Source organism: Kribbella sp. VKM Ac-2571 (assembly GCF_004362255.1).
Taxonomy (GTDB): domain Bacteria; phylum Actinomycetota; class Actinomycetes; order Propionibacteriales; family Kribbellaceae; genus Kribbella; species Kribbella pratensis.
The window spans coordinates 112,055-276,120 of the sequence record NZ_SNWS01000014.1; the positions used below are offsets into that span (position 1 = coordinate 112,055).

At 68.7% G+C, this 164,066-nt stretch carries 159 protein-coding genes, 7 tRNA genes, 1 pseudogene and 1 riboswitch (1 of these 168 cut by a window edge); of the genes and pseudogenes, 89 read left to right on the forward strand and 78 right to left on the reverse strand.

What is annotated here, in order from left to right; all coding sequences use genetic code 11:
- The 5 genes from cobA to EV651_RS28160 all read left to right on the forward strand — a co-directional run.
- Nucleotides 1-570 carry the 3' end of a uroporphyrinogen-III C-methyltransferase gene (cobA, locus tag EV651_RS28140; RefSeq protein WP_133788269.1) on the forward strand. 687 nt of this gene lie to the left of the window's left edge, so the window shows 570 of its 1,257 coding nt (coding positions 688-1,257); its start codon lies beyond the left edge, outside the window; its stop codon occupies nucleotides 568-570.
- A complete protein-coding gene (locus EV651_RS28145; protein WP_133788270.1) occupies nucleotides 567-1,370 on the forward strand; it encodes an RNA methyltransferase in 804 nt (267 codons plus the stop codon). Before cobA ends, EV651_RS28145 begins: the two co-directional genes overlap by 4 nt.
- Nucleotides 1,371-1,394: 24 nt before the next feature.
- A complete protein-coding gene (locus EV651_RS28150) occupies nucleotides 1,395-2,198 on the forward strand; it encodes a helix-turn-helix transcriptional regulator (protein WP_133788271.1) in 804 nt (267 codons plus the stop codon).
- A 71-nt stretch (nucleotides 2,199-2,269) separates the two neighbouring features.
- Nucleotides 2,270-3,124: an MBL fold metallo-hydrolase gene (locus EV651_RS28155; protein WP_133788272.1), complete on the forward strand. Its 855-nt coding sequence runs from the start codon at nucleotides 2,270-2,272 to the stop codon at nucleotides 3,122-3,124.
- 12 nt (nucleotides 3,125-3,136) lie between these two features.
- Nucleotides 3,137-3,676 (forward strand): hypothetical protein, encoded by a 540-nt coding sequence (locus tag EV651_RS28160; RefSeq protein WP_133788273.1) that lies wholly within the window; start codon nucleotides 3,137-3,139, stop codon nucleotides 3,674-3,676.
- Between the two features lies 1 nt (nucleotide 3,677).
- Here EV651_RS28160 and def read toward each other — a convergent pair whose 3' ends face one another.
- From def to EV651_RS28180, 4 genes are all read right to left on the reverse strand, one after another.
- Complete coding sequence (def, locus tag EV651_RS28165) at nucleotides 3,678-4,283, reverse strand: peptide deformylase (RefSeq protein WP_133788274.1); 606 nt, start codon at nucleotides 4,281-4,283, stop codon at nucleotides 3,678-3,680.
- A gap of 90 nt (nucleotides 4,284-4,373) precedes the next feature.
- The gene (locus EV651_RS28170; protein ID WP_133788275.1) at nucleotides 4,374-5,189 is read right to left on the reverse strand and encodes an LLM class F420-dependent oxidoreductase; all 816 of its coding nucleotides are present in this window, start codon (nucleotides 5,187-5,189) and stop codon (nucleotides 4,374-4,376) included.
- A gap of 43 nt (nucleotides 5,190-5,232) precedes the next feature.
- Entirely contained in the window at nucleotides 5,233-5,655 is a 423-nt protein-coding gene (locus EV651_RS28175; protein WP_133788276.1) for an SRPBCC domain-containing protein, read from the reverse strand.
- A gap of 38 nt (nucleotides 5,656-5,693) precedes the next feature.
- Entirely contained in the window at nucleotides 5,694-6,032 is a 339-nt protein-coding gene (locus tag EV651_RS28180; protein ID WP_238157243.1) for a helix-turn-helix domain-containing protein, read from the reverse strand.
- Between the two features lie 65 nt (nucleotides 6,033-6,097).
- On the opposite strand from EV651_RS28180, the gene EV651_RS28185 reads away from it, so the two are divergent.
- Complete coding sequence (locus tag EV651_RS28185; RefSeq protein ID WP_133788277.1) at nucleotides 6,098-6,709, forward strand: NADPH-dependent F420 reductase; 612 nt, start codon at nucleotides 6,098-6,100, stop codon at nucleotides 6,707-6,709.
- On the opposite strand, the gene EV651_RS28190 is transcribed toward EV651_RS28185, so the two are convergent.
- The 8 genes from EV651_RS28190 to tkt form a co-directional block, all read right to left on the reverse strand.
- Nucleotides 6,674-7,234 carry a hypothetical protein gene (locus tag EV651_RS28190; protein ID WP_133788278.1) on the reverse strand — a complete coding sequence of 187 codons (561 nt, stop codon included), beginning with the start codon at nucleotides 7,232-7,234 and terminating at the stop codon, nucleotides 6,674-6,676. The genes EV651_RS28185 and EV651_RS28190 overlap by 36 nt on opposite strands.
- Nucleotides 7,224-8,039, reverse strand: coding sequence for an isocitrate lyase/phosphoenolpyruvate mutase family protein (locus EV651_RS28195; protein WP_133788279.1), 816 nt, complete (start codon nucleotides 8,037-8,039; stop codon nucleotides 7,224-7,226). Before EV651_RS28195 ends, EV651_RS28190 begins: the two co-directional genes overlap by 11 nt.
- A 307-nt stretch (nucleotides 8,040-8,346) precedes the next feature.
- Complete coding sequence (gene pgl / locus EV651_RS28200) at nucleotides 8,347-9,123, reverse strand: 6-phosphogluconolactonase (RefSeq protein WP_238157244.1); 777 nt, start codon at nucleotides 9,121-9,123, stop codon at nucleotides 8,347-8,349.
- On the reverse strand, nucleotides 9,120-10,247 hold the full coding sequence (locus tag EV651_RS28205; RefSeq protein WP_133788280.1) for a glucose-6-phosphate dehydrogenase assembly protein OpcA: 1,128 nt from the start codon (nucleotides 10,245-10,247) through the stop codon (nucleotides 9,120-9,122). The genes pgl and EV651_RS28205 overlap by 4 nt, the downstream gene beginning before the upstream one ends.
- Nucleotides 10,244-11,794: a glucose-6-phosphate dehydrogenase gene (zwf, locus tag EV651_RS28210; protein WP_133788281.1), complete on the reverse strand. Its 1,551-nt coding sequence runs from the start codon at nucleotides 11,792-11,794 to the stop codon at nucleotides 10,244-10,246. Before zwf ends, EV651_RS28205 begins: the two co-directional genes overlap by 4 nt.
- A 24-nt stretch (nucleotides 11,795-11,818) precedes the next feature.
- Nucleotides 11,819-13,399 (reverse strand): glucose-6-phosphate isomerase, encoded by a 1,581-nt coding sequence (locus EV651_RS28215; protein ID WP_133788282.1) that lies wholly within the window; start codon nucleotides 13,397-13,399, stop codon nucleotides 11,819-11,821.
- Complete coding sequence (gene tal, locus EV651_RS28220; protein WP_133788283.1) at nucleotides 13,396-14,505, reverse strand: transaldolase; 1,110 nt, start codon at nucleotides 14,503-14,505, stop codon at nucleotides 13,396-13,398. The genes EV651_RS28215 and tal overlap by 4 nt, the downstream gene beginning before the upstream one ends.
- Nucleotides 14,506-14,547: 42 nt before the next feature.
- Nucleotides 14,548-16,743 (reverse strand): transketolase, encoded by a 2,196-nt coding sequence (gene tkt, locus EV651_RS28225; protein ID WP_133788284.1) that lies wholly within the window; start codon nucleotides 16,741-16,743, stop codon nucleotides 14,548-14,550.
- 242 nt (nucleotides 16,744-16,985) lie between these two features.
- Between tkt and EV651_RS28230 the strand changes: the two genes are divergently transcribed.
- Both EV651_RS28230 and EV651_RS28235 read left to right on the forward strand, forming a co-directional pair.
- Nucleotides 16,986-17,969 (forward strand): heme o synthase, encoded by a 984-nt coding sequence (locus EV651_RS28230; protein ID WP_166658821.1) that lies wholly within the window; start codon nucleotides 16,986-16,988, stop codon nucleotides 17,967-17,969.
- 170 nt (nucleotides 17,970-18,139) lie between these two features.
- Complete coding sequence (locus EV651_RS28235) at nucleotides 18,140-19,246, forward strand: ScyD/ScyE family protein (protein WP_133788285.1); 1,107 nt, start codon at nucleotides 18,140-18,142, stop codon at nucleotides 19,244-19,246.
- A gap of 81 nt (nucleotides 19,247-19,327) precedes the next feature.
- Here the strand turns inward: EV651_RS28235 and EV651_RS28240 are convergent, their stop codons facing one another.
- Entirely contained in the window at nucleotides 19,328-20,983 is a 1,656-nt protein-coding gene (locus tag EV651_RS28240) for a carboxylesterase/lipase family protein (RefSeq protein ID WP_133788286.1), read from the reverse strand.
- A gap of 90 nt (nucleotides 20,984-21,073) precedes the next feature.
- On the opposite strand from EV651_RS28240, the gene EV651_RS28245 reads away from it, so the two are divergent.
- On the forward strand, nucleotides 21,074-21,847 hold the full coding sequence (locus EV651_RS28245; RefSeq protein WP_133788287.1) for a TetR/AcrR family transcriptional regulator: 774 nt from the start codon (nucleotides 21,074-21,076) through the stop codon (nucleotides 21,845-21,847).
- Here the strand turns inward: EV651_RS28245 and EV651_RS28250 are convergent.
- From EV651_RS28250 to EV651_RS28260, 3 genes are read right to left on the reverse strand one after another with little or no spacing between them, the layout of a single operon-like run.
- The gene (locus EV651_RS28250) at nucleotides 21,817-22,743 is read right to left on the reverse strand and encodes a heme A synthase (RefSeq protein WP_133788420.1); all 927 of its coding nucleotides are present in this window, start codon (nucleotides 22,741-22,743) and stop codon (nucleotides 21,817-21,819) included. The two genes, EV651_RS28245 and EV651_RS28250, sit on opposite strands and share 31 nt — an antisense overlap.
- Before the next feature lie 19 nt (nucleotides 22,744-22,762).
- A complete protein-coding gene (locus EV651_RS28255) occupies nucleotides 22,763-23,548 on the reverse strand; it encodes an ABC transporter permease (protein ID WP_133788288.1) in 786 nt (261 codons plus the stop codon).
- A complete protein-coding gene (locus EV651_RS28260; RefSeq protein ID WP_238157245.1) occupies nucleotides 23,545-24,267 on the reverse strand; it encodes an ABC transporter ATP-binding protein in 723 nt (240 codons plus the stop codon). Before EV651_RS28260 ends, EV651_RS28255 begins: the two co-directional genes overlap by 4 nt.
- Before the next feature lie 128 nt (nucleotides 24,268-24,395).
- Here EV651_RS28260 and EV651_RS28265 point away from each other — a divergent pair, with 128 nt between their 5' ends.
- The 8 genes from EV651_RS28265 to EV651_RS28300 are packed head-to-tail and all read left to right on the forward strand — an operon-like array spanning nucleotide 24,396 to nucleotide 30,968.
- Entirely contained in the window at nucleotides 24,396-25,121 is a 726-nt protein-coding gene (locus tag EV651_RS28265; protein ID WP_370353486.1) for a helix-turn-helix transcriptional regulator, read from the forward strand.
- Nucleotides 25,118-26,530 carry a Fe-S cluster assembly protein SufB gene (gene sufB, locus EV651_RS28270; RefSeq protein ID WP_133788289.1) on the forward strand — a complete coding sequence of 471 codons (1,413 nt, stop codon included), beginning with the start codon at nucleotides 25,118-25,120 and terminating at the stop codon, nucleotides 26,528-26,530. The genes EV651_RS28265 and sufB overlap by 4 nt, the downstream gene beginning before the upstream one ends.
- Complete coding sequence (gene sufD, locus EV651_RS28275; protein WP_133788290.1) at nucleotides 26,530-27,732, forward strand: Fe-S cluster assembly protein SufD; 1,203 nt, start codon at nucleotides 26,530-26,532, stop codon at nucleotides 27,730-27,732. The genes sufB and sufD overlap by 1 nt, the downstream gene beginning before the upstream one ends.
- A 10-nt stretch (nucleotides 27,733-27,742) precedes the next feature.
- Nucleotides 27,743-28,081 (forward strand): non-heme iron oxygenase ferredoxin subunit, encoded by a 339-nt coding sequence (locus EV651_RS28280; RefSeq protein WP_131340840.1) that lies wholly within the window; start codon nucleotides 27,743-27,745, stop codon nucleotides 28,079-28,081.
- A gap of 23 nt (nucleotides 28,082-28,104) precedes the next feature.
- The gene (gene sufC / locus EV651_RS28285) at nucleotides 28,105-28,869 is read left to right on the forward strand and encodes a Fe-S cluster assembly ATPase SufC (RefSeq protein WP_133788291.1); all 765 of its coding nucleotides are present in this window, start codon (nucleotides 28,105-28,107) and stop codon (nucleotides 28,867-28,869) included.
- Complete coding sequence (locus EV651_RS28290; protein ID WP_133788292.1) at nucleotides 28,866-30,122, forward strand: cysteine desulfurase; 1,257 nt, start codon at nucleotides 28,866-28,868, stop codon at nucleotides 30,120-30,122. The genes sufC and EV651_RS28290 overlap by 4 nt, the downstream gene beginning before the upstream one ends.
- A gap of 2 nt (nucleotides 30,123-30,124) precedes the next feature.
- Nucleotides 30,125-30,595 carry a Fe-S cluster assembly sulfur transfer protein SufU gene (gene sufU / locus EV651_RS28295; protein ID WP_133788293.1) on the forward strand — a complete coding sequence of 157 codons (471 nt, stop codon included), beginning with the start codon at nucleotides 30,125-30,127 and terminating at the stop codon, nucleotides 30,593-30,595.
- A complete protein-coding gene (locus tag EV651_RS28300) occupies nucleotides 30,588-30,968 on the forward strand; it encodes a metal-sulfur cluster assembly factor (protein WP_133788294.1) in 381 nt (126 codons plus the stop codon). The genes sufU and EV651_RS28300 overlap by 8 nt, the downstream gene beginning before the upstream one ends.
- Before the next feature lie 52 nt (nucleotides 30,969-31,020).
- On the opposite strand, the gene EV651_RS28305 is transcribed toward EV651_RS28300, so the two are convergent.
- A complete protein-coding gene (locus EV651_RS28305) occupies nucleotides 31,021-31,497 on the reverse strand; it encodes a quercetin 2,3-dioxygenase (protein WP_133788295.1) in 477 nt (158 codons plus the stop codon).
- A gap of 63 nt (nucleotides 31,498-31,560) precedes the next feature.
- Here EV651_RS28305 and EV651_RS28310 point away from each other — a divergent pair, with 63 nt between their 5' ends.
- Nucleotides 31,561-32,169, forward strand: coding sequence for a TetR/AcrR family transcriptional regulator (locus EV651_RS28310; protein WP_133788296.1), 609 nt, complete (start codon nucleotides 31,561-31,563; stop codon nucleotides 32,167-32,169).
- Nucleotides 32,166-32,786, forward strand: coding sequence for an acVLRF1 family peptidyl-tRNA hydrolase (locus tag EV651_RS28315; RefSeq protein ID WP_133788297.1), 621 nt, complete (start codon nucleotides 32,166-32,168; stop codon nucleotides 32,784-32,786). The genes EV651_RS28310 and EV651_RS28315 overlap by 4 nt, the downstream gene beginning before the upstream one ends.
- 8 nt (nucleotides 32,787-32,794) lie before the next feature.
- Here EV651_RS28315 and EV651_RS28320 read toward each other — a convergent pair whose 3' ends face one another.
- The 3 genes from EV651_RS28320 to EV651_RS28330 are packed head-to-tail and all read right to left on the reverse strand — an operon-like array spanning nucleotide 32,795 to nucleotide 41,016.
- Nucleotides 32,795-33,370, reverse strand: a complete 576-nt coding sequence (locus EV651_RS28320) for a hypothetical protein (RefSeq protein WP_133788298.1) — start codon at nucleotides 33,368-33,370, stop codon at nucleotides 32,795-32,797.
- Nucleotides 33,371-33,373: 3 nt separating this feature from the next.
- Complete coding sequence (locus tag EV651_RS28325; RefSeq protein ID WP_238157246.1) at nucleotides 33,374-33,934, reverse strand: hypothetical protein; 561 nt, start codon at nucleotides 33,932-33,934, stop codon at nucleotides 33,374-33,376.
- A gap of 23 nt (nucleotides 33,935-33,957) precedes the next feature.
- Nucleotides 33,958-41,016 carry a hypothetical protein gene (locus EV651_RS28330; RefSeq protein WP_133788299.1) on the reverse strand — a complete coding sequence of 2,353 codons (7,059 nt, stop codon included), beginning with the start codon at nucleotides 41,014-41,016 and terminating at the stop codon, nucleotides 33,958-33,960.
- 146 nt (nucleotides 41,017-41,162) lie between these two features.
- Here EV651_RS28330 and EV651_RS28335 point away from each other — a divergent pair, with 146 nt between their 5' ends.
- The 13 genes from EV651_RS28335 to EV651_RS28395 all read left to right on the forward strand — a co-directional run bounded on the left by EV651_RS28335 (nucleotide 41,163) and on the right by EV651_RS28395 (nucleotide 53,185).
- Entirely contained in the window at nucleotides 41,163-41,624 is a 462-nt protein-coding gene (locus EV651_RS28335) for a hypothetical protein (RefSeq protein ID WP_133788300.1), read from the forward strand.
- A gap of 52 nt (nucleotides 41,625-41,676) precedes the next feature.
- Nucleotides 41,677-42,411: a hypothetical protein gene (locus EV651_RS28340; protein ID WP_133788301.1), complete on the forward strand. Its 735-nt coding sequence runs from the start codon at nucleotides 41,677-41,679 to the stop codon at nucleotides 42,409-42,411.
- The gene (locus tag EV651_RS28345) at nucleotides 42,411-43,211 is read left to right on the forward strand and encodes a hypothetical protein (protein ID WP_133788302.1); all 801 of its coding nucleotides are present in this window, start codon (nucleotides 42,411-42,413) and stop codon (nucleotides 43,209-43,211) included. The genes EV651_RS28340 and EV651_RS28345 overlap by 1 nt, the downstream gene beginning before the upstream one ends.
- Nucleotides 43,208-44,518 carry a CpaF family protein gene (locus EV651_RS28350; protein ID WP_133788303.1) on the forward strand — a complete coding sequence of 437 codons (1,311 nt, stop codon included), beginning with the start codon at nucleotides 43,208-43,210 and terminating at the stop codon, nucleotides 44,516-44,518. Before EV651_RS28345 ends, EV651_RS28350 begins: the two co-directional genes overlap by 4 nt.
- An 84-nt stretch (nucleotides 44,519-44,602) precedes the next feature.
- The gene (locus EV651_RS28355; protein WP_133788304.1) at nucleotides 44,603-45,508 is read left to right on the forward strand and encodes a type II secretion system F family protein; all 906 of its coding nucleotides are present in this window, start codon (nucleotides 44,603-44,605) and stop codon (nucleotides 45,506-45,508) included.
- Entirely contained in the window at nucleotides 45,505-46,425 is a 921-nt protein-coding gene (locus EV651_RS28360) for a type II secretion system F family protein (RefSeq protein WP_133788305.1), read from the forward strand. The genes EV651_RS28355 and EV651_RS28360 overlap by 4 nt, the downstream gene beginning before the upstream one ends.
- Before the next feature lie 112 nt (nucleotides 46,426-46,537).
- Entirely contained in the window at nucleotides 46,538-46,756 is a 219-nt protein-coding gene (locus tag EV651_RS28365; protein ID WP_133788306.1) for a hypothetical protein, read from the forward strand.
- A 10-nt stretch (nucleotides 46,757-46,766) separates the two neighbouring features.
- The gene (locus EV651_RS28370; RefSeq protein WP_133788307.1) at nucleotides 46,767-47,198 is read left to right on the forward strand and encodes a TadE family protein; all 432 of its coding nucleotides are present in this window, start codon (nucleotides 46,767-46,769) and stop codon (nucleotides 47,196-47,198) included.
- 8 nt (nucleotides 47,199-47,206) lie between these two features.
- Nucleotides 47,207-47,662, forward strand: a complete 456-nt coding sequence (locus EV651_RS28375; protein ID WP_133788308.1) for a TadE/TadG family type IV pilus assembly protein — start codon at nucleotides 47,207-47,209, stop codon at nucleotides 47,660-47,662.
- Nucleotides 47,649-48,407, forward strand: coding sequence for a TadE/TadG family type IV pilus assembly protein (locus tag EV651_RS28380; RefSeq protein WP_202870542.1), 759 nt, complete (start codon nucleotides 47,649-47,651; stop codon nucleotides 48,405-48,407). Before EV651_RS28375 ends, EV651_RS28380 begins: the two co-directional genes overlap by 14 nt.
- A 19-nt stretch (nucleotides 48,408-48,426) precedes the next feature.
- A complete protein-coding gene (locus tag EV651_RS28385; protein ID WP_238157247.1) occupies nucleotides 48,427-49,083 on the forward strand; it encodes a hypothetical protein in 657 nt (218 codons plus the stop codon).
- A 109-nt stretch (nucleotides 49,084-49,192) separates the two neighbouring features.
- The gene (locus tag EV651_RS28390) at nucleotides 49,193-50,140 is read left to right on the forward strand and encodes a hypothetical protein (RefSeq protein WP_133788309.1); all 948 of its coding nucleotides are present in this window, start codon (nucleotides 49,193-49,195) and stop codon (nucleotides 50,138-50,140) included.
- Nucleotides 50,141-50,161: 21 nt separating this feature from the next.
- Complete coding sequence (locus EV651_RS28395) at nucleotides 50,162-53,185, forward strand: hypothetical protein (RefSeq protein ID WP_133788310.1); 3,024 nt, start codon at nucleotides 50,162-50,164, stop codon at nucleotides 53,183-53,185.
- A gap of 33 nt (nucleotides 53,186-53,218) precedes the next feature.
- On the opposite strand, the gene EV651_RS28400 is transcribed toward EV651_RS28395, so the two are convergent.
- Together EV651_RS28400 and EV651_RS28405 are read right to left on the reverse strand one after the other, a co-directional pair.
- Nucleotides 53,219-53,584 carry a DsrE family protein gene (locus EV651_RS28400; protein ID WP_133788311.1) on the reverse strand — a complete coding sequence of 122 codons (366 nt, stop codon included), beginning with the start codon at nucleotides 53,582-53,584 and terminating at the stop codon, nucleotides 53,219-53,221.
- Nucleotides 53,585-53,678: 94 nt separating this feature from the next.
- On the reverse strand, nucleotides 53,679-55,253 hold the full coding sequence (locus EV651_RS28405) for an HD domain-containing phosphohydrolase (RefSeq protein WP_238157248.1): 1,575 nt from the start codon (nucleotides 55,251-55,253) through the stop codon (nucleotides 53,679-53,681).
- Between the two features lie 125 nt (nucleotides 55,254-55,378).
- On the opposite strand from EV651_RS28405, the gene EV651_RS28410 reads away from it, so the two are divergent.
- Complete coding sequence (locus EV651_RS28410) at nucleotides 55,379-55,828, forward strand: hypothetical protein (RefSeq protein ID WP_133788312.1); 450 nt, start codon at nucleotides 55,379-55,381, stop codon at nucleotides 55,826-55,828.
- 612 nt (nucleotides 55,829-56,440) lie between these two features.
- On the opposite strand, the gene EV651_RS28415 is transcribed toward EV651_RS28410, so the two are convergent.
- Nucleotides 56,441-57,343: a neutral zinc metallopeptidase gene (locus tag EV651_RS28415; protein WP_133788313.1), complete on the reverse strand. Its 903-nt coding sequence runs from the start codon at nucleotides 57,341-57,343 to the stop codon at nucleotides 56,441-56,443.
- Nucleotides 57,344-57,449: 106 nt separating this feature from the next.
- Between EV651_RS28415 and EV651_RS28420 the strand changes: the two genes are divergently transcribed.
- Nucleotides 57,450-59,048, forward strand: a complete 1,599-nt coding sequence (locus EV651_RS28420) for an ABC-F family ATP-binding cassette domain-containing protein (protein ID WP_133788314.1) — start codon at nucleotides 57,450-57,452, stop codon at nucleotides 59,046-59,048.
- Between the two features lie 24 nt (nucleotides 59,049-59,072).
- Nucleotides 59,073-59,849, forward strand: a complete 777-nt coding sequence (locus EV651_RS28425) for an enoyl-CoA hydratase/isomerase family protein (protein ID WP_133788315.1) — start codon at nucleotides 59,073-59,075, stop codon at nucleotides 59,847-59,849.
- A 38-nt stretch (nucleotides 59,850-59,887) separates the two neighbouring features.
- Here EV651_RS28425 and EV651_RS28430 read toward each other — a convergent pair whose 3' ends face one another.
- Complete coding sequence (locus EV651_RS28430) at nucleotides 59,888-60,634, reverse strand: response regulator transcription factor (RefSeq protein ID WP_133788316.1); 747 nt, start codon at nucleotides 60,632-60,634, stop codon at nucleotides 59,888-59,890.
- 131 nt (nucleotides 60,635-60,765) lie between these two features.
- On the opposite strand from EV651_RS28430, the gene EV651_RS28435 reads away from it, so the two are divergent.
- Entirely contained in the window at nucleotides 60,766-61,323 is a 558-nt protein-coding gene (locus tag EV651_RS28435) for a hypothetical protein (protein ID WP_133788317.1), read from the forward strand.
- 103 nt (nucleotides 61,324-61,426) lie between these two features.
- Here EV651_RS28435 and EV651_RS28440 read toward each other — a convergent pair whose 3' ends face one another.
- The 3 genes from EV651_RS28440 to EV651_RS28450 are packed head-to-tail and all read right to left on the reverse strand — an operon-like array spanning nucleotide 61,427 to nucleotide 62,639.
- On the reverse strand, nucleotides 61,427-61,870 hold the full coding sequence (locus tag EV651_RS28440) for an SRPBCC domain-containing protein (RefSeq protein WP_133788318.1): 444 nt from the start codon (nucleotides 61,868-61,870) through the stop codon (nucleotides 61,427-61,429).
- A complete protein-coding gene (locus EV651_RS28445; protein WP_238157249.1) occupies nucleotides 61,867-62,202 on the reverse strand; it encodes a metalloregulator ArsR/SmtB family transcription factor in 336 nt (111 codons plus the stop codon). Before EV651_RS28445 ends, EV651_RS28440 begins: the two co-directional genes overlap by 4 nt.
- Nucleotides 62,199-62,639 carry an SRPBCC family protein gene (locus tag EV651_RS28450; protein WP_133788319.1) on the reverse strand — a complete coding sequence of 147 codons (441 nt, stop codon included), beginning with the start codon at nucleotides 62,637-62,639 and terminating at the stop codon, nucleotides 62,199-62,201. The genes EV651_RS28445 and EV651_RS28450 overlap by 4 nt, the downstream gene beginning before the upstream one ends.
- A 131-nt stretch (nucleotides 62,640-62,770) precedes the next feature.
- On the opposite strand from EV651_RS28450, the gene EV651_RS28455 reads away from it, so the two are divergent.
- Together EV651_RS28455 and EV651_RS41585 are read left to right on the forward strand one after the other, a co-directional pair.
- Nucleotides 62,771-64,657: an ABC transporter ATP-binding protein gene (locus tag EV651_RS28455; protein WP_202870543.1), complete on the forward strand. Its 1,887-nt coding sequence runs from the start codon at nucleotides 62,771-62,773 to the stop codon at nucleotides 64,655-64,657.
- Entirely contained in the window at nucleotides 64,657-64,833 is a 177-nt protein-coding gene (locus EV651_RS41585) for a hypothetical protein (RefSeq protein ID WP_166658823.1), read from the forward strand. Before EV651_RS28455 ends, EV651_RS41585 begins: the two co-directional genes overlap by 1 nt.
- On the opposite strand, the gene EV651_RS28460 is transcribed toward EV651_RS41585, so the two are convergent.
- The 4 genes from EV651_RS28460 to EV651_RS28475 all read right to left on the reverse strand — a co-directional run bounded on the left by EV651_RS28460 (nucleotide 64,830) and on the right by EV651_RS28475 (nucleotide 67,835).
- Entirely contained in the window at nucleotides 64,830-65,372 is a 543-nt protein-coding gene (locus EV651_RS28460) for a GNAT family N-acetyltransferase (protein ID WP_133788320.1), read from the reverse strand. The genes EV651_RS41585 and EV651_RS28460 overlap by 4 nt on opposite strands.
- Nucleotides 65,373-65,426: 54 nt before the next feature.
- Entirely contained in the window at nucleotides 65,427-65,930 is a 504-nt protein-coding gene (locus EV651_RS28465) for a hypothetical protein (RefSeq protein ID WP_133788321.1), read from the reverse strand.
- 64 nt (nucleotides 65,931-65,994) lie between these two features.
- Nucleotides 65,995-66,759 carry a polyprenyl diphosphate synthase gene (gene uppS / locus EV651_RS28470; RefSeq protein ID WP_133788322.1) on the reverse strand — a complete coding sequence of 255 codons (765 nt, stop codon included), beginning with the start codon at nucleotides 66,757-66,759 and terminating at the stop codon, nucleotides 65,995-65,997.
- Nucleotides 66,759-67,835 (reverse strand): ATP-dependent DNA ligase, encoded by a 1,077-nt coding sequence (locus tag EV651_RS28475; RefSeq protein ID WP_133788323.1) that lies wholly within the window; start codon nucleotides 67,833-67,835, stop codon nucleotides 66,759-66,761. Before EV651_RS28475 ends, uppS begins: the two co-directional genes overlap by 1 nt.
- 96 nt (nucleotides 67,836-67,931) lie before the next feature.
- Between EV651_RS28475 and EV651_RS28480 the strand changes: the two genes are divergently transcribed.
- From EV651_RS28480 to EV651_RS28495, 4 genes are all read left to right on the forward strand, one after another.
- On the forward strand, nucleotides 67,932-68,570 hold the full coding sequence (locus EV651_RS28480) for a DUF1707 and FHA domain-containing protein (protein WP_133788324.1): 639 nt from the start codon (nucleotides 67,932-67,934) through the stop codon (nucleotides 68,568-68,570).
- An 81-nt stretch (nucleotides 68,571-68,651) separates the two neighbouring features.
- A complete protein-coding gene (locus tag EV651_RS28485) occupies nucleotides 68,652-68,966 on the forward strand; it encodes a hypothetical protein (RefSeq protein ID WP_133788325.1) in 315 nt (104 codons plus the stop codon).
- Nucleotides 68,963-69,373, forward strand: coding sequence for a MerR family transcriptional regulator (locus EV651_RS28490; protein ID WP_133788326.1), 411 nt, complete (start codon nucleotides 68,963-68,965; stop codon nucleotides 69,371-69,373). Before EV651_RS28485 ends, EV651_RS28490 begins: the two co-directional genes overlap by 4 nt.
- Nucleotides 69,370-69,705, forward strand: coding sequence for a YnfA family protein (locus EV651_RS28495; RefSeq protein WP_133788327.1), 336 nt, complete (start codon nucleotides 69,370-69,372; stop codon nucleotides 69,703-69,705). The genes EV651_RS28490 and EV651_RS28495 overlap by 4 nt, the downstream gene beginning before the upstream one ends.
- Nucleotides 69,706-69,824: 119 nt before the next feature.
- Here EV651_RS28495 and EV651_RS28500 read toward each other — a convergent pair whose 3' ends face one another.
- The gene (locus EV651_RS28500; protein WP_133788328.1) at nucleotides 69,825-70,799 is read right to left on the reverse strand and encodes a zinc-binding dehydrogenase; all 975 of its coding nucleotides are present in this window, start codon (nucleotides 70,797-70,799) and stop codon (nucleotides 69,825-69,827) included.
- 100 nt (nucleotides 70,800-70,899) lie between these two features.
- Here EV651_RS28500 and EV651_RS28505 point away from each other — a divergent pair, with 100 nt between their 5' ends.
- Entirely contained in the window at nucleotides 70,900-72,111 is a 1,212-nt protein-coding gene (locus tag EV651_RS28505) for an ROK family transcriptional regulator (RefSeq protein ID WP_133788428.1), read from the forward strand.
- Here EV651_RS28505 and EV651_RS28510 read toward each other — a convergent pair.
- The 6 genes from EV651_RS28510 to EV651_RS28535 are packed head-to-tail and all read right to left on the reverse strand — an operon-like array spanning nucleotide 72,083 to nucleotide 78,264.
- The gene (locus EV651_RS28510; RefSeq protein ID WP_133788329.1) at nucleotides 72,083-73,450 is read right to left on the reverse strand and encodes a GH1 family beta-glucosidase; all 1,368 of its coding nucleotides are present in this window, start codon (nucleotides 73,448-73,450) and stop codon (nucleotides 72,083-72,085) included. The two genes, EV651_RS28505 and EV651_RS28510, sit on opposite strands and share 29 nt — an antisense overlap.
- Nucleotides 73,447-74,388 carry an aldo/keto reductase gene (locus tag EV651_RS28515; RefSeq protein WP_133788330.1) on the reverse strand — a complete coding sequence of 314 codons (942 nt, stop codon included), beginning with the start codon at nucleotides 74,386-74,388 and terminating at the stop codon, nucleotides 73,447-73,449. The genes EV651_RS28510 and EV651_RS28515 overlap by 4 nt, the downstream gene beginning before the upstream one ends.
- Nucleotides 74,385-75,164, reverse strand: a complete 780-nt coding sequence (locus EV651_RS28520; RefSeq protein WP_133788331.1) for a VOC family protein — start codon at nucleotides 75,162-75,164, stop codon at nucleotides 74,385-74,387. The genes EV651_RS28515 and EV651_RS28520 overlap by 4 nt, the downstream gene beginning before the upstream one ends.
- Nucleotides 75,165-75,174: 10 nt before the next feature.
- Entirely contained in the window at nucleotides 75,175-75,999 is an 825-nt protein-coding gene (locus tag EV651_RS28525; RefSeq protein ID WP_133788332.1) for a carbohydrate ABC transporter permease, read from the reverse strand.
- On the reverse strand, nucleotides 75,996-76,958 hold the full coding sequence (locus EV651_RS28530) for a carbohydrate ABC transporter permease (RefSeq protein ID WP_133788333.1): 963 nt from the start codon (nucleotides 76,956-76,958) through the stop codon (nucleotides 75,996-75,998). Before EV651_RS28530 ends, EV651_RS28525 begins: the two co-directional genes overlap by 4 nt.
- Before the next feature lie 4 nt (nucleotides 76,959-76,962).
- Nucleotides 76,963-78,264: an ABC transporter substrate-binding protein gene (locus EV651_RS28535; RefSeq protein WP_133788334.1), complete on the reverse strand. Its 1,302-nt coding sequence runs from the start codon at nucleotides 78,262-78,264 to the stop codon at nucleotides 76,963-76,965.
- 151 nt (nucleotides 78,265-78,415) lie between these two features.
- Here EV651_RS28535 and zapE point away from each other — a divergent pair, with 151 nt between their 5' ends.
- Genes zapE through EV651_RS41590 form a run of 3 tightly spaced genes read left to right on the forward strand, consistent with a single transcriptional unit; the run spans nucleotide 78,416 to nucleotide 80,524 of the window.
- Entirely contained in the window at nucleotides 78,416-79,444 is a 1,029-nt protein-coding gene (zapE, locus tag EV651_RS28540; RefSeq protein ID WP_133788335.1) for a cell division protein ZapE, read from the forward strand.
- Nucleotides 79,445-79,448: 4 nt separating this feature from the next.
- Nucleotides 79,449-80,318 (forward strand): PPK2 family polyphosphate kinase, encoded by an 870-nt coding sequence (locus EV651_RS28545; RefSeq protein ID WP_133788336.1) that lies wholly within the window; start codon nucleotides 79,449-79,451, stop codon nucleotides 80,316-80,318.
- A 56-nt stretch (nucleotides 80,319-80,374) separates the two neighbouring features.
- Nucleotides 80,375-80,524, forward strand: a complete 150-nt coding sequence (locus tag EV651_RS41590) for a hypothetical protein (protein WP_166658824.1) — start codon at nucleotides 80,375-80,377, stop codon at nucleotides 80,522-80,524.
- Nucleotides 80,525-80,526: 2 nt separating this feature from the next.
- Here the strand turns inward: EV651_RS41590 and EV651_RS28550 are convergent, their stop codons facing one another.
- The 7 genes from EV651_RS28550 to EV651_RS28580 all read right to left on the reverse strand — a co-directional run bounded on the left by EV651_RS28550 (nucleotide 80,527) and on the right by EV651_RS28580 (nucleotide 87,477).
- Nucleotides 80,527-81,624 (reverse strand): Clp protease N-terminal domain-containing protein, encoded by a 1,098-nt coding sequence (locus tag EV651_RS28550; RefSeq protein ID WP_133788337.1) that lies wholly within the window; start codon nucleotides 81,622-81,624, stop codon nucleotides 80,527-80,529.
- Nucleotides 81,624-81,851, reverse strand: a complete 228-nt coding sequence (locus tag EV651_RS28555; RefSeq protein ID WP_133788338.1) for a ribbon-helix-helix protein, CopG family — start codon at nucleotides 81,849-81,851, stop codon at nucleotides 81,624-81,626. Before EV651_RS28555 ends, EV651_RS28550 begins: the two co-directional genes overlap by 1 nt.
- 138 nt (nucleotides 81,852-81,989) lie before the next feature.
- On the reverse strand, nucleotides 81,990-82,784 hold the full coding sequence (locus EV651_RS28560; protein ID WP_133788339.1) for a sirohydrochlorin chelatase: 795 nt from the start codon (nucleotides 82,782-82,784) through the stop codon (nucleotides 81,990-81,992).
- Nucleotides 82,781-84,064, reverse strand: a complete 1,284-nt coding sequence (locus EV651_RS28565) for a sulfate adenylyltransferase subunit 1 (RefSeq protein WP_133788340.1) — start codon at nucleotides 84,062-84,064, stop codon at nucleotides 82,781-82,783. Before EV651_RS28565 ends, EV651_RS28560 begins: the two co-directional genes overlap by 4 nt.
- On the reverse strand, nucleotides 84,064-84,978 hold the full coding sequence (gene cysD, locus EV651_RS28570; RefSeq protein ID WP_133788341.1) for a sulfate adenylyltransferase subunit CysD: 915 nt from the start codon (nucleotides 84,976-84,978) through the stop codon (nucleotides 84,064-84,066). The genes EV651_RS28565 and cysD overlap by 1 nt, the downstream gene beginning before the upstream one ends.
- Complete coding sequence (locus EV651_RS28575) at nucleotides 84,960-85,646, reverse strand: phosphoadenylyl-sulfate reductase (protein ID WP_133788342.1); 687 nt, start codon at nucleotides 85,644-85,646, stop codon at nucleotides 84,960-84,962. The genes cysD and EV651_RS28575 overlap by 19 nt, the downstream gene beginning before the upstream one ends.
- 142 nt (nucleotides 85,647-85,788) lie before the next feature.
- On the reverse strand, nucleotides 85,789-87,477 hold the full coding sequence (locus EV651_RS28580; RefSeq protein ID WP_133788429.1) for a nitrite/sulfite reductase: 1,689 nt from the start codon (nucleotides 87,475-87,477) through the stop codon (nucleotides 85,789-85,791).
- 411 nt (nucleotides 87,478-87,888) lie between these two features.
- Between EV651_RS28580 and EV651_RS28585 the strand changes: the two genes are divergently transcribed.
- From EV651_RS28585 to EV651_RS28600, 4 genes are all read left to right on the forward strand, one after another.
- On the forward strand, nucleotides 87,889-88,458 hold the full coding sequence (locus tag EV651_RS28585; protein ID WP_133788343.1) for a helix-turn-helix transcriptional regulator: 570 nt from the start codon (nucleotides 87,889-87,891) through the stop codon (nucleotides 88,456-88,458).
- A complete protein-coding gene (locus EV651_RS28590; RefSeq protein WP_133788344.1) occupies nucleotides 88,455-89,648 on the forward strand; it encodes an MFS transporter in 1,194 nt (397 codons plus the stop codon). Before EV651_RS28585 ends, EV651_RS28590 begins: the two co-directional genes overlap by 4 nt.
- Before the next feature lie 541 nt (nucleotides 89,649-90,189).
- Entirely contained in the window at nucleotides 90,190-90,792 is a 603-nt protein-coding gene (locus tag EV651_RS28595) for a hypothetical protein (protein ID WP_133788345.1), read from the forward strand.
- 371 nt (nucleotides 90,793-91,163) lie between these two features.
- Nucleotides 91,164-92,447 (forward strand): amidase, encoded by a 1,284-nt coding sequence (locus EV651_RS28600; protein WP_166658826.1) that lies wholly within the window; start codon nucleotides 91,164-91,166, stop codon nucleotides 92,445-92,447.
- 1,005 nt (nucleotides 92,448-93,452) lie between these two features.
- On the opposite strand, the gene EV651_RS28605 is transcribed toward EV651_RS28600, so the two are convergent.
- On the reverse strand, nucleotides 93,453-93,923 hold the full coding sequence (locus EV651_RS28605) for a GbsR/MarR family transcriptional regulator (protein ID WP_133788347.1): 471 nt from the start codon (nucleotides 93,921-93,923) through the stop codon (nucleotides 93,453-93,455).
- A gap of 62 nt (nucleotides 93,924-93,985) precedes the next feature.
- On the opposite strand from EV651_RS28605, the gene EV651_RS28610 reads away from it, so the two are divergent.
- The gene (locus EV651_RS28610) at nucleotides 93,986-95,539 is read left to right on the forward strand and encodes a DHA2 family efflux MFS transporter permease subunit (protein WP_133788348.1); all 1,554 of its coding nucleotides are present in this window, start codon (nucleotides 93,986-93,988) and stop codon (nucleotides 95,537-95,539) included.
- A gap of 52 nt (nucleotides 95,540-95,591) precedes the next feature.
- On the opposite strand, the gene EV651_RS28615 is transcribed toward EV651_RS28610, so the two are convergent.
- The gene (locus tag EV651_RS28615; RefSeq protein ID WP_133788349.1) at nucleotides 95,592-97,040 is read right to left on the reverse strand and encodes a glycine hydroxymethyltransferase; all 1,449 of its coding nucleotides are present in this window, start codon (nucleotides 97,038-97,040) and stop codon (nucleotides 95,592-95,594) included.
- A 28-nt stretch (nucleotides 97,041-97,068) separates the two neighbouring features.
- A riboswitch (ZMP/ZTP riboswitch) is annotated at nucleotides 97,069-97,149 on the reverse strand.
- Entirely contained in the window at nucleotides 97,149-98,783 is a 1,635-nt protein-coding gene (locus EV651_RS28620; protein ID WP_133788350.1) for an acyl-CoA dehydrogenase family protein, read from the reverse strand. It overlaps the preceding riboswitch by 1 nt.
- 18 nt (nucleotides 98,784-98,801) lie before the next feature.
- Here EV651_RS28620 and EV651_RS28625 point away from each other — a divergent pair, with 18 nt between their 5' ends.
- From EV651_RS28625 to EV651_RS28640, 4 genes are all read left to right on the forward strand, one after another.
- Complete coding sequence (locus EV651_RS28625) at nucleotides 98,802-100,022, forward strand: YihY/virulence factor BrkB family protein (RefSeq protein ID WP_133788351.1); 1,221 nt, start codon at nucleotides 98,802-98,804, stop codon at nucleotides 100,020-100,022.
- A gap of 154 nt (nucleotides 100,023-100,176) precedes the next feature.
- A complete protein-coding gene (rsgA, locus tag EV651_RS28630) occupies nucleotides 100,177-101,259 on the forward strand; it encodes a ribosome small subunit-dependent GTPase A (protein ID WP_133788352.1) in 1,083 nt (360 codons plus the stop codon).
- A 36-nt stretch (nucleotides 101,260-101,295) separates the two neighbouring features.
- A complete protein-coding gene (locus EV651_RS28635; protein WP_133788353.1) occupies nucleotides 101,296-102,039 on the forward strand; it encodes an SDR family NAD(P)-dependent oxidoreductase in 744 nt (247 codons plus the stop codon).
- A 177-nt stretch (nucleotides 102,040-102,216) separates the two neighbouring features.
- Nucleotides 102,217-103,041 carry an EamA family transporter gene (locus tag EV651_RS28640; RefSeq protein WP_133788354.1) on the forward strand — a complete coding sequence of 275 codons (825 nt, stop codon included), beginning with the start codon at nucleotides 102,217-102,219 and terminating at the stop codon, nucleotides 103,039-103,041.
- 47 nt (nucleotides 103,042-103,088) lie between these two features.
- On the opposite strand, the gene EV651_RS28645 is transcribed toward EV651_RS28640, so the two are convergent.
- The 4 genes from EV651_RS28645 to EV651_RS28660 form a co-directional block, all read right to left on the reverse strand.
- Nucleotides 103,089-103,160 (reverse strand) — tRNA-Val (locus tag EV651_RS28645).
- Between the two features lie 3 nt (nucleotides 103,161-103,163).
- A tRNA-Cys gene (locus EV651_RS28650) sits at nucleotides 103,164-103,234 on the reverse strand.
- Nucleotides 103,235-103,283: 49 nt separating this feature from the next.
- Nucleotides 103,284-103,356 (reverse strand) — tRNA-Gly (locus EV651_RS28655).
- Between the two features lie 158 nt (nucleotides 103,357-103,514).
- Nucleotides 103,515-104,402: a sigma-70 family RNA polymerase sigma factor gene (locus EV651_RS28660; RefSeq protein ID WP_238157250.1), complete on the reverse strand. Its 888-nt coding sequence runs from the start codon at nucleotides 104,400-104,402 to the stop codon at nucleotides 103,515-103,517.
- Nucleotides 104,403-104,492: 90 nt separating this feature from the next.
- Here EV651_RS28660 and EV651_RS28665 point away from each other — a divergent pair, with 90 nt between their 5' ends.
- Complete coding sequence (locus tag EV651_RS28665) at nucleotides 104,493-104,933, forward strand: pyridoxamine 5'-phosphate oxidase family protein (RefSeq protein ID WP_133788355.1); 441 nt, start codon at nucleotides 104,493-104,495, stop codon at nucleotides 104,931-104,933.
- Between the two features lies 1 nt (nucleotide 104,934).
- Here the strand turns inward: EV651_RS28665 and EV651_RS28670 are convergent, their stop codons facing one another.
- The gene (locus EV651_RS28670; protein WP_133788356.1) at nucleotides 104,935-105,849 is read right to left on the reverse strand and encodes a tetratricopeptide repeat protein; all 915 of its coding nucleotides are present in this window, start codon (nucleotides 105,847-105,849) and stop codon (nucleotides 104,935-104,937) included.
- 62 nt (nucleotides 105,850-105,911) lie between these two features.
- On the opposite strand from EV651_RS28670, the gene EV651_RS28675 reads away from it, so the two are divergent.
- Entirely contained in the window at nucleotides 105,912-106,877 is a 966-nt protein-coding gene (locus EV651_RS28675; RefSeq protein WP_133788357.1) for an aldo/keto reductase, read from the forward strand.
- 568 nt (nucleotides 106,878-107,445) lie between these two features.
- Here EV651_RS28675 and EV651_RS28680 read toward each other — a convergent pair.
- Nucleotides 107,446-107,517 (reverse strand) — tRNA-Val (locus EV651_RS28680).
- A gap of 127 nt (nucleotides 107,518-107,644) precedes the next feature.
- On the opposite strand from EV651_RS28680, the gene EV651_RS28685 reads away from it, so the two are divergent.
- Nucleotides 107,645-108,205 carry a CGNR zinc finger domain-containing protein gene (locus tag EV651_RS28685; protein ID WP_130438463.1) on the forward strand — a complete coding sequence of 187 codons (561 nt, stop codon included), beginning with the start codon at nucleotides 107,645-107,647 and terminating at the stop codon, nucleotides 108,203-108,205.
- Between the two features lie 128 nt (nucleotides 108,206-108,333).
- Here EV651_RS28685 and EV651_RS28690 read toward each other — a convergent pair whose 3' ends face one another.
- The gene (locus EV651_RS28690; RefSeq protein ID WP_133788358.1) at nucleotides 108,334-109,152 is read right to left on the reverse strand and encodes an aminotransferase class IV; all 819 of its coding nucleotides are present in this window, start codon (nucleotides 109,150-109,152) and stop codon (nucleotides 108,334-108,336) included.
- Nucleotides 109,153-109,327: 175 nt separating this feature from the next.
- Here EV651_RS28690 and EV651_RS28695 point away from each other — a divergent pair.
- The 4 genes from EV651_RS28695 (at nucleotide 109,328) to EV651_RS28710 (ending at nucleotide 110,871) form a co-directional block, all read left to right on the forward strand.
- Nucleotides 109,328-109,400: transfer RNA gene (locus EV651_RS28695), tRNA-Gly, on the forward strand.
- 32 nt (nucleotides 109,401-109,432) lie between these two features.
- Nucleotides 109,433-109,503: transfer RNA gene (locus tag EV651_RS28700), tRNA-Cys, on the forward strand.
- Nucleotides 109,504-109,526: 23 nt separating this feature from the next.
- A tRNA-Val gene (locus EV651_RS28705) sits at nucleotides 109,527-109,598 on the forward strand.
- A 289-nt stretch (nucleotides 109,599-109,887) separates the two neighbouring features.
- Nucleotides 109,888-110,871: an NADPH:quinone oxidoreductase family protein gene (locus EV651_RS28710; RefSeq protein ID WP_238157251.1), complete on the forward strand. Its 984-nt coding sequence runs from the start codon at nucleotides 109,888-109,890 to the stop codon at nucleotides 110,869-110,871.
- Here EV651_RS28710 and EV651_RS28715 read toward each other — a convergent pair.
- Nucleotides 110,857-111,462, reverse strand: coding sequence for an SUMF1/EgtB/PvdO family nonheme iron enzyme (locus tag EV651_RS28715; protein ID WP_133788359.1), 606 nt, complete (start codon nucleotides 111,460-111,462; stop codon nucleotides 110,857-110,859). The genes EV651_RS28710 and EV651_RS28715 overlap by 15 nt on opposite strands.
- A gap of 18 nt (nucleotides 111,463-111,480) precedes the next feature.
- Nucleotides 111,481-112,938 (reverse strand): glycosyltransferase family 39 protein, encoded by a 1,458-nt coding sequence (locus EV651_RS28720; RefSeq protein WP_133788360.1) that lies wholly within the window; start codon nucleotides 112,936-112,938, stop codon nucleotides 111,481-111,483.
- Nucleotides 112,939-113,051: 113 nt separating this feature from the next.
- Here EV651_RS28720 and EV651_RS28725 point away from each other — a divergent pair, with 113 nt between their 5' ends.
- The 4 genes from EV651_RS28725 to EV651_RS28740 all read left to right on the forward strand — a co-directional run bounded on the left by EV651_RS28725 (nucleotide 113,052) and on the right by EV651_RS28740 (nucleotide 118,151).
- Nucleotides 113,052-114,131: a GntR family transcriptional regulator gene (locus EV651_RS28725; RefSeq protein ID WP_133788361.1), complete on the forward strand. Its 1,080-nt coding sequence runs from the start codon at nucleotides 113,052-113,054 to the stop codon at nucleotides 114,129-114,131.
- 47 nt (nucleotides 114,132-114,178) lie between these two features.
- Nucleotides 114,179-115,735 (forward strand): sensor histidine kinase, encoded by a 1,557-nt coding sequence (locus EV651_RS28730; protein ID WP_133788362.1) that lies wholly within the window; start codon nucleotides 114,179-114,181, stop codon nucleotides 115,733-115,735.
- Nucleotides 115,732-116,397 (forward strand): response regulator transcription factor, encoded by a 666-nt coding sequence (locus tag EV651_RS28735; protein ID WP_133788363.1) that lies wholly within the window; start codon nucleotides 115,732-115,734, stop codon nucleotides 116,395-116,397. Before EV651_RS28730 ends, EV651_RS28735 begins: the two co-directional genes overlap by 4 nt.
- 215 nt (nucleotides 116,398-116,612) lie before the next feature.
- Nucleotides 116,613-118,151 carry a ParA family protein gene (locus EV651_RS28740; RefSeq protein WP_133788364.1) on the forward strand — a complete coding sequence of 513 codons (1,539 nt, stop codon included), beginning with the start codon at nucleotides 116,613-116,615 and terminating at the stop codon, nucleotides 118,149-118,151.
- A 60-nt stretch (nucleotides 118,152-118,211) separates the two neighbouring features.
- Here the strand turns inward: EV651_RS28740 and EV651_RS28745 are convergent, their stop codons facing one another.
- From EV651_RS28745 to EV651_RS28755, 3 genes are read right to left on the reverse strand one after another with little or no spacing between them, the layout of a single operon-like run.
- Nucleotides 118,212-119,006 carry an ABC transporter permease gene (locus EV651_RS28745; protein ID WP_133788365.1) on the reverse strand — a complete coding sequence of 265 codons (795 nt, stop codon included), beginning with the start codon at nucleotides 119,004-119,006 and terminating at the stop codon, nucleotides 118,212-118,214.
- A complete protein-coding gene (locus tag EV651_RS28750) occupies nucleotides 119,003-119,644 on the reverse strand; it encodes a DedA family protein (RefSeq protein WP_133788366.1) in 642 nt (213 codons plus the stop codon). Before EV651_RS28750 ends, EV651_RS28745 begins: the two co-directional genes overlap by 4 nt.
- Nucleotides 119,641-120,582: an ATP-binding cassette domain-containing protein gene (locus EV651_RS28755; protein WP_133788367.1), complete on the reverse strand. Its 942-nt coding sequence runs from the start codon at nucleotides 120,580-120,582 to the stop codon at nucleotides 119,641-119,643. Before EV651_RS28755 ends, EV651_RS28750 begins: the two co-directional genes overlap by 4 nt.
- Before the next feature lie 161 nt (nucleotides 120,583-120,743).
- On the opposite strand from EV651_RS28755, the gene thrS (EV651_RS28760) reads away from it, so the two are divergent.
- Nucleotides 120,744-122,765 carry a threonine--tRNA ligase gene (gene thrS, locus EV651_RS28760; RefSeq protein WP_133788368.1) on the forward strand — a complete coding sequence of 674 codons (2,022 nt, stop codon included), beginning with the start codon at nucleotides 120,744-120,746 and terminating at the stop codon, nucleotides 122,763-122,765.
- Nucleotides 122,762-123,331 (forward strand): HIT domain-containing protein, encoded by a 570-nt coding sequence (locus tag EV651_RS28765; protein ID WP_130386047.1) that lies wholly within the window; start codon nucleotides 122,762-122,764, stop codon nucleotides 123,329-123,331. The genes thrS (EV651_RS28760) and EV651_RS28765 overlap by 4 nt, the downstream gene beginning before the upstream one ends.
- Before the next feature lie 48 nt (nucleotides 123,332-123,379).
- On the opposite strand, the gene EV651_RS28770 is transcribed toward EV651_RS28765, so the two are convergent.
- Both EV651_RS28770 and EV651_RS28775 read right to left on the reverse strand, forming a co-directional pair.
- Complete coding sequence (locus EV651_RS28770; RefSeq protein ID WP_133788369.1) at nucleotides 123,380-124,300, reverse strand: hypothetical protein; 921 nt, start codon at nucleotides 124,298-124,300, stop codon at nucleotides 123,380-123,382.
- Between the two features lie 73 nt (nucleotides 124,301-124,373).
- The gene (locus EV651_RS28775) at nucleotides 124,374-125,333 is read right to left on the reverse strand and encodes a hypothetical protein (RefSeq protein ID WP_238157252.1); all 960 of its coding nucleotides are present in this window, start codon (nucleotides 125,331-125,333) and stop codon (nucleotides 124,374-124,376) included.
- A 109-nt stretch (nucleotides 125,334-125,442) separates the two neighbouring features.
- On the opposite strand from EV651_RS28775, the gene pgsA reads away from it, so the two are divergent.
- From pgsA to EV651_RS28790, 3 genes are read left to right on the forward strand one after another with little or no spacing between them, the layout of a single operon-like run.
- Nucleotides 125,443-126,099: a phosphatidylinositol phosphate synthase gene (gene pgsA, locus EV651_RS28780; protein ID WP_133788370.1), complete on the forward strand. Its 657-nt coding sequence runs from the start codon at nucleotides 125,443-125,445 to the stop codon at nucleotides 126,097-126,099.
- Nucleotides 126,099-126,968 carry a phosphatidylinositol mannoside acyltransferase gene (locus tag EV651_RS28785; protein ID WP_133788371.1) on the forward strand — a complete coding sequence of 290 codons (870 nt, stop codon included), beginning with the start codon at nucleotides 126,099-126,101 and terminating at the stop codon, nucleotides 126,966-126,968. Before pgsA ends, EV651_RS28785 begins: the two co-directional genes overlap by 1 nt.
- Nucleotides 126,969-126,978: 10 nt before the next feature.
- On the forward strand, nucleotides 126,979-128,082 hold the full coding sequence (locus EV651_RS28790) for a glycosyltransferase family 4 protein (protein WP_133788372.1): 1,104 nt from the start codon (nucleotides 126,979-126,981) through the stop codon (nucleotides 128,080-128,082).
- On the opposite strand, the gene EV651_RS28795 is transcribed toward EV651_RS28790, so the two are convergent.
- On the reverse strand, nucleotides 128,075-128,479 hold the full coding sequence (locus tag EV651_RS28795) for an HIT family protein (protein WP_133788373.1): 405 nt from the start codon (nucleotides 128,477-128,479) through the stop codon (nucleotides 128,075-128,077). The genes EV651_RS28790 and EV651_RS28795 overlap by 8 nt on opposite strands.
- Nucleotides 128,480-128,548: 69 nt before the next feature.
- Between EV651_RS28795 and EV651_RS28800 the strand changes: the two genes are divergently transcribed.
- From EV651_RS28800 to EV651_RS28810, 3 genes are read left to right on the forward strand one after another with little or no spacing between them, the layout of a single operon-like run.
- Nucleotides 128,549-128,998: a hypothetical protein gene (locus EV651_RS28800; protein WP_133788374.1), complete on the forward strand. Its 450-nt coding sequence runs from the start codon at nucleotides 128,549-128,551 to the stop codon at nucleotides 128,996-128,998.
- Complete coding sequence (locus EV651_RS28805) at nucleotides 128,995-129,870, forward strand: tetratricopeptide repeat protein (protein WP_133788375.1); 876 nt, start codon at nucleotides 128,995-128,997, stop codon at nucleotides 129,868-129,870. The genes EV651_RS28800 and EV651_RS28805 overlap by 4 nt, the downstream gene beginning before the upstream one ends.
- The gene (locus EV651_RS28810) at nucleotides 129,867-131,129 is read left to right on the forward strand and encodes a tetratricopeptide repeat protein (RefSeq protein WP_133788376.1); all 1,263 of its coding nucleotides are present in this window, start codon (nucleotides 129,867-129,869) and stop codon (nucleotides 131,127-131,129) included. Before EV651_RS28805 ends, EV651_RS28810 begins: the two co-directional genes overlap by 4 nt.
- 261 nt (nucleotides 131,130-131,390) lie before the next feature.
- On the opposite strand, the gene EV651_RS28815 is transcribed toward EV651_RS28810, so the two are convergent.
- Nucleotides 131,391-133,553: an elongation factor G-like protein EF-G2 gene (locus EV651_RS28815; protein WP_133788377.1), complete on the reverse strand. Its 2,163-nt coding sequence runs from the start codon at nucleotides 133,551-133,553 to the stop codon at nucleotides 131,391-131,393.
- 118 nt (nucleotides 133,554-133,671) lie between these two features.
- On the opposite strand from EV651_RS28815, the gene EV651_RS28820 reads away from it, so the two are divergent.
- The 3 genes and pseudogenes from EV651_RS28820 (at nucleotide 133,672) to EV651_RS42620 (ending at nucleotide 136,902) form a co-directional block, all read left to right on the forward strand.
- The gene (locus tag EV651_RS28820) at nucleotides 133,672-135,561 is read left to right on the forward strand and encodes a DUF2207 domain-containing protein (protein ID WP_133788378.1); all 1,890 of its coding nucleotides are present in this window, start codon (nucleotides 133,672-133,674) and stop codon (nucleotides 135,559-135,561) included.
- A gap of 137 nt (nucleotides 135,562-135,698) precedes the next feature.
- Nucleotides 135,699-135,824 (forward strand): annotated as a pseudogene (locus tag EV651_RS43380) (DUF2207 domain-containing protein); the annotation flags it as partial.
- A 166-nt stretch (nucleotides 135,825-135,990) separates the two neighbouring features.
- Complete coding sequence (locus tag EV651_RS42620; RefSeq protein ID WP_370353515.1) at nucleotides 135,991-136,902, forward strand: hypothetical protein; 912 nt, start codon at nucleotides 135,991-135,993, stop codon at nucleotides 136,900-136,902.
- A gap of 1 nt (nucleotide 136,903) precedes the next feature.
- Here EV651_RS42620 and EV651_RS28835 read toward each other — a convergent pair whose 3' ends face one another.
- From EV651_RS28835 to EV651_RS28845, 3 genes are read right to left on the reverse strand one after another with little or no spacing between them, the layout of a single operon-like run.
- On the reverse strand, nucleotides 136,904-137,431 hold the full coding sequence (locus EV651_RS28835; RefSeq protein WP_133788380.1) for a ferritin: 528 nt from the start codon (nucleotides 137,429-137,431) through the stop codon (nucleotides 136,904-136,906).
- 51 nt (nucleotides 137,432-137,482) lie between these two features.
- Complete coding sequence (locus EV651_RS28840) at nucleotides 137,483-139,390, reverse strand: DUF2264 domain-containing protein (RefSeq protein ID WP_133788381.1); 1,908 nt, start codon at nucleotides 139,388-139,390, stop codon at nucleotides 137,483-137,485.
- The gene (locus tag EV651_RS28845) at nucleotides 139,387-140,403 is read right to left on the reverse strand and encodes a hydroxyacid dehydrogenase (RefSeq protein WP_238157253.1); all 1,017 of its coding nucleotides are present in this window, start codon (nucleotides 140,401-140,403) and stop codon (nucleotides 139,387-139,389) included. The genes EV651_RS28840 and EV651_RS28845 overlap by 4 nt, the downstream gene beginning before the upstream one ends.
- Before the next feature lie 173 nt (nucleotides 140,404-140,576).
- Here EV651_RS28845 and EV651_RS28850 point away from each other — a divergent pair, with 173 nt between their 5' ends.
- A complete protein-coding gene (locus tag EV651_RS28850; RefSeq protein WP_133788382.1) occupies nucleotides 140,577-141,491 on the forward strand; it encodes a proteasome assembly chaperone family protein in 915 nt (304 codons plus the stop codon).
- Nucleotides 141,492-141,681: 190 nt separating this feature from the next.
- Entirely contained in the window at nucleotides 141,682-142,521 is an 840-nt protein-coding gene (locus tag EV651_RS28855) for an acyl-CoA thioesterase II (RefSeq protein WP_133788383.1), read from the forward strand.
- Between the two features lie 7 nt (nucleotides 142,522-142,528).
- On the opposite strand, the gene EV651_RS28860 is transcribed toward EV651_RS28855, so the two are convergent.
- The gene (locus EV651_RS28860; protein ID WP_166658828.1) at nucleotides 142,529-143,887 is read right to left on the reverse strand and encodes a PLP-dependent aminotransferase family protein; all 1,359 of its coding nucleotides are present in this window, start codon (nucleotides 143,885-143,887) and stop codon (nucleotides 142,529-142,531) included.
- A 153-nt stretch (nucleotides 143,888-144,040) separates the two neighbouring features.
- On the opposite strand from EV651_RS28860, the gene EV651_RS28865 reads away from it, so the two are divergent.
- The 6 genes from EV651_RS28865 (at nucleotide 144,041) to thrS (EV651_RS28890) (ending at nucleotide 149,878) form a co-directional block, all read left to right on the forward strand.
- The gene (locus EV651_RS28865) at nucleotides 144,041-144,994 is read left to right on the forward strand and encodes a hypothetical protein (protein WP_133788385.1); all 954 of its coding nucleotides are present in this window, start codon (nucleotides 144,041-144,043) and stop codon (nucleotides 144,992-144,994) included.
- On the forward strand, nucleotides 144,991-145,815 hold the full coding sequence (locus EV651_RS28870) for a deaminated glutathione amidase (RefSeq protein ID WP_202870545.1): 825 nt from the start codon (nucleotides 144,991-144,993) through the stop codon (nucleotides 145,813-145,815). The genes EV651_RS28865 and EV651_RS28870 overlap by 4 nt, the downstream gene beginning before the upstream one ends.
- Before the next feature lie 16 nt (nucleotides 145,816-145,831).
- Nucleotides 145,832-146,767, forward strand: a complete 936-nt coding sequence (locus EV651_RS28875) for an ABC transporter substrate-binding protein (RefSeq protein WP_202870546.1) — start codon at nucleotides 145,832-145,834, stop codon at nucleotides 146,765-146,767.
- Between the two features lie 2 nt (nucleotides 146,768-146,769).
- Entirely contained in the window at nucleotides 146,770-147,702 is a 933-nt protein-coding gene (locus EV651_RS28880; RefSeq protein ID WP_133788386.1) for an amino acid ABC transporter permease, read from the forward strand.
- A complete protein-coding gene (locus tag EV651_RS28885; protein ID WP_133788387.1) occupies nucleotides 147,699-148,463 on the forward strand; it encodes an amino acid ABC transporter ATP-binding protein in 765 nt (254 codons plus the stop codon). The genes EV651_RS28880 and EV651_RS28885 overlap by 4 nt, the downstream gene beginning before the upstream one ends.
- A 167-nt stretch (nucleotides 148,464-148,630) precedes the next feature.
- Nucleotides 148,631-149,878 carry a threonine--tRNA ligase gene (thrS, locus tag EV651_RS28890; RefSeq protein ID WP_133788388.1) on the forward strand — a complete coding sequence of 416 codons (1,248 nt, stop codon included), beginning with the start codon at nucleotides 148,631-148,633 and terminating at the stop codon, nucleotides 149,876-149,878.
- A 44-nt stretch (nucleotides 149,879-149,922) separates the two neighbouring features.
- On the opposite strand, the gene EV651_RS28895 is transcribed toward thrS (EV651_RS28890), so the two are convergent.
- The 4 genes from EV651_RS28895 to EV651_RS28910 are packed head-to-tail and all read right to left on the reverse strand — an operon-like array spanning nucleotide 149,923 to nucleotide 154,145.
- The gene (locus EV651_RS28895; RefSeq protein ID WP_133788389.1) at nucleotides 149,923-150,780 is read right to left on the reverse strand and encodes a MaoC/PaaZ C-terminal domain-containing protein; all 858 of its coding nucleotides are present in this window, start codon (nucleotides 150,778-150,780) and stop codon (nucleotides 149,923-149,925) included.
- A gap of 1 nt (nucleotide 150,781) precedes the next feature.
- Nucleotides 150,782-152,128 carry a 3-oxoacyl-ACP reductase gene (locus EV651_RS28900; protein ID WP_133788390.1) on the reverse strand — a complete coding sequence of 449 codons (1,347 nt, stop codon included), beginning with the start codon at nucleotides 152,126-152,128 and terminating at the stop codon, nucleotides 150,782-150,784.
- 8 nt (nucleotides 152,129-152,136) lie between these two features.
- A complete protein-coding gene (locus tag EV651_RS28905) occupies nucleotides 152,137-153,414 on the reverse strand; it encodes an acetyl-CoA C-acetyltransferase (RefSeq protein WP_133788391.1) in 1,278 nt (425 codons plus the stop codon).
- A complete protein-coding gene (locus EV651_RS28910) occupies nucleotides 153,411-154,145 on the reverse strand; it encodes a TetR/AcrR family transcriptional regulator (protein WP_133788392.1) in 735 nt (244 codons plus the stop codon). Before EV651_RS28910 ends, EV651_RS28905 begins: the two co-directional genes overlap by 4 nt.
- Before the next feature lie 88 nt (nucleotides 154,146-154,233).
- On the opposite strand from EV651_RS28910, the gene EV651_RS28915 reads away from it, so the two are divergent.
- The gene (locus EV651_RS28915; protein ID WP_238157254.1) at nucleotides 154,234-155,598 is read left to right on the forward strand and encodes an acyl-CoA dehydrogenase family protein; all 1,365 of its coding nucleotides are present in this window, start codon (nucleotides 154,234-154,236) and stop codon (nucleotides 155,596-155,598) included.
- 13 nt (nucleotides 155,599-155,611) lie between these two features.
- Here EV651_RS28915 and EV651_RS28920 read toward each other — a convergent pair whose 3' ends face one another.
- The 4 genes from EV651_RS28920 to EV651_RS28935 form a co-directional block, all read right to left on the reverse strand.
- The gene (locus EV651_RS28920; RefSeq protein WP_133788393.1) at nucleotides 155,612-156,949 is read right to left on the reverse strand and encodes a site-specific integrase; all 1,338 of its coding nucleotides are present in this window, start codon (nucleotides 156,947-156,949) and stop codon (nucleotides 155,612-155,614) included.
- A gap of 261 nt (nucleotides 156,950-157,210) precedes the next feature.
- Complete coding sequence (locus EV651_RS28925) at nucleotides 157,211-157,531, reverse strand: hypothetical protein (protein WP_133788394.1); 321 nt, start codon at nucleotides 157,529-157,531, stop codon at nucleotides 157,211-157,213.
- 53 nt (nucleotides 157,532-157,584) lie between these two features.
- On the reverse strand, nucleotides 157,585-158,112 hold the full coding sequence (locus EV651_RS28930) for an NUDIX hydrolase (protein ID WP_133788395.1): 528 nt from the start codon (nucleotides 158,110-158,112) through the stop codon (nucleotides 157,585-157,587).
- On the reverse strand, nucleotides 158,109-159,401 hold the full coding sequence (locus tag EV651_RS28935) for a DNA-binding transcriptional regulator (protein ID WP_166658829.1): 1,293 nt from the start codon (nucleotides 159,399-159,401) through the stop codon (nucleotides 158,109-158,111). Before EV651_RS28935 ends, EV651_RS28930 begins: the two co-directional genes overlap by 4 nt.
- A 181-nt stretch (nucleotides 159,402-159,582) precedes the next feature.
- On the opposite strand from EV651_RS28935, the gene EV651_RS28940 reads away from it, so the two are divergent.
- On the forward strand, nucleotides 159,583-159,909 hold the full coding sequence (locus EV651_RS28940; RefSeq protein WP_133788397.1) for a hypothetical protein: 327 nt from the start codon (nucleotides 159,583-159,585) through the stop codon (nucleotides 159,907-159,909).
- Nucleotides 159,910-160,132: 223 nt separating this feature from the next.
- On the opposite strand, the gene EV651_RS43385 is transcribed toward EV651_RS28940, so the two are convergent.
- Entirely contained in the window at nucleotides 160,133-160,465 is a 333-nt protein-coding gene (locus EV651_RS43385; protein WP_133788398.1) for a DUF2116 family Zn-ribbon domain-containing protein, read from the reverse strand.
- 309 nt (nucleotides 160,466-160,774) lie between these two features.
- On the opposite strand from EV651_RS43385, the gene EV651_RS28950 reads away from it, so the two are divergent.
- Together EV651_RS28950 and EV651_RS28955 are read left to right on the forward strand one after the other, a co-directional pair.
- On the forward strand, nucleotides 160,775-162,010 hold the full coding sequence (locus tag EV651_RS28950) for an IS110 family transposase (RefSeq protein ID WP_133788399.1): 1,236 nt from the start codon (nucleotides 160,775-160,777) through the stop codon (nucleotides 162,008-162,010).
- Nucleotides 162,011-162,595: 585 nt separating this feature from the next.
- Nucleotides 162,596-163,453, forward strand: coding sequence for a hypothetical protein (locus tag EV651_RS28955; protein WP_133788400.1), 858 nt, complete (start codon nucleotides 162,596-162,598; stop codon nucleotides 163,451-163,453).
- 184 nt (nucleotides 163,454-163,637) lie between these two features.
- Here EV651_RS28955 and EV651_RS28960 read toward each other — a convergent pair.
- On the reverse strand, nucleotides 163,638-164,066 hold a 429-nt coding region (locus EV651_RS28960), incomplete at its 5' end, for a transposase (RefSeq protein WP_202870547.1).

Genomic DNA, 164,066 nt, shown 5'->3' on the forward strand with positions numbered 1-164,066 from the left:
ATCCTGGTGGAGCACGGCCAGCAGGGGAAGGTCGTCGTACGGCTCAAGGGTGGGGATCCGTACGTGTTCGGGCGCGGGTTCGAGGAGGCGCTGGCATGCGCGGCGGCCGGGGTCCCGTGGACCGTGGTGCCGGGGATCACGAGCTCGATCTCGGTGCCGGCGGTGTCCGGGATCCCGGTGACGCATCGCGGGGTCACGCACGAGTTCACGGTGGTTTCGGGGCACATTCCGCCGTCGCATCCGGATTCGCTGGTGAACTGGGACGCGTTGGCGCAGTTGCACGGGACGCTGGTCTTGCTGATGGCGGTGGAGAACCTGCCGGCGATCGCGTCCCGCTTGATCGAGGGTGGTCGCCCGGCGAAGACGCCGGCGGCGGCGATCGCGGACGGCACGCTTCCCGGGCAGCGGATGGTCACGTCGGACCTCGCCGGGATCGCGCAGGCGATGGCGGACGAGGGCGTCGGCGCACCGGCGATCGTTGTCATCGGCAACGTGGTGGAGGTAGCTGCCCGGTCGACCGCGGGGGAAGGCGTGGGAGACGGCTCGGGATCGGGCGTGGAGTCGGCGTGACGCTGGTGCCGGTCGGGGACGCCGGCGACGCCAGGCTTTCCGATTACGTTCGGTTGCGGGAGGTCAGTCTTCGGCGGCTCCTCGAAGAAGAGCATGGGCTGTTCATCGCCGAGGGGGACAAGGTGATTCGCCGGGCGGCGGACGCCGGGTACGAGCCGCGGTCGTTCCTGCTGGCACCGCGGTGGCTCGACTCGTTGCAGGACGTGCTCGAGAAATGGCCGGACAAGCCGGTGTACGTCGTCTCGGAGGAGCTGGCCGAGCAGGTCACCGGGTTCCACGTGCACCGCGGCGCGCTGGCGTCGTACAAGCGTCTGCCCGCCGTACCGCTGCCGGACCTGCTGACGGACGACGTACGGCGGATCGCGATCTTCGACGAGATCGTTGACCACACCAACGTCGGAGCCGGGTTCCGCGCCGCGGCCGCGCTCGGCGTCGGCCTGGTCCTGGTGACGCCGACGTGCGCCGACCCGCTGTACCGGCGCTCGATCAAGGTGTCGATGGGGACCGTCTTCCAGGTCCCGTGGACCCGCCTGCAGAGCTGGCCCGGCGACCTGCGGCACCTGCAGGACCGCGGGTACGTCGCCGCCGCGATGGCGCTCGCCGACGACTCGATCACGCTCGACGAGCTCGCGGACCGCAAGGACGACAAGCTCGCGCTGATCTTCGGCACCGAAGGCCACGGCCTCAAACCGCACGTCCTCGAACAAGCAGACCTCACCGTACGCATCCCGATGGCCGGCGGTGTCGACTCCCTCAACGTGGCATCCTCAGCAGCAGTAGCGTTCTACGCCACCCGCTGAGGGTGACGAAGTAGTCTGAGCGGCATGCGAGCGGTGGACGACCTCGGCGCCTTCCTGCGTGCTGAGCGGGCTCGGGTGGAGCCGGGTGCGGTGGGGCTGCCGGCCGGTCGGGACCGGCGGGTCGCGGGACTGCGGCGCGAGGAGGTCGCCGTGCTGGCTGTGGTCAGCGCCGACTACTACACGCGGCTCGAGCAGGGCCGCGAGCGGAACCCGTCAGCGCAGGTGCTCAACGGGATCGCGCACGCGCTCCGGCTGGACGCGGATGCGCGCGCCCACCTGTTCAGGCTCGCCGGGTTGAGCCCGACGCCACGACTCGGTGCTGCCCGGGATCAGGTCCATCCGGCGTTGCTGCAGTTGCTCGACAACTTCCCTACGGCGGCGGCCTACGTGCTGAACCCGGCGTACGAGATCCTCGCGGCGAACCGGATCGCCGAGGCGCTGCTGGCGCCGTTCGGGATGACGAACATGCTGCGGATGATGTTCGAGCATCCCCAGGCACACGCGATCTTCGGCGACTGGGAGACGGTGGTACGGCGAGCCGTGTACGCCGTCCGCTTCAACGCCGGGACGTATCCGGACGACCCCGAGATCAAGGCCCTGGTGAGCGATCTGCTGCCGCGGGACGAATTCCGGGTGATCTGGGAGGACCAGACGGCGCGAGGCCTGAGCCGCGCCTACAAGATCTTCCACCACCCGACGGCCGGCCGGATCGAGCTGATCTATCAGACGTTCGACGTCCGCGCCGCGCCCGGCCTGCAACTGCTCGTGGGTACGGCGGAACCCGGCAGCGCCGGCGCCGAAGCGCTGTCCGGCCTGGCTCCGGCCTGAACTTCCTGGGTGCAGCGCACCCAGGAAAGCGCGGCCTTCTGCGCGGTGGCGGCCGGTCCGACGCTGTCTGTATGACAAACCTCCAGTACTCCACGTACGTCGCTCCCTCCAAGCCGGCCGTGTCGGACGACCTCCCGCCGGGCGAGCTCCGTCGGATGTGGTCGCCGACCGCGGCCACGCTGATCTACGGCGAGCGCGATGCCGTCCTGGTCGATCCGTTGATGACCGTGGCCGAGGGCGAGGATCTGGCCGGCTGGATCGCCGCCACCGGCAAGACGCTGACCACCATCTTCGTCACCCACGGTCACGGCGACCACTTCTTCGGCGCCGCGCCGGTGCTCGACCGGTTCCCGGAGGCCCGGATGATCGCGACACCGTCCGTCGTCGAGGGGATGAAGCTGAATCTCACCCCGGCCTGGCTGGACGGCTTCTGGCGGACCAGATTCCCCGGGCAGTTGCCGGGCCGGCTGATCGTCGCCGACCCGCTGGAGGGTGACCGCTTCACGCTGGAGGGCGAGGAGTTGATCGCCGTCGAGCTGGGGCACACCGACACGGACGGCACCTCCGCGCTGCATGTCCCGTCGATCGGGCTGCTGGTCGCCGGTGACGCCGTGTACGACGACATCCACCTGTACCTTGCCGAATCGGTTGCCGGAGGCATCGACAACTGGCTGGCGGCCCTCGACGTACTGGAGGGTCTCCGGCCGACCGCGGTCGTGTCAGGGCACCGGCAGGCGGACGCCTCGGACGACCCGCGGTACATCGAGGAGACCCGCCAGTACCTGAAGCTCTTCGCGGAGGCGGAGAAGCAAACAGATAGCGCGGTGGAGCTCTACGAGGCGATCCTTGCCGCGTACCCGGACCGACTGAACCGAGGCGTGCTCTGGAACTCGGTGCACGCCCTGAAAAGCAGTCGACACGGATGATGTGATGTGGGCATGCCGAAGGTAGTTCTCGTCACCGGAATGCAGGCCGCGGGGAAGTCGACGATCGCGCCGCTGCTAGCGGCCCGGATGGGGCCGCCGGCCGCGACGCTCGACGGGGACGTGTTCTACCGCGGCGTGGTCGCAGGCGCCGAGGTCATGACGCCGGATCCGTCGGCGGAGGCGGTGCGGCAGCTGGAACTCCGGTACGACGCCAGCGCCTTGGTCGCACAGCACTACGCCGACGCCGGTTTCGACTTCGTCTGCAGCGACATCGTCCTGGGCGACCATGTCGAGCGCTGGTTCTCCCGGCTGCACGACGTCGACCCGTACCTCGTCGTTCTCGTCCCGTCGGTCGAGTCGATCGTCGAGCGGGAGATCGGCCGCGGAGGCGCCCACTCGTACCGCGACTGGGGCCCCTCGCTCGAGGACGGCGTACGTGCCCTGCAGGCCGGCCTCGACGAGATCCCGCGCCGAGGCCTGTGGCTCGACACCACCGGTCAGACGGCGGCGGAAACCGTCGAGGCGATCGACCTGGAGAAGGCCCGCTGGTAGGTCAGGTCGCGGGGGTGTCCTCGTGCTCGTCCTCGTGCTCGACCATCGGGGTGACGGGCCAGTCGGCCGGGTAGTCGGGAGCGAATTCCTCGGCCTCCGCGAACAGGCGCTTCTTGTACTTGCGGGACAGACGGTCGCCGAACACCATGCCCTGCGTGTGGTCGGTCTCGTGCTGCAAGCAGCGGGCCAGCAGGCCGTCGCCCTCGAAGCTGACCGGCTTGCCGTGCTGGTCGACGCCGGTGACCTTGGCGAAGTCGGGGCGGGCGCACTTGGTGAACGCGCCGGGCAGCGACAGGCAGCCCTCGTCGCCCTCGTCCAGGTTGCGGTCCTTGCCCTCCGGAAGCTCCAGCACCGGGTTGCAGACGACGCCCTGGACGCGCTTGCCCTCCTTGTCGGGGCAGTCGAACACGAACAGCTGCAGGTCCACGCCGACCTGGTTCGCGGCCAGGCCGACGCCTTCGGCCGCGTTCATCGTGGCGACCATGTCTGCGACGAGCGTCTGCAGTTCGTCCCCGAAGTCGGTGACAGGCTGATTGACCCGGTGCATGACGTCCTCGCCCCACCGCGTGATAGGCCGCACCGAACCGTTCCCAGGCAACGTAGACATGCCCAAAATCCTATCTGGCGCCCTCCGCCACGTGTTTGAGCACCCACCAACTGAATCCGCCGGTTAGTGGGTGCTCAAACGTGAGCGGTGCTACTTGGCGTTGACCTCGTCGCGCCAGTTGACCCAGGCGCGGAGCAGGCCGAGGTCGTAGTCGGGGCCGGAGGAGTGGATCGTGAACAGGCGCGTGCCGACGTCGAGGAGCGACTTGCCGACCTGCTCGGGGGTCTTGTCGCCGACGGCGACCGAGCGCTCGATCTCGCCGGGGTCGCGACCGATCGTCGCGCAGTGCTCGTCCAGTACGGCGTGCTTGTGCGCGATCGTCTCGGCGTCGCCGAACCCGTGCCAGATGTTCGCGTGCTTGGCGACGAGCTTCAGCGTCTTCTTCTCACCGCCGCCGCCGATCAGCACCGGGATGTCCCGGGTCGGCTTCGGGTTGAGCTTCTCCCAGCGCTGCTCGATCCGCGGCAGCGCCTCGCCGAGGGCGTCCAGCCGGCCGCCCGCCGTACCGAACTCGTAGCCGTACTCGTCGTAGTCCTTCTCGAACCAGCCCGAGCCGATGCCGAAGATCAGCCGGCCGTCGCTGATGTGGTCGACCGTCCGCGCCATGTCGGCGAGCAGGTCGGGGTTGCGGTAGGAGTTGCAGGTGACCAGGGCGCCGAACTCGACCCGCTCCGTCGCCTCGGCCCAGGCGGCCAGCATGGTCCAGCACTCGAAGTGCAGACCCTCCGGCTCACCGCTGAGCGGGTAGAAGTGGTCCCAGTTGAAAACAACGTCGACGCCGATCTCTTCGGCCGCCGCGACGGTCCGCCGGATGTCGGCGTACTGGGCGTGCTGGGGCTGGACCTGCAGACCGATCCGGACGGGAAACGCGCCGTACGGACGGTCGGTGGAATCGGAAGCTGTCATACCCGGAATCCTATCCCGCTTTGCGGAGGATCCTCCGGATAGGTCACTGGGTGAAGCACGCCGCCAAGTGGCCGAGCATCGTGGTGACGCCGGGTTCGATCGCGGCGTGCTGCTCGTCGGACAGCCCGACGCTGCGGTAGTCGAGTCGTGTCCGGCCGTCGGCGAGCGCGGTCAGGTCGACGGTGATCTCCTCGGCGGGCTGGTCGAAGTGCAGGTCCAGGTGGTGCGGGAGGTCCAGCTCGCCGAAGCGGAGCGTGAACGGGACCTCGGTGCCGTCCGCGGCGACGAACACGGCCGAGATCAGGCCGCCGGGGCGGACGTCGATCGTGACCCGGTCGGACGGGGTGCGGAAACCTTCGGCGACGAACCAGGCGGCGAACAGCTCGGGCTCGGTGAACGCCTGGACCACGTCGGTGGGTGGGGCGTCGACGATCTGCTGCAGGGTGAACACGGCTGGGGCCTCCATCGGGATCGGGCTGACCCCAGCACTGTCCCGCGAGGCGTTTACGGTTTGTTTTCGGTCGGGAGCTGGTCGGCGTACACGGCGGCCCAGTCGCCGAGGGCACGGATCGGGACCAGGAGATCCTTGCCGGCGACGGTCAGCGAGTACTCGACCCGCGGCGGCGCTTCGGCGTACCGGGTGCGTTCGACGAGACCGTTGTGCTCGAGGCGGCGGAGCGTCTCGGTGAGCACCTTCTGGCTGATGCCGCCGATCTGCTTGCGGAGCTCGCCGGGACGCGCAGGGCCGTCGGCCAGCGAGTACAGCACCACCATCGGCCAGCGTCCGCTGATCAGGTCGGCGGCGACGCGTGCCTGGCAGTCGGCGAAGAATCTCAGCTCCACGCATCCATTGTGCGCCGGTCGTTGGACACCTGGAGGTGCGCATCGAACTGTCTACGGTCGGCACCATGCGAATAGGAACATTGGGCAACGGGTTGATGGCGGAGGCGCTGGCCTCGCAATGGGTCAAGGCGGGCCATGACGTGATGGTCGGCGGCCGCGATCCGGGGCGAGCCGCGGAGGTCGCGCAGCGGATCGGTGCTGCGGCCGGGGCGTTGCAGGAGGCAGCGGCGTACGGCGAGGTCGTATTGCTGGCCGTACCTGCCGACGTGGCGGTGGCGGTTGCCGGCATGGTGCCGGCCGGTACGCCGTTGATCGACTGCACGAATGCGCTGGATCACCGGGACTTCACGCTGGCGCAGCCCGCCACGGCCGAGGCGATCAGCCGGGCCGTGCCGGGGGTGCAGGTCGTGAAGGCGTTCAACCTGGCGGCCGACGCGGTGTGGCGGAATCCGCCCGCCGGCCTGGGAGTGCCGATCTGTGGCGACGGCGGGGTGGAGCAGGTCGCGGAGCTGGTGCGGGATCTGGGATGTACGCCGGTGCCCGCCGGCGGACTGCGGCGGGCGAGGTTGCTGGAGGCAACGGCTGCACTGGCGATCGGGATCTGGGTCAGCGGGGGAGACGTCCGCGAAATGTTCCCACCACTAGCCGCCGCGTTCGGCGCGGTTCTCCCCGGCTAGCCGCAGGCTCCAGACGGGGAACAGAAGATAGGTCCCTGCCCAGCTCAGGCCGGCCACGAACGTCCAGGCCGGGGCGTTGTCCATGTCGTCGAGACCTATCAGGATCCCCGGTACGCCGACCAGCCCGAGCAGCATCACAGCCCCGGTCACCACGCCTGATCGGCGCAGCCCGGTCGGTCCGTGCGGGCTGACAGCCAGCAGCCAGAGTCCGATGAGCGCGAAGCCGAAGCTGGACCACAGTCCGGCGAGGTAGAAGCCGGTCATGTCGGCAACCACCAGCACGGTGCCCACGACCGTCAGCGCTGCCCCGACCGCTGCAACGCCAAGCAGCAGGAGCCGATATGCGGGCGGCTGGAGGAGCCAGGCGAGGGCCAGGCTCAGCACGCCGAAGGCAGCGTTTCCCAGATCCTTGATGAATCCGAAGGGGCCGCCGACGGCGTAGAAGGCGATCAGGCAGGCACAGGTGGTGAGACCCACGATGCCGTGGGTTGTCGCCACCACCGGGAGACCAGCCTCAGCGTTCACCCTTGGATGATCGCGCAAACAGCTGGTTCAGGTCAGCCTGTGGGATCTGGTCGGCGGCGAAGGTGATCGTGCCCTTCGTCGCCAGCTCTTCCGCGCTGCGGCGGATGAAGCCGAGTGCCGCCCGGGCGATGCTGCCGCCGAGACTGATCCGGACGACGCCGGCCGCCTGTAGATCGGCGACTGTCAGCGTGGAGGTGCCCAGACCGATGACGACGTTCAGCGGCCCGTCGACCTCGGCGACGAGGGTGCGGATCGTGTCGAGGTCGTTGACGCCCGGGACGTACAGGCAGTCCGCTCCGGCCGCGCGGAAGCGGTTCGCCCGGTCGATCGAGTCGCTCAGCGAGGTCGGCGTACGCAGCAACTGTCCGTCGGTCCGTGCGGTCAGCACGAACTCGTCCCCGGCCGCCTCGCGAGCGGCCACGATCCGCTCGACCGCGAGCTCGATGTCGTACAGCTTCCGCCCGTCGTAGTCCTCGATGTTCCCGCCGGCGAGCCCGGCGTCGCGGGCCAACCCGATCGTCTCCGCGACTTGTGACGGCTCAGCGCCGTACCCGTCCTCGAGATCCCCGTTCACCGGTACGGCGCTCGGTGCCGCGATCTCCCGCACTCGCTCGAACATCTGCTCCCGCGACACCGCGGGAGCCCCGTCCGGCAGCGTGTGATCGCCCTTCGCCAGCGAGAACGCGATCCCCGCACTGGTCGTCGCGATCGCCGGGAACCCAGCCGCCGCCAGAATCACCGCCGACCCGGCATCCCACGCATTCGGCATGACGAACTGCCCGGCATGCAACTCACGAAACGTCATGCCCCGACTCTGCCAGCGAAACAGTTCGGCGCGGCCCGCACCGTCGCACAGGAACGGGTGGCTGAGCACCGGGTACTTCGTCTGTTGGGACGGATGTGTGGGTCGGTGCGGCCGGGCGGGGTGAGGTTCGGGCGGCTGTGCTGCGGATCCTGTGCAGGTCGTTCCTGGCGGACCGCGGCGGCCCGCGAGCGCTCAGCCGGTTGACGGGAGAACAGACACCTTCCAGGTACTGCGAACAGGCAATATCAGGTGCACACACACCAGAACCTGTCGCACGGCCCCACAGTTCACCCACACGTCGGCCGCACTACTCGATGCGGGATGCTGCGGCTTCGTCTAGGAGCCAGAGTGTGCGGTTGCGGCCCTTGGGGGCCGAGGCGGGGAGGGTGCTGCTTTCCTTCAGGGCCCCGGCCACCGCGGCGGCCTTGTCCTCACCGGAGACGACGAACCAGACCTCGCGGGAGCGGTTCAGGGCCGGGACCGTGAGCGAGATGCGGGTCGGCGGCGGCTTGGGGGAGTCGTGCACCGCGACCGCCGCCACGTCGGTGACGGCGACCTGCGGGTAGCCCGGGAACAACGACGCCACGTGCCCGTCCGGCCCGACACCCAGCATCAGTACGTCGAACGCCGGTACCGCGCGACGCTTGTCGTCGCTCAACGCCGAGATGGCCGCAGCGAGTTCGCTGGCGTACGCCTCGGCGGCTGCCTCAGGCGACTGCCCGGTATCGGCGGGCATCGGGTGCACGCGTGCCGGGTCGACGTCCACATGGGCGAGGAGGGCGTCGCGAGCCTGGGTCTCGTTGCGCTCGGGGTCACCGGGCGGCAGGAACCGCTCGTCGCCCCACCAGAACTCGACACGCTGCCAGTCGATGCTCGCCGCGGCCGGGGATTCGGCGACGGAGCGGTACACCGCGGACGCGACCCGGCCTCCGGTCAGGACCACCTGCGCGACGCGGCCGTTGCTCTGGGCATCGACCAGCGCGGTGATGAAACGTGCCGCCACAGCGTGCGCCAACGCCGTGGCATCGCGGTGGATCAACAGTTCCGGGTCGACCACCCGGCTGGGAGCCGATGCATCGGTCATGAGCGTCCCACCGCCTTCTTACCCGCAGCCTTCTTGGCTGCCGTCTTCTTCGCCGCGGACTTCTTAGCAGCCGTCTTCTTCGCCGGGGCTGCCTTCTCGGCCGGGGCCGCCTTCTTCGCGGCCGGCTTCTTGGCGGCCACGACCTCCTGGCCGGCCGCGGTCACCTTGGCCGCCGTGGACTTGCGCGCCGTCTCCGCGACCTTCTTCGCGTCGGCCGGCATCGCGTCCCGCTCGACCATGCAGGCCAGCGTCTTCGCGTACACGTCGTCCGGATCGAGCCGCCGCAGCTCCTCGCTCAGCAGCTCGGAGGTCGTACGCCGCTTCAACGCCACCGGCCGATCCGGCTGGCCCGGCACGCTGAACGTCGCGACCGCACCGTCCGGCCGGGTCAACGCGATCTGCCCGGACGGCGTGAACAGCCGTACGGCGGTCACACCCGGACCTCGCGAATTCCGCTGCTCGACCGGCACCTTCAGCCGCGACTGCAACCACGCGGCCATCAGATCCGCACTGGGGTTCCCGCGAGCGGCCGCGACCTCGGCCCCGGTCACCTTCGTCGGATACTGGTCCAGCGCGGCCGCCATCAACGCACGCCACGGCGTCAACCGTGTCCACGCGAAGTCCGTGTCACCAGGCGCGTACCCCTCGGCCCGCGCGCTGTAGTCGACCGACGCCCGCCGTGTGGCAGCCGCGTCGGTCACCCGGCGCCGACCCAGCCGACCCAGCGGATCCTCGGCGGGCACGCGCGGCCCGCCGCCCGGCCACCAGACGATGACGGGGGAGTCGGGCAGCAACAGCGGCGTGATCACGGACTCCGGCACCTTCGCCAGTTCACCGTGCAGCCGCAGCAGCACCGCCTCACCCGGAATGCCTTCGCCGACCCGCACCTCGGCGTCCAGTCCGGACGCGCCGCGCCCCGGCCGCAGGATCGCGACCAGGACCCGGGACGGGTGTTCGCGACCGGCCTCGTTCGCGGCCTTCATCGCGTCGTGGTGCGACGCCTCGTCGACGACCACCACGATGGTGCCGACCATGCCCATCGCCGGCGAACCCGCGTTCCGCCGGGCTTTCAGCAGCGCCGACGCGATCTCGCTCGACGTGGTGTCGGTCAGGTCGATGATCATGGCCGCCTCCAGGCACGTCCGTCGCGGGCGAGCATCTCGTGGGCCGAGTCCGGGCCCCAGTCACCGGACGCGTACTGCTCCGGCTTCCCGTGCCGCGCCCAGTAGTCGAGCACCGGGTCGAGGATCTTCCAGCCCAGTTCGACCTCGGTGTGCTGCGGGAACAGCGGCGGATCACCGAGCAGTACGTCGAGGATCAGCCGCTCGTAGGCCTCGGGGGAGGACTCCGTGAACGACCCGCCGTACGCGAAGTCCATGTTCACGTCGCGGATCTCCATCGACGTACCGGGCACCTTCGCGCCGAAGCGCACCGTGATGCCCTCGTCCGGCTGGATCCGCAGCACCAGGGCGTTCTGCCCGAGCTCTTCGGTCTCGGTCTTGTTGAACGGCAGGTGCGGCGCGCGCTTGAACATCACCGCGACCTCGGTGACGCGCCGGCCGAGCCGCTTGCCGGTGCGCAGGTAGAACGGGACACCGGCCCAGCGCCGGGTGTCGACGTCGACCCGCAGCGCAGCGAACGTCTCCGTCGCCGACGACTCCGGAATGCCGTCCTCCTGCAGGTAGCCCTTCACCTTCGAGCCACCGGCCCAGCCCGCCGCGTACTGCCCACGCGCACTGTGCAGGTCGAGCCGCTCCGGCAGCTGCACGGCGTTCAGCACCTTCTTCTTCTCCTGGCGCAGCGACCAGGCGTCGAAGCTGACCGGTTCCTCCATCGCGACCAGCGCGAGCAACTGGAGCAGGTGGTTCTGGATCACGTCGCGGGCGGCGCCGATGCCGTCGTAGTACCCGGCGCGACCGCCGATGCCGATGTCCTCGGCCATCGTGATCTGCACGTGGTCGACGTAGTTGCTGTTCCAGATCGGCTCGAACATCGCGTTCGCGAACCGCAGCGCGAGGATGTTCTGGACCGTCTCCTTGCCCAGGTAGTGGTCGATCCGGAAGACCGCCTCGGGCGGGAACACCGACTCGACCACCTGGTTCAGCTCGCGGGCGCTCTTCAGGTCGTGACCGAACGGCTTCTCGATCACGACGCGGCGCCACGAGCCCGGCGTCTCGTCGGTCAGGCCGTGCTCGGACAGCTGCCGGACGACCTCCGGGAACAGGCCCGGCGGGATCGACAGGTAGAACGCGTGGTTGCCGCCGGTCCCGCGGGTGACGTCGAGCTCGTCGACCGTCTCCCGGAGCCGCTTGAACGCCTCGTCGTCGGTCAGGTCGCCCGGCACGAACCGGAAGCCCTCGGCGAGCTGCTGCCAGACCTCCTCGCGGAACGGCGTCCGCGCGTGCTCCTTCACCGAGTCGTGCACGATCTGGGCGAAGTCCTGGTTGGTGTAGTCACGACGGGCGAACCCGACCAGGGCGAAACCCGGGGGCAGCAGCCCCCGGTTCGCCAGGTCGTAGACCGCCGGCATCAGCTTCTTGCGGGCCAGGTCGCCGGTGACGCCGAAGATCACCAGGCCGCACGGCCCCGCGATTCTCGGCAGCCGCCGATCCTGCGGATCGCGCAGCGGGTTCACCGGACCTGTCGGCTCTTCGCCGAGCTCAGCGGTCATGGCCGCTTTCCTCCGTGTGTCGTGTTACTTGAACAGGGACAAAAGCTGCTGTACGCCGGACGCCACGTCCGTCAGGTGCAGCCGCAGCACCGGACGGCCGCGCTCCGCGATGACGCCCGCGTCACCGGCCGCTTGTGCCGAGATCAGCGTGCCGAACGTGAACGGCCGGTCCGGGATCTCCACATCGGTCGGGTGTGCACCAGTGACCTGCAGGAACACGCCCTCCGGGTGACCGCCCTTGTGGTACTGGCCGGTCGAGTGCAGGAACCGCGGGCCCCAGCCGAAGGTCACCGGCCGGTCCGTCTTGGCCGCCAGCGCCGGCCGGATCGCGATCAGGTCGGCGTCCCGCTCGGAGTCCAGGTACGCCATCACGGCGACGTAGCCCTTCGGCTCGAGCTTGCCCAGCAGCGCGTCGACCGCGCCTTGCAGCGAGTCCACGCCGTCGAGCAAGCCCTCGGTGGCGCGGACCTCCACGGCGCCGTCGGTGAACGCGGCCGCTTCCGGCTCCGGCTGCGCGTCGAGCAGACCACGCGCCGCCTTCTTCGCACTCTCCACGTCCGGCTGGTCGAACGGGTTGATGCCGAGCAGGTAGCCCGCTACCGCCGTCGCCACCTCCCACAGCAGGAACTGACCGCCGAGCGAACCGGACGTCAGTGCCGTCGGCACGCCGCTGGTCGCCTTCTCCGCCAGCAGAGCGTTGGTGAGATCGGCAGCCTCGCTACGCAGCTCCGGGGCGGTCACCTCGACCGCGACCGGGAGTACGCCGGTGCCGTTCTTGCCGGTGCTCTCCGCGATCAGCTGCTCGGCCCAGTCCGGGAACCCGACGATGTCGGAACCGTCGGCTGTGATGATCGCCTTGTCCCGGCCCGCGCTGGCCGCGAGCACCGCGCCCAGCCACAGCGCCGGGTTGTCGGTGGAGTCGGCCTGCAACGCCGGTGCCGCCTCCGCCGCCTGGTCGAGCAGTTCGGCGATGTCGGCGCCGGCCAGGCCGGACGGCACCAGGCCGAACGCCGTCAGCGCGCTGTACCGTCCGCCGACGTTCGGGTCCGCGAGGAACGTCTTGCGGTAGCCCTCGTCAGCCGACAGCTTCTCGAACGGCGAACCCGGGTCCGTCACGACGACGATCCGCGAGGCCGCGTCGATACCCGCGTCGGTGAACGCCTTGGCGAAGGTACGGCGGTGGCTGTCGGTCTCGACCGTCCCGCCGGACTTGCTGGACACCACGATCACGGTCTTCGACAGGTCACCGTCCAGCGCGCGCTTGACCACGCTCGGGTCGGTCGAGTCGAGGACGACGAGCTCCACGCCCGCCGTCCGGGTGATGACCTCCGGAGCCAGCGACGAGCCGCCCATGCCGGACAGCACGATCCGGTCCAGGCCCTCGGACCGCAGGTCGGCCTGCAGCGCCTCGATCTCGGCCAGCAGCGGCCGCGAGGTGTCGTGCAGGTCGACCCAGCCGAGCCGGATCGAGGCCTCGGACTCGGCGTCCGGGCCCCAGATCGTCGCGTCCTTCGCGGCGATCCGGGACGCAATCTTCTCCGCGACCAGCTTGTCGACGACCTCGGCCCAGTCGCCGTTCTGCGTGGTTACCTTCGGAGTGTTCACTTGGCCGCCGCCTTGAGGGCCGTCGCGACGGTCTCCTGCAGCTCCGACCAGGAGGCGTCGAACTTGGAGACGCCCTCGTCCTCGAGCAGCTGCACGACCTCGTCGTACGAGATGCCCAGCTTCTCCAGGTCGTCGATCACCTTGCGGTCGGCCGCGTAGTCGCCGCGGACCGTGTCGCCGGTGATCTCGCTGTGCTCCTCGACCGCCTTCATGGTTGCCTCCGGCATCGTGTTCACGACGCCGCGGGTGACCAGGTTGTCGACGTACAGGGTGGGGGAGTACGACGGGTCCTTGGTGCCGGTCGACGCCCACAGCGGACGCTGCGGCTTGGCGCCGGCGGTCTCGAGCTCACGCCAGCGGTCGGACGCGAAGATCTCCTCGTACGCCTGGAACGCGAGCCGGGCGTTGGCGATCGCGGCCTTGCCCTTCAGCGCCTTGGCCTCGGCGGTGCCGATCGAGTCCAGCCGCTTGTCGATCTCGGTGTCCACCCGGCTGACGAAGAACGACGCGACGCTGGCCATCTTGGTAACGTCGTGGCCGTTCTCGACGGCCTGCTCCAGACCGGTCAGGAACGCGTCCGCGACGGCCTTGTAGCGCTCCAGCGAGAAGATCAGCGTCACGTTCACGCTGATCCCGGCGGCCAGCGTCTGGGTGATCGCCGGCAGGCCCGCCTTGGTGGCCGGGATCTTGATGAACACGTTCTCCCGGCCGACGATGTCCCACAGCTGCTTGGCCTGCTCGACGGTCTTCGCGGTGTCGTGCGCCAGCGTCGGCTCGACCTCGATCGACACCCGGCCGTCCTGGCCCTCGGAGTCGTCGTACGCCGGCTTGAACACGTCGGCGGCGTCCCGGACGTCGCTCGTCGTGATCACCCGGATGGCCTCGTCGACGGACACGCCCTCGGCGGCCAGCCGGCCGATCGTCTCGGCGTACGCGTCGGCGTCCGAGATGGCCTTGGCGAAGATGGTCGGGTTCGTGGTCACGCCGACCACGTGCTTGTCCTCGATCAGCGCCTGCAGGCTGCCGCTGGTCAGGCGCTGACGGGACAGGTCGTCCAGCCAGATGGAGACACCCGCGTCGGCGAGTGCTTTCAAGCGATCGTTCATGGTTCCGATGCCTTCTTCCCAAATCTTCTGTTGTCAGGTGTCTCAGTTGGCCTGTCCGGTGCCGCTGGCGTCGGCCGGTCCGACCGGCCCGGCGGCGGCGCGGCCCGGGGGCACACCCGGCCCGCTGATCTGCGCAGCGGCGGCGATGCTGTCCTTCGCGGCCTGCACGACCGCCTCGGTGGTGATGCCGAACTCGTCGTACAGCGTCTGGTACGCGGCGGACGCGCCGTAGTGCTCCAGGCTCACCGAGCGGCCGGCGTCGCCGACGATGTCGTGCCAGCTCTGCGCGATCCCGGCCTCGACCGAGACCCGGGCCCGCACGTCGGCCGGGATGACCGACTCGCGGTAGGCGTCGTCCTGCTCGTCGAACCACTCGCGGGAAACCATCGACACCACGCGGGCGTTGACGCCCTCGTCGGCCAGGACCTTGCGGGCCTCGACCGCGATCTGCAGCTCGGAGCCGGTGCCGATCAGCACCACGTCCGGCGTGCCCTCAGCGTCATCTGCGTCGAGCAGCACGTAACCGCCCTTGTGCACGTTCTCGGTGGTGGCGAAGCCGTCGGTGCCGCGCGGGAACGTCGGCACGTTCTGCCGGGTCAGCGCCAGGCCGGCCGGGCGGTCGGTGTGCTCGAGGATGGTCGCCCACGCGGCCGCCGTCTCGTTCGCGTCACCGGGCCGTACGACGTCCAGGCCCGGGATCGCCCGCAGCGCCGAGAGGTGCTCGATCGGCTGGTGCGTCGGACCGTCCTCGCCGAGGCCGATCGAGTCGTGCGTCCACACGTACGTCACCGGCAGCTGCATCAGCGCGGCCAGCCGGACGGACGGACGCATGTAGTCGGAGAAGACCAGGAACGTACCGCCGTACGGGCGGGTCAGGCCGTGCAGCGCGATGCCGTTCAGCACCGAGCCCATGGCGTGCTCGCGGATCCCGAAGTGCAGGACCCGGCCGTACTCGTCGCCGGAGAACTCCTTGGTGGAGAACTCCGCCGGGATGAAGGACGGCTGGCCCTTCGGGGTGGTGTTGTTCGAGCCGGCCAGGTCGGCCGAGCCGCCCCACAGCTCGGGGAGCTCCGGCGCGAGCTTGGTCAGCACGTCACCGGAGGCGGCGCGGGTCGCGACCCCCTTGGGGTCGGCGTCCCAGCTCGGCAGGGCGTCCTTCCAGCCGGCCGGCAGCTCACGCTTGGAGAGCCGGTCCAGAAGCGCCGCCCGCTCCGGGTTCGCGGCCTTCCACTGGTCGAACTTCGCGGTCCACTCGGCCTCCAGGGCCTTGCCGCGGTCTACCGCCCGGCGGGTGTGCGCGATCACGTCGTCGGCGACCTGGAACGACTGCTCCGGATCCCAGCCGAGCACCTTCTTGGTCGCGGCGACCTCGTCGGCGCCGAGCGCCGAGCCGTGGATCTTGCCGGTGTTCTGCTTGTTCGGGGCCGGCCAGCCGATGATCGTGTGCAGCCGGATGAAGCTCGGCTTGTCGGTCACGGCCCGGGCCGCCTCCAGCGCGTCGTACAGCGCCTGGACGTCCTCCTCGTAACCGGTCCCGCCGAGCGTCCAGTCGACGTCCTGGACGTGCCAGCCGTACGCCGCGTAGCGGGCGGCCACGTCCTCGGACAGCGCGACGTCGGTGTTGTCCTCGATCGAGATCTTGTTCGCGTCGTAGATGATCGTCAGGTTGCCGAGCTTCTGGTGCCCGGCCAGCGACGACGCCTCGGAGGAGACGCCTTCCTCGATGTCACCGTCGGAGGCGATCACGTAGATCTGGTGGTCGAACAGGCTCTCGCCCTTCGGCGCGTCCGGGTCGAGCAGGCCGCGCTCGCGGCGGGCCGCCATCGCCATACCGACCGCGTTGCCGATGCCCTGGCCGAGCGGGCCGGTGGTGGTCTCGACGCCGGTGGTGTGCCGGTACTCGGGGTGGCCCGGGGTCTTGCTGCCCCAGGTCCGCAGCGACTTCAGGTCGTCCAGCTCGAGGCCGAAGCCGGCCAGGTAGAGCTGGATGTACAGGGTCAGGCTGGAGTGTCCCGCGGACAGCACGAACCGGTCCCGGCCGGCCCAGTGGGCGTCCGCCGGGTTGTGCCGCATCACCTTCTGGAACAACAGGTACGCCGCCGGTGCGAGGCTCATCGCGGTACCCGGATGTCCGTTGCCGACCTTCTCGACCGCATCCATCGCGAGCACCCGTACGGTGTCGACCGCGCGCTGGTCCAGTTCGGTCCATTCAAGCTTTGGGCTGGTCTTCTCCGTCACGCCGGCGGCGCTCCTCTCGATGGTGACCTTCTAGGTGTCTCAGGCAGAGCCTACTGTGACGCGGCCTGTCGGCTGCACATTGCTCCAAGGCTTGTCAACCAGCTGGTAACTGGTGCTGTTCCCGGACGTCTCCGACATCACACCCGGCCGATCGGAGGGGGGTGCGAGAACCCTCCTACGGGGCGTCGTAGACTGCTGAATCGTCAGCGCCGCTCATCCGGCGTCAACCCACTCTGTTCGAGGTGTTCGTGACGGCCGTCGACCCGCGTCCTGCCGCGACGACGTCGTACCCGACGCCGCTGCCGGACGCTTCCGCTGTATCAGTTGCAACGGTGAGTCCGTCGGTGCGCGACGTGGTGAAGGCGTACGTCGGTCTGACCAAGCCGCGCATCATCGAGCTGCTGCTGGTCACCACCGTGCCGGTGATGTTCCTGGCCGCCGGTGGCGTGCCCGGTCTCGGGGTGGTCGTGGCCACGCTGATCGGCGGCGTGCTGGCCTCCGGCAGCGCGAACACGATCAACTGCGTCCTCGACCGCGACATCGACGAGCAGATGCGCCGGACCCGCCGCCGCCCGCTGCCGCGGCATGCGGTCAGCCCGCGTTCGGCGACGATCTTCGGCGTCGTCCTCGGCGTGCTCGCCACCCTCGAGCTCGGCTTCTTCGTGAACTGGCTGTCGTCCGGCCTGGCCCTGGCCGCGAACCTGTTCTACGTCTTCGGCTACACGATGGTGCTCAAGCGCCGGACCGTGCAGAACATCGTCTGGGGCGGGATCGCGGGCTGCTTCCCGACCCTGATCGGCTGGACCGCGGTCACCGGCAAGCTGGCCTGGACGCCGGTCGTGCTGTTCCTGGTCGTCTTCTTCTGGACGCCGCCGCACACCTGGTCGCTCGCGATGCGGTACCGCGAGGACTACGCGTCGGTCGACGTGCCGATGCTCCCCGTGGTCGCCACACCGGTCGCCACCGCGCGGCAGATCATGGCGTACTCCGTGGTCATGGTGCTCACGTCGCTGGCGCTCTGGCCGATCGGCGACACCGGCTTCGTGTACCCGCTGGCCGCGATCGTGCTCGGTTTCGTGTTCCTCCGCGAGGCGCGCCGGTTGTTGCTCCGGGCCCACACCGGCGCAGACGGCGCCGCCCTGCGGCCGATGCGGCTGTTCCACTTCTCGAACATCTACCTCGCGCTGCTGTTCATCGCCGCGGCGATCGATCCGCTCCTGCACTGAAGGCTGCACTGAAAGCTGCACTGAAAGCTGCACTGAAGGTTGTACTGAGCGTCGCGGATCGGACGCCGGGAGCTTTCCCGTTGACCTGATCGTGATCTGGTGTTGCCATAGGGGTCTGTCTGTGGAGGGGGTTCCACGCCTGGGGAGACACAGATGGCAGGGGGAAGTACATGGGGGTACGAACACGCATCGCCGCGCTCGCGGCACTCGCGCTGGCCGGTTCGGTCCTGGTTGCCGGGCAGGCGGAGGCCGGTGGCAACCATCACTCGAGTTTGAAGCCGGTGGCAACGGGCCTGGACGGGCCGCGCGGCGTCTCGACGTACAAGAACAAGGTCATCTACAGCGTCACCGACGGCTCGGTTTATGCGACCGACGGCCACAGGACCTGGAAGCTCGGCCAGGTTCCGGGAGGATTCGCACCGGCGATCGACACGAACAAGTGGGGTACGACGTACGCCCTGACCGGCGGTGGCGGTCCGGAAGGCGACACCCCACCGGGCGGCGCGACGTTGTTCCGGTTGCGGCCGGGCAAGTCACCGGTCGTGGTTGCCGACATCGCGAAGTACCAGGCGCATGACCCGGACCCGTACAACCAGGCCGACTCGCCGACCGAGTCCAACCCGTTCGGCGTCGCGGCTTTGAGCGACGGCACCGTCCTGGTGTCCGATGCCGCGAACAACGACCTGCTCCGGGTCTGGCCGAACGGCCACATCAAGACCGTCGCCCGGCTGAAGCCACGCACGGTCAAGGTGCCGGCAGGTCTGCCCGCCAAGGACCCGGAGGGCAACCCGCTGCCGCCGGCCGGTACGCCGATCCTCGCCGAAGCCGTGGCCACCTCGGTGACGGTGGGATCCGACGGCTACTGGTACGTCGGCGAGCTCCGGGGCTTCCCGGCCACGCCGGGGACGTCCGAGATCTGGCGGATCAGGCCCGGCTCGGTGGGCGCGGTGTGTGACCCGCTGAAGCCGAACAAGGGGACCTGCAAGCGGTATGCCGACGGCTACACGTCGATCGTCGATCTGGCCGGCGGTCCGCGCGGTCAGCTGGCTGTGGTCCAGCTCGACAACGCGAGTTGGCTGCAGTTCGAGCTCGGCGGTTCGACGATCGGTGGCCTGTTCCTGCAGTACCCGGGCAGGGGGCACCGCGCGGGGTACAAGCGGGAGCTCGTTCGCGGGCAATTGCACCTGCCCGGCGGCACGGCCTTCAACCGGTGGGGCCAGTTGTTCGTCGCCGGACCGGTCTTCGGCCCTGGCGCGGTCTACCGAGTGAAGTACTGATCTGCTGAGTGGTCTGCTGAGTGGTCTGCTGAGTGACGCGCGGGGCGCCCGCCAGGTGGCGGGTGCCCCGCGTCGATCAGGTCAGGAGCCGATCGAGGCCCAGAAGGCGCACTGGTGTTCCTTGGCCAGGTCGGCCGAGGTGATTCTTGCGGGGGCGAGCGACTGGACGTGCTCCTTGTTCTGGAACGGCTGCCAGCGTGGCTGACCCGGACCGTTCGGGTTCCCGGTGCGTGCGAACTGCGTCCAGTAGCTCATCATCGTCGCGGAGAGTTCTTTCTGCCCGGGAGTGCTCGGGCCCGGGAGTTGCTCGTCGGCGAAGAGGTACTGCAGTTCAGCGCCGTGGAACGCGCCGGTCGGGAAGTTGGGTTTCGGAAGCGTGGTGAACCACGGAGCGGTCTCGTCGGCGAACTCGTACGCGTACAGCGGTGTCCGCGCGGCGAGTGCGCGATCTCGGTCGAGGACCGGGCAGCCCCACGCCCAGTCGGAGACCACGGTCGACAAAGCCTCGCCGGCCGAATGGAACTGTTCGACGGGATAGCGGGCCAGGACCCGTTCCGCGTCCGACTTGTCGAACAGCGTGTGGACTTCCGCGCTGTAGCTGGCGGGCGTGGTCACCTGACCGGTTGCTGTTTCGATGGCCGCGGTGAACAGGCGATGCTCGTCCCGCGTGGTCCCCTGGATGATCGGTACGTGGTTGAAGCGGCCGGTTGCGAAGGCGCGATCCGGGCTGAGCGGCAGCACGCCACCGCCAACTGTGGGTCCTGAACCGACCCCGTCGTCAGACCACTTGGTCAGCTCCTCCGGGCGCTTGTCTCGCAGACAGGCCGCAGCCGCTTCTGGTTTGGGGCAGCCGATCTTGGCCGCGACCTCGAGGCCGTGCTGCTCGCGCTCGGAGCGGGGCAGCGGAAACCAGGTCGGCGGTCCGGGCGACCACTTTCGTCCGGTGCATTCGGCGCTCTGCAGGATCGCCTTCTGGAACAGTCCTGCCGATCCTGGGGCGACCAGATGGGAACAGACGCTGGTGCCGCCGGCGGACTCACCGAAGATCGTGACATTGTCCGGATCGCCGCCGAACGCCGCCGCGTTGCGCCGGACCCACCGCAACGCGGCCTGCTGATCCTCGAGGCCGAAGTTCCCCGAGAGGTGCCGAGCGCCGCCGTGGTCCAGCGCCGGATGGGCGAGGAAGCCGAAGATGCCCAGCCGGTAGTTGGGGCTCACCACGACGACCTGGCCGCTGTTCGCCAACTGCTGCGCGTCGTACAGGCTGCCGGCGCCGCTGATGAAGCCGTTGCCGTGGATCCACACCATCACCGGCAGCTTGTGTGCGTCGCGGTCGCGTGGCGTGGCGACGTTGAGGTAGAGACAGTCCTCGGTCGTGCTGGCCTCGTCGATCAGCCCTTTGGCCTGGGCGCAGCGATTCCCGGGTTTGGTGGCGTCCCGGATGCCACGCCAGGACACGGCGGGTCGCGGCGATGCCCAGCGGAGCTGGCCGGTCGGCGGTGCGGCGTACGGAATTCCTTGGAAAAGCCGGGCCTCCGACGTGAGCGTGCCGCGTGCGGCCCCGGCATCCGTCGAGACCACGGTGTCTGCGGGAGCTTCCGGCGTACCACGGCTGCTCGTCGCGGCATCGGCCGCGCCTCCACAGGCTGCGGCGGAGCTCGAGAGCAACGCCGCGGTCAGCAGCACTCCGAGCCGGCGAGAAAGGCCGAACCGCGGTCGTCGTTCCTGGTGTCTCATGTCGCGCTCGCAATCCCGGACGAATTCGTGTGTGGGTCTCACTAATATAAAGTGTAAGGTACACACGAAGTCAAACGAGGAGCTGACCTGATGCCGTTGACCGACGATGCGCACCTGCCGCCGGGGCTGGTGCTGGCGTGGGGCCACCCCGCCAAGTCGAACAAGCTCGGCCGGAAGCCGACGCAGAGCGTCGAGCAGATCGTCGACGCGGCCCTGGAGCTCGCCGATGCCGAGGGGTTCGCCGCGTTGTCGATGCCCAAGATCGCCCAGCGGCTCGGGCTGACCGCCAACGCGATCTACAGGTATGTCAGGTCTCGCGACGAGCTGCTGGTCCTGCTCGGTGACGCGGCCTGGGGTCCGGCGCCGGACGGGGTCGCCGACGCGCGGGACTGGCGCGCCGCGGCGACCGTCTGGACGCAGGCGATGGTCGATCGGTGCGACGTCCACCCGTGGCTCTGTGATCTGCCCATCCGCGGGGCGCCGATGACGCCGAACCTGCTCGGCTGGGCAGAGGCGATCCTGAAGGTGCTGACCGGTGCCGGGCTGAGTCCCGCCGAAAGCCTGTCGTGCGCGTTGCTGCTGGACGGTTATGCCCGGCGGATCGCCAATGCGCGTCGCGATGTGCGGGACAGCAGCGCGAGCTCCGTCGACCCGGCAGCGGTGTCACAGTTCCTGGAGCCTCGGCTGCACGAACTCGGATACTCGGTCCTCGCCGCCCTGATGACCGGCGACCAGTACACCGACGAGATCCACGACGCCGACGTGACCTTCGGCCTCGACCGAATCCTGGACGGCATCGACGTACTGATCACCCAGCAGCGGTCGGGCGTTGGTCAGGTGGCGGGGGTTCCGCGTTCGCCGTAGACGGCTGTGACGAGGGCGATCAGTAGGCCGGCCAGGAACATGTGGACGAGGACGACGCCCCACGGCAGGCCGGTGAAGTACTGCGTGAAGCCGACGGCGCCCTGCAGGAGCTCGACGGCGAGCAACCAGGCGGCGAGCTTGCGCAGCGTCCGTGACGTCGCGGTCACGCGGGTCGCGATCACCAGCGCGATCGAGATGCCGAGCAGGCCGAAGACGACGTCGGCGTGCAGTTGGGCGACCAGCTCGGGGTCGAAACCGTTGCGGCCGGTCTCCGGATCGCCCGAGTGCGGCCCGGCCCCGGTAACAATGGTGCCGAGGGCAACGGTCAGCCAGACCGCCACCACCGAGGCGGTGGCGAGCGCGCGGACCACCGGGGGAGTGTGCGGGTACGGGCTGGTGCGCGAGCGGCGCATCATCGAGACCGTCAGCGTGATGATGACCGGCGAGACCAGGAAGTGCGCCGAGACGATCCACGGGTTCAGGCCGGTGAGCACGCTGATGCCGCCGATCACCCCTTGCAGCGGGACCCCGAGCGCGGCCGCGGTCGCCAGCCGGCGCAGGTCCCGCCGGATCGGGCGGTAGCGCATGACGACCAGCCAGGTGAGGATCGCGACGATCGCGACGACGAACCCGAGCATCCGGTTGGTGAACTCGATCGCGCCGTGGATGCCGAGGGCGGCGTGCGGGACGTAGGAGTCGTCGGTGCAGGACGGCCAGGTCGGGCAGCCGAGCCCGGAGCCGGTCAGCCGGACCAGTCCGCCGGTGACCACGATGCCGATGTTCACGACCACCGACGCCCAGCCCCAGCGCCGGACGGCGTCCAGGCTCGGCTCGGGAACCAGTCGCCAGAATCCGCTGACTGGCTCAGTCTCTTGGGGCGGGGTCTCGGTCGTCATCACCGGCACACTCTAAAGGTCAGTCCCAGCGGAAGGTGCGGGACACCAGGTACCCCAGCACCCCCGCCCAGAGTGCCAGCGAGAGCGCCGCCGCCCACGGAATCACCCCTTCGACAGTGGAATTCGCGATCCCGTTGGCCAGCGCGGCACTCGGCAGCAGCCGTACGACGCCCTGCATGCCAGTCGGGTACTCGTCGACGGGCGTCATGATCGCGCCGCCCACGAGCAGTAGCAGGTACAGCAGGTTCGCCGCGGCCAGCGTCGCCTCGGCCCGGAGTACGCCGGCCATCAGCAGACCCAGTGACGCGAAGGCCGCCGTACCGCACAGAACCGTGAGGACGACGCCGAAGACGGCCTCGAACCCGCCGATCGGCTTCCACCCGAGCGCGAACCCGGTGCCGATCAGAACGACCAGCTGGATGACCTCGACGATCAGGACCGCGCCGATCTTGCCCGCGAGCAGGCCGGTGCGGGACAGCGGTGAGGCGCCCAGTCGCTTGATGACGCCGTACCGGCGCTCGAAGCCGGTCGCGATCGCCAGCGAGGTGAACGACGAGGACAGGATCGCGAGCGCGAGCACGCGGGGGACCGCTTCGTCGATCGGCCGGCCGCTGCCGAGCGGCAGCCGCTCGCCGAGGCCGGTCCCGCCGAGGAGGAGCAGCAGGCCGAGCGGAATCACCAGGGCGAGCAGCAGTTGCTCGCCGTTGCGGACGAGCAGCTTGAACTCCATCCGGGTGTGCGCGAGCACCTTGCGCGGCCAGGGCGCGCTGCCCGGCCGCGGGGCGTACGTCGCGGCGCTGCTCATGGTGTCTCCCGCTTCGGCGCGGTCAGTTCGAGGAACACGTCCTCGAGGGACTTGGTGTGGTGTTCGGTGAGGGAGTCGGGGGTGCCGGAGGCGATCACCTTGCCGGCCGACACCACGTGCACCTGGTCGGACAGTTGCTCGGCCTCGTCCATCGCGTGCGTCGTCAGCACGACTGTCACGCCGTCGTCGCGCAGGTCGCGGATCAGCTGCCAGATCTCGCGGCGGCCGTGCGGGTCCAGGCCGGTGGTCGGCTCGTCCAGGAACGCGATCTCCGGCCGTCCTACGATCGCCAGCGCGAACGACAACCGCTGCTTCTGCCCACCCGAGAGCCGGCGGTACGGCGTGCGCCCGCAGCTGCCCAGGTCGAGGCGCTCCACCAGGGCGGGCACGTCGAGCGGGTGAGTGTGCAGCGTGGCGACGTACCTCAGCATCTCGACCGCGCGGACACCCGACCAGGCGCCGCCCTCCTGGAGCATCACGCCGATCTTCGGCATCAGCTCGTCGTGGTCGGCGAGCGGGTCCAGGCCGAGGACGCGCACGCTGCCCGAGTCCGGGCGCCGGAAGCCTTCACATGTCTCCACGGTCGTGGTCTTGCCGGCGCCGTTCGGGCCGAGCACGGCCGTGACGGTGCCGGCGGCTACGGTGAGACTGAGACCGTCGACCGCGGTCTTCTCGCCGTACCGCACGACGAGGTTGTCGATCTCCACCGCGACTGGCACAAACGGCAGCATAGAGAACGGCCCGGAGTGACCTCGCTCACGGTCGGGTCCCGGGTCCCGCGTGAGCGCCCGAACCGGTAAGGCGACCCTTATTTGAAGGGTCCGGGGAATTACGCGACACTGATGTTGTGAAAACTCCTGCGACCGACCGAGCCGTGCCTCACGGCGCTGCCGGCGCGCGGGACGAGTCCACCAGGGACAGGGTCGCACGCTCGATCCTGACCAACGGCCCGTCCAGCGCCGCGGTGCTGGCGGAACGGCTTGAACTCACCCCGGCGGCGGTTCGTCGGCACCTGGACCACCTGCTCGACGAGGGCCTGGTGGAATCGCGCGAGGAGCGCGTCTACGGCCCCCGCGGCCGCGGCCGCCCGGCGAAGGTGTTCGTGCTGACCGACGCCGGTCGGCACGCCTTCCACCAGGCGTACGACGACCTCGCGGCGACCGCGCTGCGGTTCATCGCCGAGGCCGGCGGTGACGACGCCGTGGCGGAGTTCGCCCGGCGCCGGGTCTCCGAGGTGGAGGAGCGCTACCGGGAGCTGCTCGCGCAGGCTCCCGAGAGCAAGAAGACGGAGGTGCTTGCCCAGGCCCTGACGGCCGACGGGTACGCCGCCTCCACGGCGGAGGCGGGCCACGGAGCCCAGCTCTGCCAGCACCACTGCCCGGTCGCGCACGTGGCCGCGCAGTTCCCCCAGCTGTGCGAGGCCGAGACCGAGGTGTTCTCGAGACTCCTCGGCAAGCACGTGCAGCGACTGGCCACCATCGCCCACGGCGACGGTGTCTGTACGACGCATATCCCGGGCGCCAGCCCGGTTCCCCCTGTATCCGACGGCGAAGCTGCGAGGACTACACGATGACGCAAACCGCTCACCCCGAACTGGAAGGCCTCGGCAACTACCAGTACGGCTGGGCCGACTCCGACGCCGCCGGTGCGGTCGCTCAGCGCGGCCTCAGCACCGACGTGGTGCGGGGTATCTCCGCGCTGAAGAACGAGCCGGAGTGGATGCTCGACCTGCGGCTGAAGGGCCTGAAGCTCTTCGACCGCAAGCCGATGCCGTCGTGGGGCGCCGACCTGTCGGGGATCGACTTCGACAACATCAAGTACTTCGTCCGGTCGACCGAGAAGCAGGCCACCTCCTGGGAGGACCTGCCGCCGGACATCAAGAACACCTACGACAAGCTCGGTATCCCGGAGGCGGAGAAGCAGCGCCTGGTCGCCGGCGTCGCCGCGCAGTACGAGTCCGAGGTCGTCTACCACCAGATCCGTGAGGACCTGGAGGCGCAGGGTGTCATCTTCCTGGACACCGACACCGGCCTGAAGGAGCACCCGGAGCTCTTCAAGGAGTACTTCGGCTCCGTCATCCCGGTCGGCGACAACAAGTTCGCCTCGCTGAACACCGCGGTCTGGTCCGGCGGCTCGTTCATCTACGTCCCCAAGGGCGTCAAGGTGGACATCCCGCTGCAGGCGTACTTCCGGATCAACACCGAGAACATGGGCCAGTTCGAGCGGACCCTGATCATCGTCGACGAGGACGCCTACGTGCACTACGTCGAGGGCTGCACCGCGCCGATCTACAAGTCCGACTCGCTGCACTCCGCGGTCGTCGAGATCATCGTCAAGAAGGGCGCCCGCTGCCGCTACACGACGATCCAGAACTGGTCGAACAACGTCTACAACCTGGTCACCAAGCGCGCCACCTGCGAAGAGGGCGCGACCATGGAGTGGATCGACGGCAACATCGGCTCCAAGGTGACGATGAAGTACCCGGCCGTGTACCTGATGGGCGAGCACGCCAAGGGCGAGACCCTGTCGGTCGCGTTCGCGGGCGAGGGCCAGCACCAGGACGCCGGCTCCAAGATGGTGCACAACGCGCCGTACACCTCCAGCTCGATCGTCTCGAAGTCGGTGGCCCGCGGTGGCGGCCGGACGTCGTACCGCGGTCTGGTCGAGGTGGCGCCGGGCTCGCACCACAGCAAGTCCACGGTGCGCTGTGACGCGCTGCTGGTCGACACCATCAGCCGTTCGGACACCTACCCGTACGTCGACGTCCGCGAGGACGACGTGGCGATGGGGCACGAGGCGACCGTGTCCAAGGTCAGCGACGACCAGCTCTTCTACCTGATGAGCCGGGGCATGGCCGAGGACGAGGCGATGGCGATGATCGTCCGCGGCTTCATCGAGCCGATCGCCCGCGAGCTCCCGATGGAGTACGCGCTGGAACTGAACCGTTTGATCGAGCTGCAGATGGAAGGGGCCGTCGGCTGATGTCCGCCGCTGAAACGCTGGTTGCCACCGGCAACCGGGCACACTCCCACGGGCCGGGGTCCCCGGTCCCGCTCCAGGCGCGCAGCGAGCGGCCGACGTCGTACGACGTGGCCGACTTCGCGGTGCCGAACGGGCGCGAGGAGGAGTGGCGCTTCACCCCGGTCAAGCAGCTCAAGGCCCTGTTCGACGACGCGGCCGGCACCGAGACCCCGAAGATCGACGCTTCCGGTCCGGAGGGCGTCGTCTTCGAGACCGTCGCGGCGGACTCGCTGAAGGTCGGCAAGCCGCAGGACCGGTCCGCGGCCGTCGCCTGGAACCACGCGGGCGAGGCGTTCGCGGTGCGGATCCCGGTCGAGGCCGAGCTGACCGAGCCGGTGCACGTGAACGTCGCGAGCCTCGGCGCCCGCGGCTTCAGCCACCTGATCGTCGAGGCCGGCCGGCACAGCCGCGCGATCGTGATCATCGATCACACCGGCGCGGGCGAGCTGGGCAGCAACGTCGAGATCGTCACCGGCGACGGCTCCGAGCTCCGCGTGGTCAGCATCCAGCAGGGTGACCACGAGTCCATCCACCTGGCCCAGCACGACGCGCTGGTCGGGCGGGACGCGAAGCTCCACCACGTGGTCGTGACCCTGGGCGGCAAGGTCGTCCGGGTCGCCACCAACGTCCGGTACGCCGGACCCGGCGGCGACGCGGAACTCCTCGGGGTGTACTTCGCCGAAGGCGGTCAGCACCACGAGAACCGGCTCTTCGTCGACCACGAGGCCACCAACTGCAAGAGCAACGTGCTCTACAAGGGCGCACTCGCCGGTGACCACGCCCGCTCGGTGTGGATCGGCGACGTGCTGATCCGCGCCGCGGCCGAGGGTACCGACACCTTCGAGCTGAACCGGAACCTGGTGCTCACCGACGGCGCCCGCGCCGACTCGGTGCCGAACCTGGAGATCGAGACCGGCGAGATCGAGGGCGCCGGCCACGCGTCCGCGACCGGCCGCTTCGACGACGAGCAGCTGTTCTACCTGCAGGCTCGCGGTATCCCCGAGGACGCGGCGCGGCGGCTGGTGGTGTCCGGCTTCTTCAACGACATCATCGGCAAGATCGGCGTACCTGAGGTCACCGAGCACCTGCACGACGTGATCGAGCAGAAGCTGGCGCGGGCCGCGGAGTTGAGCGCGTCGGCCAAGGCGGTCGTCGGGCAGTGAGAGTGACACGATGAGCGACACGTTCGAGCGCGCCTGCGCCGCCGCCGACGTCCCCGACGAGGGTGTGATCCCGGTCGAGGTCGGCGGTGTGGAGGTCGCGGTCGTGAAGAGCGAAGGACAGTACTTCGCGGTGCGGGACGAGTGCTCGCACGCGCAGATCCAGCTGTCCGAGGGCGATGTCGGCGAGTGCGAGATCGAGTGCTGGCTGCACGGGTCCCGCTTCGACCTGCGCACCGGCGAGCCGACCAGCCTGCCGGCCTACGACCCGGTGCCGATCTACCCGGTCCGCCTCGACGGCGACGACGTACTCGTCGACGTGAAGAACCCCTTGAACCAAGCATCCCTGTAAACGACGGAGATAGAAGAAACCTCATGGCGACACTCGAGATCCGCGACCTGCACGTGTCGGTCGACACCGAGAACGGCCCGAAGGAGATCCTGCGCGGCGTCGACCTGACCATCGCCGGCGGTCAGACGCACGCGATCATGGGCCCGAACGGCTCCGGCAAGTCGACGCTGGCGTACTCGATCGCCGGGCACCCGAAGTACAACATCACCAGCGGCACGGTGACCCTGGACGGCGAGGACGTGCTGGACATGGCCGTCGACGAGCGCGCCCGGGCCGGCCTGTTCCTGGCGATGCAGTACCCGGTCGAGGTGCCGGGGGTGTCGGTGGCGAACTTCCTGCGGACGGCGAAGACCGCGATCGACGGCGAGGCGCCGAAGCTGCGCACCTGGGTCAAGGACGTGAACAAGGCGCTGTCCGACCTGGACATGGACCCCACCTTCGGTCAGCGCAACGTCAACGAGGGCTTCTCCGGCGGTGAGAAGAAGCGCCACGAGATCGTCCAGCTGGAGCTGCTGAACCCGAAGATCGCGATCCTCGACGAGACCGACTCCGGCCTCGACATCGACGCGCTGAAGATCGTCTCCGAGGGCGTCAACCGGTTCGCGTCCCAGGGTGACAAGGGCGTCCTGCTGATCACCCACTACACGCGGATCCTGCGCTACATCAAGCCGGACTTCGTACACGTCTTCGTCGACGGCCGCGTCGCCGAGGAGGGCGGCCCGGAGCTGGCCGAGGAGCTGGAAGCCAACGGCTACGAGCGCTTCCTGAAGGCGAGCACGAAGGCATGACCACCACCCGGACCTTCAGCAGCCCGCTGGACCTGCAGTCGGTCCGGGCGGACTTCCCGATCCTGTCCCGTGAACTCGCGGGCGGGTTCCCGCTGGTCTACCTGGACTCGGCGAACTCCTCGCAGAAGCCGCGCCAGGTCGTGCAGGCGATCGAGGACCACTACCTCCAGCACAACGCGAACGTCGCGCGGGCCATGCATCAGCTCGGTGCCGAGGCGACGGCGGCGTACGAGGGCGGCCGGGACAAGGTGGCCGCGTTCATCGGCGCCCCGAACCGGGACGAGATCGTCTTCACCAAGAACGCCTCCGAGGCGCTCAACCTGGCCGCGCACACGCTCGGCGCGGCGCTGAAGCCGGGCGATGTCGTGGTGGTCTCCGAGATGGAGCACCACAGCAACATCGTCCCGTGGCAGCTGGCGTGCGAGCGGACCGGCGCGACACTCAAGTGGTTCGGCGTGACCGAGGACGGGCGGCTGGACCTCAGCAACATCGAGGAGCTGCTGACCGAGAACACCAAGGTCGTCGCCCTCACCTGGGTGTCGAACGCGCTCGGCACGATCAACCCGATCACCGAGATCGCGACCAAGGCGCACGCGGTCGGCGCGACCGTGGTGGTGGACGCGTCGCAGGCGGTCCCGCAGTTCCCGGTCGATGTGTCCACGCTGGGCGCGGACATCCTGGTCTTCACCGGTCACAAGGTCGTCGGCCCGACCGGCATCGGCGTGCTCTGGGGCCGGTACGAGCTGCTCGCCGAGCTGCCGCCGTTCCTCGGCGGCGGCGAGATGATCGAGGTCGTCCGGATGACCGGCTCGACCTACGCAGCCCCGCCGGCCCGGTTCGAGGCCGGTACGCCGCCGATCGCGCAGGCGGTCGGGCTCGGTGCGGCCGTCGACTACCTGTCCGGGATCGGGATGGACAAGATCGCCGCGCACGAGCACGCGATCGTCGAGTACGCGCTCGAGGGGCTGAAGACGGTTCCCGGCCTGACGCTGCTCGGCCCGACCGACGCGACGGATCACGGCGGCGCGATCAGCTTCGCGCTGGACGGCGTCCACCCGCACGACGTGTCGACCGTGCTGGACACCCGGGGGATCGCGGTCCGCGCCGGGCACCACTGCGCGCGGCCCGTGCACGAGCGGTTCGGAATGCAATCGTCGACCAGAGCGTCTTTCTACCTGTACACGACTCCCGAGGAGATCGACGCGCTCGTCGACGGGCTCGGGTTCGTCCGATCGTTCTTCAAGGTGGACTGATAATGCAGCTCGACAGCCTCTACCAGGAGATCATCCTGGACCACTACCGGAGCCCGCATCACGCGGGTCTCGCGGACCCGTACGACGTGGAGGTGCACCACGTGAACCCGTCCTGCGGGGACGAGGTCACGCTCCGGGTCGAGCTCGACGGCGACACCGTCAAGGGCGTCACGCACGACAGCGTCGGCTGCTCCATCAGCCAGGCGGCCACGTCGGTGATGTCGGACCTGGTGATCGGCAAGCCGGTGGCCGAGGGCATGGCGACGTACGAGAAGTTCCTCGAACTGATGCAGGGCCGGGGGAATGTCGAACCGGACGAAGAGGTTCTGGAGGACGGGGTCGCGTTCGCGGGCGTCGCGCAGTTCCCGGCGCGGGTGAAGTGCGCACTGCTGGGCTGGTCGGCGTGGCGCGATGCCACGGCGCAGGCGCTGGCAACACAGGGCGCAGCCAACGAAGGAGTGAAGAATGCCTGACCAGACCGACGAGAAGATCGAGCTGCCCGAGGTCGACCTCGAGGCTGCTCAGGCGGGCACGACGCCGCCCAAGGTCGAGGACGTCACCGAGGCACTCAAAGACGTCGTCGACCCCGAACTCGGCATCAACGTGGTCGACCTCGGCCTGATCTACGGCATCACCGTCGACGACACCAGTACGGCGATCATCGACATGACGCTGACGTCCGCGGCCTGTCCGCTGACCGACGTGATCGAGGACCAGACCCGGATGGCGCTCGACGGCCTGGTGAACGACTTCCGGATCAACTGGGTCTGGATGCCGCCGTGGGGCCCGGAGAAGATCACCGACGACGGCCGCGACCAGCTGCGCGCGCTGGGTTTCAACGTCTGAGTGTTTCCGCAGTGCAGAGCCCGGGTCAGGTGGCCCGGGCTCCCGCGTGTGCTCAGAACGGCGGCGGTCCGACGATCTGGATGGCACCGGTCTTCTCGGCGGCGTCCCGGACCCGGTCGAAGTCGACCGGGATCGGCCGGCTTCCGTCGGGCGCCGGCTCGCTGGCGAGCCGGTAGAACGCCTCGTCGGTGCCCGGCGTCTGGATCGTCAGGAACCTGGTCGTCGGGGAGACGACCCTGAAGGCGTGCGGCACGCCGCGGGGAATCACCGCGACTCCACCCGTGGAGAGGTTGCGCTTCTTCCCGTCGAGGTCGAGCTGGATCTCTCCGTCGAGGAGGTAGAAGGTCTCGTCCGACGCGGGGTGGATGTGCAGCGGTGTCACCTTGCCCTGCTCGCCGACGAACTCGAAGAGCAGGAACGCGCCTGCGGTCTCCGCCGAGGTCGCCAGCCAGGTGTGCAGACCGCCGCCGCTGAACCACCGCCGCTCGCCCTCACCGTGATCGCGGACCGTCGCAGCCAGTGTGGTCATGTGGAACACCCTCCCGTTCGTGGGACTGGAGTCCCATTACGAACGTACGGTACCGTGTATGCCATGTCAACGGCGTACGAGCAGTCCGGCCGGACCCGGCAGAAGCAGCGCACGCGCAACGACCTGATCGCCGCTGCTCGTGAGTTGATCACCCAGGGCGGGTCGGCCCCGACGGTTGAGGAGGCCGCCGCGGCCGCGTCGATCTCGCGGACGACGGCGTACCGGTACTTCCGCAGTCAGGCGGAGCTGCTTGCTGCCGCCCATCCGGAGGTCGAGCTGCCCTCCTTGTTGCCGGCCGGCAGCGGTGACGACCCCGAGACCCGGCTCCTCGCGGTCGTGGCGGCGTTCGTCGAAATTCTGCTGGAGTTCGAGCCGCAGCAGCGCACGATGCTTCGGCTGTCGCTCGAGCCGTCCTCGCAGCCGGATCAGCTGCCGCTGCGGCAGGGGCGCGCGATCGGCTGGTTCGAGGATGCGCTTGCCCCGGCCCGGGACAGGTTGTCCGAGACCGCCGTCCACCGGCTCGCCATCGCCGTGCGTAGCGCTGTCGGTATCGAGGCGCTGGTCTGGCTCGTCGACGTGGCCGGACTGAGCCGCGACGAGGCCGCGGACGTGATGCTGTCGTCAGCACGCGCGATCGTGCGTGCCGCATTGGCCGAGGGAGCTGACGCATGACGCGCACCGTTCATGTCGCGCCGGAGCGGTTGGACAGGTGGCTGACCGGCTTCGGCGAACGGCACGGTGAGGTCGTGTACGACGTGACGCCGACGAGCGTGACGTTGTCGGCCGAGGACGGCGAGTCCGCAGTCATCACTGTGCCGTTCGAGCCCCTCGCGGAGTTGTCCCGCACGGGGCTCGTCGCGCATGTGCTCACCGAACGACGGCTCGGCGTGCTGCTCGTCCGGCGCGGTGGCTACGGCGCGGGTGTGTTTGCCGGCGGCAAGCTTGTCGACTCGAAGGTCGGGTCGCGGCACGTGCAGGGGACGACCAAGGCGGGTGGCTGGTCGCAGCAGCGGTACGCGCGCCGGCGGGACAACCAGGCGCGCGAGGCGTTCGCCGCGGCCACCGAGGTCGCGGTGCGGATCCTGGCGCCGGCGAAGCTCGACGTACTGGTGTGCGGGGGAGACCGGCGGGCCGTCGACACGGTGCTCGACGATCCGCGGCTGAAGGAGTTGACCGGGCTGGTGCGGCCGCCGTTCCTCGGCGTACCGGATCCGAAGCAGAAGGTTCTCGAGCAGGCCGGTGCCGACGCCCGGGCGATCCGGATCGACGTGGACCAGCCCGTGCCTTAGGACCTGTCCTAAGCGGGCCCGTGCAGCGCGCGGAAGTCGGCCAGCGTGCCGGTGTAGTACTCCAGGTCGTCCTCCAGCCGGGCGCGGCTGACCAGGTACGGGTCGCGTGCCTTGGCGTCGGCGCCGAAGCTCGTCCAGATCTCCGAATCGGGGACCGTGTCGCCGCCGTTGTCACCTTCCGGCAGGGACTTCATCGCCTCCCGGATCGCCTCGGCGGCGAGTTCCCAGCCGAGCTCGACGTAGTGCCGCTCCTGGCCCGGTTGGCCGTCGTACGCCAGGTCGGCCGCGATCGTCCGGTCGGCGTACAGATGCGCGACTACCGCCCACTCCGCCGCGTCGACCAGCTGTGACTTGCCCAGTCCCCAGTGGGCGCCGAGCCGGGTGGCCGAGCGCTGGGACGAGTACGGGATGGTGATCTCGCCGATCGGCGACAGGTAGGTCCAGGCGTCCGGGCCCTCGATGATGTTCTCGCCCAGCTCGAAGTCAGGAGCCGGGACCGAGGTCAGGCCCGGTTCCGGCCCGGCCTGCGCGGTTTCCAGCGCGACGTAGATCTCGGCCTCCGCCAGGGTCCTTGCGATCGGCATCGGTTAGCTCGCTCCTGTCTCGCTGATTTCACCGGCCAGTTCGGCGTACGCGTCACGCGTCACGAGTAACCGGTCCAGCCGGAAGCGCCCGGGCTCGGCGGCGCGTACCGCCTGTCCTTGCGGTGTCCAGAACTCGTCGTCCGGTACGGCGTCCGCGCCGGCCGGGACGAACTTGATCACCTCGACGACGGCGGCCTGCGCGATGGCCAGCACCCTACCGGCCTCGACGGGATCCGTGGGGACCGCCGACGCGGCGGTGTCGGCGACGTCCATCCACTGGCCCGCGTCGATGATCTCGGACGGCTCCGGACCGCCGAACGTCGGCCAGCCGCGCGCCGGCGTCTCTTGCGCCGGCAGCCCGAACAGGTACTCGCGTTCGGCGGAACAGCCGGGGCAGATCGCGGCGTAGCTGGACGCCAGGTCACCGTCGACCTGGACCAGGGCCTGTTCCCAGGGCGCGTCGACCGACCCGCAGTCCGGACACGGATGCAGCTCCAGGTACAGCTGCGCCTCGTCCCAGGTCCGCGCCACCGCGAATGCCATCAAGCCCCTCTCGTCCACCACGTTCTCGAGTTTCCATGATCGGCTCACGACCCGGACAGCGACGGCCCGTGGCCGGTTGGTGCAATCGTCCGTCCGGCAACTGAGGTACGCGCACCTTGGTTGGAGGCAGTCGGTAGCGTTCCCGCGGCCGTCGTGTAGTCGAGAGCCTTGAGCACGTCCCGCGGCACGTTCGCCTTCTCCAGCTCGCCGGCCACCTTCGCGCTGAAGCTGCCGTCCGGGGACGACGTGTTGTACAGCTCCCGCAGGTCGACCCGGCCCTCGGCCATCAGTGCGAGGTTCGGATGCAGCGTCGCGAACGCCGACGCGAAACCGCCGTCGCGGTCGCCGAGCATGGTTCCGTTCGGCAGGGCCTGGTACTTCCGCTCGGTGCCGTCGGCCTCCTGGACCAGTAGCACGATCGGCCTGCGCTCGGCCTTCGCGCGCTCGAGGGCGTTCAGCAGCGGCCGGTACGGCTGGAAGACGGCGCCGGACTTGCCCTGCCCGTACTCGGTCGCGGTGATGTCCGGCGGCCCGAGTTCCTCCGGCACCGCCTGCAGCCGCGCGTTCGCCAGTACGGCGTCCAGCGACGCGCCGGTCTCCATCTGCCGGAGTCCTTCGATGTACTGGTGCCGGAGCATCCGGACGAACATCTCGCCGCGGGCCAGGTCCGGCAGGTTGACGGACTTCTTCACGACCGGCTCGCCGCGGCCGTTGTCGGTGGTCGTCCGGACCGTGGCGTCGTACACCACCGGGATCCGGACCGTGACCATCTGGCCCTCGACGAACCGGCTGGTCTCCAGCCGGGTGCCGTTGGCGTCCGAGGACTGCTCCTTGACCTGCTCGCCGATCGAGCCGCTGACGGAGACCAGCCCGCCGTCGACGCCGCCGGACGCGGTGACCGGGGTCAGGCGGTTGCTGCTGCTGGACGAGCGGTACACCTCTTGCCGGCGCCAGACCCGGCCGGCCTGGCCTTCGAGCGACGGCCCGTGGAGTTCCCAGCCCACCGCGGTCGCGTTGATCGCGACGCTCACCGTCGTCCGCCCGTTGCCCGGCCGCGCCATCGGCTGCAGCGCGATGCCCTCGCCGAGCAACCGGCCGGCCTTGGCCTTCAGCGCGCTCGGCTTGAGATTCGACCTGATCAGATGCCGGTACTCCGCCGTACCCCGCCGGCCGAGGACGCCCGGCTGCTCGAGATAGGCGGTCAGGTTCTCGGCCAGTTCGTTGCGCCGGCCGGCGCCCTTCGCGTGCAGCGCCGCCCGGATCGCGACAGCGCCCTCCGGGAGCCGGATCGGGCGGTGCTCGGCACGTTCCTCCAGCTCCGGCTGTGTCTCGATCCGCGGGCCGTCCATCAGGTCGCCGCGGGGGATCCATTGGACGATGTCCGCGCGGAGCTCGCGAGGTTCGGACACGCTGGTGACGTCGTCCGGGTCGATCCGGCCGAGCTTCCAGCGGGCACTGGCCATCGCGGCCGCACCCGCGTTCCGGACCCGGACGACCCGGGCCGTGAACACCACCTTCTGGTGCGTCTTGACCGGGTCGAAATGGCCCAGCCGGTCGATCGTGATGTTGTGCTCGCCGCTCCCGCCCGTCTGGGACTTGGTCAGGTCCGTGGCGACCCCGGCGGAACCGTCACCGAGAGCGGTGGGGCCTTTGCCGTCGACACCCGCGGAGACGGTCACGTTGTGGCCGGCCGACCGATCGAGCAGCTTGAAGTCGTAGTTCTGGTCGATGCTGCCGGCTTCCTCCTTCGGGATCTCGGGCTCGCCTTCGGGAGTGGTCGGGACGTCCTCGATGGTGCGCTCGCCCTCGTACCGGGCGTGCACCTGGACGAACAGGACGTCGGGCCGTGCCTGTCCCTGGATCGGCACCTCGATCGGAACCTCGAAGCCGTCCGCGCCGAGCATGTCCTCGAGGTGGCCGTGGAAGTTCCCGGGCTTCAGGTCGACGTTCAAGGCGCTCTGGAGCACGCGGCTGGCATCCCGCAGACCGGGAGCGAGTTCGTCCACCTGCGGCTCGACCAGGGTCCGCAGGTCGACCTGGTTCGTGGTGCCTTCGACGGTGAGCGACTCGATCTTGGCCGCACCCTGGCTCTCGTCGTACGCCGCGGACGTGCTCATCACGCGCCGCCGGGCAGCCATCGCCTCGACGCCCTTGGTGGTCGCATCGAGCTCCGCCTCGGCGGTCGTCGCCGCCGCGGGGCGGAACCGGGTATTCGCCTGCAGCTTGGCCGCCAGATTCTCGGCCGTGTGCTCAGCGGCCAGACCGGTGGTGACGCCGGCCTTTTCCCGCTGGTAGCGGCGCAGGAAGCCGGCCGCGACGCGGTGACTGATCGGCAGCCTGTCGTTCAGGTACCGCTCGGCGGCGTCGGACACCGCCCAGAGCGGCAGGTCGAGCTTCCCGGCGGCGTACAGGTCCAGCGCTCGCCGCTCGGCCATCGCCTTCTGGGCCAATGCGTCCGGCAGCGCGACGGACTTGATCACCTGACCGTTGTGGATGATGTCCGCGGTCATCTTGTGGCGCTCGATGAACTCGTGGTGCGTGCCCGGGTTGACCAGCAGCCGCTCGTCGCCGGAGGTCTCGCTCGTCGTGGTGGACTGCGACCGGCCGCCGACGCGTCCGACCGACAGGTTCCCGGCGCGGGTGGTGCCGTCGGCCTCTACCAGTCCGCCCCCGGCCTCCCCGGTGACGCCGCCGGACGCCGACGTACCGGACGTGGAGCCGACATCGGTCATCGTGAAGTTGATGTCGACGGAGTTCTCCTGGCTCATCGCGACATGCGTGAGGCTGACCGCCTCGCCGCGGATCACGATCTCGTACTCCTCCGGCAGGATCGTCCCGTCCGCGAGTGCATGCGCCGGACTGCCCGGGGCCCGGACCACCATGAACGGCAGTTGGTAGCTGCCGTTCATCCACTCGCGGTTCGCGATCAGGCTGGTCGGCGACAGCGCCTCGTGCAGCGCGGGCAGCGCGGTGGAGTCGGATCGGATCGCCGGAATCTCCTGGCACAGCACGTCGGCCGGGTTACCCGCATCGATCGCGACCGGGAACGCCTGCTCGACGGCCTGGTGGTGCGGCGGCTTCGGGTTCTTCTCGTACACCGGAGTGTCGGCACGGGTCATCGAGCTGTCGTACGCGATCTCGATGCTGCCGTGGACGTCGGCGATCGGTTCGGCGTCGCCGTGGTCGGTGATCTCGGCGAACGTGATCTCGACCTGCTCCTTGATCACGTCGGTGGGTTCGGTGCTCTCGTTGATCGTGACCGGCTGGACCCGTCGCCCGGCCGTCCAGCTCAACGACCGGCCGAGCGCGTTCCGGCTGAACTTCACGCCGACCTTGGCCATCCAGCCGCGGATGCCTTCGGCCGGGGCGTGGGAGCCGCCGGCCCCGGCGGACAGCGGCACCGAGCGGGACCGGCCGGACGTCCGGCCGGTCGCCTGCGAGGAGATCGCGAGCATGACGGCGTTCTCGTTCGTGCGCGTCCCGAGGCCCTCGACCTTGAACTGCTTGGTCGCCTCGTCGTACTCCTGCGTGACCGACAGCCGGAACGGCCGCCAGCGCGGCGTACCGAGGGCGCCCTGGTCCTCGAGCATCACGATCAGGCCGCCCTGGCAGGCCTGGTTGATCCCGGCCTCGATCCGCGGCGCGCTGAGGTGCTGGACGACGCGTTCGTAGTTGGCCAGCTGCATCGCCGTCGCCGGCTCGCCGGGCCGGGGGACCAGGCCCATCGTGCTCAGCTGCGTCAGCGCTTGGTTCCGGGCCTGCTCGGCGCCCTTGAGATTTTGCGCCAGACCCTTGCCCACGCCACGCAACTGGTTCTCGCCACGGCCCATCCACGGAGGCGCTGTCTGCGGACCGGTCGCCGGCTCGGCGTCTCCCCGCAGCAGAACGTGCCCGTGCTTGTCCACCTTGACGGTGCCGTCGTCTTCCCGCAGTACGGCGTTCTTGTCCGCCCGGCCGCCCGCGCGGAGCAGGTCGTTCTCCGCGACCCGCAGGAGCGCACTGCAGTTACCGGTCTCGACGATCGGTGCGGCCTTGGGATCGCCGACCTTGCGGAGCGTGGCGCGCACCCGGAGACCGACCAGCACGCCCTGCGTCGGCCCCTGGTTGCGATGGATGGCCGGGGTGATCGTGGTCATGCTGACGCTCTGGCCGCCCGACCGGGACACGTTGCGTCCTGCTGACGCGTTCGGTGACAGGTTCACGCCGGAACCGGCGACGTTGTTGAGCGCGGTCGCCGCGGCCACCGGGTTCACGTGGGAGGGCTTGCCCGGGAACGAGACCGACCCCGTGCCGGTGACAGAGGCCGTGTAGGTCTGGCTCGCGTTGACGCCCGCGAAGTCGACCAGGACCTCTTCCTGCCACATCTCCGAGCTGGACTCACCGACGAGCCGGGCGTCGGCCCAGATCGGCTCTACCTCCCAGGTGAGGTCGTACTCCGTCTCGCCGCCGGTGGGGATCCGCCGGGTGACGCCGCCGGGCTGACCGAACTCGCGCAGCAGGCGGTACGAGTCGTTGACCATCAGGCCGGCGATGTGGTTGTACGAGACGCGGTCCAGGTCGCCGTACTGCTGCTGTGCCCTGCGGACCAGGCGATCGGTGACGTCGTGCAGCCCGGTGATGCTGGTGACCGTGTGCCGCGGGAACTCGCCGGTGACCTCCTGCCCGTGGCCGATCTCTGCCAGCGAAACGGTCTCGGCCGGCGGCTTCACCGTGTACGCGCTGGAGACCCAGGTCTGCCGGCGGCCGGCATCGACCGTCTCGACCGCCGACCAGGGCTCGGTGGGGGAGGCCCGCACCTCGATCTGCCACTTACCGGACCACTCGTAGAGGATCGACTCACCACGGTTGGCGTCGACCCAGCCGGACTGGTAGTGGGCCGTCGCCCCGCTGCTTTCGGCGAGCGAGCGCCCGCGCGCCACCTCGACCTTTGGCGAGACGAGCTGCGCGGCGGCGTGGACCGGCGTACCGGGGGCGGCGAGCGCCATGAGCGCCCCGATGTTCACGCCGACGTTGACGTTCGTCGAGTGGGTGTCGGTCGTGCCGATGCTCGTGCCGCCCTCGCCGAGCGAGCCCGACATCTGCTCGGCCATCCTGAAGTCGATGTCGTCGCGCTCGGTGATGTCGTCCGGGATCAGGCGCAGCCGCACCTGACGCACCGACGACACGTCCGTTGTGGCGTCGGTGTCGACGTTGAACACGATGCCGTCGCCGGACAGCAGCCGCCGGTACTCGGCCGCGGGGTCCGGGAGCGGACCGCGGGTCGACAGCTGTTCGTTGAACTTCGCGCCCAGGACCCGGTTGATCTCGGCGACCGGCAGGTTGAGCTGGTCGCCTTCCGGCACACCGGTCATCAGCAGTTCCTTGACCGGCATCGCCTGGCCGAGGCTGCGTTCGTACACCGCCACCTGCTGCTTCGCGGCAGCGGCCAGATCGGCGATCCGGCTCGGAGAGCCGTCCCCGTCGATCTCGGCGAGGAGCGTCTGGTACCCGGCCAGGGCCTGCCGGGCGTCGGCGGCGGCCTGCTCGTAGGCACCGGCGATCTCGCTGTGCCGACCGGCCTTGTTCCGCGCGGTCTTCGCCGCGACGCGCAGCTTGCGCGCCCGCTCGGGGGCGCCGCGGTCGCGTTGCCTGTCCTCGGCGCCGGCGTCAGCGTCGGCCTTCTCGGCCGCGTCGGTTGCGTCCTGGGAGCTGTTCCGCTTGTTCGACGCCTTCTTGTCCAGGTCCGCGACCGCCGTTTGGAGGGTCTCGATCTGGGTGACGACCTGACCGCGCAGGTGCGCAGGCGTGTGCCGGGCGGGCTTCGCCGCGGTCTCGGCGCGCGCGGCGGCCCGGCCTGCGGCGGTCGCCTCGGGGGTGGCGACTGCTCCGGCGGTCCAGGGGAGTGCGGGCTCGGATCCGCCGTGCCGGCGGATGGTCCGGGCCAGGCCTTCCAGGTCGCGCTCGAGGTCGGCGAGGCTGCGCGGCCCGCTCGGGTGCCCGTTCGCGAGCGTCTCGGCGCGCGCCTCGTGCCAGTCCACGAGAAGGCTCTGGAACGCGGCGTGGTCCGCGTGCAGCCGCCGGTCACGGCGGTCGTGGCTGAACACGGACCTCAACTTGCCGAGGACACCGCGGGACCGGCCGGCCTCCGCGGCGGCGATCTCCTGCGACATCAGCGTCAGCTGGTGCGTCCAGACAAAGCGGAGCTGCTCGTCGCTGAGTCCCGGCGGAATCCGCAGGACGTGCGGGTCGTTCGCCGTACCGGACCGAATGATGCCCTGCCCCAGCGCGCCCAGGGTGGTGTCGCCGATCTCGACGCGGAGCTGCTGCGATACGGCGGAGCCCGTCATCCGCAGGTGGGCCTGACGCGCGTCGGGGTCGACGTCCGGCCGGTCGGTCACCGCGGCGGTCAGGGCCTGGCGATCCATCGCGGCGAGCAGGTTCAGCGCGTGCAGATCGGTCAGCGCGCCCTGCGAGGCCGGACGCTTGCCGACCCTCAACCCGGTGCCGCGGATCTGTGAGGTAAAGACACGCCGACCTTCGGCTCTGCGGTGCCTGCTGCCGACCTGTGCGCGGTGGCGGCCGCGCCGCGGTGCGGGCGGCGTACCCAGGCCCAGAAGTTCGGCGTCGCGGTTGATCGCGGCTGAGGCGGCCACGAGCGCCGAAGTCGCGAGGGCGTTCGGCGGCGCTGTCAGCCGGCTGAGGCGGGCCGCCGCGTCGGGGTCGTCCGGCGCCGCGCCGCTGAGGGCGACCCGGAGCATCGCATCGGCCTCGGTACGACGGGATTGATCCAGCCCCGGCACCCGGAGGTACCGGTCGAGGGCGTCGACCGCGCCGCGCGCGGGCAACTCACCGCGGGCCCGGCCCACTTCGGTCCCGATCAGGCTGACGGCCTCGGCCAGCAGACGGTCGTCGCCGACCCGGTCCGCGGCCCGGCGTGCGAGGAACTCCTCGATCGCGCGCATCACGCGCGCAGCGAGCATGTCGTCGGCCGTGGTCAGCCGGACCCGGCCGTCACGCAGCGGCACCGCCGAGGGGTGCAGGATCCCGAGTGCGTTTCCGGCCGCCCAGCGCGCGCGAGCCGTCGGATCCGTGGCGGACAACGTCGGTGTGGTCAGCCGAATCACCCCTCCCGTTAAGTGCCCGGGTGATCACCAGTTGTCACCCGGACCCTCTGGTCCGGAATTTAGCAAACAATCGGTTACTTGCCAGCAACTCGATTCACCCGAACCGTTAACGATTTACGCCCGGCAGCCCGCCTAGGATCAAGTCCATGTGGGAGAAGTTCGGTGACTCCGAGTGGAACATCCCCCAGGCGCGGAGCACGGTCGCCCAGTTGCGGCACCATGCCGGGGACGGCCGGGAGTACGACGGCATCGAACTGTTCCTCGCGCTCTGCGAGTACCTCGACCTGCTGCACGGCAAGCACGGGTTCGACTACTTCTTCACCGGCGCCGAGCAGGCAGCACTGGCCGCCGCGGTCCAGGAGGCGCGCGGCCCGCAGATCGAGCCGGACCCGCGGTCGGAGCGGCTCGTGCAGCCGGTCAACGCCGCCGTCACGCTGGTCGAAGGGCGGGACCTCGTGACCTGGCTGGAGGGACAGCCCGATTGGCAGCGGCAGATCGGGCTGTGCCTGCGTGCGATGTATGCCTATCTAGACCAGTTGTACGGCGGGCCGGGCACGTTCAACCAGCTGCTCAAGCCTGCCGAGCTGGAGCGGGTCGCAGCGCGGTAACGGGAACGGCCTCCTGGCACGGATGGCACCTCGCTGCCATTACGGTATGCGGGTGAGTCTCTCGTCCTCCACGCGTAACTCTTCCCAAGGCGCCCGGGCAGCCGGCCGATCGACGGGCGGCGGTTCGACCCGCCTCCCGAGCGGCCGGGAACGCCGTCCTGCCCTGGCCGCGCTCGCGGTCATCCTGATCCTGCTCGGCGCCGCCGGATCGGCGCTGATCGCGCTGAACAGCGGCAACCGCTCCGACTTCGTGGCGATCTCGGTCGACGCGCTGCCACCGGGCAGCAAGCTCGAAGCCAAGGACCTCTCCCGGGGTGACTTGGCCGGTGCCACCGGCGGCCTGATTCCGTGGTCGGAAGCGGAGAAGTACATCGGCCGCTACACGAAGACCTGGCTGTACAAGGACCAGTACGTCACGCCGGAGAACCTCACCAAGAAGGACGAGCAGCCGATCCCGGCCGGCGGTGCCCTGGTCGGTGTCAGCCTGGAGGCCGGGCGCGCGCCGTCGGACGGGCTCGAGGTCGGCGACATCGTCAAGGTCATCCGCGTGCCGTCCGCCAACGCGGAGGGCGCCGCGGTCCCGTTGGTCAGCGCTGCTGAGGTGACGTCGACCGCCGGTGCGATCACGGACAGCAAGACCAGCTCGAACAGCACACTCAACGTGACGATCCTGATCCCGGCCGACGACATCACCACGGTTGCGGCAGCGGCCGCGTCCAAGACCCTGGTACTGGTGAAGCTGGCGCCGGGCACCAAGCCGGACGTCGCACGCAACGGGGCCAACTGATGGCACTGGTGGCGCTGGCGAGCGCCAAGGGCTCGCCCGGGGTGACCACGGCAAGTCTGGTCATCGGTGCGCTCTGGCCGCGGCAGGTGCTACTGGCCGAGTGCGACCCCGCCGGCAGTGACGTGGCGATCCGGATGACCGGACCGGGTGGAGCCGCCCTCAATTCCGATCGCGGCCTGGTCAGTCTCGCGGCCGCCAGCCGGAAAGGACTGGGCGACGAGGTCATCCTCGCGCACAGCCAGCAGCTCGACGGTGGTCTCGACGTACTGCTCGGTGTGCGCTCGCCGGAGCAGGTCGGTGGCATGGGCGGTCTGTGGCACCCGCTCGGCATCTCGTTCAACCAGATGCAGCACGGCGACGTACTGGCAGACTGCGGGCGGATCGGTGCGTCGTCGCCGCAGCTGCCGGTCATCCAGTCCGCACGTCTTGTCGTGCTGGTGTGTACGGCGACAGGCTCGTCGGTGGCGCACCTACGGGAGCGGTTGTCGACGCTGGTGCACCATGTAGACGCGCAGCTCGGCGTGGTCGTCGTGGCCGACCCGAAGCAGCGGGACGGGGTGAAGCAGGTCTGGTCCGTGCTGGACGCCATGTCGCTGCCGGTGCGGCACCGTTGGCACCTCGCGTACGACCCGGCCGGTGCGGCGTTCTTCGACGGGCGTGGTCACGGCCGGCTCGACAAAACCCAGCTGATCCGGTCCGCGAGCGCCATCACCGCGGAGATGGCGGCGCTGGTCGCCGCCCCGCCGCCGCAGGACTTCGACATGGCCAACGCGGCCTTCCCGCCTGGTGATTATCGATGAGCGCGGACCAGGAACTCGTCCGGAAGCTGCGGGTGCAGGTCGCCGAGCGGCTGAACGAGCAGCGGCGCCGCGACCAGGTGAACGGCGTACCTCCGATGAGCGCCGAGGACGAGCGGGAGTACGCGCGGTCGCTGATCGTGCAGGTGCTCGAGGACCACGCGCGGTACGAGCTGGCCGAGGGCCGGACGCCGCCGACGCCGGACGACGACGCGCAGATCGCCGGCGCGATCCACTCCGCGCTGTTCGGGGTCGGCCGGCTGCAGCCGCTGATCGACGACCCCGAGGTCGAGAACATCGACATCAACGGTTGCGACCAGGTCTTCGTGCAGTACGGCGACGGTCGCGAGGAGACCCCGGGGCCGGTCGCCGAGAGCGACGAGGAACTGGTCGAGCTGATCCAGGTGCTGGCGGCGCACGCCGGCCTGACCAGCCGCCCGTTCGACTCGGCGAACCCGCAACTCGACCTGCGGCTGCCCGACGGGTCCCGGCTGTCCGCGGTGATGGGCGTGACGGCGCGTCCCGCTGTGTCGATCCGGCGGGCCCGCCTCGGCAAGGTGTTCCTCAAGGACCTGGTCGCCAACGGAACCATCTCCGACGACGTCGGCTCGTTCCTGCGGGCGGCCGTCGCGGCCCGCAAGAACATCATGATCGCCGGCGCCACGAACTCCGGGAAAACGACGCTGCTGCGGGCACTGGCCAACGAGATCCAGCCGCACGAGCGGCTGATCACCGTCGAGCGCTCACTCGAGCTCGGCCTCGGCGAGTTCAAGGACCTGCACCCGAACGTGGTCGCGTTCGAGGAACGGCTGCCGAACTCCGAAGGCGTCGGTGAGGTCAGCATGGCCGACCTGGTCCGGCGTTCGCTGCGGATGAACCCGAGCCGGGTCATCGTCGGTGAGGTGCTCGGCGACGAGATCGTCACGATGCTGAACGCGATGAGCCAGGGCAACGACGGCTCGCTGTCCACGATCCACTCGAACAGCTCGATGGAGGTGTTCAACCGGATCAGCACGTATGCGATCCAGGCCCGCGAGCGGTTGCCGATGGACGCCACCCAGATGCTGATCGCCGGCGCGCTGGACTTCGTCGTGTTCGTCCGCAAGCACAACGACTACTCCCGCGGCGGCGGCCTCACCCGGTACGTCGAGAGCATCCGGGAGGTCACCGGATGGGACGGCCGGGTGCTGTCCGGTGAGGTGTTCGCACCGGGACCGGACGGCCACGCCGCGGCGCACGCGCCGATCGCGTGCATGGACGAACTCGAGCACTTCGGGTACCAGCCGCTCGTGCACGGAACGTGGGCGTGACGCCGTGAGCGAGCGGAGCGAGGTCACCATCAAGCACAGTACGCCTCGTGTCTCGTCGGCGCCCGGAGCGAAGCGAGGACGTCGATGAGCAACAGGACTCTGGGAGCGCTGCTGTGCGGGGCGTTGGTCGGCGGCGCGGTGATGCTACTGATCGTCGCGATCCGCGGCACCGAGCCGAAGGACGAGACGCCGTCGCTGTTCCGCCACCGCAGCGTCGAGGCCCGCAAGAACATGGTCCGGCTGGGCGCCGCCTTCGCGGTCGGCCTGCTCGTGCTGGTGGTGACGCGCTGGCTGGTGCTCGCGGTCGCCCTCGGCCTGCTCGCTGCCATGGCGGACCGCTTCTTCGGCGGCACCGGTGAGGAACGCCGGGCGATCGACCGCCTGGACGCACTGGCCACCTGGACCGAGGCGTTGCGCGACACGATCGCCGGCGCGGTCGGCCTGGAGCAGGCGATCCCGGCCACCGCGGTGAACGCGGCGCCCGCGATCAAGCCCAGCCTGAACCTGCTGGTCGACCGGTTGCGGATCCGCGAGCCGTTGCCGTCGGCCCTGATGCGGTTCGCCGACGACCTGGACGACCCGTCGGCGGACCTGATCGTCGCGGCGCTGGTGCTGAACGCGCGGCTGCGCGGTCCCGGTCTGCGCGAGGTGCTCAGTGCACTGGCCGACTCGGCCCGCGAGGAACTCGACGTACGCCGGAAGGTCGCGGCGGAACGTCGTTCGACCCGGCGCAGTGTCCAGGTGGTGGTCGCGATCACGCTGATCATGGCGGCCGGTCTGGTGTTGTTCAACTCGGCGTACATGGCGCCGTACACGAGCTTCATCGGACAGGTCGTGCTGGCCGTGGTGATCGGGCTCTACGCGCTCGGGCTGCTGTGGCTGCGGCGGCTGGCGAAGATCGAGGTGCCGGACCGGTTCCTGATCGGCGTCGCGGACGAGCGCCGGCTGCCGCGGTCGGGCGACGAGCGGATGGAGACGGTGAGCGGATGACCTGGGCCTTCATTACCGGCGGCATCGCCGGACTCGGTGTGTACTTCCTGGTCCGGATGTTCATCAAGCCGCGGGCCAACGTGCTGTCCACGATCGCGCGGATCGACGCGGGCCGCGGCGGCTACCTCGGCGGCGCCACCGCCAGCGCCGCCGGCGAGCGGGTGCTGGGCGGTGTCGACCGGGCCCGGGAGACCCTCGGCCGCCGGCTCGAGGCGGAGGCGAACGCGCGCGGCTGGGCGTTCGGCAAGCTCCGCCGCGATCTCGCGGTGATGAACCGGCCGTTCGCCGCGATGCTCGCCACCAAGGCGTTCTTCGCGCTCGGCGCGATGGTCTTCATCCCGATCGTGCTGTTCCTGTTCTCCGCGATCGGCATCACGGCGCCGGGCGCGGCCCCGGCGATCGTCACGCTGGCGTTCATGGCGCTGGCGTTCTTCCTGCCCGACCTCGCGTTGCGCCAGGAGGCGGAGAAGCGGCGGCGCGACTTCCGGCACGTGGTCGGCAGCTTCCTGGACCTGGTCGCGATGAACCTCGCGGGCGGCCGCGGTCTGCCCGAGGCGCTGATGACGGCCTCGACGATCGGCGAGCACTGGGCGATGGCCCGGATCCGGCAGGCGCTGGCCAACGCGCGGCTGATCGGCATCACGCCGTGGGACGCGATGGCCCGGCTCGGCGAAGACCTCGGCGTCGAGGAACTGCGGGACCTGGCGTCGGCGCTCGCACTGGCCGGTGACGAGGGCGCGAAGATCCGTTCGTCGCTGCTGGCCCGAGCCGCGTCGCTGCGGCGCAAGGAACTGGCCGACGTGGAAGGCAAGGCGGGCGAGCGGTCCCAGTCGATGCTCGTCGCGCAGCTCGTGATGATCTCGGCGTTCTTCCTGTTCCTGGCCTTCCCGGCCGGTGTGGCGATCCTCGGAAGTTAGGCCGAACAGTGATCGGACAAGGGATGAGGGCATGGGATCCGTCGGGCGGCGTCGCCCGTCGAACACGGCATACTGAGGCCTGCTTCGGCCTCACGATCTGGAAGGCATGTGGATGATCTCGGAGTTGATGTTCTGGCGGGCCATGGCCGGCTATGCGGTCGCGCGTGCGCAGGCTCAGCGGGCCCGCGCACGGCAGGGGAACACCGAGCTGGGCGCCTCCGCACTCGAATGGGCGATCATCTCGGGGATCCTGGTCGTCGCCGCGCTGGCGATCGGCGTGGTGGTGAAGCGCGTGATCGCCAAGCACACCGCGGATATCGAGAAGGAATGACGGCAGAGCCATGCGGCTGGGGAGGAAACGAGGTCGGCGGAGACGGTCGGAGCGGGGTGTCAGCACACTCGAGCTGTCCATCCTGGCACCGGCGATCATCGCGCTGATCTTCGTGTCCATCCAGACCGCCTTGTGGCTGTACGGGCGTTCCGTCGCGCTGAACGCGGCGCAGGAGGGCGTGTCCAAGTTGCGGCTGGTGCAGCCGCCGGTCTACACCCCGGCGGTGGGGGAGAAGGTGCGGGCGGACGTCGAGTCGTATGCCCAGCAGCTCGGCGGTACGACGCTGCAGAACGCCAAGGTCCCGTTCCCGGCGTACAACGACCCGGAAGGCGTGGTCTCGTTCACGGTCACCGGCAAAACCGTTTCGCTGGTTCCCGGCCTGGAGCTGAAGGTGACCCGGACCGCCACCGGCCGCATCGAACAGTTCGAAGCCGACAAGTGAGCGAGCAGATGACACGCAGACCGTGGTCTCGCGGGCGGCACCGCCGTACCCGCGAGCGCGGCACGATGGCGTTGGAGATGGTGATCCTCGCGCCCGTGCTGCTGGCGCTGTTCATGTTCCTGCTGGCCTGTGGACGGTACTTCCAGACGTCGTCGTTGCTGGAGAGCGCGGCCCGTGACGGCGCCCGCGGCGCCAGCCAGGCGCGGTCGCTGCAGGCTGCGCAGGCTCGCGTCGACGAGGCAGTGAACACGACGATGAGCCAGGCAGTGGCTTCCTGCAAGGAGTCGGCGGCGGGCTCGATCACCACCGGGTTCGTGGCCGGTTCGCCGTTGTCGGTCGAGGTCAGCTGCACGATCAACTACCGCGATCTCGGCCTGCTCGGTCTGGGCGGCGACACCAAGATCACCAAGCGGTTCACGTCCTCGCTCGATCCGTACCGGGGGGTGCGCGGTGACGGCTCCTGATGGGTCTGGCTCGCGGTTTGTCGAGTTCTTCCGGATCGATGCGCGACGCAACCATCGGCGGTTCGGCCGCGGCGCACTGAGCCCCGCGGTCGCGATCCTCGCGGTGATGATCTTCACCCTGGCCGGCCTGGTGATCGACGGCGGCCGGCAGTTGGGCGCCCGGTCGCGTGCGGTCGGCTACGCACAGGAGGCCGCGCGCGTCGGCGCCGCGGCCATCCAGCTCAACGTCGCCGAGGCCAAGATCGACACCGCCAAGGCGGCGGCCGCGATCACGGAGTTCTGCGGCCAGGTGCGGTCGAACGACCCGGCGGTCACGGGGTGCGGGCCGACGACGCTGACCGACAAAGAGGTCGACATCAAGGTCGAGATCGCGAACAAGACGACGTTCCTCGGCCTGATCGGCAAGCAGTCGCTGAAGGCCAGCGGGACCGGCCAGGCGCACGCCGAACAGGGCGTCGAGAAGGCGGACGACAGCCCGACCATCCCGCCCATCGTCGTGAACCCGACGACCGACGGCCCCGGTGCGACGATCGACACCCCGCGCCCGCCGACCATCGACCTGCCGTGCCCGACCTGGACCCTCGGCTCGCCGACCCCGATCTGGACCCTGTCGCCGTTCCCGTTCCCGGCCACCTGCTCCCCGAACGTGACGCCGACCCCAACACCGTCCGAGACACCGTCCGAGACCCCGCCGACCGGCGAACCGTCAGGCCCCACGAGCAGCGCGCCGTCGAGCGGGCGCTAGAACCCGGAGGATTCTGTCCGTGCGTAGGTTTGCCCTCCCGGCCGTTGCGGTGGTTGGTGTCCTGCTGTTGAGTGCCTGCAGCAAGGACTCCGACGACGGCGGCCGCCCGGTCCCGGTCGGCGGCGACTCTGGTACGACGACGTCCAGCACACCGTCCACCGCACCGTCCACCGCACCGTCGTCGGAGCCGACCACGACCACCGCGCCGGCCACCACCGCGAAGCCCACCGCACCGACCGCAAAACAAGTCATCGTCCAGCCGGGGAACTTCGCGTCCAACCCCGCCGTCCAAGGCCTCGTGACCAGCTACCCGCTCTACTTCCAGGCCCTGGTGTCCAAAGACGACACAATCCTGAAGAAGCGGTTCCCGTCGTTCTTCTACGCCGACGTGTCGGAGGAGATCGTGGATGCCAAGCGCAACGGCTGGGTGATGAAGCCGCCCGGGAGCGTGGTCGTAGTCGGTGCGAAGGCCACGCCGGACGACACCGTCGCTGTGCAGATCTGCCGCTCGCAGAGGACGCAGTACTGGGACCCGAGGACCCGGAACTGGACTGTCGTCGCGCCCAAGGGGTCGCCCGAGGTGATCGAGATGATCCAGACCGGGGTCGGCTGGTTGCCGTACCGCATCGTGACCAGCAAGGGCGTGAACTGCGCAGCGGTACGCTATCCGGCCTAGTCCGGAAGGGAGATTTTGAGGTTGCGAAGTGGTGACGGGGTACTGGGTACCGGGCATGATGCCCCTGGTCGAAGATAATCTGCGGGAAGACGAGTCCTGGGGAGTGAGGATGCACAACAGAGTGGGCCGCGCACTGCTCGCCCTGAGCGCCGTACTCGCACTACTCATGGCCGGACCGGCCACGACAGCCGCCGCAGAGACCATCCAGACCGGCAGGTCCGTCTGCAGTATGTACGTCAACTCCACTGGCTTCGGCGCGTACTGCAGCAACGGCTCGGCCTACCTGGGACCTAGCACCGGAGAGCCGCCGCCCACCTGGCGCCAGCGGCTGAACGGCCGCCCGTTCGTGCCGTGCCGTGATTTCGACATCCCCAAGGGCATCCGGCTCCCGCAGGCGCCGGAGGGCAAGAAGTGGGTTCTCCGCGTCACGATCACCGACTACAACCTCGACACCTACGACGGCGGCGATGCGGCCCACCTGGAGCGCGCCTACGTGCCGGTGAGCCCGGCCGAGGAAGCGCAGTGCCCGTTCCCGCCGTACATGCAACCCTTCTGGCACGAATTCCGGAGCAGCTACCCGCCGCCTGCGTTGGTGGTCAAGCCGACCTTTACGCCCCGCGTCAACATTCCCGCCTACTTCTCACTGACCACGGACAGCTCACGCGTGGTGGCGGATCCGGGGAACCCGGGGGCGTACAGCGGGTACATCGACCCGAGGCACAACCTGACGATGCGCGCGCTGGTCGTGGAGATGATCGTCGATCCCGGTGACGGGACCAAACCGTTCAAGTGCCGGATGGGCGTCACGCCGTTGGACGACCCGGACGGCTACGACGAGACGAAGGACCCGAACGACCAGCTCAACCCGTGCAAGCACATCTACAAGAAGTCGAGTGCGAGCCAGCCGGACGGCATGTATACCGTGAAGCTGACGATCACCTGGGAGGTCTCGTACTGGGTCGGTAAGGGCGAGGGCGGCTGGAACCCGATCGGTCAGGCGAACGTGACTGCCGTTCAGCGGTTGCCGGTGCAGGAAGTCGAGGCCATTGGTGGCTGATGGTGGGGGTATGGAGGAGCGATGGTAAGGACGAATGAGCCTGCGCGGGCGGCTCGGTTGCCGCAGCGGCGGCAGGGGAGTCCGGGCGCGGATCGGCTGAAGGGCTTCGTCGCGCTGCTCGCGATCCTGGCGATCGTCGGCGGCGTGCCGTACGTGCTGCTGCGGTTCTTCGGTACGCCGTGGCCGGACAAGACGCCCACCAAGAGCATGCTGTTCAGCGAGCTGAGCGTCGAGACGGTGCTCGGGATCATCGCGTTCTTCATCTGGGTCGCCTGGCTGCACTTCGTCGTCTGCCTGATCGCGGAGGCGGTCGCGGAGGTCCGCGGGCACGGTCTTTCGCCACGCGTTCCGCTCGGCGGCGGTTCCCAGGTCCTGGCCCGCCGGCTGATCGGCACGGTCGTGCTGATCGCCGCGGGCGCCGGTGTCAGCCTGCCGGTCGCGAGTGCGGTCACCACGAGCGGCCCGGCCGCCCCGACGTCCGTGAGCGTGCGGCACGGCAACGAGCAGTCCTCCACGTCGCAGTTCCGCCAGACCGAGGCAGCCAGCACGGTGCTCAGCGGCAGCCACGGGAAGACGAGTGTCGGCGTACGGACGAACCACGACCACAAGGGTCAGGTCGTGAAGTACACCGAGGTCCGTCCGCCGCAGGGCCGGAACTACGACTGCCTGTGGGACATCGCGGAGCGGTATCTCGGTGAGGGTCGCCGGTACAAGGAGATCTACGACCTCAACAAGAACAAGCTGCAGCCCGACGGCCGCCGGCTGACCAACCCGGACCTCATCCTGCCGGGCTGGCAGGTCCGGCTGCCTGCTGACGCCAAGGGCCCGGGCGTGCACACGGTCCGGGTGAGCATCGGCGACCACACGACCACCAAGCCCACCACCAAGACAACGGTCAGCACGAAGACGACCACCGAGACCAGGACCACGGCCAAGCCGAAGACCACGGTCGAGAACAAGACCGAGACCCGGACGACGCCCGAGTCGAAGCCGGTCGGTCCGGGCCGCTACTCGGAGCAGGGCATCGAGAAGCCTTCGTCGGTCGTCATCGGCAGCGCGAAGAACGACCCGGGCGCGAAGAACGTCAAGCCGGGGCAGCCGAACGTCACCGTCGAGCCGCACGCTCCGGGGACCGGTCACGAGCACGGCGAGCCGGCCGGCGGCGGCACCCAGGTGCCGGAGGCGACTCCGGTCGCGGCCGACGACGGCGGCATCAGCCTGAAGGACGCCGGGATCTTCGGCTTCGGGGCGACGCTGCTCGCGGCCGGTCTGGCGCTGGCGCTGAAGCGGCGCCGCGGCTGGGCGCAGGGTCCAGGCCCGAAGGCCGCCGGTCACCGGCAGACCGAGATCGGGCTGCGGCTGGCGTCGGACGTTCCGACCGCGCAGTTCGTGGACAACTCGCTGCGCAAGCTGGGCGCCGACATGACGCAACTGCAGCGGCCGATGCCGAAGGTGGTCGCCGCGCTGGTGACCGACCGGTCGCTGACGCTGGTGCTCGACCCGTACGGCGTACACCCCGAGCCGCCCGGTCCGTGGCAGGCGATTGCCGAGGGCACCCGGTGGACACTGCGCCGCGGATACGGCCCGAGCGGTGAGGTCGACGCGCCGGCGCCGTACCCGACGCTGGTCACGGTCGGCCAGAACGCGGACGGTGCGACGGTGCTGATCGACCTCGACACCGCGAACGGGATCGTCGCGTTCGGCGGCGTGAACAACGCCTCCCGCGACGTGGTCGGTTCGCTCGCGGTCGAGCTGGCGACGAACCTGTGGTCCGAGGGCGCGCACATCAGCATGGTCGGGTTCGGCGACGACCTGTCGTCGCTCGCGCCGACGCGGCTGAGCTACTGGATCCGTCTCGACGACGCGATGGCCGAGGTCGTCCGCCGTAGCGAGGCGCAACTGCAGGCCTGCCAGCGCCGGAACGCAGGTTCGGTGGCCGAGGCCCGGATGACGCATCCGGACGCGGCGCTGTGGGGCTCGGAGATCATCTTCGTGTCGTCGCCGCCGTCGTCGGAGGAGCAGGACCAGCTGAACCGGCTGGCCGCGGACACCAAGCGCAGCATCTCGGTGGTCGTGGTCGGCGACGTGTTGAACTCGCCGTGGCGGTTCGTCGTGGACGAGAAGAACCAGGCCGTCTGCCGGCTGCTCGGGCTCGAGGTGGACGCGCACAGCGTCAACCCGGAGCAGTTCGCCGACCTGGTCGCGCTGTTCGACGCGGCCGAGTCGGACGCCCGCGACAAGCGCCGCTCTGAGCAGGACATGCCGGCGTACGAGTTCTCCACCATGGACCTGAGCCAGCCGGCGCCGGTCGAGGTCGACCTGCTCGGCCCGGTCGAGGTGGACGCCCGCGGGGTCATCGACGACGGCCGGATCACGCTCTCGACGGAGATCATCGCGTTCCTGGCCAGCCAGGACTACGGCGTACACCCGAACGTCCTCGCCGGGGCGATCTGGCCGCGCGGCATCAGCGAGGAGCTGCGCGACGCGGCGCTGGAGCACACCCGGCGGTGGGTCGGCGTGGACGCCATGTACGCCGACGAGTCGGGCCGCTGGATGCTGAACCGCAGCGTCGTCCGGGTCGACTGGGACGTGTTCCGCACGCTCGCGAAGCAGGCGACGATGGTCGACGACCCGCGAGGCCCGCTGTCGACGGCGCTCAGCCTGGTGCACGGACCGGCCTGGTCGAACCTGCCCGGCGGCCGCTACTCGTGGCTCGCCGCGTCCGGGATCGAGCGGCGGATGGCGGAGGCCGTCGTCGACGCCGCGCTGCGGCTCGCCGAGTCGTCCCTCAGCCACAACGACGGCAACACGGCGCGGACGGCGCTTCAGACCGGCCTGAGCTTCTCGCCGGCCTCGGAGGAACTCTGGCGGGCCACCCTCCGCCTGGCTGCCCACTTCGGCACCACCGCGGACGTCACCAACGTGGCCGGCCAGATGTACGCCGCCCTCACCAAACACGGCGGCCCGCGCGGCCCCGAGGCGGAAACCGACGCCCTCGTCGACGAACTCCTCCCCGGCTACCACCGCCCCGCCCAGGTCGCCTGACGAACAACAGAACCGCGGTACGCCCCTGCTCGGTCAGTAGCTGAAGGTTGTCGCGCCCTCGTCGCCGATCCATTGCCACATCGGGATGGTGCCCTGGATCTCGGCTCCGGGGATCAGATTCTCCTTGTCGAGTTTCTTGGCGTCGAAGCAGATGGGGCACACGTAGTAGCGGCCGCCGGCTGCCTCGTACCGCTTCATCAGATCGGGCAGGGGCGGGCAGCCGTCGCAGGCGACGCCGACCGCGACGCCGTGGACAGCGAGGCGCACGGCTTCTTTGGTCATGAACATGAGCGTGGCCCGGCCGGACTCGGCGGCGCCGACGGCGACCAAGAACGCCACCGTGGCCTTCTCCGCGTCCTCGAGCCCTGTGGTCAAGCTGATCACTGCCTTCGCGGTCATGGAATTGCCCCTTTCTCCGTGGAGCGGCGATGTCTTTCCACGCCTCGGGGACGACGCTACGGAGCGCTGAGGGCGGTGTCGTCGGGGGTTCTCCCTACGGATCGAGCGGTTCGAAACTGTCGAGGAGCCCGTTCTTCATGGCGAACAACGTGATCGTCGAGCGGGTGGAGGCTCCGGTCTTGGCGTAGATCCGCTCGATGTGGGTTTCCGCTGTCTTCGAGGTGATGTGGAGGCCCTCGGCGACTCGCCGGGTGGATGCACCGCGGGCGATGAGCTGGAGCACCTCGATCTCACGGGGGGTGAGCCCGGCTGGTCCGGCACGCCGCCTGCCCTGGCGCTGTCCGGCTGCTGCGAGCACAGAATCGACGGCGTCCACGTCGAGTCTGCCTGCCCGAACCTCGGCGTGAAGTTCGGCTGCGGCCTGCTTCGCAGTCATCGCCGGACGGTACGAGCGTGGCTCGGTCATGGCACGGTAGGCGCAGGCCGCGGCGAGCAGCCGTCCGGTGACCGGGATGGCGGGGCCGGACAGGCCCCGGTGGTACCCCGAGCCGTCGCATCGCTCCTGGGCCAGTGACGCGACGGCGCCGATCCGGGCGAGTGCCGGCGGGCGGCTGAGCATCCGCTCGGTGTAGTAGGTGTGCATCCGCAGGCGCTCGGACTCCGACGGCGACAGGGCCCCTGGCTTGTCGAGGATCGTCGCTGGTATCCCGTGCAGGCCGATGTCGTGCAGCAGCCCGGCGCGGCGCAGGGCCACGACTGCCGGCCGTGCGAGACCGATGTCGGCCGCCGCTCGGGCGGCGAGCTCAGCGACCGCACGCGAGTGACCGGCTCGCGATGGCGATCGGAGGTCGGTGAAGTCCGCCATGGCTTCGAGCGCAGTGTCGAGCTCACGTTCGGTCAGGCGTGTCTGCAGGCCGGGTTCATGGGTAAGGACGAGGTTCCAGTCGGGCTCGATTGCGGTGTCACCGAGCACCTCAGGAGCCACCGCGCAGAAGGCGTCGACGATCGTCGGGTCGAAATGCGTGCCGCGCCGGGCGCGGGCAACTGCAACGGCGGCGTCGACTCCTTCGGCGCGGTGGAACACCTCAACGGTGTCGGCGAGGTGGAACAGGCGCATCGAGAACGCGATCGCGTCGCCACAGACATCGTTGGGAACACCCTGGCCGTCCCACCGCGTGAACATCTGCTGCAACGGGCCGCAGACATCTGCGCCGAGGCCGAGACGCTCAGCCATCTGCGCCGTCGTCAGGCAGTGCGACATCAGGCCCCGCTGAATTCCCTTGCCCCCGGTGACCACAAGATTGGCGGACAGCCGGAGCCGTTGGAGTGCCGGGCTGCCGGTCCCGACGTGGCGAAGCATGAACCCCAAGAGGGGCAACCCGGCGAAATCAACCTGGTAGCTGTCGCTTCGGAAGGCGATGTCGTCCCCGAACCACGTGGCGACCTCGGGCGTATCCGCCACGCACCCGACCCAGGCGAGCGTCGCGACGTAGTACAGCGCCGCGCGTTCCTCCGGCTCGACGTCGAGATGATCGCCCAGACGCGCCGCGATGGCCCACGACCGGAGCACATGCTCCATCGGCTGACCCATTCCCAGGTCAGTCGCCAGCGAGAACGCAGCCAGCAGCTCCGTCAGCCGGAGGCCCGAGTCCCTTTCACCCGCTTCCACGGTCACAGAGTACGAGCCGTGCGCTCGCAGCTGCTGCTTTCGCTGATTTGTCAGGTGAACACCCGACGGCCACGGTGTCGATCCGCCCTACCGTCGGCAGCACGACCATCAACCTGGAGGACCCCATGTCTGACACCCGCACGAAGGTCGACACCCGAACGCCGGAAGGCAACCCGCCGGCCCGGTGGTCGGTCGGCGGCATCTTCCTCGAGACGCTCGCCATTCGCGACTACGAGAGAATGGCCACCACGCTGGGGCCGACCGTTCGCTTCCGAGCGCTGCTGCCTCCCGGTCCAACCCACTGCGAGGGACCAGAGAGGGTCACCGACACGTTCAAATCATGGTTCGGCGGCGCCGACGACTTCGAGCTCGTGGACGCCACCGTGGGCGAGATCGGCGGACGGCTCCACCTCTCGTGGCGCATTCGCCTGCGCCCCGCGCCCTTCGGCATCGGCGAGAACTGGCACGTCATCGAACAACACGGGTACGCGGACGCGACCGACTCGATCGAGACACTCGACCTCCTGTGCTCCGGCTTCCGCCCCGACCGTGCGCCGGACCATACCGCGGCCTGACCAGCCTCGGCGCGGATTTCGGCTCTTGTTAATGATGTGTGGGTGGTTGATGTGCCGGGGCGGGTGGTGAACGGCTGGGTGTGCATTCTCGACAGGACGTGTCGAGTGGCTGGGTAGTGCACCTGAGCGTGATTGTGGTCGTGCGTACGGTGTCTCGCCGGTGCTCTACCTGTTGAGCTGACCACGACCCCCGCGGCAGACCCCTGGCTGCTGTCGCTTCCCAAACCGGTTTGGGGAGCGTTTCGTCCGGGACAGGGGAGACCAGCCCCCGGAAACGGCAGGTGCACACCGGCACCTGGGCCACCTTCGCTCGAGGGGCGCCGGATCAGCTCCATCCAACCCACACATGCATCAAGACAGCCGGGGTCATCAGCTCGCGTGCAGGGTTGTCCCCTCGTGTATCAGTAGAAAACCCCCAACCCGAGAGGACAACCCGTCGTCTGCCGACGGGTGGGGTGGCCGACCGGCGGGGCGGCCGACCGGCGGGGCGACGGCGGGGAGTGGGGACAGGCGCTGGTGACTGGGGACAGGCAATAGCGGGTGCCGACCCACCAGGACCTGTCGCACGAGCCCGGAGCGGGATGATCACCACCGGACAGGAGAGCTGGATATTCAGAGAGAGTCGGCGGACCAGGTGTCGCACGCCGTCATGTCGCCGGAGTCCATGCCGGCTTTGAACCACTTCATGCGTTGTTCGGCGGTGCCGTGGCTGAAGCTTTCGGGGGTGACCTGGCCCTGGGTCTTCGACTGGATGCGGTCGTCGCCGACCGAGGCGGCGGCGTCGAGGCCGCGGGCGATGTCGTCCTCGGTGAGCTCGGTGATGAGCGGTTGGCCGCTCGAGTTCGGGACCGTGGTCGCGTGGTTGGTCCAGATCCCGGCGAGACAGTCGGCCTGGAGCTCGGAGCGGACCGAGTCGGATGCCGGGCCGTTACGGGTCTTGATCCGGTCGAGGATGCCGTACAGGTTCTGGATGTGGTGGCCGTACTCGTGCGCCACGACGTACGCCTCGGCGAACTCGCCGCCGCGGGCGCCCAGGTCGTTCTGCAGCGTCTCGAAGAACCCGATGTCCAGGTACACCCGCTTGTCCGGCGGGCAGTAGAACGGGCCGACCGCACTGGTCGCCGGGCCGCAGCCGGTGTTCACCGAGCCGTCGAAGACCCGCAGCGGCGCGCGGGTGTACTTCTTGCCGCGCCGGGGGAGCTCCGCGGCCCAGAAGCTCTCGATCGAGTTCTGGTAGAACACGAACCGGCAGTCCGAGTTCGACTGCAGGTCGGTGCCCTTCTTGCAGGAGCCCAGGTTGCCGGCTGCCGTGTTCTGCGTGACCGGTTCGTCGCTGCCACCTCCGCCTGGCAGGCCGCCGGTCAGCAGCAGGATAACGACGAGCAGGATGATGCCGCCGATGCCGCCGCCGACCGGGATCATCCCGCCGGGGAGGCCGCTGCGGCCGCCGCCACCACTACCGCGGGTGTCCTCGACGCCGCTGGTGTCGAGATCCGCATCCGGATTGAATTTCACGCCACCTACACTAGTCCTGAGAGCGGGGATTCCGGCGTGCCACGACACCGCCCTGCCGCCCAGAGCTCAGCCCCGTATCCCAGCGTAAGGACGCCTGCAACCCCCGATGATCACCGTTTCCAATCTCGAGGTTCGCGTCGGTGCCCGTCAGTTACTCGCGCCCGCCTCGTTCCGGGTCGGCCCCGGCGACAAGGTCGGGCTGGTCGGCCGCAACGGCGCCGGCAAGACGACGCTGACCAAGATCCTCGCCGGTGAAGGGCTGCCCGCGAGCGGTTCGGTGACGTCGTCGGGCGAGATCGGCTACCTGCCGCAGGACCCGCGCACCGGCGATCTCGACGTACTGGCCCGGGACCGGATCCTGTCCGCGCGCGGCCTGGACGACGTCGTACGGCGGTTGCGCTCCGCCGAGAAGTCGATGGCGAGTGCGGACGAGAAGACCCGCGCCAAGGGCATGCGGCGCTACGAGCGGGCCGAGGCGGAGCTGCACGCCGCCGGCGGGTACGCCGCCGAGTCCGAGGCGGCCCGGATCGCCGCCAACCTCGGCCTCCCGGACCGCGTTCTCGGCCAGCCGCTGTCGACGCTGTCGGGTGGTCAGCGCCGCCGGGTCGAACTGGCCCGGATCCTGTTCGCGCAGGCCGAGACGCTGCTGCTCGACGAGCCGACCAACCACCTGGACGCCGACTCGATCATCTGGCTGCGCGACTTCCTCAAGTCGTACGCCGGTGGCGTGATCATGATCAGCCACGACGTGAACCTGCTGCAGGACACCGTCACCCGAGTCTTCCACCTGGACGCGAACCGGGCCGAGATCGACGTCTACAACGTCGGCTGGAAGGCGTACCTGCTCCAGCGGGAGACCGACGAGCGGCGCCGCAAGCGGGAGCGGGCGAATGCGGAGAAGAAGGCGACCCAGCTGGTCGACCAGGCGAACAAGATGCGCGCCAAGGCGACCAAGGCGGCCGCGGCCCAGCAGATGCTGCGCCGGGCCGAGCGGTTGATGTCCTCGCTCGAGGACGAGCGCAAGCAGGACCGCGTCGCGAAGATCTCCTTCCCGACGCCGGCGCCGTGCGGCAAGACACCGCTGATGGCGCGGGAGCTGTCGAAGTCGTACGGCTCGCTGGAGATCTTCACCGACGTCGACCTGGCGATCGACAAGGGCTCGCGGGTCGTCGTCCTCGGCCTGAACGGCGCCGGCAAGACCACGCTGCTGCGGATCCTCGGCGGGATCGAGAAGGCCGACACCGGCGAGGTGATCGACGGCCACGGCCTCAAGCTCGGGTACTACGCCCAGGAGCACGAGACCCTGGACGTGAACCGGACGGTCCTGGAGAACATGAAGACCGCCGCCCCGGACCTGAACGAGACGCAGGCGCGCAGCGTGCTCGGCTCGTTCCTGTTCACCGGCGACGACGCGGACAAGCCCGCCAAGGTGCTGTCCGGCGGCGAGAAGACCCGTCTCGCCCTCGCCACGCTGGTCGTGTCGGCGGCGAACGTCCTGCTCCTCGACGAGCCGACCAACAACCTGGACCCGGCGTCCCGCGCCGAGGTGCTGAACGCGATCCGCTCGTACACGGGCGCGATCGTCCTGGTCACCCACGACGAGGGCGCCGTCGAGGCCCTCGAGCCCGAGCGTGTCGTCCTGCTGCCCGACGGCGTCGAGGACCTCTGGACCAATGAGTACGCCGACCTGATCTCGCTCGCCTGATTACTTCCGAGTAATATCCGGGCCATGACGGATCTCGGACTGCGGTTGACGGTGGACGGACCGGTCGCGCGTGTGGTGCTCGACCGTCCGGAGGTGCGCAACGCCCAGACGCCCGCGATGTGGAGTGCGCTGGCCGATTTCGGTACGGCGCTGCCGTCCGACGTCCGCGTGGTGGTCGTGTCGGGGGAGGGGCCGTCGTTCTCGGCCGGTCTGGACCGCCGGCTGATCATGGGCGAGAACGATCTGGGCCAGGAGCCGCTGCTCAGCCTCGGCGCCAAGCCGACCGACGAGGTCCTGGAGCTGATCGCGAAGTTCCAGACCGGGTTCTCCTGGCTGCGGCGGCCCGAGATCGTCAGCATCGCCGCGGTGCAAGGCCATGCGGTCGGCGCGGGTTTCCAGCTGGCTTTGGCCTGTGACCTGCGGGTCGTCACGCCCGACGCCCGCTTCAGCATGCGCGAGCCGTCACTCGGGCTGGTCCCGGACCTCGGCGGTACGAAGCCGCTCGTCGAGCTGGTCGGGTACTCGCGGGCGCTGGAGATCTGCGCGACGAGCCGCTGGGTCGAGGCCGCGGAGGCGAAGGAGCTCGGCCTCGCGAACATCGTCGTACCGGCTGACGAACTGGAGGCGACGGTCAAGGACCTGGCCGACGCGTTGCTCGGCCCGCTGCCCGGCGCGATCCGCGAGACCAAGGCATTGCTCCTCGGTGCCGCGGACCGCACGTACGAAGACCAGCTCAGGGCCGAGCGCGAGGCCCAGGACCGCCGCCTGAAGGAACTCCTGGCCGCTCTCGGTCAGGGGTGACAGTACTCTGTCGAGCCGTCGCCAGGTGTCTTCGGACGCTACAGCCAGCCCCGTCGTGCGGCCTCAGCTCCTGCCTGGAAGCGCGTCTGCACGCCCAAGAGCGTCAGTAGCTCGCAGACACGACGGCTGTAGCTGCGGGCCGAGATGCCCAGGTAGCGGGCGGCAATGTTGTCCGGTTGCCCCGACGCGAGCGCGGGCAGCACGGCCTTGAGGTGCGGCGGCAGACCGGCTGCGTCCGCGTCAGGCTCCGTGCCGGCCCGCCACAGCTCACGATGGATCCCGACGAGTCTGGCGGCCAGGGCTGGGTCGTGCATGATCTGGAAGCCGTCGGCCAGCACCGTGGAGTCGAGAGCGCGGACCACGACCCGCCGGTCCAGAACCGACAACTTGACCGGGATCTTGGGCACGACCCGGGCCTTGCCGCCGGCCCGATAGACGATGGCGCCGAGCTCGCGATCAGCCAGTAGCCCGGCTCGCGACGTCACCTGCCGGACGGCCACGCCCCTGTCCAGGGCGTCCCGCAGAGTGGCCGGACCGCGCCGCTGAATGGAGTCCGGTACGCCGCGGGCGATGAGATATGCGGTGTCATCGAGGCTCAGAATCTCGTGCCGAGCCTGCGCACGGAGCCGACTGATGACGTCCCACAAGGAGTTTCGAGAGCCCTTCACCAGTCTGGGGGACGGCGCGAGACCGGCACGCGTGCGGTGTGCTGATCGGTCGAAGGCCTCGGTGAGCGCAGCAACCAGCGCGTCGGTTGAAGTATCTGCCTCTTCACGTGCGCGCATCACAGGCCATGATGCCCGGCCGGGTGCGGTGGGGGCCACTCATGGCGAGTTCTCGCCAGCGGCAGACCGCTGAGCCGTCCACCGGCAGGATCGGGTCGTCACCGAATCTCCTACCAGAGAGAACTTCAATCATGCGCAAACTGAGCCTGATCATGGCGACGCTGATGGGGGTCGTCGGCCTGGCGTACGGCGTGGGCGGCCCGGCGCAAGCAGCCGGAACGAAGGATCCCTTCGCGGACCAGGCGCGGACTGCGGGGCTGTCCGCGGCGCAGGCCCGCAGTCTGCAGAACGACGTCGATCGCGAGATCGCGGCAACGGGCGGCAGACAAGTCGCTGCCAACAAGGTCGAGTGGGACGGCGGCGGGACGGTACTGCCGCTTCCCGGTGAGGCCCGGGTCCGCGATCTGACGGCGGCCGGGGACACCTACTACCGGTGTCCCTACCTGAGCCTTTGTACCTTTACCGGCAAGGGGTACGGCGGCACGATGCACTACATGTCGGCCTGCCGGGAGTACGCGATCCCGTACATTTTCGCTTCCTGGATCAACAACCAGTCCAGCGGCCTGCACGCGGTGTTCCGGGATGAAGATCACAGGACGATCTACACCACGCCCGCACCCCTGAGCCACTCCGCTGACTCCCCGTATGTGGGCGTCTACGCCAATTTCGCCAAGCCCTGCTACAACTGACCCGCGGCGGACGCCGGCACGGATCGGCTGGGCGCCGGACCGGGATCGTCAGATCCCGCTGACTTGTCCGGCGCCCAGCCGATCGACCGTGGGGCTTGAGGTGCTAGGGCCAGTTGCTGATCACCACGTCGTTCGGGGATGGGTCGCCCTTGCCGGTTTCGACGTACTTCTTGAGGCTGAGCAGGAAGCTGGCCCACTTGGTGCTGCAGTGGTGCATGAACTCGACCGGCTCCTTCCAGCCCTCGTGCTTGAAGAGCACGATCGCCCACTCGTCGGTCTGCGAGAGGTCGAAGCGGATGTGGGTGCCGATCCACTCCGGGGGACCGTCGACGACCTCCCAGCGGACGAGCTCGCCGGGCTTCGTCTCCAGGACCTTCATGTCGAAGCCCTCGCCGCCCGCGGCCGCGAAGCGGAACTGGATCACCCCGTCGGGGTCGCCGGTCGTGTCCTCGGTCCACCAACCGGCCAGACCGTCGATCGTGGTGAGTGCGGCGTACACGTCCTCCGGGGACGCAATGATGCCTACGCGGTGCAAGATGTCGCTCATGGAAGTTTCCTCTCGTGTTTTTCGATCGCCTCGGCGATGCGGGTGATGCGTTGCAGCCGCCGGTCCCAGGCGCTGGTGACGTCGGTCAGCTGGTTGATCGCGTGGGCGAGGCGGTCCTCGTCCACGGTGTAGCGGCGTTCCCGTCCGGACGGCGTGGAGTGCACCAGCCCGGCGCGGTCGAGTACGCCGAGGTGCTTCGCGACTGCCTGCCGGGTGACGGGCAGTTGGTCGCTGAGACTGGTCGCCGTACCGCCGCCGCCCGCGAGCAGCAGGTCGAGCATCCGCCGCCGGGTCGGGTCACCGATCGCCGACCAGAGCTCGTCGTCGATCACGGCCGCTGCGCCTGCCGCTCGGCGTACGGCGCGAGCCGGGGGAGGAAGTAGTCCCACCCGGTGGTGTGGTCCTCGAGCATCTCGTCCGGCTTGGAAGCCTCGTCGTACCCGGTCTCGGCGAACCGGAGCAGGGTGCCGCTGCCGGCCGGGATCAGGTCGAAGGTGACCAGCAGCGAGTTCTCCGGTGTGACGGGCTCGTCGTCGTACGCCCAGCGGAAGGAGAAGCGCCGCGGCGGGTCGGCCTCCACGACCGTGAGCGGCACGATCTTGGTCTCGTCGGTACGCCGGAACGTGACGGTGCCGGTCGCGCCGGGGGCCACGTCGAGGTCGGCGTCGTCCGGCCACCACTCGCGCAGGTGCTCCGGCGAGCTGATCACCTCGTAGACCACCTCTGGGCTAGCCTCCACCCGGATCTCCCGCTCGATGCTCCTGGTCATCGCTTCCGTCCTTTCGCAACCCTTGGTTGCATGTGACTCTAGACCAGGTCTCGCCGATGTGCAACCAAAAGTTGCGGGAAGCGCGGACTCACTCCAGGTGTTATGAAGGTTCACCACAGAAAGGGAGCCGGATGTCGGGAATGATGCGCCCAGGGATGGGCGCGATGGGCTGGCGGCGCCAGGACTCGTCGGTCCTCGAGCAGAAGCTCGCCAAGGGGACGCTGCGGCGGATCGTCCGGTTCGCGAGGCCGTTCCGCTGGCACATCACGGCGTTCCTGGTGCTGGTGATCGTCTCGGCGGTGCTGGTGATCGCGTCGCCGCTGCTGTTCAAGAAGATCGTCGACGACGGGATCTCGAAGGGGAATGCCGGCCTGGTGACCGCGCTGGCCCTGGTGGTCGCGTTGCTCGCGGTCGTGGAGGCGGCGCTCGGCCTGGTGCAGCGCTGGTTCTCGGCGCGGATCGGTGAAGGGCTGATCTTCGACCTGCGGACCAAGGTGTTCGCGCACGTGCAGCGGATGCCGGTCGCGTTCTTCACCCGGACCCAGACCGGTGCGCTGGTCTCGCGGCTCAACAACGACGTGATCGGCGCCCAGCAGGCCTTCACCTCGACGCTGTCCGGTGTCGTCTCGAACGTCATCAGCCTGATTCTGGTCGTCGGCGCGATGCTCGCGCTGAGTTGGCAGTTGACCGTGGTCGCGATCCTGATGCTGCCGGTCTTCCTGATTCCCGCGCGGGTCCTCGGCCGCCGCCTGGCCGCGATGACGCGGGAGCAGATGAACCTGAACGCCGAGATGTCCACCTCGATGACCGAGCGCTTCAGCGTCGGGGGAGCGCTCCTGGTCACGCTGTTCGGCCAGCCGCACCTCGAGAACGCCGACTTCGGCGAGCGGGCGGGTCGGGTCCGCGACCTGGGCATCCGGATCGCGATGCTCGGCCGCGTGTTCTTCACCGCGCTGACCTTGGTCGCCGCGCTGGCAACAGCCTTGGTGTACGGCGTGGGCGGCAACCTGGCCGTCCGCCAGACGTTGACCATCGGCACGCTGCTCGCGCTCGTCGCCCTGCTCGGCCGGCTGTACGGTCCGCTGACCGCGCTCTCCAACGTCCGCGTCGACGTGATGACGGCGCTGGTGTCGTTCGAGCGGGTCTTCGAGGTGCTCGACCTCGAACCGATGATCCAGGACGCCCCGGACGCGGCGGATCTGCCGGCCGACGCGGCGAGTGTCGAGTTCGAGCATGTCGCGTTCTCGTACCCGACGGCCGAGCAGGTCTCGCTGGCCAGCCTCGAGTCCGTCGCGGTCCTGGACAAGCGCGTCTCGGCGCAGGTGCTGGAGGACGTGAGTTTCGTCGTACGGCCCGGGCAGATGGTTGCGCTGGTCGGCCCGTCCGGGGCCGGCAAGACGACCATCACGAACCTGGTCGCCCGGCTGTACGACGTGACCGGGGGAGCGGTGCGCGTCGGCGGTCAGGACGTCCGCGACGTGACCCTGCAGTCCCTGCACGACACGATCGGGTACGTCACGCAGGACGCGCACATGTTCCACGACACGATCCGTGCGAACCTCGGCTACGCGAAGCCCGACGCGACCGAGGACGAGATGGTCGCCGCGCTGCGAGCCGCGCAGATCTGGGAGTTGGTGTCAGCGCTGCCGGACGGGCTGGACACGGTGGTCGGCGATCGCGGTCACCGGCTGTCGGGTGGTGAGCGGCAACGACTCGCGATTGCCCGGTTGTTGCTGAAGGCCCCGAAGATCGTCGTACTGGACGAGGCGACGGCGCATCTCGACTCGGAGTCCGAGGTCGCCGTCCAGCGGGCGCTGGACACCGCGCTGGAAGGCCGTACATCGCTGGTGATCGCGCACCGGCTGTCGACGGTGCGGAACGCGGACCTGATCCTGGTGGTTGATCACGGCAACATCGTCGACCGCGGCACGCACGAGCAACTGCTCGCGGCCGGGGGCGAGTACGCTGATCTGTACCACACGCAGTTCAACGAGTCCGGTACAGCGGCAGGTGTCTGATGATCAAACTGGGTCTCGTCCTCGCAGCCGGGTACGCCGGCTTCAAGGTCGCGTACCACTCCGAGGATGGCCGTCACTACGGCCGGACGGGTGAGCGCGCGATCCGCACCACGCTGTCGCTACTCATCGCCAGCCTGGCCGCCGGCGTCACGTACGCGGCTATGCTCCACCACTAAGCCGTGCGGAGTCCGACCGAGTCGTGCCGCCAGAACGCCTCCGCATAGACGAGGGTGCCCGTCATCCATGGTTCATGCGCCGGGAACCGGATGACCTGGAAGGCGCCGTCCGGGATCCGCAGGGACGGCTTTCGGAAACCTAAGCCGCCGGCCGGCTCGAAGCCAAGCCGTGAGTAGAAACCCGGATCTCCCTCCAGAAAGACGAGCGGTACATCCCGCTCGGCGAGGACCTCCAAACCGCGCCGGACCAGGGCCGAGCCGATGCCGCGTCGATGGAACTCGGGCAGCACGCCCAAGGGACTGAGGACCTGGACATCGACGAGCCGACGCTCCGCATCGAGAAGACTGCGGGTGAACATGACGTGGCCGACCACCTGCCCGTCATGCTCGGCGACCAGCGAGAGGCCGCCCTCAGGTGCGATCGTGTCCCGCAGCGTGTCGGCCAGGTCGGCCACCACAGGCCCGTGGTCACCGAACGCCTGCAGGTGAACATCCCGCACGGCCTGTCGGTCGCTCCGACGTTCTTCGCGAAGATCCATGCCCGGAGGGTAGAGCGGGTCCGAGTGGCTCGCACCCGGTTTTGGCGATCGGTACTACTTGGCCGCGGCCGGCTTCGAGTCGTACTCCAGCAGGTGGAGCACCGGTACGCCGAGGTGCCGGCGGGCCGAGTTGGTCCAGTCGAGGTGGAAGAACTCCGCCACGATGTGCGGCCGCGTCAGGATGATGACCTCCTGGCCGTGGACGTGCTGCACGGTTGCGACCAGTGCGTCGATCGGCCGGTCGTGCGTGATGCCACCTTCGGCGAGCTGTCCGAGATCGCGCAGCCGCTGGACGCTTCGCCCGCTGCAACCCTTGGCCTCGGTGTCGATCGCCTTCTGGGCCTCGGCGAGGTCCTGCCGCTGACCGGCCAGGCCCGGTCCGTAGAGGTCCGCGGTTCCGAGGGCGCTGATCGAGGCCTCGACGCCGGCCTCCGCGTTGTGGCAGGGCACCAGCACGTGGTACCTGACCGGATCGGGCATGTCCTGGTGGAGTTCGACGACGCGCTTCGCGTCGGGCTCGGACAGTTCCTGTTCGACGAGCAGTACGACGTCGTACATCGTGCCACCTCCGTGCTTACCAGTCGGTATGCCCCCATGATGCCTCTTCAGCGGCGCGAAGTATTCAACTGGATCGTTCCAGTCTCCGCCGTCCGTACGTGCGGAGCGCCCGCAGCAGGTCCACCTCGCGGAACGCCGGCCAGTAGAGGTCGCAGAACTCGATGTCCGAGCGGGTCGCCTGCCAGAGCAGGAAGTCCGACATCCGCAGCTCGCCGCTGGTCCGGATGACCAGATCCGGGTCAGGCAGGCCGGGCACGTACAGGTGCCGGCCGATCTCTTCCTCGGTCAGCCTGTCCGCGACCTCATCCAGCGAGCGCCCTTCCGCCGCCGCGTCGTCGAGCACGGACCGTACGGCGTCGACCACCTCGAGCCGGCCCGAATACCCGATCGCGAGCGTCAGATCACCGGCGTCGCGCTCGCGGCTCAACTCGACTGCTTCCTTCAGCGCGCGAGCCGTCGAATCAGGCAACAGGTCCAGCTGGCCCGCGACGTGCAGCCGCCAGCGGTGGTCACGGCGTACGTGGTCGGCCAGCACGCTCTCGACCAGCTCCATGAGGTAGTCGACCTGGGCTGCGTCGCGCTTGGCCAGGTTGCTCGGTGAAGCCACCCAGGCTGTGACGCAGCGGATCCCGGCGTCCGAGCACCACTGCAGGAACAGCTCGAGGTGTTCGGCGCCGAAGCGGTGACCGATGCGGACGTCGTCGTACCCCGCGGCGCGGGCCCAACGACGGTTGCCGTCCATCGCGATCGCGACGTGTCGCGGCGTCGGCAATCCGGTGAGCTGGCGCTGGAGCAGGCGCGTGTAGAGCCTGTAGAGCCTGTAGAGCATCAGCGTTGGGCGCTCGACAGTACGTCGGCCAGGTCGAACTTGATCGGCTCCTCCAACTGCTCGTACGTGCAGGATTCGGGAGTGCGGTCCGGACGCCAGCGGACGAACTGCGCGGTGTGCCGGAAGCGGATGCCTTCCATGTGGTCGTAGCGGACCTCGACGACCAGTTCGGGGCGCAGAGGGATGAAGGACAGGTCCTTGCCTGCCTGCCACCGGCTGCCCTCGGCGTTGCGCGGCGTACGGACGCCTTCCTCCTGCTTCGCCCACGCCCACGGGTGCTCGTCGAAGGTGGTGACGAGGGGCTGCATCTCCTCGAACAGCTCCTTGCGGCGCTCCATCGGGAAGGCGCCGATCACGCCGACGCTCGCCAGCGTGCCGTCGTCGTTGTACAGCCCGAGCAGCAGCGAGCCGATCCGGTCCGGGCCGCTCTTGTGCAGGCGGTAGCCCGCCACCACGCAGTCCGCCGTACGCTCCGGCTTGATCTTGAACATCACCCGCTTGTCCGGCTGGTACGTCCCGGCCAAAGGTTTGGCGATCAGCCCGTCGAGGCCGGCGCCCTCGAACTGCTGGAACCATTGCGCGGCCGTGTCGTGGTCGGCGGTCGCGGGGGTGACGTGGATCGGCGCCTTCACGTGTGCGAGCGCGTCGATCAGCGCCGTACGGCGTTCGCTGAACGGGCGCTCGGTGTAGTCGTCGTCACCGAGCGCCAGCAGGTCGAACGCGACGAACCGGGCCGGGGTCTTCTCGGACAGCATGTTCACGCGGCTCGCGGCCGGGTGGATCCGCTGCTGCAGGACCTCGAAATCGAGCCGGTCGCCGGACTCTCCGATCACGATGATCTCGCCGTCGATCGCGCAGCGCTCCGGAAGATTCGCCTTCACCGCCTCGACCAGCTCGGGGAAGTACCGCGTCATCGGCTTCTCGTTCCGGCTGCCGATCTCCACCTCGTCGCCGTCGCGGAAGATGATCGACCGGAACCCGTCCCACTTCGGCTCGTAGGACAGGTCCCCGCGCGGGATCTCCTTGACCGGTTTGGCGAGCATCGGCTTGACCGGTGGCATCACAGGCAGTCGCATCCCGTCATTGTGTCCCACGGCGCGGACAGTCACCAGGAACCTCCTGTCACGGTCCCGTGGTGGACAGTGAACCGGACCGCCACGGACAATGCCCCCATGAGTACGGTCGGGGTGGAGTGGGCGCGTCCGTCGGACGCCGAACGCGACCGTGCGCTGGCGATCCTTCGCGACGGCGCCGGCTCGGGGCGGTTGTCGCACGACACCTTCATCCGCCGGATGAACTTCGTACTCCGCGCCCAGAGCCGCGGCGAACTCGCTGACGCGATCCGTGACCTCCCGCGGGATGAATCCCGCCGTATCCGTTGGATGCGCGATGTCTGGTCCAGACTTCCGCGGCTGCGGGCGACCGGAGCCGGGGGCCGGACAGCTCAGGGTGGCTTTCTAGCGCGGTTCGACCCCTTCTTCGAACGTCTGGGCAGCTTGCCCGGGCCGACGGTCAAGCGGAGCACTCCGGTCGCGCCGCCGCCGGGTCTTGCGCTGCCGGCTCCGGGCTCACCGACCGTCCGGATCGGGCGCGGTCCGGGCGCGACCCTCCGGATGGCCGACGAGTCGGTGTCTCGGTGCCACGCCGAGCTCCGGTACGTCGACGACGGGTGGATGGTCCGCGACCTCGGTTCACTGAACGGCACCGAGGTCAACGGCCTCCGAATCACCACCCCGGTCCGCGTCCGCCCCGGCGACCACATCCGCTTCGGCGCGGTCGCCTATCTACTCACCTGGACCGATCAGCCCTAGCTGTCGCCTCCATCCCGCGGGTAGAGGTCGGTTCAGCTCGTAGTTGCATCTGGTACCGAGGTACGGGTTTACCGTCGATGCATGGACGACCATTGGGTTCCGGTTGCTTGCAGACTGCCGACCGCTGAGCAGCCGCTGCGGCTGGCCGAGTTCGACCAACTGTTCGCCGACCATCTCCGCAGCGCCGACCGTGTCGGCCCGCACACGCTGGATCTTGTGCTCTCCAGTGAGTCCCGCGCGACGGTCATCGAGCTGACCGCGCGCGAGACCGAGTGCTGCTCCTTCTTCGACTTCACGATCACCGAGGCCCCCCGCAATCAGGTTCGGGTCCGCGTGGACGTGCCGCCCGCGTACGCCGCCGTACTCGACGGGTTGAGCGAACGGCTGCCGCGGTGAGACCTGCGGAAGTCGCCGCCGCGGCCGGCGTGAACCTCCAGACGCTGCGGTACTACGAACGCCGCGGACTGCTCGACGAGCCGGTCCGAAGCCTCGGCGGGCACCGGTTGTACCCGACCGAGGCCGTCACCACGTTGCGAGTGATCAAAGCGGCGCAGCGGCTCGGATTCACCCTCGCCGAGATCTCCGAGCTGCTCGACGCTGCGAGGCATCGGCACGCGGTCGGCGAGGGAGCCGGGCTCCAGGCGCGCGCACGCGAGAAGCTGGCCGACGTGGAAGCCAAGATCGCCGACCTGACCGTCATCGCGGAGAGGCTCCGCGCCGGCATTGCCGCCGGCTGCGACGATCTCGAGACCTGCGCCGGCAACCCCGACTGCCCGCTGCCCTTTTCGGAGATCGCTCAGTGACCGTGCTGAAGTCCGTCGTACTGTTCCTGCTGGCGGCTCTCGCCGAGATCGGGGGAGCCTGGCTCATCTGGCAAGGCTGGCGCGAGAACCGCGGCCTCCTGTGGATCGCCGGCGGAATAGTTGCCCTCGGCGCCTACGGCTTCGTCGCCACCTTCCAGCCCGACCCCCACTTCGGCCGAATCCTCGCCGCCTACGGCGGAATCTTCGTCGCCGGCTCCCTCACCTGGGGCGTCGTGGTGGACCGCTTCAAACCCGACCGGTACGACCTCATCGGCGCCACCATCTGCCTCCTCGGTGTCCTCATCATCATGTACGCCCCCCGCACCCCCTGACTCCCACCCGAAGGTGAGACGTCATGGGGTTGATGTGGTGCTGCACTTCACGGGTGGCTGAGGGACGTTGGGGAGGGTTTCGTCCCGGATGGGGCAGGAAACCCTCCCCAACCCGGGGCTTAGGGGATGAGGACGACCTTTCCGGTGGTGGCTCGGGTTTCGAGGGCTTGGTGGGCGGCGGCTGCCTCGGAGAGGGGGAATGGGGTGGTGAGCGCCTTCCAGCGGCCGGACATCGTTTCTTCCAGGGCGGCTGCTTCGAGGGCTCGGAGGTGGCGGGTGAGTTTGGCGCCGATGGCCCAGCCGACCGTGAGTCCGCGGGCCATCAGGTCCTCGTGGGTGAATTCGATGGGGCCGCCGCCCGACCAGCCGAACATGAGGGCGCGGCCGCCGACGCCGAGCAGGTCGAACGCCTGCTGACCGTTGGGGCCGCCGACCCCGTCGAAGAGCAGCGTGATTTCCCGGTCGCCCAACTCGGCCTTCAGTTGCGCAGTCCACTCCGGGTCGCGGTAGTCGATCGCGTACTGCGCACCGAGCGAGCGGACCGTCTCGACCTTGGCAGGACCGCCCGCCAGCCCGATGGCGATCGCGCCGGCGTTGCGCGCCGACTGGATCAGAAAGCTGCCGATCCCGCCCGCCGCTGAGGTGATCAGTACGACGTCGTCCGCGGTGAGATGCGCCTGCCGCAGGATGCCGGCCGCCGTACGCCCGGTGCCGATCGCGGCGACTGCCTGGGCGGCGTCGACATGATCGGGAAGTTCGTACAGCGACTCGGCCTTCGCCACCGCGCGTTCGGCGTACCCGCCTGGCACCATGCCCAGATGGACCACGACGCGCTTGCCGATCCACGTCGGGTCGACGTCCGGTCCGGCCGCGCTGACCCGGCCCGCGACCTCGCGCCCCGGGATCGTCGGCAGTTCCGGGACGGGGATCGGGCTGCCGCCGGTGGCGCCCGCACGGATCATCGTGTCGACGAGATGGACGCCCGCGGCCTCGACCTCGACCAGCACCGTGCCGCGGTCGGGGGCAGGGTCCGGGACCTCCTCGTACACCAGGTTCTCCGCCGGACCGAATGCGTGCAGTCTGATTGCTTTCACGCCGCTCACGCTAGGACCTCAACCATGATTGAGGTCAACCTCTGCCACTTCCTTACGTTGTGTACTAAAGTGCCGCCCGAGGGAGGGTGACGTGGCGAAGATGCTCAGAGGTGCGACCGCGCAGGAGACGCACAGCGCGATCCTCGACCTGATCCGTTCCAGCGGCACGGTGACCCGCGTCGACCTCGCCGACCGCTCCGGCCTGACCGGCGCGTCGATCTCCCGGGTGGTCAAGCGGTTGCTCGCCGACGGCCTGATCATCGAGACCGGGTACGGCGACCCGACCGGCGGCAAACGCGCCACGCTGCTGCAGTTCAACCCCCGCGCGCGGCACGCGGTCGGTATCGCGGTCGACACCCCGAGTACGACGTACGTCGTCACCGACATGAGCGGCCGGGTGATCGAGCAGTTGTCGTCGCGGGGGATCGGGAAGGATGCGCCGGCGACCGCCGTCAAGCGGATCACGGCCGAGCTCGAGGACCTGATCGTGAAGGCGGAGATCGAGCCGTCGACGCTGGTCGGGGTCGGCGTCGCACTGGCCGGCCGGCAGGGCCGCGGCGGGACGCGGCTGCTGCGGACGGACTCGGCGAAGTACGCGTGGGAGCCGTTCGCGGTGCGGGACACGCTGAAGGAGGCCATCGACCACCCGATCGTGGTGGAGAACGACTCGACCTGCGCCGCGATCGGCGAGTTCTGGGCGGGGAAGATCCCGTCGGTGAACGACTTCGCGACCGTCTACCTGGCGGCCGGCTTCGGGCTCGGCCTGGTGACCAACGGCGATGTGTACCGCGGCTCGTCGTCGAACGTCGGCGAGATCGGCCACATGGTGCTCGACGTCAACGGGCCGATGTGCTGGTGCGGCGGGCAAGGGTGCCTGGAGAGCCTCGCTGCTCCGGCGGCGGTGGTCGCGCGCGCCGAACAGGACGCGACGCTGGTCGACGAACTCGGTCTGCGCGGCCGTCAGACGTCCGTACGGGCGGACTTCGCCAAGATCGCGCGCCTGGCCGCCAGCGGCGATCCGCGGTGCGTGGAGCTGATCGAGGAGTCCGCGACGTACCTCGCGAAGGCGTTGCTCTCGATCACCAACCTTCTGGATCTGGACCAGATCATCCTCGCCGGCCCCGGTTTCAGCGAGGCCGGCGACATCTACATGCGCATCGCGTCGCAGGAACTCAACCGGCTGTCCTTCGTCCGCGCGATGCATCCGACCCGCGTGGAGCTCTCCAAGCTCGGGCCGAGCGCGGCGGCGCTGGGCGCCGCCTCACTCGTCCTGCACAGCCAACTCACTCCCCATCATAACGCGCGCTCGTGAGGAAGTTCTGCAGCCAGCGGCCGCTCTTCTTCACGATGCGCGTCTGCGTCGCGTAGTCGACGTACACGATGCCGAAGCGGCGGCTGTACCCCCAGGCCCACTCGAAGTTGTCGAGCAGCGACCAGGCGAAGTACCCCTTCAGCGGGACGCCCTCGGTGACCAGCTCCTGGCAGACGGCGACGTGCTGCTGCAGATAGTCGAGCCGCTCGTCGTCCTCGACCGTCCCGTCCGCAGTCACGAAGTCCGGGTACGCCGAACCGTTCTCCGTCACGTACAACGGCAGCTCGGGCGCGAGCTTGTTGATCGTGACCAGGATGTCGCGCAGACCGGTCGCCTGGATCGGCCAGCCCATCTGCGTCTTGGGGAGACCGGTGTCGACGGCAACGACGTTCTCGCTGCCGGGTTGGGTGGACGCGACCGGCGACGAGATCGGCCCGTCCGGTGCCGCCACCGTGGTCGGGCAGTAGTAGTTGACGCCCATGAAGTCGAGTGGAGCCCCGATCAGCGGCAGGTCGGCCTCCTGGGCCTCGAACCACTCCGACATCCCGGTGTCTTCCAGGACGTCCGCCGGGTACTGCCCGGACAGCAACGGCTCCAGGAACAAACGGTTCCGCAGGCCGTCGATCCGGCGCGCGGCGTCGCGGTCGGCGGGGGAGTCGGAGGCGGCGTGGATCGGCGCCGGGTTGAGCGCGATGCCGTAGGTCCCGCCCTCGGACCGGATCGCGTCGAGCGCCAGACCGTGTCCGAGCAGCAGGTGGTGCACCGCCTTCAGCGCATCGGCGCCTTCGGTCCGGCCCGGCGCGTGCTCACCGTTGCCGTACCCGAGGAACGCCGAGCACCACGGCTCGTTCAGCGTCATCCAGTGCTTGACCACGTCCGACAGTGCGTCGTGGGTGACGGCGGCGTAGTCGCGGAAACGCTCGGCGGTGTCGCGCACCAGCCAGCCGCCGGCGTCCTCGAGCGGCTGGGGCAGGTCCCAGTGATACAGCGTCGCGTACGGCGTGACGCCGTTCTCCAGGCACGTCTCGGCGAGCCGCCGGTAGAAGTCGAGCCCGGCCTGGTTCGTCGTACCCGAGCCGGCCGGCACGATCCGCGGCCAGGCGATCGAGAACCGGTACGCGTTCAGCCCGAGGTCCGCCAGCAGCCGGACGTCGTCGGCGAACCGGACGTAGTGCTCAACGGCCACGTCGCCGGTGGTGCCGTCCGCGATCCGTCCCGGAGTGCGGGCGAACGTGTCCCAGATACTCGGGCCGCGGCCGTCCGCGGAGACCGCACCCTCGACCTGGTACGACGCGGTCGCCGCGCCCCAGGTGAACCCGCTCGGGAAGCCGTTGGTCACGTCGTCTCCTTCTCGACCCAGTACTGCTTGTCGGGAAGCAGGCTACCTAACCGGTTAAGCAGTTCCTCCGGCAGGTCCGCATCCCGGGCAGCGAGGAGCGCGTCGACGCGGGCCGGCTTGGTGATGCCGACGACCGTCCCGGCGATGTCCGGGTCGTCGATCGAGTGCCGGAGCGCGGCCGTCGCGAGGTCGATGCCGTAGTCGCGGCATGCCTTGTCCATCTCCGCCACGGCCTGCAGGACCGCGGCCGGCGCCTCGCGGTAGGCGTACTTCGTCGCGCCGGCCGGGTTCGCGAGGATCCCGCCGCCGTAGACCGCCGCGTTCACCACCGCGATGCCCTCCGCGCGGGCCCGCTGGAAGATGCCGCCGGCCGAGTGGTCGACCAGGCTCCAGCGGTTGTGCACGAGCAGTACTTCGAACCCGCCGAGATCGAGGTACCGGGACAGCTCGCGGGTGTCGCCGCCCGCCAGGCCGACATGCCCGATCTCCCCGTCGGCTCGCAGTTGCATGAGGGTGTCGACGGCGTCGCGCATCGACTCGAAGTCGTGGGCTTCGGGGTCGTGCAGGTGGACCAGCGGCAGCTCGTCCAGCCCGAGCCGCTCCTTGCTCTCGGCAACGCTAGCCCGGACGCGCGCGCCGGAGTAGTCGCCGTCCTTCGCGTCGACCTTCGTCGCGACCAGGAATCCTTCGGGCAGTCCGCCGTACTCCCGGATCGCCTGGCCGATCCGGGTCTCGCTGGAGCCGTCGCCGTACCCGTTGGAGGTGTCGATCCAGGTGAGAGGGCTGTCGAACACGCGCAGTACCAGGTCGACCGCTTCCTGGGGCGTGACGTCGTACCCGAAGACGGCGGGCATGCCGGCGATCCCGCTGCCGCCGGCGCAGACGGCGGAGACGGTCAGGCCTGTCGAGCCGAGCGGGCGGAGCCAGTTTTCAGTCATGCGCCGGAGCCTACGGCGTACGCGAACCCGTCGGGGTCGACATAGACCTTCGTCTCATCGGGCGCGACCAGCACCGGCAGATCCGGTACGTCGTCGCCCGCGAGTTCGGCGTACGCGAATCCGGCGACGTCGAGCTGTGGGTCGCGGGACGTCTTGGGGACGTCGTAGGTGAAGACCTCGAGGACGGTGTCGCCGCCCTTGAGGTAGCCGATGTGGAACCCGCGGCTGTCGTGCGGCTGCTTGATGGTTCCGATGAAGTCGAAGCCGTGGTGCTCGTGGTAGTGCGCGGCCGTGGCGTCGCGGTCCTCGATGGTGATCGCGATGTGGTCGAACCGCGGGCGTGGCGGTACGCCGAGTGCCCGTTCCCGCGCCACCCCGTCGGCGTCCATGATCTCGGCGTACTGCAGATCGCCCTGGATCATCTCGAGCAGCGTGCCGTCCGGGTCGTAGAAGAAGCAGATCCGGACCTCGCCCTCGGCGTCGAGCGGGTCCAGCTTGAACTCGACCCCGCCGGTCTTCAGCGCCTCCGCCCGCTCGTCCAGACGATCGACCTTGAAGCCGAGGTGCCGGAAACCCTTCTGCAGGTCGTCCGGGGACCAGGTGCTCTGCTCCCGGCCGTTGCCTACGGCCCGTAACTCGACGGTCGCGGTCACCGCGTCGAGTACGGCGCGTTCCGGCGAGACCTCTCCGACCACCTCGAGCTCGAGAAACCTCGTGTAGTACTCGACGGAGCGCTCGACATCGACGCAGTTGACCACGACGTTCTTGATCGGCATCCGACCTCCTCTAGTTCTTGACGGCGCCGAGCGTCATCCCGGCGACGAACTGCCGCTGCATCCGGACGTAGACGATCACGACCGGTACGACGGACAACGTGAGGCCGGCGGTGAGGGCCGGCCAGTTCGTGGAGTACTGACCCATCAACGTGAACAGCACGGGCTGCAGCGGGAGCGAGTCGGTGTTCCGCAGCACGGTGTTGGCGATCAGGAACTCGTTCCAGGTGGACAGGAACTGGAAGATCACCACGGTCGCGATCGCGGGTTTCGTGAGCGGCAGGATCACCCGCCGGAAGATCGTCAGCTCACTGCCGCCGTCGACCCGCGCGGCCTCGATCAGCTCGTCGGGCAACGTCTGGAAGAACGCCCGCATCAGGAACATCGCGAACGGCGCCGATCCGGAGATGTACAGCACCAGCAGACCGACTTGACTGTCCAGCAGCCCGAACGACTTGAGCTCGAGGTAGAGCGGGACGATCAGCGCTGTCGACGGCATCATCAAAGTGGTCAGCAGCAGCACGAACAACGTGTTCCGAAACGGGAAATCCAGTTTCGCGAATGCGTACCCGCTGAGCGTCGCGAAGACCAGCACCCCGATCACGGTCACCGACGTGATCCACACGCTGTTCCAGAAGTGCAAGGGAAACTCGATCGATGTCCAGGCCTCGTGGTACGCCGCACCGGTGAACTTCCGCGGGATGATCGGGCCGTTGAAAATCGTGTTCTGCTCCCGCAGCGAGGTGAGCAGCATCCACCCGAACGGAAATGCCATCAGGACACAGAACGGAAACAGTACGAACGTCGCGAACGACTTTCCGAAAGCCGATTTCCTCATCGGTCCGCCCTCCGGGTCAGCCAGAGCTGCGCGATCACCGCGAGGGTGCAGAGCACCATCGTCACCACGCTGAACGCGCTGGCGTAGCCCAGTTGCGGGATCGAGCCGGACGTCGTACCGAAGGCCAGCGAGTAGAGATAGGTCCCGAGGACTTCGCTGCCGTGGTTCGGCCCGCCGCCCGTCATCACGAAGATCACGTCGAACGCCTTGAACCCGTTGAGCAACCCGAGGCTGACGATCAGACCGGTCACGATCCGCAGACTCGGGACCGTGATGTGGCGGAACTGCTGGACCGTGTTCGCCCCGTCCATGGCCGCGGCCTCGTAGAGGTTGGGGTCGATGCTCTGCAGACCGGCGAAGTAGATCAGCATGGTGAACCCGAGGCCGCCCCAGACCGTGACCACGATGATCGCGGGCAGCACGGTCTTGTGGTCGGCCAGCCACGGGTGCTGCAGGCTCTCCAGACCGATTGCCCCGAGCAACCGGTTGAGCGTGCCGATGTTCGGGTCGTAGATCAGCTTCCACAGCACCGCCGACACGACGAAGGACACGATCCCGGGAATGAACAGGATCGTCCGGACGACGACACCGACCTTCGGCCAGATCACGTTCACCAGCACCGCCGTGACCAGGCCGAGGAACGTCAGGATCGCCGTCGTCACCCCGGTCAGCACCAGCGTGACGATCAACGCCCGGCGCGCCACCGGGTCGTGCAGCATCCGGCTGTAGTTGTCGAAGTTCACGAACCGCGGCGCCCCGAACCCGCCCCACGAGGTCAGGCTCAGGTAGGCCGTGTAGAGGATCGGCCACAGCACGAACGCCAGGAACAGCGCGAACGTCGGCAGCACGAACAGGTACCCGGCGACCCGTTGCGACTTCCGCAGCGGTGAACCGAAGCGGTACGTCGTACGCTCGCCGGACCGCCGTACGACGTCCTCCCGCGACAGGGCCGTCGCCATCCGATCAGCCGCCCTTGGCGTTCTGCACCGCCTGCTGCATCGCCTTCGCGACTGCCGCCGGCTCGCCGCTGCCGTCGAAGATCTTCGCGAGCGGATCGCCGGCCGCCACCGATCCGGGCCCGAACGGGATGTGCGGGCAGCCGTCGCCGTCGAGCAGCCAGGACGTCATCTGCTTCATGATCGGCAACTCGATCCGGGCCGCTGCGCTCTTCGTGGCCGGCATCGAGTTCGAGTCGTTCATGGTGGGGGAGTACTGCTCGGCCGAGTACATGAACTTCAGGAACTCCAGCGCGGCGTCCTTGTTCTTGCTGGTCGCCGACACCGCCCACCCGGCGCCGGCCTGGTTCGCCGTCCAGTGCCGCTTGCCGGGCGCGATCGCCGGCGTCTTCATCACCTTGTACAACTTGTTGAACGCCGGCGACGCGTCCTTGGTCAGCCCCTGCGGCGTCCAGCTGCCGTTGAACAGCATCGCGGACTTGCCGGTGTAGAAGATCTGCGGCGCCTGGTCGCCGCTGGTGCCGGTCGTCCCGGGCTGGAACACACCCGCCTTGACGATCTTCTGCTGCAGCTCGATCGCCTGGACCACCTTCGGGTCCTCGTACGTCGCACCGTCCTTGAGCTGGTCGAGCTTCAGGTAGTACGTCGGGTCGTCGGCGACCTGCGTGATCAGCGGCAGGAAGAAGTCCAGCGAGCTGGTCGTCGGATTGCAGCTCAGCGCCACCGGGTGCTTGCCGGTCCGGCGGATCTTCGCCGCCGCCGCGATCAGGTCGTCCCAGGTCTCGATCTCGTCCTCGCCGACGCCGGCCGCCTTGAGCAGATCGGGGTTGTAGAACAGCCCGAACGTCTGCGCCATCCAGCCGACGGCGTACTGCTTGCCGTCCAGCGTGTACTCCTGGTTGGCCGAGTCGAAGAAGTCCTTCAGGAAGTCGTCGCCGAGCTCCTGCTTCAGGTCGGCCGACACCCCTCCGGTGCCGTAGGTCAGCGCCCGCGTGTGCGGCGCGAAGATCTCCGGTACGTCGCCGCCCGCGACCGCCGCCTGCAACGCGGGCAGGTACTGGTCCGGGGTACCGAAGATCCGGTTCTCGATCTTGATGTTGCTGTGCGCGGCCTCGAACGCGCTGATCAGCTTCGGGAACTGATCCTCCTGGTCGTTGTACCAGGACCACATCCGGACCACGGCCTTCCCGCCGCTTGTGGTGCCGCCCCCGCTGTCACTGCCCCCGCAGGCGGCCAGCGCCGGGCCGAGGCCGAGCGCACCCACCGCACCTTTCAGAACCGTCCGCCGCCGCACGTGCCGTTCGCCCATCGGAGACTCCTCGTTGTTGGCCTCCACAACTTCCTAACTGAAAGTAAGAAAGTGGTCAAGGCCACAGCCCCGACTTTGTGCACGAGATCCGCGCGTCCGGGCGTGCGGCGCACGGACTGGGTGCACAAAGTGGGAGATTAGGGTTGGGCGCATGGTCGTGGGGTTGAGTGGGCGGTGGCCGGAGGTGACGCCGGATCGGCTGTTGTCCGAGTGCGTGCCGCCGCCGCGGTTCGCCGAGGTCCGGTTCGGCACGTACCGCCCGGACCCGGACGAGCCGTCGCAGGCGGAGGCGCTGGCGGTGCTGTCCGCGCGGGCCGAGAAACTGGCCGAGCCGCGCCCGGCGCCGTCGCTGTGGTCGCGACTACGCGGGCGGACCGAGTCCCCGGACAAACCAGGCATCTACCTCGACGGCGGGTTCGGCGTCGGCAAGACGCACCTGCTCGCGTCCTTGTGGCACGAGTCCTCGGGTCCGAAGATGTACTGCACGTTCGTCGAGCTCACCAACCTGGTCGGCGCCCTCGGGCTGCGGACGGCGGTCGAGGCGCTGTCGTCGTATCGGCTGATCTGCATCGACGAGTTCGAGCTGGACGATCCCGGCGACACGATGCTGATCTCGCGCCTACTCGGTCAGCTGGTCGAGGCCGGCGTCGAGTTCGCGGCGACCTCGAACACGCTGCCCGACAAGCTCGGCGAGGGCCGCTTCCAGGCGGTCGACTTCCTCCGCGAGATCCAGGGGCTCGCCGCGCGTTTCGACGTACGGCGGGTGGACGGGCCCGATTATCGGCACCGGGGGCTCCCGGTGGCGCCGGACCCGTGGCCCGACGAGAAGGTCGAGCAAGAGGCCGCTGTGCGGGCGAACGCGTCGTGCGACCACTTCGTCGACCTGCACCGGCACCTGGCCGAGCTGCATCCGAGCAAGTACGGCGCCCTGCTCGACGGGATCGAGACGGTGGCGATCACCGACGTACGGCCGCTGACCGACGAGAACGTGGCGTTGCGGATGGTGGTGCTCGCGGACCGGATGTACGACCGCAACCTGCCGCTCCTCGCGAGCGGCGTACCGCTCGACCAGCTGTTCTCGGCCGAGATGCTGAAGGGCGGCTACCGCAAGAAGTACCTCCGGGCCCTGTCGCGCTTGATCGCGTTGGCCCGCGCCGCTGGGATCGATGAGGCAGGATGACCTAATGGCGAAGCAGAAGAAGGGTCAGAAGGCCGTCGGCGGGGGACTGCGGGAGCAGCTGCGGGTGCCGGCCGGCGAGGTGGACCTGACGAAGTACGACACGCGTGCGACGACGGGGTTCAGCGGGACCAAGGACGACGGCAAGCTCGCGCTGGAGAACCTCGGCGCCGAGGTCTCGGACTGGCAGGAGCGGCTGTTCGCAGAGGGCCGGACCGGTGGCCAGCGGAGCATTCTGCTGGTGCTGCAGGGGATGGACACCTCCGGCAAGGGCGGGGTGATCCGGCACGGTGCGGGGCTGATGGACCCGCAGGGCCTGAAGATCACGTCGTTCAAGGCGCCGACGCCGGCCGAGAAGCGCCGCGGGTTCCTGTGGCGGATCCGGCAGGCGGTGCCGGGGCACGGGATGGTCGGGATCTTCGACCGGTCGCACTACGAGGACGTGTTGATCGCCCGGGTGCGCGAGCTGGTCACGCCGAACGTGTGGACCCGGCGGTACGACCAGATCAACGAGTTCGAGGCCGAGCTGACCGCGAGCGGCGTGACGATGGTGAAGTGCTACCTGCACATCTCGGCCGACGAGCAGCGGGCCCGGCTCGAGGCGCGACTGGACGATCCGACCAAGCACTGGAAGTACAACCCGGGGGACGTCGACGAGCGGCAGTTGTGGCCGGACTACATGGAGGCGTACCACGCCGCTCTCGAGCGCTGCAACACGCCCGACGCGCCCTGGTACGTGATCCCGAGCGACCGCAAGTGGTACCGCAACTGGGCCGTCACCACGATCCTCCTCGAGACGCTCAAGGACCTGAATCCGCAGTGGCCCGCGGCCGACTTCGACGTGGAGAACGAGAGGAAGCGCCTGGCCGCAACCTGACAGTATTCGTCGGCGCGGGCTGGGAGCCGGTCGGCGGGTTCCTGTCGGTACTGCGCGTGATCGCGCTCGTATCGCGTGTTCTGCTGGTGATCGCGCTCGTCCCGCGACTGCGCAAGGTCTTCGGGCTGTTCGAGCGCGGCTTCCTGCTGAGCACCAACCTGTGGTTCCTGACCGTCGGGATCTGTCTGCTCGTCGAAGCTGCGTGAGATCAGCTGTCCGGGTCGATGTCGTGCCGCCGGAGCAGGTCGCGGAGGGCGGCGACCTGCTCGTGCAGGCGCTCGTTCTCCTCGAGGACGGCGTTGAGCTCGGCGAGCAGGTGATGCCGGCGGCCGTACGTCGTCCACGTGTTGGCGGGATCCTCGGCGAGCATGCCCGCAACGAGATCCTCCGTGCGCCGGCGCCAGTTCATGTGCTTCTCGAGCTTCCGGCGTACCTCGTCGGTGCTCTCGGCGAGCTTGGTGATGATCTGTCCGCCGACCCCGTCGCCGTCCTGGAGTACGCCGAGGAGCAGGTGCTCCGGGCCGACCTGCTCCGCGCCACGGGCCCGCGCCTCGCCCCATGCGAACTCGAACGTGCTCTTCGCGCGCGGCGTGAACGGGATCGTCCCGGCGGCCGCACCGCTCCGGCCGCGGCCGATGATCTCGACGACCAGATCCCGCACCGCCGGAGCAGTGATGCCGAGGTCGGCGAGCACGCGGGACGCGACGCCTTGGCCGAGGGTGATCAGCCCGAGCAGTAGATGCTCGGTGCCGACGTACACGTGGTCGAGGCCGCGCGCCTCCTCCTGCGCGAGCACGATGACGTGCCGCGCCGGCTCGCTGAACTGTTCGTACATGGGATCTCCCCTCCACCAGTCCTGCACGAGATCGAAGGTCAGCGCCTCCTCGTCGAGAACCAGCTCGACCCGAAGGCGTTCCTGCAGGTCCTCGGCCGTCACCGGGTGATGCTCGAGCCGGCTCCGGATGAAGGCGGCGGCCTCTGGGTGCCCGGCGTCACCGGAGGCGATCCGATCGAGCAGGTCGTCCACGTCGCCCACCGGCTCGAGTTGCAGCTCGGCCCGGTTGAGCGTGACGAACTGCAGCACGACCGCGACCGCCACCACCCGGTTCGCCCCACCGAACGGACGCGCGCGGACCAGACCAGCCAGCAGCACCCCAGCCGATTCGGCGAGGCCGCCCGTCAGCCGTACGCCGTCCAGCACGCGATCGATCGCGTCGAGGTTCGACCGGCGTACGACGTCGTCGGAGTCGCACCGCAGCACGCGCGCGGCGATCGCGAGGACGTCGTACCGACCGAGATAGCGCATCAGTCGTCTCCACGCAGCCGGCGCAACGACTCCTCGTGCCGCGCGAGGTTCTGCTCGAGCAACTCGCTGAACTGGGCGTCCTGCCGGCGCTGATCCACCAACGCCGCGATCGCCTCCCGCGCCACGTCCGACACCGAACGCCCCTCCACCGACGCCACAGTCTGCAACCGCTCAGCCAGCACCGGGTCAAGCCGCAGCAAGATGTTCTTGGTCCCGTCCTTCGCCATGATATCAAGATATCACGCTATACGGAGTTGGGTCGGACGTGTGCCACTCACCAAGCCCCGGCAGACAGCACGACCCCGGGCTGAGCACGCTCAGCCCGGGGTCGGGTGTGGGGTTTGGCGAGTGGTGCAGGTCCGCCCTCAGGCCGAGTGCACCAGCATCGGGCGGGCGATGACTGGGCGGGGGGCCGGCTCGAGGGTGAGGAGGTCGAGGCCGGCTACGCCGTAGCGGAGGAGGACCAGGCGGGCTACCTCTGCGCTGACGCCGAGGGGAGCGGAGACCGCGACCGCGCCGGCGCGGCGGGACGTGGTTTCGGCTCGGTCGGGGAGTACGCCGGGGGCGAGGAAGAGGGAGCCGACCGCGACGTGGCGGCGACCCTCCAGGCGCCACTGGAGCACGGCCTCGGCCGGCGACGGCGAGGCGGCGCAGACGAAGGCGGCGGTCACCGGGAGCCGGTGACGCTGGCCCCACAGCCGCGCGAGGCGGGTGACGCTCGCGTTCGCGTGCGAGTCGCTCGAGCCGGCCGCCGCGAGTACCAGCGCGTCCAGCTCACGCACCCGGCCGCCCTTGAGCTCGGCGCGCATCCGGCGGTCGAGGACGTCGAGCAGCGTGTCGTCGTACCCGAGCACGTCGGACGCGATGATCCGCAGGCTCGGGAACCTGCTGCGCGCCTCGTCGAGGACGGCCGGTACGTCGATCCGCGCGTGGTAGGCGGCCGACAGCAGCAGCGGCAGGACGACGACCTCTTCGACGCCTTCGGCGGCGAGCTTGCCGATCACCTGGTACGGCGTGGGCGGGCAGTGGTCGAGGAAGGAGGCTTCGATCCGCAGGTCGTCACGCATCTCGCGCAGGCACTTGACGAGCGAGTGGACGGTGGCGGCCGAACGCGGATCGCGGCTGCCGTGGGCGAGGATCACGAGCGCTGGAGCAGTCACAGCAGTTCCCCTTCTTCGTCGTCGATCATTCCGGCCGCGAGCGTCCACCCGTCGTGGGCGTCGATGAGCAGGAAGGAACCGGTGATGGCGTTGCTGGAGTACGGGTCGGCGGCCAGCGGTGCGGCGATCTTGAGTTGCACCTTGCCGATGTCGTTCAGGGCGAGCTCGGCGGCGTCGATGACTCCGAGCGTGTCGAGATCCAGCGCGCCGGTGATCTTGGTGACGATCGCCTGCGCAGTGGTGGTGGTGTGCTTGATCAGCACCCGGGCCCCGACGGTCAGTGGCCGGTCGGCCAGCCAGCTGATGGTGGCCGCCAGTTCCCGGCGGGTGCCGGGGGAGTGCTCGGCGGCGACGATCACCGAGCCGCGGGCGACGTCGATGTCGTCGGCGAGCCGGACCGTGACGGCTTCGCCGGCGATCGCCGACGGCCGTTCGACGACCGCGGTCGACGTGGCGGTGACGACCGGCCGGTCGATGCCGGCGATCGACGTACGGCGTCCCGCGGGCAGCACGATCACCGGGTCGCCGACCGTGACGGTGCCGGAGGCAACGGTTCCGGTGTAGCCGCGGTAGTCGCGGTACTCGTCGGTCTGCGGGCGGATCACGTACTGGACCGGGAACCGTAGCGGTTGGTTGGAGGTGTCGGTGCGTCCGTTCGCGTTCTCCAGGACCTCGAGCAGCGTCGGCCCGTCGTACCAGGCGGTGTCGGCGGAGTGTTCGACGACGTTGTCGCCGACGAGCGCCGAGACCGGGATCGCCTTCAGGTCGGCGATACCGAGCTGGTCGGCGACCTCGCCGACGTCCTTGGCGATCTTGGTGAACACGGCCTCGTCGTAGCCGACCAGGTCGATCTTGTTCACCGCGAGTACGACGTGCGGCACCCGGAGCAGACCGGCCACGGCCAGGTGCCGCCGGGTCTGCTCGAGGACGCCGTGCCGGGCGTCGACCAGGATGATGACCACGTCCGCGGTCGAGGCGCCGGTGACGGTGTTCCGGGTGTACTGCACGTGCCCGGGGCAGTCGGCCAGGATGAACGAGCGCTTGTCGGTGGCGAAGTACCGGTAGGCGACGTCGATCGTGATGCCCTGCTCACGTTCGGCGCGCAGGCCGTCGGTGAGCAGGGCGAAGTCGAAGTCGCCGCCGCGGGCTTCGGAGACCGTCTTCACGTGCGCGATCTGGTCGGCGAGGATCGCCTTGCAGTCGTGCAGCAGCCGCCCGACCAGCGTCGACTTGCCGTCGTCCACCGATCCGGCCGTCGCCAGTCGCAACAGGGTGCTCATCAGAAGTACCCCTCTCGTTTACGGTCTTCCATCGCGGCCTCGCTGGCGCGGTCGTCGGCGCGGGTGGCGCCGCGCTCGGTGATCTCGCTGGCCGCGACCTCGATGACGACCTCGGCCGCGGATGTCGCGACGCTGGCGACGGCGCCGGTGCAGGACATGTCGCCGACGGTCCGGTACCGGACCACACGCTTGGCGACGGTTTCACCCGAACGCGGCTGCGAGTAGGGGCCGACAGCAAGCAACATGCCGTCGCGCTCGAACACGTCCCGCTCGTGGGCGTAGTAGATCGACGGCAGCGGGATCTGCTCGCGCTCGATGTAGTTCCACACGTCGAGCTCGGTCCAGTTGGACAGCGGGAACACCCGCACGTGCTCACCCGGCCGGTGCCGCCCGTTGTACAGCGACCACAGCTCCGGGCGCTGGTTGCGCGGGTCCCACTGACCGAACTCGTCGCGCAGGCTGAAGATCCGCTCCTTCGCCCGCGCCCGCTCCTCGTCACGCCGGCCGCCGCCGAAGACGGCGTCGAACCGGTGCGCGTTGATTGCATCGAGCAACGGAACGGTCTGCAGCTGGTTCCGAGTGCCGTCCGTACGCTCGCGCAGCCGCCCGTCGGCGATGTAGTCCTCGACCTTGGCGACCTCGAGCCGCAGCCCGAGCTGCTCGACGACGGCGTCGCGATAGGCCAGTACTTCGGGGAAGTTGTGGCCGGTGTCGACGTGCAGCAACGTGAACGGCACCGCGGCCGGCGCGAACGCCTTCCGCGCCAGGTGCAGCATCACGATCGAGTCCTTGCCGCCGGAGAACAGGATCACCGGCCGCTCGAACTCCGCCGCCACCTCACGGAACACGAAGATCGATTCGCTTTCCAGAGCATCGAGCTCTGTCACCACCGCGGTCACGTGTGCAACCCGCATTCGACCTTGCCGGTGCCCGCCCAGCGGCCGCTGCGCGGGTCCTCACCGGGCGCGACCCGCTGCGTGCACGGCTCGCAACCGATCGACGGGTAGCCGTCGTACTGCAGGAGGTTCACGAGTACGCCGTTGTCCTGGATGTAGCTGTCCAGGTCCTCCTGGGTCCACGGCGCGATTGGGTTGAGCTTCACCATGTCGCGCTTCTCGTCGTACTCGACGACCGGCGTGTTCGCGCGGGTCGGCGCCTCCTCGCGGCGGATGCCGGTGACCCAGGCCTTGTAGCCGGACAGGTACCGGTTCAGCGGCTCGACCTTGCGGAGCGCGCAGCACTTGTTCGGGTCGCGGTCGTGCAGCTTCTCGCCGTACTCCGCGTCCTGCTCGGCCACGGTCTGCTTCGGCAGCGCGTTGATGAGGTTGATCGGCAGCGTCGCCGCGACCGCGTCCCGGGTCCCGATCGTCTCGGCGAAGTGGTAGCCGGTGTCGAGGAACAGTACGTCGACCCCGGGCGCTGCCTGCGCCGCGAGATGGGGGAGTGCGCCGTCGGCCATCGAGGCGGTCACGACCAGCTCGTCACCGAAGGTTTCCCGCGCCCATGCGAGGACCTCCACGGGTGACGCGTCGGCCAGCCGTTCGTTCGCCTCCTCGGCGAGCGTCTTCAGATCCGTACTCATTCCACCGTCACCCGCAGTCCGATCATCTTCAGCTGGAACACCCGTGCACACGGCCGGCACTCCCACGCGCCATGGCCTTCTTCGGAAGGACGAAGGTCCTCGTCCCCGCAGTAGGGGCAATAGAGAGGTGCCGCACGTTCGCTCACTGAAGTGCCTCCTCGTCCGCTCGGGTGACCCACTGGGCGAAGCGCTCGCCCTCGTTGCGCTCCTTCAGGTAGTTCTGGGTGACTCGCTCCACGTAGTCGGTGAGGTCGTCCGCGGTGACCTTGTGGCCGCGGAGCTTCCGGCCGAAGCCGGCGTCCAGGCCGAGCCCGCCGCCGAGGTGCACCTGGTAGCCCGGCACCTGCTTGCCGTCGGCACCCATCACCAGCTGGCCCTTGAGGCCGATGTCGGCGGTCTGGATCCGGGCGCAGGAGTTCGGGCAGCCGTTCAGGTTCACGGTGATCGGCACGTCGAGCTCGGGGATCCGCTCCTCGAGCTCCTCGATCAGCCGCGCGGCCTTCGCCTTGGTCTCGACGATCGCCAGCTTGCAGAACTCGATGCCGGTGCAGGCCATCGTGTTGCGCCGCCAGCCGCTCGGGTTCGCCTGGAACCCGAGCTTGTTCAGTTCGGCGACGAGCGAGTCGACCTGCGACTCCTCGACGTCCAGCACGAGCAGCTTCTGCTGCGGGGTGGTGCGGATCCGGTTCGACCCGTGCTGGGCCACCACGTCGGCGACCTGTGCAAGCGACGTACCGGAAACGCGGCCGACCACCGGCGCGACGCCGACGAAGTACTTGCCGTCGTTCTGCTTGTGCACCCCGACGTGGTCGCCCTGAACGGCAGGCACCTCGGGCGCCGGGCCGTCGATCAGCTTCCGGTTGAGATACTTGGTCTCGAGCACCTCGCGGAACTTCTCCACACCCCAGTCCGCGAGCAGGAACTTCAGCCGGGCGCGGTTCCGCAGCCGGCGGTAGCCGTAGTCGCGGAAGATGCTGGTGACCCCCCACCAGGCCTCCGCGACCTCCTCGCGCGGGATCCAGGTGCCGAGCCGCTGGGCGAGCATCGGGTTCGTCGACAGGCCGCCGCCGACCCACAGGTCGAAGCCCGGGCCGTGCTCGGGGTGCACGACACCGACGAACGCGATGTCGTTGACCTCCGGTACGACGTCGTGCGACGGGTGCCCGGTGAGCGCGGTCTTGAACTTCCGCGGCAGGTTGGAGAACTCGTCCGAGCCGATGTACTTCGAGACGATCTCGTCGATGGCCGGCGTCGGGTCGATGATCTCGTCCGCCGCGATGCCCGCGACCGGGCTCGCGATGACGACCCGCGGTACGTCGCCGCACGCCTCGGTGGTGTAGAGCCCGACCGACTCGAGCCGCTCCCAGATGCTCGGCACGTCCTCGATCCGGATCCAGTGCAGCTGGATGTTCTGCCGGTCGGTGATGTCCGCGGTGTCGCGGGCGTACGTCGTGGAGATCTCGGCGATCACCCGCAGCTGCTCGGTGGTCAGCTGGCCGCCCTCGATCCGGACCCGCAGCATGAAGTAGCGGTCGTCCAGCTCCTCCGGCTCCAGCGTCGCGGTCTTGCCGCCGTCGATCCCGGGCTTGCGCTGCGTGTACAGACCCCACCAGCGGAAGCGCCCGCGCAGGTCGGCCGGGTCGATCGAGTCGAAGCCGCGGTGCGCGTAGACGTTCTCGATCCGCGCCCGGACGTTCAGGCCGTCGTCGTTCTTCTTGTTCTCTTCGTTCTTGTTCAGCGGCTCGCGGTATCCGAGCGCCCACTGGCCTTCGCCCTTGCCCTTCCGGGGCCGGGCGGGTTTGCGGGCGGGGGAGGTGACGCCGGCAGTCATCCGGGGCGTGTCCTTGTCCTCGTGACAGGTGCTCACCGAGGGCGGCAGGATCGAAGCGTCGTCGGTTCGATGCGTTCCGCGCGGTGCGCACCCAGCGGTGATCGGGGGTGATCAGGGGGCCGTCATTGGCCCGGGCAGGGTGGCTGTCAGAACATCGAAGGACAACAGATGGCACTGCGCATCCGCCCGAGGTCGACATGAAGCCGACCTACGAGGTGGGTGGTGAACGCAGCGAGCATGTCCACAAGCGTCAGCGCGAACCGCTGACAAATCAACTCCCATTCCTACATCCTGAGATCCAATCTCACGATGTGGCTATGTCTACCAGTCTGATGGAGATTGATTCCGGCGTCGAACGCGTCGTACAAGAACTCTTGTGCAAGAGTTCTTGTGGAAGCTACGGTGCTCTGCATGACGCCTCCGAACCGCCGGACCGTGACACCGTCCGTACTCGCTGCCATGCACCATCCGTTGCGCCGCCGGCTGCTCGACCTGATCCACATCGACGGGCCCGCGACCGCATCGCGGCTGGCCGAGTCCACCGGAGAACTTGTCGGCAATGTCAGCCATCACCTGAAGGTTCTCGCGTCCGCGGGCGTGATCGTCGAAGCTCCGGAGCTGGCCAAGAACCGCCGCGAGCGGTGGTGGAAGCTCGGCGACACCTCGGAGTACTCGTGGTCGATCGCGGACGCGAAGGGCGACCCGGCGGCCGAGTTGGTCGCGGCCACCGCCGAGGACGCGAACCTCGCCCATCACGTCGGCAAGGTGCGGCAGTGGTTCGACATACGGTACGAGTTCGAGGAGCCCTGGGTGCGGGCGGCGTACGCCACCGAGAGATGGCTCACATTGACGCCCGCTCAGCTCACTGAGCTGAGCGGGCGGATCGAGGACCTGGTCCGCTCGTACTCCGACCAGCCGGCGGAGGGTCCGGACGCGCACCGCGTCTTCTTCTTCGCGCACGCCGTTCCGGCACGCCCGTGAGCACCGAGGTCTTCCCGCCGCTCCGGAGAGACCGTCGGGTGCAGGGATGGATCGCGTCGGCCGCGGTGTCGCAGGCCGGCGACATGGCCTGGTACGTCGGACTCGCCTGGAGTGCCGCACAGGTCACGAGCCCGGCCGGCGCGGGTCTGGTGATGGGCATCGGCGCGCTGCCGAAGGCGCTCATCCTGCTGTACGGCGGGGCGCTCGCGGACCGTTTCGACGGCCGGCGGACGATGATCCTCGCCAATCTCGCGCGGATCGTTGTACTCACGGTCGCCGCGGCGGCGGTGGCTCTCTGGGGACTTTCGCTAGCACTGCTAGCGACGGTCGCGGTCGTGTTCGGCGCGGTCGACGCGCTGTACACGCCGGCCTCCGGAACGCTGCCGCGGCGGATGGTCCGCTCGGAAGACCTGGTGAAGCTGTCGGCCGGGAGCCAGTTGGCGCAGCGGCTCGCGGTCTTCGCAGGCGCCCCGCTCGGCGGGCTGCTGGTCGCACACGGCGGCCTGATCACCGTGATGATCGTCGACGCGACGTCGTTCGTGGTGATCGCGGTGGCGCTGGCGTTCCTGGTGAAACCACGGCTCCCGCAGCCCGTCTCCACGGGCCACTCGATCCGCGCCGACCTGCGGGACGGGTTCGCGTACCTCAAGCGCGACGTCCGGGCGCGGACGCTGGTGATCGCGTTCTCGGGGCTGAACCTGTTTGTCGGCCCGATCCTCGCCGTCGGGCTGGTGCAACGTACCCACTCGGCCGGTTGGGGGTCGGCGTGGTACGGCTGGTTCGAGGCGTGCTCCGGGGTCGCGGCCGCGGTGGGGGCGCTGGTCGCGATGCGGTGGAAGCCGGCCGACCTGGCGCGGTCCGGTCTGCTGGTGCTGGTGGTCCAGGCGGCCGGTTGCGCGATGATCGGGCTGATGCCGAAGCTCGGTGTCTTCGTCGCGATGGCGATGATCGGCTGTACGGCGGGGATCGCGTCGGCGCAGCTGTCCGCGGCTTTCCAGCAGACCGTCGACCCGACGTACCTGGGCCGCAGCTTCAGCATCGTCAACCTGTCCGACGAGGCAATGATGCCGCTCGCAATGGTCGGCTTCGGCGCACTGATCAGCCTGTCGAGCATCCCCATCGCCTGCGCCCTGGTAGCCACCCTGTTCGCAACCCTGGTCCTGTGGGCAGCCGCCCGCGTCAACCGCTGACCCAACGCCGAGCCGGCGCAAGTCCAGTACACGACGGGTGCTCTTGTGACACATGTGAGGGCGGTCAGGCTGCTCAGACGCCGCCCGGCCCCGCCGGCGCTTCACGCCGGGGGTTATCCCTTCGTGTGCAGGGTTCTCCGCTCATGTATCAGTAGAGAACCCCCGACGCGAGGGGTCAACCCGTCGTCTGCTCACTGCAGGGGCAGGACGACCCGGCGGGGCGACGGTTGGCGGGGCGGCGGTCGGGGGTGGGAACAGGCGCTGGTGACAGGGGACAGGCAATACCTCGTGCCCACCCACCACGAGGTGTCGCACGACCCCGGGGAGAACTCTGCACGCGACGGGTTGTCCGGCTGGGCGCGAGGTCGGGACAGCCGGCGGCATCAGTTGCGATTGGTGTGCAGATGGACAGGTAGTGCACTGTTGAGACGGTGTACGCGCGGTCGCGATCGCGCTCAGGTGCACTAGCTGGCGGCCGGACACCTCCTGTCCGTGTGTACGTCGGCGCGTCCTGCGAACGTGCTGACGTAAACTCCGGCGGGTGTTGAGCTGGGAGGGCGTCCGGGAATTCACCGTCGGGTCGGTCGAGCTGCCGGCTACTCCGAAGCGGAAGAAGATCGGGTGGGGGCCGAAGGCGATCAGGGTTCCGCAGGGCGGGAAGTTCGATCGGGTGCTCGCGGCTTGTGCGTACGTCGGGCCGGAACGCTCGCTGTACCTCGATGCGGAGCTCACGCAACTGCTCTGCTCGGTGGTCCCGTCGGGGGAGAACTCTTGGAGCGTTCAAGACGCCGGCGCGGTGACGGTCGGGACCATCACCCGGATCCCCTCTGGTCGGCCGTTGCTCCGTCCGAACTGGCGCATCGAGCAACCCGGCCAGGTCGACGTGATCGGGCGGACCGAGTGGTTGAGCGGCGACGCGAAACAACTTGCCGAGAAAGCTGCGGGGCGGCTGTTCACCGGGGTGTTGGACGCGCTTACGAGCTTCGGTGCGGAGGGCGGCGATCAGCCGACCAAGGAGCGCGTGTTGGAGTGGCGAGCCGGAGACGACGTCGTCATGTTGTCCGAGGCAACCAAGTCGATCAAGATCAAGGCGGAGTGGCTGGACCGCCGCCTCGCCTTCGCCTACAGCCTGATCGCCGAATGACCACCGCCGCACCACACAACGCCCGCCACAACCCCGACGCCCCGCCCTGCGCCCGCACGACGCGGGTTGTCCGTGGCGCCGGCGATGTTGCTGGCGAGTATGTCGGCCGGGGGTTGGTCGGGTCCGCTGCGTCGGTGGTGCTGCGATGCTGGTGCCGCGTGCTGGTTGGGTGCGGTGGTGCTGCGGTGCTGGTGCCGCGTGGTGGTTGGGTGGGGTGCTGCGGTGGTGGGGCGGGGCTGGTGGATGTGTTGGGTCGGTGGTGCTGCGGTGATGTTGGGTGATGTTGGGGTGAGGGAATGACGGTGGCGGGGGCGGGGTGGGGGTCGGCTCGGGGGATTGCGGAGGGGGTGCGGGCTGGGGCGGTCAGCGCGGTGGATGTGGTTGACGTGGCGATGGACGCTGCTCGGCGGCTCGACCCGGTGCTGCATTTTCTCGACGAGCTTGATGTCGATGGGGCGCGTCGGGCGGCTGAGCGGTTGGAGCCGACGGGGCCGTTGGCCGGCGTACCGTTTCTGATCAAGGCGCGTACGCCGCCTGAGTCGCCGATCCTGACCCGGCTGATCGCCGCCGGCGCCATCCCGATCGGATGGGCGACGCGGGCGCGGCCGGGTGCGGTGTCGCTGACGTTCGGGTGGAACGGGCGCGAGTACACGCGGAACCCGTGGGACCTGGAGCGATCACCTGGTGGGTCGACCGCCGGTGGTGCGGCGGCGGTCGCGGCAGGCGTCGTACCGCTCGCGACCGGTGGTGACAGCGGCGGGTCGCTGCGGATCCCGGCGTCGTTCTGCGGGATCGTCGGGTTCAAGGGCACGTACGGTCGCATCCCGCGGCCGGGCGGACGCGCACTCGGCGGACTGACCACGGCCGGCGTGATCGGCGCGGACCTCGACGACGTCATCCTCGCCACCAGCATCGCCAGCGGCCCCCACCGCCTCGACCCCACATCCCTTCCCCACTGGCCCGTACCGCGCGAGCTCGTACCGCCCGAGCCCGGACCGCTTGAGCCTGGGCCGTTTGAGCCTGGGCCGTTTGAGCCTGGGCCGTTTGAGGCCGGGCCGCCCGAGGCCGGGCCGCTCGAGCTGGGGCGGCACGTAGGAGACCTGGTCGGGGCAGGCGGGAGCGGGCGGGCGGCGTTGGCGGGTTCGCGGCGGTGGCGGGTTGCTTATTTCTCGACGTTGGGGCGGTGGGCTGCGGACCCGGGTGTTGATCGGGCGGTGCGGGAGCGGCTGAGCGAGTGCGGGGTCGAGGTGGTCGACGTACCGCTGAAGCTCGGGCCCACGGACGAGGCCTGGTCGGTGTTGTGGGGGCTGGACAACGGGCGTGGTGCGCAGGCGGCGGCCGCCAACCGGGCGCGGGAGATTCGCGACCTCAACAACACAGCGCTGGCCGACCTGTTCGCCGAGGTCGATGCACTGGTGACGCCGACCACGCTGACCGTTGCCCACGGCTACGACCAGCACGAGCAGAGCATCGTCACCGGCGACCCGTGCTGGATCTTCAACGTGACTGGGCATCCCGCGGTGAGTGTCCCGGCTGGACTGGCGTACGGGCTGCCGGTGGGTGCGCAGATTGTTGCGCCGCATGGGGCGGACGACCTTGCCCTGGCGGTGGCTCGCCAGATCCTGGCCGACCTTCCTCGACCACCCCACTGCTGACCACTCCCGCCTGTCCGTCAGCCGCAGCCTCTTCGTCAGCTGCGCCCACTGCCCTCGCTGGTACGGCTGGTGGGAAAGCCTTGGCGACGGTGTTGGCGAGCTCGATGGCCGAGGCGCGTTTGCGATCCGGCGTGGTTTCGCCGCGGGCGGTGGGGGAGCGCAGGGCCTCGGGCTTGGTGAAGTCGGCGATCGCAGCGACAACTGGCTCGGTGTAGGCGTCCTGGCGTGCAGGCGTCCGACTCGAGGGGTCTTGCGCCGGGGAGGATACGGGCGGCCGGACCGCTTCTTTGAGCTCCGTGCGGAAGAACTTGACCAGCTCCTTCGCGCGAAGGAGCCGGCTGCGACGGAGTACGTGGCGTTCACCTGCGAGTGATGCTCTCTCCCGCCAACTGACGTCGAACATGATCCGCCCCAGCCGAAAACCGGGATTCGTCTCACCACCGGGATAACCTCGCGCGCCTCCGTCGGTGAAGAACTCGCTGTAGAACGCCCCCTCGTCCTCATGCTTCAGCACGTTCCACGCCCGGTACTGATCCGTCGGCAGCTCGCCGCGAACCCACGCCTCGTCCATCAACGCGTGCGAGGTCGCGTTCAGCGGCCGATGGCCGACATACCGGTACTGCGGACGCTCGCCACGCCGGCGCCGCTCGTACTCGGCGATGATCTGCGGCCACTCGTCCGCCGAGACGGCCCGTGCCAGCCGGGACGCGAACGAGGTCCGTTCGCGCAGCTCGGCCCGCGAGGTGACCGGATGATCGGTCCGCCCGGTCATCGTCTCGAGCTTGTCCATCACGAAGGTGCCGCCGTGCGGCCCGATCCGGTTCCAGCGGGTGACCTTCAGCGACGGGCGGTTCGGCCCACCCGTCACCGCGTTCAGTGCACGCAGGGCGGCGATCCCGACGCGGTAGAGCGGGACGCGCCGCCGCATGACGCGCGTCTCCCACCGCGTCCGGTAGTCGCTGTCCAACCACGCCGTACCGACGAGCCGACCGGCTTCGCGACGGTTCACCGCGGATGTTCCGCGCGCCAGTTCTTGATCATTTGGTCCATGTCGGCGTGGATGAAGGCGAAGAAGTCGGCGGCCTCGGTGAGGCGGCGGCCGACGGGGGAGTCCTCGCCGAACAGGGACGCGCCGGAGCGGCTGGTCGACTCCCACTCGCTGAGGGCCAGGTTGCGGCGTTCCAGGATTGCGGCGAAGACGTCCTCGCGGATCCGGTAGTGGTCCTTGCGCGAGCCGGGCAGCCGTTCGCGGGAGATGCAGGAGACCTGGAGCAGTTGACGTACGGCGCCGGACACGGCCGGCTGACTGATCTGGAGCGACTCGGCGAGCTCGGCCGCCGTCATCGTCCCGGTCGGGCTGACCAGCATCGCGCCCATCACCCGCGCCGACATCGTCGGTACGCCGCTGTTCGCCAGCACCCCCGCGAAGCGCTCGACGAACTGGCTGACGGCCTCTCGGCTCGGTTCCTCCACCATGGTTGAAGCTTACAGTAATTTGATCTATCGCAACTATCACAGACTTCTGATAGTTTGAATTCATGACCTCGACCCTCGATTCCGGAGGGCAGACGCTGACCGGCGCCCGCCGCTTCGGTGTGCTCATCGCACTGTGTCTGGCCGTGCTCGTGCTCGGTCTGGACACCACCGTGCTCAACGTCGCGCTGCCGACGCTGGCGAAGGACCTGGAGGCGTCCACCAGTCAGCTGCAGTGGATGGCGAACAGCTACAACCTGGTGCTCGCCGCGTTGCTGCTGCCGGCCGGTCTGCTCGGCGACCGGTACGGGCGGCGCAAGATCATCGCGATAGCGCTCTCCTTGTTCGGCCTCGCGTCCCTGGCCTGCGCCCTGGCGGACTCGGCCGGCCAGCTGATCGCCGCCCGCGCGTTCCTCGGGATCGGCGCGGCGATGATCGTCCCGGTCGCGCTCTCGCTGATCACCGTGCTGTTCCGCACCGCGGAGGAGCGGAAGAAGGCGATCGGGTTCTTCGTCGTTGCCAACAGCATCGGTATGCCGCTCGGGCCGATCGTCGGCGGCCTGCTGCTCGACCACGCCGGCTGGCAGTGGATCTTCGTGATCAACATCCCGATCGCCTTCCTAGCAGCGCTAGCAGTCACGCTGCTCGTCCCGGAGAGCCGCAGCGCGAACCGCCCGGCGATCGACTGGCTCGGCATGATCCTGTCGAGCGCAGGCCTCGCGGCCCTCGTGTACGGCGTGACCAAGGCAGGTGAGGCGTCCTGGGGCGACACCGTGACGATCGTGTTCCTCGTGCTGGCCGTCGTACTGATCGCCGGGTTCCTGCTGTGGCAGCGGCGTACCAGCGAACCGTTGATCGAGCTGCGGCTGTTCAGCGAGCGGGTGTTCACCGGTGGCGCCGTCCTGCTGACGGTGTCGGTGTTCGCGATCTTCGGGTTGCTGTTCACGATGCCGCAGTACTTCCAGGGCATCAACGGGTCGGACGCGCTGCACACCGGTCTCAAGTTGCTGCCGTTCATCGGCGGTATGACGGTCGGCGCGAAGCTGGCTGAACCGGTGGAGGCGAAGGCCGGCACGCGGCTGGTGGTGATGTCCGGGTTCGTCGTGATGGCGGCCGGGTTCGTGCTCGGTGCCTTCACCGATCTCGAGACTGGATACGGGTACACCGCGACCTGGTTCGCGGTGGTCGGCTTCGGCCTCGGGTGCTCGATGCCGCAGGCAATGAACGCGGCGCTCGGCGTCCTCGACCCGGAGCGCGCCGGGACCGGCTCCGGCCTGTTGCAAGCGTTTCGGCAGGTCGGAGGGACGGTCGGCGTCGCCGTACTCGGCACCGTGCTGAACTCGGTCTACCGAAACAACGTCGACACCGCCGCGTTACCCGCGCAGGCAGCCGACGCGGTGGAGAAGAGCCTGGCCGGCGGGCTCGCGGTCGCCGAGAAGGCTGGCTCGCCGGAACTGCTGGACAACGTCCGCGACGCCTTCCTCAACAGTCTCAACACCACGATGTGGGTCTCGGCCGGCATCGCCGCCGCCGGCGCGATCCTCGCTGCGGTCCTGATGCCCGCGAGAGCCGAGAAGCCCTCGCAGGACGCCCTGATGGGAGTCAAGCAGGACACCTGATCAGACGCAGCGGCGCCCGCTCCCCGAAACGAGGAGCGGGCGCCGCGACGTGTCAGCTGAGCTCGAGGCCCGGGTAGAGCGGGAACTTGTCGAGCATCTCGGCCGAAGCGGCCTTGGTCTTGTCGGCGACGCCGTCGGCCAGCACGTACTTCGCCTTGGACGGAGCGCCCGCCGCGGTCGTGGTCGGCGTGGTCGAGGACAGGACGTCGACGATCAGCTCCGCGACCCGGTCGAACTCGTCGCCGCCGAAGCCGCGCGTGGTGAGTGCCGGCGTACCGATCCGGACACCCGACGTGTACCAGGCGCCGTTCGGGTCCCGCGGTACGGCGTTGCGGTTCGTGACGATGCCCGCGTCGAGCAGCGCCGACTCGGCCTGCCGGCCGGTGATGCCGTACGACGAGACGTCCAGCAGCACGAGGTGGTTCTCGGTGCCGTCCGTCACGAGCTTCACGCCACGCTTCATCAGGCCCTCGGCCAGCGTGACCGCGTTGTCGGCGACGGCCTGCGCGTACTCCTGGAACGACGGCTGCCGCGCCTCGGCGAGGGCGACCGCCTTCGCGGCCATCGTCTGGCTGAGCGGACCGCCCAGCACCATCGGGCACCCGCGGTCGACGGCGTCGGCGTACTCAGGCTGGCAGAGCACCATGCCGCCGCGCGGGCCGCGCAGCGACTTGTGGGTCGTCGTCGTGGTGACGTGCGCGTGCGGGACCGGGTCGAAGTCGCCGGTGAAGACCTTGCCCGCGACCAGGCCGGCGAAGTGCGCCATGTCGACCATCAGGGTGGCCCCGACCTCGTCGGCGATCTCGCGCATCTTGGCGAAGTTGATCTTGCGCGGGTACGCTGAGTAGCCGGCGATCAGGATCAGCGGCTTGAACTCGCGCGCCTGCTCGGCGACGAGGTCGTAGTCGAGCAGGCCGGTCTCCGGGTCGGTGCCGTAGGAGTGCTGGTTGAACATCTTGCCGGAGATGTTCGGCCGGAAGCCGTGCGTCAGGTGACCGCCGGCGTCCAGTGACATGCCGAGCATCTTCTGGTCGCCGAGCGCCTTGCGGAGCTTGGTCCAGTCCTCGTCGTTCAGGTCGTTGACATGCTTCGCGCCCGCCTCGGCCAGCGCCGGGGACTCGATCCGCTGCGCCAGGATCGCCCAGAACGCGACCAGGTTCGCGTCGATGCCGGAGTGCGGCTGGACGTAGGCGTGGGGCGCGTCGAACAGGGCCTTGGCGTGGTCCGCGGCCGCCTGCTCGACGGTGTCGACGTTCTGGCAGCCGGCGTAGAAGCGGTGCCCGATCGTGCCCTCGGCGTACTTGTCCGACAGCCAGTTGCCCATCGTGAGCAGGGTGGCGGGGGAGGCGTAATTCTCGCTCGCGATCAGCTTCAGCGAGGACCGCTGGTCGGCGAGTTCGGCCTTGATCGCGCCGGCGATGGTGGGTTCCACCGCGGCGATCACCTGCAGCGCGTTGTTGTACGCGGCCGACGCGGCGGCGGCGTCGAAGGACTGAGTCATCGTTGTCTCTCCTGCGGTTGCAGTGGGTCGAAGGCACCCAGGCGCACGGTGCCGACGGGTTTCGCTCCCCGGTGGTTCTCCACCTTCAGCGCGCCAGTCGCGACCCGCTCACCCTATCGCGCGCCCGACGATGCCAGCGAACGGTGTGGTCCGGGGCAGCGTCCCGAACACACCGCCCCAGTCATTGGCCAGCCGGGACGCGACGAACGCGTCCGCGACGTCAGGCGTCGAGTGCCTGATCAGCAACGAGGCCTGCAGGCACAGAGCCATGCGCGCGGCCAGCCGCCGCGCCCCGGCCTCGGCGTTCTGGATGTCAGCAAGCACTTGCAGTACGTCGTTGACCGCCGCATCGAGCCGCGCATCGGCACCTTGCACCGAACCGACCTCGAGCAACCACGCCTCGAGCGACTCCGGGCGGCGGAGCGCACGCAGTACGTCGAGGGCGTTGACGTTGCCCGATCCCTCCCAGATCGAGTTCAGCGGCGACTCCCGGTAGAGCAGCGGCAGCCCGGACTCCTCGACGTACCCGTTGCCGCCGAGGCACTCCAGCGCCTCTGCGACCATGAACGGCGTCCGCTTACACACCCAGAACTTCGCCAGCGGCAGCCCGATGCGCCGGAACGCGCTCTCCCGCTGATCGCCCGCGAGCGACGCGTCGACGGCCGCCGCGAGCCGCATGCCCAGGGCTGTCGCCGCCTCGCTCTCCAGGGCGAGATCGGCCAGCACGTTCTGCATCGCGGGCTTGTCGGCGAGCAGGCCGCCGAAGGCCGAGCGGTGCTGCGTGTGCCAGCACGCCTCGACGAGTGCGCGCCGCTGGAGCGCGGCCGAGCCGAGCACGCAGTCCAGCCGGGTCGCCGCGACCATCTCGATGATGGTCCGTACGCCGGCGCCCTCGTCGCCGAGGCGGTACCCGATCGTGCCGTGGAACTCGACCTCCGACGACGCGTTCGAGCGGTTGCCGAGCTTGTCCTTGAGCCGCTGCAGGGCGAACGGGTTCCGGTTGCCGTCGGCAAGAACCCGCGGTACGACGAAGCAGCTCAGACCGTCCGGCGCCTGCGCGAGGACCAGGAACACGTCCACCTGCGGGGCCGAGCAGAACCACTTGTGCCCGTTCAGCTGGTACACGTCGCCGGCGGGCGTCGCCGTTGTGAGGTTCGCCCGTACGTCGGAGCCGCCCTGCTTCTCGGTCATCCCCATCCCGGCGAGGACGCCGTTCTTCGCCGCGGCCGGCAGCCGGCGTACGTCGTACCGCGTGGCGGCGAGCTGCGGGACCCACTCCTTCGCGAGTTGCGCGTCCGCCTTGAGCGCGGGCACAGCGGCGTACGTCATCGAGATCGGGCAGCCGTGGCCCGGCTCGACCTGCGACCACAGGTAGAACCCGGCCGCGCGGGTCAGGTGCGGTGACGGGCGCTCGCTCGTCCACGGCGCCGCCTGCAGCCCGAATCCGACGGCCTGCTCCATCAGCCAGTGCCACGACGGGTGGAACTCGACCTCGTCGATCCGGTTCCCGTAGCGGTCGTGGGTGCGCAGCACCGGCGGGTTCTGGTTCGCCGGAAGAACGTGAGACAGCGCTTCCTCGGACCCCGCGAGCTCGCCGATCCGGAGCAGACCGGGATCGGCTGTGAGATCCCCCGTGAGGTCGGCGTACGGACGCAGAGCGTCACCTAGCGCCGCGTCCCGGGTGAAGAAGTTCACGCCCCGCAGTGGGGGAGCCTGATTCGTTACCGCGAAAGGGTCCGCCATGTCAGTACGGTAAGCGGTATGGCACGCATCGGGGCAGGACCCACTGGTGGGAGCTCCCTCTCATTGGCATGGGTCCGCAAGGTCCCCGCGACGACCTGGAAGCTGCTCACCCAGACGATCGGCGTCTGTCTGCGCTACCGGGTCACCGGGCTCGCGGCCGAGGGGGCGTTCTTCGCGATCCTCTCGCTGCCGCCGCTGATCTTCGGGCTGGCCGGCTCGCTCGGTTACATCGCGAGCAAGTGGTTCGAGGTCGAGACGATCAACGACATCAAGCAGCAGATCGTCGACCTGGCCGCGCGGGCGCTGACCGACGACTCGATCAAGAACGTCATCGCGCCGACGCTGGACCAGGTCCTGAACGGCGGCCGCCCGGACGTCATCTCGATCGGTTTCGTACTGGCGCTGTGGTCCGGCAGCCGCGCGCTGAACGTGTTCGTGGACACCATCACGATCATGTACGGGATGGGCGGCAAGCGCGGCATCGTCCGGACCCGCGCGCTGTCGTTCTCGCTGTACTGCGCGGCACTGGTGATCGGCGTGATCGTCCTGCCGCTGGTGCTGGCCGGCCCCGACGCGGTCGACGCCCTCCTGCCGCACCGGCTGGACTTCCTGAACCAGCTGTACTGGCCGGTGGTCACGATCCTGTCCGCGGGCTTCTTGAACACCCTGTACCACCTCTCGGTCCCGATCCGTACGCCGTGGGTCTCGGACCTCCCCGGCTCGTTCCTGGCGTTGTCGATCTGGATCCTCGGCAGCTTCGTGCTCCGCTGGATCCTGCAGAGCACGGTCGGCGGTACGTCGATCTACGGCCCGCTGGCGGCGCCGATCGCCGTACTGATGTGGCTCTACATGACCGCCATCGCCGTACTGATCGGCGCTGCGCTGAACGCGGTCGTGGACCGGCTGTGGCCGCACAAGCAGCAGATCTCGGAGGTGCAGAAGGCCGAGGTCGAGGCGGGATTCGAGCACGAGGACGAGGTCGAGCCCGTGATGAAGGCGGAGCCGGATCCGCACCACGAGCACGATCACACGCTGACACCGGTGGAGTCGGAGGAGCGGCCGGAGGCGACGGTCGGCCGGAAGATCGAGAAGCTCTCGGAGCGGCCCCGGAAGGCTGCTCCGTCGGCTGCGCCTCGACCTGAGGGTGAGCCTGAAGCTCGAGTTGAGCCTGAGGCTTCGCGGAAGCCCGCTTCGGTCGGAAAATCCGGTGCGCAGGGTGACACCGACGACCTAGGCTGACGGCATCGCGACACACGGTCCCGGCTCGGGACCGCTGGGATTCGGAAGGGAGGCACCCGCCATGAGCTTGCAACAGGCCCGGTGGGCCGTTGTCTCCCGTACTGTCCGTCCGCTGAGCTGATCTCGCGGCCGGACCCTCTGAAAGGTTCGCCGCATGTCAGCCACGCTTCAGGCCCTGGGACTCGACAGTTCCACGGCCGAGTTTCTGCAGTCCGTCCCGGAGGACCTCGTACCGGGACGCGTCGCCCGGGTCGACAAGGGCCTGGCGACGGTGTTCACCGAGGACGGACCGGTTCGCGCCAGCTGGTCCGGGGCGCTGCTCGCCGAGATCGCCGCCGACGCGCAGGCCGGCCCCTGCACAGGGGACTGGGTCGTCCTGCGGTTCTGGCCGGACGACCGGATCACGCTCGAGTCGGTCCTGCCCCGCCGTACGACGATCGTCCGGGCAGAGGTCGGCGGCTCGTCGCGCGGGCAGGTGCTCGCGTCGAACGTCGACGTGATCGCGATCGTCGTCGGGCTGGTCCCGGAGCCGAACATCGTGCGCATCGAGCGGTTCCTGGCGCTGGCCTGGGAGAGCGGTGCGCGACCGGTCGTCGTACTGACGAAGTCCGACCTCGTCGGGGACGCCGAGTCAGTGGCCGAGGACGTGGCGGTCGCCGCGCCGGGCGCCGACGTGCTGGTGTGCAGCGCGACCACCGGCGCGGGTATGGGCGACGTACGGGCGCTGCTCCGCGGTTCTGAGGACTTGGGGAACGCGACGCTAGCGTTGCTAGGTTCGAGTGGCGCGGGCAAGTCGTCGCTGGTGAATGCGCTGGCCGGCGTGGAGCTGCTGGATGTGCAGGACATCCGGGAGGACGGGAAGGGCCGGCACACCTCGGTACGGCGCGAGCTGATTGCGCTGCCTCAGGGCGGGGTCGTGATCGACACGCCCGGGCTGCGGGGGATCGGTCTGCAGGAGAGCGGTGAGGGGCTGGCCGCGGCGTTCCCGGACATCACGGCGTTGGCAGATCAGTGCAAGTTCAAGGACTGCTCGCATGTGATGGAGCCGGGGTGCGCGGTGCAGGCGGCGTTGGAGGACGGGTCGCTGCCGTACCGGCGCTACGACAGCTGGGTGAAGCTGCGGCGCGAGGCGGCGTACATGGCGCGTCGTGCGGACATCCGGCTCCGGACCGAGGCGAAGAAGGAGCGGGTCCGGGTCAGCAAGTCCTACCGCCGGGACTACAAGCCCCGACCGTAGTTTGCTGTTTTGTTCAGCAGTGAAAGGATCGGGCGTATGAACCGATCGGTGCTGGTGACGGGGGCTTCGCGGGGGATCGGTGCGGCGGCGGCGCGGGCGTTCGCTGCCGCGGGTGACCGGGTGGCGATCCATTACAGCGCCTCCGCGGACTCCGCGGCGCAGGTGCTGAAGGAGCTGCCGGGCTCAGGGCATCTGACGGTGCAGGCAGATCTGGCGGATCCGGCGGCGATCGAGGCGATGGTCTCGGACGCCGCCACGGCGCTGGGCGGCATCGACGTACTCGTGAACAACGCGGGCGTCTACCACCCGCACCGGATCCGCGAGACGACGTACGCCGAATGGCAGCAGGCGTGGGCGGACACGCTCGCGGTGAATCTCGTTGGGCCGTCCAACGTCACTTGGTGCGCGGTGCGGCACATGTCGCGCGGCGGCCGGATCGTGAACGTCTCGTCCCGCGGCGCGTTCCGAGGTGAGCCGAACCAGCCGGCGTACGGCGCCTCCAAGGCGGCGATCGTCTCGTTCACGCAGTCGCTAGCGCGGGCGTTGGGACCGGAGGGGATCGCAGTGACCGCGATCGCGCCCGGCTGGACGGTCACCGACATGGCCGCGGTGAACCTGGCCGGCGACGGGTACGACCGCCGCCGGCTGGAGAGCCCGCTGGAACGCGTGGCCGACCCGTCCGAGGTCGCGGCCGCGATCCTGTACCTGGCGTCGCGCGAAGCCGAGTTCGCGACCGGGACCGTCCTCGACTTCAACGGCGGCTCGTACCTGCGGATGTAAATCCGTTCGCTCGACACCGGGGGACTGGTTAGGGTCCTTCTCGTGCATCGCATCATCACTCCGCCGGCCGCCGCTTAGCGGACGGCATCCTCGCGCTCAGGTCTTCCGGCCTGGGCTTCTTCGGGCTGTTCGCAGACGCCCTGACCACTCGTTGCGAACACCTTCCCGGAGTGTCCGATGCATCATCGTCTCTCGACGAGGCGTGCCCTCGTCTACGTCGTTCTCGCCGCCCTGGCCTGGGGTACCGGCGGCCCGACCGGCGCCCTTCTGTCCAAGTACGCCGGCCTCACGCCGCTGTCCACGTCCTTCTGGCGCCTGGCCGCAGCCGTGGTGTGGCTGGCCTTCGCGCGCCTCGCCGTACGCCGAGCTCCGCTCCGACCGGTGCTCATGGCCGGCCCGGTCCGCCACGTCTTGAGCGGCTTGGGCCTGGCCGCGTGCCAACTCGGCTACTTCACCGCGATCCCACGGGTAGGCGTCGGCGTAGCCACCGTGATCGCCTTAGGGGCGGCTCCGATCTTCATCACGATCGTTGCGCGCGAACGCCTGACCCCAGCACTCTTCGCTGCCGTGGTCGGCCTGGTGCTCCTGTCCGCCACCAGCGGCACGGCCGACCTCACGGGTATCGCGGCAGCCGTGATGTCCGCGGCAGGGTACTCACTGACAACGCTCCTGAACCGCAAGGCGCCAGACCCCCAGACCGCTGCGCTCCTGGGCTTCGCCGCAGGCGCCATGTTCCTGGCACCCTTCGCCGCGCTACCAACCTCACTCGTCGGCTGGCTCCTGATCGCGTACTTCGGCCTCGTCCCCACGGCCTTCGCCTACACCCTGTTCTACCTCGGCCTGAGAACCCTCAAAGCGTCGACGGCAGCAATCCTAGCGCTGCTAGAACCAGTAGTGGCCACAGCGATCGGCGTCCTCGCGTTTCACGAACGCCTGACGCCGCTAGCACTGCTAGGCGCTGCGGTGCTTCTGCTGGCGCTGGCAGCCCAGAGCCGCCGCTGAAACGCGAACAGGCGGCGGGTGCTTTCGCACCTGCCGCCTGTTGTTCGTGGACGATACTGGGATCGAACCAGTGACCTCTTCCGTGTCAGGGAAGCGCGCTACCGCTGCGCCAATCGTCCTCGAGGTGGAGACGGGATTCGAACCCGTGTAGACGGATTTGCAATCCGTTGCCTCGCCTCTCGGCCACTCCACCAGAGAGGCCATTCCGCCACGTGCGGCGGCGGCCTGCCGAACCTTCTCCGAGCGGACGACCGGGTTCGAACCGGCGACCTCAACCTTGGCAAGGTTGCGCTCTACCAACTGAGCTACGTCCGCACTGCGCTCCGCCGCGTTTCCGCTCGGTGCGAGAGCAGAACAGTAGCGCACTTTCCGCCCGGACAAAATCCCGATTTCACCGGGTCGTCACGAGCCTGAATCGCACCCCATCCGTCACACGAGTCCCACCGATTCTGTCCACTCGCCACGCCGTCCGGTCACGCCTTCAGCGACACCAGATCGACGTTTTCGAGGTACTCCGCATCGCCTCGGAGATCGATCGCGGCGACACGCCCGTCGACGACGGTGAAAGAGAACACAATCAGCGGTTCGCCGCGCCGCATCCACACCAGGCCAGGCATTCCGTCGACGAGCACCAGTTTCGCGGCCGCGGCTCGCCCGGAGAACTCCTGCGCGACCCGGCCGGCTCCGGCGAGTCCCGGCGTACCGCCGTAGGCCGCTGCGCCCGCGTCCGCGCGTACGACGACCTCCGGGTCGAGCACCTGCAGGAGGCCCGAGAAGTCCGCACCACGTGCTGCCGCGAGGAAGGCGGTGACGATTTCCTTCTGCCGCACCACGTCGACGTCGGTCGGTTCCGGCGTACCGCGGACCCGTCGTCGCGCCCTGCTCGCGATCTGGCGGGCGGCGGCCGGAGACTTGCCGATGATCGGTCCGATGTCGTCGAACGGTACGGCGAACAGATCGTGCAGTACGAACGCCAGGCGCTCGGCCGGCGACAGCGTCTCGAGAACCACTAGCAGTGCTAGCCCGACCGAATCGGCCTGCACTGCTTCGAGTTCGGGATCCGGTACGTCGTCGTCCGCGAGGACCGGGGAGTGCTCGCCGACCGGCAGTTCGGGCCGCCCGCGCCGGGTCCGCAGCATGTCCAGGCAGATCCGCCCGACCACGGTCGTCAGCCAGCCGCCCAGGTTGTCGATCGTCGCGCTGTCGCTGCGACTGAGCCGGATCCAGGTCTCCTGGACCGCGTCCTCCGCCTCGGGCTCTGAGCCCAGGATCCGATACGCGATGCCCCGCAGCCGGTCCCGGTTCTGCTCGAACCGCGTCGCGAGCCAGTCGTCCCCGCCCATCCGGATCACGTCCTTCACCTGTCGTCCGTTGACCTGTCACACTGACCGGCCGAGGGCCGTCATGCGATTGACGGAGCACGAGCACCAGATGTGACAGAGGAGTGAGCGATGACGGCCGAGGCCCGCCCGTTGGAGGTCCGCAAGCAGGACACCCTGAACCGTCTGGAGAAGGACGTCGACGCGTGGGTGTCCACGGCGTCCCTCGACGGTACGCCGTACTTGATGCCGCTCTCGTTCCTGTGGAGCGACGGGACCTTGCTGCTGTCGACGTCACGCTCCAATCCGACGGCGCGCAACCTGCTGGCGAATCCCGTCGTACAGCTGACGCTGGGGGAGATACGCGACGTGATCCACGTGGCCGGCACGGTCTCGACCACGGAGGTGTCGGAGGCCGAGGGCGCGGCGTTCGCGGCGAAGGCGGGCTTCGATCCGCGTCCGCTGCCGAACTATCCGTTCTTCCGCGTCACACCGACGAAGATCCAGGCCTGGCGCGAGGTCAACGAACTCAAGGACCGCGTCCTGATGGACAACGGCGCCTGGATCGTCTGACTCACCAGAGGAACGTCAGCTCCGACACAGTGAGGTGCGGCCGCTGCCCTGTCCAGGTGTCCAGGCAGGCCCGCAGTTCGGCTTCGGAGCCGGCCAGTCCGAGCATGGCGGCGTCCGTCGGGGCAGGCGCGTGGTCGTGTGCGTCCGGCGAACCGTGCGAGCAGTCCGAGCACATCACCCTGATGCCGGACCAGTTGTCGACGCCGAGCCCCGCAGGTCCGGCGAGATCGGCGAGCGCGTGGACGTCCTCGGTCTCGGCGCCGACCACTTGCGCCTGCCACGTGGCCATCCCGGAGTCCTGGAGCCGTGCGAGCTCGTCGAAGACCGCCAGCTGCCGGCCGCCGAACTCCCGTTCGCCCTTCGGCTCGCCGTCGTGCAGTACGACGTCCCGGAAGCGATGACCGGACTCGGGCAGCGGCACGCTCGAGATCACCGCATGCGCAGGACTCCGGCGCCAGCACCACACGACCTCGGTGTCCCCGTACTCCGGAACCACCTGGTGCCGCAGACTCGGCCGATCCGGATTGACCCGGATCGGCGTGAGGCCGAAGTCCTGGTCGATCGGACCTTGACCGGGCTCGATCGTGCCGATGCCGTACTCCGCCCAAGCCCACCGGGCGGTCTTCCAATCCGCGAGCGCAGTGGCAGCGATCCCGAGGTTCCAGGCGGCCGGATTCGCGCCCTCGAACTCCTGCCGCTCCTGGTCGGAGAACAGCGCCATGGCCCGCCGGTTCCGCTCGGCCGCGTCCGCCCACTCGCAGCGTGCCTTCGAGTGCATGGCGGCCTCGAACCAGGCCCCGAAGGAGTCCGGCAGGAGCTCGGTCAGTTCGCGCACAAGTTGCCCGACACGCTCGGTGTCCCCCGCCTCGTCCGCTACCTGCCACTCCTGCGCAACGTCACCCGGCTCTCTGGTCATCGCGCCATTCTGCCCCTGCCGGGGTTGACTTGGAGCACGGTCTAAGAGGCAGGCTGGTGGACATGGTGTCTCTGGGGAACCGCAGGCCGGTCAGTGCGTTGTGTCTCGGTGCGATGAACTTCGGTACGTCGACGCCCGCGGAAACTGCCTTCGCGATTCTGGACCGCTTCGTGGAGGCGGGCGGGACGTTCATCGATACGTCGAACAACTACAACCAGTGGGTCGGCCACGGCGGTGAGAGCGAGGAACTGCTCGGGCAGTGGATGCGATCCCGCGGTAATCGCGACTCGCTCGTGATCGCGACCAAATGCGGCGCGCGGACGACCGTCCCGGGCGATCCGGGGGACGCGCACTGGGAGGGCTTGAGTGCGTCGGCCGTTTCGTCGGCGGTGAAGGGAAGCCTCAGCCGGCTCGGTGTCGACCGGATCGACCTGTACTACGCACACATCGACGACCGCAGTACGCCGCTGGACGAGACCGTTGCCGCCTTCGGCCGACTCGCCGCGGAGGGGGTCGTGGATCTGGTCGGGTGCAGCAACACCGCCACGTGGCGACTCGATCGTGCACGCCAGACAGCGGTCGCCCAGGGAGTCGCGCCGTACTCCGTGATTCAGCAACACTCGAGCTACCTGTGGCCGAATCCGCCTGCGCTACAAGGGGTCCTGCGCCGCGGGACACCGCACTTCCAGCATGCCGGCATCGAGCACTTCGACTATCTGTCGGAGAACCCCGACCTGACCCTGGTCGCGTACCAGCCGTTGCTCGGAGGATCCTACGTGCGTCCGGATCGGCCGTTCTGGCCACAGCGCGGGTACGCGCACCCAACGGCGTACGTCCGCTTCGAAGCCCTCCGTCAGATCGCCGGCGATCTAGGCGCGTCTCCGAACCAGGTAGTCCTCGCCTGGCTGATCCACCACGGCGTAGTCCCCCTCATCGGCGTGTCCTCAATCCCCCAACTCGAAGAAGCCCTAGCAGCCGTCGACCTACAACTGGACGCCAACCTAATGACCCAACTCGACAACGCCTGACCCAGCGCCCTACGAACCGCAACCCCACCCACAAAGCGAAGGCCTCCACCGACCGCGGTCGGCGACGTGGTGGGTGACCCACAAACGGAACCACGGCTGGTGAGGTAACTGCCCAACCCAGCCATGGAGCCGAGCGAAGCGAAGGCGTGCATCGAGGGGCGGTGGGGGTGTGGTGAGTGACCCGCAAACGGAACCACCGCTGATGAGGTAACTGCCCAACCCAGCCGCGGAGCCGAGTGGAGCGAAGGTGTGCGCCGGGGGGATGGGGTGGGTGAACGCAAACGGAACCACCGCTGGTGAGGTGAGTGCTCAACCCAGCCACCGCAGCCGAGCGAAGCGAAGGCGTCCACCGTGGGGCAGTTGGCGATGTGGTGAGTGTGACCCACAAACGGAACCACCCGCTGTGAGGTAACTGCTCAACCCAGCCACCGCAGCCGAGCGAAGTGAAGGCGCACAGGGGGTGCGGGTGGCGGAGCCCCCGCCGGGCGGCAAGCGAAGCGCAGCCGCACAAATGACGAAGGCGACGAGGTCCGCGCTTTCCGCGGACACACGTCGCCTGTCGACTTCGTGGGCGATACTGGGTTCGAACCAGTGACCTCTTCGGTGTGAACGAAGCGCGCTACCACTGCGCCAATCGCCCGGGGTGGTGCTGATGTTTCTTGTGTGGTGTTGCGGGTGAAACCATAGCGCATGATGAAGCGACGATCTAATCGGGCCGGGCTACTCTTGCTGCAGGACGGAGACCCCGTCGCGTTGGAGACGTGATTGTGACTTTCTCGCACGACACCGAGCAGGCGCTCGGGACGCTGGTCCGGCTCGTCAACACGATGCCCGGGCCGAACAGTCAGGTCGATTCGCTGGAGACCCTGGAGGAACTGGAGAAGTTCGTCCAGGAACGGGAGTTCAGCGCGGTCGACACACTGACGGACAAGGACCTGGCCGAGGTCCGCGACCTGCGGCCGTTGTTCGCGCCGGTGTTCACCACGGATTCCGACGCGTCGGCGGCGACGATGATCAACGCGATCATCGCGCGCGGTACGTCGACTCCGCGGCTGACCAACCACGACGGGCATCCGTGGCATATCCACTACTCCCGCGCGGGTGCGTCGTTGGCGTGCCGGATCACGGTGGAGTGTGGGATCGCGCTGGCGCAGGTCATCTCGGCCGGCGAGCGTGAACGTCTGCGCAGATGCGAAGCGCCCGACTGTGACGACGCCCTGATCGACCTGTCCCGCAACCGTTCCAAGCGCTACTGCGACGCCCGCACCTGCGGCAACCGCTTGCACGTAGCCGCCTACCGCGAACGCCGCAAAGCCTCGGGCGAGTAACCGCCACGAAGCGGACCCCAGCCACTCACCAACTACTTACCGGGCCCCCTCCGATGACCTGTCGCCACGCGGCGATCGGCCGGACCACCGCCCGATGGGTAGTTGCTGAGTGGCTGGGGTCCGCGCCGTCAGGGGTTCAGGATGTCGGTGGAGCGTTCGGTGAAGATCTTGGCGACCTGGGCGGTGATGGTGCCGGGGGCGGGGAGTTCGCGGGCGTCGACACGCCGGATGGCTTGGACGTCGCGGGTTGTCGATGTGAGGAAGATCTCCTCGGCCTCGAAGAGCTGTTCCAGGGGTACGTCGCGCTCGACGCCACCGAACCATTCGAGGACGAGAGCGCGCGTCACGCCCGCCAGTGCGCCCGACTCGAGGGTCGGCGTGACGAGCTCACCGTCGTACACGCAGAAGATGTTCGAGCCGGTGCCTTCGCTGAGGTTGCCGATCGTGTTCGCGAAGATCGCCTCGCTGCCGCCGCGTTCCTTCGCGTAGGCGAGGGCGCGGACGTTCTCGGCGTAGGACGTGGTTTTGAGGCCGGCGACCGCACTGCGCTCGTTGCGCACCCACGGGACCGTGACGATCTCGGACACCGGCGCCGGGCGCTTGATCGCCTGCGTCGCGATCAGCACGGTCGGGCCCGACGTACCGCGGTCCGACGACAGCGGAGAGACACCGCCCGTGTACGTGATCCGCAACCGGCCGAACGGGATACCGGGGTCGGCCGCGACCACCGCGTCGATACCCGCCTCGATCGCCGCGACGTCCGGTGCCGGGAGGCCGAGACCGACCGCCGAGCGGACGAGCCGGTCGAGATGCCGCCGGACCGCGAACGGGCGGCCGCTCTCGATCTTGATCGTCTCGAAAACGCCGTCGCCGGTGGTCAGCCCGTGGTCGAGCGGCGAGACCGTCGCCTCGTCGTCCAGCAAGGCGCCGTTCAGCCAGATACGCATGTGGTGCTCCTTCCGCGGAACACCTTAGTGCGCAGGTGATCTGGGTCCGCGCGGGAGTCCGAAGGTGAGCAGTTGATGACGGTACGTCGACGTACCGGGGACCCCGATTTTTGAACTGGCGCGGAGATGGGCTAATGTTCTTCTCGCGCCGGAGACAGCGGAAACCGGTCGCAGTGCGGACGTAGCTCAGTTGGTAGAGCGCAACCTTGCCAAGGTTGAGGTCGCCGGTTCGAACCCGGTCGTCCGCTCGGAGAGGGTTCGGCAGGCCAGCTTTCTCAGTGGTGGAGTGGCCGAGAGGCGAGGCAACGGCCTGCAAAGCCGTGTACACGGGTTCGAATCCCGTCTCCACCTCGAGAACCCCACGAGGTTCCCTTGGACGATTGGCGCAGCGGTAGCGCGCTTCCCTGACACGGAAGAGGTCACTGGTTCGATCCCAGTATCGTCCACGAAGGCGATGGGCGAGGTGTGTCGCGCAATACTTGCGCTGACCGCCTCGCCTTCGTCATTTGCGCGGCTGCGCTTCGCTTGCCGCCCGGCGGGGGCTCCGCCACCCGCACCCCCTGTGCGCCTTCGCTTCGCTCGGCTGCGGTGGTTGGGTCGGGCCGTTATCTCCCCAGTGCGGCGCCTCCCTCACCCGTCCCTTCGCTTCGCTCGGCTGCCGTTGGGGGATGGAGTTTGATCGGCGGCGAACAGATGTACGATCATCATCAAACATGAGTGAGGGATGGTGAGGTCGTGCGGGCGCTGGAACAGCCTTCGTTGGACGGGCCGGGTGTGATGCGGGTCGTGGATGTCGCGGTGCCGGTGGCGGGGGCAGGGGAGGTGCTCGTGAAAGTCGGCGCCGCCGGGGTGAACTTCGCCGACGTGATGCAGACGCGAGGCACGTACGACGGTGGCCCGAAGCCGCCGTACCTGGCGGGTTTCGAGGCGGCAGGTGAGGTCGTCGCCCTGGGGGAGAACGTGGCGAATGCGGCCCTCGGCGACCATGTCATCGGAACGGGCGCCGGCGCGTTCGCGGAGTACGTGGTGATGCCCGCGAACGCCGTCGTACCGGTGCCCAACGGCTGGAGTGATGACGAAGCCCTCGGCCTGGTTCTGAACTGGGCAACCGCTCTCGCGTCTCTCCGGCCACTCGGACAGCTGACCGCTGGTGACACCGTGCTGATCCACGCCGCGGCCGGCGGTGTCGGGCAGGCGGCGGTGCGGATCGCCAAGCACTACGGCGCAACGGTCATCGCGACAGCGTCCGCGTCGAAGCATGACGTCGTACGGCGGCTTGGCGCGGATCACGTGATCGACTACCGGGTGGCGGACCTGGTCGCGGAGGTACGCCGGTTGACGGGCGGGCGCGGCGCCGACATCGTGCTCGAATCGGTCGGCGGCGACACGTTCCGGCAGAGCATCGAGGTTGCGCGCCGGGTGACCGGGAAGGTCGTTGTCATCGGAGCCGCGGCCGGTGAGTCGTCGATCAGCAACTGGGAGCTCAACTTCAAACACCCGGTGCACGTGATCGGCCAGCACCTGACCACCACGATCCAGCACGCACCCGAACTGTTCGCCGAGGTCCTCGCAGAGCTCGACGAACTGATCAAGGCCGGTGTGTACCCACCCGGCCGCCCGAGCGTTTACGACCTCGCCGACGGCCCGAAGGCTCTGGCCGAACTCGAGTCCGGCACCACCGTCGGCAAGCTCGCCCTGAGGCCGTCAGCCGACGACTGACTGCGCGACCCGGAAACCGAGGTCCTCGATCGCGAACGTCGGATGTGACCGCCGGCGGACAGTGGAGCCGAGAGAGCGCTCCCCGTCGGCGAAGCCGCCGCCGCGGAAGATCCGGTAGGCGCCGTAGGTCTCCGCGTCGTACAGATCCCAGCACCACTCCCAGACGTTGCCGAGCATGTCGTGGAGCCCCCACGCGTTCGGAGTCAGCAGCCCGACGGGATGCGCATGGCCGTCGGAGTTCCCGGCGTACCAGGCGATCTCGTCCAGCGGACCGTAGCGATACGCAGGTGTGCCGGCGGTGCACGCGTACTGCCATTCCGCATCGGTGGGCAGTCGGAAACCGGGGGAGGACTGGTCCCAGTCCACCTGCTCACCCTCGATCGTGTACGCAACGGGCAGTCCGGCCTCCGAGGACAACTGATTGCACAAGGCAACCGCGTCGTACCAGCTGACGCCGCTGAGCGGCAACTCCCCGTGAGTCATCGGGTACCGGGCCAGACGGAAGGCAGGCAGGTTCACATGCCAGCGTTTGCCGACCCGGTCGTCGCGCAGGAACAGGAGTCCAGCAGGAACGTCGACGAGGTCGGGCATCGTCCAACCGTAAGCGGATCAGTAGAACTGCCGGATCTTCGGCCACAAGGTGGACCAGGGCTCCGCGGGCGCGCTGCACAGGACCAAGGCGGTGCCGTCCTCGTCGTTCGAGACGATGCTGTCCACGGTGCCGACCTGCTTGCAGTCGCGGAAGTACGACTCGAAGATCGGGGTCCGTTCGATCTCGACGAGGAGCACTGGGCCGGTGTTGGCGTCCGGAGGCCGCGACCACTCCCAGAAGCTCATGTGCGGGGAGTACGGCGTCGGCAGGCCGTGCGCAGGCCCGTAGCGCACGAGCGCTCCGGCCTCGCCGTAGTTGCCGGTCAACAGAGTCGCTTGCTCCTTGGACGGGATCTGGTCCCACGCACTGGCGACGGACGCGGTGAACGCGGGCCACCCGATCTGCTCGCCCTGCTCCTTGTTCAACGGGATGACGAGGTCGGCGGCTGACGCCGGCAGGACCGGCAGTGTGAAGAGGGCAGACGTCACGGCAGTCAGGACGAAAGCGACGACAGCCTGGGTTCGATGACGATCCACCCAGCGCAGCGCGGGCTCACAACCGGCTGCCACGAGCACGAGCAGCAGCGGCAATGCGTAGTACGACTTCCCGCCGGTCACGAGCACAACGACGCACAACACCGGATACGCCAGCGCGACGGAGCGAGCCCAGCGGAGCTGCCGCCAGATCCGCAGGAAGCCGGCCACCCACACCGGGACCAGGAACGGTGACAGCTGCAAGAGCTGGAGCGGGACGAACATGATCCGGTTCTCGGTGCCGTCGTCCTCGCTGATCCCGCTCGCGACCCTGAGCTGCGGCCAGTCGTGCTGGAACTGCCACAGCACGTTCGGCAACGCGATCAGCCCCGCGACCGCCACGCCCGCGACCAGCCACCACGATCGCAGCACTCCGCGCGGTCCCACGATCAGCAGCGAGATGAACAGCGCGCCGATCGGCAGCACGACGAGGTACTTGTTCTCCAATGCGATCCCGGCCGTCAGCCCGAGTGCGAGCCACCAGCGGCCGTCGCCCGACCGCAGCAGCTTCACCGCGAACAGACCGATCAGCATCCAGGCAAGCAGGTCGTACGTCGCCGTCGAGACCAGATGCCCGACGCCGATCACGAAGCCGGACACCGCGGCGCAGACGGCCGCCAGGATCTGACCGCGCCGCTCGCTGCCGAACTCCCGCGCGATCAGCGCGATGACGACGATCGTGGCGACAGTGCTCAACGTCGACAGCACCCGAAGCCCCATCACGGTGTCGCCGAAGACAGCCGTCGACACGCGCGCGATGAACGGAGTCAGCGGCGGCTGGTCGACGTACCCCCAGCTGAGATGCCGCCCTGCGACCATGAAGTACAGCTCGTCGCGGTGGTAGCCGTAGCGTCCGGACAGTGCGGTGAGCACCGCGCCCACGAGCAACGCGACGGTCGCCACAGGCCGTAGAGCGAACGCAGGCACCGGTGGACGGGTCATGGCGGCATGGTGTCAGCCGAAGGGGGCCGAGACTAGTTCAACTGCTCACGTTCCCCGCCACCGACAGTCCGGGATGATTGGATATGTCAACCGGACCGGCGAGAGGAGGAGCTGTGGCACTGCTGTACGAGCGGATCTGCGCTCACGTGCTGGAGCAGCTCCGCCGGGGCGCGCTGCGGCCGGGGGACCGGGTTCCGTCCGAGATGGAGCTGGCGGCGCAGTTCGCGGTCAGCCGGATCACCTCCAAGCGCGCCTTGGAGGTCCTGCGGGAGGCCGGTCTGGTCGAACGCGTCCGTGGCAAGGGGACGTTCGTCGTACGTCGGCTGCCCGACCTCACCGATCTGACCGTGCCGCTGCGCCCGGCGCCGCGCCGCGAGGCCCGATCGATCGCGCTGATCGTGCCTGATATGTCCGAGGCCTACGGGCTGGACCTGCTCAACGCGATCGAGGAGCGCTGCGCGGAGTACGGCGCCCACCTGGTGGTACGGCGTACGCACGGCCGGCAGACCGATGAGGAGAAGGCTGTCGACTCGCTGGTGGCCACTGTGGACGGTCTGATCGTGTTCCCGGTGCACGGCGACTTCTACAACGCCAGCCTGCTCCGGCAGGTGCTCGACGGGTTCCCGGTGGTTGTGGTGGACCGTCATCTCTCCGGCATTCCTGTGGCCGCGGTGCACACCGACAACGTGGCCGCTGCTCGTGCACTCACCACACGGCTGCTGGAGCGGGGACATGAGCACGTTGCCTTCGTCTCGCCGCCGCCGGTGAACACCTCCTCGATCGAGGACCGGCTCGAGGGCTTCCGCGCCGCCTTCGCCGATCAGAAGCACGGTCAGCCCTACGAGCTGACGGACTTGCGCAGCACGCTGCCCGGCTCGACGACCACTGAGAGCGTACGGGCGGACATGGACACCATTCGCGCCTTCCGCGATCAGAGACCCGAAGTGACGGCGTACTTCGCGTGTGAGTACAACCTGGCCCGCATGGTCGACAGGGCGCTCGGCGGTGACCGAGTGGTCGCCTGCTTCGACTCACCGGGGGACTCCATCGGCGGACCGCCGTACCTGCATGTCCGGCAGAACCAGGCAGAGATGGGGCGGCGTGCCGTGGACCTGCTACTCGCGCAGCTGCGCGGTGAGCCGGTGCCGAACCTGTCCCTCGTACCGTTCGAGCTGATTGACGCGCAGACCTGACTTTCGGCAGTACGGCGTGCGCACTGCCACTGTGTAGCGTCTACGTCATGAAGTGGCGCCGCCTGGGGGACGTGGGTCTGTGGGCCGCGCTGAGCTTCCTCGTGCTCGCCGAGAGCGGTGCGCGGCACGACCCGTACTGGGTCCGCGGTGCCTGCCTCGCGGTCCTGGCGTTCGCGGTCATCGGGCGACGCAGGTGGCCGCTGGTGGCTCTGGGCGCGGTGGCGTGGACGGAGATCGTCATCGTCGCCTTCGCACTCGGTACGACGAACGGCGTGCAGATCGCCCTGGTACCGGCGATCAGCCTACTGAGCTACCTGGCCGGCCGACGGGAAACACAGCTGAAGCACTTCGTGCTCCTGTGCAGTTGGTCGCTGCTCGGGATGCTATTGCTCGCCCTGACGATCCGCCGGGGAGCTCAGGCGACAGAGGCAGTGCTGACGTGGCTGATGTTGCTTCTGCTCGCACTACTGTTGGTCGTGCTGCCGTGGCTGATGGGGCGCTACCGGGCGCAGCAGGCGTTGCTGGCAACAGCAGGCTGGGAGCGCGCCGAGCGGATCGAGCGCGAGCAGCAGATGGAGATCGACCAGGAGCGCCTGCGCGAGAGGTCCCGGATCGCCGAGGACATGCACGATTCGGTCGGTCACGAGCTCAGCCTGATCGCACTGCGCGCGGCAGCGCTCGAACTCGACCCGTCCCTGCCAGAGGAGCACCGACGGGCTGCTGGTGAGCTACGCGAGTCGGCCGCCACGGCGACGGAGCGGCTCGGCGAGATCGTCGGCGTACTGCGTGATCAGGACGCACCGACCGTCCCGCATGACGAAACCGTGCGTGCGTTGGTGGATCGCGCTGCTGCGTCCGGTCTCGCGGTGCAGCTGACCGAGGACGTTGACGGCGTACTGGCGCCGATGGTGGACCGGGCCGTGCACCGCGTGGTGCAGGAGTCATTGACGAATGCGAGCAAGCACGCACCTGGTGCGTCGGTGACGGTCAGCGTGACGACACACGAGGACGACGTACAGGTGGAGGTTGTCGACACCGGAGCGAGCCAGCCAGTGGCCGCGCCGCCAGGTGGGCGTGGCCTCGACGGACTGCGTGAACGCGTCCGGCTCGCTGGCGGGTCGTTCACTGCAGGTCCACGACCAGGTGGTGGTTTCCGGGTCACTGCCACGATGCCTCGGGCGGGCGGCCGACCGGAGCCGCCCACTGCCGCGGTTGAGCGAGCCACGGTACGGCGGAGCGCACAGCGTGGCCTGATCACTGCCATTGCCGCGCCGGTACTACTAGGTGCCGTGGTCGGTGCGGTTGCCCTTGGCTACTACCTCGTCGCCGGCTACAGCGCGATCCTGCGACCGCCGCAGTACGACGGACTCACCATCGGCCAGTCCGAAGCGGACGTGGCGAAGGTGCTGCCGCGGATGCAGATGATCGACGCGCCGGGCGAGGGCTACCAGCCACCGGCCGGCTGGAGCTGCCGGTACTACCGGCCGGCTCCTCCGTTCTCGAGCAACTACGTGTACCGCCTGTGCTTCGCGAACGGCGTACTGGTCGCCAAGGCCGTCGTACAGAGCGGTTCTGTCCCACCGACCCCGGAAGGCAACGGATGATCAGGGTGATGCTCGCGGACGACGAGGCGATGGTGCGGGCCGGTGTCCGCGCGATCCTCGGCACCGACGACGAGATCGAGGTCGTTGCCGAGGCGGCCGACGGCGTCGAAGCCGTGGAAGCGGTACGGCGGCACCGGCCGGACGTCGCCGTACTGGACATCCGGATGCCGCGGATGGACGGACTGGCCGCCGGCGCAGAGATCCGGCGGACCGTCCCGGACACGGCGGTCGTCATCCTCACGACGTTCTCGGAGGACGCCTACATCGCCCGGGCGCTCGGCGACGGCGCGAGCGGCTTCCTGCTGAAGTCCGGCGACCCGCGAGAGCTGATCTCGGGCCTGAAGGCAGTAGCCGAAGGCGCCGCCTATCTCTCCCCGAAGGTCGCGCAGCGGGTGATTGCTGAGCTGAGTGCCGGCGCCGGTGGCGGTGCGATGGCCCGTGCGGCGGCCGCCAAGGAGCAGGTCGCCGTACTGACTCCCCGGGAGCTGGAGGTGCTCGGACTGGTCGGCGCCGGCCTGTCGAACGCCGAGATCGCGGGACGGCTGTACCTGGTCGAGGGGACCGTGAAGGCGTACGTCAGTGCCGTACTGCTGCGGCTCGGTGTGAAGAACCGGGTCCAGGCGGCGATCGTCGCCTACGAAGCCGGTCTGGTCACGGGCTGAAGGGTGTAGCTGGCCGCTTCGGGTCACCGCGACGCGTGGCCCTCACGAGCCTGGATACTGATTGCGGAACCGTCATCGGACGCTCCGGGTGGTGACGTGGTAAGGACACCGGGTCATGGGATAGTGGGACCCTCCCGGGGACCTCACCTCTCCGGACCACCCAGCAAGCCTCCTGGGGCCACCCGCCCCCTCTCACAGAATCGGGGATCCAGGTCGTGACCGACTCGCACAACTCCGGACAGCACAAGGACCGGGAAGCGGCGGCGGCCGAGGTCCGGAGAATGTGGCAGCCGACCCCCTCCTGGACCCAGCCGGACCCTAACCAGACGCCCGACGCCGAACCGGTCGAGGAATCCGAAGAGCAGGCGGACGCGCTGTCGCAGGAGTTCCCGGGCGACTCGTGGTCCGGACCTGCCGCCAAGCCCCTCGACCAGACCTCGCCGTGGACCCAGCCGCAGCCGAGCGCACCGGCCCCGTCGTGGACGCAGCCGGCCGCTGAGCCGGGTGCTGCGTCGTGGACCCAACCGGAGGAGAAGGACGACGAGGCCGGTCTGGAGGCCGAGCCCGCAGCCACCGACGAGGCTGCTGCTCCCGCTCAGGATGCCGGTCAGAACAGCCCGGTGTTCGGCGGTTCGTCGTTCCACCTTTCCGGGCAGGACCAGGGCACGCCGCCGCAGGGAGCCCAGTTCCCGCCTGCTCAGCCTCCGCAGGCCGCTCCGGCGCCCCAGCCGGGACAGGGCAGTCAGCCACTGTCGCCGGCCGCTCAGCACTTCTTCCCGCAGGGCGTCCCGGGGCAGCAGGCGCAGCAGCCCCCGCAGAACCTGTCCTACCGCGCCGACGAGCTGATCCAGGCGCTGCCGTTGCCGCGGGAGGCTCCGGCCGAGCGCGGCATGCGGAGCATGCTGAAGCTGCGTCCAGGTAGCGCCGAGCGTTCCGAGCGGATCGCGCGGGCGACCGCGGCGACGGCCTTCCGCCGTCCGGTGACGATCGTCGTGGCGAACCCGAAGGGCGGCTCGGGCAAGACGCCGACCACCCTGATGCTCGCGGGTGCGCTCGGTCAGGCCCGTGGCGGCGGTGTCGTCGCCTGGGACAACAACGAGCTGCGCGGCAACATGCACCTGCGGACCCACGACACGAACTCCCGGTCGACGGTCACGGACATGCTGCAGGCGATGCCGATGCTGACCCAGCCGGACGCCCGGCTCGGCGACGTCGCGGCGTACCTGCGGCACCAGGTCGCCGGCCAGTACGACGTCCTCACCTCGGCGACCACGACGTACGCGCAGATCGAGGCCAAGGACTTCGACCAGATCCACCGCCTGCTGAGCCGGTTCTACAAGGTGCTCGTGATCGACACCGGGAACAACGAGGGCTCCAGCAACTGGCGCGAGGCGATGAAGGCGGCCGACGCCCTCGTCATCCCGATCAAGTGGAAGAGCCTGTCCTGCGCGGCCGCCGTGCAGATGCTCGAGGAGCTCGACAACCAGGGCCCGGAGGCGCAGCGGTTGATCCGCCGCGCGGTGATCGCGGTCTCGAACGGCCCCGGCGACGTCAACAAGGAGGTCGAGAAGCAGCTCCGGCCGTACTTCGACTCCCGTGCGGCCGCCGTCATCGACATCCCGACCGACATGCATATCGCGGCGGAAGGTCCGCTGGACCACAACGCCCTGCAGCCCAACACCCGCCGCGCCGCCCTGGAACTCGCGGCCCGGGTCTCGGAGCAGATCACCATCGCGCTCAACACCCCGCGCTGAGCACTGCACTGAGCACAGTAACGCGGCGGTCCGGACACTTCCGGACCGCCGCGTTGCTGTTCAGGCGTCGCGTCGTTTGAGGATGCTCGCACCGAGGACCAGTGCGCCGGCTGCCCACGCGATCAGGATCGCCGCGCTCAGGGTGGGGGAGAGCGGGTCCGTGGCACCTGTCAGGAAGTTCTGGCCGGCCCCGCCTGGCAGGAGGGCCGCTGTCCACACCAGCGCACGCAATGAGGCCTGGCCCAGCATCAGCGGAACCACCAGAAGCAGCAGGAACGCAACTGTCAGCGTGCCGGCGGTGCTGCGGACCAACCAGGCGATTCCGGCGCTGAAGAGGCCGGCAGCAGTCGCGTAGAAACCGACAGCCAGCAGGTCGACCGCGAGGTCGGTGGCGTCCCAGTCAGCCCAGGAACCTGCGGTCAGACCTCCTGCCACCGAAGCGAGCGCCGCCATTGCGATCCCGTAGGCGAACAGAACCGGTGCGAGGACGGCGGCCTTGGCGAGTACGACGTCCCGCCGCACCGGTGTCCACTGCAGGGTCGACCGGATGCTGCCGGTCGCGTACTCCGAGGTGACTGTCAGCAGGGCGAACGCGGCAATCACCACCTGCACGATCAGCATCGCCGAGACGCCGAACTGCCCGATCGGCTGCTGCTCCGCGACCTCGCCCGGCTGGAGGTGCGTGTTGTCGTAGGCGAGTCCCCAGCCGTACTGCATCCCGAGCAACGTGCTCAGTACGGCGGCACCCACGATGTTGAGCCAGCTGGACCGGACCGACCACAGCTTGGTCCACTCCGACCGAACCGCGTTCGACAGACCGGAGCCGGTTCCCACTGTGAGGGTCGCAGTACTCATCGTCCACCCGCTTCCACGAGCTCAGGCTCTACTTGAGCTTGACGCCGCTTCTTGAGCCGATGCCGGACGACCTCGACTACCAGCGTGACCGCGAGCGCCAGGCCGATGCCGAGGATCACGCCCTTCAGCGGGTTGTCCTCGAACGCCTTCCCGCCGATGTATCCGACCAGGCTGCAGTAGATACCCCAGCTGGCCGCGGCCAGTGCGGCGAACGCGGAGAACTGCCGGAGCGGATAGCGGACCGATCCCATCGTCAGCGTGACCGCGGTACGTCCTCCGGGCACGTACCTGGCCACGACCAGGACCAGCCCGCCGCGCTCGGCCAGAGCCTGCCGGGCCCAGAGCACCGCGGCGTACCGCTTGGTCCCTGGTGTCATCCGGTCGAGCATTCGTCCGCCGGCGCCGCGCCCGAGGGCGTAGGAGATGTGGTCGCCCATGAAGGCTCCTACCGCCGCGACGACGATGACGGCGTACAGGTTGGGCTCACCGACGGCGGCGAACACTCCTGCCGTGACGACCAGCGTCTCCGACGGGATGGCCGGGAAGAACCCGTCCAGGGCGGCGAACCCCCACAACGCGAGGTAGATCCACCAGGACGACATCAGTTCATGGGCGAACTGCAGGATCGCGTCGCTCATGACACCACCGCCACGCCATATCCGACGCCGTATCCAACGCCGTATTCGACGCTGTCCGCGGTGAGCTCCATATAGGCCTCCTCGAGCGACGCGCGCTCCGTCACCAGTTCGTGCAGCCGTACGCCGAGTTCGTAGGCGAGATCGCCCACTCGTTCGGCCGGTACGCCGGTCACCACCAGCCGCTCCTCGACGGCGTCGACCCGCTCGGCCTCGGCCGCCAGCCGGTCCCGCAGTACGGCGAGCTGGGTCCGGTCGGGGATCCGCACGGCGACGGTCGTCCTGGAAGAACCCGCGATCACGTCGCCGACCGCGGCGTCCGCGATCAGGCGGCCGCGACCGATCACGACCAGCTGATCGGCGGTCAGTTGCATCTCGCTCATCAGATGGCTGGAAACGAAGACCGTGCGGCCCTCGGCCGCGAGCGAGCGCATCAGCTCCCGGACCCAGCGGACACCGTCCGGGTCGAGGCCGTTCACCGGCTCGTCGAACATCAGCACCTCGGGATCGCCGAGCAGCGCGCCGGCGATACCGAGCCGCTGGCCCATGCCCAGCGAGAACTGCCCGGCGCGTTTCCTGGTCACCGTGTCCAGGCCGACGATCGACAGCACCTCGTCGACGCGGGTCACAGGGACGCCGTTGCTGTGGGCCATCGCGACCAGGTGGTCCCGGGCGGACCGGCGCGGGTGCAGGGCCTTGGCGTCGAGCAGGGCCCCGACCTTGGTCAGTGGGCGCGGCCAGTCGGCGTACGGGCGTCCGTCGACGAGCGCGGTGCCCGCGGACGGGCTGTCGAGGCCGAGGATCATCCGCATCGTGGTCGACTTGCCGGCGCCGTTCGGCCCGAGGAAGCCGGTCACCCGGCCGGGGGAGATGGTGAGGTCGAGCGAGTCCACGGCGGTCGTCGCGCCGTACCTCTTGGTGAGTCCTTCGAGCGTGATCACGCCGGGGCCCTTTCCTGGTTCTTGTGGTACCTCGAACCTAGAAATGCAGGCGCCCCCGGCACATCGGACGAGCGGCTGGTCCCGGCCCCTACTTTCGTCAGGTGTGTCGATACCATCTGTGCGTGACCGGTATTCGGCTGGTCGAGACCTGAGGAGTGCACGTGTCGGAAGTCAAGGTCCACCTGATCGGCGTCGAGGGCGAGGCTGAGCGGAGTGTGACCGAGACGACGACGATCGGGGAGCTGTTCGCCGAGATCTTCGGTCAGGACCGCTCCGCCATCGCCGCCCGGGTCAACGGTGAGCTGCGGGACCTGTCCCGGGTCGTCGCCGACGGGGACGAGATCGAGCCGGTCAAGGCGGCGTCGGAGGACGGCCGGGCGATCATCCGGCACTCGACGGCGCACGTCCTCGCGCAGGCGGTGCAGGAGCTGTTCCCGGAGGCCAAGCTCGGCATCGGCCCGCCGGTGGAGAACGGGTTCTACTACGACTTCGACGTACCGACGCCGTTCACGCCGGAGGACCTGACCAAGCTCGAGAAGAAGATGCAGCAGATCATCAAGGAGCGGCAGCGGTTCAGCCGCCGGGTGGTCTCCGACGACGACGCGCGCGACGAGCTCGCGAGCGAGCCGTACAAGCTCGAGCTGATCGGCATCAAGGGCTCGGCGGCCGACGCCGCGGAAGGCGCCTCGGTGGAGGTCGGCGGCGGCGAGCTGACGATCTACGACAACGTCCGGCGCGACGACAGCGTGGCCTGGAAGGACCTGTGCCGCGGCCCGCACGTCCCGGCGACGGGATACCTCGGCAACTTCAAGCTGATGCGTACGGCGGCGGCGTACTGGCGGGGTAGCGAGAAGAACCCGCAGCTGCAGCGGATCTACGGCACCGCGTGGGAGTCGCGCGACGAGCTCAAGGCGTACCTGACGAGGCTCGAGGAGGCCGCCAAGCGCGACCACCGCAAGCTCGGCACCGAGCTCGACCTGTTCAGCTTCCCGGACGAGATCGGCTCCGGTCTCGCGGTGTTCCACCCCAAGGGCGGCGTGCTCCGGAAGGTGATGGAGGACTACTCGCGCCAGCGGCACGTCGAGGACGGCTACGAGTTCGTCTACTCACCGCACATCACCAAGGGCCAGCTGTTCGAGACCTCCGGTCACCTGGACTGGTACGCCGACGGCATGTACCCGCCGATGCACCTGGACGAGGAGCGCGGCGCGGACGGGCAGATCCGCAAGCAGGGCCAGGACTACTACCTGAAGCCGATGAACTGCCCGATGCACAACCTGATCTTCGCGGCCCGCGGCCGGTCGTACCGGGAGCTGCCGCTGCGGCTGTTCGAGTTCGGCACGGTCTATCGGCTGGAGAAGTCCGGCGTCGTGCACGGTATGACCCGCGCCCGCGGCTTCACCCAGGACGACGCGCACATCTACTGCACCCGTGAGCAGATGCGCGACGAGCTGCGCAACCTGCTGACGTTCGTGCTCGGCCTGCTCGCCGACTACGGCCTTGACGACTTCTACCTCGAGCTCTCCACCAAGAACCCGGACAAGTTCGTCGGCTCCGACGAGGTCTGGGAGGAGGCCACCGAGACGCTGCGGGAAGTTGCCGAGGGCTCCGGCCTGGAGCTGGTCCCGGACCCGGGCGGCGCCGCGTTCTACGGCCCGAAGATCTCCGTCCAGGCCCGGGACGCGATCGGCCGGACCTGGCAGATGTCGACGATCCAGCTGGATTTCAACCTGCCGGAGCGGTTCGAGCTCGAGTACACCGCGCCGGACGGCTCCCGGCAGCGGCCGGTGATGATCCACCGGGCCCTGTTCGGCTCGATCGAGCGGTTCGTCGCGGTGCTGACCGAGCACTACGCCGGCGTCTTCCCGCCGTGGCTCGCTCCCGTGCAGGTGATCGGCATCCCGATCACCGACGGGCATGTGGACTACCTGTTCGAGATCGCCAAGCAGCTGAAGGCGCAGGGGATCCGGGTCGAGGTCGACGCGTCCGACGACCGGATGCAGAAGAAGATCCGGAACGCCCAGAAGGCCAAGGTGCCGTACATGCTGATCGCCGGCGACGACGACATGTCGGCCGGGTCGGTCTCCTTCCGGTACCGCGACGGCACGCAGAAGAACGGTGTACCGATCGCCGACGCCGTGGCCGAGATCGTCGACTCCGTAGCGAAGCGCGTGCAGGTATGACGGACACCCCCGACTCGCCGTACACACCTGAAGAACTGGTGGGGCAGGACGGGGTCGGGGTGCCCGATCCGTTCATGCGGCTGTGGACGCCGCACCGGATGGCGTACATCGAGGGCGAGAACAAACCCACCAGTGATGAGGCCGGTTCCGGCTGCCCGTTCTGCCGGCTGCCGGGGCTGCCGGACGCGGATGCGTTGATCGTGCACCGCGGCGAGGCGGCGTACGCCGTCCTGAACTTGTACCCGTACAACCCGGGGCACCTGATGGTCGTGCCGTACCGGCACGTCGCCGACTACACCGAGCTGAGCGAGGCGGAGGTCGCGGACGTCTCGACGCTGACCCGGCAGGCGATGCAGGCGATCCGCACGGTGTCGGGCGCGCACGGCTTCAACATCGGCATGAACCAGGGCGAGATCGCCGGCGCCGGCATCGCGGCCCACCTGCACCAGCACGTGGTCCCGCGATGGGCCGGCGACACGAACTTCATGCCGGCGATCGCCCACACCAAGGTCCTGCCCCAACTCCTCCCGGACACCCGCGCCCTCCTCGCGAAGTCCTGGCCGTAACGGGCAAATCGCCCCACCCGACGGATCGGGTGGGGCGATTGTCACGGCTCAGTCGCCTGCCAGTCGCTCGCCGCTGAAGAGCTGCCAGTGGAAGTAGACCGGCTCCTTGAACGAGCCCGGCACCTTGCGGATCAGCCTGATCGAGGTCGCGGCACCGTTGGCGTGGCCAACCTTGTACAGGTACGCCGAGCCGGTGTCCTTGTCGATGCCGAGCAGCAGCACGCCGTCGTCACACGCAGCGGCCACCAGCGTCTCGAACCCCTGCCACGTCGAGGGCCGGACCTGCTTCACCACACCCGGGATGATGTGCCCGCCGGCCAACGGCAGCCGGGCCGTGTACAGCTTCCCGGAGGTCAGCGTCATCAGGAACGTGTCGTACGTCGCTGTCTGGCTGATCAGCGTCATCGCCTTCACGCCCCGGTAGCCGGACTGCCATCCGGTGATCTGCCGACTCGCCACACCGTCCTTGTAGGTGACGTTGCGGCGGTAGAGCGTGCCGTCGTTGCGCAGCGAGTACTCGGTCTCGCGTTTCGCGGTCGCGGTGACGTACGTCGACCGGTCGAGACTCCGGTAGACCCCCCAGCCGGGTCCGACCCGGGTGAGTTGCTTCTGTGTCACGGCCCCCGAGCCGTCCGCCGTCACGTAGCTGCTGTCGTACATCGTCGAGCCCATGATGACCGGGCCCACGTGCGCCATCCCGCCGACCTCTGCCGCGCCGTACCGGACCGTCGCGCTCAGCCGGACCTGACCGTCGGGGAAGAGGTTTTTGGCGACGATCCAGTTGTCGACCACGCCACCCTCCTCAGTGATGACCTGCTCCCGGTGATCGCCGCCGGCCGTCACCGATCCGAGATTGAGCCCGCAGCTACGAGCGGTCGCGCTGGGCTGTGCTGATGCCGTTCCGGTCAGGAGACCGGCGCTCAGAACCCCCACGGCCAGAAGTCCGCCGTACCTGAGAAGTGTGCGCATTTCCACCACCCCCATTTGCAGTTAGATGGTGGTTGGACGCTGGTCTGGACCAGAAAGTTCAGCGCCGGACAGTTCAGCGCAAGAAGAGTGGGAGCATCGGATCGACCAGGTTGGTGAGCGTGGCCAGGGTGACCTCGCGTGGTGGGTTCGTCAGCGCGGTGACGCGGACTACCCGGCGGCCCTGGCGGAACACGAGTTCGCCGGCCTCCGGGAGGTAGTACCCGGGCTGCCCGATCGGCGCGAACCGTGGCGGCGGGACCTGCTGCGCCTCCGGGATTGTCGTTTGGTCGAACGCCTCCACTATCGAGACGGTCGCGTCGTACGTTCCCCAGATGCAGGTGAGCGCGCCCTTCACCCGGTAGTCCCGCCGCAGCTGCACCTGCAGCTGGATGAACCGCTCGGCCCCCGCGGTCGACAGCTGACATGTCTGGTCGGACTGCCGGGCCGGCCGCAGTGTGCGGGGTACGGCGTCCCGCGCGGCCAGCGCGATCGCGATCGCTCGCGCCTTCTCGATCCCGTCCGCGGGATCGCGGTCGATGCCGCCGGCCGGGCTGATCCGCACCGCGCGGTCCGCGACCCGGAAGACGATCCGCGACTCGCTGATGGTTGCTTCCGGCCCGAGCTCCGGCAGCGACTCGACCGCCCCGGGATTCTCCACGAGCCGGTTGAGCGTGTCCGGCTGGATCGGCAGCGCGCTCACACCGATCGTGACCGGCCGGTCTCCGAGCAGCAGGGTGCAGAGGTCCATCGCCGGAAGTCCGCCGTCGTTCCAGGCGCCCGGCTTGGCCGTGACCGGGCCGTGGAACTTCGCGGTCAGCGGGCGCGTGATCGCCGTACACACCTGCGGCCCAGGCGCTGCCGACGTACCGTCGAGTCCCTCGGGCTGCGGGGGAGCGATGACTGTCGGAATGACCACCGAGGGCGGCACCGGGGCCGGCGCCGAGCCGTCGGCGCGCTGCGCGACGGAGCAACCGGCAGTGCAACCGCTCGCGGCGAGGAGGACGAGCCCGCGCGCGAGCTGCCTGCGACCCATCCCGGTCACCTCCTCAACCCCCAGCATGCTCCGTGCGAGGGCCCGGCGCAGGCCGAAACCCGTGCCGTGTCACCGGGCTGTGGCCCCGGTGAACTACGATCGCGTCGCCATGCTTAACAGATTCCGGCAGTTCTGGACCAAGGTGATCACGCCGATCGCCACCCTCCTGCTCAAACTCGGCGTGAGCGCCGACGTGGTCACGCTGGTGGGCACCATCGGTGTGTCCGCCGGAGCGCTGATCTTCTTCCCGCGCGGCCAGCTGTGGATCGGCACCGTGGTGATCACCTGTTTCGTGTTCTCGGACCTGATCGACGGCCACATGGCCCGGACGTCGGGTACGTCGTCGAAGTGGGGCTCGTTCCTCGACTCGACGTTGGACCGGATCGCCGACGGCGCGGTCTACGGCGGCCTGGTGATGTTCTACGCGAACTCGAAGGCCGGCGACTCGACGCTGATGGCGGCCGTGACGCTGTGGGCGCTGGTGATGGGCGCGGTCACGTCGTACGCGCGGGCCAAGGCGGAAAGCCTCGGCCTGAAGGCGAGCGGTGGCCTCGCTGAGCGCGCGGATCGCCTGGTGTTCACGCTGGTCCTCGCGTTCTTCTCCGACGTCCTCAACCTGCCGATCCTGCTGGAGATCGTGATCTGGTACGTCGCCGCGGCGAGCACGATCACCGTTGTCCAGCGGTCGCTCTCGGTGCGCAAGCAGGTCCTGGCCGACCCGTCCAACGCCGGCCTCGACACGCCGCCGCCGGACTCCAAGGCCTGATGGAACGGGTCCGGCACCGGGTCGTCGACCTGGCCTTCGCGCTCGCCTGGACCCTGGTACGACGCCTGCCCGAGCGGACCGTCACGTGGCTGTTCCAGTACGCCGCGGACCGTACGTTCCGCGGCAACGGTCGCGGCGTACGGCGATTGCGCGGCAATCTGGCCGCCGTGCGTCCAGAAGCAGACGAAGCCCAGATCGACGAGCTCACGCACGCCGGGATGCGGTCGTACCTGCGTTACTGGCAGGAAGCGTTCCGGCTGCCCGAGCGGACCGACGAGCAGATCGTCGGCCGGGTCCGGACGGTCAACGAGAAGGTGCTGCGCGACGCGTACGCCGCCGGGCAGGGCGTGATCTGCGCGCTGCCGCACCTGGCGAACTACGACCACGCGGGCGCCTGGGCCGGGCTGACCGGGATGCCGGTGTCGACGGTCGCGGAACGCCTGCAGCCGGAGTCGCTGTTCGACCGCTTCATCGCGTACCGGAAGAAACTCGGCATGGAGGTGCTTCCGTTGACGGGCGGTGACGACGACGTCACCGGCGTACTCGCGGACCGTCTGCGGGCCGGGGGATTCGTGTGCCTGGTCGCCGACCGGGACCTGTCCGAGCGCGGTGTCCCGGTCACGTTCTTCGGCCGGCCGTCGCGGATGCCGGCCGGACCGGCCGCCCTCAGCCTGAAGACCGGTGCGCCGCTGATCCCGGCGACGCTGCACTACGACGGCCCGGATCTGGTCATCACCTTCCACGACGTGGTCGATGCCGAGGGCGGCGCGGCGGCGATGACCCAGCGCTGCGCCGACGCCTTCGCGATCGGGATCGCCGAGCACCCGCAGGACTGGCACATGCTGCAGCGGATCTTCCTCGACGGGTGAGAATTGAGCCGTGAGGATCGGCGTGGTGTGCCCGTACTCGCTGGGCACGCCCGGCGGGGTGCAGAACCACGTCCGCGACCTCGCCGAGGCGCTGCTGTGCCTCGGCCACGAGGTGTCGGTCCTGGCCCCGGTCGACGAGTCCTCGGACAGCGCGATCCCGCCGTACGTCGTCTCGTCCGGACGGGCCGTCGGCGTGCCGTACAACGGGTCGGTGGCGCGCGTGACGTTCGGTCCGCGGACGGCGGCGCGCGTGAAGAGCTGGCTCGCCGACGGGGATTTCGACGTCGTCCACGTCCACGAGCCGACCACGCCGAGCGCGTCGATCATCGCGCTGTGGTCCGCGGACGGGCCGTTCGTCGCCACGTTCCACACCTGGCAGGTCCGGTCCCGGGCGATGAGCGTGGCGTCCAGTCTGCTCCGGCCGGCGCTGGAGAAGATCGACGCCCGGATCGCGGTGTCCGAGAACGCGCGCTCGATGATGGTCCAGCACATCGGCGGTGAGGCTGTGGTGATCCCGAACGGCCTCTACACCGCCCGGTTCAAGGGCAGCCCGCGCCCGGAGTGGATGGGCGAGGACGGCACGATCAGCTTCCTGGGCCGGCTGGACGAGCCGCGCAAGGGACTCGGCGTGCTGCTGGACGCCGTACCAGCGATGGTTGCCGAGCGTCCACGGTTGAAGATCCTGGTCGCCGGATCAGGGCAAGCCGATGTGCCGCCGCCGCTGAGGTATCGGGACAACGTGCTGTTCCTGGGCGCGATCGACGACGAGGCCCGAGCGGACATGCTGGTCGGTTCGGACGTTTACGTCGCCCCACATCTCGGCGGCGAGAGCTTCGGCATCGTGTTGCTGGAGGCGATGGCGGCGGGTGCACCGGTGCTGGCGAGTGACCTGCCTGCTTTCCGGCACGTACTGGAGGGTGGACAGCTGGGGGAGCTGTTCGAGCCCGGTAACGCCGGCGAGCTGGCGGCCCGTGCTCTCCGGCTGCTGCGTCGACCTGATGAACGCGAGCGGCTCCGCGCCGTCGGCCTGGCCGCCGCATCGAAGTACGACTGGTCGGTCCTGCTGCCGGATCTGCTCTCGGTCTACGAACTCGTCGCCCGCCGGCTCAGGTGAGTTTGGCGGCCGTTGCGTTGATCTCCTCCAGGTCTCCCGGGGTTGGGTGCCAGGGGAGCTGGAGGGGGTCGTCCTTGTAGCGAGGGATGACGTGCAGGTGGGTGTGGAAGACGGACTGCCACGCCTCGGCGCCGATGCAGCTCAGCAGGTTGGCGCCGTCGGCGTCCAGGCGGTCGATCACCCGGGAGATCAGCGACTGGGCGAGCAGGGTCGCGGCGGTGAGGTCCTCGGGAGCGGCCTCGCGGAGATCGGCCGAGTGTTCGCGCGGCACCACCAGCAGGTGTCCGGTCGTCCCGGGGTTGATGTCCATGAACGCGATCGCCCGGTCGGTCTCGGCGACCCGCGTGGCGGGGATGGTGCCGGCCACGATCCCGCAGAAGATGCAGTTCTCGCTCATCGGCCAAGGCTATACACTGCGCGGGCCGAACCCTGCCCATTTGCACTGCCCATCTGCACCTGGAGCCCGATGCCGGACGAACTCCTGCACCCGACCGTCGGCGCCGGCGTGGACATGTCGGCGCGCCCGTGGCGCTTGATGTCCCAGACGTACGTCGCGTTCTTCGGCGGCGTGCTCGCGTCCACGGCCGTGGCCTTCCTCAACGCGCGCCGGCTCGGCGTCGACGCCGCCAAGCGCCGGCTGATCCTGCTGACCGGCCTGGTCGGTCTGCTCGCGGTGATCGGCGTGTTCGTCCTGCTGTACGACGATGCCGGTCTCACGTCGGGTGTCCGGGTCAGCATCCGCGTCCTCGCCGTACTGTGCTGCCTGGTCCAGCTGCGGCTGCAGCGTCCGATGGACCGCGCGTTCCAGTTGCGGGGCGCGGACTACGGATCCCTGTGGGGCTGGGGGATCGCGGTGACGATCGGCGGCGCGATCGCCGAGGCGTTGATCCTCTTCCTGGTGACGGTGGTGCTGTGAACGAACCGAGCGAGGCACGGCTGCGGATGGCAGCGCACTGGCTGCAGATCGGCCGCCCCGAGCGCGTGCTCGACGAACTGCAGGGGCTGTCCGGCGACGCGGCAGTGGACTACCGGGCGTACTTGTTCCGCGGCGCCGCCCTGCACGCGTTGGACCGGGACGCCGAGGCGGTCGACGTACTGCGGGACGGCCTTGCCCAGCACGGTCCGTTCCCCGCGATGCTCCACGTCCTCGGGTCCGCGCTGCGTTCGGAGGGCCGTTTGCCCGAGGCCGAGGCCGCGTTCCTGCAGGGCCTGAGCCTCGACCCGAACGATCCGGATCTGTTGCTCGGGTACGCCCACGTCTGCTTGGCGGCTGGGCAGGCCGAGAAGGCGAGTGCCCTTGTCGAGCGTGCGGCGTCGCACGCGCCGGAGAGTGTGGCGGTCTCGGCGGCTCGTGCGCAGGTGGCGTTCGCGCTCGGCAAGGACCGCGACATGCACCGGCACAGCACCGAGGCCTTGTCGTACGACCCGGAGGACCCGAACGCGCGGGCGTTGCACGGTACGGCGTCGATGCTGACCGGCGACTCGCGAGCCGGATACAACTCGTTGCGGTCGGCCGCCGCCTCGCAACCGGGTGACGCCGACCTGCGAGCCGCCGCCCGCGAGGCGAAGCTGTTCAACCACCCGCTGATGGTTCCGCTGCGGCCGTTCGCCCGCATCAATCCGTTGGTCGTCTGGGTCGGCGCGGTCGCGGTCATCTACGGCCTCCGCGCGGCCGGGCTCGCGCCGCTGTCCTTCGCGTTCGCCATGGTCTGGCTGGGCTTCTGCGTCTACTCCTGGGTGGTCCCACCACTGGTCCGCCGCTGGATCAACAGGAAATGGGGATCATGAGTAACGACCGGATCGAGGCGCTGCGTAAGGCGGTCGACGCGGCGCCGGACGACGTACTGCTGCGACTCGTTCTCGCGGAGTCGCTGGCCGCTGCCGGTGAGATCGAGGAGGCGCTCGATCAGTACGTCGTACTGCTCGATCAGCACGGGCTACCCGATGACCAGTTCGTGCCGGTCGGTGAACTGGCCGCGGCGAACGGGCGGCTCGCCCTGCTGCGGAACCTGCTCGAAGCGGCTCGTCAGCGCGGTGTGGTCGAGGGGACCGGGCGGTTGCAGCAGCTCGTCGACGGCATGATCGCCGAGCGCAGCGGCGTACGGATCAAGGTCGGGCCGGAGGACGAGCAGGATCCGCTGACCCCGGACACGCCCAAGGAGACCACTACCTTCGACCAGGTCGGAGGGATGGAGGAGATCAAGCGCGTCATCCACCGGATGGTGATCCTCCCGCTGAGCCGGCCCGAGCTGTACGAGAAGTACGGGCGGAAGTCCGGCGGCGGCGTGATGCTGTACGGACCGCCCGGCTGCGGCAAGACACTGCTGGCGCGAGCGACCGCTGGGGAGTGCGGCCTGCCGTTCGTCAACGTCCGGATCGAGGACGTGATGGACCCGTACCTCGGGGTCTCCGAGCGCAACCTGCACGCCGCGTTCGAGCGTGCCCGCGCCAACTCGCCGTGCGTGCTGTTCCTCGACGAGCTGGACGCGCTCGCGTTCGCACGGCACAAACACGGCGGGTCCGAGGCGCGCCGGCTGGTCGACGTACTGCTGCAGGAACTCGACGCGATCGGCTCCGAGAACGAGGGCCTGCTGGTGCTCGCCGCGACCAACGCGCCGTGGGACGTCGACGAGGCGATGCTGCGCCCCGGCCGATTCGACCGGGTGATCTTCGTGCCGCCGCCGGACGAGCCGGCCCGCGCCGACATCCTGTCCGTGCTGACCAAGGAGGTTCCGTCCGACGGCCTCGACCTGAAGGCGCTCGCCGGGCAGACCGCGATGTTCAGCGGCGCCGACCTGCGCGCGCTGATCGAGCGCGGCGTCGACAAGGTGATCGACGAGGCGCTCTCGACCGGTGGCGAGCCGCCGCTCGCGATGCGGCACCTCACCGACGCGTTGACCGCGGTGAAGCCGTCGACGCTCGACTGGCTGCACCGCGTCCGCTCGTACATCGAGTTCGCCAATCAGAGCGAGCGGTACGACGACGTGGCGGCGTACCTCAAGTCCCGCGACGTACGCCGCCGCCTCAGCCGCGACCCGAAGAGCTAGCGCCCCGCAACAACCGTTCGACCCGCAAATCCGCCAACTCGACCGACCGGCGTCGTACCCCGCGCTGCCCCGTGACGTGCTCGAGGGCCCAAACCGGTTTGGGGAGTCCTACCTCCCCGGATCGGGTGGTAGGACTCCCCGGTCTGTGTGCGGGCGTTCCCCAAACTGGTTTGGGGAGTCTTGCCTCCCCGGATCGGGTGGTAGGACTCCCCGGTCTGTGTGCGGGCGTTCCCCAAACCGGTTTGGGGAGGACGTTCTAGGTCATTTGAGTTTGGACGCGATCGACTCCGGCATCGGCTCGTAGCGGGCGAACTCGCGGGTGAACGACGCCGCGCCGTGCGACAGCGAGCGGAGGTCGATGGAGTAGCGGGTGATCTCCACCTGCGGTACTTCGGCCTTCACCAGCGTCCTGTTCTCGCCGACCTTGTCGGTCCCGAGCAGCCGTCCGCGACGCCCGGACAGATCGCTCATCACCGCGCCGACGAGATCGTCGGGCACCAGCACCGACACCAGGTCGACGGGCTCCAGCATCGCGACCTTGGTGGCCGCCGCGGCCTCGCGAAGCGCCAGCCCGCCGGCCATCTGGAACGCCATGTCGGAGGAGTCGACGCTGTGCGCCTTCCCGTCGCGCAACGTGACCCGGATGTCGACCATCGGGTACCCGGCCCCGACGCCCTTCTCCATCTGCGCCCGGATGCCCTTCTCGACGCTCGGGATGAACTGCCGCGGCACCGCACCGCCGACCACCTTGTCGACGAACTCGAAGCCCGACCCGCCCGGCAGCGGCTCGACCTCGATGTCGCAGACGGCGTACTGACCGTGCCCGCCGGACTGCTTCACGTGCCGTCCGTGGCCCTTGGCCGGCCCGCTGAACGTCTCCCGCAGCGGCACCCGGAGCTCGACGGTGTCCACGGTCACGCCGTACCGGTTCGACAGCGCGTCCAGTACGACGTCCGAATGCGCCTCGCCCATGCACCACAGCACGATCTGGTGGGTCTCCGGGTTCTGCTCGATCCGCAGCGTCGGATCCTCGGCCGCCAGCCGCTGCAGCCCGGCGCCGAGCTTGTCCTCGTCGGTCTTCGCGTGCGCCTGGACCGCGATCGGTAGCAGCGGCTCCGGCATGTTCCACGGCCGCAGCAGGAGCGGGTCCGCCTTGTCGGAGAGCGTGTCACCGGTTTCCGCGCGGGTCAGCCGGCCGATCGCGCACAGGTCACCCGCGATCACCTGCCCCGCGGGGCGCTGCGTCTTGCCGAGCGGGAACGACAGCGAGCCGATCCGCTCGTCCTCGTCGTGGTCCTCGTGCCCGTGCGTCGCCCCGTTCTGTGCACCGTCGTGGTCACCGAAGAAGGACGTGAAATGGCCCGACACGTGAACTGTCGCGTCGGGCCTGATGGTGCCGGAGAACACTCGCACCAGGCTGACCCTCCCGACGTACGGGTCCGACGTCGTCTTCACCACCTCGGCGAGCAGCGGTCCGGCGGTGTCGCACGTGAGACCTTTGCGGGGGACCCCGTGCGGGGTGAAGACGTCCGGGAGCTTGTGCTCGAGCGGCGACGGGAAACCGCTGGTGATCACCTCGAGCAGCTCCAGCGTGCCGACCCCGGAGGCGCTGCAGACCGGGATCACCGGGAAGAACGAGCCGCGCGCGACCGCGCGTTCGAGGTCGTCGATCAGCACCTTCTGGTCGATCTCCTCGCCGCCGAGGTACCGGTCCATCAACGACTCGTCCTCGGACTCCTCGATGATGCCCTCGATCAGCGTGCCGCGCAGTTCCTCGATCTGGCCGGCGTACGACGGGTCCGGCGCCGCGACCGAACGTTTGCCGCCGGCGTACTCGAAGTACGACTGGGAGAGCAGCCCGATCAGCCCGTCACCAGCGGGCAGGTACAGCGGCAGCACCTTGTCGCCGAACGCGGCCTGCGCCGTGGCGAGCGCGTTCTGATGGTTCGCGCGGGCGTGGTCGAGCTTGGTGATCACGACCGCGCGCGGCATCCCCACCTGGTCGCACTCCTGCCAGACCGTCCGGGTCGGCTCGTCGACGCCCTCGCTCGCCGAGATCACGAACAGCGCGCAGTCGGCGGCGCGGAGCCCGGCCCGCAGTTCACCGACGAAGTCGGCGTACCCGGGCGTGTCGATCAGGTTGATCTTGACCTTTCCCTGGCCGCCGTCGTGCGGCAGCGAGGCGAGCGACAGGCCGACCGAGCGTTGCTGCCGGATCTCGGCGTCGTCGAAGTCGCACACCGTGGTTCCGTCCAGGACGGTGCCGGGTCTGTTCAGGACTCCGGAGGCCACCAGCAGGGCCTCGACGAGGGTGGTCTTGCCGGAGCCCGAAGGGCCGACCAGGACCACGTTGCGGATGGCTGCCGGGTTGTCCACAGCGGGCGCGGCTCCGGTGCCTTGGGAAGTGTTCGCCTTGTCTGCCATGACGTTCCTCCTGGTCCACCCACGATTCCCCTAACCGACACTTCGCACAAGGCCCCTCAGCTCGCGGATTCGTGTCGGGCACGCAACCCCGGACCCCGCCCGTCGGTAGGGTCGCGGCATGCGTAGGGCTTTCGGGGTCGTCATCAGCACGTTGGTCGCCGTCCTGGCGCTGGCTGGTTTCGCCGTACCGGCGAGCGCGGGTACGGCGGACGCCGGGGACGAGATCAAGAACTTCAAGATCGACTACAAAGTCTCCGCGGACGGGGTGCTGCACGTCACGGAGACGATCGACTACACGTTCGGGAGCACCGGCCGGCACGGGATCTACCGCGACCTGGTCACCCGTGAGCCCTACAAGGACGACGACTCCAAGGACCAGGAGTACCAGGTCTCGAACATCGAGGTCTCGTCGCCCTCGGGTGCCCCGGCCGAGTTCACCGACAAGACGTTCGAATCGAACAAGGGCCGTTACAAGGACCTGCAGATCAAGATCGGCTCCGCCGACGAGACGATCTCCGGGTACGAGGCGACGTACGTCATCAAGTACGACGTACGCGGCGCGCTGCGGCACTTCGACGATCACAGCGAGCTGTACTGGGACGCGACCGGCAGCGCGTGGAGTGCGGACATCAAGCAGGTCGACATCAGCGTCACGGTGCCGGGCGGGGTGCAGAAGACGGACTGCTTCCAGGGACAGACCGGGTCGACGCAGGAGTGCACGAGCACGGTCAGCGGCGACCAGGGTGTCTTCGGCGGCACCGATCTAGCCCGCGGCGAGGGGATGACGATCGTCGCCGGGATCCCCGCCGGCGCCGTCCAGAACGACACCCCGATCCTGGTCGATCCGCCGAGCTGGCTGGAGCGCAACGGGGTGTCCTGGCCGTCGCTGATCGGCTCCGGTATCGCGACCGTGGCCGCCATCGTGCTCGCCGCGCTCTACGCGAGGTTCGGCAACAAGGACCAGCGGTACGCCGGAATGCCGCCGGGAGCGTTCCCGCCCGACGGGATCGCCGCGCAGCCGGTGAAAGACGACCTGACCGAGGATCAGATCCCGGTTGCGTTCGCGCCGCCGCGGATCCCGGTCGCCGAGGGCGGTCTGCTGATCGACGCGAAGGCGAACACGACCGAGACGGCCGCGACGCTGATCGACCTGGCGGTGCGCGGCGGCGTACGGATCGACAACGACGGCTCGTCGCAGAAGGCGGTGCTGCTGAATCCGGCGGCCGCGACCGCACCCCACGAGCAGGCGCTGATGCTCGGCCTGTTCCCGGGGCTGCAGCCGGGCATGGAGGTGCAGCTGAAGCGCGGCGCGGTGGGTGACAACACGATGCGGAACGCGCACAACGAGATGATCAAGGCACTCCGTGACCAGGTGAAGGCTCGCGAGTGGTACCTGCGGATGCCGCGGGCCGGTGGCGGCTCGGCGTTCAAGAACGGTTTCGGCTGCGCGTGTATGGCGATGATCGGGATCTGGGTCGTCGGCGCCGGCCTGATGGGCACCGTGGTCAGCGCCGCCACCGGCGGGCTTGGCCGGGCGGTCGTCGTCGCGGTGCCGGTGATCGCGGTCATCGTTGCCATCGGCATCTGGATCGCGATCCGAGGCCGCGGGCAACGGAACCCGGCCGGACGCGCGGTGGCCGACCAGCTGATCGGCTTCCGGAAGTACCTCGCAACGGCCGAAGCGGACCAGCTGCGCTTCGAGGAGGGCGAGGACATCTTCTCGAAGTACTTGCCCTGGGCCATCGCTTTCGGTCTCGCGGATCGATGGCAGAAGGTGTGCGAGCAACTCGTCGCCGCAGGTCGTATCCCGCCTGACCCGTACTGGTACTCCGGGCCGTCCTACTACACCTCCGGCTGGACCGCGGGCGCGGTCGGCGCGACCGTCGCGAACACCTTCAGCCCGCCGCCGACACCCTCCAGCTCCGGCGGTGGCGGCGGCAGTTCGTCCGGTTTCAGCGGCGGCTCCTCCGGCGGCGGTGGCGGCGGCGGAGGCGGCGGCAGCTGGTAGTTGCGACCTCTACGCTCGGTAATGTCGCGGGTATGCGTCGTGCGCTCGGGGTAGTTGTCGGCCTGCTCGCCGTCGGGATTGCGCTGGCGGTGTACGCCGTACCTGCGTCCGCCGCGATCGGGGACCGGGTGCGGTCGATGGCGATCGCCTACGAGGTCGGCGCGGACGGCGTACTGCACGTCACCGAGACGATCGAGTACCACTTCGGCGACACCGACCGGCACGGCATCTTCCGCGATCTCGTCATCCGGGAGCCGTACGCGGACGACCCGTCGAAGGACCAGCGCTACGACGTGACCAACATCCAGGTGTCGTCGACGACGGCCCCGGACGAGTTCGACCTGTCGACGACGAAGACGAACAAGGCCCGTCGCGTTCGCACCGCCGGACATCACCGCCGCGGAAGGCGGTCTGCTGCTCGACGGCAAGGTGGACACGACCGAGGTCGCGGCGACGCTGGTCGATCTGGCCGTGCGCGGAGCGATCCGGATCGAGGGTGCGAACGACATACGGACAGCGGTGCTGGTGGACGCCGGACTCGCAACGGCGTCGCACGAGAAGGCGTTGTTGAGGGGGCTGTTCCCCAAGCAGCAGCCCGGTGCCGAGGTGCGGCTGGTGGCGCCTGCGGTCGGGGACACGCGGCCCCAGCGGGCCGCGGAGGGCTTGGGCGAGGCGCTGTGGAAGCGGGCCGAGGAGCAGAAGTGGTACGTCCGGATGCCGCCTCGCCCGAAGGTCGTGGAGTCCTCGGAATACGGCTGGGTGCCGTTCGGCTGTGGGGTTTTCCTGGCAGTGCTGGTCGGGCTGATCAGCTTGATCGTATGGATGGTGAAGTTCGGTGCGCCGTACTGGCTGGGTCCGACGATCGTCGTCGCGTTGCCCGTTCTGGCCGTCCTGAACGCCCTCATCGACCTGATCCTGCAGAACCGCAAGGGCTGCCGCGATGCGCTCGGGCGGGCGATCACCGACCAGGTGATCGGTTTCCGTCAGTACCTCACCACCGCGGAGGCGGATCAGCTGCGCTTCGAGGAGGGTGAGGACATCTTCAGCAAGTACCTGCCGTGGGCTCTGGTCCTCGGGCTGGCCGACCGCTGGCAACAGGTCTGCCGCGAGCTCGTCGACGCCGGCCGTCTGACAGCGGCTCCGGCCTGGTACTCCGGGTCGAGCTCGTACTACGACTCCGGCTGGACCGCCGCAAGTATCTCCACGACGGTCTCCAGCACGTTCGCCGAGCCGCCCTCGCCGTACACCGGAGGCGGCTCGTCCTCCGGGTTCTCCTCCAGCAGCTCGTCCTCGTCGTCCTCAGGCGGCGGGGGAGGCGGTGGTGGCGGCGGGAGCTGGTAGCTCAGACCGTTCCACCCGCGGCGGTCGGGGCCGTGGGGTCAGTGCCGGCGTCGCCGACGCTCTCGCGGGCCAGGTAGTCCTCGAGGTGGAAGAGGTTGTCGCCGGCGCGCTTGGCGACGTTGACCAGAGTCTTCATGGCCGCGACCTCCTCGACCTGCTCCTTCAGGAACCACTGCATGAACTGCTCGCCGATGTAGTCGCTCTCGTCACGGGCTGTGCGCGCGAGCGTCTCGATCTGCTTGGTGACCGTGATCTCCTGCGCGAGCGCGAGCTCGAGCGGCTCCAGCGCGGTCTTGAAGTCGTTCTCGACTTCGCCGACCGACGGGATGTGCGGGCGGATGTCCTTGTCGAGCAGGTACTGGACCATCATCATCGCGTGGTTGCGCTCTTCCAGTGACTGTTTGTAGAAGTGCGCGGCCAGCTGCGGCAGGTCCTGGTCGTCGAACCAGACAGCGACTGCCACGTACTGCTGTGAGGCCGTGAATTCGTTACGGATCTGTTCCTGCAGGAGTTTCTCGTACGTGCTCATTCCGTCAATCTAACGGCCGCCCGCCGAATCCACACCCTTGGGGAGCCTGACCTAACCGGCGCGTTTGCGTCCCAGTTCGACCACCTCGGTACCGCCTCCGGGCAGGCTGATCCGCACCGTCGTACCGTCGACGGCGACATCGATGCCCTCGGCAAGCGCCTCCGGCCGGAGCGCGTCGCGGGTCAGCAAGACGGCGTTCACGAGCACCAACGGCTCCCCGTGATGCGATGCCGTCAGGTACGGCGTCGCCGAGTGCGCGCCGTACGGGTTCACTCCGAGCCCGCGGTGCACGCCGGCTGCGTCGTACCCGTGCAGGCCGACCACCGCCGACACCAACCCGTCTGAATTCCGTGTGGAGGCGGCCCTTTCGCTGACCGTTGCCTCTGGCAAAGAATCGCCCGCGACCGCGAATCCACCGCTGCGCACCAGTGCTCCATCAAGGCCGTCGACCAGGGCACACCGGATCTCCCAGCCGCTGTGCACCACCGACGTGATCTCGATCGCCCACGGTCCTTCGTCGCCGAGCCAGGCGTTGTGCCACGAGGACGCCGTACTGCCGTCCACACCGAGCCGCCGGATCCGCCCGCGCCCGCTGGCCAGACCCTCGGGGGAGACCAGCGAGATCAGGTTGTCGACGTGCGGCTCGTGATCCGACAGGTCCGGGCCCGCGTGGTTCGCGTACGCCAGCCGGTTGTAATGGGCATCGCCCGCCGGCTCCGGGCCTTGCGGCTCGGACACAGGCGCGTGGTCCGCCCCGTGGTTCACCAGCTGCACCACCTGGTCGTGACGGCTCCCGTGCACGATCCACCCCGGCTCAGGCATCGCGCGGAGCTGGTCCGCGTCGTCCAGCGGAATGGAGTCCTCCGGGTCCGCCCACACCGGATGCTCCGGCGGCAGGATCAGCCCGACGAACCCCTTCGAGGCCCAGTACGGCGAACCCGGACCGGAGTACTGCTGCGTCGTCGGCAGGAACGTGTCGTACCACCCGAGCGTCAGCACTCCACGCTCGTCCGGCACCCCGTGCTGCACGAAATGCCGTGCGATCCCCGAGCACAGCCGCCGCGTCTCACCCGGCGTCAACGGCGTCGAGTCGAGGATCGCGCCCATCCAGTACGGCGCCGCGGCCGCCATCCGGTAGGTCAGCGACCGCCCCTGGTAGATCGGTGCACCATCGTTCCCGACCAGGTGTACGGCGTCCTCGAGGAAGAGCTTGATCCGCTCCTTGTAGAGCTTCAGCCGGTCCTCGTACTGCGCTCCCGGCGTGACGGCGGCCATCCGCGCCCACAGGCCCGGGTACAGGTGCATCGCCCAGCCGATGTAGTTGTCGAAGTTCTGCCCGTCGCCGTCGGAGTACCAGCCGTTGCCGACGTACCAGTCCTCGATCCGGTCCAGGCCGCCGTCGATGTCGTCCTGCGAGTACGGCGCTCCGACCGACGCGAGGAACTGCTCGCTGACGACCTGGAACAGCCGCCAGTTGTTGTCGTGCGTCGTCGACCCGATGAAGCCGCCGAGCCACTCCGCGACATGCTCCTGCGCCCGCGTGTCGAGGCGGTCCCAGATCCATTCGCGGGTCTCGTGCAGCGATACCGCGATCGCCGCGGCCTCCACCATCTGCTGCGATCGCGGGGTGAGCCGCAGCCACGCCTCCGGGTGGTCCGGGTTCGCGCCGTTCGCGACGCCCCGCGCGTACCGCTCGATCAGTTCCTCGCAGCCCTTGCCCTGAACGCCGGCGATCCGGAACGCGGCGAGCATGAACGACCGGGCGAATCCCTCCAGCGCGTCGGACGCCGTACCCGACCGGCTCGGCCGCCCCGGCAGCTCGACCAGGGACGCGCCGGGGGAGAAGTACGGAACGAGCGAGTCGAGCAGATGGTCCGCGAGCGCCTCCCAGTGCGCCCGCACCCATCCGGTCTGACGGGACAGTTCACGATCGGTGTCGGGCAGGATCAGGCGGGTCATGCGAGCCTTCCTAGTTCCGCGGGGCTGATGGCGTGTTCGAGGGGCTGGCCGGCGGCGAGACGTTCGAGTTCGCTGACCGCGAGCTCGCCGAGACGGGCGATCTCGTTGCCGACGGCACCGGCGACGTGCGGGGTGACGAAGACGTTCGGCAGGTCGAGCAGCGGCGAGTCCGGCGGCAGCGGCTCCGGGTCCGTGACGTCGAGGATCGCGTCGATCCGGCCGGTCACGCATTCGCGGATCAGCGCCTCGGAGTCGATGATCTTGCCGCGCGCCGTGTTGATCAGCGACGAGCCGTCTTTCAGCAACCCGAGCAGCCGCGCGTCCACCAGGCCGACTGTCTCCGGCAGCAACGGAGCGTGCACGCTGAGGATGTCACTGCGACGAAAGAGCGTGTCGTTGTCGACCAGCTCCGCGCCGAGCGCCGCGGCCTCGTCCGGGGTCAGGTACGGGTCGCTGATCAGCACATCGAGGTCGAACCCGCGCAGCCGCTCCGCGACCATCTTCGCGATCCGCGACGCCCCCAGCAGACCAACCGTCGACCCGTAGCTGCCCGGCATCGCATGCGCGTCGGCCTTGAGCCGCTCCAACCGGTACTGCGCCGCGAGCCGGAACGCCCGCTTCCCGGCCAGCACGATCGCCGCGACCGTGAACTCGGCGACCGGCTGCGCGTTCGCCGTGGCCGCCGACGAGACCAGGATCCCGCGGTCGAACGCCGCCGGATCGACGATCGCCTTGACCGAGCCGGCGGCGTGCAGGATCGCCTGCAGCTTCGGCGCCGCCTCCAGAACCTCCGGCCCGATCCGCGGGCACCCCCACCCGGTGAGCAGTACGTCGACGTCCGGGAGCGCCGCGCGTACGGCGGGATCCGCGAGGAAACTGGAACCGGGTCCGACCGGCAGCACAGTGGCGATCGCGTCGAGGCGCTGCCGGACCCGCGGTACGAGGACGCGGTCGCGGCTGGCGTCGTTCATCGCCAGCATGACGGTCAGGGCGGAGTTCGGCTCAGGGCTCACGACGATAACCTAGCAAGCGCTTTCCATCGCTGTCTCGCCGACCGCCGAGTCTTGGAACATCCTGAATCTTTCCGGCAACTTCCGCAGGCTCGGAATTACTCCGCGACATCGCGGCGTTGGAGAGGATAGAACTGCCTGTCAGTCTGTTGGAAGAAGTTGCGAAGGAGACGACGATGCTGCGACCGGACGACCTCTACGAGATCGTCGACGAGTCGGTGGCGACCGGCCCGGCGGCGACGCCGAAGGTCCTGGTGCACTCGCTGGACGGGTTCATGGACGCCGGCCAGGCCGGCCGCGTGACCGCGGACCACCTGCTCGAGGTGCTGGACCACAGGCTGCTGGCGCGATTCGACGTCGACCTGCTGCACGACTACCGGGCCCGGCGGCCCGAGGTGACGTTCGCCGAGGACCGGTTCACCGACTACACCCCGCCGCACCTGAGCCTGCACCTGGTGACCGACGACGCGGGCGTCGACTTCCTGCTGCTCGAGGGCGCCGAGCCGGACAACCACTGGGACCGGTTCGCCGGGGCAATCCGGCAGCTCAACGAGCTCTACAACGTCACGCTCACGGTCGGTGTGCACGGCATTCCGATGGGTGTCCCGCACACGCGGCCGCTCGGCCTGACAGCGCACGCGACGCGGCCCGAGCTGGTCACCCGCTCGAACATCTGGGACGGCGAGATGCTGCTGCCCGCGAGCGCCGGGACGATGCTCCAGGTCCGCCTCGGCGAAGCGGGCAAGGACGCGATGGGCTTCGCCGTCCACGTGCCGCACTACCTGGCCGAGAACCGGTTCCCGGGCGCCGCACTGGCCCTCGTGCACGCGATCTCGGCCGCGACCGGCCTGCTCCTCCCTAGCAAGGCCCTGCTCGACGAAGCAGCCGTCACCGGTCGGCTGGTCGACGAGCAGGTCGAGGCTTCCGAGGACGCCAGCGCAGTCGTCAAGGCCCTCGAGACCCAGTACGACGCCGCCGAAGGCTCCCTCACCCGCAAGAGCCTCCTGGCCGACTCCACTCCGTCGGCCGACGAACTAGGCGCGGAAGTAGAACAGTTCCTCGCCGAACTCAACCGCGAAGACAACGACTAGCTCGATCCACCGCCCACCGCCGCGTGTTGGGCCATTGAGCGGGAACCGGGGGCGTTGCACAGGTTATTGCCTGTGCAACGCCCCCGGTTGTTGTTCGAACACACGGCGGTCGGTCGGTCGTCGGCGGCGACGTGACGGTTTCCACAGTGGGTACGGCGTTGCGTGGCGGGTGGGGCTGTCAGGATGAGGCATGCCTGAGTCGCTGGAGGATCTGGTCGAGCTGCTCGACCTGGAGAAGATCGACGTCGACCTGTTCCGCGGTCGTCAGCCGCAGACCTCGATGCAACGGGTGTTCGGGGGACAGGTGCTCGGCCAGGCGCTCGCGGCGGCCGGGCAAACCGTCGACGCCGAGCGCGTGGTGCACTCGTTGCACGGGTACTTCCTGCGCGCCGGCGACACGTCCGTGCCGATCGTGTACCGCGCGGAGCCGACCCGCGACGGCGGGTCGTTCAGCAGCCGTCGAGTCGTGGCGTCGCAGAACGGCAAGCCGATCTTCTACATGTCCGCGTCCTTCCAGCGGCCCGAACCCGGTCTGGATCACCAGGATCCGATGCCCGACGACGCCGTACCGCCGGAGGAAGCGCCGCGACTCGCGACCGTCCTCGAGGCGCGGTCCGGCCGGCCGGCCGCCGACTGGGACAAGGAGTGGGCCGCGCTCGACGTACGACTGGCCGGAGTCACCGGCCGGCAGTTCTGGATAAGAGCCGCCGGCAAGCTGCCCGATGACCCGGCCCTGCACGCGTGTGTGCTGGCCTACGCCAGCGACCTGACGCTGCTCGGCGCCAGCCTGCTCCCGCATGGCATCGTCATCGGTGACCGCCGCATCCAGCCGGCTTCGCTCGATCACGCCCTCTGGTTCCACCGGCCGTTCCGCGCCGACGAGTGGCTGCTGTACGACCAGTCGTCGCCGTCCGCCTCCGGAGCCCGCGGCTTCGCGACCGGCCGCCTCTACAACGAGGCAGGCAGCCTCGTCGCGTCCGTTGCCCAGGAAGGTCTCATCCGTCCTGTCGGCCTCGACCTCGAAAGCTAGTCGCGGCTTATCGGGCCTGTACGGCGCGTGCGACGGCGTCGGCGACCCGATCGGGGTCGGGGATGGGAAGGCCCGTGGCGACGCGGATGGCAGGTGGACCGGGTTTCGTCCAACTGGCGCTCGCACCGGCGACGGCGATGCCGTGCGAGGCGAGGACGAGGAGCGCCTCGTGTTCGCTGCGGACCGGCACCCAGATCGCGAGGCCGTCGACGCCGGTCGCCTCGACACCGCGTGCGGCCAGCAGTTCCGTGAGGTGGTCACGGCGTTCCCGGTACGCCGTACGCGCGGTGGCGATCGCGGTCTTCGACAGGTCGTCGTCGAGCAGCCAGCCGAGCGCGTTCTGCAGCATGCGGCTCGTCCAGCCTGATCCGAACTGCCGGTAGACGCGGACACGCTCGATCGGCTCGGCGGCGCCGGCCATTACGGCGAGACGGAGGTCGGGGGAGTGCGACTTGGAATAGCTCCGCACTAGCACGCTCTGAGCCGGCAGCACCTCGCCCACTCCGTGGTACTCGAACGAGCTCAGCTCGCCGAGCCCGTCGTCCTCGATGACGAGGGTGTCGGTCCCGGCGAGCAACGCCGCCAGCTCGTCACGGCGCGACGGCGTCACCGAGGCGCCGAAATGTGAGCTGCTCCGCGGCTCATAGATGAACGCGACTGGATCGTGCTGGAGCGCCGCTCGCAGCGATTCCGGGACCGGCCCCTCCGCATCGGTCGCGACCGGCACCGGCCGCGCGCCGACGTTGTCGAGGATGTCCAGCAGTCGAGGAGTGGCGGGCTCTTCGATCGCCACGTGTTCGCCGGGGACAACCGTCGTACGCATGAGCAGGAGGAGACCTTCGTAGCCGCCGTTCACGCACATCCAGTTCTCGGTCTCGAAGGGCCACGCCCGGGCAGCGGCCGCGCGAAGCGGCCCGCTGATCGAGACCACCTCGTAAGAGTGCAGGTCGGGGTCGCGAAGTGCATGGGCAAACGCACCGGACATGTCCGGTAGCAGGGCCGGATCCGGGATCGCGCGGGTGAGGTTGAGGGTCTGATCCGGCCAGAGACGGGAGATGTTCTCGTAGCGGGTCGGTCTGGGGACCGCGAGCCCGCCGAGCACCCAGGTGCCCTGCCGTCCGCCGCCGGCGACCACGCGTTGCTTGCGCAGGGTCGCCCAGGCCGCGGACACGGTCGCCGGGCTGACGTCCAGCCGGGGAGCGAGCGCGCGTACGGTCGGAAGTCGGGTCTGCGGCTCGAGCTCACCGTGCCGGACCAGCCGGGAGATCGCCGCCGCGATACCCGCCGCGCTGGGCTCGGTGATCTGCTCGGCGAGCCAGGCCGACGACACCGCCGGACCGTCCTGCGGTGGAACGTCTTCGGCCATGCCTGCCCCCAGTTTTTGATCAGTAACATTTGAATGCATTGTTCGGATGATCGCGCTGAACATAGGCTACCGAACAATCGAGCTCGCGACAGCGACGTCGCGCATCCGACCCGGACCCCACGAGAGCGTCCCGGCATCGAAGGAACGAACCGCGTGAAGCTTCACCTCGGCGTACGCCATTGGGACCATATGATCCCGTTGGCCCTCGGCGACGTCCCCGGCCCGACCGTCACCCGGCTGGAGGCGACGCCGGATCTGTGGGGCTCACCCGAGTACGACGGTGGCGAGACCTCGTTCAGCCGCTACGTCCGCGCCCGTGCGGCCGGGGACGACCGGGTGGTCGCGCTGCCGATCTTCCTGATGCGCGGCTTCCGGCATCGCTGCATCATCGTGCGGCGGGACTCGACGGCCGAGACGCCGGCGGACCTGAAGGGCGGCCGGATCGGCCTGACCGGCTGGCCGGACAGCGGCAACACCTGGACCCGCGCGATCCTCGCCGAGGCCGGCGTCGGCATCCGTGACGCCGACTGGCAGGTCGGCCCGCTGACCGCGGCCCACCCGGTCGTGGACCGCATCGGGGGAGTTGCTGTCGGCAACAACATCCGGCACACCGCCGACGGTGCCCGGCTCGTGGATCTCCTGCTGGACAAGGAGCTCGACGCCGTGATGACGCCGTTCATGCCACCCGGTTTCCATGCCGAGGATTCGCCGTACCGCACGCTGTTCCGCGACACTCGCGCCGAGGAGCGGGAGTACTACGGTCGCCACGGCTACATCCCGGGCATCCACTTGCTTGCCCTGCGCAAGGAAGTGCTGGAGGAGCGGCCTGAGATGGCTCAGCAGCTCATCGACCTGTTCGAGCAGGCGAAGCAGCTCAGCTTCCAGCGCCGGAACAAGCTGATGGACATCACCCCCTGGCACAACGAGGAAATCGGCGTCACCACCAGGATCTTCGGACCGGACTGGATGCCGTACGGCGTCTCCGCCGACCGCCGTATGGTCGCCGCGTTCCAGGACCACCTCGTGGCGCAGGAGTTGCTCGCGCAGCCGGTGCCTGCTGAAGACCTCTTTCCCTACCAGATCGACCCGTTGGAGAAGATCGCATGAGTACGCTGAACGTCTCGGCCGCGCAGTTCGTCGCGAGCGTCGACTGGCAGGAGAACCTGGACAGGGCGACTCAGCTCATCAAGCAGGCCGACGCCGACGGCGTCGACCTGCTCGTGCTCCCCGAAGGCGTCCTCGCGCGCTTCATCGAGGAGCGTGAGCGCATCCGCGAACATGCCCAGCCGCTCGACGGGCCCTTCGTCACCGGCCTGCTCAAGGCGACCGAGGGTCTTCAAGTCACCGTCGTCGTCGGCATCCACGAGAAGTCAGCCAACGACAAGCCCTACAACACTCTCGTCGTCGTGAAGGACGGCGCCATCACCGGGCTCTACCGCAAACTCCACCTGTACGACGCGTTCAGCCAACTGGAGTCCGACAACGTGACCCCGGCCGACGTCGTCCCCGAACTGATCGACGTCAACGGTTTCAAGGTCGGCCTGATGACCTGCTACGACGTCAGGTTCCCCGAACTGTCCCGCCTCCTCGCCCTCGACGGCGCCGACGTACTCGTGCTGCCGGCCGCCTGGGTCAAAGGCCCGCTCAAGGAACACCACTGGCAGACCCTCGTCACCGCCCGCGCGCTCGAGAACACCGTGTACGTCGTCGCGAGTGGTGAGTGCGGTCAGCGCAACATCGGCCAGAGCCTCATCGTCGACCCGCTCGGTGTCCCGCTCGCCCAAGCCGCAGAGGAGCCGGCCACCATCACGGCCGTCGTCTCCCGGCAGCGTCTGACCGACGCTCGCCGCCGCCTGCCGGTCCTGATCAACCGGCGCTTCTCCGTCAGCCCCACCCCTCGACCGGTCGAAGCCGTCCCCACCAGCTGAAGCCGTAGGAGTAGTCGTGTCCATCCCCCGCAGCACCACTCTCGCCGTACTGGCCGCAAGTCTGCTCGGCGTGGCCGCCTGCACCGCAGACCCGGTCGACACCAGCACCAAGGCCAACGCGAAGGCGCCGGCCGCCGCGATCCCGCAGCAGCAGGTCGACAAGACCCTGCACGACCAGCTGCCGGACAAGATCAAGACCGCCGGCAAGATCGTTGCCGTCAACAACGGCTCGTTCCCGCCTTACGTAGTCGTCGGCACCGACAAGGACACCTCCATCGAGGGCGCGACCGCCGACCTGTCCCAGGCGATCAGCCAGCTGCTCGGCATCCGGATCGAGCACACCACCGTGGACGGACTGGCCAGCGTCCTGTCCGGGATGCAGGCGAAGCGGTACGACCTGGATCTCGGTCCGACCGGCGATTTCGTCGAACGGCAGAAGCAGGCGACCTTCATCGACTACGTCCAGGAGTACGTCGTCTTCGCCGTGCACAAGGGGAATCCGAAGGGCATCGACGGTCTGGACACCGCGTGCGGCAAGCGGATCGCCGTTCAGGCAGCGGGATCCGCGGAGAAGGTGATCAAGGCGCAGTCGGCCAAGTGCGTGGCGGCCGGGCAGCCCGCGGTCGAGGTGCAGTCGTACAAGGACCAGCCGTCGTCGATCCTCGCGGTGCAGTCCAACCGGGCCGACGCGTTCTTCTCCTCACAGGCGCCACTGACCTACTTCGTCGCGCAGTCCGGTGGCAAGCTGGAATTGGCCGGCGTTGGCAAGGGCAACGGTTTCGAGGACCTGTTCCAGGGTGCGCTCGTGCCGATCGGGTCGCCGCTGGCCGACGTACTGCTCGCCGCACTCGAGAAACTGCATGCCAACGGCACCTACGACGCGATCATGGCGAAATGGGGGCTGGAGAAGAACAAGCTGGCCAAACCCGGCCTCAACCTCGGGAAGGGCTGACCATGGCAACCACGGTGCAGGACGCTCCGGCCGCCGGCCTGGAGCTCGACGTCCGCAACGCGGCGCACCGCAAACACCCCTGGCGCTGGCTGTCAGCGCTCGTCGTACTGGTGTTCGCCGCGCAGCTGGTCAAGATGCTGATCACCAACGACAACTTCGGCTGGGACGTGGTCTGGAGCTGGTTGCGGGCCGAGTCGATCGTCCGGGGCCTCGGCATCACGCTGATGCTGACGGTCGTCGCCATGGTGATCGGCGTCGTGCTCGGCGTACTCCTCGCGGTCTGCCGGATCTCGGCCAACCCGCTGTTGCGCGGTGCCGCCGGACTGTACATCTGGTTCTTCCGCGGTACGCCGACGCTCGTGCAGCTGATCTTCTTCTACAACCTGTCCGCGCTGCTGCCCAAGCTGAACCTCGGCATCCCGTTCGGGCCGGTCTTCGCCAGCGTCGACACGAACACGCTGATCACCCCGTTGCTGGCAGCGATCCTGGGCCTCGGGCTGAACGAAGGCGCGTACATGGCCGAGATCGTCCGCGGCGGTCTGCTCTCGGTCGACCCCGGCCAGCGTGAGGCGGGTCAGGCGCTCGGGATGAAGAACTCCCGGATCATGAAGCGGATCATCCTGCCGCAGGCGATGCGCTTCATCGTGCCGCCGACCGGCAACCAGGTGATCAGCATGGTGAAGGCGACCGCGCTGGTCAGCGTGATCGCACTCTCCGACCTGCTCTACACGGCGCAGTCGATCTACAACCGGACCTTCGAGACGATCCCGATGCTCATCGTGGTCTGCCTCTGGTACCTCGCGATTACGTCGGTCCTGTACGTCGTCCAGTCGTTCATCGAACGCCACTACAACCGCGGCGCGCGGCATCAGGCTCCCAGCTTCTGGGACTTCTTGCGTATCCGGCCCAGGTCTCAGCAGGGGAGTGCGGCATGAGTACGGCGGTCCTCCAGGCGCGCGGCGTCCGCAAGAGCTTCGGGCACACCGAAGTACTGTCCGGGATCGATCTCGATGTGACGCCGGGCGAGACCGTGGTCGTCCTCGGCCCGTCCGGATCCGGCAAGTCGACCTTCCTGCGGTGCATCAACCTGCTCGAGTCCCTCGACGCCGGCCGCATCACGGTGGACGGCCGTGATGTGGGGTACGACGTGCGCAACGGCCGGCTGCACGAGCTGTCGCCGAACGAGATCGCCCGGCGGCGCAAGGACATCGGCATGGTGTTCCAGCAGTTCAACCTGTTCCCGCACATGACCGCGCTGGAGAACATCATCGAAGCGCCGATCGCGGTCCTCGGGGAGGGGCGACGGGAGGCGACCGCGCGGGCCGTCGAACTGCTCGCCGAGGTGGGACTGGCCGGCCGGGAGAAGGCGTACCCGCGCCAGCTGTCCGGCGGTCAGCAGCAACGTGTGGCGATCGCTCGAGCGCTGGCGATGCGGCCGAAGCTGATGCTGTTCGACGAGCCGACGTCGGCGCTCGATCCCGAGCTGGTCGGCGAGGTGCTCGCCACCATGAAGCGTCTCGCGAGCGCCGGTCTGACGATGGTCGTCGTCACCCACGAGATCAGCTTCGCCCGCGAGGCCGCCGATCGGGTCGTCTTCATGGACGCCGGCCAGGTCGTCGAGCAGGGCACGCCGGAGCAGGTGATCGACAATCCGCAGCACGAGCGAACTCGTGCTTTCCTTTCCCGTTTCCTCTGATACCGTGAAGACATGTTGCAGCGCGCAGTAGTCACGACGACGCCGGACCTCGTCCTGGCGCGCTGACATCTGACTGTCTGACCAAGCCCCGGGGCGAGTGCCCCGGGGCTTTGTCGTGCTCCGTGGGTGGCTCGCCTCAACCCCTCGCCTGAACCCATGGAGGAATCATGTACGACCACCGCAAACTCGGCCGCGAACTCGGCCTGTTCGACTCCGACCCGCTGATCGGCGCGGGACTGCCCTACTGGTTGCCCGCCGGTGCCGCCGTCCGGCACGCGTTGGAGAACTACATCGCCGAGGTGGAACGCAGAGCCGGCTACCAGCAGGTCTATTCACCGGTCCTCGGCAAGCGCGAGCTGTACGAGATCTCGGGCCACTGGGCCAAGTACCACGAGGACATGTACCCGCCGATGGATATGGGCGGTGAGCAACTGGTCCTGCGTCCCAGCATCTGCCCGCACCACGCGCTGATGTTCCGATCCCGCTCACACAGCTACCGCGAACTCCCACTCCGCTACTCCGAGCTCGGCGGGCAGTACCGCGCCGAACTCTCCGGAGCGATCGGTGGCCTGAGCCGGGTCCGCGCGATGCAACTCAACGACGCCCACATCTTCTGCCGCCTCGACCAGGTCGCGGGAGAGGCCTCCGGCGCCTTGAGACTCATCAAGCAGGCGTACGCCGACATGGGCATCAGCGCATCGCGCTACGTCCTCGCGCTGCCATCGGACGACGCGGAGTTCAACAGCCCGGCCAGCAAGTACGTCGGCGACGCGGCGAGCTGGGCGCAGGCCGTCGAGCTGCTCCGTGAGGTGCTGAAGGACGCCGGCGTCGACTACTTCGATGCGCCGGGGGATGCGGCGTTCTACGGGCCGAAGATCGACATCCAGCTGGAGGATTCGGCGGGCCGGGAGTTCAGCCTGTCGACCGTCCAGATCGACTTCCACCAGCCGGAGCGGTTCGGGCTCGAATACATCGGTGCCGACGGCAACAAGCACCGTCCGGTGATGGTGCACCGGGCAATCGTCGGGAGCATCGAGAGAGCGGTTGCTCAGCTGATCGAGGTGCACGGCGGCGCATTCCCGGCGTGGCTGGCCCCGGTACAGGTCGTCGTACTGCCGATCTCCGACGACGAGGAGAAGCTGGCCGCGGAGGTCGCCCGGAGAGCGTCGGACCGCGGTCTCCGGGTCGAGATCGCGCATGCGGACGAGGGGAGTCTGGGTGCCCGGATCCGCGAGAACCGGCTGGTGCCGTACCAGGCCGTCATCGGTTCCCGCGAGGCCGACGGCCGCGAGCTCGCGGTCCGGGAACGCGACGGCCGGCGGTGGGATGCGGCCCCGATCGGCGAGGTGCTGGATCGGATCCGGGCAGCGGCGGATCCCCAGGCCATCGCAATTGCCGACAGCGGCGAGCTATGAGCGTGAAGCTCGGCCGAGGAGCGCGATTGTGATGGCCTGGCGGTTCAGTTCTCCTGCAGCTGCCCGATCAGGTGCGTCACGTCGTGACTCTCGTCGTACAGCGCGAAGTCGATCGTCTTGCCCGTCTGCTGGTAGCCGAACCCGACCCGGGACGGCAGCAGCAACGGCTTGCGGAAGTCCACGCGGACCGTGAAGGCGTCCGGCAACGCGCCGGCACGCTGGAGCGACGCCAGCGCGGCGGCCTTGGCCCACATCCCGTGCGCGATCTGGCGCGGGAACCCGAACGCCTGAGCGGTCAGTTTGAACAGGTGGATCGGGTTCCGGTCGCCGGACGCGGCGGCGTACCGGCGGCCGAGGTTGCCGTGCAGGTCCCACCACGCGCTCGGGCTCAGCACCGGGTCGGTCAGCAGGTCGGCGTGCGCGTCGGGCGTCCCGGACGAGCGGCTGAGCAGGGTGGTGAGATCGCTCCACACCAGCTCCTTGTCGACGAAGACCTCGCTGATCACGTCGAACACAGTGCCCTTCGGATGCGGCCGTTCCGCCGTGCTGTGCACGCGGATCGCCGGTTCGGCGTGCAGCGGGATCGGCTGCTTCTGCGTGATCGTGTTGGACAGGTGCACGATCCCCATCGGCTTGTACGGGAACGAGGGGTCGGACATCAGGTCCAGGTGCAGCGGGAACGCCAGGACATGCGGGTACGTCGGCGGTAGCGCGGGACCCGCCGCGAAGCCGGTCACCTCGCGATACGCGGTCAGGTGGTCCTGGTCGATCGCCGCCCGGGGCAGCTCGAGCGTCAACCCGTCCGCGTCCGGCTCGTAGTCGGCCCGTCGGAGCGTGGCCCGGACGGTGCGTGCGTAGAGCGAGCCGAGCCCGGGGAAGTCGTCGTACCGTCGAGTGGGCATGTCAGGCGCCCAGCATGCTCTGGCCGCAGACCCGCACGACATTGCCGGTCACGCCGGCCGAGGCCGGATCCGCGAACCAGGCGATCGTCTCGGCCACGTCGATCGGCAAACCGGCCTGCTGCAGTGAGTTGATCCGCCGCCCGACCTCGCGGATCGCAAACGGGATCTTCGCGGTCATCTCGGTCTCGATGAACCCGGGTGCGACCGCGTTGATCCGGATCTGCCGCTCGGCCAGGGCGGGCGCCAGCGCCTGCACGAGACCGATCACGCCGGCTTTGGAGGTCGCGTAGTTCGTCTGGCCGTTGTTACCCGCGATCCCGGCCATCGACGACACCCCGATGATCGAGCCGCCGTCGCGGAGCGCCCCGGATTCGACCAGGTGCTTGGTGATCCGCTCCGGCGCGCGCAGGTTCACGTCGAGTACGGCGTCCCACGCGTCGGTGCGCATGTTGACGAGCCGCCGGTCACGGGTGATGCCCGCGTTGTGGACGACGATGTCGAGCCCACCGTGCTGCTCCTGCGCGTGCGCCGCGATCCGCTGCGCCGCGTCGACCGCGGTGACGTCGAGGAGGAGCTCGGTTCCGCCGATCTTGGAGATCACTTTGCGCAGCGGGTCCGCGTTCTGCGGTACGTCGACGCCGATGATCGTGGCGCCGTCGCGGGCCAGTGTGTCCGCGATCGAGGCTCCGATACCACGGGCCGCTCCGGTCACCAGCGCCGTACGACCCGCGAGCGGACGGCTCGGGTCGTTGCTGACCAACGGTCCGGTCCCGATCCGGGCGACCTGGCCGTCGACGTACGCCGACTTGGGGGAGAGGAAGAAGCGGAGCGTCGAGTCGAGTTGCTCGTGCGCGTCCGGGGCGACGTACACGAGGTTGACCGTGGCGCCGCGCTTCACCTCCTTGCCGAGGCTTCGCGTGAAGCCCTCGAGGGCACGCTGCGCGATGTGCTGCTCGGGGGAGCTCGCGAGTTCCGGCGTACGGCCGACGACGATGACGCGACCGGCCGGGGCGAGCTGGCGGACGACAGGGGAGAAGAAGCGCTGCAGGCTGGTCAGGTCCGCGGTCGAGGTGGCGCCGGTCGCGTCGAAGACGATCGCCTTCGGCCGGATCGTGCTCGACGCGACGCCCTCGGTGACGGTACTGAACGAGGCGCCGATGTCGCGCAGCAGCGCCTGGATCGCCTTACCGGCGTCGGTCTCGCCGATCGCGCCGAAGACGACCGGCCCGTCGATCACCGGCGAGCCCTCGGTCCAGCGGGGGAGCGGCGCCGGGTCGGGCAGACCCAGGTTCTTCACCAGCGTCTTGCCGAGCGGCGTCCGGGTGAAGGTCTGGTAGCGATCCGTCATCTCAGCTCCTACTTCTCGAGGATGGCGACGACACCCTGGCCGCCCGCGGCGCAGATCGAGATCAGGCCCCGCCCGCCACCGTTCTCGTCCAGTTGCTTGGCCAGCGCGGCGACGATCCGCCCGCCGGTCGCCGCGAACGGGTGACCCGCGGCGAGCGAGCTGCCGTTCACGTTCAGTTTGTCCCGGTCGATCTCCCCGAGCGGCGCGTCCAGGCCGAGCCGTTCCTTGCAGAAGATCGGATCCTCCCACGCCTTCAGGGTGGACAGCACCTGGGACGCGAACGCCTCGTGGATCTCGTAGTAGTCGAAGTCCTGGAGAGTCAGCCCGGCGCGGGCCAGCATGCGCGGTACGGCGTACGCGGGGGCCATCAGCAGACCCTCGGCGCCCTTCACGTAGTCGACCGCGGCGGTCTGGGAGTGGGTCAGGTACGCGAGCGGCCGGAGACCGTGCTCCTGCGCCCACTCGTCAGTGCTCAGGAGGACGGCCGAGGCGCCATCCGTCAGCGGGGTCGAGTTGCCGGCCGTCATCGTCGCGGTCTCGCCCTTGCCGTACACGGTCCGGAGCTTGGCGAGCTTCTCGAGCGTGGTGTCGGGGCGCAGGTTCTGGTCCTTCTCGAGGCCCAGGTACGGCGTGATGAGGTCGTTCTGGAAACCGCGGTCGTACGACTTCGCGAGGTTGATGTGGGAGTTGTACGCCAGCTCGTCCTGCGCCTCCCGGGTGATACCCCACTCGAGCGCGGTCAGCGCGGCATGGTCGCCCATCGACTTGCCGGTGCGCGGCTCGGCGTTGCGCGGGATCTCCGGTACGACGTCCTTCGGGCGGACGCGGGCGAGGACCTTCAAGCGGTCCGGATACGTCTTGGCGCGGTTGAGGTCGAGCAGAATGTTGCGCAGGCGGTCGTTGACCGAGATCGGGGCGTCGGACGCGGTGTCGACACCACCCGCGATACCCGCGTCGATCTGGCCGAGGGCGATCTTGTTGCCGACCAGGATGGCCGCCTCGAGACCGGTCCCGCAGGCCTGCTGGATGTCGTACGCCGGGGTGGTCGGGGCGAGCTTGGACCCGAGAACCACCTCGCGCACCATGTTCCAGTCGCGGGCATGCTTGAGGACGGCTCCGGCGACCACCTCACCGACCTCCTGGCCACCGAGGCCGGTGCGGTCGACGAGACCGTTCAGGGCGGCGGTGAGCATGTCGGAGTTGGAGGCGTGCCGGTAGGTCTTGTCCTGCCGGGCAAACGGAATCCGGTTGCCGGCGACCACGGCCACCTTGCGCGGTTCGGTCACGATATGTCTCCTGCTCTAGCGGAGCGGGTCTTCTTGGTTGTCAGGGCTTTCTGTCCCACCGCGGTAGCGAGGGTCGCGGTGATCGCGGTCGACCGGACGGTGCCGACATCGGCATGATGCACCACCGGGTGGCCCGGTTGGCTGCCCGACACGATCAGCCCGACCCTTGCCATGTGCAACGATCCGAGCGTCTGCGTGTAGAGATGATTGGCCAGGTAGGCCGTGTCGACCTCGTCGAACACGCCCGTACGCTGGCCGGCGTCGAGGATCACCGCGATACGGCCCAGTGGCGCGGCCATCGCCGTACCCAATTTGACCATCACCGGCTCAGTGATCTCGCCGAACAACTCCTCGCCGGTCCTTCTGAGCAGGCTCATCGCGCAGTCGGTGAAGGCCGGGTACTCCAGGCAGAAGTCGACGAACGTCTCGCTGAGGGCCTTGAGCCGGTTGAGGGGCGCTCTGCGTGGACCGTCGTTTTGTTGCAGGCGTTCGTCGAGCTCTTGGAGGTAGTTGACCAGGGTGAGCGCGAACAGCTCTTCCTTGCCGGCGAAGTGCCGGTAGATCAGGGCCTTGTTGATCCCGACCCGCTTGGCGATATCGTCGATCTGGGCGTCGATCGTGCCGCGCTCGTCGAAGAGCTCCCGGGTGGCGCGGATGATGTCCCGCTCGCGGTCGCGCCGACGCTCCGCCGTGGTACGGCGGCGTCCGATCGCGAGCAGCGCGGAGCTCATGAATTGATCTTAGCCACAATGGTACCGGTTGGTGCAAACGACAGTTACACTCGTCGGTAACATTGGACCCGGCTCTGTGAGGAAGTTGATGAGCGACCCTGTTGTCTCCGCAGACGTGATGTCTCTGGCCGGTGAGCTCGGCGCGGAGCGCTCGAAGCCGGACTGGAGCACCTTCTCGCTGGCGATCAACGACGACCAGCGCGAGATCCGGGACTGGGCGCACACGTTCGCCGCCGACGTCGTCCGGCCCGCCGCGGCCGAATGGGACGAGCGCGAGCAGACACCCTGGCCGATCATCCAGGAAGCGGCCAAGGTCGGCATCTACGGCCTGGACATGAACATCAACCTGTTCGTCGACCCGACCGGTCTGCTGATGCCGCTCGTCCACGAGGAGCTGTTCTGGGGCGACGCCGGCATCGCGATGTCGCTGAAGGGCACCGGCCTCGCGTCGTCCGCGATCTTCTCCAACGGAACACCGGAGCAGTGGAGCCAGTGGATGGGGCGGTGCTACGGCACGCCGGACGACGTACGGGTTGCCGCGTTCTGCTCGTCCGAGCCTGGTGCCGGGTCCGATGTGTCCGCGATCCGTACGCGGGCTGTCTTCGACGAGCGCACGTCCGAGTGGGTCATCAACGGGCAGAAGGCGTGGGCGACGAACGGCGGCATCGCTGACATCCACGTCGTCGTCGCGACCGTCGACCCGTCGCTCGGGACCAAGGGTCAGGCGGCGTTCGTCGTACCGAAGTCTGAGGTTCGCGGCCTGGAGCAGGGCACAAAGCTCCGCAAGCACGGCCTGCGCGCCTCCCACACCGCCGACGTCTTCTTCGACAACGTCCGCATCCCCGCCGAGAACGTCCTCGGCGGCAAGGAAAAACTCGACGCCCGCATAGCCCGAGCCCACGAAGCCCGCGCCGCCGCTTCCAACGGGACTGCTGGGGGTGCTGCCGGCTCTGGCTCTGCTTCTGGCTCGGCGGGTCGCAACGCCTCGATGGCCACCTTCGAAATGACCCGCCACATCGTCGGCGCCCAAGCCATCGGCATCGCCCGCGCCGCCTACGAGGTAGCCCTCGACTACGCCAAGACCCGCGAACAGTTCGGCCGCCCCATCATCGACAACCAGGGCATCGCCTTCAAACTCGCCGACATGGCCATGGAAATCGACGCCGCCCGCCTACTCGTCTGGCGAGCCGCCAACATGTCCGCCGCCCTCATGCGCGGCGAAACCCCCGACTACCGCCACGGCGAAGGCTCCATGGCCAAGCTGAAGGCCGGCGAGGTAGCCGTCAAAGTCACCGAAGAAGCCATCCAAATCCTCGGCGGCAACGGCTACACCCGCGAATACCCCGTAGAACGAATGCACCGAGACGCCAAGATCTACACCATCTTCGAAGGTACGTCGGAAATCCAGCGCCTCGTCATCGCCCGCGCGATCTCAGGCATGCGCATCAGGTAGACGTTTCCGCAGGTCAGAGCCCGATTCCAGGGTCATCTAGGTGCAGGCCGCCGTCCGGCTCCCAAGAGGTAGTGGGGGAGCGTACGGCGGCCTGCTCCGTGACTGCTCCGTGAGATTTCAGCGAGAAGAGTCGGGCCAGTCTGGAGTCCACCGCCTTCCGCGCACGCTCATGCGACGACGGCAGCATGTGGGTGTAGAGCCTCAGCGTGAACCCTGGGTTGCTGTGGCCTAGGTACTCGGCCAGCTCCTTGATGTTGACCCCGTCCGCGAGGGTGATGCTCGCGAAGTAGTGCCGCAGCGCGTGCATCCCGTTCTCCCGGCTAGACACGTACTGCCGCCGCCCGCGCCGATCCGTCGTCGGCTCCGCAATCACACCCGCGTAGAACAACGCCGGCTTCCAGACCAACTCGTCGTACGTCCGCGCCCGAATGTGCTTGTCGTCGGTCCACCTGAACAGAAGCTTCACCGTTCGCGGCTCCCCGTCCGTCTTCTCCCAAGGCAAGGTGTACGGGCGTGGCCTGTTCGCTTTGATGTGCTCCTTCAGGATCAACGCCGTCCCGCCAGACATCGGCACCGTCCTCTCGGTGTCGTTCTTCGGCAACGCGAACACAAACTCCCGCCCAAGCTTCTTCACCTGCCGCCGAACGTGGATGACCATCTCCTCGAAGTCGATGTCCTCCTCCGCCAGCCCGAACAGCTCGCCCTGCCGCAGCCCGCACGCCGCTCCGACGGATGCGATCGGCCGGTACTCCGGCGCGTGCCCCTCAACGATCCGGAGCACTACGTCGTCGCTCCAGGCAACCGTCCTCCCGCTCTTCTCAGCCGGCACCTTGACCGCCCGCCCCTTGGCCGGATTCTTCTTGATCGCCTCGTCATCAACCGCAATCTCCAGCGTTCCATGCAACACGAGGTACGCCGTGCGCGCAGTAGACGGCCCGAACCGCGCATCCAGATCAGCAATCCAAGCAGCGATCTCCGACGGCTTGATCGTCCGCAACTGCCGCCGCCCAAACACCGGATCCACATGCAACCGCAGCGACGACTCATATCTGATCGTCGAAGCCGGATCCACCACCCGCGAAGCCAGCCACCGCTCCGCAACCTCCCCAAACCGAACCTTCCCAGCCTCCGGATCGATGTACTCCCCACGCTCCCGATCCGTCTCCATAGCATTCGCATGCCGCTCAGCCGGCCCCTTCGTCCCGAACGCCTTAGTCCGCCCCCGCCCCTCCGGATCCACCCACCCCGCCAACCACCGCTTCCCCTTCCCCCACCGCTCATTCCGCACCCGCGCCGTCGTCCCATCCGCCTGCTTGACCGCCCGTGTCCACAGATCCTTCACATAGGCCACCGCACCGCACCTCCGTCGTAGTCGATGTGCGGCAGCTCAACGTTTGAGATCGGACGACTTAGCTGGATCGGGCAGCGCGGCCGACCGTCGGTCCAGGGACGACCTGCTAGCGTCCTCGGCGGCTGACGACCAGCTGCGCTTGCCAGCTGACGGTGAGTGCCCGCAGAGAGGTCGTGCCAGCGGCCGCGCGTGTTCGGACGTGCGGATGAGCTTCTTCCGCGAGAGCGAGTCGCTCGTTTGGCCCCGGCTAGCCTGAGTAAGTCAGCGCGTCGTGTCCGCTTCGACGGTGAACCGGTTGCCGCTGATGTGGGTCAGACGAATCGTGGGCGGCGCACCTTGCGGCCACGGAGCCTGGCCCGACCGGAGAAGCCAGCGTCCGATCGCGGCGCTCCGGAGTTCACTGCACGTCCGCCAGAACGAGGCAGATAACGAGACCTCGACCTCACCCTCACCCGGAATCGTCAGCACAATGTTGACCCAGTGCGGATCGAAGAGGCGGTCGCGATCCGCGATGCGAACCTTTAGGCCGTATCCGGCGCCGGACCGACGGTGCGCGCCGTTGTTCCAGGCTCGAACTTCCATCGCTGGCACCTCCGGAGATCGATCGACCCGGCATTCAACTGACGAGAGTTCCGTCAGGCTGGGTAGCCATCGTGGAGGTACGCCACCGTCTGCGATTCGGCGGCCTTGAGAGCGGCTTCCAGGCGAAGCCAAACGTAAGGTCGTAGTCGGTGTTGTGCCTGCTCCAGTTCGAGGAAGCCGTACCGCCGCAGCTCGTCGTGGTCCGGTTGTAGTCGCGCAATCTGCTCGGCGGGGAGTTGTCCGGCGTCGAAGATGAACATCAGCGAGTCATCCCACGGACCATGGGGCGACACCCAGTCGATGCAAGAAAGTGCCAACTGGTCCGGTGCCAGTTCGAGATTGAGCTCTTCCTTCAGCTCTCGGATGAGGCCGGTGATCGGAGGTTCGTTCGCCTCGATCATACCGCCCGGGAGGTCCCAGTCGGGCTTGTAATCGGGGTCGACTAGGAGAACTCGGCCTTGCTCGTCGCGGAGGATTGCGTCTGCACCGACGCGCTTGCGGGCTTGTTTGGCGTTGCCCTCAGCTAGGTGATTTCGCCAGGCCTCGGGGTCGCGGCGGTAGAGCGGTTCGTCGGCGGTCATCGCGGGGTCGTCTGACCTTCGAAGGCGTCTGAGGCGATCCACTGCTGGAGCCAGACTCGTTGGCGCAGGGTGTCCGCGAGGAGCTGGCTTGTTTCGCTGACTGTTGCTGAGTCGGCGTACGGCGAGAGCTGGTCGTAGATCTCTCTGAGTCGTTGAACGACAAGCTGGGATCCGAGTGATTGGGTCGACTCGATGATGTCGCGCGTGACGCGGCACGCCTCTTCTGCCTCGCCTTGTTCGATCAGAGACGTGATCAGGAAGAGCTGTCCGAAGGCGTGGCTCCGTGTGCGATTGGATGGGCGGAGCTTGAGGATCAGTTGCGCGTGCTTCTGCGCCTCCGCTGGTTTTCCGAGCTGCTGCATGCATCGCGCCGCCTCGCTTGCGAGGCTGCCTCGATCGAAATGGCTGACCCAATCGGACGGAGTCTCCGCCTGGGGCCCGCCGAGCGCAGCCTCAGCCTGCCCGAGGAGCCCTCGGGTTTCCTGATCGTCTCCGAGCGCGGCGCGTCCTCTGGCTCGCATCGCTAGAAGGCGAGCAGCTAGCTCGGGATTTCGGGGGCCTTCGGCGAGTGCGGCCTCGCCGGCTTGCGCGAAGCGGATGGCACCGTGCGGGTCGACTCGATGGTGAGCGAGGTGACTGAGACTGGCGAGCACGTGGACCCCCAGTTGGCGATCCTGACCGGCCTTGGAGAGGTGGAAGGCGCGCAGGAAATGGCTGTACGCGCGGTCATCGCGCCCCGCATCATGAGCCATCCACCCGGCCATCTCGGTCAATCCCGCTGCGGCTGTGAAGACAGCCGGATCTTCGACCACGTCTCCGCCGAACAGCCGCGGGCCTACCTGTGGGTGCAGGTACTTGACCACCGCAGCGTACAAGTGACCGCCACCGACCTGCCGGTCAGCGGACCGAAAGGCCTGCATTGCGAGCACGTCAGGACCGTCAGTGCGCTTCGGCGAGACTGCGGTAGTCGCGTGCTGTTGCAGACGCAGGTCGGCGGAAGGTGGGGGAGTGGGCCCGGTCCGAATCGCCTCGGACTCAGACCTCGGCCCCGGACTCGAGAAGGTCTCCAATCGCGCCGCGAAGCGCGACCTCTCGTCCTCGCTCGCTGCCGCTAGCAGCGTGTCCAGACCTTCCTGGTTGATCGGTCTCGGGCGGATGTTGGTTCCGCCGGCTTCCCAGCGGGAGACCATCCGTTCGCTCACGCCGATGCGTTGGGCGAACTCGCGAATGCTCAGACGCTGCGATTCGCGCAGCGCCCGTACTTCGCGGCCGGACCAAGCCTGGACCATCACGGCCTCAGTCTCCCACTGCGCGACTTGCGCAACTACTTGAACCTCGCCGTGCAGGTTCGGCGGAAGTTCAGTGCTGTGTCAGCGGCAGTCCATGGTGCGTGCTGTGCGGTCTGCCCGACGCTTATCCGTACCGAGCAACAGCCGGGTTGGCACTGAACATCTACGGGGTTCGTGACACATGCGAGTGGCCTTCGGGTACTTCAAGAAGCACTTCCTGATGAGCGACCTAGAGATCGCCGCACGTCGACAAGCGATTGTCGACTGCGCAGGAGCGAACAATTGTGTGCTCATCGCGCTCTTCATCGATGAGCTGGAGACGGCGCCAGAAGAACTGCACAAGGCGCTCGCTGCCGTGATGGAGGTCGACGACGGCCTGCTGATCCTGCCGAATCTTCTCCATCTCGCGGCGGTTGGAAATCCGATCGAGCTTCGCCAGCACCTCCTCGCCAGCCACGTCGAAGTCGTGCTGTCGGAGGTTCCCAAGCAGGCGGGGCGGGTGTGCTGAGAGGGGCTCTCCTCCTCAATGGCCCCTGCACTCCGCGCCCGTTCCGCCCTCCATCAGAGCCTCACCGCCGGATCTCCTCACGGATCACGGTCGAGGATCTGACCCGGTTCGGTTGGTGCTGACACTTCTCAGCGCCAACCGAACCGGTGCATCTCACGCGGACCAGGTGAGCAAAAGCGGTATCACCCGAGCTCGGCCGGGGCCGCCATCTCGAACCGTGCGTCTACATCCGATCCCACCTGCGGTAGGGACTTCGAGCCAAAATCAGGCGCGTTTGTGCGCTGCTCAAGGCTTCGCGGAGGGATACATTGGCGCGCTGAAGTTCGGTGACCTGGTGCTGCAATCGGCCGACTTCCGCGAGCAACACGGTCACGTGTTCGGCCTCGATTGCTTCTGCTGATCGCACCCGTCGACGGCTTCTCCAGTGGCGGAGACGGCAGCGATCTGAGCAGAAGCGTTGGTCGGATCTGGCCGCGGTGTACGTGTCGCCGCAGTGCTCGCAGACGTGTTGGCGCGCACTCAGATCGCGCCCGATCGGGGGTGGAAGCTCATCCATAATTGATCAACGTCTGGCGTGCGAACGGTTCAGAACACGCGTTGCAGATCGCTGACACGCCTCGAATGCCAGATGTGTAACGGCTTGCGACTTGGTCGCTGCGGCGGCGGGATGAGAATCGTGGGTGCCGTTCGGCGACGTCGAGTCACACTGGTGCGGGTGAGCCCGTAGATGTGTAAGGCGCGGGGTCTTCGGGTGCCGGTGGATTGTTGCTGCGAGCACGTGGGTCTGTGTCCTGGCAGAGGGCCCTCCGGACGGCGCGTGACCGCGAGTGTCGTGGTCGGGGGCCGAGGTAGGAGGGAGTGCTCGATGGAGGTGTTGTTCGAGCGGGTGGCGGGCTTGGATGTCGGTAAGGCGTCGGTGACCGTTTGCGTGCGTGGTCCGGGCAAGCGGCAGGGAAGCCGATCGTCACAGACACGGACGTTCAAGACCACGATCGGATCGCTGCGGGTAATGCGCGATTGGCTGGTTGAGTGCGGGGTGACGGTCGCGGCAATGGAGTCGACGTCGACGTATTGGAAGCCGCCGTTCTATTGCCTGGAGGAGGTGATGGAGGTCTGGTTGCTGAACGCCGCGCATATGAGGGCGGTGCCGGGCCGCAAGACCGACGTGCGTGATGCGGAGTGGATCGCCCAGCTCCTCGAGCACGGGTTGTTGTCCCCGTCGTTCGTTCCGCCGCCGCCGATCCGTCGGTTGCGGATGCTGACCCGGTATCGGGTGCAGTTGATGGGCGACCGGACGCGCGAGGCGGTCCGGTTGGAGCTGATGTTGGAGGACGCTTCGATCAAGCTGTCGGCGGTCGCGTGGTCGGTGACCACGGTGTCGGCGCGGGTGATGCTGGGGGCGATGATCGACGGTGAGCGCGACGCGCGGGTGCTGGCTGAGATGGCCAAGGGCCGGATGCGTTCGAAGATCCCCGGTCTCGCCCAGGCGCTCGAGGGGCACTTCGATGGTCACCATGCTCGGATGGCCGGCGCGATCCTGGATCGGCTCGAGTTGGTCGAGCACGCATTGGCCGACCTTGATGAGGCGATCCGGGTCGAGTGCCGGTCGTGGGGTCACGAGATCGAGTTGCTGCAGACCATTCCCGGTGTCGGGGAGAGGATCGCCCAGGTGATCGTCGCGGAGACCGGCGCGGACATGTCCCGGTTCGGTTCGGCGGCCAAGCTCGCGGCCTGGGCCGGTGTCGCGCCCGGGATCTACGAGTCGGCCGGCAAGCGCACCCCGACCGGTAAGCGGCGTGGGAACAAGTGGCTGACCGCGATGCTGGTCGAGGCGGCCGGCTCGGTGGGCCGGATGCACGGCAAGAACTACCTCGCCGCGCAGCACGCCAGGCTCACCAAACGTCGCGGTGCCGGACGAGCGCAGATCGCCGTCGCGCACTCCATCCTCGTCGCCACGTTCCACATGCTCACCAGGAACGAGCCCTACCGCGACCTCGGCGCGGACTGGCTCGCCCGCCGCAACGACGAAGCCCACACCCGTCGGCTCGTCGCGCAACTCGAAAGACTCGGACACAGCGTCCAACTCGACCCCGTCGCATAACTCCGGTCACCGCAAAGCGTGTCGGGCAAAGCCCGACGCGCTGACGCGCCTGCGCTCCAACAGCTGATTCACGGGTCTGTGACCGCGGTGAGACTGGTCCGGAGGCCCGAAGTACAACCTTCCTTGCGCGCCGCTCGACAGACGTGTGAGTGCGCGCGCGACGGCCAGGGGCTTGTCACCGTGACCCGAACGTTCCAGGAGCAGACGGTCGAATCACTGAGGGCGCAGTTGTACGACGCGACTTTGGAGACTCCGGTGAGGATGTCGGGCTGCAGATTTCATAGCGGACGCGCGTCCGATGGACGTGTTGGCTGTAGTGCGAAGGCAAGTCAGTCACTTGCGGGTCGTGGCGCAGGACAAGTCGTGGCACCAGCGGAAATGTTCCTCCGCGAGGGGGCTCCCGATCTGTTGCCAGCACTGGCTCCGTCATGGCTCTTGTGGAGCGCCGATGGTCGACGTGTCGGCGCCAGACGGGACGCGCTTTGGAGGTTGAGTAGCGATCCTTCTGGAACACGCGTTCGCCGGCATGTGGACTCGGAGTCGCGTTGGCGTGACGATGAGGCGGGAGCTAGGTCGCCGACAAGGGTGAAACTACTGGAGGGGGATCCAATGGGGGCAACAGCGGAGGAGGGCACAGGTCGGCTGATCCGCGCCGCAGTCGAGCTAGATGAATTGAAGGATCGTCTTAGCGTCTGGCCGGAGCAGCTTCAGAGGTACGTTATCGATCAGCTTGCGGAGATCGCAGCCGAGGCTGAAACGCTCGCGGAGGCGCTGCGAGATCGTCCGTCGAAGGATTTGTCCTGGGACCCAGGCAGCGACGAATACGAAGTCTTCGCGATCCCCATACCTGGTCGGAAATGGCTGTGGCGAGCTCGGCCGCGTAAGAACCTATCGATGCCGATATACCGGACGAAGGACACCGGACGGCAGCGGGAGCAAATCGACGTCGTCGTCTACCTCTCCGACGAGGCCCAAGAGAAGACCGCGCCGGTCCTCCGCGCAGTAGACGAGGCCCGTCGGGCGCTTGGGTACGTTGACGCTGAGCTCATCGAGGACAAGCTGGGTTCTCTCTGGCGAACTTGGCTCGCCAAGATAAAGAATGGGCTGAGCCGTCAAGAGGTCGCCGAGCGCCTGATTAAGGTGGAGCGTGCCTTCGAGCTAGGCTTCTTGGACCTCAAGCAAGCTCAGGTCGACTCGCAGGAGGCACAGGCCTTTGCCACACTCGTTCAGGCGCTGGATTCGCAGGATCGGGGCTGTGTTCGTATCGGCTCGCTTCTGGTTCTCAAGTACGACGGACAGATCGTCGGTCGGAGCCTGAGCCAGATCGAGCTTCGTGCGCTCCAGCAGTTTCCGGCTATCCAACGACACCCTGAGGCACTACTTGAGAAGCTTGCAGCTGCGGTCTATGAGCTAGATGCCGCCGATCGACAGCCCTTGGAATGAGTGTTTCGGGGCCTGGCCGAAGGTGAGGATATCTCTTTTGGAGAGGTAGCTTCGGACCCGTCGGAGGAGATCCACAGATGGCGCGACATCGGGTCGCGCTGGACCGCGTCGAGGCAGGGGGCGGCGTCAGCGGCGAGTGGTGGAGTAGCAAGCAACTGACCACGTCCGATGTGCTAGTGCCTCGTCAAGCAACGTTGGGTAGGTAATCGGGGCGGCGGATCTTGGAGTCAATGGCGAAGCGTGTCTTGGGTTGTGCTCGCTTGTTGCGCCAGCGGACGTAGCCGGCGATCGCGTTCTCCTGGGCGGTGTGGCTGGGATAGTCGCTGCCGTCGAGGGTGAAGTAGCGCAGTGCGGTGAACTCGCACTCGATCCAGTTCAGCCACGACGCGTTGCTCGGGGTGAACACGAGATCGACATCGTTGGTCTGGCACCAGGCAACGACTTCGGCCTTCTTGTGGGGCGAGAAGTTGTCGCAGATCACGTGCAGTTTCCCGCTGGGGAATCGGGTCCGGAGCTGCTTGAGGAAGGCGAGGAATTCCTGCCAGCGTTTGCGATCGCGGAATCGGTAGAACATCTGGCCGGTGGCCAGGTCCAGCGCGGCGAACATCTGCCG

Bases quoted from the DNA above. Each gene is read 5' to 3' on its own strand.
- EV651_RS28150 (WP_133788271.1), top strand. From the start codon at position 1,395: ATGCGAGCGGTGGACGACCTCGGCGCCTTCCTGCGTGCTGAGCGGGCT.
- EV651_RS28155 (WP_133788272.1), top strand. From the start codon at position 2,270: ATGACAAACCTCCAGTACTCCACGTACGTCGCTCCCTCCAAGCCGGCC.
- EV651_RS28160 (WP_133788273.1), top strand. From the start codon at position 3,137: ATGCCGAAGGTAGTTCTCGTCACCGGAATGCAGGCCGCGGGGAAGTCG.
- def (WP_133788274.1), bottom strand. From the start codon at position 4,283: ATGTCTACGTTGCCTGGGAACGGTTCGGTGCGGCCTATCACGCGGTGG.
- EV651_RS28170 (WP_133788275.1), bottom strand. From the start codon at position 5,189: ATGACAGCTTCCGATTCCACCGACCGTCCGTACGGCGCGTTTCCCGTC.
- EV651_RS28175 (WP_133788276.1), bottom strand. From the start codon at position 5,655: ATGGAGGCCCCAGCCGTGTTCACCCTGCAGCAGATCGTCGACGCCCCA.
- EV651_RS28185 (WP_133788277.1), top strand. From the start codon at position 6,098: ATGCGAATAGGAACATTGGGCAACGGGTTGATGGCGGAGGCGCTGGCC.
- EV651_RS28195 (WP_133788279.1), bottom strand. From the start codon at position 8,039: ATGACGTTTCGTGAGTTGCATGCCGGGCAGTTCGTCATGCCGAATGCG.
- pgl (WP_238157244.1), bottom strand. From the start codon at position 9,123: ATGACCGATGCATCGGCTCCCAGCCGGGTGGTCGACCCGGAACTGTTG.
- EV651_RS28205 (WP_133788280.1), bottom strand. From the start codon at position 10,247: ATGATCATCGACCTGACCGACACCACGTCGAGCGAGATCGCGTCGGCG.
- zwf (WP_133788281.1), bottom strand. From the start codon at position 11,794: ATGACCGCTGAGCTCGGCGAAGAGCCGACAGGTCCGGTGAACCCGCTG.
- tal (WP_133788283.1), bottom strand. From the start codon at position 14,505: ATGAACGATCGCTTGAAAGCACTCGCCGACGCGGGTGTCTCCATCTGG.
- EV651_RS28235 (WP_133788285.1), top strand. From the start codon at position 18,140: ATGGGGGTACGAACACGCATCGCCGCGCTCGCGGCACTCGCGCTGGCC.
- EV651_RS28240 (WP_133788286.1), bottom strand. From the start codon at position 20,983: ATGAGACACCAGGAACGACGACCGCGGTTCGGCCTTTCTCGCCGGCTC.
- EV651_RS28245 (WP_133788287.1), top strand. From the start codon at position 21,074: ATGCCGTTGACCGACGATGCGCACCTGCCGCCGGGGCTGGTGCTGGCG.
- EV651_RS28250 (WP_133788420.1), bottom strand. From the start codon at position 22,743: ATGACGACCGAGACCCCGCCCCAAGAGACTGAGCCAGTCAGCGGATTC.
- EV651_RS28255 (WP_133788288.1), bottom strand. From the start codon at position 23,548: ATGAGCAGCGCCGCGACGTACGCCCCGCGGCCGGGCAGCGCGCCCTGG.
- sufB (WP_133788289.1), top strand. From the start codon at position 25,118: ATGACGCAAACCGCTCACCCCGAACTGGAAGGCCTCGGCAACTACCAG.
- sufD (WP_133788290.1), top strand. From the start codon at position 26,530: ATGTCCGCCGCTGAAACGCTGGTTGCCACCGGCAACCGGGCACACTCC.
- EV651_RS28280 (WP_131340840.1), top strand. From the start codon at position 27,743: ATGAGCGACACGTTCGAGCGCGCCTGCGCCGCCGCCGACGTCCCCGAC.
- sufC (WP_133788291.1), top strand. From the start codon at position 28,105: ATGGCGACACTCGAGATCCGCGACCTGCACGTGTCGGTCGACACCGAG.
- EV651_RS28290 (WP_133788292.1), top strand. From the start codon at position 28,866: ATGACCACCACCCGGACCTTCAGCAGCCCGCTGGACCTGCAGTCGGTC.
- sufU (WP_133788293.1), top strand. From the start codon at position 30,125: ATGCAGCTCGACAGCCTCTACCAGGAGATCATCCTGGACCACTACCGG.
- EV651_RS28300 (WP_133788294.1), top strand. From the start codon at position 30,588: ATGCCTGACCAGACCGACGAGAAGATCGAGCTGCCCGAGGTCGACCTC.
- EV651_RS28305 (WP_133788295.1), bottom strand. From the start codon at position 31,497: ATGACCACACTGGCTGCGACGGTCCGCGATCACGGTGAGGGCGAGCGG.
- EV651_RS28310 (WP_133788296.1), top strand. From the start codon at position 31,561: ATGTCAACGGCGTACGAGCAGTCCGGCCGGACCCGGCAGAAGCAGCGC.
- EV651_RS28315 (WP_133788297.1), top strand. From the start codon at position 32,166: ATGACGCGCACCGTTCATGTCGCGCCGGAGCGGTTGGACAGGTGGCTG.
- EV651_RS28320 (WP_133788298.1), bottom strand. From the start codon at position 33,370: ATGCCGATCGCAAGGACCCTGGCGGAGGCCGAGATCTACGTCGCGCTG.
- EV651_RS28335 (WP_133788300.1), top strand. From the start codon at position 41,163: ATGTGGGAGAAGTTCGGTGACTCCGAGTGGAACATCCCCCAGGCGCGG.
- EV651_RS28345 (WP_133788302.1), top strand. From the start codon at position 42,411: ATGGCACTGGTGGCGCTGGCGAGCGCCAAGGGCTCGCCCGGGGTGACC.
- EV651_RS28350 (WP_133788303.1), top strand. From the start codon at position 43,208: ATGAGCGCGGACCAGGAACTCGTCCGGAAGCTGCGGGTGCAGGTCGCC.
- EV651_RS28355 (WP_133788304.1), top strand. From the start codon at position 44,603: ATGAGCAACAGGACTCTGGGAGCGCTGCTGTGCGGGGCGTTGGTCGGC.
- EV651_RS28360 (WP_133788305.1), top strand. From the start codon at position 45,505: ATGACCTGGGCCTTCATTACCGGCGGCATCGCCGGACTCGGTGTGTAC.
- EV651_RS28365 (WP_133788306.1), top strand. From the start codon at position 46,538: ATGATCTCGGAGTTGATGTTCTGGCGGGCCATGGCCGGCTATGCGGTC.
- EV651_RS28370 (WP_133788307.1), top strand. From the start codon at position 46,767: ATGCGGCTGGGGAGGAAACGAGGTCGGCGGAGACGGTCGGAGCGGGGT.
- EV651_RS28375 (WP_133788308.1), top strand. From the start codon at position 47,207: ATGACACGCAGACCGTGGTCTCGCGGGCGGCACCGCCGTACCCGCGAG.
- EV651_RS28390 (WP_133788309.1), top strand. From the start codon at position 49,193: ATGCACAACAGAGTGGGCCGCGCACTGCTCGCCCTGAGCGCCGTACTC.
- EV651_RS28395 (WP_133788310.1), top strand. From the start codon at position 50,162: ATGGTAAGGACGAATGAGCCTGCGCGGGCGGCTCGGTTGCCGCAGCGG.
- EV651_RS28400 (WP_133788311.1), bottom strand. From the start codon at position 53,584: ATGACCGCGAAGGCAGTGATCAGCTTGACCACAGGGCTCGAGGACGCG.
- EV651_RS28410 (WP_133788312.1), top strand. From the start codon at position 55,379: ATGTCTGACACCCGCACGAAGGTCGACACCCGAACGCCGGAAGGCAAC.
- EV651_RS28420 (WP_133788314.1), top strand. From the start codon at position 57,450: ATGATCACCGTTTCCAATCTCGAGGTTCGCGTCGGTGCCCGTCAGTTA.
- EV651_RS28425 (WP_133788315.1), top strand. From the start codon at position 59,073: ATGACGGATCTCGGACTGCGGTTGACGGTGGACGGACCGGTCGCGCGT.
- EV651_RS28430 (WP_133788316.1), bottom strand. From the start codon at position 60,634: ATGCGCGCACGTGAAGAGGCAGATACTTCAACCGACGCGCTGGTTGCT.
- EV651_RS28435 (WP_133788317.1), top strand. From the start codon at position 60,766: ATGCGCAAACTGAGCCTGATCATGGCGACGCTGATGGGGGTCGTCGGC.
- EV651_RS28440 (WP_133788318.1), bottom strand. From the start codon at position 61,870: ATGAGCGACATCTTGCACCGCGTAGGCATCATTGCGTCCCCGGAGGAC.
- EV651_RS28450 (WP_133788319.1), bottom strand. From the start codon at position 62,639: ATGACCAGGAGCATCGAGCGGGAGATCCGGGTGGAGGCTAGCCCAGAG.
- EV651_RS28455 (WP_202870543.1), top strand. From the start codon at position 62,771: ATGTCGGGAATGATGCGCCCAGGGATGGGCGCGATGGGCTGGCGGCGC.
- EV651_RS41585 (WP_166658823.1), top strand. From the start codon at position 64,657: ATGATCAAACTGGGTCTCGTCCTCGCAGCCGGGTACGCCGGCTTCAAG.
- EV651_RS28460 (WP_133788320.1), bottom strand. From the start codon at position 65,372: ATGGATCTTCGCGAAGAACGTCGGAGCGACCGACAGGCCGTGCGGGAT.
- EV651_RS28465 (WP_133788321.1), bottom strand. From the start codon at position 65,930: ATGTACGACGTCGTACTGCTCGTCGAACAGGAACTGTCCGAGCCCGAC.
- uppS (WP_133788322.1), bottom strand. From the start codon at position 66,759: ATGCTCTACAGGCTCTACAGGCTCTACACGCGCCTGCTCCAGCGCCAG.
- EV651_RS28475 (WP_133788323.1), bottom strand. From the start codon at position 67,835: ATGCGACTGCCTGTGATGCCACCGGTCAAGCCGATGCTCGCCAAACCG.
- EV651_RS28480 (WP_133788324.1), top strand. From the start codon at position 67,932: ATGAGTACGGTCGGGGTGGAGTGGGCGCGTCCGTCGGACGCCGAACGC.
- EV651_RS28485 (WP_133788325.1), top strand. From the start codon at position 68,652: ATGGACGACCATTGGGTTCCGGTTGCTTGCAGACTGCCGACCGCTGAG.
- EV651_RS28505 (WP_133788428.1), top strand. From the start codon at position 70,900: ATGCTCAGAGGTGCGACCGCGCAGGAGACGCACAGCGCGATCCTCGAC.
- EV651_RS28515 (WP_133788330.1), bottom strand. From the start codon at position 74,388: ATGACTGAAAACTGGCTCCGCCCGCTCGGCTCGACAGGCCTGACCGTC.
- EV651_RS28520 (WP_133788331.1), bottom strand. From the start codon at position 75,164: ATGCCGATCAAGAACGTCGTGGTCAACTGCGTCGATGTCGAGCGCTCC.
- EV651_RS28525 (WP_133788332.1), bottom strand. From the start codon at position 75,999: ATGAGGAAATCGGCTTTCGGAAAGTCGTTCGCGACGTTCGTACTGTTT.
- EV651_RS28530 (WP_133788333.1), bottom strand. From the start codon at position 76,958: ATGGCGACGGCCCTGTCGCGGGAGGACGTCGTACGGCGGTCCGGCGAG.
- EV651_RS28535 (WP_133788334.1), bottom strand. From the start codon at position 78,264: ATGGGCGAACGGCACGTGCGGCGGCGGACGGTTCTGAAAGGTGCGGTG.
- zapE (WP_133788335.1), top strand. From the start codon at position 78,416: ATGGTCGTGGGGTTGAGTGGGCGGTGGCCGGAGGTGACGCCGGATCGG.
- EV651_RS28545 (WP_133788336.1), top strand. From the start codon at position 79,449: ATGGCGAAGCAGAAGAAGGGTCAGAAGGCCGTCGGCGGGGGACTGCGG.
- EV651_RS28550 (WP_133788337.1), bottom strand. From the start codon at position 81,624: ATGCGCTATCTCGGTCGGTACGACGTCCTCGCGATCGCCGCGCGCGTG.
- EV651_RS28555 (WP_133788338.1), bottom strand. From the start codon at position 81,851: ATGGCGAAGGACGGGACCAAGAACATCTTGCTGCGGCTTGACCCGGTG.
- EV651_RS28565 (WP_133788340.1), bottom strand. From the start codon at position 84,064: ATGAGCACCCTGTTGCGACTGGCGACGGCCGGATCGGTGGACGACGGC.
- cysD (WP_133788341.1), bottom strand. From the start codon at position 84,978: ATGCGGGTTGCACACGTGACCGCGGTGGTGACAGAGCTCGATGCTCTG.
- EV651_RS28575 (WP_133788342.1), bottom strand. From the start codon at position 85,646: ATGAGTACGGATCTGAAGACGCTCGCCGAGGAGGCGAACGAACGGCTG.
- EV651_RS28580 (WP_133788429.1), bottom strand. From the start codon at position 87,477: ATGACTGCCGGCGTCACCTCCCCCGCCCGCAAACCCGCCCGGCCCCGG.
- EV651_RS28585 (WP_133788343.1), top strand. From the start codon at position 87,889: ATGACGCCTCCGAACCGCCGGACCGTGACACCGTCCGTACTCGCTGCC.
- EV651_RS28605 (WP_133788347.1), bottom strand. From the start codon at position 93,923: ATGGTGGAGGAACCGAGCCGAGAGGCCGTCAGCCAGTTCGTCGAGCGC.
- EV651_RS28610 (WP_133788348.1), top strand. From the start codon at position 93,986: ATGACCTCGACCCTCGATTCCGGAGGGCAGACGCTGACCGGCGCCCGC.
- EV651_RS28615 (WP_133788349.1), bottom strand. From the start codon at position 97,040: ATGACTCAGTCCTTCGACGCCGCCGCCGCGTCGGCCGCGTACAACAAC.
- EV651_RS28620 (WP_133788350.1), bottom strand. From the start codon at position 98,783: ATGGCGGACCCTTTCGCGGTAACGAATCAGGCTCCCCCACTGCGGGGC.
- EV651_RS28625 (WP_133788351.1), top strand. From the start codon at position 98,802: ATGGCACGCATCGGGGCAGGACCCACTGGTGGGAGCTCCCTCTCATTG.
- rsgA (WP_133788352.1), top strand. From the start codon at position 100,177: ATGTCAGCCACGCTTCAGGCCCTGGGACTCGACAGTTCCACGGCCGAG.
- EV651_RS28635 (WP_133788353.1), top strand. From the start codon at position 101,296: ATGAACCGATCGGTGCTGGTGACGGGGGCTTCGCGGGGGATCGGTGCG.
- EV651_RS28640 (WP_133788354.1), top strand. From the start codon at position 102,217: ATGCATCATCGTCTCTCGACGAGGCGTGCCCTCGTCTACGTCGTTCTC.
- EV651_RS28665 (WP_133788355.1), top strand. From the start codon at position 104,493: ATGACGGCCGAGGCCCGCCCGTTGGAGGTCCGCAAGCAGGACACCCTG.
- EV651_RS28670 (WP_133788356.1), bottom strand. From the start codon at position 105,849: ATGACCAGAGAGCCGGGTGACGTTGCGCAGGAGTGGCAGGTAGCGGAC.
- EV651_RS28675 (WP_133788357.1), top strand. From the start codon at position 105,912: ATGGTGTCTCTGGGGAACCGCAGGCCGGTCAGTGCGTTGTGTCTCGGT.
- EV651_RS28690 (WP_133788358.1), bottom strand. From the start codon at position 109,152: ATGCGTATCTGGCTGAACGGCGCCTTGCTGGACGACGAGGCGACGGTC.
- EV651_RS28715 (WP_133788359.1), bottom strand. From the start codon at position 111,462: ATGCCCGACCTCGTCGACGTTCCTGCTGGACTCCTGTTCCTGCGCGAC.
- EV651_RS28720 (WP_133788360.1), bottom strand. From the start codon at position 112,938: ATGACCCGTCCACCGGTGCCTGCGTTCGCTCTACGGCCTGTGGCGACC.
- EV651_RS28730 (WP_133788362.1), top strand. From the start codon at position 114,179: ATGAAGTGGCGCCGCCTGGGGGACGTGGGTCTGTGGGCCGCGCTGAGC.
- EV651_RS28735 (WP_133788363.1), top strand. From the start codon at position 115,732: ATGATCAGGGTGATGCTCGCGGACGACGAGGCGATGGTGCGGGCCGGT.
- EV651_RS28745 (WP_133788365.1), bottom strand. From the start codon at position 119,006: ATGAGTACTGCGACCCTCACAGTGGGAACCGGCTCCGGTCTGTCGAAC.
- EV651_RS28750 (WP_133788366.1), bottom strand. From the start codon at position 119,644: ATGAGCGACGCGATCCTGCAGTTCGCCCATGAACTGATGTCGTCCTGG.
- EV651_RS28765 (WP_130386047.1), top strand. From the start codon at position 122,762: ATGACGGACACCCCCGACTCGCCGTACACACCTGAAGAACTGGTGGGG.
- EV651_RS28770 (WP_133788369.1), bottom strand. From the start codon at position 124,300: ATGCGCACACTTCTCAGGTACGGCGGACTTCTGGCCGTGGGGGTTCTG.
- EV651_RS28775 (WP_238157252.1), bottom strand. From the start codon at position 125,333: ATGGGTCGCAGGCAGCTCGCGCGCGGGCTCGTCCTCCTCGCCGCGAGC.
- pgsA (WP_133788370.1), top strand. From the start codon at position 125,443: ATGCTTAACAGATTCCGGCAGTTCTGGACCAAGGTGATCACGCCGATC.
- EV651_RS28785 (WP_133788371.1), top strand. From the start codon at position 126,099: ATGGAACGGGTCCGGCACCGGGTCGTCGACCTGGCCTTCGCGCTCGCC.
- EV651_RS28795 (WP_133788373.1), bottom strand. From the start codon at position 128,479: ATGAGCGAGAACTGCATCTTCTGCGGGATCGTGGCCGGCACCATCCCC.
- EV651_RS28800 (WP_133788374.1), top strand. From the start codon at position 128,549: ATGCCGGACGAACTCCTGCACCCGACCGTCGGCGCCGGCGTGGACATG.
- EV651_RS28810 (WP_133788376.1), top strand. From the start codon at position 129,867: ATGAGTAACGACCGGATCGAGGCGCTGCGTAAGGCGGTCGACGCGGCG.
- EV651_RS28815 (WP_133788377.1), bottom strand. From the start codon at position 133,553: ATGGCAGACAAGGCGAACACTTCCCAAGGCACCGGAGCCGCGCCCGCT.
- EV651_RS28820 (WP_133788378.1), top strand. From the start codon at position 133,672: ATGCGTAGGGCTTTCGGGGTCGTCATCAGCACGTTGGTCGCCGTCCTG.
- EV651_RS28835 (WP_133788380.1), bottom strand. From the start codon at position 137,431: ATGAGCACGTACGAGAAACTCCTGCAGGAACAGATCCGTAACGAATTC.
- EV651_RS28840 (WP_133788381.1), bottom strand. From the start codon at position 139,390: ATGACCCGCCTGATCCTGCCCGACACCGATCGTGAACTGTCCCGTCAG.
- EV651_RS28850 (WP_133788382.1), top strand. From the start codon at position 140,577: ATGCTGCGACCGGACGACCTCTACGAGATCGTCGACGAGTCGGTGGCG.
- EV651_RS28855 (WP_133788383.1), top strand. From the start codon at position 141,682: ATGCCTGAGTCGCTGGAGGATCTGGTCGAGCTGCTCGACCTGGAGAAG.
- EV651_RS28860 (WP_166658828.1), bottom strand. From the start codon at position 143,887: ATGGCCGAAGACGTTCCACCGCAGGACGGTCCGGCGGTGTCGTCGGCC.
- EV651_RS28870 (WP_202870545.1), top strand. From the start codon at position 144,991: ATGAGTACGCTGAACGTCTCGGCCGCGCAGTTCGTCGCGAGCGTCGAC.
- EV651_RS28880 (WP_133788386.1), top strand. From the start codon at position 146,770: ATGGCAACCACGGTGCAGGACGCTCCGGCCGCCGGCCTGGAGCTCGAC.
- EV651_RS28885 (WP_133788387.1), top strand. From the start codon at position 147,699: ATGAGTACGGCGGTCCTCCAGGCGCGCGGCGTCCGCAAGAGCTTCGGG.
- thrS (WP_133788388.1), top strand. From the start codon at position 148,631: ATGTACGACCACCGCAAACTCGGCCGCGAACTCGGCCTGTTCGACTCC.
- EV651_RS28895 (WP_133788389.1), bottom strand. From the start codon at position 150,780: ATGCCCACTCGACGGTACGACGACTTCCCCGGGCTCGGCTCGCTCTAC.
- EV651_RS28900 (WP_133788390.1), bottom strand. From the start codon at position 152,128: ATGACGGATCGCTACCAGACCTTCACCCGGACGCCGCTCGGCAAGACG.
- EV651_RS28910 (WP_133788392.1), bottom strand. From the start codon at position 154,145: ATGAGCTCCGCGCTGCTCGCGATCGGACGCCGCCGTACCACGGCGGAG.
- EV651_RS28915 (WP_238157254.1), top strand. From the start codon at position 154,234: ATGAGCGACCCTGTTGTCTCCGCAGACGTGATGTCTCTGGCCGGTGAG.
- EV651_RS28925 (WP_133788394.1), bottom strand. From the start codon at position 157,531: ATGGAAGTTCGAGCCTGGAACAACGGCGCGCACCGTCGGTCCGGCGCC.
- EV651_RS28930 (WP_133788395.1), bottom strand. From the start codon at position 158,112: ATGACCGCCGACGAACCGCTCTACCGCCGCGACCCCGAGGCCTGGCGA.
- EV651_RS28935 (WP_166658829.1), bottom strand. From the start codon at position 159,401: ATGGTCCAGGCTTGGTCCGGCCGCGAAGTACGGGCGCTGCGCGAATCG.
- EV651_RS28940 (WP_133788397.1), top strand. From the start codon at position 159,583: ATGCGAGTGGCCTTCGGGTACTTCAAGAAGCACTTCCTGATGAGCGAC.
- EV651_RS43385 (WP_133788398.1), bottom strand. From the start codon at position 160,465: ATGGATGAGCTTCCACCCCCGATCGGGCGCGATCTGAGTGCGCGCCAA.
- EV651_RS28950 (WP_133788399.1), top strand. From the start codon at position 160,775: ATGGAGGTGTTGTTCGAGCGGGTGGCGGGCTTGGATGTCGGTAAGGCG.